Genomic DNA, 230686 nt, shown 5'->3' with positions numbered 1-230686 from the left:
CTGCGATTATTTTAAAATCGACAACCCTTACCGGAAACGGTAAATATACTCCATGAAACGGCGCGGCAACATATCTTACATGCTTTTTCTTGCGGTCACGGCGGCCGTGGGCGGACTCCTGTTCGGGTACGACACTGCCGTGATTTCCGGCACCGTCGAGCTGGTGACGGCCCGCTTCGGGCTGGACAGCCTGCAGCAGGGGTGGTATGTGGGGTGCGCGCTGGCCGGCTCGATCGCCGGCGTACTCTGTGCGGGCGTGCTGAGCGACCGGCTGGGGCGCAGGCGGACGATGCTCGTCTCTGCCGTGCTGTTCACGGTGTCGGCCGCGGGGTGCGCCCTTTGCGCCGATTTCACGCAGCTGGTCGTCTACCGGATCGTGGGCGGGCTGGGCATCGGCGTCGTTTCGGTCGTCTCGCCGCTTTACATCTCCGAGGTGTCGGCGGCGCGCCGTAGGGGCATGCTGGTGTCGTTTTACCAGCTGGCCGTCACGATGGGATTTCTGGCGGCCTATACGGTCAATTACCTGCTGCTCCGCATGGGACAGACCGCCGGTTTCGAAACGGCGTGGATGCGGCGGATCTTCGTCGATGAAGTGTGGCGGGGCATGCTGGGGGCCGAAACCCTTCCGGCGCTGGTTTTCTTCGTCATCATCTTCTTTATTCCCGAAAGTCCGCGCTGGCTGGCGCTGCGCGGACGGACGGACCGCGCTCTGCAGATACTCGGCCGTATCAACGGTGACCGGACGGAAGCCGCCGCGGAGCTTGCGGCCATCGAAACGGCCGTCGGCGGCAGGCAGGCCCCGCAGTGGCGGCTCCTGCTGTCGAAAGGCATCCGAACGGCGGTGCTTGTCGGTGCGGCGATCGCCATTCTCGGACAGTTCATGGGTGTCAATGCCGTGCTTTACTACGGGCCGTCGATTTTCGAGCGGGCCGGATGGTCGGGCAGCGACTCGCTGTTCGCCCAGATACTGGTCGGAGCGGTCAATATGCTTACGACGGTGCTGGCGCTGGCGATCATCGACCGCGTAGGGCGCAAGAAGCTGGTTTACTGGGGCGTGTCGGGCATGGGGCTGTCGCTGCTGCTTATCGGGACCTGTTTCCTGACCGGTGAGCGGTCGGGGATGCCGGACGGCGTACTGCAGGCGGCGTTCCTGTGCTATATTTTCTGCTGCGCCATCTCCGTTTGCACCGTGGTATGGGTGCTTTTGTCGGAGATGTATCCGATTCGCGTGCGCGGCGCGGCGATGTCGATTGCGGGGTTCTCGCTTTGGGCGGGGACCTATCTGGTCGGGCAGCTTACGCCGTGGATGCTCGCGAATCTGACGCCGGCGGGGACCTTTTTCCTCTTCGCCGCGATGTGCGTGCCCTATATGCTGCTGATATGGAAGGCGGTGCCGGAAACGTCGGGCCGCACGCTCGAAGAGATCGAACGATACTGGACAAGATAACAATATAAAATCAGATAAGATTATGGACTTCAAAAGATTAGCGGAACAGTACAAAACCGAGTTGCTGGATGGCGTACTGCCTTTCTGGCTCGAAAAATCGCAAGATAGGGAATTCGGCGGCTATTTTACGTGTCTCGATCGTGACGGCAGCGTCTACGATACCGACAAATTCATCTGGCTGCAGGGGCGCGAAGTGTGGATGTTCGCCATGCTCTATAACAAGGTGGAGCGTCGTCCCGAATGGCTCGAATGCGCCGTGCAGGGGGCTGAGTTCCTGCGCAAATACGGCCACGACGGCAACTACAACTGGTATTTTGCGCTGACGCGTGAAGGCCGCCCGCTGGTGCAGCCCTATAATATTTTCTCCTATACGTTCGCGGCGATGGCCTTTGCGCAGGTCGCCGTTGCGACGGGCAGCGACGAGTATGCCCTGATCGCAAAGCGGACTTTCGACCGGATTCTGGAGAAACGCGCCAATCCCAAGGGCGAGTGGTGCAAGGCCTATCCCGGAACGCGTTCGCTCAAGAGTTTCGCCCTGCCGATGATCCTCTGCAACATGGCGCTGGAGATCGAGCCGATGATCGACAAACAACTGTTGGCCGACACCATCGGGGAGTGCCTGCACGAAGTGATGGAGGTGTTTTACCGGGAAGAGCTGGGGCTGATCGTCGAGAACGTCACGGAGGACGGACGGCTTTCCGATACGTTCGAAGGCCGTCAGATGAATCCCGGACATTCGCTCGAAGCGATGTGGTTCATCATGAACCTCGGCGTGCGTCTCGACGACCGTGCGCTGATCGACAAAGCGGTGAAAATCGCGCTCAATACCGCCGAATACGGCTGGGACAAGGAGTACGGCGGCATTTTCTATTTTCTGGACCGCAAGGGCGCGCCCCGCGTGGAGCTGGAATGGGACCAGAAGCTCTGGTGGGTGCATATCGAATCGACGATCGCGATGATCAAGGGCTATCAGCTGACCGGATCGAAGGAGTGTCTGGAGTGGTTCGGGAAACTGCACGAATATACGTGGGCGCATTTCAAGGACACGGAGCATCCCGAATGGTTCGGTTACCTGAACCGCCGCGGCGAGGTGCTGCTGCCGCTCAAGGGCGGGAAATGGAAGGGATGTTTCCATGTGCCGCGCGGGCTGTTCCAATGCTGGCAGATTCTCGAACAATGCAAATAGAACTAAAATACGGAACGATGAAAAGATATTTACTGACAATTCTGTTGTCGTTGTGGTGCGCCTGCGCATGGGCCGCGGGCAGCGTCACGGTCAAGGGGCGCGTCCTTTGCGGCGGCCGGGGCGTGGAAGGCGTCTGGGTCTCCGACGGCGAAGAGTTCGCGTGCACCGACAAAAGAGGAAATTACAGACTGCAGGCCGGCGCCGACAACCGCTTCGTCTTCGTTTGCGTGCCTGCGGGCTACGACGCTCCGGTGGAAAAGGGCGTGGTGCGCTATTTCCACCCGCTGCCCGCCGACGGCAAATCCTGCGATTTTACGCTGCTCCGCCGTGCGGGCGACGATTTGCGTTACGGGTTCATCGCCATTGCCGATCCGCAGATATGGGCGCCGAAGGAGTTTGCGAAACTCGCGGCGGCGGCCGACGACATCGCCGCCACGGTCCGCAGTTACGGCGGCATGCCTTTCCACGGCATCTGCTGCGGCGACATCGTGTCGCACGACCATTCGCTTTACGGCCGGTACAACGAAGTGATGGAGCGTACGGGAATCACGTTCCGCAACGCGATGGGCAACCACGACATGAAGGTCTACGGACGCTCTTACGAAACCTCCTTCTCGAAGTTCGAGCAGATGTACGGTCCGGTCTACTATTCGTTCGACGTCGGACGCATCCACTATGTGGTGCTCGACGACAACTTCTTCATCGGGCGCGACTATTTTTACATCGGCTATCTCGAAGAGCGGCAGATGCGCTGGCTCGAAAAGGACCTTGCCCGCGTGCAGCCCGGTTCGACGGTGGTCGTCTGCCTGCATATCCCTTCGACCTGCGAGGAGCAGGACCGCAAGCAGTTCCGCTACGACCGCGCCGGATCGACGATGACCAACCACAGGGGGCTTTACGAAATTCTGAAACCCTACCGGGCGCATATCATTTCGGGCCATACCCATACGACCTTCAACCAGCCGATCGCGCCCGGCCTCTACGAGCATGTGACACCCGCCCTGAGCGGCGCATGGTGGCAGGGTCCGCTCTGCACCGACGGTACGCCCGCCGGGTACGGCGTCTATGAGGTGAACGGCGACCGGATCGACTGGTATTACAAATCGACGGGTTATCCGGCCGACTACCAGATGAAAATTTACAGCGGTCGCGAATATCCCCAGTTCGAAGGGTACGCCGTGGCCAACGTCTGGGCCAGCGACCCGGCGTGGGAAGTCCAGTTTACGATCGACGGCGTGCCGTGCGGTCCCGCCGAGCGGTTTCAGGCTTACGATCCCGCCGCGAAACAGATGTACTCCGACACCAGTCAGATGGACCACAAATGGATTTACCCTTCGATTTCGGACCACTATTACCGCGTCGCGCTGCCCGAAGGGGCGAAGCGCGTCGAGGTGTCGGCTACAGACCGCTTCGGGCGGATCAGCCGGGCCGCAGCCGATTTGAAATAAATGACCGAATATGAGATTTACCGGACTGAAATATTTGCAGCTGCTGGCGTGCTTGGGGCTGTTTGCGTGCGGTTCCGCCGAGCGTTACGACGTGGTGATCGTCGGCGGGGGAGCGAGCGGAACGGCGGCCGGACTGCAGGCGGCCCGCATGGGGGCGCGAACCTTGATCGTCGAGGAGTTCGACTGGCTCGGCGGCATGCTCACCTCGGCGGGCGTGAGCGCCACCGACGGCAATTACCGCCTGCGCGGCGGCATCTGGGATGAGTTCCGGACGGAGCTGGCCCGGCATTACGGCTGCGATTCGGCCCTGATAACGGGGTGGGTCAGCAACGTGATGTTCGAACCTTCGGTGGGCGACAGTATTTTCAAACGGCTCGTCGCCCGCGAACCGAACCTCACCGTGTGGTACCGTTCGGCGGCCGAGACGGCCGAACGCGGGAAGGATGTATGGCGGCTGGGTGTCCGGCGTGACGGCCGGCTCCGGCAGGTCGAAGCCGGCGTGCTCGTCGATGCGACGGAGCTGGGCGACGTCGCCCGGATGGCGGGCGTCCCCTATGACGTCGGCATGGATTCGTCAGCCGTCACGCACGAGGATATCGCCCCGGCCGAAGCCAACGGCATCGTGCAGGACCTGACCTACGTCGCCGTACTGAAGGATTACGGCCGCGACGTCACGATTCCGCGGCCCGACGGGTACGATCCGTCGCTTTTCGCCTGCTGCTGCGTGAACGACCTCTGCATCGCTCCGAAGGAACCGCATCGCATGTGGTCCCGCGAGATGATGATTACCTACGGAAAACTGCCCGACGGCAAATACATGATCAACTGGCCGATCGAGGGCAACGATTACTACGTGGACATGATCGACATGACGCCCGAAGAGCGGGCCGACGCCGTCCGCAGGGCCAAGAATCATACGCTGTCATTCGTCTATTTCCTCCAGCATGAGCTGGGATTCAATACGTTGGGGTTGGCCGACGACGAGTTCCCTACGGAGGACCGGCTGCCGTTCATTCCCTATCACCGCGAATCGCGGCGCATTCACGGGGTCGTGCGGTTTACGCTCAACGACATTACCGACCCCTACGCAGGAACGCTTTATCGTACGGCGGTCGGCGTGGGCGATTATCCGGTCGATCAGCACCATACCCGCTATTCGGGCTGGGACGACCTGCCCGACCTCTATTTCCATCCCATCCCCTCGTACGGTTTTCCGCTGGGCATCGTGATCCCCGCAGGATTTCCGGGGTTGCTCGTAGCCGAAAAATCGGTCTCGGTAACCAACCTCGTCAACGGCTCCACGCGCCTGCAACCCGTCGTGTTGCAGATCGGGCAGGCAACGGGAGCCTTGGCGGCGTTGGCCGCGGCGGCGGGCGTCGATCCGTCCGAAGTCGCGGTGCGCAGGGTGCAGGAGGCGGTGCTCGATGCGGGCGGCTACCTGCTGCCGTACCTCGACCTGCCGGCCGACGATCCGCGCTTCGGGGCGATGCAGCGGATCGGCGTGACCGGAATCCTCAAGGGGCGCGGAGCCAACGTCGGCTGGGAGAACCAGACTTGGTTCGACGCCGATCGGACGATCGCGGAATCCGAACTGCGCGAAGGGCTGCGCGAAGTCTATCCGTCGGTCCGGCCCTCCGTTCTGGAAACGCCGGTCGACGGGGCGCTCCTGACGGCGATGCTGGCCGAAGCGCTCGGCAAGCCGGCCGGGGATGTTGCGGCGCGGACGGAGCGTGCCGCCGCCGGACTGCTGTCCGGTTACGATCCGGCGCGTCCGCTCACGCGGCTCGAATGCGCGCTGCTGATCGACGCGGTGGCCGATCCTTTCCATGCGGACGAAGTCGATATTTACGGAAACTACAAACGAAAATAGCTTTTAATTTTTCATGAAAAAACTGCTGACTGTATGCCTGCTGGCCTTTGCCGCGGCAGGTGCGACCGGCTGCCGGAGTGCCGCCGAGGGGGTGAAACCCAAACTGATGTGGCTCGACTGTTCGGCCAACTGGGTGCGCTTCAGTTACCCCGATTCGATCCGTTATTATGTGAACAAGTGCCGGGAGGCCGGCATGACGGCGCTGGTGCTCGACGTCAAGGGCACTTCGAGCGAAGTGGTATATCCCAGCGAACATGCGCCCCAAGTCCGGGAGTGGAAAGGGTTTGCCCGCCCCGATTTCGATTTCGTGGGTACTTTCGTCGAAGCTGCGCACGATGCCGGACTGGAGATTTACGGTTCGTTCAACACTTTTGCCGAAGGCAACGGCGTATTCCGCCGCGGACTGATCTACGACGGGCATCCCGAATGGCAGGCCGTGAACTATATTCCCGGCAGGGGATTGGTCCCCCAGCTGGAGATTCCGGAGAAGAAGGTGCTGTTCGCCAATCCCGCGCTCCCGGCCGTTCAGGATCACGAAATCGCCATTTTCAAGGAGGTGGCGCAGAAGTACGATTTCGACGGTCTGCTGCTTGACCGCGGCCGTTATGACAATATCCAGTCCGACTTCTCGGATTTCTCGCGCGGGAAATTCGAGGCTTATATCGGGAAAAAGCTGGAGCGGTTCCCGGAGGATATCTATACGTGGGAGGAGGACGGCGACGGCGGCTGGAAACGCATCGACGGCCCTTATTTCAAGCAGTGGATCGAGTGGCGCGCGTCGGTGATCTACGACTTCTTCAAACGCACCAAAGAGGAGCTGAAAGCCGTGAAGCCCGGCCTGAAGTTCGGCGCTTATACGGGTGCGTGGTACCCCTCCTATTTCGAAGTGGGCGTCAATTGGGCCAGCAATACGTACGATCCTTCGCAGGATTTCGCATGGGCCACGCCCGATTATAAGAATTACGGATATGCCGAACTGCTGGACATCTTCACCAACGGCAATTATTACTGGAACGTGACCGTCGACGAGTACCGTCGCAGCAACGGCCTGCATAAGAACGAGACCGACAGCGAAATGTCGAAGGGCGACCACCTCAGCGTCGAGGGCGGGTGCCGCTATTCGCGCCGTCTGCTGGGCGGCAGACCCTTCTTCGGCGGGATGTACGTCGAGGACTACAAACGCGATACGACCCAGTTCAAGCGGGCCGTGGAGATGAATCTCCGCGAATCGGACGGACTGATGGTGTTCGACATCGTGCATATCATCAACCGCGACTGGTGGGGACCGCTGCAGCGGGCTGTCAGCGCCTATGAAGCGGAGGCGAAGCAATGAGCAGACGGCTGATTTTTGCAGCGCTGGCGCTGTTGTGCGCCGGCGCCGTTTCCGCCCAGAAGCGGACGGAGGCGCCCGCCGCGTCGTCCGAAGTGCGCTATGTCGGACGTACGCAGACGAAGGGCGGCGACGTGAGTTTCGACTGGAGCGGAACCAGCTTCGAGTGCCGTTTTACGGGCGGTTCGCTGGCCATGCGCGTTTCGGATACGAAAAAGAACTACTACAACCTGACCGTCGACGGCCGCGACGCCGGCGTCGTTACGACGTTCGGGACGGATTCGGTCGTGGTGCTGGCCGAGAAGCTGGGCCGCGGCGAACATACCGTGCGGATGCAGAAGCGCACCGAGGGCGAGCAGGGGCGTACGACGATCCATGCCTTCCTGCTCGACAGGGGAGGACGTCTGCTGCCAGCCTTGCCCGCGCCCGGACGGCATATCGAATTTATCGGCAACTCGCTGACCTGCGGTTACGGGACCGAGGGGCTTTCGAAGGACGAGCCGTTCAAACCCCAGACCGAGAACTGCAACAAGGCGTACGCCTGCATCATCGCCCGTTATTTCGGCGCCGACTATACGCTGATCGCCCATTCGGGACGCGGCGCGGCGCGCAATTACGGCGATAAGAACACCACTTCGCAGAATACGATGGCCGACCGCATCGCCAATACGTTCGACGAGGCGGCGGAACCGGCGTGGGACTTCGCGGCGTCGCCGTATCGGCCCGATCTGGTCGTCATCAATCTGGGATCGAACGACTTCTCGACCCTGCCGCATCCTTCGCGCGATGAGTTTGCGGCCGCCTACACCCGCATCCTGCAGACTCTGCGCGGCGCCTACGGCGACGAAATGCCGATCCTCTGCGTGGCGCCGCGCGTCAGCGAACCGGCCTTCACCTATATCCGCGACCTGTGTCAGTCCGCCGTCGTGCCGAACCTCCATTTCGCGGCTATCCTGCCCGGCTACTGCAACGACGGAAGCGAGCTCGGATCGTCGGCCCATCCCAATTACGCCGGCCAGCGCAAGATGGCGATGCTGCTGATCCCCTACGTTTCGACGCTGACGGGATGGGAGGCGGAGATCAAACCGGTCGAATAGGCGTTTGGCCGTATCGCGGCTTTTTGCTACTTTTGTCCCCCGGTTAGGAACGGAGTAGCGAATTATGGAATCTCACAAGAACAAATTGCCCTCGGCATGGGTGTCGGCGCTGCCGCTCGCAGTGCTGACACTCCTTTTATATGTGGTCATCCGCTGTTTCGGGGGCGATGCGATAAACGGCGGAAGCCAGATCGCGCTGCTCTCGGCCACGTCGGTCTGCGTGATGCTCTCGATCGGCATCTACCGCTGCAAGTGGTCGGTGCTTGAGGATGCGATCATCGACAACATACGCGCCTCGGCGTCGGCCATCATCATCCTGCTGCTGATCGGCGCCATCGCCGGATCGTGGATGGTGAGCGGCGTGGTGCCGACGATGATCTATTACGGGCTGAAAATCCTGCACCCCTCGTTTTTTCTCGTCGCCTCGTGCGTCATCTGCGCCGGCGTGTCGCTGATGACCGGCAGCTCGTGGACGACGATCGCCACGATCGGCGTGGCGCTGATGGGTATCGGGCAGGCGATGGGCTTTCCCGAAGGGTGGATTGCGGGCGCGATCATTTCGGGGGCCTATTTCGGCGACAAGATTTCGCTGCTCTCCGATACGACGGTGCTCGCTTCGTCCACCGTCGGCGTGCCGATCTTCACGCATATCCGCTACATGCTTTACACGACCGTTCCGTCGTTCGTCGTCGCGCTGGCGGTCTTCGTCGTCGCGGGACTGACGCTGAGCCATACCGGCGGCGCGCATGCCGAACTTTACGCCGATTCGCTGCGCGGCGCTTTCCGCATTACGCCGTGGCTGCTGCTGGTGCCCGTGGCGACGGGCGTGCTGATCGTGCGGAAACTTCCGGCCATCGTGACGCTTTTCTGCGCCGCGGTCTTCGCCTGCGTCGCCATGCTGCTGGCGCAGCCCGAACTGGTGGCGAAGGTGGCCGGAGTCGAAGGACTGAACTTCATGTCGGGATTCAAAGGCGTGCTGATGAGCTGTTTCGGGCCTACGGCGCTGGAGACCGGAAGCCCGCAGCTCGACGAACTGGTGGCCACGCGCGGCATGGCCGGCATGCTCAATACCGTATGGCTCATCATCTGCGCCATGTGCTTCGGCGGCGTGATGACCGGCAGTGGCATGCTGGGGGCGCTGACGGCCGTTTTTCTGAAATTCGTCCGCCGCACCTTTTCGGCCGTGGCTTCGACGGTCGGGGCCGGAATCTTCTTCAACCTCTGCACGGCCGACCAGTATATCTCGATCATCCTTTCGGGCCGTCTGTTCCGGGAACTCTATGCCGAACGGGGGCTGGAATCCCGTCTGCTGAGCCGCTCGGTCGAGGACTCGGCGACGGTCTGTTCGGTGCTCGTGCCGTGGAACTCGTGCGGCATGACGCAGGCCACGGTGCTGGGCGTCTCGACGTTCGTCTACATGCCTTACTGCATCTTCAATATCGTCAGTCCGCTGATGTCGCTGTGCGTGGCGGCTCTCGGCTGGAAAATCAAAAAGGCCGCATCTTCTGCCGGCCGCAGACAATGATTATGGAAACGACTGTAAATACCGATCTGGTCATTTTCGACCTCGACGGCACGCTGCTCGACACGATCGGCGATCTGGCCGTCGCCTGTAACGCCGTTCTGGCCCTGCGCGGCCTTCCGCAGCACTCCTACGAGGAGTACTGCCATTTCGTCGGCAACGGCATCATGCGGCTCGTGGAGCGCGCCCTGCCCGAAGAGCTTCGCACGCCCTATACCGTTGCGGCCGTGCGCGCCGATTTCGTGAAATACTATACCGAGCATATCGATGCCTATACCAAGCCTTACGACGGGATTCCGGAGCTGGTCGCGGGGCTTGTGCGGCGCGGCGTGCGTATCGCCGTGGCGTCGAACAAATTTCAGGCGGGAACCGAGAAACTCGTCCGGCTGTTTTTCCCCGACGTTCCTTTCGCCGCGGTCTTCGGCCAGCGCGAAGGGGTGCCTCTGAAGCCGGATCCGGCCGTGGTGGAGGAGATTCTCTCGCTGACGGGCGCGGCGAAGGAGCGGGTGCTCTACGTCGGCGATTCGGGCGTGGACATGCAGACCGCCGCGGCTGCGGGCGTACGCTCGGTGGGCGTCACGTGGGGATTTCGGGATCGGGAAGAGCTTGTCGAATCCGGAGCCGCTCATATCGTCGATAAACCTGCGGAAATCCTCGATCTGCTGTAATCGGGCAGTTCGGTTCGAAAAAGCGACAACCGGTCCGTAAGGGCCGGTTGTCGCTTTTTCAGCAGTAGGTCTTCACGTCGTCGAGCGTGATGCGCTCTTCGCTGAGGATGATGAGCCGCTCTATGACGTTGCGCAGTTCGCGGATGTTGCCGCTCCACCGCATCGCCTGCAGTTCGCGCAGGGCGTTGCTCTCGATGCGTTTGGGCGGGATGCCGTATTCGGCGCAGATCGTGCGGATGAAATGGTCGGCCAGCAGCGGGACGTCCTGCGCGTGGTCGCGCAGCGCCGGAACGCGCACCACGATCACGCCGATACGGTGGTAGAGGTCTTCGCGGAAGTTGCCCTTCGTGATCTCGTCGCGCAGGTTCTTGTTCGTGGCGGCGATCACCCGCACGTCCACGTCGATGTCCTTGTCGCTGCCCACGCGGCAGATCTTGTTCTCCTGCAGCGCGCGCAGCACCTTGGCCTGCGCCGCCAGCGACATGTCGCCGATCTCGTCCATGAAGAGCGTGCCGCCGTCGGCCTGCTCGAATTTGCCTTTGCGCTGTTTGATCGCCGAGGTGAAGGCACCCTTCTCGTGTCCGAAGAGTTCGCTTTCGATCAGCTCCGAGGGGATGGCCGCGCAGTTCACCTCGACGAACGGCGCCGCGGCGCGCGAGCTTTTGGCGTGCAGCCAGCGGGCGACAAGCTCTTTGCCGGTGCCGTTTTCGCCCGTGATCAGTACGCGCGCCTCGCACGGCGCCACCTTGTCGATCAGCTGGCGGACGTGTTCCATCTGCGGCGAGGTGCCGATGATTTGTTCCGTATGCATATTGCGCGAACGGCGCGAGCGGCGTGCGGGAGCGGCCGCGGGTGCGCAGGCGGGTGCGGGCGCCGGGTTGTCGATGGTGCGGTGTATGGACTGCAGCAGGCGGTTCATGTCGATGGGCTTGGTGAGGTAATCCTGCGCACCGTTGCGTACGGCTTCGACCGCCGAGTCGATCGACGCTTCCGCCGAAAGAACGATGAACGGGATTCCGGCGTCGGGAATCTTGCAGCCCCGGTCCGAAAGGATGACGTCGAACGGTATTTTCTCGCACATCGTCGATGCAGCCTCCTCATCTTCGGCGGCTTCGGTCGAGAAGCCTTCGAATTCGAGACGCTCGCGGAGCGTGTTTCGCATACTTTTTGATTGGTCCAGAATTAAAACCTTTGCCATAGCTTGTTTTTACTGAAATTTTACCTACTTTTGTCCCAAAGTTATGACTTTCTGCGGTGCAAAACCAATCTTGAGGGGCCTTGCCGAACAGGGCGGAGAGTCGGATAAAACGTCTTGAATCGGTCCATCGCGACAACCCCGCCGGACGCTCCGGCGGCCGTTTTGCAACAGTGCCGAGGACCACAATTACAATATGAAAAAGAATTACAATTACACACGACGCAAGTTGTACCTGCCCGAATACGGACGGCATATTCAGGAGATGATCGACTCGCTGCAGCTGATCGAGGACCGCCGCGAGCGCAACCGTCAGGCCCGTGCCGTGATCGCCGTGATGGGCAATCTCAACCCGCTGCTGCGCGATACCGCCGATTTCACCCATAAGCTGTGGGACCACCTCTTTATCATGTCTGATTTTCAGCTCGATGTGGATTCCCCCTATCCGCAGCCGACCCGTCAGGAACTGACTATCACGCCGCGTCGCATGGCCTATTCGCAGGGACGCATCTCCTTCAAGCACTACGGCAAATACGTCGAGCGGATGATCCGGAGTCTGGCCGGCGACAAGGACCGCAGGGAGGTGTCGCGCACGGTGGACAATCTGGCCCGGTACATGCGCTCGAAGAGCTACGAATACAATCAGGAGCATCCCAACAACGAAGTGATCGTTAAAGACATCAAACGCATGTCCGGGGGTGCTATTGAAATAGATGAAGTTGCTTTAAACAATCTCCGAAGCGACTATAAACAGCACTTTACGGCACGTCCCCAGAAAGGTCCCCAGCAGCGCAATCAGCAGCGTCAGCAGAAAAACCGCAATCAGCAGCACAACCGCAATTTTTCGAAAAACAACGGTCCGCACCGCAATTCGTCGAAATAAGAGGTGCGTATTTTCGGAAATTTGCTATATTTGTGAGCATTTTACTGCAGAAACGTGAGATTAATGAACAAACAAACGCTTTTCGTCTCCCTGACCGCGGCCGTCTTGTTGTGTGCCTGCCAGTCGTCGAAGGTGAAGATTTCAGGCCGCATCGTCGGCAACGACGCCAAAAATGTTTACTTGGAGCAGGTGTCTCCCCTGTCGCAGTCGGTCATCGACTCGGCCGTGCTCGACAAGGAGGGTAATTACCGTTTCGAGCTGAAGGGCGTGACCCGGACGCCTTCGCTTTACAATATAATTTACAACGGCGAACGTATTCCGCTCTTTCTGGCGGGCGGCGACCGCTTGTCCGTGAATTCCGTGGGCAGTTTCATCCGCAACTATACGGTCGAAGGGTCGAAGGAGACCGAGCTGCTGCGGCAGTTCTATCAGGCTTTCGTCGGCGGCGCCCAGCGGCTCGACAACATCGCCGGCCAGTTCGCCCGGACGAACCTCTCCGAAGAGGAGCGCAAGGCGCTGGTGAAGGAGTATACCGACGAATACTACCGCATCCGCCGCGAACAGCTGCGCTTCATCATCGAAAACAAGTCTTCGCTGGCGGCGGTTTATGCCCTGTACCAGCGGTTGCCGGGCGACACCTATCTGTTCAACGGTGACAGCGACGTGGTTTATTACCGCACGGTGGCCGAAGCGCTCGAACAATCCTATCCCGATTCGCCTTACCTGCAGTCGCTGCTGGCCGAGATTACGCGCATGGACGCCCGCATCAGCCTGACGTCGCGCATCTCCGAAGCGGGGTATCCCGATCTGGAACTCTCGGACATTTACGGCAAGAAGGTGCGGCTCTCGTCGCTGACGGGCAAGGTCGTGCTGCTGGACTTCTGGTCGGCCGAACTGGGCAACAGCAATACGCTCAATGCCGAGCTGAAGGAGGTCTACAAGAAATACGCCGACGCTCCGACGCCGTTCGAGGTCTATCAGGTGGCCGTCGATTCGTCGAAACCCCTTTGGATCACCGCCGTGCAGGAGCAGCAGCTGCCTTGGATCTCGGTGAGCGATCTGCGCGGTCAGGCTTCGACGGCGCCCCGGCTCTACAACGTGCAGAAACTTCCGGCCAATTTCCTGATCGACCGGGAGGGCACGATCGTGGCCAAGGATATTTACGGCAAGAGTCTTGAGCGGAAGCTCGACGAACTGACGAAATAGGGCGTGTCCGAATCCCGGATGCTTTCCGGCTGCGCTCGGACAAACCTCGGAAAATGCGGCGTTTTGCCGTGCGAGTCCCCGGCAACGGGGATTCGGTCAATTGTTTAGAACGATTTATGAACCATTATTTCGCATCCGACATCCATCTGGGCGCAGGCGGCGAGGCGTTCGCCGGGGAAACCGAACGCCGTTTCGTGGCTTGGCTCGACGATGCGGCGAAGGATGCGGAGTCGATATTTCTGGTCGGCGACCTTTTCGACTTCTGGTTCGAATACCGCGAGGTCGTGCCGAAGGGCTTCGTGCGGACGCTGGGCAAGCTGGCCGAGCTGACCGACCGGGGCGTGCGGGTCGTCTTTTTTACCGGAAACCATGATATGTGGGTCGGCGACTACCTCGCCCGCGAATGCGGCGTCGAAGTCTACACTTCGCCGCAGCGGTTCTGCCTGAACGGCAAACATCTCTTTATCGCCCACGGCGACAACATGAAGATCGACGGACAGCCGGTGCTCAAACTGCTCAACACCGTATTCCGTTCGCGGACGCTGCGCTGGCTCTTTTCGTGGCTGCTGCATCCCGACTGGGCGATGCGTTTCGGCCATTGGTGGAGCGGCAAGTCGCGCAAGTCGCACGCCGCCGACACCCTCGACGTCTCGCTTACCGAGCCGCTGATCCAATACGCCCGCGAATATGCCGCCATGCACGATGTCGATCATTTCGTTTTCGGGCATATGCACTTCCCGCGCGACTTCCGCGAGGGGAATCTGCATGTGATAAACCTCGGCTGCTGGGAACAGTATCCCTCTTATGCCGTTTTGGACGCGTCGGGCGAACTGACGCTGAGAAGGCTCGAAGCGTTCCGTTAGTGCGGGGGCGCGGGGCGGCCCGCTGCTCCGCGCGGAAGAAATGTCTATTTGAGCGGAAAAAAATGTCTATTAAAGAAGAACGATGAAACAATACCTCGATCTGCTGCGCAGGATCAAGACCGAAGGCGTCGTGCGCGGCGACCGTACCGGCACCGGTACCAAAGGCGTCTTCGGACATCAGATGCGCTTCGATCTGGCGGAGGGCTTTCCTCTGCTGACGACCAAAAAAGTATTTCTGAAGGGCGTGATCCACGAACTGCTCTGGTTCTTGGCCGGCGATACCAATATAAAATACCTCGTGGACAACAGGGTGCATATCTGGGATAACGACGCATTCCGCTATTACAACGAGCTTTGCGTGCGCCACGGCGTGTTGCCTGTCGACCGCGACACGTTTCTGCGGGCGGCGCAGGAGGGTGTCGAATCGCCGGTCGAAGGATATAAGTTCGGCGACCTGAACCACGTTTACGGCTATCAGTGGCGCAGCTGGCCCAAGCCCGACGGCACCGTCGTCGATCAGATCGCGCAGGCGGTCGGGCTTATCAGGAGCAATCCCGAATCGCGGCGCATCCTCGTCTCCGCATGGAACGTCGCCGAGGTGGAGGATATGGCCCTGCCGCCGTGCCATGTGCTGTTCCAGTTCTACGTAGCCGAAGGAAAACTCTCGTGCCAGCTTTACCAGCGCAGTGCCGATACGTTTCTGGGCGTGCCGTTCAATATCGCCTCCTATGCCCTGCTGACGTTGATGACGGCGCAGGTCTGCGGCCTGCAGCCCGGTGAATTCGTCCATACGCTCGGCGACACGCACCTCTATCTGAACCATCTGGAGCAGGTGGACGAGCAGCTTGCGCGCGAACCCCGTCCGCTGCCCGTAATGCGGCTCAATCCTGCCGTGAAGTCGCTCTTCGACTTCCGTTACGGGGATTTCACGCTCGAAGGCTACGATCCGTGGCCGGCGATCAAGGCGCCGATGTCGTTCTGAATCGTTTCGCTCCCGGCAGGGGCGGCGAATCACTTTCGTGCTGATCCGCCGGAACCGAAAAACAACAGGCGTCCCCTTTGCAGGGACGCCTGTTTTCGCTGACTGTTTCGCTGACCGTTATTTCCGGACGATGCTGATTTTCCCCGGCTTCTTGTAGCGGTTGTTTTCGATGACGACCTGCTGCGAGCTGCGGATGTCGATCGTCGGGAGGTCGTTGTAAGGCTTGTACTTCTCCGATAATTCGATGGTGTTGTCTCTGAAAATCAGTCCTCCGACGGATTTCGCCCGGAGCAGCTGCTCGTTGAAGGTCCGGAACAGATTGCCTTCGATGGTGATGTTGCGTTCGTAGGGATGGCCCGGAACCTCTTTTTTCTGGTGCGGGTTGATGAAGATCGTCGGGAAATCGGCGCCGCCGTATGTGCCGTCGAGAAACCTGTTGTTGCGGATCGTCACGTCGCGCACGGCTCCCGATTCGTACCAGTGGTCCATGTCCCCCTCGAACAGAATGGCGGACATCATGGACGAGAAGGTGTTGCCCTCGACGACGACTTTCCGGGGCGTGCTGACCAGAATGCTTCTCGCCCGGTTGTTGCGCACGACGTTGTTCCGGAAGATCAGTTCCGGGTACCACGACATGTTTTCCAGCCCGTCGCCGACCGTGAGTCGGCCTTCGACGGGAGCGGTGAACGTCAGCCGGATGTAATGGGCGTTGATGCGTTCCGATTTTTTCACCCGCAGGGTGTGTTTCGCAAGCAGGGTCTCCGCGTCCACGACGTCGATTTCGTCGCCCTTTCCGGCAAACTCATACCCGGCCTGCTGGGGGTGGTTGATGCGGGCGATGACCTGATCGGGCGCCGTGATGCCGGTCACGCGGACGTAGGAGCCGTGTACGTTGGTCGCATCGTCGAGCATGTTCTCGAAAACGCACTCTTCGATCAGGACGGTTCCCCGGCAGTTGCAGAAGTGGGGGGCGTCCGCCGTGGTCGTTATCATCCGGGGGCTTCCCTTCCGCAGGACCACCTGCAGCCTGCGGACGGTTACGTTGTCGGCCTTTTCGGCGATCAGCCCCATGCCGCCGCAGTGGTGGATGGTGACATCCTCGACCAGAACGCCGGACGACGCAGTCGCGTGGATGGCGGGCGAATGCCGGTTCTGGGTAAAGACGCCTTTGAACGTCAGGATCGTTCCGACGGGCGGCAGGGCGCGCACGAACCGGGTGTGGAGTTCATAGCGGCCGGGAGCCGTCGGCGTAACCCGTATGTCGAAGTTGTCCGGCTTGGGGATGTAGTAATCGTCGCTGCGGTAGGCGGTGGCCATGGTGCGGGGATCGAAAACGATGTTCTCGCCCGGAATACGCTCTTCCCAGCCTTCTGCCCGCATGATGAGCTTGCCGTTTTCGACCGCATGGCCGAACTCGTCCGGAATCTCGATCTCGACACGCTGCGTCTCCGCATCCGCGGTCGTCACCTTCGCCTCCAGCGTGAAGGGAACCTCCCAGTCTACGGTGAAATTGCGCAGCGTCACGCCGTGCGAATCCTCGATCAGAAACGGGATGATCCGGCCGTGGAAAATGAATTCCGAGCCGCCGCCGTCGATCTCGATGTTCCGCCGTCCCGTCAGCGGGAATGCGAAATGGCGGTATCCGTTGTCGTGGTTGGTGATGCAGTGGTATTTTCCGGCGGCGAATTCCGGCCGGAAATGGTAGGTGCCTTCGGGAAATACCAGTTTTACCGGCTTGTCTGCCGGGATGCTTTCGAGCAGGGTGTAGACGAACGGAGTCATGTCCTGCGTGTCGTACCTGCCTTTGTAGTCCGCGATATCGATTACTCCGGTTCGGGCGGATGCCGTACCGCAGACCATACTCACGAGGAGTATGACCGTTCCCAAGCGTGGTTTCATGCGCATGGCTATTTCTTTATGTTGTTCTTTTCCCAGACCGGCGCACCCGTGTCGGCGCCGTACCGCTCTCCGTGGCTGCGCGTCAGCTCTTTTGAGTTTTCGACCTCGTTGTCCGACATTTTCAGCCCGTCGACCGACGTGACGACGATTGCCGGGCAGGGGCAGCCGGTCACCTTGTTCTTCTGGACGGTGATGTTCATGAATGCGCCCGGTTCCGCGACCTTCGCGTCGCCCGTGATGTAGAAGAGCGACAATGCTCCGGGAGGCATGCGCGGATTGCCGCGTTCGAACATGCACTCCTCGATCGTATTGCCGACGATCTGCACGTTCGAGGAGAAGCCTCCTCCCATCCATTCGATTTCGGGCGACATGAGGATTCCCTGCATGGCGCATCCGGTTATCCTGTTCGACGCCACCACTCCGTCGATACCCTTGATCAGGATTCCGCGCGAGCGTACGTGGCCCACTTCGTTGTCTTTGACGAGGAATCCGCTGCCGACGGCGTCGGCGTTGAAAACCACGTCGCCGGGGCCGATTTCGAACGGCATCTGCTTCACCTTGAGCCGGAATCCGAGCTTGTAGGAGGCTTTTGACAGCAGCGAGGGATAACCCGTCGTCACGGCGTTGCGCTGCTCTTCGGTCGGGTCGAAGCGGCCGACCGAAACCAGCCGGAGTTCGCCTTTGCGTTTCCCGTCGTAACCGACCACGACCAGTCTGTCGCCGCGCCGGAATACGGGGTGGGTTTCGCGCGTCACCAAGTCGATCGTACCCTTCGCGGCGTCGGCCGATCCGACCGGGAACGAGCGTCCGCAGACGATGATGCAGTCGTCGCCGTTGTGGCCTACCTTGCACCCCGTGACGGTCGGGCCTTTCCGTGCCTGGCTGCTGTGTATGCCGTCGGCGTTGCCCGAACGCAGGCGGGGCCTGATGCCCTGCGGCATGGGGCCGCGGTCGACGACGCAGTTTCTGTACTCGTTGGCGTAGCCCTCTTTCTCGAAAAACGAGAAGGTGTTGGACCCGTATACCGTGACGTTTTCGAGTTTGGTGTTGTAGCACTTGTTGAGCATGACGGTATGGACGCCGGCGTTCGGCTTGTCGGTCTTGACGTCCATGACCACCAGATCCCCGACCTGCTCGCCTGCGCTCCACGTTCCGTTCTTGACGGCCCGGAAGAGGTTGTGACCGAGCTGCTTGAGCGCGGAGTAGTTGCTCGTGTAGGTGGTGATGCTGTTGCGCTTGAGCAGGCGTGTCTGCGGATCGTAGAACTGCACGCGGTTGGCGGCCAGACCGGTTACGGGATACCCCTCGTCGATCCGGACGTCGAACCAGCTTCCGTCTTCGGCCACGGCCGTAATTTCGCCCTGCGTAAAGCAGAGCGGATCGTAGTCGATGGTCAGGTCGCGCAGCTCCACCCGCACGCAGTTGTAAAAGCTGAACGCCTGCTCCTGATTGTTGCAGATGACCGTCGATCCGTTGCCGTTGATGTGGACGTCGGTCAGGTTGTGGAACTTGTACGGCCCGTTGCTGCGCACGTCGAGCGTGTAGGTGCCTTTGGGTATTTCGATGAGGTTCCGGCCTTTCTGCCGGTCGAGGACCTCGTGAAGATCGGGATGATTCTGCGCCGCCGCGGATGCCGCGAGACATGCGGCAGCGCAGAAAACAGTCAGTTTTTTCATCTGAATAGGGTTCGTTGTCGGAGTTCGTCGGCAGGAATCGTCAGATCGTCTGCGTGTACCCCGGATTCTGGCTCAGGTTTTTGTTCACTTCGCGTTCGCGCTTGGGCACCGGCATCCAGATCTTGTACGGTTTGTAGTTGTTCTTGATCGGCTCCATCTGCGGGGCGAAGTAGTAGTATTTGTTGCCGGCGTCGTTGACGGTTTTCATGTTGCCGATGACTTCCGTCATTTTGCCCGTGCGGATCAGGTCGATGCGTCGCCACCCCTCGACGCAGAGTTCGCGCGAACGTTCGTCGAGCAGCTCTTCCATGAAGTCGGTCTTGTAGTAGGCCGAATTCATGGCGTTGAGCGCCGATTCGTTCAGTTTGCCGTCCGTATCGGTGCAGGCGCGTTCGCGCACCTCCTCGACCAGTTCGCGCGCAAGGGATTCGTCGCCCGTCTTGTAAAGCGCTTCGGCGTACAGCAGAACGATGTCGGCGAAGCGGAGCATCGGGAAGTCGATGTTGCTTGCCCACGTCGGAATGCCCTGTGACGTTCTGACCGCGGGGTCCGATTGGCGGAATTTGCCGTGGCAGAGGTTGGCGCCCGATGCGTAAAGCGCCACGGGACTGAAGTATTTGGCTCCGTTGATTGTCGTGTAGTCGGTGACGTTGTTGCCCAGACTGCCGCAGAGGTTCCAGCCCATGCGGCTGTCCTCGGTCACGTATTTGTCAGACAGCTCGCCCGTCGGGCGTATCCAGCCGTAACCTCCTCCGTTGGTGCCGACGTTGCCCTGCGGCCCGGCCCAGTAGGCGAAGAGGAAATATTCGTTCGAGCCGCCCGCTCCGGTCTGTACGACCATCATGCACTCCTCTTTCTGACTGCTTTTGGTGTCGGCCAGAAAGTTGTAGTGGTAGGGCTTGATGAGCTTGTAGCCGCTGTGTGCGTAAATATCTTCGGCGATGGCCGCGGCTTTTTTCCAGCACGCTTCGGCATCGACCCAGTCGAAACTGTTGGTCGGCGAGCCGAGTTCCCGCCCCACGCGGTTCTCCTTGCAGGAGGCCAGATAGGTATACATCTTGAGCAGATAGCCGCCCGCGGTCCATTTGTTGACGCGGCCGTTTACGTTCGAATTGCGGTCGGGAAGCTCCTTGTAGGCTTTGTCGAGGTCTTCCTCGATGCAGGCGTAAACCTTGTCGAGCGGTTCGCGCGGAGCCTCGGCCGACGAGTTGGGCGTATTGGGCAGGGGCACTTCGCCCCAGAGCCACGCCTGATAGAGCCGGTAAAGGCCGCGCAGCAGCTTCGCTTCGTTGACGATCTCGTCGCGGCGTTTGGGGTCCATGTCGATGGCCGGCACTTTCTGGATGATGTGGTTGGCCCGGTCGATGCCGACGAAGAGTCCGAACCATGCCATCGAGACGAAATCGGCCTCTTCGTTGTAACCGCAACTGGCGATGATCTGATGGTGCGGGTCGCTGATGCCGTTGGGAGCGATCTCGTCGCCGAGCATCATCAGGTAGTGCATGCCGCGTCCCCAGAGGGGCTGGTTGCCGGTTCCCTGAATCGCACCTGCGTTGAGTATGTCGTATACGCCCGTGAGGGCCAGTTCCGCATTCGCGGCGGTGGTGTAGAGGTCGTCGCCCGAAACGAACGAATAGGTCTTCTCGTCGAGGAAACTGGTGCAGCCCGCCGTCGCCGTGCAGAGCAGGAGCGCAGCCGTGTATTTTAGTGCTTTCGAATAGAACGTTTTCATATTCATATCGCTGTTTTAGTATTTGATTGAAACTCCGAAGAATACGGACCGTGCGCGCGGGTAGTTGGTGTAGTCCAGTCCGGGAATCAGGCGGTTCCAGAACGACACCTCCGGGTCGTAGCCCGAATAGCCCGTGCAGGTGAAGAGGTTTTCGGCCGTGACGTAGATCCGCAGGTGGGAGAGTCCTATTTTGCGCGTGATGTGCGCGGGCAGCGTATAGCCCACCGTCAGGTTTTTCAGGCGGAGGTAGGAGCCGTCCTCGACGTAGTAGCTCGACATTTCGGTCTTGCCCTCGCCGTTGAGCGACGGATACCTGTTGCCCGGACGCTCCTCCGTCCAGCGGTTGCGCCAGTAGTCCGTCGAGACGTTGTTGTAGCCCACGAAACCCTCGTAGCGGTAGCGGCCGATGTTGATGATGTCGTTGCCGTAGGACCACTGGAACATGAAGCTGAGGTCGAAATTCTTGAACGTAAAGCTGTTGGTCATGCCGCCGAAGTGCTTCGGGTCGCTGTTCGCAATGACCGTTTTGTCGTTGTTCGGGTCGATGACGTTGTCGTTGCCCGCGATGTCCTTGAACTTCATGTCGCCCGGCTTCACGGTGATTCCCGCGAACGACGGCACGCCCTCTTTCAGGTTGCCCCGCTCGTCGAAGTCGGATTGCTGGTAAATGCCGTCGAAGACGTATCCCCAGCCCGAACCGATCGGGTGTCCCACCATGACGCGGCCTACTTCGGTGATATGTCCGCCGGCGACCTTGACCGGGATCGAGCTGACGTCGCCCAGCGATACGACCTTGTTGCGGTTGAGGTTGAAGTTCAGGCTCGTCGACCATGTGAAGTTGCGTTTCTGGATATTGACCGTGTTGATCGTAAGCTCGAAACCCTTGTTGTCCACCTGCCCGATGTTCTGCCACTGACGGTAGGAGCCGATCTGGCTGGGAACGTCGGCATGCAGGAGCATGTCCTTGGTCTTTTTGTAGTAAACGTCGGCCTCGATGCTCAGACGGTTGCGGAACATGCTGATGTCCAGACCTCCGTTGAGCTGGTAGGTCGTCTCCCACTTGAGGTCGGGATTCGATATCTCCGAAGGAGACAGGCCCAGCTGCACGGAGTTGTTGTCGCCCGAATAGTAGGTCTTGTCGGTACGGCTCAGCGACTGATAGGCCGGAATGCGGTCGTTACCCGTCACGCCGTAGCTGAGCCGCAGTTTCATGTCGCTGAAAATCTTCTGCTGCTTCATGAACTCCTCCTTGCCGATGCTCCATGCGAAGGCGGCCGAGGGGAAGTAGCCGTACTTGTTGTTCTTGCCGAATTTGGACGAACCGTCGCGGCGGATCGAAGCCGTGAAGATATACTTTTCGGCGAGGGTGTAATTCAGGCGCAGGAATTCCGATTCGGAGGTGTTGCGTTCGCGGTTGGTCTGTACGTTTTCGGGGAATACGGAACCCTGACCGATGTCGAACGCCCCGTTGAAGCTCTGGTTTTCGAATCCTTCGGCGCGGGTGCTGAGACGCGTGGCGGTGTAGCCGCGCAGTTCGAATCCCAGTACGGCGTTGAAATAGTGCTTGCCGCGCGAGATGGCGTAGGTCAGCGTGTTGGAGGTCTGCCACGATTCGGCGCCGCTTTCCGCTACGACGGCCATGCCGTTTTTGGAGTACCCCCACGAGGTGGTCGAGGGATACCACTCCTCGGTCTTCGAATTCAGAATCGTGCCGCCGCCGCTGATGCGCAGCGTCAGGTTGTTGAGGATCTTGTATTTGAGGTAGAGGTCTCCGATCGTACGGTTCTGGGTGGAAGCCTTGTAGGAGTCGTTGATGAAGGTGATGGGGTTGGTCAGATTGTAGTTTTCGGGGTTGGAGGCTTCGTCATCGTCCTCGCTCAGGAAGATCGGTTTGTAGAGGACGAAGCTCTGCACCAGTCCGTTGTACGAGTTGGCGCCCGCATTGGTGACGGCTCCCTTGGTCACGATGTGGGAGAAGTTGATCGTACCGCCGATGGTGAACCGCTTGCTGAGGTCGCTGTCGAAACGGATGCGGCCCGTGAAACGTTCCATCTGGTTCTTCTTGACGATGCCCTCCTGATTGAGGTAGCCTGCCGAAGCGGCCACCTTGGTCTTCGCGCTGCCGCCCGAAGCGACGCCGATGTTGTAGCTTTGGATGATACCCGTGCGCATGACCTCCTCCTGCCAGTTGCGGCTGGGGTAGTCGGAGAAGTCCCTCACCCGGTCGGGCAGGCCGTCGCCGTTGGTGTCGATGCCCCACGCATCGCTGGTCGGGAATTTGGCGAAACGGTAGTCCGCGAACTCCTGTCCCTGAAGCACGTCGATCGTATTCGACATCCGGGCCAGACCGACGCTCATGTCGAAATCGACGGAGGCCTTTTCGCCGCGCCCGCTCTTGGTGGTGATGATCACGACGCCGTTGGCTCCGCGCGATCCGTAAATGGCCGTCGCCGACGCATCCTTGAGGACGGTGATCGACTCGATGTCCGACGGGTTGATGCCCGCCAGCGGATTGTAGCGCACGTTGGCCGAAGTGTAGCTGCTCGTGGCTACTTCGTCGGCGTTGACGTCGATCTGCACGTCGTCGATGATATACAGCGGCTGCGTTCCTGCGTTGATCGAGTTACCGCCGCGGATCGTAATGTCGATGCCCGCACCGGGTTCGCCCGAACTGGAGCTGACCTGCACGCCTGCCATGCGGCCTTGGAGCGCATCCATAAAGCTCGTGCCCTTCGATTTGGTGATCTCGGACGTGCTCAGCACGCCCAGCGAGCCGGCGACGTTTTTCTTCTGGGCGTCGCCGTAGCCGATCTGCACGACGACGTTCTCGATCTGGGTCACATCCTGCTGCAGTTCGACCCGCAGATCGGTGTTGCTGCCGACCATGATGTTCTGCGGTGCCATGCCGATAAACGAGAAGGTCAGGACGGACTGGTGGTTTTTGACGCTTATGGCGAAGCGGCCTTGGGTGTCGGTCGTGGTTCCGCTGGTGGTTCCCTGCTCGATCACGCTCGCGCTGGCCATCGGTTCGCCGGTCGCGGCGTCCAGCACGGTGCCCGTTACTCGAAGCTGGGCATAGACGCTGCCGCACGTAAACAGGGCCGATAATAGTAAAAGTAGTACACTTTTCTTCATGGTTATATTCGGGTTGGTTTTTACTGGATGGTATGTCGTGGGTCCGTTGCCCCGGAGCCGCCCGTGTCCGGGACGGCTCCGGGAGATGCCGGACACGGAATTATCTCATTTCGGCGGACGCCTTGTCGAGCGGAGTGTGGCGGATGCACCGCACCGAGTAGGCGTTGGTGCGCTGGTAGTTGTTCAGGTATACGCTGGTGCCGTTGAGCATGATGAAACGCGCCGCATTGGTGAAGATGTTGCCTGCGCCGGCGATGATGGGCATGTTCGTCCAGTAGACGCCGCGGCCTCCCGATACGGTCCCTCCGACGACGGCCTGTCCTGCCCACGGCATCTTGAGCGGGCTTCGGGCGAATACGGCGGCCAGATCGGTCACCTTGTAGGAGGTGTCGCCGTAGACCATCGTTTCGAGTCCGGTGACGGCTTTGGCCATTTCGATGAATTCGTTCACCGTCGGTACGCGGTAGCCCGGAGGGCAGGGGTTGTTGTCCTGCGTGGCGGCATCGAGCGGCGCCGCATACGTCTTGTCCTCGAAGCGGCCGCCCCAGAGTCCGTCCCGGTTCGACGTGTCGTCGCGCGCCCAGTCGTGGGGTTCCTTGTTGGTCGGCATGAAACCTTCCCGGCCCGACTCCCGGCGGTCGGCGGTGGGGGTGTTCAGCGGTGCGAGGGCGTTGACGAACGAACCTGCCGTGGCCGATGTCCATTTGGTCTTTTCGTGTCCGTCGGCTTTGCGCGACCACTGGAAGAGCGATCCGAAGGCCGTGTGGTCGTTGGATGCGGCGGCGATGCCCTTTGCGCCGAGATTGCGGTCGAGCCATGTCTGTTCCGTATCCTGCCCGTTCTCGTCCTTGACGGTGATGTTCACGGGGAAATAGATGATCTTGTAATAGTCGTCGGCCGAATCGTAGTTGCGGTCCTTTACGCCGATCACGGTCACTTCGCACCGGGCGGTTTTATTTCCGCCGTCGGTGGTCGAGACGCGGATGGTCGTTTTGCCGTGCGATACGGGGACCAGCAGGCCGTTGTCGTCGATTCCGGCGACGAGCGGATCGTCGGAGGTCCACTTGAGCTTTTTGTTCGTGGCGTTCTCCGGCAGGATCGCCGGGGCGAACCGGAAGGCTCCGACACCCGGATCGGCCGCGAAGTCGAATGTCTTGGACGTGGCGTCGAGCGTCAGGCTTTCGATGGGAATGCTGTTGTCCACGTCGTCGATCGTGAGACGGATCGCGTCGTTGACGTGCATGTCGTTGGCTTCGGCCGTGAGCGTCACTTCGCCGAAAGCCAGCGCCGTGACCAGACCGCTCTTGTCGACGGTGGCCACGTTGGTATTGGAGCTGTACCAAGCGATTCTCCGGTTGGTGGCGTCCGCCGGTTCGATCGTGACCGAAAGCTGGTACGTCTTGCCGGGGTTGAGGTGCAGTTCCCGAACGTCGATGCTTACTTTCTCGACATGGACGAATGTCTCCTCGTCGTCTTTGCAGCCGGAGTGGACGGCAGCGACGGCGGCGATCAGAAAAGCGTAAAGAAGTTTTTTCATATTTTAGGGTTTGTTTGTTGGTTGCATGCGGCGGATAAATCGCCTGATCCTGTAAGCAAAATTATCAGGATGAATATTTTTTGGCCCCCGTGTCGTGAAATAAATTAGCGGGAACGGTTTCGGGAACGGTTTGATTGGCCGGGAGCGTTCCCGAAAAAGTCCCAAAAAGGAAGAAAACCGCCCTGAAAAAACTTTTTCAGGACGGAATTGAGGCTGATTCTGCTATTCTGGGGATGCTTCTCCCGCTTCGCCGAATGTGCGTGCCGCTATTGCTGCGGCCTTACGTCGGTGGATTCGCGGATGTTGATCCGTGCGTCGAGTACCACCGTGCGGTCCGGAGCGTCGGGATTCTTGATCTTTTCCAGCAGCAGGTTAGCCGCCGTTTCGCCGATCAGGTCGAGGGGCTGGGCCACGGAACTCAGCTGCGGTTCGGTCAGCAGGGCCGACTGCGACTCCGAGAAGCCCATCACGGCGATCTGTTCCGGAATGCGGTAACCCCGTTTTTTGATCGCCTTGAGCGCCCCGATTGCGAGCTGGTCGTTGAAACAGAACACCGCGTCGGGAATGCGGTCGCCGTCGAGTATCGCGTTCATGGTTTCGAAGCCGCATTCGCGGGAGATGTCCCTGCATTGGACGAAGGTATCGGGCGCGGGGTCGATGCCGTGTTTGCTGAGCGCCTCCTTGTAACCTTGGTGGCGGGTGGCCGAATTGAAAATCCCTTTCGGTCCCATCAGGTGCAGCGGCCGGGTGCGCTTTGTTCCGTTGGCGTAGAGAACGTGCTCCACGGCGAAGAACGCCATCCGGAAATCGTCGATGACAACTTTGCTGGCTTCGACCTCGTTGCTCGGACGGTTGAAGAAGACGATCGGGATTCCGTTGTCGATCAGTCGCCGGTAATATTCGTCGTTGCGGCCCTTTTCGGTGACGGAAAGGATGATGCCCTCCACCATGCTGTTTTCCAGCAGATGCAGATTCTTGAGCTCGATCTCTGCGGATTCGCCCGACTGGGTGATCAGGACGTTGAATCCCTCCTTCTCGAAGACCTTCTGTATCTGGATGATGATGCGCGGGAAAAACGAATTGACGAATTCGGGTACGACGACGCCGATGACCTTCGAGCGTCTGCGTATCAGGTTCTGGGCGTACGGATTAGGCCGGTAGTTCATCTTTTCGGCCATTTCGAGCACCAGCCGTTTGGTCTCCGGCTTGACGTCGGAGTGATCGGCCAAAGCGCGTGAAACAGTGGATTTGGATATGCCCAGAGCTTGGGCGAGATCCTTTATCGTGGCATGTTTTATCATTTCCAGCTTTTTCACGCAAAATAGTATTTTTTTTACAGTTTACAAAAAATAAAAGATTCCCGCTTCCCGGAAGATTATTCGAGCACGACGATAAATCCCCCGTTCTCCGGCAACTGCATGACGAGGGGTTCCGGCGCCGGCAGTGCGACTTCGGCCGTCTGCAGCGAACCGTCCGCCGCGTCGCGGACGATCTGCGCCTTTCGGGCCGTCGCGGGGATCAATCCGGCGGGAATCGTCACCGCGGCGGGAGCGGTGTTCACACCGGCTATGTACCACGTGCCGCCCTTGCGGCGGGCGATGACGGCCAGCCGCCCGATTTCGCTTTGCGGCAGTACGACCGTTTCGTCCCATACCGTCGGCAGGCGGCGGATGATGTCGAGCGCCGGGCGGTAACGCTCGTCGCCGGAGAGGACGAACGGATTTTCGGCGATCGTCAGCAGCGGTGAGTCGAGCAGCAGCGCGAACGCCAGCTGGTGGGCGGCCGTCGTGCCGCCGGGCATGGTGAACGCGACCGGAGTGTAGTCCGCGGCGCCCAGTACGCCGCGCGTGAAGGGCAGGGCCGCATTGTGGCTGGCCGGAATGTTCTGGTTTTCGTCGCCGGGGACGTAGCGGTCCGGATCGGGGGTGCGGCCTTCGTCCCGCATCCGCTTTTCGTAGTTGGCCGTGATGCGGTTGAGTTCGATGCCCCGCACGCCCTCGCGGGTGATTTCGTTGGGGTAGGTGCGGATTTCGCCCGTCGGCTTCTGGCAGCCGTGGAGATTGACCATCAGCCTGCGCCGCGCCGCGTTTTTGAGCAGGTGGGTGTTGAAGTCGATCTGGCGTATGCCTTCGCCGTTCATGAAGTCCACCTTGACGCCCTTTATGCCTATCGCCGCGACCGAGTCCAGAAAGCCGCGCATCTGGCGGTAGTCGTCCGCCGGATCGTTGAGTTTCTCCCAATGGCGCCATACGAACAGCCCCACGCCGCGGGATTGGGCGTATCCGGCCAGCTCGTGCAGGAATTTCCATTTGTCGGGACGCTCTTCCCACCCGTCGTCGACGGTGCTGTACTCGATGCCCAGCGACGCTGCGGTGTCGATCACCCGCTTTTCGCCTTCGAGGGTCATGAAGCCGCCGTCGATGCCGCTCCACCAGCTCCAGAGCGAGCGTCCGGGGACGATCCACGACGTATCGGCGAACAGTTCCGGGTCGGGAGCGGGGTTGAGACTGGTGATGATGTCGGTATTTACCAGTGCGTCGAGGTCGCGGGCGATGATCGTGACGCGCCACGGGGTGACGATGTCGCCTGACAGCTCGAATCCCTCCTGTTCGGTGAAGTCGGCCCGCAGGCTGGCTCCGGGTTCCGCGCGCAAACGCATGCCGCTGTAGTCGTACAGCGCGGCTTCGGCGATCATCACGTATTCGTCGGGGGTTCGGTAGAGCAGCGGCATGGTCTGCACCGGTCCCTGCCGGGAGACGATGTGCAGGCTGTCGGCCGTCGTGGATATCCACTCTCCGGCATAGGTGAGCAGTTTCCTCCCGGAATTCCGTTCGGCGAACCAGACTCTGCTCTGGTGGGGCGGCCGCCATTGGGCAGCTTCCCCGTTGACGGTCCGCGTGCCGTCTCCCGGCAGGACGAACCGGTAGGCGAAGCCGTCGTCGTAGAGACGGGTCTGGAGCCGGTATTTATAGCCCGAAGGACGGTGCGTCACGTCGAAGAGGTATTCGTTGCACCGCCCTTCCGACACGGCTTTGCGCCCCGTGACGGAGTAGGTCTCGTCGATTTTCCGCGTGCCTGCCGGGCGCAGGGCCGCATCGCGGAACAGCTCCGTGCCGTCGATGGTTATGCCCATGGCCGAGGTGTCGATGACCGTGCGGCCGTCGTGGGTTACGGTGTAGTACAACCCCTCCTTGCCGGCGAATACCTCTGCCCGGATGTTGCCCGAAGGGCTTTTTTGTGCGGTGCCGCCGCAGCCTGCGGACAGAAGGGCCATGAAGGCGAAAAATGCTGTTTTTCTCACGTTGCGTTATTTTTTAAGTTCCAGAGTTTCCCATTCGATGATTCGGCCCTGCCGGGTGAGGGCTTTTACCGTTATTTCCGTCCGCTCCCCGTCGATGGGTGCCGTATGTTCGAACGGATAGTCGGTGTCTTCGGTCGTACGTCCGTCTACGGTGAACCAGACTTTCCGCAACTGCGTGTCGTCTTGGGTGAGAAAGACGAATACGTTGTTTGCGGCCCGGCCGAAACCGACCCGCATGCAGCGTACGGCGTCGTCCTGCGTTGCGGCGTAAGGGGTTTGCCAGCGCGTCTCTGCGGTGAAGAGTGCGGTGAGCTGCGGCCGGACCGGGGCCGGGGTTTCGATCCTGACCGCGGCGATCCCGTTTCCGGCGACGCGGACCGTGAAACGTCCGTCGGCGAGCTGGCCCGATGCGCCGCTGCCGCCTATGACCTGCGTCCTGTAGTGCCTTCCGGCGGAATGTCCGCTCAGGGCGTAGTCCAGCGCGACGTCCGTTTCGACGGTTTCAGCAGACTGGTTCATGAAAACGATATACAGCGCGTCGTCGTCGACGGCCGAAATGTAGTTGAGCTGCCGGTCGTCCGGCGCCGCCAGCCCCGTCGGCATCCACAACCGGGCTTCGCGGCCGTAGATTGTGCCGGGGAGATGACCGTAGAACTTGCTTTGCAGGTAGGCGTATCCTTCGATGAATTCACCCGGAAAATCCACCTTTCCGCCGCTCCGGTAGAGGGCCTGCGTGACGAGAAAATCGTAAAGCAGCGATATGTGCGGCATGATGTGGTTGTAGTGGAAGGAGTTGGCGCCCAGTTCCATGTGGCTCCGGAGCGGATAGTCCGCCTTTTCGTATACGGTCGTGCGGGCCGTGTTGATGTGGTAGCCCGGAAAATTGCGGTAGCGGCCTATGACGGCGTGGTCCGCCGTGCGTGCCAGAAACCCGTCGCCCGTGTAATGCGCCAGCCGCAGCATCCATGCGGCGTAGTTGGCCATGAAAATCCCCCGGTGTCCGGTGCTCGTTCCGGAGGATTCCGGGGTAAGCCCGATCTCCGAAAGCCGCCATGCCGGAACCCGTTCGGCGGGAGCGTCCATCTGCGCATGTCCTTTCGACTTGAGGTATTGGTAGTGCGGGGCCTTCCCGTCGGGATTGACCAAAATATCCCGGTCCGGGACGGCGGGGGAGTACCAGACGTACTGCGTGTAGAGTTTCGCCCCGCGGTGGGCGGCGCGGAGGTAGGCCTTGTCGCCCGTCAGTTCGTACATTTCGAGCAGGTCGATCCATTTCGGGGCAAATCCCGTCCAGAAGAAGAATCCCCCGGCTTCCGGGTCGCGGAAATCGGCGGCCGGCGTGTCGATGCGCCGGCGGATGTAACGGTCGGCCCCTGCGACGGCTTTTTTCAGGTATCCGGGCTCTCCGGTGGCCCGGTAAAGGTGCATGGCGTTTCTCCATGTGCCACCCTGCTCGACGACGTCCAGATTGCGCACGCGCGTGGAGTGGTACTCTTTTCCGGCGAAGGAGAGCAGGTAAGGCGCATTGTCCTTGAGGATGCTGCTGAGCGCCGTCAGTTCCGAGACCGGGCAGCAGGGGCCGTTCATGCGCCGCGAAGGGTACTGAATGTTCTGCGTCGAATCGGCGCAGAAGAGCAGCTTCTCGCGCGAAAGCACGTATTCGTATACCGGAAGCGCCCTTTCGAGAAGCATCGTCCGGTTGTCGTTCAGGACGGCGATTTCCAGCGGATTGAGACTCGAAACGTTTTTCACCGCGCCCGGAACGTCCGTCGCATAGGTGCAGCCCTTTTCCTTGTCCAGAAAACGGCTGTAGGGGCCGAGCACGTAGGAGATCATGTTTTCGATCGTCTCGTTGAGCGAACCGAGCGCATTGTTCCGGTTGCCTGTGAAGCCGAACAGACGCTCTGCGACATTTTGGAGCGCATCCGTGGTGTCGCCCCGCTCTCCGCAGAGCAGTGCGGAAAAGACGAGTTTCCCGCCCGGAGCCGTTTCGGAGCCGATGCCGCCCGGAACCGGGGCGAACAGCATCGGCGAGGCCAATCCCTGCCGGTCGCGCACGGCGACGCCGAAACGGCTGTTGGCGGCCGTCGGCAGCGGATCGAACGGGAATTCGGCGGGGTGGGCCAGAATGCCGTATGTCGCGTTGCGGTAGGTGACGAACGCCGAAGGGACGGGACACCGGAACGCGAGCGTGAGGTAACTTTTGTCGGGGAACCGTTTCTCCTGCCAGATCAGCGGCTGCCAGATTTCGTCGGTCCGTTTCGGGTCTCTCCCCGCAAAACCGGTGAATCCGACCGAATACCAGCCTCCGGTTTTCGCCGTGAGGCGGTAGGTGAGCAGGGGCCGGCCCGTCGCGGTGTCGGCCGTCAGCTCCGCCGCGATGCTGAAAAGGTCGTTTTCGGGGTAGCCGAAAGTGACCTTGTCCGTTCCTTCCGCACGGTGGGAGACGGGGCGGACGACGATGATGCGCCCTGCGTTGAAGAGGTCGGCTGTCCGCGATTCGACGGAGCCTTCGAGGATTTCATCGTCGAAGCCGTCACCCGACTGATCGGCCCTGCGGTCCGTACGGTTCAGTTCCGGGCGGTCGCTGAGCCATGTAGCCACGTTGTACTGAACGTCGGGGATGCCCGCCGGACGCATTCTCAGCTGCGGATCCGCTGCCGAAAAGAGGACCGTGAATTCCGGCAGGTAGTCGGGCAGGAGGTGCTGCCCGCCGAACACGACCGTATGGTCGGGTTTCACCCTGAATTCCTGCGCCTGCGCCGGGCGGCACGCTCCCGCCGCGGCCAGTATGATCAGCAGTATGCGGCCGGTCTTGGTCATTGTTCGAGGTCGAATTTCAGGGTCTGTATTCCGTAGCCCGGCAGGGTGATGCCGAACGCTCCGTCGCCGCCGGGCGTGATTTTGCGTCCGGTTGCGGGATCGTCGGCCGAAGCGGTGCCGATGCGCCTGCCGGCGATGGCCGCGGGGTGCACCGTCAGCGCCGTATGCTGGGGCCGTGGCGTGCTGTTCATCAGGATCAGGAATAGCCTGTTCCGGTCCGTCGTCAGGGCCGACAGAATTTCGATGTCGGTGTTGTCGGCGTCGAACAGCCCTTTGACCATGATTGGATTCGCCTGCTCGCCGTATACGGTTCCCGGTTCGAATCCGAAGATGCGCTGCGGACCGACTTTCGGGGTCATGAAACCGCGGGGGAACGAGATTCGGCGGCCGCTCCGCATTTCGGCTTCGGCGAAGACGTAATCGGCGATCCACCCCAGCTGCCACCACGCATGATGCGGGAAGGGACCGGGACCCCGGTCGAACTGGCTCCAGTAATAGGTCGCCATGTGCGTGTCCGGTGCGAGGTGCGCTTCGCGCGCCGTAGCCGCGGCCCGTGCGAGGTCGAGGAAGAGCCGGTCTGCGGTCTCTTCGTACAGCCTTACGAACATGCCGCAGTGGCTGGTGAGCAGGATCGGGCCGCTCTTGACCGCCGACCCGGCGCAGCCGCCGTGCTCGAAGCAGAGACCGACCTGACTGATCTGCCACTCCTGCATCTTCCGCCCTTTGTACTCGATTTCTCGGTCGCCCGGCGTCGGATGCGTGTAGATCGACGTGGCGTACATCCGGGCCGTGCGGAGCGCGGCGTCGCGGTATCGGGCCTCTCCGGTCAGGCCGTGCATGTCGAGCAGGGCCTGCACGGCCTGTCCCGTGGCGAAGTCGTTGATGAAGCGCGCGTCGCCGCAGACCCCGGTGAAGGCTCCTTTGTCCACGGCATTGCGGACGAACCAGTCGGCGCCCCGCACCGCGGCGTCGAGGTATTTGTGTTCGCCGAGCAGCTTATAGGCGACGACGAAGCCGTAAAACGTGGGCCGGAGGTCTTTCAGGTCGGTGAACAGCGGTTCCCCGTCGTGTTTGCCGTAGGCCACGGCAAAACCGCCGTCGGCCTGCTGCAACGACAGCAGCCGTTCGGCTCCGGCCCGGAAACTGCTGCGCAGCAGCGAGTCGTTCCGTTCGAAGAGCAGGATGTTGCCCAAGTCCATGAGCGTATAGTACGTGATGCCGATCGGTTCGATATGGTCGCCCCACTCTTCGACGAATTTTTGCTTTTTCCACAGGTAATACTGTCCCATGGCCGCGCCGTGGTTGGGATCGCCGGCTGGGGCCTGCTGCATCAGTTTGAAGTTGCGCATGTAGGGAAGCCGCTCCTCGGTAAGCCGCGGATCGCCGGTCATCGAGGCGAGCATCCACGATGCGCCGATGTCGGAATTCTTCATGGCGTCGCGGTCGGCTTCGACGACTCCGCCCAGATAGTCCTGCGCTCCGATGGTCAGCCCCTTGTAGTCGGCGGTCCGCCAGAAGGAGAGCGAGTCGTCGAGAATGTAGTCCCAGATCGCTTCCATGCGCTTGTAGAGCGGAAGGGTCGTATGTTTGAGCGCGAGGGAGTTGCCCAGACCGTAAATGTCGTAAACGGCGTGTTTGTGCGCTTCGTACCACCCCTTGTCCGTCATGCTGACGCGGAATCCGAACCGGACGGAGTCTCCCGCCTGCTTTTCGGACCCCTCCTGTCCGAGCACCGGATAGTAGAGCGTCGGGGAGAGTTCTCCCTGCCGGTTCATGTGCGAAAGGCCGCACCGCCACGAGATGCCGTGCGTGCGCTTGCCGCCGCTGTATTCGGAGCGGGAGTAGCCGCTGTCGGGGATCAGCGCCAGTGTATTGCCCGCTTTTTCGGTCATGGACGTGATCATCGTGGTGACCGTATTGTCGTTGCATATGACCGGCAGGTGGGGCAGTCCCTGTCCGTACATGTAGGCGAGGTGGAATACGGGCTGGATGTAGTCGCCTTGGAAAAAGCCCGGAACGACGCTCCAGCCGAGCCGCTCTTCGGGAAGTACGGCCAGCGTGGGCGTGCTTACCGAATAGTACCCCTTGCGCGCCGGGTAGAACACGCTTTCGATGCGTATGTCCGCCGGATAATCCGGGTCGGGACTCCATGTCGTGCGCAGGCGGCCCAATTCGTTGCGGGCTTCGAAGCAGACGGTGCGCCCCTCTTTCCAGCCTTTTTCGGGGTAGAAGCGCAGCGCTTCGCCCGCGCGGTTCATCGGCACGGAGGAGACCGCCCTGTTGAAATCCTTGGCGATGTAGTGGAACCGCGCGATGTCGAAGTTCATGGTGTCGCCACCGCGGTTGGTGATCGTTTCCGGTTCCGCCGAGGGCTTTTCGCTGCTGAAGAGTATCGTATACGCTCCGTCGGGCACTCCCCAGCAGTGGCCTTTGCGGTCGGCGACCCGTGAGATTTTCCATCCTTCCGCGGTCTGCTCCCAGCGGATTTCCAGTTCTTTGTTTCTGACGGCCAGTTCGTCGGAGGGCGTGCAGGCGGTCGACAGCAGCAGGACGAATGCGGAGAATATTTTGAAGTGCGGTTTCATGGTTTCGGTTTCCGGTTCGAAGTTATGCAATTTATTCGACAATGATCCCCATCAGGGCCTTGTGCCTTTCGGGGGCGGAGTCTTCCGGCCAGAAGCGTATCGAGCGCAGTGTGTGCGGGGCGTCCAATGCAATCGTATTGCAGCTCTGGTGGTTGCCTTCCGTGCGGAACAAGAGGTTCCCGTCGCCGTCGGTAATGCGGTAGTTGCGGATGCACTGGGGCATCACCGAATCGAAATGCTCCATTTGCACGTTCTCCAATGCGTGGTCGAAATCGGTGTCGAAGAACAGCCTGATTTGCCGGACGGTCCGTTCTTCGCCCAAGTCGATGCGGACCGACGGCGTTCGGTCGTCGGGGGCCGGGATCCAGCCGTTGGGCTGTATGTAGGGCCGGAAGTAGCCGTTGAGGAGGTTTTCAGCCCCGAAGCAGGTCAGCGGCGCGGAGAATTCGAGCGCGATGTTTTTCCCTTCGGGACGGCGCTTTGGACACCAGAATTCGAACGTATCGACCCCGATGTCCTCCGGCGGAGTCTGCCTGCCGAAATTGGAGACCGCGGGATTGACGGTGTTGAATACCGAAGTCAGGCCGGAGACGATCTCCGAACTCATCGGAATGCTTACGTCGGGATTGGCCATGAAGCAGATGAAGACGTACTGCGGCGCTTCGTAGCGCATTCCGAAATCGACGGTCAGTCTGTTTTCTCCCTCCCGGAGGTCGAAAACGAGCCGCTTGTCGGTCGTGTCCGGGGTGTAGTTGCCCCTGCGCGACGAACTGCGCAGTTCGACCGTCAGCCGGGTCGCCTTGTCCGCTTGCACGGTGAGACCGACGGCCGGAACCGGGCCGCCGACCGGGATAAGCTCGGCGACGGAGCAGTCCAGCCGGAAGCGGGTGCCGTCGGGGCGCAGCCGTTCGAGCGCAAATTCGCTGGATGCGCTGATCCGGGTCTTCGGGGGCAGCATGCCGCGGCCGAACCGTTCGCCCGGCAGGAAGTGTCCGGTGCGGAGCAGTGCGGACTGCAGCTGGCCGATACGCTCCCGGCCGATAAGGTCGGCCGGTTTGAGGTGGTCGCGCAGGGCGATTGCGGCCGCCGTGCCGATCGCCTGCCCGCCGTGTGCGGCGGTGCACATGACGCGCGTGGAGCCGTTGGCCACATGGCTGACGCTGATGATACGGCCCCCGATGAAGAGGTTGTCCGCATCGGGCGTCACCAGACAGCGGTAGGGAATCTGGTAGATGCCCTTGCTGTGCCACTGGTTGCAGGCGCGCCCTGCGCCGTAAACGCCGTCGGCGGGGTGCAGGTCGATCGACCAGCCGCCGAACGAAACGGCGTCGTAGTGCTCGTGCTGTTCGATGATGTCCTGCTGGGTCAGCATGTAGTAGCCCTTGAACCGCCGGCTTTCGCGTTTGCCGGGGAAAAGCCCGACCCATTCGAGCGTGTAGTTCTCCGTCTCCGGGTACTTGCCCGAATTTTTGATGTGATTCCAGACGCCGTAGACGATTTTCCAGAGTTCGAATTTGATTATTTCGGTATCCCGGATCGTGTCCAGCCGTCCGCCGTACTCCAGCCACCAGTATTTGCAGCCGTGCTGCGAGGTGCTGAAATACTCCGGATTCCGGAGCCGGGGAATCAGCTCCTCGACCTCCTTCAGGGCGAATTCGGGAGCTTCGAAGCGTACGGGACGCCCCGTGTCCTTGATGTAGAACAGGATGCTGTGCCCCAGCAGCTCGCCGTATCGGGTCTTGTCGGGCGCGAACTTCTCGCCGTATTCTTCGCGGTCCTCGGCTCCCATGCGGTATTCGGCTCCCGCCATGTAGGCGAGTGCGCCGTCGCCCGAACAGTCGGCGAAAAGATCGCCTTCGATCGTGTGGTGCGTTCCGGTCTGCGGATTGAACGCCGTGACCGATCTGACGGTGCGGCCGGACATTTCGGCGTCGTATACGCACGTGTTGAGGTAAAGCGTGATGTTCGGTTCGGAGAGCACCTTGTCGATGAGCACCATGTCGAACAGCACGGGATTGCCTTCCTGGTTGCGGAAGGTGTTCTCGACCAGTATTTCGTCGATGACGCCCCCTTCGCGCGACCAGCGGTTGTTGTTGCCCATGTGCGAGGTCGCTCCCAGCGCCCACAGGCGGACTTCGCTCGAAGCGTTGCCGCCCAGCACGGGACGGTCCTGAATCAGCGCGACGTCGGCGCCCGCACGGGCCGCGGTAATGGCGCAGCATACGCCGGTAAGGCCTCCTCCCACGATCACCAGACTGTGACGGCTGTGTACTTTCGCCGGTTTGCGGCTTTTTTCGAATTCACCGATAAACATATGTTATTTGTTTTTTGTCGTGAGGAAAATCAGGCCGCCCAATACCGTCAGGACGATACCCGTCGTGAGGGGAACGAGGGTTTCCCCGCCGGACAGGAGCGCGATCAGGGAGATGAAACAGCCCGAAATCGCCGCTCCGGCGCCGATGATGCGGATGCTGTTGTTGTTATCCGTGCCGGCGTCCTCGGCGGCGGGCGCCGCTGCGTTCTCTGCCGCAGGCATCGGAACGCAGACGCGCGAGCCGGAGAGTTTGTGATAGATTTCATAGCCGGCCAGCAGCAGCGCGGGGAAGAGCACCCCGACCAGCATCTCTTCGGCCCGGCTGAGCGAGAAGCCGACGACCGCAGGTGTGATGAATTTGAGAACGGCGTTGACGGTCAGACTGGTGACGGTCGTGCTGAGGATCGCCCTGCCGTTCAGGTTCTTGGAGAAGAGGCTCCAGATCAGCGGCAGGTAGAGGGGCACTCCGGTGAGTGCCGCCACGCTGATGACGACGTTGACGATGCCGCCCATGTTGGGGATGAGCAGCGCCACGGCGATGGCCAGCACCCCGAAGCCGAGCGTGGAGATGCGGGCGACTTTCATCAGCGTCGTCTCTCCGGCGGCGGGGCGGAGGCGTTTGAAGATATCGTTGGTGAAGACGCCTGCCGAGATGTTCAGCGTGGCGTTCAGCGAACTTGCGGTCGCGAAGATCATGCCGCCGAGCATGAGTCCGAGCATGCCGGCGGGCATCGTCTGCTTGCACATCAGCAGGTAGGCGTTTTCGTTTTCAAGCCCCGAAAGTCCGGGTTCGAAGACGCGGTAGATCATCGGCGGCAGCATCCACAGGATCGGACTGAAGGTATACAGCACGCCGAACAGCACGCCGACCTTTTTCGCGTCTCTGGGCGTGCGCACGCTCGTATATCGCTGGACGTAAGCCCAGTTTCCGCCCAGAAAGAAGAGGTTGTAGAGCATGAACGCGACGATGAACACCCAGTTGTATTCTCCCGCGAAGAGCGTGAAGAATCCCTCCGGAACCCGTGCGAGGAACTCCGGGACGCCGCCCACTTCGCCGAATGCGAGCGGAATGACGATGATGACCGCGGCGAAGAGGATGATGAATTGCAGCACGTCGGTCACGACCACGGCGCGAAGGCCGCCGAGCGAGACGTATATCATGCAGAACACGCCGAGTATCAGGATGCTGGACGAGAGCGGAATCCCGGCGGCCACTTCGATGATTTTGGCGATCGGATAGAGGAAGGAGCCGGTGGTGAAGATCGAGATGAAAAGGAAGATGTAGGTGTAAAGCTTCTGCGTCGAGGCTCCGTAGCGGCGTGTGATGTATTCCGCGGCGGTGAGACAGCCCGTTTTGTTCCAGCGCGGGGCGATAAGCAGGCCGACGGCGAATCCGGCCGCGGCCATCGTGAGCTGTATGGTGACGGCGACGAAGCCCATCGAGTAGGCGATCGACCCCCATACCACGAACGTTCCGGCCGAGAAGAAGCCCATGAACAGCGACAGTCCGCTGATCCACCAAGGGACGTTGCCGCCTCCGGCGAAAAAACTCTTCATGTTTTTGCCGGTCGAGGAGAACAGCGAACCGACGAACATGATGCCCGCCGCAAAGACGGCGATGGTTATGTAGTCCAGAATTTCCATAGTTCAGGTTGTAGTTTACGAACAAAAATAGAATTTGCCGGAAGATATTCCGCACGATCGGCGAATAAAATCTTCGGGAACGATTTCGGGAACGATTGCGATTGCCGGGAGCGGTTGCGGAGTTGCCGGATGCGGGGGCCGGGTGGGGTTTCGGTTCGCAGGCGGAGCCATTGTGCCGAACCGAATTATTGCTATCTTTGCAGGGCGGCCGGACGTCTCAGGCGGACTGCGGCGGCGGATCGCATTATAAATATATATGGTAAGCATCATCGTAGCCGTCGCCGAAAACGGCGTGATCGGCGATAAGAACGCCCTGTTGTGGCATATTTCCGAAGACCTGAAATACTTCAAGTCCGTTACGTCGGGCCATCCCGTCGTCATGGGGCGCAAGACCTACGAGTCGCTCGGACGGCCGCTGCCCAATCGGACCAATGTGGTCGTCACGCGGCAGGAGATGGAGATTCCGGGATGCAGGGTGGCCCATTCGCTCGAAGAGGCGGTGGCGCTGTTCCCGGCCGAAGAGGAGGTCTTCGTCATCGGCGGCGCGCAGATTTATGCGCAGGCCCTTCCGCTGGCCGGCCGCTTCTACCTGACGCGGGTTTTCCATGCCTACGAGGGCGATACGCATTTTCCCGCATGGAACGACGCCGAGTGGCGGCTCGTGTCGTCCGAGTCGTTCGCTTCGGGCGCGAATTATCCCTATCCCTTTGCGTTCGAGACCTACGAACGGCGGCGAAATTAGGTATTTATACCACTGCACGGCTCGGCCGTAATCCCTACCTTTGCAGACGCAAAGGTTTTTTTATGCACATGCCGGACGCTTTTTTTCGCACTGCGCGGCGAATGCAGGCGACTGCCGGACCGGATGCGGGAAGCGGTGCAAATCCGCCGGGCAGTCCGGACCGCATGCGGCGATTCGGTGCCGGCGGAAGGGCGAACGAACAAAGAAAAGAGAAAAATGGCAAAATATTTCGACATGCTGATGGAGGACGTGCGGATGAAGGAGGGCCTTCAGTCGTGCATGAACTGCGGCGTCTGCACGGGCGTCTGTCCGGCTGCCGAGTTCTACAATTACGATCCCCGTCAGATCGTAAACATCGTGCAGACACGCGATGACGACGCCATCGAGGAGCTTCTGAAGAGCGATACGATCTGGTACTGCGGCGAGTGCATGTCGTGCCGTCCGCGCTGTCCGCGCGGCAACACGCCGGGCTATGTGATTCAGGCGCTGCGGACCCTTTCGCAGAAGCTGGGGTTCTTCGTCGAGAGCGAAAAGGGCCGTCAGCAGCTGGCGCTCAAGCGTATCATCGGCGAGAACATCCTCCGCACGGGTTACTGCATCGTCCCGCGGCTCGTCAAACCGGAACTGCACCCCGAACAGGGAACCGTGTGGCAGTGGATTTACGATAACGACAAGGAGATTTACGGTCAGTTCACGCCGGTCTACATGCGCCACGGCGCGGGTGCGCTGCGCCGTCTGGACGAGAAGTCGCTCGACGAGATTCACCGGATTTTCGAGGTCAGCGGCGGCAAGGAGATGTTCGACGCCATCGAGGAGCACTCCGACCGCAAGGCCCGCGAACTGGGTTACGAAGAGGGAGCCGATCAGAAGTACATGATGGACGTCTTCCTCAATAACAGCAACGAACACTATTAGCAGATGATAAAACGAAAGAGTTGGCAGGATTACCAGAAGGAGATTGCCGACGACCACTACTATTACGCCCGCAGCTGTATCCGCCAGAATTTCTTTCCCGGCAGCGAGAAGCTGTTCATCGACATGCTGCGCAACGATCTGGGCAAGGACCTGACGGACGATCCGCTGCACTCGTCCTGCACGGGCATCGGCTACCACTCGGACATCGTGCCGCTCGAAACGATCATGACGGTCGTGGCGCGGCAGTTCGCGCTGATGACCGAAGCCGGGTATGAAAACCTCGTTTCGTCGTGCATCACTTCGTTCGGCGTCTACACGGAGATTCTGGCCACATGGCACGAGTTCCCGGAGACCGAGGCGAAGACCCGCGAGAACCTTTACAAGGCCACGGGGCGCGAATTCAAAAAGCCTGCGAGTCTGGCCCACACGTCGGACGTCGTCTTCCACTTCCGCGAGCAGATCGCCGCACGGGCCAAACACCGGCTGGTCAATGCCCAGACGGGCGAACCGCTGAAGGTCGTGGAGCATATCGGCTGCCACTACGCCAAGATATTCCCCAAATCGGGTATCGGCGGATCGGAATTTCCCTACGTGCTGGCCGGCATGGTCGAGTCGTGGGGCGGCGAGTGCGTGGACTATCCCGAACGGCGGCATTGCTGCGGCTTCGGGTTCCGCAACTATCTGGTGCAGGCCAACCGCGGCTATTCGATCGCCAATTCGCACAAGAAACTGGAGAGCATGGCCCCTTACAAGCCCGATTTCATCGTGGCCAACTGTCCGGGGTGCGCGATGTTCCTCGACAAGTGGCAGTACACGATCGCCGAGATGGAGGGGACGACTTACGGCCAGAACGGCCACGGGATTCCCGTCCTGACCTACGAGGAGATGGCCGGTCTGGTGCTCGGTTACGATCCTTGGGTGCTGGGCATGCAGATGCATCAGGTCGACGTCGAACCCCTGCTGGACAAGATGGGCGTCGAGTACGACCCCGCGGCCAAATACCTCGGCCGCAACGGAAAATATATCGGTAAACCTGCGTCGGCGGTGGTGAACTGCTGCCCGACGGACACAATATACGACATCAGAGAGTAATGAAACGAGTGGCAGTCATAGGCGGCGGCGTTGCGGGCATGCAAACGGCCCTGCGTCTGGCAGAACAGGGCATCGAACCTGTAATCATCGAAAAGGAGGCCGAATTGGGCGGCAAACTCCGGGGCTGGCACGTGCTGTTCCCGTCGTTTACCCCGGCGTCGGAGATTCTCACCGAACTGCGCCGCCGCGTCGCGGAGCGCGGTATCGAGGTGCTGACGCAGACCGAAGCCGCCGGGTTTACCCGCGAGGGCGTGCGGCTGACCGACGGGCGTACGATCGCGTGCGACTCGGTGGTGTTGTGTTCGGGATTCACGCTGTTCGACGCGTCGATCAAGGAGGAGTACGGCTACGGCATCTACGACAACGTCTTTACGACGGTGGACATCGAGCGGATGCTCAACGAAGGCCGTGTGGCCAAGGCCGACGGCTCGCGTCCCAAGCGCATCGCTTTCCTGCACTGCGTGGGTTCGCGCGACGAAAAGGTCTGCCAGCAGCACTGTTCCAAGGTGTGCTGCATTACGGGCGTGAAGCAGGCGATGGAGATGAAACAGTTGTTTCCCGACGCCGACGTCTTCAATTTCTACATGGACATCCGCATGTTCGGCCCCGGATACGAAGAGATGTACCGCGAGGCGCAGCAGAAATACAACATCCACTTTATCCGGGGACGTATTTCGGAAGCCAGCCCGACGATCGACGGCCGCGTGCAGATCAAGGCTGAGGATACGTTGACGGGACGTCCGCTGCGCATGAGCGTCGACATGCTGATTCTGATTGTCGGCATGCGGGCCAATGACGACAACGCCGTGCTGGCCGAAGGCGCGGGCCTGCACCGTGCGCCGAGCGGTTTCATGGCGCCGCGCGACATGTTCTTGGGCAACGTGAAGAGCAACGTGGAGGGCATTTTTTACGCCGGAACCGTCACGGCGCCGAAGAATATCGGCGAATCGTTGAACGAAGCAACGGCCGCTGCCGACGCTGCGGCCCGATATCTGGGGGCATAGCGTATGGCGGCGATCAATTTCGGATATACCATCTCCAAGCCGCGGGCGATCGACATCGACCGCAACAACCTGCGCAAGAGCGACGAAATCCTGCACGAAATGCCGGAGCTGCAGGCCTGCATCGGATGCGGGGCCTGCACGGCGGTCTGCACGGCCGGAAATCTCACGGAGTTCAATTTCCGCAAGGTTCACACGCTCGTCCGCCGCGGCGAGTATCAGGGTGCCTACGAGGAGATGAACAAATGCATGCTCTGCGGCAAATGCCGGCTGGTGTGTCCGCGCGGTATCAACACGCGCGGCGTAGTCATGCTTATCAAACGTAAACTGGGAGACTTCTGACGATGACTTTTTTCGCACCATTCTGCATACCGTTCATGGTCGGCGCGGCCGTGATGTTCGTCGTACTGCTCTGGAAGTGGGGTTCGTGGCTCTACCTGCTGCCCCGCGCCGACAAGAAACGGATTCTGTTCGGACTGCCGACGCGCCGTACGCTGGCGGCCGTGTGGGAGGTGATCAGCGAATCGCTGCTGCACCGCCGCATCTTCAAGGTCAATCCGCTGCTGGGCTACATGCACATGAGTCTGGCTTTCGGCTGGTTTCTGCTGATTGCCGTGGGGTGGATCGAGACCATCGCCTACCTCGGATTCCGTTATGTGCCGCTGCAGGGACACGTCTTTTTCAAATATTTCGCCACGGGGCTGGAACATAAGCCCGTGTTCGACTTCCTGATGGACCTGCTGCTGCTCTTCGTCCTTTCGGGCGTGGCGCTGGCTTGGGGCAAGCGCGTTTACTCGCGGGCGATGGGCATGCGGCGTACGACCAAGCACTTGCTGGGCGACCGCGTGGCCCTCTCGGCGTTGTGGTTCGTCTTCCCGGTGCGCCTGATCGCCGAGAGCACGACCTGCGCCCTTTACGGCGGCGGAGGATTCCTGACGGGGGCGGTCGGCGCGTGGATGGCGGAGCACGTCAGCACGCTCGCGCTGATGAATCTCGAAAGCGCGGCATGGTGGGCCTATTCCGCATGCCTCGGTATTTTCTTCGTGGCGTTGCCGTTCTCGCGGTATATGCATATCTTTACCGAGATTCCCCTGATTTTCCTGCGGCATTACGAACTCCGCTCGACCGAAAAGGAGGGTTCGTTCGATCATTTTCAGGTCGAAGCATGTTCGCGCTGCGGTATCTGCATCGATCCCTGTCAGTTGCAGAGCGTGCTGGGAATCAATGACGTGCAGTCGGTCTATTTCCTGCGCGACCGCCGTTACCGGATGCTGCGGCTGGCGACGGCCGACAACTGCCTGATGTGCGGGCGCTGCGCCGAAAAGTGTCCTGTGGACATAGACCTGAATACGCTGCGGCTCAACTCGCGCGATACGATGCGCAACGTGCCCGACGAGAAGCGTTACGACTATTTCAAAGGGCTGGATCGCTCCTCGGGAGAGGGCAAGGTGGGCTATTTCGCGGGGTGCATGACCCTGCTTACGCCCCGTACGATGTCGGCGATGGACAAGGTGTTCCGCGCCGCGGGCGAAGAGGTATGGTGGGCCGACCGCGAAGGCGGCGTCTGCTGCGGCCGGCCGCTGAAGCTGGCCGGCGAGACCGATTCGGCGCGCAGGATGATGCGCTACAATACCGATCTGTTCCGCAAACACGGCATCACGACGCTCGTGACCTCGTGTCCGATCTGCCTGAAGGTTTTCCGCGAGGATTACGAACTGGCCGGAATCGAGGTGCTGCACCATTCGGAATATATCCTGCGTCTGATCCGGGCCGGACGGTTGGATGTCGTGCACGGCCCGACGCGCTTCACCTACCACGATCCCTGCGAATTGGGGCGCGGAAGCGGCATTTACGACGAGCCGCGCGCCGTGATCGAAGCGGTGGGCGAACTGCTCGAACCCGCGCAGACGCGCGAAAACGCACCCTGCTGCGGTTCTTCGGTCGCCAATACGGCCATTTCCGACGGTCAGCAGGTGCGCCTTGCGCAGGCGGTGGCCGAAGAACTGGAGGCCACGGGCGCCGAAGTGATCGTGACGGCCTGCCCGCTCTGCAAGAAGGCCATCGGCCGCGGCACGAGGGGCGAGGTGCGCGACTTGGCGGAGATCGTCGCCGCCGGGCTGAGATAAGACTGAGTTAGGTTAGTGAGTATAAGATGAAAGCAAAGAAAACGATTTTGGACACCATCGGTTCTACGCCGATGGTTCGGATCAATGCGCTGTCGCCCAATCCGAAAGTGAAGATATTCGCCAAGCTCGAAGGGTTCAATCCGACGGGCAGCATCAAGGACCGCATTGCGGTCAAGATGATCGAAACCGCCGAACGCGAAGGCCGCCTGACCAAAGGGAAGACGATCATCGAACCCACGTCGGGAAATACCGGCATCGGACTGGCTATTGTCGGCATCGTCAAAGGCTATCCCGTGGAGATCGTGATGAGCGAGGCCGTGTCGATCGAACGCCGCAAGATCATCCGCGCTTACGGCGGCACGGTGCGTCTGACGCCTGCCGCCGAAGGGACGGATGGCGCGATCCGTCTGGCCCGCAAACTCGTCGCGGAGAATCCCGACAAATATTTTATGCCCGACCAGTTCGCCAATGCCGCCAATTACTTGGCGCATTACGAAAACACGGCGCTGGAGATCTGGCAGCAGACGGGCGGACAGATCGACTATCTTGTCTGCGCGATCGGAACGTCGGGAACCCTGATGGGGCTGTCGCGCTTTCTGAAAGTGATGAATCCCGCGATCAAGGTGGTTTGCGCCCAGCCGACCAAGGGGCACTATATTCAGGGTCTCAAGAATATGGAGGAGGCAATCGTGCCCGATATTTACGACCCCTCGAAGATCGACGTGCAGGAATTGGTCGAGAGCGAGGAGGCGATCGACATGGCCCGCAGGATCATCTCCGCGGAGGGTATCTTCGCCGGGATGAGCAGCGGCGCCGCAATGCTGGCCGCCGTACGTACCGCAGCGCGTATCGAGTCGGGGAATATCGTCGTCGTATTTCCCGACCGTGCCGAAAAGTACCTCAGCACGACGATGTTCCGGGAATTCGAGGATTGAGGCCCGGCAAGCGCGGGCTTTGGGCCGGTAGATTCGGATTCCGGGGGCTGTTGGAGAACTCTTCCGGATTGTGCTGGATGCCGAGAAGCGAAAAAATAATTGTTGGCGGCTGATAAATAGCATGATAGATCGTAATTGCCGCATTGTATGCGAAAAAATTTGTAGAATCCGAATTTTTGTCTTATCTTTGCACACGCAAAAGCGATAGTACATCACTAAAGACATATCGCGGGATGGAGCAGTTGGCAGCTCGTCGGGCTCATAACCCGAAGGTCGGAGGTTCGAGTCCTCCTCCCGCTACTTAAAGGCCGATAACAAACTGAAATATAGTTAGTTACGGCCTTTTTTCTAAAATAGCCGGGACAATTCCGGGACAAAATATTTGTCTGAATTGGCTTGAAAATCAACATTCTACATTTTTGCGTCGGGTCGCTGACCGCGAAAATGTAAAAAAAATGTTGTCTGTAAAAACTGCGCGAAATTCTGCGTTAAACGAGATCCTCTCGTACACCTATCCCCGTTTGCATACGGGCGCTTGCTGGTTTATCAGTTTTTACGCCTTCGACCCATCAAAGGGCGAAATGCGTCGAAAGCGGATAAAAATCAATTCCGTCGGGACGGCCTCCCAGAAACGGCAATATGCCGCGCAGGTATGTCATCGGCTGTCTGCAAAGCTGGAAGCTGGCTGGAATCCTTGGATAGAGGCTGATGCCGACCGCTCCTACAAACTATTTTCCGACGCGCTGATTCATTATCGAAATTACATAACCAAACTCTTGAATGACGGAGTACACCGGGCATCAACGCACCACGATTATATCTGTTTTGCTCGCATAATGGAAGAATGGAACGATAATCAGCGGGTGTCTATACGGTATGTTTATCAATTCGACCGGGCTTTCTGTGTTCGTTTTCTGGACTATGTCTATATTGAACGGGAAAATTCGCCACGCACACGCAACAATTATTTGGCTTTCCTTCGGTCGTTCAGCGCCTTTTTGGTGCAACATCTGTATATCAAAGAAAAACCGACGGATGGGTTGGTTAGTATTGGCAAGGCTTTGCTCAAGAAAGAACGTAAGGTTATTGCTGTGGATGATATGCAACGCCTGCATGATTGGCTTCAAGAGAATAATCGCTACTTCCTTTTGGTTTGCTACTTTCTGCACTACATGCTTATCCGTCCGAAGGAGATTGCCAAACTCCGGCTGTGTGATATATCCGTCAGTAAACAGACGGTTTATATTGACGATACAATCTCGAAAAATAAGCGTTCGGCATGTGTTACTATACCCCAGAAAATTATCGAGTTGATGGCCGAACTTGGGTATTTTGATGCTCCGGGTACCTACTATATTTTTTCCAAGGATTTTAGACCGGGGCCGGAATGGGTAAACGAAAAGACTTACCGTGACTTTTGGAGCAGGAAAATCCGCCCTGCTCTCCACTTTCCCAAAGAGTACAAATTTTATAGTCTGAAGGATACCGGAATTACCGCGATGCTCCGTGCTGGGTATGATACCCTTTCGGTTAAAGAACAGGCGCGGCACTCGTCGCTATTGATGACCGATGTGTATACGCCGCAGGATATTCGGGATGCAAATCCGCTTTTATTGAATTATCAGGGCGTCTTGTAACAAAATCCCATCGGATATCGATGGAGATTTGTGTGTGTAATGTCATTTGAAATATTTGTCTTTGAGTTCGACCAACTTGTCCCAATAGGTGACTATCAGTCCATCCATGTGGTAGTGGTATTCCCCGGCGTAGTTGGGCACGCCTCCGAGCCGATTTGCCGACCTTTCGGTGTAAAAGTGGTAGTAGTTCGCCGCGCGGCAGAAAAGGTTGTGCAGGCCGCTCGGAATTGCGAATACAGGCAACCATAGCCAGCCCCAGCGCCGCGACTGCCGGACGTGGCCGAACTCATGGTCGTAGACCGGTTCCCGGTCGATGTTCCCCGGTGCGATAAAAACGTACCGCCCAAGCGTCATGCCGCCCCGCACATGCTTCGTCGCATAGAACACGGCCCCGCGTTGCTCGGTGATTTTCACGCGGTCGAAACAGAATGCCAAGTACGCAAGGCCGAGCAGGTTCTGCGGGAGCTGCCACAAGTAGAGCAGTACCGCCCATGCTGTTTTCAGAAATTTTTTCATCGGTTTCGTTTTTTAAGTTCGATATAATCGGTGTAGACGATCCGTGTATGCGGGTTCGACGACACGACCTCCTGCCGTATCGCTTTGGTTCCCCAGCGGATGAAGAGGAAGCGCCGCGGTACCCGGTGTACGACCTGCCGGAGCGTGTCGGTGCTCTCGACGCGGCATGCGACCGAGTCGCGCTCGATCAACCCCTCGACCGTCACCCACGGATCGCGCCAGCGAAATGTCTGCATCGAGTCGATAATGACCGCCCCGGCCGGGGTCTCCCGGACGACGGCTGTGTCCCGGAGTTTTGCCCGCAGTTTTACGACGGTCGCCGTCGCGGTCTTGGCCGTCGATTCGACCCGCTTGAGTTTAATGCCGAGATCGCGGATGCTCTCGGCATCTGCCGCCCGGAGTCGCTCCAGCTCCGAGACGCGGAGATTCAGCACCATGTTCGACGCGGCAGCCTTGCCTGCCTTTGTCCGGTAGATTTCGACATCGGACATCAGCGCGGTCTGGTTCGACTTCAACCGGCGGCGCTCGCGCTTCTCCGAGCGGAGCCGTGCGGTCTGCAACCACAGCAGACCGCCCATGATCAGCAGCGCGAGGAATAGGTACTTTTTCATGCCTTTTCGAGCGTTTTGGATATCTTGAGCATCAGCCCCGCATAATCCGCCGGCTTTGCCGTGCAGTATCCGCAGGCCGCAACCCGGTAGGCGAACTGGTACACGTCATCCTTGTACGGGCGGGCAGGGGCATAGCGTTCGGTCAGCAATATGCGGGAGTGGTCGGTCAGGCAGTCCCGGACAGAGGGATAATGGCGGAAAGCCCGGTCTACGACATATTTGTAGCGCCCGTCCGGCATCCGCGTAATGGAATGTACTTTGGGGAATCGGTGGCCCTGCTTGTCGTCGTCGAAGTACTCGAATGTCCGCACGTATTTCACCGCCCCGCGCCACTTCTTCGAGGCTGTTATGCCGAATAGGTTGTTGCCGATGGCGGACTTTCCCCAGCCGGTTTCGAGCGCGGCCTGCGCGGCCACGAAGAGCGGGTTCAGCCCGGTTTCCTCGCATGAGGCCGCGATGTCCGGCCAGTAGGTTTTCTTAAATTCTTTCGGTGTCATGATCTTGGTCGCCTTTATAATTTTATATGCCGCGGTCTTCCTATTCGTCCTTTTACATTGATCACGAGCGCCTCGCGGCCACCAGCTGCCGGGATAATTTTCGCTCCTTTTACAATATCCGGGATATTGATTGCCGAGCCGACCTGATAGCCGTCGCACATCAGGAGATAAGTGGCTGCAAAACCGTCTTCTGTTTCCACTTTCTCAAGGGTGTAATTTGCTTTCATGGTAGTTTGGTGTTTGAGTGGTTTTTACTCCTCGTCGTAAATATCCGGGTTCGGCATGAATTCGGGGCCGGGGGCTTGCTCGTCTCTGGCCGGGCCGCGGGGGTTGCCGGCCTGCCGGCCTGCTCTCTCCATGTACTCCAGCACCGCGGCCACGATGCCCTGCGTCTCCCGGTTCTTCAACGCCGATCCCAGCGCGGCCGCCGCATCCGCGATCTTGGCCTTTTCCTTATCCTCGGACTTCTCATAGACGCTCTTCAGTTCGATGAAGCCGATGAACATGGCCCCCAATACCGTCAGAATCGGAATCAGCGGCAGGCGGCTCCCGGTCTGCTCGTTGATCTGCCACACGGTGAGCATTTGCACGGCGTCGATTGCCGTCACCACGAAAATCAGATTGAAATACTTGGCGATCTTCTCGACGGTCTTGCGGTAGCCGAGCGATGATCGCAGCTCCCCGCGTTTGCGGGCTTTGCGGATACCCGCCCACAGGTCGAGGAAAATCACGAACAGTACGAGCAGGTAAACGATCGTGAGGATGATGAGCTGCGGACGTATCGCCGCGAAAATATGATCTATCATAATTCAGAAATTTCAAAAAAAGTGACGAGTAAGGTTAAGTAAATCCCCAGTGAATGAGTCATAATACAACCATCTCCCGCAAAGGAATATTTGTTATCGGTCACACCCCGTCAAAAAAGTTATACATGTACTATCGTTGCTGTTTCATCGTAGTTTCGGGCTATTACTCTGAAATAGGCGCGTGCCCCCTCGGTTCGGTATTGAGGATTACCCGTAAACAATACAACTCCGCCGTAAAATGAAACCTGCATTCTGCGCTTTCCGGAAGGCTCCAGCTTTCCGCCGCGGTCGCCTATATTGGTGCCGCGATGCAGCTCGAATTTCCCCCCCCCCCCACGAAACCGCGGTCGCCAATGCGCACGACCCACCTTTCCAAGAGGTCTGCAACGGAAATTATCGGCATCCAGCCCGCGGCGTTTACCTTCGTTGTATCGAACTGAACAGGATTAATCCGAACGGGTGTCCAGTTTACCTCATCCCGCGAGAACGAGTCCTGTACGAGCTTGAACCCCGCATTCAGAGGACGGTTCTGTGTCTGCCCGGTTTGAGGGTTCCGGCGGTATCGCTTCTTCGCGTTTTTGTAGTGCAGGATGCCCACGAAACACTGCTTCAGAATCGGATTTTTCAAGTCTGTGGCAGGCTTTACGCAGAGCATCCCGCCCTGTACTTTCCACGTAACCGCCGGGACGGCTTCGGCATTCATGGGATAGGGTAATTCCGTCCACTTATTCACTCCGTCCCCGATCTTATGACGACCCGTGTCTGATTCGTAGACGACCTCGCCATCGAGTAGTAAGGGATTGGCCGCTTTGAGCGCCGCTGCCGTATATTTCGGGTGTTGTATTCTTCCAATCATAATTGCATCTGCTTTTTTGCCTGCGCTTTGCATTGCTCGGCGTATTCGTAATAGGCCGCGAACTCGTCCGGCTTGGTGTCCCGCTGGCGGAGTATCGCCAGTTCGTCGTCGACCGAATACCGCTCTCGGATGCTTTGCTGCACCCGCTGTTCGTAGGTCGGCACCGGGACGCTATTGACATATTCCGTTAAAACAGGGCTGCCCTGCTCATCCTCGGTAATCAGCATACCTGCTGCCTGCCCGTCGATCAGTTCCAACCACCTCTCGTCGGTGATCTCTACACCGCCCTCGACGGGTTCGTCATAAAATCCTTGTTTCCAGTATTTCATAGCTTCCTGTATTTTATTTCCAGCGTCCGATCACCAGCCAATGGACGGTTTCGGTAGAGGATGCGAGACCTCCGTTCTTGTCGGTGAGGTTCGCCCAGCGCGATTGGTAGCGTAAATATTGGGCGGTCAGTTCCACATACGACGCGGCTGTGATGACGTTGCCGTTGCCGTAATAAGCCGTCAGAAAGCATCCGAACGGCTTTGCGATGAATGCAGGACTGAAATAGTACTGATACGCCCCGCCGGGGGATATCCCCCATTGAAACATCAGCCCGTCCGGTGCTTTGTAGTAACCGTTGGATGAGAGCGCTTTTGTCAGCGTTACGTTCGACAGGTCTTTGGCGGCCTTATCGCCCCACGTCTTTTTCTCGCTGTCGGTCACGAAACGGTGCGTTTCGTCCGTAGTGATCTGTGAAGCGTGAATACTGCCTGCCATTTCACCATCCGACTCGTAGGGGAGAGAGTTCCATGCGGTAACACCGTCGCCGATTTTCCGCCTGCGTGTGTCGGATTCGTACACGACTTCGCCTTTGAGAAGCACCGGATTTGCGGCGGCCAGTGCGGCCGCCGTAAACATCGGGAATTGAACCCGCCCGGTTATCTTTTCAGTACCTGCCATAGCGTCAGTTCATTCCGGGGATGGTACACTGAATGACGAACGTACTCTCCTTGAACTCGTCGATGGCCGCTTTTGCCGCCGCCTCTCCGGCACCCTTCGGGTCGTAAAAGTTGTCGTATGACTTCTTCAAGTCGGCCGCCAGTTTCAACGACAGCACGGAGTAGTTGAGCTTGATTACGTTCGACTCCGTCACTTGGATATACTGGTCGTCGCCCGTGTAGACATCGACGAGATCCTGCACGGGCAGGTACTGCGGGGTGTTGTTGTTCTGGAAGAGGAACTCGATGTACTTGTCGCCGACCTTGGCCCCGGAGTAAGGCGAATTGGCCGTCGTCACGGTCTTGATTGACGAGCCGCGCAGCACCTGATCGAGCGGGATGTTGATCGGCACGCCGATACGGCTGCCGTTCCGCGTGAGGTAGTAGGTCGCGGCGAACCCACTAACCGTCGGAGCTTTTTCCGTGCTGTATTCGGGCAGGTCTTCTTCCATGACGATACGCCCGGTGTAAGGTACGGCCGCCACGGTTACGGTGCCGTCGGACTTGAACGTGATGGAAGCAGTAGCGAGGAATACCGTGCGACCGCTGTCGTCCGAGGCCATGCGGATAGTATCGATCAATCCGGTGACGGCCGAAGCGGAAACCTCGGTGATGGAAACGAAACCGCTTATAGAATCTTCGATCTCCTGCACGGCGACATTTTGTGCGACCACAACGCATTTTTTGTTGGCGTTGATCGCCGCGACGATGTTTTTTGCGACTTGTCCCTGCGGGTTGAGTCCTTCGGTCGGTGGATGCAGATAAGCGTTGTAGTTGAAGGTAAATACATCCGCTTTCTCATTCCAACCTGTAATCTGGGCATCCGTCACAAGTCGATGCGAGGCATCGGCCATGAGCTGCGCAAGAGAGGTGACATTTGCCCAGCCGAGTGCCGACCAAGTCTTTGTGCCGTCGCCGACCTTGTATTTCAACGGAGATGTACCCCTTACAAGTCCGTACTCACCGTCGAGCAGGACGGGGTTTGCCTCAGTCCATTCGGCCTCGGTACCTGTTGTGAATTTGATGCGTGACTTGAGCAGGATTTCCTGTACTACCGCTAACGTTTGTTTGTCTGCCATGATATTGTATGTTTAATCGTTGCTTTTTAAGTCGGCGGGGCTGTATCCGCCGAGGATCAGACGGTCGGTTTTTTTGATGTAGTCGCCCGCGGATGCCACTGCGGGGAATCTATCGTATCGTTTCCTTGTTACGATGCCGTCGGTTCTATTTACCAGATAGTAGATTTGGTAAATTTTGATTGTTCCGTCTTCCTCCGATGTCTCGAATATTCCTGTAAATAACTGATAGCCTTCGTCTACTTTTTGAACCTGAATAATGGATTGTTGGGGGAGTTCCGCCCTTTCTTTTATGTAGATATTCGCCGTAATACCTTTTTCGAGCTTTTCCATAATCTTGAGACAGGTGGCCGGATATGCAGAACTCGTAAGGTCGATAATGTCGTATGAGGCATTGATTATCGTGGCAATTACCGCCTCCCCGTAGGCTGTCTGCTTAAAATTGTCTGATGGGCCAAACCAAAGGAATAGCCCTGTTTTGGCGGGGAAGCATATGCTTTTTATTTGATTTAAAAAATTGTCATCCGGTATTATCAAAGTGAGTTCCCGCCGAAGTTCTCCTTTGCACATGCGCCTGCGCGATAACGGGATGAATACTTCGAGCGAGTATTCATCAACCTGACGGCAGTCTTTGTAAACTCCGTCAATGCGGGACGCTTTGAAGTGAGTTGTACCGTCTGTAAAATAGTCGATGGTGAAATCGATTCCCGCGTCCGGAATTGCCGCTTTTACAAGGGTACCATCACCTTGCCGTTCATAGAATGTTTCTATGTAAGCAAGGTCGGTAAGTATGTTCCAGCGTCTATACGATGTCATGGTTCTTGTTTTATGCAAAAATATTTGATTGCTGTCGCTGCGGAAAGGACAACTTTATTCCAGCCGTATTGATGGAATTTGCCAGAAATCGGTCGGGAGTTCAGGTTCCGGAAGTTCTGCCCGGTCATAATAATTGGCTTCATCTTTTTCTGACAAATGGTATTTGAAGGTGTAGCTGTTTAGGGCGGCCTCTTTGTGTTTGACTTCGTACTCCGTGACGATTATTTGTTTCCACTCCCCGTCTGCGTATAGGTAGCGATTGCTGGAGTGCAGAAACTCCTGCCATTGCCGGGCTATGCTGCTCGAACTGATGTAACCTGTGTTTTGCTGCCAGATTGATGTGTAATCGTTGCTTAATTCCACTTCGCGGCCTTGATTGATGAACGTGTCGACCTCGCCTTCTGGAAGTAATGTCGAAAGTCCGGATGCGATTATCGTGTCGAATCCGCCGAGCGAGTTTTGGAATAAGAAACAGCGGTCTCGAAAGTTGCCCGACCGCAAAATATATCGCTGGGCGAAAGGGTAGTTCTTTGCACCTGCCGTATCGGGTTCAGAGACGGAGTTCAGTCTCAATCCGTAGATGTCGTATGCAATCGGCGTCAGTTCTTCCGAAACGCAGATATTACGCCAGAGTAGCTCGAACGAAACGTTGATCCGGACGATGCCTTCTTCGGATGCTGTGAAAATGTCCTGTGTGCGCTCGATTCCTTCGGCCGTATATAGGCGCGACTTGATTCGCAGAAATTGCGGATCTCGATTGAGTTTTACCACCGATAACCATTGCGGTTGCCATGCCGGCATGGTGACGATTTGCCCTTGCCAAGTCAGAAAGTTTCTGGCCCACCAATCCAGCCCTACTTTGCGAGGAGCTGCGACCCCGCCGGCAATGACCTGAAAACGATATGTTTTGGTTGTTGCCGTGTCGGTCAGTGTTATAGATAAATATGTAAAGTCAGTAACGCCGGTTTGTCGTGGAAATTCACATTCCAGCAGGGTATGAACGATGTCCCGCAGGTTGATCGTTATCAAACTCTCTGCATCGTAATAAAGCGTCTGTTTGTCGCATATAGTTGCATCATCAAGTCTTACTGTCATGTAAACACAAGTCAGGCTTAAATTTTTGTTCCTGATGATCATTTTCCCCAAATTCTCAGAAAACTGACAAACTTCGGGCTTCTCGATTATTTCGAAGGTATCTACCATTGGCTCGGCTTCTATTCTCGGACAAAAATATCTACATGACGCGCGGACTGAAAGGACATTACACTTCGACCAACTCCGCATTCGAGTGAAGGATGTCGTGAGTGGTATTGCCGGTTATTTCAAGGGTTTTTATCAAATAACGCACGTTGAAGACCAACACTTTGACCCAGAGGCGTAGGTTTGCAATATCTGATGCGGTCAGGTTGAGATCGACTTTAAGCATTTCTTTGTCCCGTGCCAGCCACTCCGCGTAGGGTTTATGGAATCGGTTGTACAAACCATTTTCCCCTCCAATCGCAAGGGAGTACTCGCTTCGGTCTTCGCTGCCAGCAGAAAGGTCGGGAATGCCACCTTCGAAATAATATCCTTTATCCGAAAAATTATTTTTGATCAGTAAGCCGATATACACTTCTGACGGGCGATTGCCGCCTGCGGTGGGAAAATCTACAATAGGAGTTATGGCGTTCAGTCCAACTGCTTCTTCGATTGATCCGTCAGCATGTATTTGCTTTGACGGGTATACGGCTAAAGGAACGCATTTCGGACATGTGAAGTCGATCGAACAGTCGTAGTTTTGATCTTCCGAGTCGGCAGCCGGTTCCATTTTCGTAAACCCGGCTTGATGTACGATATCCAGAGTGGCTATTGGTGTCGTATATTTGTTCCATGCGGCACCGCGTCCTGAATAATAGAGCAGAGCGTCGATTTTCTTACCTGAATAGATATCCCCGGTTTGGGCCAGTCTGATATTTTTATAGTCGGGAGACACCCTGTATTTGTCGATGATGTCCTGCAGGGAATAGCTTTCGATAATCTCATCGGTCGGCTCTTGGCCCAAATCCTCTTCGTAGGACTTGGTGTAGTTGTCATCCTCGTTACGGAATGCGAGGGTATAGCCTTTCTTTTCATAGGCGGGGAGCGAATAATTGTCGCTGACTTTGGCCGTCCAGTCTACAAATTTATTGCTTGCGAGAATCGACTTGTTACTCATCAGGAAATATTTTTTCCCGGAAAAAAACAACGTGCAGCAAGGTATTTTGAGTAGACTGATAAGAAAATCGCTCAAGTCCATGTCCGGCATTGAGTCGGCAAGATCGAGCGTACATTGGGTAGGATATAACCCCGGTCGGGCACCGGGCGATGTATCTTTTATCCCGTATCGGTTGTCGTATTCGGAACTTTTGTAAAGTCCGAGGATCGCTAACATATTGAGGAGTTTTTCGAGTTCCGGTTCCCCCAGCTCTAACTCCGGAAGGATTTTATCGAGGATATAGCGTACCTTGATCGCCGGGACAACATAAGGGCGGGTGGTGTAAAGCCAGTTCGCATATTTATCGACCGTTGAGCATTCTGCTTTCGTCGGCCCCGACGTCACATACTCGATCGAGGCGCTCATTGCCTTGCGCATAATCTGGGGCAGGCCGAACTCGTCATATAGTCCTTTACGGGCGTTTTCTACCATCGTCGAGAATTTGATGTCCTCGAATCCGGAGAATGGGATGTCGGTCAGCTTTCCTGTGACGATGTGGTCGAATTCAGCCCCGACGAATGAGTATTGTAAGGACTTATCGGAGTAGTCGTCATATTTCAGTTCACCCTGAAATGCGACTATGCCATTGAATAACGCCTCGCAGGCGGCAGTCTTGCGTGACGGCCGCCGCCGGATGCCGGGTGTGAATCCGAAAAATTTGCAGTTTTTCGGCGACAGTTTGAATTCAACATTCGTGGAAACGGCCACTGGTACCCTGTCATCTTCAAAGATCGGATTGTCCAGCGTAAATGTCACATCCTGATCAGGCTGTACATCGAGGATTATGCCCTCGGATCGGAATTGTATCATCGTTTTTTGCCTCCAATTTGCCCACGTTCCCGCGTGCGGTTGTACTCTTTCATTTTCGCAACAATTCCGTTTTCGCCCAGCATTGTCACGTAGGCAAGAATCGGATTCTTCAGCACGTCGCATAGACGATCGACGGCCGCGATGAATTTGCCGGCCGTGCCTGCGTCCAAAGAGGAAAGCCCCGTGTCTGTTGTGTCGAATGACGGGATATCTCCTGTTGGGCCGCCGGATACGAATCCGGGTACCGGTGTATTTTGCCGGTATACGGCATTGAAATCGAAGCTGCCGAGTGTCCCTTGCCGGCGGGCCGCTTCGATCGTGTTCAGTACGGGAATCAACGAGGGGTTATCCATTGCGGCCGCTGGAACGACATACTCCTTTCCGTTTTCCGATACCAGTACCGTCGGCGATGAGATGAAGCCTCGTTTATCCGGAGAATAACGGGCGTTGAATTTTTTGCCGTCCTGCATCCGCTCGATGACTTGACCGCCCTCTTCGGCGCCAGTCGTTATTGGGGTTGATGCAATCATAGCGATTTGTGCGGCTCCCATAGCACCGACGATAGCGGCAAAGATCGCACCCAGAGGCCATCCCCATTCAGCCAGTGTTTTCGTGACACCAGTTGCCGTATTGATGATGGCGGAGGTGATGTTCATGGCCTTCTGGCGCTTCGCCTGTTTGATTTGCATCTCTTCTTGTTTGGCTTCGAGATCTGCGGCCATTCTCTCCTCCTCTGCTTGTGCTTGCTCTTCGGTCATCAGTCCTGCTTTGACACGTTTCTCGTTGGCTTTTTTCTTCTTATCCTGATTTTTCTGATATTTCTTTAATTCTGCGTTTTCCTTTTTGGTCATCATATTGTCGTAGGTAGTATATACCTGCAGCGCCGTTTCCGTAGCTGCGCCAATCGCTGTCATGGCGGCATGTACTGCTTGCAACGCTTCTTCGGTAGAAGCAGCCCCGTTCTTCAGCACGTCAAAAAATTTCATCCAGTCCGATTGTGGTAGGCCCATGAACGTTGGGTCGTTGCCGGCAAAAGAGAATGTTTTCTGCTGCCCGTCGCCGAGAACTTCCAATACGCCGATGATCGCTGTCCTGACATCTTCGAAACGATTGACGAGATTTTGCTTCTCTTGAGCCGAGAGAAGCTGTGTGTCGAGTTGGATGCCGTCGAACATTCCAGACTCGATGAGCGTTTTAAGTTGCGCAGAGAGTTGAGTCAGGTGTTCGAGTTCCAATCGGGACTCTTCTTCCGCTTGGGCTTTCCGTAGCTGTTTGCGTTCAGCGGCCGAGCCTTGGAAGTCGAGGAGTTCCTGCTTGTGGCGGTTCTTGAGCTGTTTCTTTTGCAGTTCATAGGTCTCCTCTTCCCGCTTCAGTCGATCGTCGATCTCGTCGAGCCGAATTTTGGTGATGTTGCGCTGGTGGGTTTTCTCCAGAGCTTCCAATGCCGCGGCGTTGCCTGCGTACCTCTTTTTCTTCAGTTCGTAGTCGGCGTTCTCCCGCTTGATCCGATCGGTTTCCGATTGCTGGAGAAGTTTGTTTATCTCCTCTTCTTTGGCTGCGGCCGCCTTCTTCTGCTCAAGTCGTTTGTCGGCGAGTTGGTTCTGGATTTTGAGCCGCGTAGCCCCTTCATCGATATTTTTCGCAAGGCGTTTTTCCAATGCCGCAATTTCCAGTTTCAGCAGCTCTTCGTTAAATTGGGACGCGGATACGATTTCTCCGTTCTGGTATTTCTCCTTGAGTTTCAGTTTCGCGGTCAGGAACTCTTTGTCTTTTTCGAGCGACCATTTGCCTGTATCGTCCGGGTCGGTGGGCGTTGTATTTGTGGTCGTGGTGGTGTTCAGATCGAGAGGTGCTTCGACCTTGCCGTAAATGGTGTCCAGCATCGAGAGAGCCTGCTGGCCTTCGTTCACAGTGTTGCTTAATTCTGTGGTGATTTTTCGTATTGCAGTATACCGGCCGTGAGGATTCCACCTCGAACCGCTGAAGTTCATTCCCAGATTCTGCAGTTCCTTGTTAAGGTCGTAAACTGCCTGACGTTGTTTTGCAGAATCGTCTCCGGCCGCTTTTATCTTACCCGTGAAATCGACAACTGCGGCGGCGATCAATCTCTGCTTATCGGCGGTGAGCGACGATTCGTCGCCCCATTCTTTATACTTGGTCGTGATTTCGGCGATCGCCTTTTTCGTGGCTGTCATCTCATCTCCGGCGATGCGTTCCGCTTCCTGCTGCCGGAATTTGAGCTTGATGTTCTTTTCCAATTCGGTGTTTACCGACTGAAGCGCAATGGCGATATCCTCGTTGGTACTTTTCTCGGTGAGCAGCTTCGGAAGGTACTTGCCGTACCTCTCGTTGATGATCATGATCGCTTCGGCCCGTTCGCGGCTCCCGGAGGCTGCGCGGGTCGCTGCGTCTTGCAATTCGTTGAGCTTCCGTTTCTCGTTGTCGATTTCGACCGCGGCTTCGGCGGCTATATTCCTGACCTGCTCGTGGGTTTTGAAAATCTTATCGCTGAACAGAGTTACCGCACCGATGGCGACTGAAATTGCTGTCGCAATCCAACCCCACGGCCCGGCCTTGACGACGCTGTTGAATACCTGTGTTACCAGCGTTGCCTGCTTCGTAATGGCGATATACGCAATATGAGCTGCTCGGTAAATCACCATCGCCTTGTGTGCAGCAAACATTATGGTTTTGTAGGCTGCGACGGCCGCAACGATTGGGATAATCGCTCCTTTTGTCTGGTATAAGAATTTCACAAGACCCGTCAGCGCCTTCAGAAAGGTTACGGTGATCGAGGTTGTCGAGGTGAATGCCGGATTCAGTGTTTCGCCGAGGATTACGGCCTGTTCATGGAGCGCTTTCTTTTGCTTTTCGTATTGGGCCGTGGCACTTTCGTTTTTGGTGTTGAACTCTTCGATGACAGACGTGCCAGTTTCGAATGCACGATTGGCGATTTCCTGCTGCCGGCGCAGCTCGTCGGTATTGGCCGCCAGAACGCCCAAGACCTGCACGCTACGTTGCCCGTCGAGTTTCATCGAGTTCAGGGCGTTTACGATCGACTGCATGCCTTGTCCAGACTTGCCCATACCCTCCAAAACGCGGATAAATGCCTCGTTCATATCTTCGCCCATGAGCTTCTGAAATTCGCCGAGGCTCATCTTGGCAATTTTGGCAAAGACCTCTGTCCGCTTGTACATGGCGGTAATCACCTGCCCGTAGGAGGTGCCTGCCGTTTCGGCCTGCTGCCCCAATTTGTCAAGGGTGCCGGCGAGGCCGAGGACGGACTGAATCGAGATATTTACGTTCGGCGCCGTACCGGCCGCCCTTTTTGCGAAGTCAACGACAAAACCCTCGGCCGCCGTGGAGGCCATGCCGATTTCGTTGATTGCCGAGCCTACCTTGAGCATACTCTGCTCGATGCCGTATTGTTCTCGGAGATGGAAAATATCGACGAGTTTTCCGATCTGTTGGATGGCCGCTTCGACATTTCCGCCGAGGTCGCGGGCCAGCGAAACCCCGATTTTGTCGCCGGCGCGGGCAAATTCGAGCAGGTTTTGTTTACCTTCGATACCGAGTTTACCCGCGACTCGCACAATGTCAAGCAGTGAGTTGTGGGTGGTGCGGGTGTCTATCTTCTTCAGTTCTTCCGATACTTCGCGGATCTCCGTTTTTGTTGTTGAAGTGGTCTTCTGGGCATCGGTTAGAGCTTCGTCATACTCCAGAAAGGCGGCACGGGCTTTCTTGGTGCCCATGACTGCAAACGACATTGAGGCGAATCCGGCCGTGATCGCGCCGAAGAACTTGCTGAACCCGCCGGCCATCCGTTGCACGACGTTCCCCGTGTCGCGTGCTGATCCTTTGAGAGCCTTGATGCGGACATCGACCTGACGCAACTCCATGCGGAGCTTCTCCCATTGTTCTGTATGGGGGACGGCATTGCGGAAAGCGTTCATAGTAGTTCTATGATGCTGCTGCAATTCCCGCAACGTCATCTTTTCGAGCGACTGCTGTCGGATCAGGTTCTGTAAACGGGTCTTTTGATCATCCAGTGCTTTGCTTTGTTTGTCGATCTCAGCCGTAAGCGCACGATATTCCGGGGTGTTCTTCTTCCCTTGTGCTTCGAGTTGTTTCTGGGAAGCGATAAGTGCATCAAGAGCGATCTTCCCATCGTGGGTGGATCGTTTGAGGTCTTCGATACTTTTGCGCCCGGCGTCGCCGTTGATGATGATATTGAGCCTTAAATCTTCATCCCGAAGTGCTTTTGCCATATTTCTAATCTGTCAGTTGTTGCTTGATTTCTGCAACAACATCGTCGGTCAGACCGTACATCAACCGGGAAGCAATCGACTCGTAGTGTCCGTAAGCAAAACGGGTGTGAATCTTGCGGGCACGCCGGACGAGCTTGGAACCATAGCGCAGAACCCGCATGTCGAGGAACCGTTCTTCGATCGTGTGCTGATAGGTCATTGTCGCCGACATCTCTCCCTGTTCGGAAACAGACATCGAACGCTCATTGACCAGTCGGCCGGTGCGGGAGTGGAGCTTCGTTGCCAGCACTGTATTCTGGTTCTTCAGCCAGCGGTTCGACTCGTCGAGCAAAGTGCGCCGTATGTACTCTCCTTTGACAGTCATTTGTTGCAGTTTGCAACAAAAGTAGCCGCCCGAAGGCGGCTACAAAGGACAGGGATATGTGAGCAAAATAGTTACTTTTTCACCTTTGGCGAAGATGAAAGATAGCTGGCCAGTAGCCACGCGAAAAGTAAACCTATGCCTATTGCTCCGAACATATCAGATCGAGATTTGTGTTAATTTATGTCCGAGGTCGTGCAGCGCGGCCTCGATCTCCTTCGCACGTTTTTCCGAGGGCTTGGAGTACCCGCATATATACTTTGCAAGCAGGGTTTCATTGATACCCATGCGCCGAGCCATCTGGCGGACATTGATTTCCGGGAACTGGGCGAAAGCCATTGCGACCCGGTTGTCCGACGTTTCCGCCGGCTGGTCAAAAAAGCCCTCGAAACTTAAATCTTCGTCCAGTTCGGGCCAATGAATACCCGACCGGGATAATTCGTATTTCATGCGCTGCTCATCGCTTGCCCGTGCCAGACGGGGAAAAGCGCGGAGAAGCAGACTGCCCGTCCGGCCGTCGTCGGTCGTCAGGAAAATACGACCGTTTTCGAACCATATCTTTTGCGCTTTCATATTCGTATTATTTATCGAAAAACTCCTTCCACCGTTCAATAATCACCTCTTTGTTCTCTTCTATCCCCATGAGGGCGTGTTTTAACTCCCGTGGCTTCAGACCGAAATTTTCTATCAGTTTTATCTCCGGTTCGATCATGAATTTTGCGTCACATTCTCCGTTGCTGACATGTACGTGAACTGGTTCGTGATCGTTCGAGTAAAAAAAGAACTTCAGTCCTAAATAGTAAAAAAGTATGGGCATTGTGCAGTTGTTTGGTTTCTGGTACAAATATAGGAATAAAATTATTCCCTTGCAAATAAAAAGGAATATTTTTATTCCTACAATTATTTTGCCGGAGTTCAGAATTCAATCTCAATCATCCAGCCGACCCAGCTCCCGAATACTTTGTATACCGGAACCGTATTTGCAACCTTGATTGTCATGCCGGCCAAACGGGGACAGGCGTTATATCCCAGAGTGTCCGCCCGTAACGTTTTCAAAATCATATCGACCGTAGCGAGCATCGACAGATATTGTTCGAGTTCATCTTTATCGGTACGCTGTCCGGCCATTGCCTTTTCGAGGACGAAGATGGCGGCCGGGAGTTGATCCTGATAGGAGTTCGATGTTTCTCCTGTTTGCCGTAGTGATGGATAGGCAATCACGACCTGACGGCCGTCGGCGCTCTTGAGCCGCTCGGTTCCGTGCGTGTCATCGACAACGGGGATTACCTCGTTCTCCGTTACACGCATATTGACCAGATATCGTAGTAGGTTAATGAGTTTTTGCATTGCGTTTTGCTTGCTTTACGTTGTGGTGTAGAATCTGGAATATAGTATATAGGCCCTCTTCGTCGATGTCGTTCAGCGTGCCGAGTGCCCGATCCCGTGCCAGTTCGTAGGCTACATCTGTCAATGTGAACTTCGGGCCGGTATCGTGGGCAGTTTCCTCGCTGCTGAAGATCGTGCGCATGTCGATCTGTTCCCCAGCCACAACTATCGTCCCGGTCTGGAGAAATTTGACGCAGGCGGAGAACCACATGAGAATCGTCTGTTTCTGCCACGGAGCTAGCCGGCGGGCACGGCATACGTCCCGCTCAAAAGTCTCGTGACGGATGGGGACGATACACCGGCCGGCCCGGTTGGCTTGCTTCGAAGGCTGTCGATACAGGAAAGCGATCATCCGGTCGAGGGCCGCGGGTTGCCGGGTGTTCAAGAATTCGTCGCGGGCGATCAGGGCATTCCGAAATTCCACGAGAATCAGGTCTTGCAGAGCGTCGGCCGGCCCACGCAAACGATGGCTGCCGATATGGATTTCGGGCAGCGGATTATGTATGGTGTCGAATGTCGGGAGCAGACCGTCCTCGGTGTCGGTAAACAGCCAGCCGAGGAGGTTTTCGCAAAGCAGAAAAATGTTGGCATTCTTCTGTTCGGCAACGGCTCGATTGAGTTTTTCCCACATTACCGAACGCCATGTCCGTTTGATACCGAGGAGAAGATAGAGGACGCGCACATGAAACTCAAGCGGAGATATGAGGCCGGATTCCATATCCCAAAGCAGGCGCATCGTAACGCGGGCTTGTTCCGGTGTCATCTCGCTCCATTTCGAGGGGATTTCCCTGCATACGCCGATAGCGGGTATTTCGATCGTATTCATTATTGAACAGAAAAGAATTTGTTTCGGGGATCGTTGTCCGGTAGAAGAGAGTATTTTTCCGCAGTAGCCGATAAAGCCTCGTGAAACTCTTCGAGGGCGGTTGCCGCCTGATGATCGAGGGCTGAAAGGTAGAATTTCAACGCATCGGTGGAGGGGGTCTTTCCGGCTCCTTTACCCTGAAATGAATCTGTAAACCGCTGCGAGATTCCAATCGGGAATACGGACACCGAAAGTCTCTGGACGGCTATCACCATCGCCTTCAGAGCTACAAAACGCCGCGCTGCAAGAGCCATGTCTGAATCTATGTCTGACAGGAGCGACATATAACGATCTCCGGCAATCGGCCTCACAAAGCGCTGCTGCACTTCGAGGATGAAGGGTATAAGTGTATAGAAGGTGTAGAACGAGCCGTCGAGCGGGTAGATGCTTTCGAATTGGTCGAGGGTACGGAGAATCGACTGTTGTTGCTGGGTGCGCAGCGGCGAGTCCTTCCACTCTTTGATGTCCGTTTGCTCAAGGAAGAGATACAATTCGTCGAGCGTTCGGAAGAATGTATCGCGCAGAACCGCATCGTCCTTCTCGATCTGCCATGCCCACGGCAGTTTTTCGTTTTCGCTGATTTTTACCTTTCTGCCGCTGTCCTCATGGCTCACGAGGTTTCGCTGGTAGAAGTGATGCATGGCTTTATACGCCACCGGCAACTGAACCCGCCGTACGAGCATGTCTTCCGGATCATCGGATGACACTTCCGGATCATATTCGTCCGTCATATACCGGGAGTGTGCCCGGTCGAATGTAGCTTTCCCGATCAGTTTGACAACTTCGTTTTGGGCCAGCACGATATCCTCGCTGATCCCGGTGAAGTCATTCGCCTTGTACCATGTGCCGGTGAGATTGTATAGCTCTGCGGAGCCTTTTTTCGTTTTATTGAAAATCATGGCGTCAGTTTTTTATGCGGTCATTGGGGGATGTCTCGCTTTCGGTCAAAGGTTTGCTGTGATAGAAGTCGAGTTGTAAATCAGTGTCGGGGAAATTAAAGCGGATGGCTTGGTTGATGGGTTCCAAAATGTCGTATGTGGGTTTGGCGGTGTTCGACATCATGAAGAGTTTGTAGGCGTAAAGCATTTCGGAACCGGATGCGAGCTTCCCGGCAACCATGATGTTCGACAGAGATGCATGCAGACCGAGGCCGGATGTGATTGCCGAGCTGGCCGCCTCCATGACTTTGAGTTGCGATTCGATGAAGTCTTTAATTTTCTGGTCTATCGCCTCTACCTTCCAGATGTTGGTTTGTTGCGAGAGCGGGTCGAAAACATCCACTGTGTGGAAGAATTTTCCGGCATTCTTGGCCCCGGATAACACTTCGGTCAGCTTGGTAAGCATGGTTGCCGTGAGTTTGCCTATCTCCTCTTCTACCTGTTTATCACTCCATGCCGGATTGTTCTTGCGGATGTACGTGCGCTTCTTCTCCCAATATCCGTCTGGAGAATGAACATGATACGCGGCGTTGAACCCGTTGTCGGTAACGTATTTGAATATGGCCGGAACTTCGGAGCCTCGCATGATCCAGCGCAGAGTTCCCCAATATTCCGGAATCGAATAGAAATCTCGTGCGAACGAGTAAGACGAGTTGTAAGCTGCCGAAGCGGGGTATCTGGCCGGGTTGCTGCTGTCGAATACCGGGTAGGTTTGGATGCCGGTGTCGATGCAATCGTTCTCGAAGTTCCCGACGAAAATGTGCCTTACGTCCTCAAGACGACGGGTGTCGGCCCATTCGAGGCGGGCATTTTTCGCAGACACAAACTCCAGAGCTGCGATTCGCGGCCTTTGGCCGGAGATCCGTCCGCGGCGTTCGAGCAGCTTGATGTCAAAAAATCCTTTGAGATACAAGTAGTCGGTCATCGCCGCGTCGATGTACTTCAGGTAGTCCCAATCTTTCAACCATGCCATTATCTCCCTATCATCCTTGAACTCCTTCGTTATCTCGCCATTCTCGAAACGCAGGCTGCGCAGAAAGGGGCCTTCGCCGTACAGCAATCCCTTCTGACGTGCAAGAATACCGGGGGCGAGATTGTTTTCGTCCATAAGGTCACGGATTTGCACTGGCAGGCGGTTGTTGTTTCCGTAGGGTACGATCTTTTGTCCACCGACATACTGCGGCATATATTCCCAATTCTCCCGTTCTGCTTGCCATAGCAGAGTGTCGAGGTTGTTCGCTTGAGCCGTTGAGATCGTATAGACACACTCATCGACCGGCAGGGCATATGAAAAATCCGAAATCTGGGTGGCTTTTCCTGTTTTATTCATTGCAAAATTACTTTTTGACCGTTAAAACTCATCAGCAATGGCTGATAAAAGCGCCGAGCTTGGCAGGTGTCTAGGTCAAGATATGCCTCGACGAATTCGGCATCTCGATGGTTCTCCTGTTTTTCACGTTTCAGCAGACGGGCATGCCGAACTTCGATCACTCCTTTGCTTGCGCGAGCCGTAGCGTCGTAGGACATGAACGTAAAGCCGAACGGAATCCCCTCGGCGGATAAGCGGCGCATCTCTTTTATTGCATCCCATAAATCCATAGCACAAAAATAGATTGTAGACCTGCGAAGCAAAGGACAAAGGCCCGGAGTGCCGGGCTGGAATGATATTGATTGCAGAAAGTTCGGAATGAAAGTCGAAACGGCTGATTGTAGATTGAAAATGCCCGATTTTTGCCTCTCTTTTCGGGGTGTTTTTATGATATTCGGTTGATATAGAGCATAGTTTGTCCGGTCGGATGAAAAACGATTTTTGTTGAGAGAAATTTAAGGCCGTCCCGCCCTCTCGACGAGTTGCGATTGCATGACCCTCGAAAAGGCGATATATGACAAAAGGCCTGCCGGGGTGGGGTTCGGGGCGGGGAATGGTTGCTTGCGGCTGGGCTGGGAGGTGTGGCTGGGGTACAGCCGATCGCAAACCATGTACGGCCGATAAGAGAAAGGCCGACCCTCTTTCGTAGGGCCGGCCTGATGTGTGTTGTAGAACTGTCAGCGTCGATAAATCATAATGTCCGTGTATCTGGAATTGTAATTCAACTGCGCTCCCATTTCTTTCCGCACTGCGTTAAGGAATGGATTCGCATTGACCTTTGCCTCGGAGATCCACTCGCATAGTTCAATGATCGAGGATTTGTTGGAGGTGAAATAGAAGTAGGATGTACTCGAAAGCAGGGTCAGCACGTCGAGATAGTCGGATAGCCGCCACCGGCATTTATATACCCCTACCTCGGTCGATAGGTAGGGTGGATCGACAAGGAATACGACACCGGGGATATCCTTGTATTGATTGAACAATTCCCGATAATCGGCGTGAACAACCTCGATCCCGTCGAGATATCCTTCACAGGTGTAGTCTGATGCCCGCAGGTTATTATATAACCCAGCATTTTGAAGTTCCGTATAGTCTGTCACGTATTTGGATGAGAACAGCAGCGAAGACGAAAGTGTTATATAATCGACATAGCCGGTCTTTTCGGCCGACCGTACTGTGTCGAGTATCGTTGTTCGCATTTGAGGCGTCAGTCTCTTGGCCGTAGGGTAATCACCTACGATCGAACGGATATCATGGAGTAGTGCGTTTGTGCGTTTGATGTTCTCCAGACGTACATGGTAGTCGTCGAAGTCGTTGTAGATAACGCGGGCATCAGGTCGCTCCCGTTTGGTGACATGCGAGAGTAGGCCGCTGCCGCCGAAGAGATCCACGAATACCGTAGCGTGATCGAACTCCCGGAGTGCCTTGCGGAATTCGCGGATAAAGCGTTTCTTTTGGCCCATGAACGGCAGAGGGGCCGATGTGTAGTTTTTCATAGCTGAGTGAATTTTCAAGCCGCGAAGATCGCATGCAGAATTCATCCCGCAGCCGAAAATGCTGGGATCACACTGAAATATCCGTACAGTCCTTTTCAAACCGGGCGATGATCAGGTATACTTGCCGTTCGCACACTCCGTATTTTTCAGCCAGAACGGCCGCTATGTAGGTCATTTTACCCCCCCCCTCGCGGAGCTTACGATAGTCTTCATAAAGATCAATGTATTTGCAATCGTCCAGTCGGATACCGACGGACGATAGGCGTCGCAGGAGTTCGCGGTTGAACGATATAACCTCATAAAGTTTCATTGCACTCTGTTTTTTATTACCTTTGTCGTCTCACCTGCATACTGAAAGCAAATGCGTCATAAACGCGACAGAAGACTATCCAGCCCTCGGTCGTGCGTTTGTGGCGCATGCTTGCGTAAGTATGTAGGTGAGATGACTACTTGCGGCCGGGGGCTTTATTTGTACCCCCGAAACAGTTTGCAGGTTTGAATATAATGGCTACCTTTGCCATTGCATAGGATTGAGAAATGAGAATTTCTCTATTCCGGCGGAGGCGGAGACGTCTCCGCTTTTTTTATCCGAAAGTCGGTTCGTAGATAATATCGCTCCTCGGTGATCCTTTGACGATTTGGATCAACGGCGGCGTCATCATCAGGTACTTGAAAGAGTCAGACGGGTTGGTAGACCGCATCGGCAGCTCGGCGACCGGGAGATGCTCCGACCGTTTATCTTTACAGATTTTACCTTTCGAGACCCGTGTCCGAGCATTTTCGAGCGAAGCCTTGAGCGGTTTGCACTGGTAAGCATCGATGAGCACCTGCGGCAGATATTTATTGTGTCCGGCCAGCAATTCCTGCATGAAGATGTACTCGTCGCCCTGCCCGATATTCCCTTGGCCTATGGACATCAACTGTACACTCCAACCCGTAGGATGCTCGTTGCTGTCGAATTCGATCGCGTGTTTGAGCTGCGACGCGGTGTCGGCACCCATTTTCCGGTAGTTGTTGCCGGCGCGGTCGTAATACAGCATCACGTATTTGTTCCGGTGGTGCGCGAAATAGGTGACGAATTTGTCTGCCAACTGTCTAATCGACTCTGGGGAAAGGGTATAAATAAACTTCAATACGCGCAGTATCTGCGGTTCTTCTTGAGCAACGCACATCGAACACATATTACCGAAGTCCACGCCGAGCGATAGCACCCGCTGTGGATTGCAATACCGCAAGACACGACTGTCCTCTTGCTCCAGAAGTCCGAATCGTTCGTAGGCTTCTTCATCGATGCCATCGTAGTAAAAGTGCCGTTCTCCGAGGTTGGCATAAAAACGCTCTCCGCCCTCCAGTGTCGGTTTCATTGATAGGATCGCGGCCTTGTAGTCGCTGAACTGCTCTGCAAAGGCGTCGTCGAACCATTCGGCAGTCAGAATGTCGACATTGATATAGCTCGATGCAAGCATAAAGAAGGTTGCGGTTTCCGGTAGTCGGCGCAGCTCTACCCAGCGGCTCCGCCAAAGACGTGCCGTGCGTAGTTTGTTTTTGTACTCACGTTCGGCTTCCGGTGTCCGGGTTCGTTGCCATTCCAATTTTGCGGCGACATATTCATGAAGGGCTTGATTGTATACCAACCCAGCCTGCATGACCAGTGTCAGCCGCTCGGTATTCATTGCCGAGGCTCCTTTCAGTATCCAGTCATATTCCCCGATGTGGGATACATCAGGCATATCCGTGGTGAAGGAGTAGCCACGGTAAAACGGAGAGTTTCCATATTGCACGCTGTACCCGCGGACGGCTTTCATCAGGTTGGCGATCTTCTCTTCCTTGAAATACTTTACCTCGTCTCCAAACACATAGACATACGAACTGCCGGCCAGTGTCGAAGGTCGATCGAGGGAGCCGAATCGGATATTTGTACCGGTATGAAAAATGATTGTACGCTTGTAGGATACGAGACGGTTGAATGGCTTCCAGAAATGCGGTTTGAGCCATGTGGGCAGGTGTTCTTTCTCTTTTTCCGTGTATGTCGGCGGTTCCTTTTCGATTACGTAGTGGACGCCTTCATGCAGTCCTTTGCGTTCGAGGCCCTCAAGCACACCGGGCAGGATATTAGAGGTGAGGTTCGAGAAGGTATCGGCCACCCATACCAAAGGGGCACCCGGCATGTCGAAGATAATCTCCGCGAGTCGTTCGGCTTGAAAGTCCGTCGTCTTGGCCGAGCCGCGGCCCAAGACAGCGCGGAGCTTTCGCGGCATCAGCAACGATGCTACTTGGGCGTACAGGTTCTGATATTGTACGTCGATGCAGGGGCTGTCCCCGGCGTTAATTCTCTTCCTGTGCGACATTGATAATTTCGATAAAATCCACATCTTCGATCCCCGCTTCCATGCGCAGACGTTTTTTTACGGCATCCGGTGCCAGTACGGAATCGATCTGGCGCGATAGCGCGTCTCTGTTTGCCGGCGGGAGGCTGACATCCGAAGAGTCGAGGGATAGAAGACGAATCGGTTTGATATATTGTGAGGATGGGAGTTGTTCCGGGTCGGGTTGATCGAGACGGAGGATTTTTGCGGCCTTTGCCCGCATGTCTGCCGCCACGGCATAGTCGGCGGCACAGGTCGCTCTTTGGGCGACGATGCTCGACCATGCTTCGAGGTCGTCGGCGTATTTTTGCCGAAGCGCCTCTTTCGTTACGCGCCGGTTCGAGTAGAAGAGATTCACGGCTTCGTCATAAATATCGACGGCACGTGCATAGGAGAGTTTGAAGGGCGGCTTTGTCAGGAACTTGATGACATTTCGGCGGTCATGTTGTTTGGAGAGGGAGAATACGAGATTCAACAAGTCGATATATAACTGTTCCTTTGCCGAGAGATCGTCTTCGCAACCTTTGTCGATGTAGTCCATGATGCGCTGGTAGGATTGCTCGTCGGTGAATCCTCCGAACACATCCAGCTTCGTCATTTCAAACGAACGGTCTCGTTGTACTTTGTAGAGTTGTGTCGTCGCCGGAATGTTTCCGCCGAGAGCCTCATCCATGAGCCTTATTTCGAGTAGTGCGCGTTTCTGCAAGAGACCACGGGCTATCAGCACGGCAACGCGGCTGTTCGGGTCGTTGTACTCCTGCGTAAACTGCTCGACGTTCGCGCTGATGCTGCGGGCGATATCTTCCGGCGGCCAGCCGAGCGCACCGAGATCGACCAACCTCTGCTCCTCTTCAGGCGCGAGGTTTTCACCGATGCTCTTATGGTCGGATAGTTCGTTCATATTCTTCGATCATTTTATTGACGGCTGCAAGCTCGCGTTCTTTCGCCTTCAGACGGTTTCTTCGTTCGATATCCAGATGGGGCTTGCTGCCGCGGGTTATCTCGTGTTTGATCCGCCAGATGCTTCCTTTGAGATTCTTCTGTCTGGCGACAAGGGCAACAGGCCCCATTTTACGCAGGGTCGCCAGTTCCTGCATCTCCCTGAAGATCGAGTGCCGGCCGAGCAGCGCATGATGCTCGGCGTAGTATGTGAATTCGTAGAGAATTTTTCGATTTTCGGAAAAAGATTTTATAAGATTTTCGGCCGTCGCAAAACATTCGTCCAGTGTGGTACAATCGAATAGCCGCCGGTGCGCATCTACGTAATCTCGATAGGCTGTAATTTTGTCGGCTGCCAGAATTTTCAATTCGGGCGGACAATCCGGTTCAGAGAGAAACGTCCATTGCTCCCGGAAGGCCGGGCGGGAGCTGGGCGGGGGCGTCGTGAGTGGAGAAGTCCCCGCTGCCTTGCACAGCGTGTCGATAAGCAACGATTTGTACCGATCGGGACGCGCTGTTACGAGCTGGGCGAGATGCTCGTTCTTGGCGTAAAGAGAGAGGAGCCGAAGCCCTGCTTGGACTTCGGCTCCGGACTCTAACCACTTTTGAACGGCATCTCGCATTACGACCGGATTTTGGTGAGCAAGGGGGATACCGCATTCCAGCCTTCGGCAGATGCTGCAATGAACTTACGCTGACAGAGTCCGGCGATCACGACGTTCTCGCAGGGATTGCTCCGCAGGACGAGTGTAACGAAGTTGCCGAAATCGTGCGAAACTTCCGTAGCACGGACACCGCGGCGATACTCTTTTGCATAATCCGCGACGAGGGTTTCGTTGTCGGCATCCTCTTGCATCGTTCCGCAAAGTTCGACCAGAGCCACTTTGTTCAGGAGCATCGGCAGACGTTCTGAGTAGTGTCGGGAACCGTCTTTGCGAACGTATACCTTGAGTTGTGCCAGATCTGCAAAATCCACCGGAGCGACCGGAGCGCAGTTGGCCGGGACAAACACGAATTCGTCGGGGATAGAGGCATCCGCAATCAGAGCGGGGAATTGCTTTGCGAAGGGGGCATCATCGACGAATACAAGCGTACAGTGTCCGGGAGCCGCCTTCTGCCACAGAGCCTGCAACAGGTCTTTCGTGCCGGGGTAGGCCGCGATAACGATAACGGAATCGTCAGCCGGTACTCCTTCAGCATCCGAAGAGGCCGGTGCGGGGGCGGCATCCTTTTCCGGAAGGGGCGAAAGAGGTGCCGGTTCCGGAATGGGGGTTTCTTCTGGAGTGTTCCCATCGGGGCTTACGACTCCCGCATCTGCGGCTCGTTTTTCAACTTCGGCCGGAGGTGTGGCCGAAACAGCCGGAGCGCCTTTGGCCCCGGTCTGTCTTGCGGTGTTATTCTTTCCCATACTATGCCCCCTCTTCCTCTGTCGGTGCCGATGCAGCCTCGTTGGCGAGTTCCGGCATCTTGCCTTTGTAGATGCTTGCCCCGATCAGGTCTCGCTGCTCCTGCTTGAACGTGAGCTTCCGCTTGCGGGCATCCTTGTTGTTGGTGTACTCCGTCGTCAGGAAGAGCGGGTTGCACTTCGAACCGCGATATTCCGCCGTATTGCCGTTGGCGCAATCACGGTTCAATGCGATGAACCCACGGTTGCGTGCGTACTCAGTGAAACCGGCAATCTCGGCCGAATCGCCCGGATGCTCGAAGGCGATGCCGACTTTGACGCCGCGGGCGTCGGGATCTCCTTCAGACTCTTCGGTACATTCGATCGTACTCGGCGTAGCGTAGATGCCGATTGCTTTCTTTTCTGCGATCAGTTCCAGATCGCTTTTCATGACGATGTCTCCGATTTCCCGCGTCGGTTCCGCAGCGACGAATTCGACAGGAACGAGGATTATTGTCGGGTTTTTGGGACGAGGGCAGCCTGCGCCCTCGTCCGTTTTCAGAATTGATACAGGGTTATACATGATAATCGGTGTTAAGGTTTGATACTATGCGCCCTCGTGGGTGTCTTCCACTTCAGCGGCAGCGTTGGTCTTTTTCCAGAAGTCGGTCGAGCCGTCATCCGAGATTGCAGCCTGCGGGTCGTAGTCGGCCGGAACGGAAGCGAAGAGCATTTCGCCGAACGCGAAGCCGACACCGAGCCAAAATTCGCCGTAGTAGCGGACTTCGTAATCGACCTTCTGGATGTCGGTGATCACCTGCGGCTGGTTCAGGTTCTGCAGCATGATGAAGTTCGACTTCGGCGTGCAGAAGATGATCGGCGAGCCGTACAGGCAGTCGAGTACCTGAAGCGAGAAGTTCGTGAAATCGACACGGTCTTTGCCAAAATCGGGATTCTCTGTGCCGCTGCCGGCTCCCCACTTGTCTTTGTAACCTCGTTTGTATTTCACGTAGAGATCGGCAGACAGGAAGATGTTCATCTTCAGGGACTGATACTTCGCCAGAATCTTGTGGGCGAAGTCATTGATGTACTCGACGACTTCGGCATCTGTTGCTGTGCGCAGATCCTTTGCGTTCGGGTAGAAATTGATACCCTTATCGCCCGACTTGGCCGCTTCGACGAGCAGCGTTTCGATGCCGTTCATCGACTCTTCCGGCTTGCCGGCATCGGTCGGGTTCTCCTTGGCCTTGTACTTGCCTTTGCCGATCATCTTCATCTCGATGTCCTGAAGGATCGACGGCAGCAGAATCTTCTGCACGATGTAGCGTGTGATCGGCATCTGATCGGGGGACAGACGCTCGTTGTAGAGCGACAACAGCCACGAGTTGGCGACGTCGGCCGGGACGATCGCAAAGTTGATCTTGTGCCGGTAGTTCTGGATTTTGATGGCGGTGAACCGTGCATCGCCAGACGGAGTCCACTTGGCCGAGAACTCCTGTACGACGGACGTATAGTCTGAGCGGACGGCTTTGTAGGTTTCGATCGCACGCTTCGGCGTCATGAACTTCGCCGAGGTGAACCCCCGGTAGATGTCCTGCATGAGTTCCAGACTGTTCCCTTGCGACGAATAGGTGCCCAGCTCCTTTTTCAGATCATCCACATCGATCGTAGCTGCGGAGAAAGTCGGAAGCTGGCCCGTGGCCAGAGCTTCGAGCGCGAGGTGGTTGTGGGATGCCTTCGCGTCGATCGTGAAGGTACGGCCTTCGCTTCTCCCGAATACTTCTGTTGCGGCAGGCTTATCTTCGCGGGCTTTGGCGAGTTTCTCCTTCTCCTGCTGTAAGATCGTCATCTGGGCAGACATCGACGCGATTTTTTCTTCTGCTTTTGCCAGTTCCTGCCGTAACTTGTCTTTGTCGTCGCCGCCGGAGCGACCGATGGCATCGAGGAAGTTCAGCAAAAGCTGTTCTTGCTGTGCGTCGTCATTTGCATCGCTGGCGGCGTATGCGTCGTAGTGCTGCAAGGCTTCCGGGCCAAATTTCTGTTCGAGAATCTTACGCTGATCAGCAGAGAGTACCTCATGCCCTTCTGCATCACGCGAAAGATTTTCCACCCCGACAGTTCGGGCGAAGATTTTCGAAATAAAGTTCCAGTTCAATTTCATGTTCGATATAATTATGAGTGAATACTTGCGCGGATAAAGGCGTGATCGACGCATTCCTGTAAAGTGGCGATGCCGTCGGCAAGGCCGTTTTCGATAGCCTTGTCTGCGAAGAAAGTCGCGCCGGTCAGTACTCCCGGCGCGTCGGCCCGGAGGGCTTGCCGGCCCGCTTTGACGTCGGCATGGAACGCGGCGACCAAATGAGACAGGCGCATGCGGATCAGCGTGTACTCTCCGGTGAGTGCTTGGCGGTATGCGAGGTTTTTGTCGGATGACTCTTCCGCGTATATCTCGTGAACCTTTTGTCCGGACTTCTCCAATGCCTCTCGGTCATCGATGAAATATGTATATGCGCCGATTGACCCTACTTCCGATGTGATGGCGTTGTCGCAATAGACTGCGTCGCATTGTGCGGCGATCCAATAAGCTGCTGACGCGCAAAAATCGGCATGTGCGAGCAGAGGCTTCCCTGTGGCTTTGAATTTGCGGATCGCATCCAACATCAAGGGAACAGCCGTCGAATTCCCGCCGCCGGAGTCAATGTCGAGAACGCAGGCAACGACGTTTGTGTCAGCCGCAGCAGCGAGAAGGGCCTGTGCATATGTGGCAGTTCCGATCGTTCCGCAGGAGTCGTATTTGGTAATCGTGCCGGATATTGGGATCACAGCAACGCAGGGGTCGCCGCTTCTGGCGGCATTCGCGGAAACGGCGCGGGCATCTACATCGTAAAGCATGATGTCGAATTCTCGCTCGGCAGCTTGGAGTAGAATGTCCTGCTGCTGAAGCAGCGAAATGGCCGTTGGTATGAGAGTGGAAATATCGTGAACGAGCCAACGACCGCGGCGCAGTTCGAGGGCCAGCTTGACGTTGTTCTCCGGGGTGATCAGGCGTTTCATTTCTTTTTTATGCAAATCTACTTGGTCGCAGGCCGCATAAAAAGGACGGCATTACCCCTTTACCGCATCGATTGATGTCTGGTATTTGCAGGTGGCAACGAGGGTTTCTTCCTCGGTCAGTGTAAGCAGGGCCGGGATGTCCTTGCTGCCGAAAACAAGGGAGCCGCCGCGCCATTTGACGCGGACGATTGCAGGCTCATGCAGGAAAGCATCGTCAGAACGGAGTGTTGCTGTCAGAGTAATCGTCAGGAGTTCTCCTGCATCTTCACGGGTCGTTGCCGTTTTGAGATTGCCGAACGGACTGATCAAGGGAACCCGCCGAAACTCGGCGGCAGGGTATGCCGCCGGTTTTAAGGCGATAGAAGTGATAATTTTAAGCATATTATCAGTGAATTTGTAGAAATAATTACGATTTTCGGTTAAACTTTTTTCGGCTCATCGACGAGCGATTCGATGTAGTATGCACGGCGGGTCAGTTTCCGCTTCAAGGCTTCCAGCTCCTTCAGTTCCCGACGATAGGCCCGCTTGTGGAGGGATTCAAAGTATTCAGCCGAGAACAATTTACGGGAGAGGATGAACGCTTCGATAATCTCCTCTTTGCGTTGGCGGAGGGCTTTACGGCGCTGCACGAACTCCCAAAAGTCGAGTTCAAAGTAGGCGCGCAGGGAGATATTGAGCTGCTTGGTTGCTTGGGCCGAAAGGTAAATGAACTTATTTTGAAAGTTCTGGGTGGCTTCGTTGATAGGCAGTATAAAAGTCACTGCGAATTTTCCGCAGGCTTCTCTGGGCGGGAGGCATGCAGCTTGAGTGTGCCCGATGATCAGTTTCCCGAAGCAATTTCGGGCTGTCACGATATAAGCGCCGGAGGTATCCCGCTCGAAGAGATAGGCGAGATAATCCATGTGTATTCGGTCATCTACATCGAAGGTGAGTCTCATTTCCATATTCGTTTGTCAATTCCGGTTTTTAAGGTTCGTACATACATAGGATCGAGCCTGATCAGAGAATCGTCTTTTATGTCGATAAAGCAGCAACGGTTCCCGAATTCGTTTATCCAGTCGAACAGCCCGTCGCTACACATGGACTGCACGATTTCAATGAATTCTTCGGGATTGCCTGCGATAGCCGCAATCCGCTGCCAGTGGTAAGGTGGCAGGCGTGAGAGCTGCGCTACCAATAAACGAAGGTACTTCAAGAACTCTTCGTCGGAAAGGTCATAGTATGTTTTCATAAAAAGGATACCTATTTTGGGCAACTACACGAACTACAATTAACTACATGTTGAAAATCAGATATTTACAAAACTACAAAAGTAGCTTTTCATAGTGATTGTAGTTTTTAGAGTTTGAAAGTGAATAAAATGTAGTTTTATGTAGTTTTTTTGTTGTTAAAGTAGTTGTACTTATTTCGTTGATTATTAGCGTTGTAGTTCGTGTAGTTCGTGTAGTTGGCATTTTTTCAATTTGTGGCGGTACTTGCGGCGAATACCTGCCAACATGCGAAACGCCGAACTCCGGCGGTAGCGCTCGGCGGTTTCGATGATCCTGTTGGTCTCAATACACGCCGCAGCGGCAGCTTGGGCCGCAGCTGTCATAGACGAGGAGCAGGCCGCAAATGCATGGCCTGCTCTTGAAAGGGAACCCGATATGTCATATAGGTCATTCATACGGATCGCATTTTACGGCATGATTGCTGACGGCAAGCCCCTCGCCGATTAATCCTCGGTAATCGATCAGAAGCGAGTCGAGGTAGTCATAAAGTCGGTGATATGAGTAGATAGGGTAGTGTTCGCCGTTCAAATAGCATGCGGAAAAATCCCCGGTTTCCGGCAGATACATCAACTTGATCGCTGGAATGTGCAACGGGCCGAGCCGATAGGCGACACCGATTTCCTTATCGAAGGCGACCTGATCCGGAGAACACTTGAATACGATCGCCGCACACCCGACCAATGGAACGAGTCGATGTCCCCTATGGGTGATCTCGTTACGAACATCATCACCCGGCCGAAGGATCGGTACCTGCTGGCCGATGATTGAGAAGCCGGTTTTGTCTCTTTTCTGCACTTCCATCGTGACGTCGAACTTCAATCCAAATGCCGAATATCGACTGATGTAGTTTGTGAGCATTTCTTTCATCATCAAATAATTTTATGCCTTGAGGCGGTTATTTGTGGGCGACCGGGGACTCGAACCCCTAATTTCCGAATGTTCTTCTTATACCAATTTTCCCATTTTATAAGATGCCTGTCGTCGCCCTGCCGGTTTTACATTTTCATCAGCACGCTCCTTTCTTTTTTTCGACAAACGACCGTAAGGCCAGTGAAATGTCGAGTTCGTTCGTTGTGTTCAATGCTTCATAGAGGTCATCGTCTATCCCTTTCTCATCTTCAAAATTTCCTGCGATGCTTTTGGCTCCCGTCGGAATCCGCACCCACTTCTCGATGTAGGTCTTATTACCCAAAATGACAGTACGTTTCCATCCGTCCGGGGTGATTTCAATTGTTACTTTCGGAGTCATGATTTTTAGAGTATTAAGTTCATTGGATAAGCATCTATTTCGGCCGCCGTTTTCTCTTTTTCCATATCTCTGTCTTATTCGTGAATCTCCCGCCAGCCGAGGATATTTTTAACGCTGATAAGGCGGCTCGTACCCTCAATAGTCCACAAATAGCCACCGGCATCACCGGCAGAAAGCCATGCTGTCGATATGCGGATCAGCCCGGAACCATACCATTTTACCTCCACAACCTTGTAATACTCCGGCAGCTCCTCTTTCGGGTCGTGCCAGCGCGTCAGCTCTGCATGTTCGGATTTTCCGAATTGGATAAGCCATTCAAGGGCTGAGAAGGTAGGAATACAGCATCCCACACACCCCCGGTCGCAATTCTTTCGATCTCCGCAATCTACGCAGATGTTTTTTTCGCAAAAGGCTTTTGCTCTTTCCTCAATCGTTTTCATTTCTTGGTCAGTTTTTGGATAAGATAATTCATGTAATAGCAGCTATGTTCGCCGCATTCAGTTGCCGTATTTGCGCAAGTATTGTCTTTGTAATTTCGAAAGAAGCAGACTTTTCTATGCGCCTCTATTGCTTTCTCGCGCATCCGCTCCTCGGCCTCCTGCTCGGCAAGTTCGACCGCATACAGGGCTACATCTACTCTCACGGCATAATATGGCAGGTCAAATTCTTCGCCCTCACAACCGACCTCTACTTTCCAGCTACCGTCCTCCAGTTCTTGTCTTGCTTTTTCGCTTTTCATAGGTTCAATTCATATCCGTTAGACAATATCCACTCAATACGGTTACAAAGGAGGTCGACAAGATCGAATTCGAGTTGCTCTCCAATGCACTGGTGCGTGTGGCTGTTTTCGTAGCGCAGGTTCCAACAGAAGTTATTGGACAGAGTTAAAGCGTAGTCATGATTCTGCCCAACTACGGCAGGAATATCCGGCGGCATCACTCCCAGCAGGTCGGCGACCGTGAAGGCAGGGGCGATAACCTCCATTTCCCGGCTCTCCATATCCAGCACGTAATCGTTTTTGATGTATCTCTTCCTGTACACCATGCTCGCCTTGTCCGCGGGCACCCCCAACTCGACCAGCCGCTTCGACTGCTCGATGCTCGTTACTTGGTCTTTCATCCTCTAAAGTTTTTAAATTCACAACTGTAAAAAACTGATTTCTTGTTACACCAATGCGCCAACCGTTTCTGCTCATTTGTCGGCTCGATGTTATTATCGAAATTCCGGTAAGGCTGGGCAAACGGGCAGACTTTCAGCTTGCGCAGGGCGTTGATTCGCTCTAATGATTCCTCGACATCTCGTATTAGGCAGTATACGAAAATGCGATATGGCTTGATGCCTCGGCGCCCTAACTCTTTGACACACTTTGTAACCGCCTCCAGTTGGGACATCCGGTCGCAGGCGAACCGAATATGCCGAATCCATTTCACCCGTGCCAGCAGGTCGAGGATGTAGGGATTATCGCACGCCCTCCGGGCGTCCAGCCCTTGATTGAAATCAACTGCGATTCCCATGCGGACGATTTCCTCGATCTGTTCCAGCCCAAAGTCCGATGCCAGCACATTGTTGTCGAGTAATACAGCCCGGCGTTTGTCGCCGATAAACTCCCGGAACGGAGACGCCGGCCGGATTCCTCCCTCTTTGTGCGGAACAATGCACCACGGACAGCGGTTCGGGCAGCCGCGGGTCAGAAAACCGTAGGCTTCGTTCACTCCGTACAGCGAATAATCCGGGCAAATATGCTCGATCTCCTCCGGCAACACCGTCGTATAGTCCCGGAATCCCGTCCCGCCCCGGATCACCTCGCAATGGTAGATGTCCGGACAATCGGGCGTGAAAGTGAAAACCTTCGACATGTAAACCCGGTCGTAACGACCGAACATCGGGTCGGCGAACTCTACCGAATCACCCTGCGATTTATGCCACGCTGACAGTTTCATCAGCGCGAGGTTCGGGAAGTTGTGACCGTCTATGTCAACCAAACCTATTCGCATAATCCGTATCTCAACATGTTTTCAAATATCCCCATCATCGGGGCCTTTACGATACTGTTCCCGGCCAGCTTGTACTGCTGCGTATCACTGATTCCCGCAGCTTGTATCTTGTTTATGTCGCCATCCGAAACATCCATCAGGCGGAAACATTCGCGGGGCGTAAGGCGGCGGAGGCGCCCCGCATAGTCCAACAGGTTGTTTTGCACCCACGCGCTGCCCGTAATCGTTCCGGGGATAGTCGATTCTCCGCCGTTGTTGAACCCGCGTCCCCGCATCAGAATTTTTGGTTCAAGGCCGCCGCCCGATTTCGTTTTTATCGTTGGGCTGATGCCAGTCGGATCGTATACCCGGTATTGTTGGCGGTTCCAATCCGTTTCCTTCGTTGCGTCGATCTGCATCACTTTGTCTGAAATAATCTTCCCGTTCCTGTTCCCGCCATATCTTGATGTCAAGCACATTGATACATCGCCGTCTATACTCGTGTATTTTCCGAATCCTTTTGCAGCAATTTTTAATGCTGCTTCACTCAAAAAGTATTTTTTATCAACAGTCGATTCAAGCACGTCTTTCAACCGCTTTCCCAGCCTGACCGGGTGCGGAAACTCGTACCAGTTGCCGTTAAGGACGGAAAGCATAAATACCCGTTCCCGGTTCTGCGGGACGCCGTAATCTTTGGCGTTGAGTACTTCCGTGTAATTGACATATCCCAGCGAACGCAGCCATGATTCCCATTTGAGAAACAGTGGGCGATATTTTTCCGATGCGAGGGCTTTCACATTCTCCATCAGCAGGAATTTCGGACGCTTGGACGCAATAGGCTGACGGCATGCCCACAACAAGGATGATCGGGTGTCTGAACCTTCATCGAAGCCCTTTTGTTTTCCGGCGATGCTGATGTCGGTACACGGAAACGAGTAGGTGAACAGGTCGAAGTCCGAAACGGCGTTCCAATCGATTTTCGTGATGTCGCCGTAATTTCGGCCGGCCAGCTCCGGGAACACTGCATCGTGAGCCTTAATCGCCCATTTGTCAATCTCCGACCAGCCCACGCACTCGTAGTCCGCGCCGATGTCCCGAAGAGCCATAAGCTGGCTGTCGTAGCCGGAAAAACTCGTGAAAACTCGTATCCTCATATTTATCGCTCTTTTTTTTTGTTGAGTGGACTCGTCTGCTGGGCACGGATATCGGATAATGTTATTTGCCCCATATCAGAATAATCTTTGACTTTGAATTGGTATTGCATAGTTGCACCACACGCATTCTTGCATGATAGTACCGCTGCCATTGACGATATTAGAGCGGATGTTGTTACGTTTCACCGGGAATTTGATTTTATGCCAATCATCATAGAGATAATCCATAAGCAGGCAGTCATATCCACTGACCATTGCGAACCCTTTTATTTGATGAAGTTTCCAAGCCAGCCGTTCGTGATCTGCATCCGTAAAGTCGAACAGGTAGTCTCCACCCTTGTGTTTACTCCCGCGGCTTTCCAAAGGATACGGTGGGTCGCAATAAAAAAATGCCCCCGGAAAGTCGAGCCTGTCGATTGCGGCAGAGAAGTCGCTGTTGATGATCTGGAAGTTGCGGCGGATTTCCTGCGCTACTTCATGAAGCTTCTCAACTCCGTTTTTCCATCGACTGACTGTCTCTCCACCCTGTGCGTTCACATGTTGTTTGGACATATGCCACCCTTTATTTTGTCGCTGAACTCCCAGTCCGAAGAACGACTGCCGCACACGGACATAGAACCGTCGAGCGCGTTCAAGGTCTGTGATTCCTTCAGCCCCCCCCCAGCATTTCCGGTATTCGAGTTCAGAACATGGTGTCAGTTCTAACATCCGGACGAGTTCATCTTCATGTTCGCGGAGCTGTTCGAAGAAGTTGGTTATTTCGCCGTTTATTTCGTTGGCTGTCCGAATGACATTGCCTCGGTAGTTCAAAGATACGACCATCGATCCCGCGAAGAGATCGACGAGGTGAGTGAACTTCGGTGGAAAATTCTCATAGAGATATTCTATAAAAGAAAATTTGCCACCGAAGTAGTTGAAGGCTATCTTTTTGCTATTGTTGCCGCTCATTGTTTTGGAAGGTTGTAGTGCCGACGTTCGGCGGCTGTTAATTCGGTCGTAAATTCAAAACCGTAGACCCACACGTAGGGATTTTTCTTCCATGTCCCCTCCCAGTATGTCAAATCAATAAGCGAAGCATAGGCATCGCGCCAGCTTTTACCTAAAACTGTTTCGAGGGCAGTACATTGAATGTTTGGAAGGCCAAAATTGCATTCCAGAGCATCGGAAAATATTCCGTCCTTTTTGCAACCTTCATCCGTAATATCCTGTAACCGTTCGCCATGCCGGGCTGTTATCCGAAGGAAGTAGCGGGCCATCCGCGCCGGCATGGATTGCTTATTTCGCCAGAATCCGGATTTGTCGAGGTATTCTCCATATCCGAGTTCTTGCAGGGCTTGAATGTCTGCCGGATCGTATTTGTAAAATACCCTGTCGGGGTCAATGTCGTCGATATATGGTTCTTTGATGTAGATGACTTCGCCGACCTTGTACCGGGGACGAACGAGATGGCGGCGAGCAAGAAGGTCTGCGCGACTACCATCTGGAAGGATGAAATCGCCGCGAGGATTGAGCAAATAATCGTCTGGCTGCGGGTCTGTCAGCCGGCGTGTTTCCGTCTTGTGCCGCGCAACGACTTCGCGCTGCAATTCTTCGAGAAAACCGATGCTTTTCATAGTTTCTTTCGGTTAAAATGTTCGATGATTTCGTCTTTCGTAGCTTTGTGGCACAGTTGCTTCGGTGCTACTGCTGCCATCCATTTCGCCCGGATATCGCTGGCCCGCGGTATCAGAACTTTGAACCAGTCGCCGGCCATAATCAGCCGTTCCCCGGTTTCAGTCTGTACGGTATCTTTCAGCCTGTCGAAGCGGATTACGGCGTGGGCGACGAACCATTGCTCGCGGTCGTTGTCACTGTTCACGGCCGCCAGTGCCTTGAACATTTCTATATTCTCGCCGCAGTTTATACATTCACGGGCCATAGCCTCTCGCTTTTGTTCTTCGGGAGGTGCCCAGAAGGATGGGTTTGAGTTAGCAATAGCAAAAGCAAGCAGGAGTCGAGGTTGGTCGCGGTTTAGTTGTTTTACCGGTCTACCAATATCTGCCATCCACTTACCGAGTTCTATTTGTTGCCGTACGGTAGGGATAAGCACCATACATGAGGTTTGAAAACTCATTGTTCCCCTCCTTTCTTTGCAAGTGCCGCCATAAGTTTTTTTGCATGCTCCACGGCCATAGTATAGGGGTCGCGGCATTCGGGTTTATTCACCAACTCCGGGAGTATCAGCGCCGCCGCAAAGCCTATAAATGCCTCGCTGTTCGGCGTTCCGATATTCGCCCACGGCCCGGCGGGCGCGTCATTGCGGAGCATCTGTCCGTCGCCCGTCAGCAACCAGAGCTTGTCGATTTCGGGGTAATGTTGGCAGATGCGGGTGGCTACATCGAGCGAGATTCCATTATTTCCCTTTTTGATCTGATAAAGGTTTTCACCGCGGGGCAAGCCGATGTGTCGTGCGAATGCATTAGCGGTCATTTTCGATTGTTGGATGACCATTTCGATGCGCTGCCAGTTAGTCGGGGTTTCTTTTTCCGCCTGATTCTGTTTTGATTTGTTGTTTTGCATAGGATTGATTATTAGATTATTAAAATGGTAGTTGTGTGGGGGTGAAAGGTTCCGGATCGTCCTGTTCGTCTGTATTGTCTGTGTAACTCCGCGAGGTGTCGAGGTCGATGCCGTAATTCTCGCAGATCATTTTGTAGTCGAAGAGCATGGCCGTTGTCGTTCGACCTGTGGCTGCATCTCCGGCCGGAACGAATCCCGTTGGGTTTTGGATGACTTTGAATCGTTCGGCCTTTTTGGTGCCGAGGAATTCCCGACTGTGCTCCAGATAGTATTTCAGCGAGTCGCGGGGTATCTTTTTGCTCTCGGAATCTCGGCTCTCTTTGGCGTAGAGCTGCGATATACGGAGGAATGATACGGATAGGTAGCGTGTCCCTTCCGGCAGTTCCAACAGTGTCTTGGACTCTTTGATTGGGATTCCCTTTTTTGTGGACGCTTTGATGTGATAGTCCACGCCAATCCATATTTTCCCGGATGATGCCAGAATATCGACTGTCTCCCAGAACCCGGCGAGTTCGTTGTTTTCATTGGTCTTGAGGTTTTGCGTTTCGCACATCTTTGTGACCATTGGGAGTATTTCAGCGTATGTAAAGGGTAGGGAAAGTAGGTGTTCGATGCTGCGGAAAGCCGCAGTAATTGACACCCAGTTCCTGAAGGTGCGATCCTCGATGATTTTGCCTGCGAATGCCGCGGAGAAGTCGGCGGCGGTTTCGTCGTACATGTGGCGGTAATTACTGCGGAACTGATTGCGTTGCTTGAGCAGCTCCCCGGTTAGGTGGGTCAGGCCGCGCTTTTCGATCAACTTGAGTTCGTTATATCTCTTTTTCTCGTCATCGGAAAAGGTTGTCTTGGAGAAGGTGAGAAATACCAGACGGGAGAAGAGGGCGATGTCTGCCGTCGGCATCTCCTGCCCGCTCAATATCACGCCGCAATCCACGGCCGTAGTTTCTCGCTTTTTGTCGTTGTCCATGTTCATGCGGGAGCGGCCGGCACCATCCCATAAGCCTTTCAGGAATTCCCGTTTCTCGATGTCGAGAGTGTTCTTGTACTCGTCGATGTGGACGATAGCATTTGATACCTCGGCCACGGCTTCGGCAAGTGCTGCTTTCGTCGTGTTGTTGATGTTCGGCGCTATATAGGACGGGATAAAAAACGATGTCAGTGAGTGGGCGAGTTCGGACTTTCCCGAACCTTTTGGCCCGAAGAGGTTCAGAATCGGGAATGACGTTGTGACATTCACGATGAGATCCCGGAAGAGTGACGCGATTAGGAAGCAGATTCCGATCTTTGCGTTGTCGCCGAACACCTCGATGAGTCGTGTCGCGTAGTCCTTGAGCGTTATGTCGTTGGTGATCGCATACACGAACCGGCGCTGAAATTGATAGCTTTGCGGGTCGTCTGCCGTATCTTTGGAACATCCCGGCAAATAGAAAAGCTGCCCGCGGACGTTCACCAAGCCGAAATCATTTGCTTTGACAAAGTGCCCCTCGTCCATTGCACCATTTCCCCATGCGTATATTTGGTGCCGTTTCTGCCATCCGAGCTGTTTGATTTCGTCGGCCGAGGGAGTCCCGTCGAACAGGTATTTTTTTAGTTTCGTCAGTTCGCCCTGTCCTGCTTCCCAGATGTAGTTGCCTTTCGATTCCGTACGGATGCGGAAGTCGGCAAACGATACGAGCGAACGCTGATCGAGTTTGATGACTGCTTCCTCTCCTTTGTCGTTCCGCATCCGGAACAGACGCCGGGCGTTCTGGTCGTCTTTGACATGGACGATCGGTTCGAGGATGAAGTTCGACCAGCGGACATCGGCATTTCCTCGTCCGGCACCGTAATAACTATTGTGTGAGATATAGAACCCGTATTCCGAAATCATGTCCTCGGAATAGCTTTCTTCCTTTTTTCGCTGCGCTCGTTCCCGTTCGAGTTGGATTTTTTGTAGCTCTGCCGTCCATATCTTGCGGTTCTTGTACTCACGCGCGAACATGTCCAGATACATGTTGACCGTACTTTCGTCGCGGCATAGAGCCAAGAGCTGACAAACTTCGGATATGACGGCGATCTGCTCGGTCTGGGAGTTCTTGCCTTCCATTTTGTGAGCGCAGAGCCACGGGATAAAGTCTGTTGTGGAATTGCTCAACAATTCTTCGTACCCCTTTGAATATTGCCGGAAATAATCGTCAGGGTCTTTATAGTTGTCTTTGATTTCCATGACCCGCACGGCCAGCCCTTCGCGGAGCATGGTTTCGGCGTTTTTGACAACGGCCTTCTGCCCGGCATCATCCATGTCTCCGATGATGATTACGGTGTCGGCGACCTTCTTTATGAGTTCGATCTGCTTTGGTGTGAGGGCAGTGCCGAGCGGGGCGACCGTATTGTCTACGCCGATCTGGTGCATGCGGATAGCGTCGGGATTCCCCTCGACGAGATTCATTGTGCGGACGGCCGCAGCCTGACGTGCCGACTCGAAGTATGCGAACAGATGCTCACCTTTTTTGTAGACCGCCGTGTCGCCCGTGTTGATGTATTTCGGGAGCTTTTTGGGGTTCTCCTTATCCATAAGACGACCGGAGAAGCCGACGATGTTTCCTGTCCGGTCGCGTATGGTGAACATCAGCCGCCCGCGGAAAGTATCGTACAGGGAGCCGTCGCGTTCGCTTCGGCGGACGAGGTCAGCGTCGATCAGTAGTTGCTCCTTGTACCCTTTTTGTGTGGCATATTCGCGGAATCCGCCTTTGTACGGGGCGAAGCCGATCAGCATATTGTCGATCGTCTCCTCTTTGAACCCTCGCTCCTTTGTTGCGTATTTTTGGGCTGGGAGTGATTGCTTGTAACTTTCCCGAAAGTATTCGAGGGCGACCTGATTGATTTCGAAAATGCGAGAGCGGCGGAACCGGGCCTCTTTTTGCTCTGGAGTCAGCTCCTCGGCCTTATATTCGATGTTGAGTTTTTTTGCCAAATACTCCACCGCTTCGGGGAACGTCATGTTGTAGAGCATCATCACGAAAGATATGGCATTGCCTTTCGCACTACATCCGAAGCAGGTGAAGATTCCCTTTACCGGGGACACTTTGAACGAAGGTGTCTTTTCCTTGTGAAAGGGACAGCAGCATTCGTAATTGACGCCGGCCCTCTTCAGACTTACTCCTTCGCCCCCGATTATAGAGACGATGTCTTTGGATAGTATTTGGTCTATGACGTATTCAGGTATCATTTGCGCGGTGTTTCTGGCGGGACTTTCCCCCTTTGGGAAATCCCCCCCCCGATTTGGTTATAAAGATTCGATGTGTTCGACGATTATGCCGGCCCTGTCGTACTGTTGCTGGAAATCTTCTTTGATTCGCGGGCGTTTTTCCTCTTGTATGCCTTCATACAGACCGCAGCGGTACATTGTGAGCGCGCGGCGTATCGTTTCTAACAGCTCTTTGTCGAGATCCATTATGGCGTAGTGTTCCCGATTGTCTTTGTCGCAATACATGGCTACCAGAGTTTGAGGATGAGCGCTACGGCGACGATTGTGTTCAGGATAAAACAGATGAGGGTGGGGATCAGTCCTTGCCGGTCATCTGCACGGGCTTGCAACAGTGATTTTGCAATGTAGAGCAGAATGAGGAAGTCGAGAAAACCCGTTATACAGGCGAGGATAATCAATATGATAGTTTGCATGGTTATGTCGTTTAAAATGTTACGTTGATTTGGTACTTCTCGGCGATGAATTTTGCCAACGCCTCACGCTTGGACAGCGGGATTTGCCGGGCGCCGCACCCGTAGGCGTTGAAAGTCGAGGTCGCAACAAAGAGCATCTTTGCGCCTACTGTCCGGAGTTCTTCCCGACTGTGGATGTCCAGCCCCCGCCAGAACTCGATGAATGTCTTGGTTTGTTCCATATATTTTTTAAATTTTTGATTCGGTGGAAAAAGAGGGCGGCGAAAATCTAATCGCCAGATTAAAAGTTGGCCGCCCTCTGCGTCCGGTACTATCTCACGACAGAATGCGGACGCGGTCAGGACTCCGATGCCCTATAGTCAGGGACAGACTTTCGGCGGCCGATGTCATGCGCCGCATCTTTTCGATGTCTGTCCCGTTGTAGATGTCTAACAGACGACTGCCTACCATCAGGCGGCTTTCCTCTGTGTCGAGGTTCACGATCAGCCTCACGTTGTTGGGGTAGGTCTGAATCATCTTGGTTTCTTTCCCCCGCAGGTAGCGGGTTTCGCATTGCGGCATACTGTACGCCGGGGTTGCAGTTGATTTTCTGTTTTGCATAGGATTGTGTTTGAAATGGTGGAAAATTTCTCTACATTTGTTATTAACATTGTTATTTACAAATGCAAATATCAGTAATTATTAGGATTAATCCAAATAAAACCTAATAATTTTTACACTTAAAAATTAGCCTCAATGTATAGTATTGATATTAGGGAATTTAGACGTGCAAATAAAATGACGCAACAAGAACTTGCAGACTATTTTGGCGTCGTTCAGGGGTTTATCTCCAATATGGAAAATGGGCGTGAAAAAGTGCCCGACAAATACATTAGTAAAATATTAGGTGATCCGAATGTCGATTCTTCAATGGTGAAAGTGGTAGCACCGGAGAACGAGGTGAAGATGCCTCGTGAAGTATTCGATAAATTTTCCCTGCTGCTCGAAACTATTAGTTCCCAGCAGGGGACGATTGCGGATCAGCAGAAGGTGAATGCGGAACAGGGGCGGTTGATTGCTGATATGTACCAGAAAATCGACCGCCTGACATCATTGGGGAGTCGCACTGCCCGCACGGAAGACGATGCCGGATGTGCCGCTGCAAAATAGTTCTCTTTGGTCTCCAGACGATAGTCATCCCCAAATATTAAAAGTATGAAGAAAATTATCTTATTGGTGGTGTTGCTGTATGCATCATCCTGTGCTGTTCAATACAATGAAGCATATTATATGGCTGATTTTAGGCCCTATACAGAAGAGGGCTTTATTATTTCCCCTCTGTCATCGTATGCCGCACCTTATAAACCTTTGGCTACCATTTGCATAGAATTTACTCCCGGTTACGATCGAACCTATGTTAACGAAAAAATAGTAGAGAGTAAGGTAAATGACGATATGTACTTATCGGCAAATGGAAAAAAGCAGCAATGGCGGTGTCCGACGCAGGACGAAATGCTGAAGAAGTTGGTAGATTATGCAAAATCGATAGGTGCAAATGGACTGTTAGACTATCGTTTTGAGGCTGTTCGCCCTGTAAAATCAAATTTTAATCAGGTGCTTTATTATAGATTAACTGCCTTTGCAATAAGTATATAAAATGTGTTGTTCCGGGACAGATTCGGGACAAAAATGCTGTCGAGTGACCCCCGACCAAAATGTAAAGTGTTGATATTCACGGCCACAAAAAAGCGGGAAAAGGATACTTCAAATCCTCCTCCCGCTACCAAAGGGGTCGGATTGAAAAATCCGACCCCTGTTTTTTTGTAAACCGACGGCGAATAATGCAGGCTGGCGGTGATCTACAAGCCGTGCGCTTTGATAATCCTCCGGAACATGCTTTTCACGACGAGCGTGTGGAATGGGTGGATCAGGTTGAAATAGAAGAATCCCAGCCGGTTGTGGTATCGGACCAAGGTGCTCAGGTGGATTTCGTGCGCTTCGGCGTAAACCGAGAGGTAGGCTTTCAGGTGTTTGTCGTCGAGTGAAATTACCGTTTCATTGTCGGTTTTGCCGACGACCGACATCATGCGGTAATCCCTGCCGCTGCGGATTGCCTTTTCCAGCTGTTTCGCATCGCCGTTGTCGGTTTGCAGTCCGAACGGTCTGACCAGCGCGTTGCGCAGTTTGAACAGCGTGTTTACCCATCCGGGCATCGTCGTCCAGAATGCCGTCATCAGGTCGTCGGGCGAGATTTTGCGCCGGCAGGTCATGCCGTATGTGAAGCAGTCGTGGTAATCACCCGGCAGACAGGGTGTCAGCAGCGACCGGGGCGGAATGTCGGTCTTGTGAATTTTCATGTCGTTGTGTTGAAGTTGCGTTTGGTTTCAACAAGATACGCAAAAAAAACGGTACGAACTGCCGTCGGGTCGCAAACTCCGGCGCGTAATTTGCCGGGGAAGGTGTAACGTCAAATTCCAAAAGTTATGAAAGAGGATACGAAAACGACCTGCACGCCTTGCGAGCAGAATTTCGAACGCAAGGTCGATGAACTGGTGAAGGAGGGCAAGGCCCCGACCGCCAGAGAGCGTGAAGAGAAGGAAGCCGAAGTGGAAGCGGCTTTCTCCGACCGCGGGAAAGAGAAAAAGTAACGCCGCCGGGTGTGTATGCAAAGAGCCTGCTACTTGTGAGGTAGCAGGCTCTTTTATGCATATATCCGTGTTATTGCTGCTTCTTGTAGGCTTCGACGCCGCTGCGCAGGAATTGCACAAAGTTTTCGACGTTGAGGTCGTATCCGCGCGGCGGCACGAGCGTTTTCCCGTCGCGGCCCTGCAGTACGTAGTAGGGCTGGGCGTTGACGCCGTAGGTTTTCAGCGCATAGTAGGAGTTGATCTTGCCGAGACTTTTGAGCACTTTGCCCGAATCGGTGGTCACCCATTCGCTTTCGGGCAGGACTTTCTTGTCGTCGGAGTAGAGCGCCGCGATCACGTAATCCCGGCGCAGGATATCCAGCACCTGTGGATCGGACCAAACGCGGGCTTCCATTTCGCGGCAGTTTACGCAGCCGTGGCCCGTGAAGTCGATGAATAGCGGCTTGTCGACTTTCGCGGCGTATGCTTCGGCCTCCTGCAGATCGAAGAATCCTTCGAGTCCGTGCGGCAGGTGCAGGAAGTCGCTGTGCTTGGGTTTTTTGCCGTCTGCGGTCAGCAGCATGCCCGGTTCGCCCGACGCTGCGGCTGAGCCGACCTGTCCGATGACGAAGTCCTGCGTATGCAGGGGCGGCAGGTAGCCCGAAAGTCCCTTGAGGGGCGCTCCCCACATGCCGGGAATCAGGTAGACGACGAACGAGAAGGTGATGATCGCCAGCGCCAGCCGTCCTACGCCGAGGTAGGGCATGTCGCTGTCGTGTGCGAATTTGATTTTTCCGAGCAGGTAAAGTCCCAGCAGCGAGAAGGTCACGATCCATACGGCCAGGTAGATCTCGCGGTCGAGCAGTCCCCAATGATAGGTCTGGTCGGCGACCGAAAGGAACTTCATGCCCAGGGCGACTTCGATGAAGCCCAGCACGACCTTCACCGAGTTGAGCCAACCGCCGCTCTTGGGCAGTTTCTTGAGCATCGAGGGGAAGAAAGCGAAGATCGTAAACGGCAGGGCGAATGCCACCGAGAATGCGAGCATCGTGACGATCGGACTCCAGAATTCGCCCGAAGTCGACTTGATGAGTACCGAGCCGACGATCGGTCCCGTGCAGGAAAACGACACCAGCACGAGCGTCAGGGCCATGAAGAAGATGCCGGCCAAGCCTTTCGAGTCGGCTTTCGCATCGGTTTTGTTCACCATCCACGAGGGCATCGTGATTTCGAAAGCCCCGAAGAACGAAGCGGCGAAGACCATGAATACCAGGAAGAAGAGGATGTTCGGGAGCCAGTGCGTCGCCAGCCAGTTAAAAATGTCGGCCGTCACGGTGTCGCCGCCCAGGATGCGCGTAATGATGATGATGGCCGCGATCGGGAGCGTGTAGAGCGCGATGATGAAGAATCCGTACATGGCGGCGCGGAAGCGGCCGCGTGCGGGACCTCCTTCGCCCTTCATGAAGAACGAAACTGTCATCGGAACCATCGGGAACACGCAGGGGGTCAGCAGGGCTGCAAAGCCCCAGAGGATGGCTTCGATAATCAGCGCCCAAAGCGTACCGCTTCCTGCGGCGTCCTGCTGCGCCGGGACGATCTCCGCGGCAGTTGTCTCGGCCGTGCCGGAGGCCGTATCCGCGGCGGCTTCCGCCGGGGTGTCTTTGGCGGAGGAGTCGTTATTCGGGGAGACGGCTGCAGTACTGTTAGCTGCAGCCGAGCCGGGGCGTGCGGTCAGCTCGACCGTCAGTTCCGTGTCGTCGGGGGGCATGCAGCTTACCTCGTCGCAGATCATCCATTCGATTGCGGCCTTGACGGTGGCTTTGGCCGCGGCGAGTTTTACCTGCTGGGCGAAGCGGGCCTTGCCGGCGAAGGTGCCGATCTCCATCTCGAATGTCTTGTCGTAATGGCGTTCCGGCGTCGAAAGCTGTTCCACGCCGCCTTCGAGCGTTACGCCGTCGCCCGGCGTAAAGACGATGGCCGTAGCGTTGGGGCCGCCTTCGTAGGGTCCCATGTCGTACATATGGTAGGGGGCGGGAATCGACGCTTCGAGAACGATCCGGTAGACATCGCCTTCGAGGTGCTCCACGGAGCTTTTCCAGCTGACGTTCTGAGCCGTGGCCGCCGTGAAAGCGAACAGCGCGGCAACCGGCAGTAAAAGTGTGCGAAACAGTTTGTACATAGTCGTGGCGCATTATAATTTGTGCAAAGATAGGTGTTTTTTGCGGATAAATTGCTACATTCGCACGATGATTCGCCTGTCGCTCATAATCCCCACGCACAATAGGTCCGAACGGCTTATCGCCGCGCTCGAATCGGTCATACGGCAGGATCTGCCCGCCGCCGACTGGGAGTGCGTGGTCGTGAGCAACAATTCGACGGACGACACCGTCGCGCGGTTCGGGGATTTTGCGGCCCGTTATCCCGGCCTGAACCTGCGCCTCGTGACGGAGGACGGTCCGGGCGTCTCCTATGCCCGCAACCGGGGCATTGCCGAGACTTCGGCCCCGCTGCTGGTTTTCATCGACGACGACGAGCGTATCAATCCGGGATTCCTGCGCGCCTATGCCGACTTTTTCGATGCGCATCCCGACGCTGTCGTGGCTGGGGGGCGCATTATCGCCGAGTATGTGACGGGACGTCCCGCGTGGCTCTCGAAATATACCGAGATGCCGATCGCCAATCCGATGGATTTCGGCGACGCCGTGCGGCCGTTTCCTGCCGGCCGGGTGCCGGGCGGCGGCAACATGGCGTTCCGGCGTTCGGCGGCCCTGCGCTACGGGGGCTTCGACCCTTCGCTGGGGCGTGTCGGACGGATGTTGATCGGGGGTGAGGAGAACGATTTCTTCGAACGCCTGATGCGCGGCGGCGAGACCTGCTGGTATGTGCCCGGTGCGGTTATGTGGCATATCATTCCGCCCGAAAAACTGACCGAATCCTATTTCCGCCGCCTTTGTTACAACGTCGGCGTGAGCCAGCGTCTGCGGGCGGGCATGTATCGCCGCTATCCGAAGACGCTTCTGTTCGAGTGCCTGAAATGGGGCGCGACGCTGCTGCTGTCGCTTACGATGCCGCCCCGCAAGTCGCTTTGGCTGATCCGGATGCGCTATGAGATCAGCCGGGGGCTTCTCTCCGATCCGCAATGAAAAACCGCAGTCCGGAGACTGCGGTTCTGTCTGTCTTGCGATCTTCTCTTTAGAAAAGATACTTTTCGTTTTTGACCTTGTTCACGAGCCGGGAGATGTCCTCCCACGCTTCTTCGCCGAATGTCGTGCCGACGACCTCGATGACCTTGCCCGCCGTGATGGCCCCGATCGTGCCGCACTGGCGCAGCGAAAGTCCGTCGCAGAGTCCCGAAAGGAATCCCGCGGCGTAGAAGTCGCCCGCACCCGTCGTGTCCACGCGTTTGGCCGCGGCCATGATGCCTACATGCACCACTTCGTCGCCCTGCTTGATCATGGCACCCTTGATGCCGATCTTCACCACGGCCAGCTCGCACATTTCAGAAATTACCTGCAGGGCGTTCAGCGGTTCGGCTTCGCAGGTGAAGGTCTTGGCTTCGTCCTCGTTGGCGAAAACGATGTCCACGTAGTCGCGGACCAGACCGCGCAGGAATTCGAGATTCTCGGCCACGATGTTGAAGCTGGCCAGATCGACGGCGACTTTCAGCCCGCACTCCTTGGCCGTCTTGGCGGCTTTGAGAATCAGGTCGTGGTTCTGCACCAGATAGCCCTCGACGTAGAGACAGTCGTAATGGTCGAAAATCGACGTTTCGATCTCTTCGGCCGTCAGTTCGAGCGCGGCGCCCAGATGGGTGACCATCGTGCGTTCGCCGTCGGGCGAGATGAGCGACACGCATTTGCCCGAACGCTCCGTGCCCCGGAAGATGACCGGTTCCACACCCAAGTTTTCGAGCGCCTGCACGAAGAAGTCGCCCGTCGTATCCTGTCCGACCTTGCCGATGAACCCGACATCGCAGCCCAGTTTGGCCATGGCGCGGATGGTGTTGCCCGCCGAGCCGCCGAGTGACAGCGAGTAGGGCAGTCCTGCCACGGATTTCGAAATTTCGGTCTGCAGGGTGGTGTCCACGAGGCTCATGGAGCCTTTGGCGAGTTTGAAGCGACTCAGCACGGAGTCGGATTTCAGATTGACCAGCATGTCCGTCAGGGCATTGCCGATGCCTATAACACGTTTCATTCGGTAAGTTCGGGATTGCGTTTTGGATTATATGGAGAGTATCTTGACCAGTTCGAGGTCCTTGCGGTCGATGCCCTTGTCGTGCTTCACGGCTTTGGCGAAGGGGACGTAGACGATCTTGCCGTTCATCGTGCCGATCATCACGTTGCGCTGTCCGTCGAGAAGCGCTTCGATGGCGGCTTCGCCCATGCGCGAGGCGAGGATGCGGTCTACGGCCGTCGGCGATCCGCCGCGCTGGATATGGCCCAGAATCGTGACGCGCGCGTCGTACTGCGGGAACTCCTTCTTGACACGTTCGGCCAGCGCCGTGGCGCCGCCCGTCTTCGGGTTCTCGGCCACGATGACGATCGCCGAGTTCTTGCTCTTGCGGAAGCCGTGGTTGATGAGTTCGGCCAGCTGGTCCACTTCGGTTTCCATTTCGGGTATGATCGCCGCTTCGGAACCCGTGGCGATGGCGCTGTTCATCGCCAGATAACCCGCCGTGTGGCCCATCACCTCGACGAAGAAGAGCCGCTCGTGGCTCGACGCCGTGTCGCGGAGTTTATCGACCGCTTCGACGATCGTATTGAGCGCCGTGTCGTAGCCGATCGTCGAGTCGGTGCCGCCCAGATCGTTGTCGATGGTGCCGGGAAGTCCCACGATCGGCACGTTGTATTCCTCGGCGAAGATGCCGGCGCCCGTGAGCGAACCGTCGCCGCCGATGACCACCAGCGCGTCGATGCCGGCCGCCACCATGTTGTCGTATGCCGCCTTGCGGCCTTCGGTCGTGGTGAATTCCTGACTGCGGGCCGTCTTGAGGATCGTACCGCCCAATTGGATGATGTTGCTTACGCTTTGGGATTTGAACGACACGATCTCGTTGAATACGAGACCTTTGTATCCGCGCATGATGCCCTTGACGGCGAAGCCGTTATAGATTGCGCTGCGGGTTACCGCGCGTATGGCGGCGTTCATTCCCGGAGCGTCGCCGCCCGAAGTCAGAATACCGATACATTTGATTCCAGCCATAGTTTTTCGTTTAGAAAACAAAATCGCTCAAAGGTAGTAATTATTTCAATTTTTTCAAAAAACGAGGGCGGTTCCCGGAGGATCCGCCCTGCGTTTCGAAAAAACTTTTTATTTTACCTAACGCCTGTGGCCTTTATTCGGTCTGCTCTGCGGGGACTCGTCCGGCGTCCGGCTGTCGGACCGAATCCGGTTTTGCGGATTCGGTTTTGTCGTCTCCCGTCTGCACTTTCACCCGTTTGCCGTTGGCTTTCACCTCCAGTCCGGCCTTCTCCCTGTCGATCGTAATGTCGATCGACTGGTTCGGGACGCTGATATGCAGCGTTTTGCGGCCGTCCTCGATGACGTTCTGGCTGTCGTACTCCTCCAGCAGCCGCTCGACCGTCGTGGTGTCGTTGTCGATGATTATCTCGCTGTTGAGCATCCGTTCGATAACGCTGTGTCTGGTCCGGATACGGTCGCCGACGTTCTCGCGGATGGCGATACAGGTGCAGGCGATGATGCCGGCGAGCCACAACAGGAAGATTACCAGTATGGTCTTGCCTCCGGGCTTGCGCGAAGCGATGAGGCACATCAGTACGTAAATGAGCAGTATTACCAGTATCAGTACAATAAGTATGCCGAGCGCGGGAACCCACAGCGTCATGCCCAGCGGGAAGAACGGAATGGAGATGCTGGCGCCGCCGATGATGAGCGCGAAGAGTCCGATAATCAGCGCGCAGGCCGCCATGATGAGTCCGAATACGAGCACTCCGGCGAAGAGCTTGAGGAGGATGAGCACCACCTTGCCGAATACCGATACGGCTTCGGCGACGATGGGTTTGGCCTTGGCGTCGGGATCGCAGCTCGCGCTGGCTTCGGTGGTTTCGCGGATCGACTGCGCCGTGATCTTCTCGCCGTTCATTTCGAGTTTCTGGCGCGCCGTGCGGGGAGCCGGAACGGCGAACCACATGATGATGTAGCAGATGACGAAGATGCCGAACAGGTTGCCCATCATCGGACCGGTCCAGCGCATGAAGGGAATCCACTGGAAGACGGTGAGCAGTATCGGCAGGAACATGGCCAGCCGTATCCAGACCGGATCGACGTCGAAATACTTGCCGATGCCGGCGCAGACGCCGCCCAGCTTGGCGTTTTCGGTGTCGCGGTAGAGACGGCGCGGGATGCGCGGCTCTTCGGGGCTTCGTCCCGGCTCCTCTTCGGAGATGTCCTCGGCGGTGCCCATTTGCCGGATGATGTTCAGAATCAGGGGCTTCTCGACCACACGGGTGCTGTCCTGAGCCGAGAGGATCAGTTCGGCGATGCGGGCTTCGATGTCGGCGACGATCTCGGCTCCGTCGGGAGTCTCCTTGTAGGTCTTTTTCAGGCTTTCGAGATAGGCTTCCAGCTCCTGATAAGCGTCGGTATCCATCGTGAACGCCACGCCCGAAATGCTGCATTTCTTAACCTCTTTCATGGTTGCTCGGTTTAGGGGTTAGTTGCGGCCGACGCTGCCGCCGCTCGACTTGTTGATGCTGGTCCGGCAGTCGCCGCTGTAGCGGATCGAACTGCCGCTCGATGCGTCGGCGTGCAGACGCTCCGTGCAGTTTACGACGGCTTTCGCCGCGCTCGAAGTGTTTACCGAGCACTCGGCGGCGACGAAGTCTCCGGCTGAAAGCTTCGAGGCCGAGCTGAGGTCGGCGGTGCACTTCGCGGCCGAGCCTTTCAGCGTGATTTTCGATGCGCTCGAAGCTTCCACGCTGCAGGAGACCGCTTCTACCGAAGCGTTGATTTTCGATGCGCTCGATGCGGCTACGGCGCAGGATTGGGCCTTGACCGAAACGTCGATCTTGGCGGCGCTCGATGCGTCCATGGCGAATTTGTCGGCGTTCAGCACCACGTCGCCCGAAATTTTCGCGGCGCTCGATGCGTCGAGGGCGCGGATGCTGCCGTTGGCCGGAACCGTCACGGTGACGTCGGCGTTCGAGAGGTTGTTTATCGACTTGTCGATCGTCGCGGTGAGCCGGCCGCCGTTGGCTTCGACTACGACGTAATCCATAACGTTGTCGTCGGCGGCGATGATGATTTTGCCGGAGGTCTTGTCGGTGATGACGACCTTGACGGCGCGTGCGGCGTCGATGCGGTCGAAGGCCGGGGCCTCGATGGTGCGTGTGACGATGTTGCCGCTGCCTTTAAGCCCTTTGCCGAAGAAGACGGACGGTGCTGCGATGCAGACGAAATAGACCGTTACGGAGAGCATGGCGCCCAGCAGGACTGCGATCAGGAGTATCTTTTTCATGGTTGTGATTTTTTGAGGTTTTTTATTGTTTGCCGTGACGAATGATGCGGATCTGCCCTACGAGTTCGTCCCATGCCTCGTCGAGCGTCGTGAGGTATTCGCGCCCCTTTTCGGTGAGCGTGTAGTACTTGCGGGGAGGTCCCTGCGGAGACTCTTCCCAGCGGTAGGTCAGAAGCCCTGCGTTCTTCTGCCGCGTGAGGATCGGGTAGAGCGTACCCTCGACTACGATCATCTCGGCCTGCTTGAGTTCGGCGATGATCTTCGGAGCGTATGAATCTTCGCGGGAGAGAATGGCGAGGATGCAGTACTCCAGAATTCCTTTGCGCATCTGCGCTTTTACGTTGTCTTCGGCCATTGTGCTATTCGGTTAATCGCTTCGGAGCCTTCGGCACGATCAGCCAGAGGATGATGTAGACCCAGATCGAAAGGCCGCCGAAGAGTATGAGGATCAGTGTTGCTATGCGTATGAGCGATACGTCGAGACCGAAGAATTCGGCCAGTCCGCCGCAGACACCTGCGATGATGCCGTCGGGAGTGCGCAGCAGTCTCTTGGTGTTGTTCGTTGTCATGGTTTTATCGGTTTTTGTTGTGAATGCTGAATTTGCGTGCGGGTTCTTCCGGAATGACGATCCAGAGAATGATGTAGGCCCAGATCGAGAGTCCGCCGAAAAGTATCAGGAACAGGGTGATCAGGCGCAGGACGGTCGTATCGGCATGGAAGAATTCGGCCAGTCCGCCGCAGATGCCGGCGATCGAACGGTCCGTGCGCGAGCGGAACAGTTTACGGGGTTCCGGTTCGGGCTGTTCCTCCTGCGGGGCGCTGCCGCGGCGTTCGCCGAAGTCGGCGGGCGATCCCATGCGGTTCATGGTCTGGCGGACCGTGTCGAGGGTGATGACCCGCATCGGCGACGAAACGATCTCGCGGAAAATCTCAGCGATGCGCGCTTCGATGTCGCCCATGGTCTCGGTATCGTATTCGGGCAGGCGGCTGCGGATATCTTCGAGATAGTTTCTCAGTACGCGGTAGGCGTCTTCGTCGAGCGTGAAGGCTTGCGAACCGATGTTTACGTTTACTGTCTCTTTCATAGTCGTAGAAGCTGATTTAGGGTTAATGTGTCCGGGTTACTACTACTTTGGTACTGCAAATATAATACAGTTTTTAGTATTATGCAATACAAAGTACTATATTTTCTTAAAAGATGCGATTTTTTTTCGGATACCTATAATATAGAATCACCGGTTGCTGCGGAAGAAAGGAGGTGTTGCAGGAAAAAATTGCGATATTTGATGATCCGATGTTGCGTTTCGCCCGTCGGTTTCGTCTTACAGATACAATGGAGGAATTCGAATTCACCCGATATGTCGTGCCGCTGCGCGATCGTATGTTCCGCTACGCGCAGAGTCTGCTGCTCTGCGCCGACGAGGCGGAAGACGTGACGCACGACCTCTTGGAGCGGTTGTGGCGGGAGCGTGATCGGCTCGACGGCTGCCGCGACGTCGCTTCCTTCGTGATGGTCGCGGTGCGTAACTGCTGTTACGACCGGTTCCGCAGCCGGCAGGCCGGCGAGCGGCGCGACAATGCGGTCGCGGGGTGGGCCGAACGTTCGACGACGGGCGATGCGGAGGGCTGGGAGGCGCGCGATCTGGTGCGACGCGCGATGGCCTGCCTGCCCGAACGGCAGCGCGAGGTGCTCCACCTGAAGGATATCGAGGGGTATCCGACCCGCGAAATCGCCGAGATAGCGGCGTGCGACGAAGCGCAGGTGCGCGTGATTCTCTCCCGCGCCCGCAACGGACTGAGAGAGGTACTGAAAAAAATGATGGACGATGAAAGAGCAGGACGAAAGAATTGAGCGGCTGCTGGAGCGCTATTTCGATGCGCGGACGACCGAAGCCGAAGAGCGCGAACTGCGCGACTATTTCCGGTACGTGGATGAGATTCCCGCATCCCTGCGTTATGCGTGGACGATGTTCGGCGGATTGGACGCTCTGGCCGAAGAGCGGTATCCCGTAGAGGGCGGCGCGCAAACCGGTCCGGCTGTCCGTCCGGCGGAAAGGATGCGGCGTTATGAAACGCGTTCCGCAGCCGGGCGCGGGGCGCGGGGCGGCCGGAAACTCCGTCCCCTCTGGGGCGTGGCTGCCGCTGCGGCGGTGGTGCTGGGCGTGTTTTTCTATGCCGAATATCTGCGCAAGCCCTATTGCTATATCGACGGTGTGGCGATTTACGACAAGGAGGCTGCCATGCAGGCGACGGTTTACCTGCAGGGACTCTCGGATTTCGGCGATCAGGTCCGCATGGTGGATGAACTGATAATAAACGAATAAAACGATACGGGTATGAAAAAACTGTTTGTTTGTACGGGAGCGCTGCTCCTGCTGGCGGTTTCGCCTGCTGTGGCGCAGTTCTTTGTTTCGCTCGCTCCGGCCCATGAAGTCGCTGCGGCGCAGAAAGCCGATTCGGCCTGTTTCCGCCGGGCCGACGGAAAACCGGTTGCCATCGAGACCGTGGAGCGCGATTCGACGGGAATCGATACGCTCCGGCGGATTGATACGGTGGACAGCGATCTGATCCGGCTGCGCGACGGCGGCCATGACGGCAACATGATCCTCGAAGTGGCGGGTTTCGGACTTACGCTGGGACATACGCCGATGCAACGAATGGAGCTGAAAAAGCCCCGCGTCTGGTTCAACGCGTTCAGTAGTGTCGAATTGGGATTCACGCAGTTGGTCGGCGTCGATTATTCGGGGTATGCGTCCGGGGACAAGGGCTTTCTGGATCAGCGGCTGGGGTCTTCGTTCCATTTCAGTTTTTCGGCGGTGCAGCTCCGGCTGGCGCTCAACCGGAGCCGTTCGCTCTGCTTGGGGGTGGGCATGCAGTACACGCTCGACAATTACCGGCTCTCCGACAATACCGTCACGCTCGGCAACGACGGAGGACGTATCGTTCCGGTCGCGCTGGACGAACCCGCCGGCAAGTCGAAAGCCGTCACCTCCTCGCTCGGCATTCCCGTCCGGCTGACTTACACTCCGGCGAAACACCTTCGGATTACAGCCGTCGCCTATTCCGACTTCCTCTTGGGCGCCGACGCGATTTATAAGAAACCGAAGGAGAAAAACAGCCTGTCCGGATTCCGGGCCTATCAGTTCGGGGTCGGTCTCAGTGTCAGCTATCGCGGTTTCGGGTTCTTCACCCGTTACGGCGTGACTCCGCTGTTCAAACAGCATGCGGGACCCGACTGCCATGCCTTCTCGTTCGGTGTCGGACTCATGCTCTGATTGCAACCTAATACATGTCGATTATGAAACGATTGCTGTTGATTCTGATTCTGCTCCTTCCGCAGCTGCTTGCCGCGCAGAGCGCCGACCGGAGTGCCGTGCAGAGCGTTGACCGGACTGCCGCGCAGACTGCCGACCGGATACCGGCCAATTCGGCCGGCCGCCGTACCGGCCGTGAATATGCCATCCGAACCGTGGACCGCGATTCGCTGGGGCTCGACACCCTGCGGCGGCTCGATGCGATGGGCGGCGACCTGATGACGCTGCGCGGAGACGGGTGCGAGGGGAGTGTGGTACTCGAAGTGGCCGGTTTCGGCCTGACGCTGGGCCGTGCGCCGGAGACGGATTCGCAGGCGGATCTGGTCATGAAGTCCGGGCGTGTGAAACTCTACTTTTTTAACAGCGGCGAATTCGGCTTTACGAAGCTCGTCGGCGTCGATTACGGCAGCTATGCCCCCGAAGAGAAAGGGTTTTTGGATCAGAAACTGGGGAATTCGTTCCACTGCGCCGCTTCGGTGATGCAGGTGCAGGTCGCCCTGAACAAGAGCCGGACGCTCTACTTCGCCACCGATCTGCGGTTCGCCGTCGACAACTACCGGCTTGCGAATGCCGGAATCCGCTTGGGCTACGAAAAGGGCCGTCTGCTGCCCGTGGCGCTGGACGAACCCGCCGACAAATCGAAATTCGTCACTTCGTCGCTGGGAATTCCGCTCCGGCTTATCTACAAGCCGTTCAAACATTTTCAGGCCTCGGTGATCGCCTATTCCGATTTCGGAATAGAGCTGACGTCGCTCCACAAGAAACCGCGCGTGGAGTACGAGCTGTCGGGACTGCGAACCTATCAGTTCGGTGTAGGAGGAACGGTTTCCTATTACGGCATCGGCATCTTCGCCAGCTACGGCGTGACCCCGCTGTTCAAGAAGCATGCGGGACCGGAGTGCCATACGTTCAGTTTCGGCATCTCGCTGCTCATGTAACCAAATACGAACGGACATGAAACGACTATTATTGATTTTGATACTGCTCCTTCCTCGGCTGGCTGCGGCCCAGAGCAATTCCGTAGACGACTTTTTCAGCCGTTATGCCGCCGCCGAAGGCTTTACGAGCGTGCAGCTGGAACAGAAGATGATGCAGCTGATGAGCCGTCAGGCCGCGGAACGGGGCGACAAGGGGCTTGCCGTACTGCTGAAGGACATTCAGTATATCCGCATCATCGCTCTGAAAGAGGGTGACGGCGGTCGGTTCGTCCGGGATGCCGAGGCGGCCGTTGCCGCCGACCGGAAGTTTCAGCCCGTCACTTCCGGCTCGGAGAACGGGCAGACCACGAAGTTCTATATCCGTGAAACCGCGCTGTCGGTCAAATCGGAACTGGTGATGATAACTTACGGTGCGAAGGAGACGGTCGTGGTGAATATCTTCGGGGTGTTCGATCTCCGGCAGGTCGCCCGCCTTTCGACGATTCGCCCTAAATAAGGGCCGGATTCGGAAAATTCGGGCGGCTTCATCAAGCGGTCGCCGGTATGAAAAGTAGATGCGCCACGGATTCCGTGGCGTATTTTTTTTCTGTATTCTGTGCCGGATTTCGGCGTTGTATGGACGATGCTTGTTGCTGTCTGATGAGCGGCATTTGCTGCATGCGAATCCTGCGGAAGCCGGCGCGGCTCCCGTGCTGTTGCAGGGCCGGTGTCTGCGTCGTTGCGGACGGAATCCCGGAGGCTACTCCGGGGATTTTTCACTCTCCGCCCGGATCGTGTCGGTAGCCCTCCTCGTCGTAGACGGGGCGGTCGTTCTCCCCATCTTCGTGCGCCGCGTCCGGAATCCGGTCGTCGAGCGGGATTTCCGTCTCCAACAGCTCTTCGTCGATCAGGTTTTCGTCGCGTTCGCCGCCTGCGAATCCGTTGTTCTCCGTGGAGATGACGGTGCGGTCGTTGGGAAATTCTACGATGTCCATGCTTTTGTCGTTTTGGTTTTTCGCGTTTCGTCGCAAGAACGATACCGTTGCTGCGGAACTGTGCGGAAGAAAAGCATGGGCTGCCGTCGTTTCGGGTATTCGCCGGGACGCTCCGCGGCTGCGGCCGGAAATAGTGCCGGGAGAATAGTGTCCGGAGAGGGATCGGGGTGAATGACTGAGGAGAGTTGCCGGCGGTGAGTTGCCGGGGATGAAGGGGCGGGGGCATGATCAAGCGTCTGCGTTCCGGGGCATGAAAAAGGGCGGGAATATGCTTCCCGCCCTTCTCCGGATTGTTCCGGCACTTTTATTAGTCTTCGAACTTCGCGGAAAGGAACTCGCGGTTCAGGCGCGCGATGTGCGCGATCGAAATCGACTTGGGGCACTCGGCTTGGCAGGCACCCGTGTTGGTGCAGTTGCCGAAGCCCAGCTCGTCCATCTTGGCGACCATCGCCTTGGCGCGGCGTGCACCCTCCACACGGCCCTGCGGCAGTTTGGCGAGCGACGATACGCGGGCGGCGACGAAGAGCATCGCCGAACCGTTCTTGCAGGTTGCCGCGCAGGCGCCGCAGCCGATGCAGGCGGCAGCGTCCATCGACTCTTCGGCGTCGGCCTGCGCGATCGGAATCGCATTGGCGTCGGGCACCGAGTTGGTACGTACCGAGATGAAACCGCCGGCCTGAAGAATCTGGTCGTAAGCCGAGCGGTTCACGACGAGGTCCTTGATGACGGGGAACGCCGCCGAGCGCCACGGCTCGATGGTGATCGTTGCGCCGTCCTTGAACTTGCGCATGTAAATCTGGCAGGTGGTAGCCGCCTGACCGGGACCGTGGGCGTGACCGTCGATGTGCAGCGAGCACATGCCGCAGATACCCTCGCGGCAGTCGTGGTCGAACGCTACGGGCTCCTTGCCCTCGTGGATCAGGTTGTTGTTCAAGATGTCGAGCATCTCAAGAAACGAGGTGTCTGCCGAGATATTCTCGACTTTGTACGTCTCGAAACCGCCCTTGGTCTTAGCGTCCTTTTGACGCCATATCTTTAATGTAAAATTCATAATTTCAAATTGTTATTAAAGTTCAACGTCAAAAGCTTAGTCTTTGTAGTTGCGCTGAGCGGGGTGTACGAATTCGAAGTTCAGCGGCTCTTTCGTCAGTTCGGGAGCGGCGTCCTCGCCCTTGTATTCCCAAACGGCGGCGTATACGAAGTTTTCGTCGTCACGCTTGGCTTCGCCCTCTTCGGTCTGGTGCTCTACGCGGAAGTGACCGCCGCACGACTCCTCGCGGTTGAGTGCGTCGCGCGCCATCAGCTCGCCCAGTTCGAGGAAGTCGGCCAGACGCAGCGCCTTTTCGAGCTCCACGTTGAAATCCTTCTCCTGACCTACGACTTTCACGTCTTTCCAGAACTCCTTGCGCAGCGCCTGAATCTCGCTGATCGCCTTTTCGAGCGATTCCTTCGAGCGGGCCATGCCGACGTTCTCCCACATGATATGGCCGAGTTTCTTGTGAATGTCGTCCACCGACTGCTTGCCGCCGATCGACAGCAGCTTGGCGATCTTCTCCCTGACGCCCTTTTCGGCTTCGTCGAAAGCCTTGGTGTCGGTCTTCACCTTCGGAGCCTGAATCTTGTGCGAGAGGTAGTCGCCGATGGTGTAGGGCAGTACGAAGTAGCCGTCGGCCAGACCCTGCATCAGGGCCGAAGCGCCGAGACGGTTCGCACCGTGGTCCGAGAAGTTGGCCTCGCCGATGGCGTACAGGCCGGGGATGGTGGTCATCAGGTTGTAATCGACCCAGATGCCGCCCATGGTGTAGTGCACGGCGGGGAAGATCTGCATCGGCTGCTCGTAGGGGCTTACGTCGGTGATCTCCTCGTACATGTCGAACAGGTTGCCGTAACGTTTCTTGATGATCTCCTTGCCCAGACGCTCGATGGCGGTCTTGAAGTCGAGGAATACGGCCAGTCCGGTCTCGTTTACGCCGAAGCCTGCGTCGCAGCGCTCCTTGGCGGCACGTGAAGCCACGTCGCGCGGCACGAGGTTGCCGAAGGCCGGGTAGCGGCGCTCCAGATAGTAGTCGCGGTCCTCTTCGGCGATGTCCGACGGCTTCTTGGCGCCCGAACGCAGCGCCTTCACGTCTTCGAGTTTCTTGGGAACCCAGATGCGGCCGTCGTTGCGCAGCGACTCCGACATCAGCGTCAGTTTCGACTGCTGGTCGCCGTGAACCGGGATGCAGGTGGGGTGGATCTGCGTGAAGCAGGGATTGGCGAAGCCTGCGCCCTTGCGGTAGCACTGGAATGCAGCCGAGCCGTTCGACGCCATGGCGTTGGTCGAGAGGAAGAATACGTTGCCGTATCCGCCCGTTGCGATCACGACGGCGTGTGCGCCGTGGCGCTCGATCTCACCGGTGACGAGGTTGCGGGCGATGATGCCCTTCGCTTCGCCGTCCTCCACGACGATGTCGAGCATCTCGTGACGGGGATAGCTCTTCACCGTGCCGGCGGCGATCTCCTTGTTGAGTACCGAGTAGGCGCCCAGCAGGAGCTGCTGACCTGTCTGGCCGCGGGCGTAGAACGTACGCGACACCTGCGCGCCGCCGAACGAACGGTTGGCCAGCAGGCCGCCGTATTCGCGGGCGAAAGGCACGCCCTGTCCCACGCACTGGTCGATGATCAGGTTGGCGACTTCGGCCATGCGGTAGACGTTGGCTTCGCGGGCGCGGTAGTCGCCGCCCTTGATCGTGTCGTAGAACAGACGGTATACCGAGTCGTTGTCGTTCTGGTAGTTCTTCGCGGCGTTGATACCGCCCTGCGCGGCGATCGAGTGCGCGCGGCGGGGCGAATCCTGAATGCAGAATACCTTTACGTTATATCCCAGTTCGCCGAGCGAAGCGGCTGCGGACGCACCGCCCAGACCCGTTCCGACGATGATGATGTCGAGCTTGCGCTTGTTTGCGGGGCTTACGACCTTGATAGCTGCCTTATGGTTGCTCCACTTTTCTGCGAGAGCGCCGGCAGGAATTTTAGCATCTAATTTGAAAGCCATATCTGTTGTGTGTTTATTGTTCTGGATAATCGGTTAGCAGGCGCCTGCGCAGCAGGGGCAGACACTCTTGATGAAGTAGATCACCACAACGGCGGCGAAGCCGAGGAAGATGACCGTCGCCACGATGTTGGCGATGCACTTCAGGCGGGGATACCACGTGTCGTTGGCCCATCCCACGGTCTGGAACATCGACCATACGCCGTGCGTGAGGTGGAACCAGAGGGCGAAGAACCACACGAGGTAGATCACCACGTAATACCACTGCGAGAAGGTGTAGGCGATCAGCGAAGCGCCGTCCGCCGGATGGAGTCCGAGAGAGTTCTCGTGGCCGCCCAATACCTCCACGAGCTGCATTTTAGCCCAGAAGTTGAAGAGGTGGAGCGCCAGACCGCCCAGAATGATGAAGCCCAGTACGAGCATGTTTTTCGACGCCCACGATACGCCCGGTTCGACTACCGTTACGGCGTAGCGCTGATTGCCGCGCGCCTTGAGGTTCTCCAAGGTGAGGATGACCGCGTAGATGAAGTGCACGACGACGCCGGCCGCCAGCACTGCGGTGCCGGCCAGAGCGTACCAGTTGGCTCCGAGCAGCGCGCAGATCATGTTGTAAGCCTCAGGCGAGATGATCGCCACAATGTTCATGGACATGTGGAAGAGAATAAAGAGCACGAGGAAACACCCCGTTACGCTCATCACTAACTTCTTGCCCAGCGAGGAATTAGATAAAAAACAGCTCATAATGATTTAAATTTTGTTATATTTGTTAAAGTTTTGTGTTCCCGGACGCAAAGATAGCCATTGTTTGCAGAATAACAATAGAAACGGGCGGGAATTTTAGGCCGAAAAGGTGGGATTTTATGACCAAGAAAGAACTGCGCGCTGCGATGAAAAAACGGAACCTCTCGCTCTCTTCCGAAGAGCGTGATGCGGCGTCGGAACGCATCTTCGGCCGGGTGGAGCGTCTGCCCGGATTTTCGGCGGCCCGCTGCGCGGCGTTTTTCTGCGCGCTGCCCGACGAGCCGCAGACCGGTGCCGCGCTGGCGCGATGGAGCGCCGCGAAGCGCATCGTCGTGCCGCGGGTCGAGGGCGATGCGATGCGGTTTTACGACTATGCGCCCGGAGAACTTTGCCGGGGCGCTTTCGGAATCGCCGAGCCGTCGGTTGCGGAGCGGCCGTGCGATCCGGCGGAAATCGACTTCATCGTCGTTCCGGGAGTGGCTTTTACCGCCGCCGGAGCGCGTATGGGCCGCGGCCGGGGATATTACGACAAATACCTGTCGCAGCCGGGTTTCCGGGGCGTGAAGGCCGGAGTCTGCTATGCGCATCAGCTGGTCGGGGAACTGCCCGTCGAGCCGCACGACGTTTTTATGGATTACGTTGTCACCAATGATTGAAGAGATATGGATGTGAAAGAATTTACCGCCGCCTACAGGGAGGCTTTCGGCGAACGGCCCGAACTGCCCCTGCTGTTCCGCTATACGGATACTCCGTTGCGCCCCGTCGAGAAGGTCGGGGGCTGTTTCTTCAAGGCGCTGGCCGAAGCGCGCCGGGGGCTGCCCGTGAGTCTGAATGCCGGCAATATCGGCTGCGGAGGCGGGAAGTTCTACACGGGATTCAGCCCGATGCCCGAATTCGTTCCGCAGTTCGTGTCGCTCAAGGAGCGCTATAAGCGGACGCCCGAAATGGTGCTGGAGTTCATCGCCGCTCTCGACCTGCGTCCCGCGCCGAAGGCGTGGCTCGAATTCGTGCGGGCGGACGTTGCGGAGACGTTCGACGGAGCGGAGGGAGTCCTCTTTTTCGCGGCGCCCGATGCGCTGGCGGGACTGGTGACGTGGGCGACGTTCGACAACAATGCGGCGGACGCCGTGGCGTCGCCTTTCGGGTCGGGGTGCAGCTCGGTCGTGGCGCAGGCCGTGCAGGAGAACCGCAACGGCGGCAGGAGGTGTTTTCTGGGCCTTTTCGATCCGTCGGTACGCCCGTGGGTGGAGCCGGATGTTTTGAGCTTCGTAGTTCCGATGTCCCGCTTTCGGGAGATGTGCGGCATGATGCGTGCAAGCTGTCTGTTCGATACGCATGCGTGGAGCAAAGTTCGCGAACGGATTAATAACGACAATTGATTTTATGGAAAAAAGAAGAGCGGCGCTGGTGCTGGCCGGCGGCGGAGCGCGTGGAGTGGCCCACATCGGGGCTATCGAGGAGTTGGAGAGTCAGGGATTCGAAGTGCATGCCGTGGCAGGCACTTCGATGGGGGCGCTGGTCGGCGGCATGTATGCTTCGGGACACCTCGAAGCATTCAAGGAGTGGATGTATACGCTCGATAAATACAAGGTTTTCAGTCTGGTCGATTTTGCGCTGAGCACCGAAGGTCTCGTGAAGGGAAACCGCGTGATCGGCGCCATGAAGGAGCTGGTGCCCGACGTGAAGATCGAACAGATGCCGCTGCCTTTTGCGGCGGTGGCGGCCGACCTGCTGACCGGGCGTGAGGTCGTGCTCGAACGGGGCGGGCTGTACGACGCCATCCGTGCTTCGATTTCGATTCCTTCGGTTTTCCGGCCCGTCCGCCGGGGCAACATGGTGCTGGTGGACGGCGGTACGGTCAATCCGCTTCCGCTGAACCGCGTTCGCCGCGAACCGGGCGATGTGCTGGTCGCCGTGGACGTGAGCGCGCCGTTTTCCGACGAGATGGCCGCGCGGGTCAGGTCCTCGCTGAATTATTATAAGGTGATTACCGCTTCGTCGGAGATCATGCAGCAGCATATCGCGCGTCTGATGTGCGAGATCTACAAACCCGACCTGCTGATCGAGCTGCCGGCGGACCGTTTCGGAATCTTCGAATTCTACCGTGCGCGGGAGATCGTCGAAGCCGGCCGTCTGGCGGCACGCGCCGCACTCGAACAGCACATGGTCGTCGCCGGATAGCGGATATCCTCTGCCGGAATGCAGGAAAAACCGGGCCGTTGTGGCATGATCTTTGTCTTGGGGAAGAAGAAAAGATTGCGACGGCCCGAATTTTGAAGAATTCAAAAGTAGTGACGCAACTTCACACAGATTTGAGGGCCGTCGCAATGGTTTTTATGACGCGGATATCTCCGGGGACGGACGCAGTTTTTGTCCTCCGGGGATTTTTATAGTACTCTGCACTACAAAGGTAAATAAAGTTTCTGGAATTGCAATGCCCTTGACCGAAAGTGGTATTCGTGCGCCTAAAATATGGAAACGGGCGGACTGTTTGGGCATCGGGGCTTGTTGTTTTCTCGTATATGGGCTGACTTTACGGCTTGTTTTGCCGGTTTTTTCCGCGGCTGTAAATAAAAACGTTCCGGCCTTGCCGCCGGAACGTTTTCGTGTAATCCGTTTTATGCGTGACTAACGTCTGTCCTTGCCGTAGACGTAGGCCGGGATGCGGTGGCTGCGTTTGCCGATCGGAACGCCGATGCCGAGCGTGACGTTCATGATGCTCTGTCTGACGGGTACGAACTGCGGCGTGTGTTTGGTTATCAGAACGTCCGTGCCGATGAAGAAGTTGATCCAGTTGGGGCAGAGGTTGAGTCCCAGCCCTACGGCGCCGCCGCGGTTGTCGATCACCGAGTAGCTTCCGGTGAGCGTAAACCAGCGGATCGGGTGGAAATTGACCGAACCGGTGATGTTGTGGAGGGTCTTGTATTCCCAGAAACGGGCCGAATACAACAGGCCGATGCCGATTTTGTGGCGCCATACTTCGTATTCGAGTCCGGCGTTGATCGTGGCGCGCAGCATGCGCGACACGCTTTGGGGCGCTCCTTTGTGAAATTCCAGCACGTCGATGTCGAAGTCGGGCGATTCGGTGCCGTCCTCCGTGACGTTGACGCCCGTGAACGAAAGCTCTTTCGACGAGAAGCCCGTGACGTTTTTCTTCTTGCTCCAGCCGATGAATCCCAGATCGTTTACGGCCAGCGACGCCTGCAGGTTGGGCAGGATGTCGTACGTGGCGCCCAGATCGACGGCGAAGCCGTAGCCTGCGGGCGACGTGGGTTTGAAGTCGATGTCGTCCAGCTTGTAAACCTCCTCGCCGGCGTCGTTGCGCTTGGTCGTGACGTCGAGACCGGCGGCGGTGATGTCGAGTCCGCCTGCGGCGTCGATCCGCCACTCCTCTTCTCCGTGCGTCACGTTGAATCGGGTGAAGTACATGCGGGCGCGGGCGGCTCCGACGAGGAATTTGCCGCGGACACCGATGTAAAGCCGGTCGTCGAGCAGCGGGAACGAGTAGCTGAAGGCCGCTTCGAGGTAGCTGTCGGCCGTGAGGCCGATGTTGTGGATGTCGCTGCCCGTGCCTTCCTTGAGGAATGCGAAGAGCGAGTAGGGCAGCGTAGCGTCGGCGGTCGTGCGGGCGTTGAGGTCGAACGACCAGAAATTCTTGTGGTTGCGCGTGAAGGCGCCGAAGCCGATGAGGTTCACGCGGGTGTCGATGCCCAGCAGGTTGTCGGCGTTGAGTCCCGAAAGCGCCTGTCTGGTCGAAACGGCTTCGTCGAGCAGCGGGACCAGTTTCCCGTTGCGGGGATAGAGCAGTTTGTCCACGGCCAGATTGCCGCTGGCGTTGATGTCGATGCCGCCCAGACCGGGAATGTTGACATAGCCGCGCAGCGGTGCGAAAGCCGGGTTGAATTGGCTGCGGAAGGTCGTTCCCTCCATGAAGTAAGCCGTCGGGTTTTGGGCGGCAACGCCTGATGCCAGCAGCAGCGTTGCGAGAAAAGCGTATGTTTTTTTCATGTGCAGTGCCGGGTTAGAGGTTGAGTTTCAGACCGCCGCGCTTGACAAGACGCAGTGCGATGACGATTTTCTGGTCGGGCGTGAATCCGGAGCCGGGGAAATATTTCTCCAACTTGACGGGGAGGATGATCTCCGTGCCGTCGATGATCTGGCGCAGGTCGTTCTCGTGGAGCCGCGTCTCGCCGATCTTGGTCTTTACGTTGGGTTCGACACGTATGTCGAATTCCACCTCCGTGGGGTAGAACCGGGGGCTGAACTGCAGGCTGACAGGCAGTGCGCTGATGATTTCGCCGTAGATGTCCAGCGTGTTTCGGGGATTTGCCGTGCCTTTCGGATCGAGGTTGTCGGCCAGCATGTCTACCACGTCGCTGCCGAGGTCGATCCTGCCGAGGTCGTAGGTTACGTCTTCGATTTTCAGATCCGTCAGGTAGCCGCCGGCCAAATCTCGGACCTCGCCGGCCAGCTCCTCCTGCAATCCCGTGGTAGCGCGGAACATCGTGATGAATACCTGCTTGAAATCTTTCGGGTCCGTGTTCGGCGGAAGCAGGGGCAGGAACGTGCCGAGATACTTGTCGTAGAGCAGGTCCGCCACGGCGTTGATTTTGGCGTCGGACCTCTTCATTTGTTCGATCAGTTCGTCGAGCAGCTCGTCGATATAGGACGGGGTGTGCTGAATCTTCTGAAGATCCACGTATTTTCCGTCTGCGGGCAGCGGCGAAGGCAGCCAGATGTCGGCTTCGTCGAAGAGGGCTTTGATGTCGGTGCCGTCCTTGCCCAGTTCGCTCATGCTGACGGTGACCGTAGCCAGCGGCAGCCGGAATTCGTCGCCGATGACGACGCCGTCCGTGTCGATTTCCGACAAGTCGTAATTGTTGTCGATACACGAAGTGGCGAGCATACCGAACAGAAACAGTGGTAAAATAAATCTCATAGGTTTGAGGGTGTTTGCATTGGATTGCAAATATATGCCGTTCCGACGAATAAACCAAAGAATTGGACAAATTCGTCAGCGGAGCGGACAAATCCGGCCGCAATATCATCCCCTGACGGGCTTCAGGGGTGCATCTGCGGGTTTTGCGAAATATTTGCTACATTTGCGTTGCTATTGTCGTTATGGCCGAAACCGGAAAAAACAACCTTAAAGAGCAGGTGGCGATGCTGCCGCTGTCGCCGGGCGTCTACCAGTTCGTGGACCGCTCCGGAACGATTATCTATGTGGGTAAGGCCAAGAGCCTGCGCAAACGGGTCTCCTCCTATTTCGTGCAGAGCAAGGAGCACAGTGCCAAAGTGCGTGTGCTGGTGCGGCAGATCGCCGAGATCCGCCATATTGTCGTCAACAGCGAGACCGACGCGCTGCTGCTCGAAAATTCGCTGATAAAGACCCTCCAGCCGCGTTACAACATCCTGCTCAAGGACGACAAGACCTATCCGTGGATCGTGGTGCGGCGCGAGCATTTTCCGCGCGTGCAGTCCACCCGCCAGCTGACGCGCGACGGTTCGCAGTATTTCGGTCCCTACAGCTCGGTGATGATGCAGCACAGCGTGCTCGAATTCGTGCGCGAAGTGGTGCCGCTGCGGACGTGCAAGCTCAATCTGGCGCCCGAACAGATCGCCAAAGGCAGGTATTCGGTCTGCCTGCAGTATCATCTGGGCAACTGCAAGGGCCCCTGCGTCGGGGAGCAAAGCGAAGCGGAGTACGCAAAGCTGGTCGATATGGTCGTCGCGGTGCTCAAGGGAGACCTGCGTCCCGTGCGGAGCTATCTGGAAGGCGAAATGGCGAATGCCGCCGCCGGGTTGAAGTTCGAGCTGGCGCAGCGTTACAAACAGCGTCTGGACGCGCTGGACAACTATTCGAGCAAGTCGGTGATCGTGAGCGCGAAGATCGTCGATGTGGATGTTTTTTCGCTTCTTCCGGACGATGATGTGGCCTATTGCAACTTCGTGCGCATCCGCCACGGCTCGATCGTGGGCGTCTATACGGTGAAACTCTCGACGGGCGTCGGCGGCGACGAACGCGACATGCTGACGCTGGCCATCCAGCATATCGTGGAGCATATCGCGGGAACGCTCGCCAAAGAGGTCGTCGTTCCGTTCCTGCCTTCGACGACGCTGTTGTTCGACGGCGTGACCTTCACGGTGCCGAAACGCGGCGAAAAACTCGAACTGCTGGAATTCTCGCAGAAGAGCGCCCGCATCTACCGCGCCGAGCAGCTCAAAAACCTCGAAATCAAGAATCCCGAACGCTATACCGAACGGCTGTTGAACGCCCTGCAAAAGGAGCTGCGTCTCGACAGACAGCCGCGGCACATCGAATGTTTCGACAACTCCAATCTGCAGGGGGCCCATCCGGTAGCCTCGTGCGTGGTCTTCCGCGATGGAAAACCCGCACGCAAGGAGTATCGTCACTTCAACATCAAGACCGTGGAAGGGCCTGACGATTACACTTCGATGCGCGAAGTCGTCTTCCGGCGTTACAGCCGTCTTCAGGAAGAGGGGGCCGAGCTGCCCGATCTCATCATTGCCGACGGCGGAAAGGGGCAGATGGGCATCATTCACGAGGTGCTGGAGTATCTTGGGCTGGACATACCTGTGGCCGGACTGGCCAAGAACGACCGCCACCGGACCTCCGAACTGCTCTGCGGCTATCCGCCCGTGCTGGTCGGCATCCGTCCCACTTCGCCCCTTTTCCACTTTTTGGCGCACATTCAGGAGGAGGTGCACCGTTTCGCCGTCTCGTTCCACCGTCAGAAACGCAGCAAGGCGTTTATCCATAGCGAACTGGAGCAGATCGAAGGCATCGGCGACAAGACGATCCGCACGCTTCTCCAGCACTTCCGCTCCGTGGCGAAGGTCAAGGCCGCTCCGGCCGAGGAGCTTTCGGCGCTGGTCGGTCCGGCCAAGGCGAAAAAAATCAGGGCTTTTTTTGAAAAATAGCCGGATTCTTTGAAAATTGCAAAGATTCGACTATCTTTGCCATCCCGATTCTACGGATGAGGTTTGCCCGGATGGCGGAATCGGTAGACGCGTTGGTCTCAAACACCAATGACAGCAATGTCGTGCCGGTTCGACCCCGGCTCCGGGTACAAGTAAAATCGCTTAATTTGTTGATTATGGCAAGTTAGGCGATTTTTTATTTTCGGATTTTCCCCGCATTTTCCCCACAGAGAAGAAATGGTTGTAATGTGAAAACCAAATGTTGGATATCCCTTTTGTTATTGTGTAACCTGTTGGTTGAATTAAAATAAAGCATATTTGATAATACAAATTTTGTCGATGATTGTAGAAGCTGAGGTATTGCAGCATGACCAAGCTCGATTTTAACGGCTGTACGGGTAAACAGCCCGTATGTCATACTAATCAAGAACTGGTTAAGTTGAGAAATCTTTTGATATGCTTTCTGGAACGATTGTAAGCTCATGAGAGTTGTTTCCGGTTCTTTTGGTTCAGTTGATACGGGACTTCAAGTTTGATATGAGCCATTTTGAAAAGGTCTTGTTGCATATCAATATTCAAGTACCATACGTGCCGAAATAATTTCTGAATATCAATCTTTTATACGATTGATACCCAATTTTACACCCGAAAAATGTAAAATTAGGTGTTGTATTTTCTCTATATCGAATCACACAGGCTAATGAATAAGGAAAGATCATTGAGCTTTCGGGTGCTTTTTGGAAATGTCAAATGATTGGTATTTAATAATATGAGATTTGTATTTCGTATTTTGCATCCGCAATTTGTCTGCATTTCTTATGATGACAATGCATTTTTCATCTTTTTTCGTTATCTTTGGAGCCAATCATATAAAGAATAGTGCGAAAATACAAACGGAACATAGGTGCGGTATTGCTACTGGTACTCTTCGCATGGTACTGGAGTTCTGTTACGCTGTTTCCCCATGCTCACAATATCGACGGGCATATCTATGTTCACTCGCATCCTTTCTCCGGTACCTCGAATAATCCCGGCCACAGCCATACCCCGCAGCAGTTTCAACTGATCGCACACCTGTCGCTGCTGGTAATGATGGTGGCGACGCTCGTCGCATTCGCCTTACGGCTGCTGGGAGTTTCCTTCATTTTCAAAACGCAAAAACCGGCCGTCCGGCAGGACGCTCCGATCCGGATTTACGGGCTGCGTGCACCTCCCGTCTGCTGATACACATTCCATTCTGAACGGGACGGGCTTGTTGCCCGCACCCGTTGCCATGTATATGTATCAGTAATTATCAAAAACCGGATTTTTCCATGAAAGAAAAAATATTGGGGGCATTTCTCATGCTCATGCTCCCCGCGGTATGCTCCGCCGGGGAGGAGCCTGCCATGAAGCCCCAAAAGCAGAGCGACGCAAATATCACCGGCCATGTGGTCGATGCCAAAACCTACGAACATCTGGCCTTTGCCACCATCGCCGTGAAAGGCACGACCATCGGCATCGCTACCGATGCCACGGGGCACTATTTCCTGAAGAACCTGCCGCAGGGCCGTTTTACGCTCGTTGCCTCGTCTGTGGGTTACAGGAGTGCCGAGCAGACGGTCGAGATCTCGCCCGACAAGACCATCGAGGTCAATTTTTCCCTGACTGAAGAGGCGCTTTCTGTCGAAGAGGTCGTCGTGTCGGCCAGCCGGACGGAGACCAACAAGAAAACATCACCGACTATCGTATCGGTGGCCTCGGCCAAACTCTTCGAATCGACCGCCTCGTGCAATCTGGCCGAGACGATGAATTTCCAGTCGGGATTGCGCGTCGAAACCAACTGCGGCAACTGCGGTACGACCCAGCTGCGCATAAACGGACTCGAAGGGCAGTATTCGCAGGTACTGCTCGACAGCCGCCCGATCTTCAGTTCGCTGGCATCGGTCTACGGCCTTGAACAGCTGCCCGTCGCCATGATCGAGCGGGTCGAGGTGATCCGCGGAGGCGGCTCGGCGTTGTTCGGGGCGAATGCCATCGGCGGTGTGGTCAACATCATCACCAAGGAGCCGCTGCGCAACTCCGTCACACTCTCCAATACGACCAATATCTTTGAGGGCGGTACGGCCGACTTCAACACCTCGCTCAACGGCTCGTTCGTCTCCGACGACTACAAAATGGGCGTCTACCTGTTCGGCATGATTAAGGACCGCGATTCGGATGACCGCAACGGGGACGGATTCTCGGACATCCCAAAACTCAACTCCGAGACGGCCGGATTTCGGGCCTATTACAAAACTTCGCCCTATACGCGTCTGACGGCGGAATACCACCATATTCACGAGTTTCGCCGTGGGGGCAACGAGTTCGACCAGCCGCCCCACATGGCCGATATCGCCGAACAGCTCAATCACAAGATCGACGGCGGCGGATTGAAATTCGACTGGTTCAGTCCGAACAACCGCCACCGGATGGGCATCTATACTTCGGCGCAGAATATCGACCGTGACAGTTATTTCGGCACGGACAAGAATCCCGACGCCTATGGCGCTACGGACGACAAGACGTTCGTGGCGGGAGCCCAATATACCTACTCTTTCCATAAACTGCTGTTCCTGCCCTCGGAACTGACGGCGGGCGTCGAGTACAACTACAATACGCTGCACGACAAATACCTCGGCTTCGGGCGCGACTTCGAGCAGACCACCCATAGCACGGGTTTCTTTTTCCAGAACGAGTGGCGGAGCGAAAAGCTCAACTTCCTGATCGGCGGCCGCGTGGACAAGCACAACATGATGAAGAACGTCGTCTTTTCGCCGCGCGTGAACGTGCGTTACAGTCCGACGGAAAAGATCGGCCTGCGGGCCAGCTATTCGAGCGGTTACCGCGCGCCGCAGGCCTACAACGAGGACCTGCACATCGACGCTTTGGACAACAAGGTGGCGATCATTCGACTCGCTCCGGATCTCAAACCCGAATACTCGCACAGCCTGAGTGCATCGGTGGATCTGTATCATAATTTCGGGCGAGTGCAGGCCAACCTGCTCGTCGAAGGATTCTACACGATGCTTGAGGACGTGTTTACGCTCGAAAAAATCGGCGAGGATGCCCAGGGCAACATCATTAAGGAGCGCCGCAACGCTTCGGGAGCCACCGTGGCCGGCGTGGGAGCCGAAGCCAAGGCGGGTATTCCGGGACGGTTCGAGCTGCAGCTGGGCTACACCTTCCAGCGCAGCCGTTACGACGAACCCGAAAAATGGTCGGACGACGTGACGCCCCAGCGGCGGATGTTCCGTTCGCCGGACCATTACGGCTACTTGACGGCGAACGTCAACCTCACGCGTGATTTCACGGCGTCGGTGTTCGGCAACTACACGGGCCGGATGCTCGTGCAGCACAATGCTGGGTATATCGAGAGGGATACCGAGCGTCTGACGCCCGATTTCTGGGATATGGGCCTGCGGCTGTCGTACAATTTCCGGCTCACGAAACAACTGCGGCTGGAACTGAATGCCGGGGTGAAAAACCTTTTCGACAGCTTCCAGAAGGACCTCGATTTCGGCCAGAACAAAGATGCCGCTTATATCTACGGTCCGGCAGTTCCGCGCACTTACTTTATCGGAGCAAAATTCGCGCTGTGACCAAGATGTACCGTGTTATTCGGATGCAGGGCCGGTTCCTGCATCCGAATTTGTATTTAGAGCTTGAAGGTCGGCAAACCAATAGGAATAAGTTTTCACCGTTCCGTCGTCTAGGCGGATGTTGTAGCTTTGTGAAAAAGATCGGCCCAGCCGGAACGGCACGGGCTGTCGGAAGATCGGACCGTCGTAACAGAATGTATGATATTCGCCGTTTTCTCCATTGGGATCGACTCCGGCAGGCAGAGAGGCTATGAAGCCGCGGTCGATCTCCCGGCCTATGGCGTCGGCGCCGAGTCCGTCGGCCATCGTGGTTACGACGACCGTCCGAAATCCCGATACGAGGAAATCGTTCATCACCTCTTCCGAAGATTTTCCCCAAAGCGGTTCCACGATTTCGATTCCGTGCGGCGAGAGTTGCTGCTCCCGGTATTTGCGCACATCGTGCAGGAAAATATCCCCGAAGATGAAACGGGTCACGCCCTGCGTCTTGAAATGCTCCACGGCCCGGGACATGGCGACGTCGTAATCCTCCATATTGCCTTTGGGCGTCAGGTCTACGATATAAAGAGGAACGCCGATGCTTTCGGCCTGCATTTGCAGTAATGCCGTCGGGATGCCGTGCATCGTCGAACGGTGCGTATCCCGGTTTACGGTAGTCAGCAGCGCGACGATCTCGTATTCGCCCGATTGCTGTGCCCGCAACAGCGCATGGGCGGAATCCTTGCCGCCGCTCCAGTTGAATACGGCTTTTATCCGTTCCATATTATATTTTCTGCATTATGGAAGAATCCGCAGACAAGGGTCAGGTACTCCGGCATTAATCCATCCGAACCCCATTTCAGTTCGATGCCGAACAGTTCGGAGGTTGTTCGCGCGATGTCGAATCCGCATGCTTCGAGTGATGGGCGTACCAGTTCGGGGTGGCGGCAGGGTTTCGCTTCGGGGCGGGTGCAGGTTCCTTCGGGGCAGTAGAGGCAGGTGCCGACATAGGCGAACGACCGTCCGCCGTACCTGCGTTCCATTTCGAGCAGACGCCGTTCGAGCCGCTGCCGTTCGGGGCGGATCAGCCGGCCGGCTTCCGATATCGGAACGTGCTGTTCGGCAGGAGTGATCTTCGTCGCGATAATCAATGCCGACGTATATTGCGAGAGATATGCTCCGACATCGTATCCGAACGGCGGGCATCCCCAGCTGCGGTTGTAATTGCGGCAGGCACGGCAACACTCCAAAAACCGCATGGCATCACGGAACCGGGCGATATAGTCAGCCACGGGCAATGCAGCGCAATGGTCTTCTGCGGTATATCGAAATGAAAAATCCATGAAACAAAAATAGTCGTTTCGGGCGTTTGTAATGCTGTTTCACGAAAATAATTTGTTGTCGAGCGCTGTTTTTCGGGATTAACCGTTATATTTGCCCCAGATTTGGTTTTCCGTTCCCCGTGCCGGGGAGGAAATGAAAAGGGAATCGGGTGCAAATCCCGGACAGTCCCGCTGCTGTGAAACTCCGTGAAGGTTTCGAACATCTCAGCCACTGATCCGCAAGGATCGGGAAGGCTTCGGAACAGGAGTCAGTCAGAAGACCTGCCAAGTCGATTCGATGTCAAAGGGCCCCGAGGGATGGGTGTTTGATTTCGGTTGTATACTGCATGATAATTTTAATTCCGATGCTGTTACAAGGATTGTTGTGCCGTTTTCGGCACACGGGTTTTGCTTTGCGGGAACGGCTCGGCCTAAAACGGGATTCGGTATGGAATTACTCGAACGATTGCTATTTGGTTCCGATTCGCTTTGGGGCGGCGGTGTCGCCCACTCGGTGATGATCCTGGCGCTGGGCATCGCACTCGGCATCATGCTGGGCAAGGTGAAGATCGCCGGGGTGTCGCTGGGTGTGACGGGTATTTTGTTCGTCGGCATCGCGTTCAGCTATTTCGGCATGAACATCGACGAGCACCTGATGCACTTCCTCAAAGAGTTCGGACTGATTCTCTTCGTCTATTCGATCGGTTTGCAGGTCGGTCCCGGATTTTTCTCCTCGTTCCGCAAGGGCGGCGTCACGCTGAACAAACTGGCCGTACTGGTCGTGGCGCTCGGCGTCGTTACAACGGTTGCCCTTTATTATGTCACCGGGCTTCCGATGACGACGATGGTCGGCGTGATGTCGGGTGCCGTGACCAATACCCCGGGGCTGGGTGCCGCGCAGCAGGCTTTCAGCGACCTGCACGCCGGAGCCGATGCCCCGGATATCGCGACAGGCTATGCATTGGCCTATCCGCTCGGAGTGATCGGAGCCATCCTGACCCTGCTGGCGTTGCGCTATCTGCTGCGTATCGACGTGCGGCAGGAGGAAGAGGCGGCAGGTTTGGGTACGGACGTGCTGAAAGACCTGACGACCCGGCGGATTTCCGTCGAAATCTGCAATCCTGCCGTCGAGGGTAAAAGCATCTCCGGAATACGCCGTTTGGCCCTGCGCGATTTCGTCGTGTCGCGGATTTGCCGTCCGGGCGAAGCTCCTGAACTGGCCGATGCTGCGACGACGCTCCGCTGCGGCGACCGGATTTTGCTCGTGGCGGCGCCCAAAGATGCCGAGGCACTGGTCGCGTTGCTCGGCCGGGAGGTGGACGCCGGTCCGATGATGCAGGATCGGAAGATGATTTCACGGCGAATACTTATCACCAAACCCGAGCTGAACGGCAAGACACTTGCCGAACTGCGCATCCGCTCCACGAGCGGCGTCACCATTACACGCATCAACCGTTCGGGTATCGACCTGGTGGCTGCGGGGAATCTGCAGTTGCAGCTGGGCGACCGGGTGACGGTCGTGGGTCCCGAACTTTCGGTAGCCCATGCCGAGCGGCTCTTCGGCAATTCTCTCAAGCGTCTCAACCATCCCAACCTGATTCCTATTTTCATCGGCATCGCGCTGGGCGTCGTGCTGGGCAGCATTTCGTTCTGGATTCCCGGCGTTCCGCAGCCCGTGAAACTGGGCCTTGCCGGCGGTCCGCTGATCGTCGCCATCCTGATCGGCCGCTACGGTCCGTACTACCGGCTCATCACCTATACGACGATGTCGGCGAATCTGATGCTGCGCGAAGTGGGCATTTCGCTTTTCCTTGCGGGCGTGGGGCTGGGTGCCGGCGAGGATTTCGTGCCTACGCTCGTCGCGGGCGGATATGTCTGGATCGCTTACGGAGCTGTAATCACGATCGTTCCGCTGCTGCTGGCGGGGCTTTTCGGACGTTTTTACTACAAACTCAACTATTATACGCTGATCGGCGTGCTTTCGGGCGCGTCGACCAATCCGCCGGCACTGGCCTATTCGACCGAGCAGACCACGTCCGACGCACCTTCGGTGGGATATGCTACGGTCTATCCGCTGTCGATGTTCCTGCGGGTGCTGGCGGCCCAGCTTTTGATTTTGATTTTCGGATAACTCAAAAAGGCGCGGCCAAACAAAGACCCGTTACTGCCATAACAAGTCATTGCATAGAGATTAGTAGCCGGCCGCGCCTTTTTTTAATTGAATAGTTATGAATATCGTATTATACGGAGTTCCGGCGGAAACGGCCGGAAGGATTGCAGACCGATACGGTCTGAAAGTGATAAATTCGCCCGACAAATTCGACGCATCGGGAACGATGGTACTTGTTCCGTCGATAAACGCCCCGCGGTACCTGTTGGCGTTTTACAACGCCATGCTGCGGCATGAGGACGATGTCGATGCGGTCATTATCTGCGGTGCCGAGTCCTGCGAGGCCGTCAGCACGGTGCAGTACTGCACTCCGCTGGGGAAATTCTTCACCCTGAACGGTGATCTGGACGGAGAGGAACTGGTATCGGAACTTTGTCTGCTTCTCGATTCGCTGTTCGCCGAGGGGAATCAAATCAATTTTTAGGAATGGAGACTAAAGGCTATGTACACGTTTACACCGGTAACGGCAAAGGCAAGACCACGGCGGCATTCGGACTGGCCCTGCGGGCGTTGTGCGCCGGGAAGGGCGTCTATGTCGGGCAGTTCGTCAAATCGATGAAATACAATGAAACGAAGATCGAACGGCTGTTCAACGGCTCGGACCCGGCATTCGGTCGTATCCGTATCGAACAACTGGGGCGCGGCTGTTTTATCGGAAAAGACCCGGAACCTGCCGACAGGAAAGCGGCTGGCAAAGGCTGGGCCCGTTGTGCGGATCTGCTCCGGAGCGGGGAGTACGACGTAGTGATCCTCGACGAGCTGACCATCGCCCTGCATTTCGGACTGCTCTCGACCGCTGTCGTGCTGGATGTGCTGCGTAACCGTCATCCGGCCGTCGAAGTGGTTATCACAGGACGTTATGCACCGCAGGCGTTGCTCGAGACTGCCGATCTTGTGACAGAAATGCGCGATGTGAAGCACTATTACGCACAGGGCATCCAGTCGCGCGACGGAATCGACCGCTGATTATTCGAGCCGCTGGTAATAGTATAATTCCCGGTCGTCCGCGGCCAGCACCTCGGGGTGCATGATCGCGATCAGGTCGTGCAGGACGACGTCGGGCTGTACCACACCCGACTCCCAGTAGTCGTTGCCTCCGGCGACATTCAGCCGTTTGTTGCAGTTGTAAACGGCACAGTTTCTAACGCATCGGGTGTTTGCGAATTTTGGATACTGCGCCTTCAGCTCCCCGAGCGATGAGACACTGCCCGCATTGAGCCACATATCGGCCGCCGAGGTCAGCAGATAGGCCTCTTCGAGGTCGATGGGCAGCGAACGGTTCGAAGTATTTTTCTCGTAGATATAATCTCCGCCCGCATCGGCGATCAGCCGGGCGACGTAGCTTTCGGTCGACGCCATAAACCACGACCCGGCATAGGGCGTGTTAATCATCACTTTCGGATGTTTCGAAGTCGCCGCCGCGACTTTTGCCCGGAGCGCATCGTAACGTTCGGGAACCGGCTCGAAGACTGCTTCGCCTTTTTCGCGGCTGTCGGTGATCTCGGCGATAGCCACCAGCCATTCGGCCTTGCCGAGCGGCGACTCTTCGAGGTACTCGCCGATGTAACAGAACGGAATGCCCATTTCGAGCAGTTTCGACTCCATGCCGCTTGCGCCGCTCACGCCGAACAACAGCACCAGATCGGGCCGTTGTGCGAGCAGCAGTTCGTAGTCGATATTTCCGTCGAAGCCGATGTCCGCCACGGCTTCGGGGTGTGTCGTTACATATTTATTCGAAATATAGTTTCTTCCCGAAACTCCTACCACCCGGTCGGCCTGTCCCAACGCATCGAGCATCGCCACATAAGTAGAGGAGAGGCAAACGATGCGCCTCGCTCCCGCTTTCACGACCTGTCCGGTGAAACCTGCCGGAATCTTTTCTCCGTTGCGGACGATGAAGAATACGGAACATCCGTTTGTAGAAGGCGCGTACAGAGAGGTCGTGGTTTTTCAGCACTTTGAACGATCCGAAGAACGCCGGGGTAGCCACAGCCTTGTCTGGCCGGGCTTCGAAGCGCTCGACCTTTTCGTGGACAAAGTAACCCAGCACGCTGGCCTGCATCTTCAACCGTCCCCATTCAAATGCCGTGGCCAATGCGGCCATATGGGTATAGCGCGTCGGAAAGGGGAAGGTGCCATCGCTTTCTGTGGGCATGTAAAAAGTGGCGTCGAGCGTATTCCATTGGAAGTCATAGGCCAGCGACACCTCCCAGTGTTCGAAGATGTTGTAGAGATTAGCGCACGAGAAATAGAACTCCTTCTGCTTGTAGGTGTTCTTGGTTTGGATCAACTTGGCGTCTTGATTCTCGTAATGGGTGTAGTCGGCGGCGTACTTGGTGTTGAACAGCGTGCGGAATTTCTTCGACCAGCGGTTGGTCAGCGTTCCCTGGATGAACGAGTTGGTGTCCCACAGCCGCTCACCATGGCGAAAGACGTTGTTGACGATGGCTCCCGGGATGCCGCGTTCGGAGTTGTAGGTGTAGGCCCGCACGGTCCATTGTCCGTCGGCCATCTTGCCGTGGAGTCCGGCCTCCATGCGCGTAGCGTTGATGTCGCCGTTCTGTCGGTAGGCCGTTGTGTCGTAGGCGATCTCGCCCAGCGTGTTGCGGCGGCGGTAGCGGAATTTGTACCGGCCGGTGGCATTGATCCACTCGCCGCTGAACGACGAGCTGACGGCGTCGGAGATCTTATACTCGTAGCGCATCGAGGGATTGATGAGTCCGAATGAACCGGTCTTCATCGTGGCCTTGAAATTAGCCCGTTTGCCCTCCTCGAAGCGGGGACGCCGCGTAGTGATGTAGATGGTTCCCGAGGCTCCGAAATCCTTGGCCGACTGGAAAATGTCACTCTTCTGTCCGTTATAGAGCGATATTTCCTCCACGTCGTCCAGCGAGAAGCGCCCCAGATCGACCTGCCCGTTCTGGGCGTTACCCAACTGGATTCCGTCGTAGAAGACCGCCATGTGGTTGGTGCCCATCGAGCGGATGTTGACGGTTTTCAGACCGCCTACGCCGCCGTAGTCTTTGAGTTGCACGCCGGCAAAATAGCGGATGGCGTCGGCCACCGAAAAACTGTTCAGCCGTTGCAGATCGACGTCTTTGAGGACCTGTGCGGGGATGACTTCGCGGTATTTGGGGATGACGGGGGTGCCGTCGATGACGACCTCGTTGATGTTCTGGATACTGTCCAGTTTTCCGACGTAACGCCAGTTCGTGGTGGAATCGGCTTTATCGGATGCCTGAACTGCTGTGGAAATTCCCCCCCCCGCAATAAATGTGAGACATAGGATCGAAAGGTAGAATTGCTTCATTATGCGCTTGGTATCAATAGTTTGTTCGGTAACCATTGATTCCGCCGTAATGCAACGAAACAAAATGGAAAAGTGCTTTACATGCATTATCAATTCACGCCCATTCTCCGCAGGCTGCGAAACCAATCTGTCATGCAAGGCAGGTCTTCTGACTTATTCCGGTTACGACGCCTTCCCGGTTTTCACCAGTGGCTGAGATTGTCGATCCCTCATGTGCCCGTTTCTGGGCAGGAACTTACAGCAGCGGGAACTGTTGCCGACTTTCACGGCATTCCCTTTTAATCGGTCGGAGGCTATATGGCCTTCTTTCCGAACCTTTGCGTGGCAAAGATACAAAATTTACCAGTAATAAAAAATGTTTTTATTTTTTATTAGTCTGTGTCGTTTTATATTGGTCGTTCTGTTTATACCAATATGTAGCTTCGCCCCGCCATTCGTTCCGATCTCTATATAAATACCCGGTTGCCAATATTGTTAGAATTGATAATACTGTTAGAAATACGATCGTTCTCAGAACAATAGGTGGTTGTTTGAGATAGCGTATCTGGGTTTTCATTTCCCATAATGTATGGTTGGATAATTTTTCGAACTTTGTCGTATCAACTTCGTTTTTGAACTCGGATAGAGACTTTTTGAAATTTAGAATTTCAGTAATTATTGTTCGGTTCTCCTTGTCGATCACCTCCAGTCTCCCCGCTAACTGCGCCAGCAACGCGTTGTATCTGTCGGTAAATTCCTGCATCTGCTCGGTTTTTGCTCCGGACAAGGCCGTATTCCGTTGCAGTTGTTCGAGCTGCTGTGCGATCTGCCCTTGCGAGCGTTCCGCGGCCTCTATCAGCCGTTCGATCCGTTCCAGCTGCGTATTCTCCCAACCTGCGTTCCCTACGCCGCCTGCTTTGGCGTTTTTAATGGCTTTGACAAGTGTTTCCTTGAGGTCTTCGTACATCTCAATCGAGAGGTCGATCTTATTTTTGTCGTTCATGGCTTTCCGGTTTTAAGGTTATATTTTCATTTTGGCTCTTCTTTTCTGTTCTTCCATCCTGCGGCGACGTTCCATTGCGGCTATGGCCATCGCTGCAGCAGCGGCATCGAGCAGTGCCGTGATTCGTGCTATATGCTCTTCGGGACTTTCTCCCGGCTTGCGCTGCAACTGTGCGGCCGATACTCCGACCGGCGAACTGGCCGGCGGAAGCGGAATCGCGTCGATCTTTCCGCCGGGGCTAGGCGCCGCAGGCTCTTCGCGCGTACCGCCGCCCATGCCGCCGAACAACCCGGCAAATGCCGAACGGTAATTGCCTGCCGCCGCCGAGAGGTTTCCGAGGAGCTCGGCCCGATGCAGCGCCTGCTGTTGCAGGTGGGTGAACCGGTTGTCGAGTTTCGTAAAGCTGAATGCCCTGTCGATCTTCGATCCGGAGAACTCGAAGCCGTTTTTCGAGAAGAGGATACCCTGCTTGCGGTCGGTATTTCCGCAATACTTATAGCGGACGTTGATGCCCTGTTCCTTTAATTTACCTTCCAACTCGTTCCAGTTCTTGCATTTGGGCAGACAGCCTTTGATCGCATCGTAGATTTCGTATCTGGTCTTGTCGGGTTCGCGCAGCCGCTCCCGCCGTACGTCGTCCTTTCCCGGTGCGAGATACAATCCGTACTTCTCGGTCAGCTCCCGGCAGACCTTGGCGTTGCGGATCTTGATGTTCCTGTCCGATATGGTCTGCCCGTTGTTCCCGACCCGGTTGTAGACCAGATGGCAGTGCGGATGGGGCTGGTCGAGATGGCGCACCAATAGATACTGCGTATCGGTGATGCCCATCTTTTGCATATACTCCTTTGCGATCTGCGTCATCAGGGCGTCGGTCATCCGCGGAGCGTCCTTGGGTGAAAAAGACAGCGAGATATGCCCGACGGTGTTTTTCAGCCGCGGATTCAATAAGGTCTGGTCTTTGAAGTCCTGCACCATATCCTTCACTTCCGGGGGCATGATTCCTTCGGCTTCCAATATCCGGGATTCTTCTTTCATCACGTAGCCTACCGTCCCCGAAAAAGACGATCCCGATATTACCTTACCGACCATCGCATATTTGTTTCAGGAGTTTTTCGATGGCCGTGATGATCGCCGCATGCCGTACCCTGACAGCCGCCAGACCTTTGGCATTGGCCAGCCGGGTCAGCTGGTTCAGATTCCGGGCGATGCCTTTGAGCTGGGCCATGAAATCCAGCTGTTCGCGTGTGATTCGCGCCCTTACCGTTCCTCGGTCGATCAGCTGGCGCAGGACTTCGGCAGGCGGTTGCCCTGCCTCGCGGCAGAGGGCCGAGAATCGGAGTTTCCGTTCGGGGCTGAGCCGCGTGCTGACGACGTATTTGCGGATGCGGCCGATACTGACTTTCGGGCGTCCGCCTTGTTTGCCGTATGTTTTTTTCGGTGTTTCCATGATAAGTGGTTTGTAAGCATTTTTTTTCAGACCAGCGGGATTTTACGCCGACCAGCGGGGAAGGCGCAGTTTTCGTCTACGAAAACACAACCTTGCCTTCCTTAAATCTTTACCCCTTTCCGACACGGTGGTTCAATTTCCGCCCTTTCCGCTTTCAGAGCTTGCAGATTATTCCGACAAGAGTGATCTTGCTTATCGGATATAGTTTTCGTGGTCTTAGGTCGGTCTTTTATGCGGGCGATCAGATAGTCGTTTACGTCCTTGTGCCCGCTGTAAAAATGCCTTTGGTCGATTACCTCGCTGCGGGGGCAAAGACGGATCAGATCGGAGGTCGTTTTACGCCCGGCTTCGTCGTTGTCAAAGAAGGCGTGAATCACCGGATGCCGGGAGAGAAACGGGATGGCTTTGGGCAGGTTGACGACCGAGTTCAGAACCGCGGCGTCGATGCGCAGTCGTTCGGGATGTTTCAGCGAAAGATAAGCGAGAAAATCCATAAATCCCTCGAAAGCGATCACCGTGTCGGAACGGTTGTCGAGGGTGGTGATGTGTTTGGGCGAGGAGCCGCCTTTGAACCGCTCGGAGCGGAGCTCCCATCCTTCGGCATCGTTGCGGAACCCGACGGCGAAAAAGGCGCGGCCGTTTACCTTGTAGCGAACTTCGCGGCAGAATGCTGCGGCGACCGACGGGACGATGCCGCGCGAGGCGAGATAACCGACCAATGCCGGATGCCGGAGCGGAGCGTCGGAGAGGATGCGGAGCGCGGGGACGGCGGCTGGACGCAAGACCGGCAAGGGACCTCCGGCAGCTGGACGTTCGCCAACACCCGGTGAAAGAGAAACGGAACCGGCGTCCCTTTTTTCACCGTTTTGCAGCCGTCGGACGGCTTCACGGCTGTCGCACCGCTCCAACCGCATCACGAGGGTGAGCAATGTGCCGCCTTCGCCCAGTCCGAAGTCGTACCAGAGATTTTGCACGTAGTCCACTTTGAAACTCGGCGTGCGTTCTTCCCGCAAGGGTGAAAGATACATGTCGTAACCGTTTCGTTCGTATTTGGGCAGAATGCCCCGCCATGCGAGGAATTGCCGGATGCCGATATTTTTCAGATCATTCATAATTTTTGTTTTTCGAAGTTTGCCGATATTGCCTTACTACCTACTACATTTGCGTAATCGTTTGATAAATAATTCGCTATGTGTAGTAACCAAGTTTATGTCACCTTACTACCGTAGTAATTGACGTAGTAGCGTCGTAAGATGCAGTAAGGTGTGTTTTTACATCCTACTACACGCCTGCGTGTTCTTTTTCAATGTTTTGCAGCTGTGTGTAGTAGCGTAGTAACTACAATCCGTAAGAGACGAAAGGATTGGGTGTGATCTTCTCGATGACCCAGCCGTAGACGGGATTTCCGTTGACACGTTTCGAGCGTCGTTCGAACCCGGCCTTGCGCAAGGCTTCGCCCATACGTTTCTCGGAGAGGTTCAGCGACGAATAGCTGCGCAGATAGTCCAGAATCTCCACGGTGGTCATAAAGCAATCCGTGACGGCATGTTCCGGAGGTTTCTCGAACCCTTTCAGCAGCATTTCGTATTCGATGGTCTGGACATGGAATGCGGCGTTTCCCCGGTGCAGTTCTTCGATTTCGGCTTCGTCGAACCAATAGCGGAATCCGTTGCTCAGGAGTGTTCGGGCTTCGGCATATACCCGATCCATATTGACCCATATCGCCCGGTCAATGTCGATGGATAACACCTCGAAGGGCAGGAAGCGCCGCGAGCCGGTCGGATCGGTCAGAAAGTCGTTCCCGTTCACCGAGGCCATGAAGCTCGCCAAGTGGGGATACTCTTCGATGTAGACGTCGTAGGGCCGCCGGTATTTGACCGAAGGAGCCGTGATGAGGTTCTTCAGCTCGTTTTCATCCCGTTTGTTGAGCGCCTTCAGCTGGTCGTCGATGTTGATGAAGAGGTATTCGGCGACCAGCGTCAACACGTCCTTGTTCTGCAGGTCGATCTTTCCCGTGAAAAGATAACTGGCGAGTGAGCGGGGACAGAGGTTGTCGAGCCATGTGGTCTTGAACTTTCCCCGCTCGCCGGTCAATACCAGACAGACGTGGTTCTGACATCCGAGGTCGTTCGTTGCATTGGCGACCACGCCGACGAGCCATTTGGTCAGGTACTCCGACCAATGCAGGGCGTTGCGCACAGTGACGGTCGCGGCCAGTTCGTCGATGGCCTGCGTTCCCGTTGCCGGCGGCAGTTTATGAAAATACGCCTGCACGGGATTCACACGCTCGGAAAAGTCGCTTTCGAGCATGCTGCGCAGGTTCTCCGCCGAGGTGGAGATGCCGATGGTGCGGTCGAGCTCCCGCCGGAAGGAGTTGAGCCGGTATTTGGTCACGGGGAGGAACTCGCCGTCGCTGCTGCGGAACTCCGCACGGCTTTTGACCGTGTTGTAGCGAAAGGCGTAATGCTCCCGCAGAAACCCCTCGATACGCTCGTTCCGGGACTGCTTGCCGGGGACTGCAACGCTGTCTGACACCTTATTTGCCATCGCGCTCGCCGAGAATCCGTTGAATGTCCGAGGTGCGGTAGCGAACCTTGTTACCGACCTTAACGGCTTTCAGATATCCTTTGCGGTTCCAATGCCAGAGCGTCGCATCGCAAACGCCGCATAGCTCTTTGACCTGTTCTTTGGTCAGGTAACGTTCCTTGCGGGCTTCGGCGACTTGTGCTGCCAGCTCTTCTTTGGCGCGGTCGATAAGGCTTTTGGAGAAAGCCAACAGATCCTCGCCGCTTACCTCCAGCCGGATGCTGCCCGGAGCATCCCGGAGGATGGATAATAAATCTTTCATACATTGCTTTCCGCCCGTTGTGAGGCGTAGCCTTCCGGCGGACGGGAAAGCAACGCCGCCGCCCGGAAATCCGAGCGACGGCGCAAATATAATGTTGTGATTGAGCGATATTTAAGCGTTTAATTCGCGTTGTATTAAGACGAATTTAACGAGCCTTATTCCGATAGAAAATCTTTTATTTCCCGGATGATGAGGGCTTCGCTGCCCCGACTGCCGATACTTGGTCCGATAAGCAATGGTTCTGTCAGACGGCTGTATGCTTCCTGTATGCCCCGCTCGTGGACGATGCGGATGTCAGAGCCGTATTCTGCTTGCAGGGCATCGCGGAACGGTTTGATGTTGATGGGAACTACCAGATAGCGCAATTCATCGAGTGCGATCTTCAGCCGTGCGATGTCGGTCTGGGTGTGTTTCTTCGTGAGGTATTCGCCGATCTTTTGCCGCAACTCGTCGGGATGTGCGACGACCGGAGAAAACATTTCCACCAACGATTTGGTCGTACTCGGCCGACCGGGTTTTCTCTTTTCGTCGGAGTCTTCGGCCGGAAGAGTGCCCGCAGCCCATTCCAGCACCCGATCGCTTTCGGCCAGACGCATTGCTTCGCGGTGGGCATTCCAGTCCTGCTTGGTGCGCAGTTCTAATTTGATGGACCGTGAAATCAGCAGTTTGATCGTGGCACTCATGGTCATCTTCTGCAAGAATCCCAGATCGGGCGAGCGCCGCAGCTCTTCACAACGCTCCACCATCCGTTCGAAACTCTTGCCGAAGTAGAGCCAGCAAAGCATCGCCGGAAGGGTCGAATCCTTGCCGGGCTGTTCGCACTCCCGGATGATCTTGCCGGCAAGGTCGTGTTGTCGGGCCGCCTGTTCGATCTCATCGACATGCTCGAACAGTCCTTCATTGGCTTTGTCGGACATGAGGCGCCGGTACCGGGGGATAAGGGACATGGCTTGGAATATGACCGACTGGCACCCTGCATAGTCACGGGCGTTCATCGCCTCTTCGAATGCGGCGTATTCGTCGGGGTGGGTGTTCATCCATTCCCGCAACTTCGCTTTGAAAGCCTCGTATTCCTGCTGGCCCATAGTATTGTACTACTTTTTTAAGACAACCCATCTGCCGCCTTTTGTCGGCCCTTCATGACTGATAATCCCCTCTTTGTTCATTTGCAGTAGATAATGCTTAATGCTATTCGAGGTACGTCCTAATAACGCTTCCAATTCCCTGCCGGAGATTGCCGGATTCTTTTGGATTTCGTAGATGATCCTTTCCCGAATATTTTGGGGTGTTTCTTGTGGGTTTCTTGTGGGTTTCTTGTGGGTTTCTTGTGGGTTTCTCTCAGCACCGAAGCCTGCATCGTAATATCGTTTCGATGCTTTTTCAATTACCCGAAATGCCGTGACAAATGAAAAGTCGAATTCGGCTTTTTCATTGCCGTTTTCCGTCAGCTCTTTTTGAACCCTATAAACACCTCGGCTGAAACGATTGACATAACCGAGAATTTTCATCGCTTCGGCAATGAACGGATTGCGGTAATCGCTTACATTCGGAAAATTCTCCGGACTGACTTTTCCATATAAACCGCCGGGATTTTGTATTTCAATACGATCATCGTATTCATAGAATTGTATCGGGGCATTCGTTTCATAATCCCGGTGCATGATCGCATTCATCAGAAGTTCCCGCGTTGCCCAGTATGGGTAATTCGCAACGGTTTCTTCCCGGAGAACACTAATCGGAATCGGGCGTTTTTGCGACACACTCGTTTCGACGAATGCGTCTATTTTAATGAGGTCATGGCAAAGGTTATTCCCGAACTTGTGTTCATTGATGATTTCCCCTGCACGATCCACACCTTTGAAACGGACATATTGGACATAAGCTCCCGGAAAATAGCGCCCCGGATTTCCCCCGAACAGAATAATGCATCCGTTCGTCGGACAGTTATATCGCAAGTCGAAAAATCCGAGTGATGCCAACTGTTCTTCAAGAGGGCGCTTATCGTCTGCAAGAATTTCACTGGCTACGGCTTTTGGTAAAAATTCTGACCGAACAAGGTTTATATCAATGTCGGCAAGCGTCGTTCCGATACACGGCATGGCATCGAACGTTCGAATATTAGAGATTCTTCGCTCCATCAATATTTTTTCTTCGGCTTCCGATGCGATGCTTTTGCGCGGACCTATCCGTACCCAAATACGTCCCCGGTATCTGACCGGAGGAAATTCGGACGGTTTGACCTCGACCACGAGTAAATCGCCACCTTCCAAAACAAAGCGCTCGACAGTCATTACCGGTTGCGGGAGAATATTGCCGTCGGTGCGGATATTGGTCATTTTGAGTAGTAGACCATCATCGACACGCAGGCCGGATAACTTCCCGTTGTCTTCGGCTCCTATAATCAGATAGCCGCTTTTGTCATCGCCGGGTAAATCATTGGAAAAAGCACAAATCGCCTGGCAAAATTTGTCCATATTGGTTGTCGAGGTCGTTATCTCGATGTTGTAGCTTTCCGGATTGCCAAGTATTTGTACCAGTTGTTTCTGTGTTAACATAATGCGGCTCTCAATTTGTTAGGACAAAAATATGGATTCTTTTCAGTAAATTCTAAAAAGCAATATATTATTTCAGCAAATCGACCAACTGTTGCTTCATTTCATCGTCAATGGTGCGGTAACGTGCGAAAGCCTTGCTGCCTTCCTTATGTCCGCTCAAAGCTCCGACCAAATTGGGGTCTTTGACCTGCTTATACAGATTTCCGACGAATGTCCGGCGGGCCAGATGCGACGAGGCGATCTCGTAAAGCACCCTCTTTTCTTCTTCGCGGGTGGTGGGGTTTATGACCGTAACCAGCCGTTTCAATCCGGCGGCTTTGAAAATCCGCTTGATCGCCAGATTGTATTTCTGCTCGGAGATGAAGGGCAGCAGCTTGTCGCCATCCAGACTTTTGTAACGGGCTGCGATCTCTTTGGCTGTTTGATTCAGCGGAACCCGCACGGTCAGCGGTCGCCCTTCCTTGGTCTTGCGCGGTATGTATTCGATGGCTCCGTCGATCAGATTCGATTTCGTCATTTTCAGCAGATCACCCACCCGGCAGCCGATCAGACATTGAAAAACGAAGATGTCGCGCTGAACGGCCAGTTGCGGATGCCGCATCAGATTCGTGCCGTAAATCTTGTGCAACTCCTCGACCGTGATATAATAAGGCGTTCCGTATGTGCATTCCTCCAACGGGAAATCGTCGAACGGTCGGTTCCGGGTCTTTTTGTTGCTGTTGCACCAGTAGAAGAAAGTTCGGATGCGCGAGAAACAATCCAATAACGTATTCTTTCCTCTGGGTTGCGGCGTGCGTGCTTCGGGTATAGCTTCGTAGATTTCCGGGTAAAGAGCGCAGTAGCGGTATTCATTTTCCAAAAATTCCCAAATATCCCGCAAGGTGTCGGCCGTTACTTGATCGATGTCCAATACGAATGCTTTTTGCCCCCTCTTGGTTGTCCGGATATAAAGTTCATACCGCTGTAATCCTCGTTTGATGACCCGGTAATTCTTTTTGCGGACATCGGAAAGACGGTGCTTCTCGAGGAATTCGTCGAACAATGCGATCAACGTCGGCTTGACGGTTTCTTCCGTGGCCGTTTCGACATTGTACTTTTGCGGATTGTAATATTGTTCCAATGCCTCTTTCAGCCACTCTTTCTGCGGTTCTGTCGTCTGTCGGGATTGATAGGTTTTTTCGAGGTAGGACTTGAGTTTGCGGGCTTCATCGTTGTAATAGGAACGCATTTCGTCGTCGCAAACGATTTTGCTTTTGACCTGTTCGGCCTTGTCATCCCAAAGATTGGGATTGATGGTGAGCCGGGTCGGTGCGACCATATCTACCTGTCTGCCATCCCGCAGACGTGCGTAAATGGTCGCCTTCGATTCTGTATCATAGCGTTTTACGCTCTTTTTGATGATGAGAGTTATTTTCATAGTACCCAGATTCCGGATTGACAGAGCAAAAATACGAAAAATTCCCCACATTTTCCCCACATCTGCTAAAATATGTTCAATCGGAATTTATCTGGTAAAATGATTAAATATTTATATACTATTGATAATAAATAAAATAAATATAAATTTATTCATTCTTGCCTCTATTTAAGTTTAATAGAATTTAATATATTCAAATGCGGCTCCGGGTACTGATTAAGGTGTCAAAACTTTGATTGTCAAGGTTTTGACTCCTTTTCTTTTTTGCCATGCCCTTCTGCGGCGGTTTGCTTTTCGCAGATTTGTTCGGGCGGTGCCGCTTTTTGAGAAGGAGCGTGATTTTGCCCGTTCGGGAAATTTCCTGCGGCGGAGCATGATATGCGCTTTCGCGTTATGCCGCCTCTCCGGTGCGATTTTGAGTTTTGATACTTAAGTTTGCCATTCGAGTTCAATTTTTGCATTAAAGAGGTGCGGGGAAGGCGAATGTCGTATATTTAATGCAATAAAATCAGCATGCATCCTAAATTCCAAATATATACCGATATTTCGTCTCTGCCGATAAGCGAACACGAGGCCTATCAGGAGGAGGGTTTCTGCGGTATTTGCACGGGAGGTACCGCTGTGATAGAGGTTTTTTCGGTGCGCAGTCCGATTTCCGAAAACGATATCGTTACGATTCTGCCGTTGCAGCTGGTGTCGATCCGCGAGGTCAGCGACGATTTCTCGATGACCTTTTTCAAAGTAGACAAGGAGATGTTCCTCGACATCATGAGCGGGCTGGGAAAAATAACCCCGGATTTTTTCTTCTATATGCGGAAGAATTTCCTGTACAGCGTCAACGACGTGGACCGAAACCGGTTTCTGGGGTTTTGCCGGACGATCGATCTCAGGGGCAGCAACGACGATCCCGTTTTCCTGCGGGAGACCATTCTGCACCTGCTGCGGATTTATTACTGGGATTTCTATGTCCTTTTCCAGCAGACGACGAGCGCCAAGAAGCGCCCTTTCGTGAATACCAACAAGGAAAATATCGCCATGCGGTTCGCCATGCTGGTCGGCGAACACCACAAAACGCGCAGGGAGGTCGCTTTTTATGCCGATAAATTGTGCATATCTCCCGTATACCTGACCAAAGTCGTTCAGGAGGTAAACGGCCAGTCCGCCCATGAGATGATTGCCGACTACGTCGTTATCGAGATCAAGACCCTGCTCCGGGACGCGAGGCTCGACATAAAGGCCGTGGCGCGGCGCGCCGGCTTTGCCAACCAGTCTTCGCTGAGCCGCTTTTTCCGCCTGCATACGGGCATGTCTCCCACGGAATACCGCCGTACGATCCACGTTACAAGATAAACTCTTGTTCCGTCCACGGTTTCGGAATCCCGTATCGTGCAAACCCGTCCGATGACCGATATGCGGCGTTCGTAAACAGACGCGCCGGTTTTTCTGCCGCTGTTCCGATCGGCTCCGGCCGAGGGTGGTTTTGTTCCGGGAACCGGAGGTAAATCGTTGTATGGCAGACAACGCTTAACTAATCTCCTATGCTCCGGTTCCCCTGAACAAAACGCCGTTCCGTTTACGGTTTGTGACGGAATTGCTCCGTAATGTCTTCCATTGCGCCATCGGGACCGATTCTGTAGAGCCGCTGATTGGTCGTCGGCGAAGTCAGCGGCCCCAGCGACTCGACCCAGCCGCCCAGTTTGATGTAGTCGAACACCTGCGGCGCGAATCCTTCCGGCAACTCCTGCCGTCCCGAATACCAGCCGACGTGCAGGACCGGCAACTCCTGCCGCACGACCTCCGCCAGCCGGGCGATCCGGTGCGGCGCGGCATCCCCGCCCATAAAGCAGACGCAGGTCACCGAACGGCCGTACCGTTCCAGCAGGGCGCGCAGTTCCGCGGCGTCGAGCACATGCCCCGCATCGGCCTGCAGGTGGGGGCTATGACACCCCGGACAGCGGTTCGGGCAGTTGGCGATGTTGATCGCCAGCGTCGTCTCGCCCGGAATCTCCGCGAATACGATGTCGAAATTGTAGTATCGGACTACTGTTTCCGGAGCTGTCATACGGCCTCCTGAGCGGGCGAACTTTTCTGGCCGGCCGATTCTTTCTGTGCGAACGGTTCCCGTTGCGGGTGCGGTCCCTCCTGCGGGTGTGCACCCTGCTGTCCGGGTGTTTTCGCGCCGCCCGCCGCCGGTTTCATGTTGCCGTAATAGCGGCGTTCGGCCTCCTGCTGGCGTGCGGCCGAGAAGTTCGAGACCCGTTTCATGTAGCCGATCACGCGCGTCAGGTAATCCAGATCGTCGCTATGGCATGCGGGACACGCTTTCAGATAGCGTTTGTCGATATGCCCGCACTTGTTGCAGACCGTATTGGGAATGTTGAACGTAAAGTAGTTGCAGCCCTCGGCCGCGGCCACGCGCAGCAGGTGGCGGTACTGCTCTTTCGAAAGATGCTCTTCGAGGTTCATGTGCAGCGCCGAGCCGCCCGTGAGGTGGTCGATGTAGCGGCGTCCGTGCAGCCGGAATTTGTCGACGACGTTCAGCGACTGGTCCTCGACGACGTAGAAATAGGAGTTGTAGCAGTCGCGCGGCACGGCGTATCCGTCCTCGCGGTCCCATTTGGCGTGCTTCACGCCGACGTTTTCGGCGGGGATCATCTCGCAGTTGAACATCAGCTCCTTGGTGCGGTATTTCTTGTTGTAACGCTCGATCAGCCCCAGTACGTTCTGCACGAAAGCGACGTAGTCGTCGTTGTCGTCGATGTGGATTCCCAGAAATTCGGCGGCTTCGACCAGTCCGTTTACGCCGATGGTCAGGTATTGGCGCGAAAGGTTGATGTAGCCCGCATCGAAGAGCGGCAGCATGCCTTTGGACTTCAGTTCCTTGAGGTTTTCGTTGTAAGCCGTCTGTACTTTGTGTACCAGATCCGTGATCTCTTCCAGATAGGTGAGATAGTGCATGCCGTTCTTCACGGCGTACTGGATGCAGCGGTTGAGGTTGATCGTCAGCACGCTCTTCGAGCCGGTCGAGACGCCGCCCGCGCCGAGCGTGTAGCTGAACCCGTTGTCCTGAATCTCGTTCCGCAGACGGCAGCAGCTCGACAGCGAGTCGGCGTTGTCGCTGATATAGGTGAAGAACGAGTGCCCCTCGGCGTACATCTGCGCCGTGATGTCGCCCCACTCCCGGTCCATCACGTCGCCGTCTTTGGTCAGCAGCGCCATCGTCTCTACCGGGAAAGTCAGCACGGTCTTGGTGCGCTCGCGGTTGAACCACCTCATGAAACGCTTCTGCAGCCACGACAGCGACTCCCAGTGCGGATGCGAACCGTCGGGAAATACGAACTCCCCGAACAGGCTTTCGAAGTAGTAGCGGTCGTAGTAGGCCACGTTCCAGAACACGGCTTGGAAGTTGCGCGCCCCGGTCGGCTGGTTGATCGAGTAGACGATCTGTTCGAAGCAGTCGGTGATTATCTTGTCTATTGTCCGGCGTTTCTTCGAGAGGTCGGCCACCTCGTCGGCCCGCTTGTAGTAATCTTCGCCGTACTCCTGCTCGATGAAATAGTTCATGTACATCAGGAATTCGGGCGTGGCGCATGCGCCCGAAAGCATCGACGACACGATGAAAACCATGTTGACGAATCCGCCGCAGAACGATTTGAGGTTCGTCGGACGGGTCGAGTTGCCGCCCACCGAGAGCGTGCCGCCCAAGAGCCACGGATACATGGTGATCGAGGCGCAGTAGTTGGCCATCGACGTCTCGTCGTTCTTGTAGATGAAGTGCTCCTTGAGCAGGTGCAGGTATTTGTCTGATAGCTCTTTGCCGTACATCTCCTTGATGCGGTCGGTCAGCAGGCGGCGGTTCAGGCGGATGAAGTTCTGCTTCGGCAGTTCGCCGATCAGCGTGGCGATATTCTTGTTTTCGACGTTGGCGTTGGCGTCGTATTTCGAGCCGGTCGCCGGGTTCGAGGCGTCGCAGTAGTTGATCAGAAATTCGAGTTTCTCGCGGTCTTCGCGCTCTTCGGTGTGTTTCTGGCGGTAGAGCATGTAGCTCTTGGCCACCGCGAAGTAACGCTCGGCCATCAGCGCCACTTCGACCTGATTCTGAATCTCTTCGACGCTCATGCCGTCGGACACGTGTACGCGGCTCAGTATCGACGTGATGTCGTCGTCGGTGGCGTAGCTGCCGACCGAAAGGAAGGCCTTGCGTACGGCGCGTTTGATTTTCTCGACGGAAAACGCTTTGCGCTTGCCGTCGCGTTTTACGATGTAAAGTTCGGAAATGCCCATATTTTCTCCTGTTTTGTTGTTGGCCGGTTATGCGATAAAGCCCGCTTTTGCCGGCGGACGGCCGCCTGAAAAGCATGGTTTCACCAAAAAAATCAGTGTAAAACAAAGTTGCTGCACCGCTCTATATCCCGAAAGCGGGTGCCGTATATCGGTCAGGCAGGTCTTCTGACTCGCTCCTTCCGCACGCCTTCCCGTCCGACGGACAGTGGCTCAGAGAGTGTGCGGAGCGCAACGGAGCTTACAGCTACGGGGATAGTCCCTGATTTGCACAGGAGTTCCCTTTTGATCCCAAGCCGGCAGCCGCCGGCGGGGAACCTTGACCGGGAGCAAATATAGAGATTGTTTCCGAGGCGGCAATCGTTCGGCGCTCCAATTAATGAACAAATTGTAAACAATACGGCCGACGGCGGCCTACGCGGAAAAAATATGCCGCGTCCGCCCTCATGCGGCGATTTTTCGCAAAAGCTGTCCGCATGCGCCTCTCTTTGGGGGCCGGGTGGCGCAAAACCGATAAATTTTGCTACCTTTGCCGCCGTATGAGAGCATCCGTCAAAAAGATATACGCTTCGTTCGGTCCCGACGCCTTGGTCGCGTTCTGGCTGGGCGTATGGTGGGTGTGCAACCTCTTTCAGGCCGGGCTTACGGAGCTGGCCAACGACGAGGCCTACTACCATATGTTCGCCGAAAACCTCTCGTGGGGCTATTTCGACCATCCGCCGATGACGGCGCTGCTGGTTTGGCTTGGGGAGCATCTCTTCGGCGGGGAGTTCGGCGTGCGGTTTTTCTTTACCCTGCTGCAGCCGCTTTACCTCTTTGTCTTCTGGCGCATCATCCGGCCCACAGATGCCGACCGCCGCGATGCGGGGCTTTTCGTCATGCTCTCGGCCGCGACGCTTATGTTGCAGTTGTACGGTTTTATCGCCGTGCCCGACGGTCCGCTGATGATGACCGCGGCGTTGTTCCTGCTCACCTTCAAATGGTTCACCGAAGGGCGGCGCGCGGCGTGGCTCTGGATGGGCGTGGCCATGGCGCTGATGGCCTACAGCAAGTACCACGGGGCGCTGGTGGTGCTCTTCGCGCTTGCGGCGACCCCCCCCCGCGTGTTCCTGCGTCCGACCCTATATCTCAGCGGCGCGGTGGCGCTGTTGCTGCTCGTGCCGCATTTCGTGTGGCAGTACGAGCACGACTGGGCGTCGCTGGCCTATCATCTGGCGGGGCGTAACTCGGTCTTCCGGCCCGGTTACGTCGCCGAATACCTGCTCAACCTGCTGGTCGTCTTCAACCCGTTCTTCGTGCCGCTCTATGTCCGGTCGTGGATCGCCGTGAAGCCGCAGAACGCCGTCGAACGCGCGCTGAAATTCATTCCGGCGGCGTTTATCGTCTTTTTCCTGCTTTCGACGCTGCGCGGATACGTCCAGCCCCAGTGGGTGATCGTCGCCGTGTTCGGACTGCTCTATACGCTCTTCACCTACGCCCGGCGTCATCCCCGGACGCGCCGCTACCTGATGCGCATGGGGTGGGTGACGCTCGCCCTGATCGCCCTGACGCGGCTGGTGATGATCTTCAATCCGCTGGGCATCCGTTACGAAGTGTTCGACAACCGCACCAGTTACGGGGAGATCGCCGAAATCGCCGACGGCCGTCCCGTCGTTTTCCGCCACGGTTACGCCGTTGCAGCCAAATACGCCTTCTATACCGGCGGAGAGGCCTACTGCCAGCCCAATATCCGCTACCGGACCCACCAATGGCAGTTCCGTGACGACGATACGCGCTTTGCCGGCCGCGAAGTGCTGGTCGAGACGCCTTATGACGAAGCCGACACGACGGGCCGCGTCCGGAGCGTCGTACTGCCCAACGGCAAGCGTTTCACGTGGTTCGTCGATACGCATTTCCATCCGACCCGCCTTGTGGACATCTCCTTCACGGGGCTTCCCGAACGAGTTGCCGCGGGCGATACGCTGCGGCTTTCGCTGCGAATCGAAAATCCCTATCCTTATAACATCGACTTGGGCGGCGACATGTCGCTCGTCATGCTCTGGAAGCACGGTCGTTTCCGCGTCGAGGAGTTCGACACCGGGGAACGTTTCCGGATTCCCGCCGAGGAGGAGATCCGGCGCGAAGTGGCGTTCGTCGTGCCCCGACAGCTGGCCGGGACCGATTTCGACGCCGGCTTCGCCCTGCGCCGGGAAGGGTATACGAATTGGTTTAACGGAAAACCCCTCCGCACGGAGGTTGCGCGATGATCGAGCAGTTTCTCAAATTCTGCATCGTGGGCGGTTCGGGCGTCTTCGTCGATTTCGGAATCACCTACCTCTGCAAGGAGTGGCTGAGGCTCAACAAGTACGTCGCCAATTCGCTCGGCTTTCTCTGCGCCTCGACGACGAATTACATCCTGAACCGGATCTGGACTTTCCACAACGAGAATCCTGATATTACGGGACAGTACCTCCGCTTTCTGGGCATTGCCGCCGTGGGACTTGTCATCAACAACCTGACGATCTGGCTGCTGCACGGCCGCTTCCGCCTGAATTTCTATCTGGCCAAGCTTTTCGCCATCGGCGTGGTCACCTTCTGGAACTTTTTCATGAACTATTTCTTTACGTTCTGACCTCTTTGCTGGAGCGGGCGTAACGATATCGGATTGCCGCCGGAATTGCCGCCGTGTTTTTCGATGCAATTGTTATTATTGCGGTCCGCAACCTTTGTATGTGTTATAAAATCTAAGGTTTGATGAAAATTCAATTTTCATCAAAATATGAAATATTTAGTAAATGTGTGTGGGATATTTAATGTTTTATAGTATTTTAGGTTTTGGATATCCACTTGTGTTCTCAAATTCAAATTTTGTGTCACTAACTTTTCAGTTTTATGAAACGTATTACATTGATTGTGATTGGTTTTGCGATCTTCGCAATGTCGTGTCAAACTCAGGAAAGCGAATCCGCCACGAATTTTCCTTCTGAAACGCCATTGCAAGCGGGTGCGGAACATAATCTTTATTTACAAGAGATCCTTAATTATTTTGGCGAGAATCCTGATGTTATGACGCGTGCTTCAGGGACCGCAGAGGATTTTATCAAACAGATGGCAAGTGTGCAGACGGCTGCATTGAAAAATCAGAATTTCAGAAACATGTCCACTGCACAGATAAATGCCTTTGTGCGAAATTGTGTGGATGTTTCGGTTGATCCGGCAATTATTGCTGCCGTTGAATCCTCCCTGACGACGAAAGGTTTTTCCATTATTCCCGAAATGAATCGGGACGCCCCTTTGACTGCTGCCGTGAAAGGTTATATGGAGGAAGTGGAGCGTCTTGAAACTGCAAATGATTCTGATGCTGTATTTAAATCTAAAATGCAGAAAGCATATCTGACGTGGTATCGTGCGGCTGATGATGACGATGATCGAAAGTTGATCGCAGATTCGTATAATGTCTTTTTGGGTTCTTGGGAATATTGGACAGACAATGGTAGAGCGTGGGAGATTGGATTGAAATCTACCCGTACGATTAAGTCGTTCCTCAAGAAACTTGTTATTGCAGATGTTAAAGCAACAGCATGGGCTTGTTGGAAAGCAAAAATATATGCTCTCGTATTCTGGAAAGCTATGCTTGCAGCAGGTGCTTCCGGCAGTGCATATGCTGCGATTCGTTATTTGGTTTTTTATGAAATAATTTTCCATGCCAGTGCTGACGGCATGGGATATTATCGGATAGGAAATCAAATGTTCACAGTGGAAGAGGTGAAAAATATGCTTTGCAGGGAGATTGCACGCCAAAATCCTGAGCTGAATTTGTCCGTCGAATAGGCGTATGCTGCGGATCGTTGCCATAACCCTGATTCAGGGGATGTTGCCCGCTATTTTCGGGTTGGTGTTTTTATGGATAAAGTCGGACGTAACCCTTATCGCTCCGTGGCCAATGCTGATGCTGTTCATCTTCTTTGCGAATTTGCTGATCGTTGCGGCAGGTTGGAAATATCTCGGCGTTACGCGGAGCGACAGGCAGGCGCAAGCCATACTTATGTTCCTTGCCGTTTTCGAGCCGTTATTGACCTATAAAGTGCTTATTGCCGAGGGAACGAATTTGACGCCGTGGGTGCAAATCGCTTGTTATTGCGCCGGACAGGCTGCTGTCTGGGTCACAATCGTCTGGGGGCCAGAGATATCCGGCTATTTTATGCAGCGACGTTGGGATAAAAAGGTGCTGTCCGGTGAAAAGAAATTTCCGTCGCGCAAAGAATTCTTGGAAGAGCGGGAGCGGCGCCGGGCACAGAGATACAAAAAATAGTATCTCATAAAATAGACGAAGAAATTACATAATCCGATCCCGACAAAAATTTTTACTTTTGGTTAGGATCGGATTTAAATTCTATTTTTCATATTCTATGCTTTTTTCGCGGCCCTGATTTTGCGCAGCGGGAGTCCCAGCACGCCGAAGAACGCTTCGCGGAAGATGCCGCCGCTCATCTTGGAGGTGCCCTCGCGGCGTTCGACGAAGATGATCGATACCTCCTTGAGTTTCAGCCCCAGCCGCCACGCCGAGTATTTCATCTCGATCTGAAAGCCGTATCCCTTCATCCTTACGGCGTCGAGGTCGAGCGTCTCCAGCGCATGGCGCGAGTAGCAGACGAATCCCGCCGTCGCGTCGCGCAGGGGCATGCGCGTCACGATGCGCACGTACATCGAAGCGAAGTAGGACATCAGCAGACGCGACATCGGCCAGTTGACGACGTTTACGCCCTGCACATAGCGCGAGCCGACCACCACGTCGTTGCCCTCGGCGGCGGCTTCGTACAGCCGCACCAGATCGTCGGGATTGTGCGAGAAGTCGCAGTCCATTTCGCAAATGTAGTCGAATCCGTTGTCCAGTCCCCAGCGGAACCCCGTCAGATAGGCCGTTCCCAGCCCCTGTTTGCCGCTGCGCTCCAGCAGGTGAAGCGTTTCGGGGAGCTCTTTCCTGCGTTGCCTGACGATTTCAGCCGTCCCGTCGGGCGAACCGTCGTCGATGACGAGTAGTTCGAAAGGTTCGGGCAGCGAAAAGACCTTGTCGATCATCGCCGAGATGTTTTCCTTCTCGTTGTAGGTCGGAATGATTACCAGTTTGCGCATAGGGCCTTGTTTTCGGATTTTCTATACAAAGGTAGCATTATTTTGCAAAAACGCGCCGCCCCGGCTCTTTTTCTGCGGGGACGGCGGATATTTCCGGCGCTTTGCGCGGGAGCCGCGCACGCTTTTTACCGGCGGCGTTTCATCGCCCGGATTTCCTGCTTCGCGGCGTCGCTCACGCGGTAGGACTCGATGATTTTCTGCAGCGATTTGTTGTAGGTCCAGTCGTCCAGCGAACAGGTGCCCAGCCACACGTGCGTGCGCTGCGGAAATTTGACGTAGCAGACCGACACCGCCCATGCCACGGCCATGCGGGCGTAGTAGGCTTCGTGGCGGATGCCGTCGAGCTGCCGCAGAAACGCTTCGAGGTGCTGTTCATCGACGAAATTGCCCAACCCCATGACTACGGCGAAACGCACGTCGTATGCGGCCTGCGCGTGAAAATAGGGTTGTATGAATTCCCACATCGGCTGCCGCTCGGCGGCGCGGAGCCGCCAGCAGAAGCAGTCGCAGACGGCCCAGTTGTCGATCTTGGGTACGAAGCGGGCCACGTGTGCGAGCTTTTCGGCGGGTTCGCACCGGGCATAGCCGATCACCAGCCCCTGCAGCATCCGCTCTTCGAAGTAGAAATCCTCGGCTTCGGCCAGATATGCGCGCCAGTCCCCGGCGGCGATCTCCTTGGCGATGCTGCGCAATACGGGCAGGCGTATGCCCAGCACGTTTTCGACGCCCGGCATCAGCGCCGAGGTGAATTTCATGTATTTGGGCTCGGTGAGTTCGAGCAGTTGTTCACGCAGCGTCATCGTTTGCCGAATTTGGGGGTTATGCCGATGAAAAAGGAGACGTTGAGCCGCGGCATGGGGCGCGAAAGCACCGATTCGTACTCTTCGTTCAGCAGGTTGTGGATGCAGCCTTTGAGCGAGAACGACGCCCATTTGCAGTCGAGGCCCTTTTCGAGCGAGAGGTCGCTCATGAAGTAGGGTTTCACGCGGCCCAAGACGCCGAGATCGTTGCTCGACATGGTGTAACGTTCGCTGTACCAGTTCCATTTGTAGGTCAGCTCCCACCGCCGCCATTCGACGCGCGCCGTGAGGGCCGCCGAATAGACGGGAATGTAGACGAGCTGTTTGCCGACCGATTCGTCGGCCGGGCTGAACGGATCGCCCCGGTTGATCGAACGGGTCCATGCGAAATTGCCGTCGAGGAGCAGTCGCCAGCCACCCGAAGTCTCGGCTTCGGCCGAGAGTTTGGTCTCGACGCCGTAACTGTGGACGCGGCGGATGTTGATCGGGGTGTAGATGCCCAGTTTGGGACTGCCTATCCAGAGTATCCAGTCGTCGATGCGCGAATCGAACACCGTGGCCGACGCGCGCAGCGAACGGGCGTCGCCTTTGAGCGTCGTTTCCAAGCCCGCGTCGAACGTCCAGCCCCGTTCGGGTTTGAGGTTCTTGTTGCCGCCGGGACGGAAGTAGAGGTCGTTGAGCGTGGGGTAGCGGTAGTTGCGGGCGGCCGAAGCCCGGACGACCACGCTGCCGCGTTTCGAGAGCACGTAGTCCGCGAACAGCGCCGGGATGACGGGCGTGGTACGGTCTCCGTATAACTCCCACCGCAGGTCGGCGGCGACGCCCAGCCGCGGCACGGGACGCCATTTCACGGCGGCGAACGCCGAAAGTTCGAACCGCTCCTGCCGGTAGAGCGTATCGGCCCGCAGGCCGTTGTTGCCGATCACCGAGAGGTCGCCGCTGCGCACCCGGTGCTGGTGGAGGGCGGCGTTGGCCGAGAAGAGCCACTTCTCGCCGAGCGCATATTCGGCTTCGGCCTTGGCGAAGAGCGTGTGGATGCGGCTCCGGGCGTCGGTATTGACGACGAACCGCCCTTTGCCTTCGGGATCCTGCTTGAGCAGGTAGCGCAGATCGGTGTAGGTGTAACCCGCGCGTGCGCCGAGTTTCAGTCCGTGGCGCAGCCGCTCCCAGCCTGCCACGGCCCGCAGCGTGCGTTCGTCCTGCGTATTCTTCTTCTGTTTGCTTTTGTTGCGGTCGGACGTGAGCATCGCCAGTCCGCGGTGCGAGTCGAGGTACCATGCCGCCAGCGAGAAACGGTCGCCGCCGCGCGTGGTGTAATAAAGCTCCTGCATGACGTGCAGGTCGCGGAATCCGCCGTTGCGGTTGCGCTGCAGGGGGTAATATTCGCCGACGATTTGGCCGTTGTCGTCGGTGACGAACTCTTTCGAGTTGTAGTTGCGGAAGCGGAAATCATTGTCCGAGGTACTGTAGAGCACGCGCGTCGAACTGCTCCACCGCGCGCCGCCGTAGGTCAGGTGCAGGAATTCGTCGAACGTGGCGAACGACCCGATGCCCTGCACGTAACGCAGCCCCAATCCCTGCTCCGCAGGGGCTTTGGTCGCCAGCGTCACCGCGCCGCCCAGCCCGCCGCCGGTGACGCCCACCGAGCTGGCTCCGTGATAGATCGTCGCGTCGTCGATGAAATAGGCGGGTATCAGCGAAAAATCGACCTGTCCGAGCATCGGCGAATTGACCTTCATGTCGTTCCACGTCACCTGCGTGTGCGAGGGCGCCGTGCCGCGGAACGAGGCGGTCGCGAGCGTTGCGCGGCCGTAGGATTTGATGAAGATGGTCGAACCCGTCGCCAGCGCGTCGGCCAGCGATGCGGTGATGTTTTCGCGCAGGACGAGCGTGTCCAGCTCGGTGCGCTGCACGCCGATCTCCTTCATCGGGCGGCGTCCCGAAATATCGACCGACTCGATGGCGATGGTGCGGGCCGTCGAGTCACGCTGCGCCGCGGCGGGCAGGGCGCAGGTCAGGCAGAGGAGTATCGTCGCGGTGCGCAGCACGCGGTCAGTTGCGTTTGGTTACGGTCCGGTAGCAGCCGATGCCGCACACTTCGGTCGAAATCTCGCCGATCAGCGGGGCTTTGGCGTTCACGCCCGTCTGCACCTTGATGAAGTCGATCTGCTGCAAGTTGGCGGGCGAACCGTCGGCCGTCACGGCGTCGCTGATGCGCAGGCGGTTGGTCGTTCCGATCCGGTCCACCGTCGAGAAGTTGTCGGCGTAGCCCCATGCGAACGCCTGAGGTCTCCACTGTCCGTCGGCCTGTTCGACGTTGTCGCGCAGCCGCGTGCCCGTGAATTTCAGGTCGGCGGACTCGATCCATGCCGGGCAGTAGGACGCCTGCGTATGTTCGTCCATTCGGTCGATCGTGCCGCTGCCGCCCCGGTCGTCGGTCCATGCGGCGGAGCCGTCGGCGAGCGGCGTGTAGGTGACCGCATATCCCCGGATCGTCGCGGCGTTGTCGTACTCGCTGCCTTTCAGCTCGTACCACGTGTCGTCGGGCACTCCGTTGCCGTTGGCGTCCTGCATGACCCAGACGACGCCCGGCTCGGACGAGGTGTTCATGGCGTTGCCCTTGACGTAAAGGTCGTAACCGCCCGTGTTGGGTACCGGCTCGGCGAATGCCGCGACGAGGTATCCGCCCCATCCGCCGAGCGAAACCCAGTTGTTCTCGGCGAAGCGCGCGGCAGCGTACCGGCAGGCTTTCTCCGGCGTATCCACGTTGTCGAACGCGCCGCCGGAGCGCGCCTCTTCGTTGATGAACTGTCCCGGTGCGGGAGTGTATTCGAGAATCCGGGCTACGGGTTCGTCCGTCTGCGTGGTCGTGACCTCTTCGCCGGAGTTGCAGGCGGCCAGCAGAAGAGCCGCCAGAGGGAATGCGTATTTTTTCATCTTCTTCGAATGTTTTTTACGGTTTGAAACAGAACGATCCGGGGGTGATGCCGACGCGTATCGTGTCGACGGCCGCGCCCCGCGCCGTGAAGCGGTAGACCACGCCGTGCTGGACGTAGTCGATGGCGTCGGCCACGTAGACCTCCGAGGTCAGCGGATCGACCGCCACTTCGTAATAGGTGGTCTGCGTATAGGGCAGGAATGGCGTGACGGGCAGCTCCTCGGCATCGACCCGCATGCGCCAGACGTCGCGGTTGATGAAGTAGAGCGTGTCGCGCGTGCCGTTGAGGGTGACCGACGAGGGATGGTCGCCCGCGGCGAACGTATAGGTCTGCTCGACGCGGCGCGTAGCGGCGTCGATGCGGTAGAGCGCCGCCGGAATGCCTGCGGTGCGTCCGTCGGTGACGGTCCAAAGCTTGCCGAAGCGGTCGAGGACCAGCGACGAGGGCTGCGGCCCGACCTCGATCGAGTCCACCAGCGTTTCGCGTGCGGCGTCCACGACCAGAATCTTGTCGTCGTACGACCAGCAGTTTACGAACACTTCGTCGCCCCACTGCACCATCTGTTCGGTCGATTTGTGGCCGTTCATCGGAATCCGGCCGCGGATACGGTTGCTGCGGGAATCCACGACCGTGATGCGCGGATCGTAAAGGTCGGTGATATAGGCCGTCGTGTCGTTGGGGAAGTGGATGTAACGCGGCGAGACGACCCCTTCGATCACTCCCGTGACGCGGAAAGTCGCCGGGTCGATGACATAGACCGCGCCCGAATTGTTCACCACGACGTATCCGCGTCCTTTGTGGAGGGTCATCGACTGGGCGACGTCGCCCAGTTTCATGCCGTTCGCGCGGATGAAGATTTCGTTTTCGACGCTCCGTGCTGCCGGATCGTAGAACGACAGCGAAGCGTTGTCCCAGCCGAAGTTGCCCTCGCACGTGATGAACACGCCGCGCTGCGACTGTGCGAACGGCTCTTCATGCTGCGGTCCGTAGTCCATGCAGGCGCAGCAGAATCCTGCGCCGGCGCATAAAACCGCCATATGTCGTAAAACGCGTTTCATCGGCTTTCAAATGACTGCGGCTGGTACGGGCTGACGTGTCGGATGCCGGTGTCGGCGACGGTCTGCTGCGCCCCATTCTCCGCAGGGTGCATATTGGTTGAACGGCATGCGGCAGGTCTTCTGACTCGTTACCGTTCCGGCGCCTTCCCGTCCCGGAGGACAGTGGCCAAAGAGTGCCGGAACATGTTGCGTAACTTACAGCAGCGGGAACTGTTGCCGGATTTCACGGCATTCCCTTTTAATCCCCGCGCCCTTCCGGGGCGTTTCGGGAACCGATGCGACGCAAAAGTAATCTTTTTTCGAGACATGCCCCAAAGATTCGGACGAAAATATTAACTTTGTTGAGTAAATTGCGGCTCTGCGGACTCCGGCGAGGGTGATCGGCGGAGCTGTTGTGAAAAAAAGATTAACTTTGCCCGAAAATCGGATGTTATGACGGTTGAGATACGACGGATAACCCAAGTCTCGGATGCGCTCGAAGAGGCGTTCGCGCGGCTGATGCCGCAGCTTTCGCCGCGGCTGGGCGCGCCCTCCCGCGAGGTGTTGCGGCGTGTGGCCGGAAGCGAAACCGGGGAGTTGCTGGCTGCCGTGGCCGGGGAACGCATCGTCGGGGTGCTGACGCTGGCGTGGTACGATGCGCCTTCGGGGCGCAAGGCGTGGATCGAGGACGTCGTGGTGGACGGCGCGGCACGCGGCTGCGGCGCGGGCGATGCGCTGGTGCGCGCCGCCGTGGAGCATGCGGCCCGCATCGGCGCCGGGAAGGTGATGCTGACGTCGAACCCGGCGCGCGAAGCCGCTAGGGCGCTTTATCGCAAAGTCGGATTCGAAGAGGTGGAAACCACGGTTTTCGCCTTTAAAACAGATAAGTGATGAAAAAATTCGTGAAGATTGCGGCCATCGTGGTGGCCGTCGTGCTGGTGATCGCTCTGGTGGCGCCGATGGTGCTGCGGGGCAAGATCGCCGAGATTGTGAAGCGTGAGGCCAATGCGATGCTCGATGCGCGGCTCGATTTCGAGAAGCTGGACATCAGCCTGTTGCGCCATTTTCCCCGTGCTTCGCTCGACCTGAAGGGACTGACGCTGGTGGGCGAGGAGCCTTTCGCGGGCGATACGATCGTCGCCGCGCAGCGGATTTCGGTGGTCGTGAACGTGATGTCGCTTTTCGGCGACGAGGGGTTCGAGGTGACGAAGATCATTCTTTCGGAGCCTGCGCTTCATGCGCACAAACTTGCCGACGGCAGGGTGAACTGGGACGTTGTGAAGGCTTCGGAAGAGGCTCAGGGCGAAGAGGAGACCCCCGCCGATGCGGAACCTTCGTCGTTCCGCCTTTCGGTCCGCGACTTCAGGATCAGCGACGCGGCGATCCGTTACGAGGACGATTCGACGGGCATGCGCTTCTCGACCGCACCTTTGTCACTTCGCCTGCGGGGCGACATGTCGGCCGACCAGACCGACCTCGACCTGCGGCTGACGGCCAAGGGCATGCGGCTGGTTTCGGGCGGTATTCCGATGCTCAGCGGCGCCGAAGCGGAGCTGGATGCGGTGATTGCGGCCGATCTGGCGAACAGCCGCTTTACCTTCTCGCAGAACAAACTGCGCCTGAACGCCATCGAGGTAGGTCTCGACGGCTGGGTGGAGCTGAAAGACGACGCCGTGGCCATGGACGTCACGGCCGGCTGCGACAAGGTGCAGTTCAAGGACGTGCTTTCGCTCGTTCCGGCCTTCTACACCCGCGACTTCCGTAATCTTGCGGCCGGCGGCGAACTTTCGATGGCGCTCTGGGCGCGCGGCGAAATGCGCGGTGCGGCGCTTCCGGCGTTCGAGCTCAGGACGGAGGTGCGCAACGGCAGTTTCCAGTACTCGTCGCTGCCCAAGGCGGTGGACGGCATCAACATCGACGTCCGGATCGCCAATCCCGGCGGCGTGGCGGATAAGACTGAAATCGACCTCTCGAAATTCACGCTCCGGATGGCCGGGAATTCGCTTTCGGCGTCGGCTTATGCGACCAATCTGGTCAGCGACCCGACGTTCCGTGCCGCGGTGGACGGCCGTGTCGATCTGGGGGCCGTCAAAGAGGTGTATCCGCTCGAAAAGGGGATGGAACTGAGCGGCCTGATTACCGCCGACGTGAAGGTTTCGGGCCGTATGTCCGACATCGAAAAGAGCCGCTACGAGCGGATCGGCGCGTCGGGAACGTTCGTCGTCGAGCGGCTGGGTCTGACCATGCCCGAACTGCCTGCGGTCCATATCCGCCGTGCCGCAGCGACCATTACGCCCGCGGCCATGACGCTCGGCGAACTCGGCCTTACGATAGGCCGGAGCGATCTGGCGGCCAACGGCCAGCTTTCGGGCTACATCGGCTACCTGCTGCGGGGCGACATGCTTTCGGGACGTCTCTATGTGAAGTCCGACCTGCTGGACCTGAACGAAATGATGAACGTCATGCCCGATTCCGCACCGGAAGAGACCCCGGAGACGTCGTCGGCCGGGACTTCCTCCGAACCGGTGCAGGCCCTCAAAGTGCCGCGCAACCTGAACCTCTCGCTCAATACCGAACTGCAGAAGGTGCTCTTCCAGAAAATGACCGTATCCGGCATATCGGGCGAGATGCGCGTGGCCGGCGGCGCCCTTTCGCTCGAACGGCTGCGCATGCAGCTCTTCGGCGGTTCGGCGACCGCTTCGGGCAGCTATTCGACGGCGGCCGATCCGCAGCGTCCGGCGCTGAAGCTGTCGCTGGGGCTTTCGGGCGCTTCGTTCTCCAAGACGTTCGACGAACTGGAGATGGTGCAGAAACTCGTGCCGCTGTTCGCCAAAACGGGCGGCGATTATTCGTTGTCGCTCGACATGACGACCGCGCTCGATCCGAATATGGAACCCGACCTGCAGTCGCTCAGCGCCACGGGCAAAATCAAGTCGGCGAACATCCATATCCAGAACCTCGAAGCGTTCGATGCGCTGGCCAAGGCGCTCGACAACGACAAACTGCGGAAAATCGAAGCCAAGGACGTCGCCGTCCGTTTCTCGATCAGGGACGGTCGGATTACGACCCAGCCTTTCGACCTGAAGATGGGCGACATAAAGATCAACATGTCCGGTTCGACGGGACTCGACCAGACCATCGACTATACGGCCAAGGTGGCCCTGCCTGCGGGTTCTGCGGGCGGGATCTTGGAGTCGGTCAATGTCGGCATAGGCGGCACGTTTACCTCGCCCAAGATTACGCTCGGCGTGAAGGAAGCGGCCGAGCAGGCCGTGAAGAACGTCATTGACCAGCAGATTCAGAAGCTTACGGGCAGCGAATCGCTCGGCGAGGAGATTCAGAAGCAGGCCGACAACCTGCGCAAGGAGGCCAAACGTGCCGGCGACAAGCTGGTCGAAGCCGCCGAAGCGCAGCGCACGAAACTTGTGGACGGCGCCAAGGAGAAGGGCGCTTTGGCGAAGCTGGCAGCCGAGAAAGCGGGCGACAAGCTGGTCGAAGAGGCCAAGAAGCAGGCCAGCAAACTCAGCGCCGAAGCTGAAAAACAGATCGAAAAACTCACGGCGAAGCAGGAGTAGGGAATGCTTGTTCTTTTCGCCGTCATTCTCGGAGGAATCGTCACGGGGCGCCTGCTGCAAAGCCGGCGCCTCGCGTTCGTCTCCCGGCTGATCGCCGTCATCATCTGGGCGTTGTTGTTCCTGCTCGGACTGGAGGTCGGTTCCGATCCCGCCGTCGTGGGCGGCATGGCGACGCTGGGGCGTACCGCCTTCGTGATCTTCGTCTTCTCGGTCGCGGGAAGCATCGGGGCTTCGTGGCTGTTGTGGCGGCGTATCCGGGGCCGCAGTGCTTCCGGGACGGAGGGCACCGGGGCAAATCCGGCATCTGCAGGCTCTGTTTCGGGCCGGGAACTTGGGACCGGAGGCGGGGGCTGCGGTGCGAATTGCTCTTCCGGGACTGTTGCGGATATATCTTCCGAAACGTTCCCGAATCCGGCGGCGTGTGGCGCGTCATGCTCTGCTGAACCTTCGGATTCAGCGGTGGGTCGTGTGTCATGCTCTGCTGAACCTTCGGATTCAGCGGTGGGTCGCGTGTCATGCTCGCCCGAACCTTCGGAGCCGGCATTGTTTCGCGCGCCGTGTTCTCCCCAATCTTCGGAACCGACGGCGTGCGAGCCGACGCCCGCGCCTGCTTGTCCGGCATCCGATCCGGAAAAGCCGCTGTCGATGTGGAATGCACTGAAAGGGAGTCTGGTGATCGTCGCCTTCTTCGTCGCCGGATGCGTCGCGGGACTTTTCGCTCTCGTGCCGTTCGATGTCGCCGGGGCGCGCGTCAGCACGTATGTTCTCTATGCGCTGATGTTTTGTGTCGGCGTGACGCTGGGCCATGATGAAACCCTTGCGGGACGTGTCCGGCGGCTCGATCCGCGGCTGGCGCTGCTGCCCGTGATGACTGCCGTCGGAACGCTGGCGGGCGCGGCTCTCGCGACGCCGCTTCTGCCGCCGCTGGCCGTGACCGATACGCTGGCCGTCGGTTCGGGTTTCGGCTATTATTCGCTGTCGAGCATCTTTATCGCCGATTTCCGGGGCGCGGAACTGGGAACCGTCGCTCTGCTATGCAACGTCATGCGCGAGATCTTCACGCTGCTGGCTGCGCCGCTGGTCGCCCGTTGGTGCGGACCGCTGGCGGCCGTCTCGATCGGCGGTGCGACCACCTTCGACACCACGCTCCCCGTCATCACGCAGGCGGCCGGAAAACCCTATGCTGTGGTTTCGATTTTCCACGGCTGCACGCTCGATTTCAGCGTTCCGTTTCTGGTGACGTTTTTCTGTACGCTGTAATTGTTGGCCGCAATAAAAATCCCCGCCGGAGCAGGGAGATAAGGTCGAATCCGGTCCGAGTCCGGACGTGCGGGGAATCGGACTGCTGGGCTGCTGCCGAGTCCGGGAGTCCGTGCGTGCGGTAATTCCGGTTTCGGCCGGGGACCTCTTGTCTTTGCGGGCCTCTTGTTTCCTGCGGGCGCTTTATTTCCGGATATAGGTCTGCAACGCCGCGACGTATTCGGCGAAGGCGTCGCGTCCCGTGTCGGTGATGCGGCAGACGGTGCAGGGCATCTTGCCCCGGAAGGTCTTTTCGATTTCGATGTAATTCGCTTTCGCCAGCTTGTCCAGCTGTACCGAAAGGTTGCCCGCCGTGGCTCCGGTCTGCTGCCGGATGAAGACGAAATCGGCGCTTTCGACCCCGATGAGGATCGACATCACGGCCAGACGCAGTTCGGAATGCAGCAGGGGGTTGAGTTCTTTAAACACGGTTCCTGCGTTCGTTGTAGCGCAGCACGATTCCCGTTCCGAAGAAGAGGATGACGGCTGTCGCAAGGGTGAGTATGAATTGGGAGACGGTCTCTCCTGCTGCTGCGGCCCGGAAAATCCATGCGGCGAGAAATGCCCCCGCAATGCTGATGAAGAGCAGTCCGGCCAGCGATCCGCTCTGGTTCGACCGGTTGGCTTCGCTGCGGCGGAACAGTTCGCCCGTGACGCCCGCCGCAATGGCTGCGCCCATGGTCAGCAGTCCCATGACGGGCAGCCGCAGCCCGTCGCCCGTGGCGACATATCCCGCAGTGTAGAGACATACGCCGAGCGCATAGGCCCAGACGTTCATCAGTGTCCGGTCGTTGGCCGTGACCGTGCGGTGACTTCTGTAATGGAAATAGAGTGCGGCCAGCCCGGCGACCGTCCCGGCGAGGACCAGCATCAGCGTCATATCCCGGCCCGTCGTCCGCCGGACGACGTAATCCGCCGTTGTGACGGCCAGCGCCAGCGCTCCTGCGCCGAAGAAAAGCGTGCTCCGCACGAAACTCAGTTTGCGGCGCTGCGCTTCGAGCGAGCGGGCGATCAGCTCCATCGCCTCTTTCTCGGATATTTTCCGTTCTTCCATACGGCTATTGTTTCGGATGATTCGACTTGTAGTTGAGGATATGCCCCGGCACGATCATCATTGCGACGAATCCGGCGATAAAGAGCGCCGGCACCCAGTAACCGGTTGCGGCGAGCGATACGGGGGCGAGGATGATCGCCGCGGCCCCGCCGACGGCGGCCGGGACGAAGCGGATGACAAGCCCCGTGATGGCAGTTCCCATGCCCATCATCAGCAGGATGACGAAGAGGATCGGGACCGGCATGTCGCCGAATACCGAGAGCAGGCTGACGAACCACGCCGTGAGACCCATTACCAGCCACACCTGACCGATTACGCGGTCGATGAAGGTGTAGACCCTGCCGTCGTCCGCCTTGGGCATCGTCAGCAGACTCAGCGCGGTTCCGAACACGGGCAGCAGCAGCCATAAGTAGTACCAGTTCCGACCCGGAAAGAGTGCGTAGGCGGCCCATACGGCGAGTGTCGTGACGACGGTCGCATAGCCCCATATCAGGAACGGCCGCCCGGCGTTGCGGACCATGCGGCTGCGGGTGTTGTCGATCATGCGGCCGACGAGTGCGATGTTTTCGGCGGCGTTCAGAGGCCTGTCCGCCGCTGCGCTGCCCGTTGCCGCGCCATCTGCCGCAGTGCTGTCCGTTGCCGCGCCGCCCTCCGCAGTGCCGTTTTCGGTCGCTGCGCCGTCTTCCTCCGTACTGCCGTCTTCCTCTGCTGCGCCGTCTTTCGTCGCCTTGCCGGGCCGCGGTCCGGCCGCTTGTCTCACGTCGCTGCGGGAGTGTCTGTACCGGTAATTGAGGATATGTCCCGGAATAATCGTCATCAGGACGAAGGCTGCCAGAAACAGTCCGGCGTGCCAGTTTCCGGTGACGACGAGCGAGACCGACGCCAGCACGATTCCGGCAATGCCGCCCGCCACGCCGGGCTTGAAGCCGATGATCAGGTTGTTGATGGTCGTGCCCAGACCGATCATCAGCAATACGGTGAATGCGACCGGAAACCGGACGACGAAACAGATCGCCAGCGTGCTTATCAGCAGGGTGGCGGGGCCTATTACGCTCCAGATGAGGTCGAGTACGCGGTCCACGTAGGTGTGCACCGAGCCTTCGGCCGCCTTGGGGCGCGTGAAGTACATCAGCGCGCCGCCCAAGAGGGGAAGCATGAACCAAAGGTAGTTCCAGCGTGCGTCGCCGGTGCAGGACACTGCGGCCCATACGGCGATCAATGTCGCGGCGGTCGCATAGCCCCACGCCAGAAACGGCCGTCCGGCGTTGCGGACCATGCGGCTGCGGGTATTTTCGATCATCCGCCCGATGAGCGCCAAACTCTCGGCGGCGTCCAGCTTTCTGTCTTCCATGTCTGTCGGATTTCGGGGTTAAAGTTACGAATTTATTCCGGGTGTTCCTCGCTTTTTACCGGATGTCTGCGCGTCTTCTGCGGCGTTTCAGCCGTACGCGGGGCGGCGGTCTATTCCGCGGCAGGGTAGCGGAGGCGTATCGTCACGGCGTTCCGCTCTGCGGGCAGGGTGCACTTTTTCGCGGCATAGCCTTCGGCCGGGCCGCGTTCGCCCGTCTTCATTTTGTAGTCGCCGTCCTCGTCGTGGAGGAGCGATACCTCGGCCGTTTCGGCGTCGATGCCTTCGAGCGTTACCACGACTTCGCCCCTCTTGGCGGGCGACATGCCGTATACGGGCTGTTCACGTCCGGCGACTTTCGCCATCGCCAGAACATTGCCTTTGTCGCTGCGGATGTCCGTTACGGTGATTTCAAGGGTTTTGGCCGCGGCGGCAACGGATGCCAGCGCAAAAACGACGGTCAGGACGAGTTTCCAAGCTTTCATGGTTGCGGAGGTTTTAGCGGTAATTGTTTTCGTCGTCGCAGTCGGTGAGATACCAGACCAGCGACAGCACCAGATTCAGCCCCCATCCTGCTGCGACCCATGCCACCCACCAGTAATGGGGCGAGGTCTGCCAGTTGACGAAGGCGAGGAATGCGCAGACTACGAGGTAGGTGGTGATGCGGCGGGCGAACCAGCGGCCGAAAAGGCGGCGTTTGTCCGGGGAGGTGTTCGTGAGTTCCATGCTGTTCGGTTTTTTAAGATTCTTTTGTCGTACCATAAATATATTGCGAATGTAAAGTAATTTATGTAATAAACCAAATTTTCCGGCGGGATTTCTTCAAAAAAAACAGATACCTATATTAATTGCGGGGAAATTTTCCGCTTCCCACTGTTTTTCATCCGTCGAAAAATCGTATTCTTGCAGAAATTCGATACCGATCCGTTATGAAAAGAATCCTCCTGCTTTTTATCGCCCTTGCGGCCGTATGGGGCGCCGCGGCTAAAATCCGGCTGCCCGAAATCATCGGCAACGACATGGTGCTTCAACAGAATGCCGAGGTCCGGTTGTGGGGCTGGGCCGAGCCGTATGCCGCGGTGAAAGTCGAGACCTCGTGGGGCGCCGGAGCCGCCGTGAAAAGTGACGCCGAAGGCCGCTGGGTCGTATCGGTCAGGACGCCGGCCGGAAGTTACGAGCCGCAGCGGATTACCTTCGCCAGCGGCGACCGTGTGACGTTCGACCGTGTGCTGATCGGCGAAGTGTGGTTCGCCGGAGGGCAGAGCAATATGGAGATGCCGCTCGGCGGCTTCTGGCAGTGTCCGGTTACGGATGCGAACGAGATCATCGCCCGCGCGGGCGCCAAAAGCGGAAAACTCCATTATGTGAAGATTCCGCATGCCGCAGCCTATATGCCGCAGGACCGGACGGCCGGAAGCTGGACGCCCTGCATGACCGCTACTGCGGCGAAATTCACCGCTGCGGGTTACTTCTTCGCCGAAATGCTCAATGACGTGCTCGGCGTTCCGGTCGGCATCATCGACTGCTCGTGGGGCGGAAGCCGCGTCGAAAGCTGGATGAGCCGCGAAGTGCTGAGCGGTTATTCGGACATCGACCTGACCGAAGAGGGAATCTCCCGCGTCGCGCAGCACCTGCGTCCGATGGTCATGTATAATGCTATGCTTCGTCCTGTGGCGGGCTATACCGTCCGCGGATTCCTCTGGTATCAGGGCGAATCGAACGTCGGCCGCTACATGGATTACGCCGCGCGGCTGTCCGATATGGTCTCGTTGTGGCGCGGATTGTGGGGGCGGGACGACCTGCCGTTCTATTACGTCGAGATCGCTCCTTTCGAGTACGGCAACGGAAAGTCGCCCTATCTGCGCGAAGCGCAGTGCCGGGCTCAGGAGCTGATTCCCAACAGCGGCATGATCTGCACCAACGATCTGGTGGAGCCTTATGAGTTTTGCAATGTCCACCCGAAGAACAAGCGGGACGTGGGGTACCGGCTGGCTTTCATGGCGCTGAACAAGACCTACGGGATGAAGGAGATCGCCTGCCAAAGCCCGCAGTACGAGTCGATGGAGATCCGCGACGGCAAGGCCCATGTCAGGTTCAAGTATATGGATCAGGGTTTCAACCGGATGGCCGACATCCGCGGATTCGAGATCTGCGGCGCCGACAAGGTTTTTTATCCGGCCGATGCGGTCGTCGAAAACCAGTTCGCTCTGGTCGTTTCGTCGGAGAAAGTGCCGGAACCCGTGGCCGTGCGCTACTGCTTCCGCGATTTCCAGCCGGGCAATCTGGGCGATACCCGCGAACTGCCGGTCGTTCCTTTCCGTACGGACGATTTCTGAGTTTGCTGACCGTCGGAATTGCAGGACCCGGCCTCTGAAAAATGAAATTCACCTCTGCCGCAGCGAAATGCGGCAGGGGTGAATTCGTCTGAGACCGCTTGTCCGGCCGGTTCCTGCGTTATTTGGCGGGTACTTCCTTCAGCACCACGTCCGCCCATTCGGGATGGCGGTAGATGTATTGTGCCACAAAGGGGCACTGGGGGATCATCGGCAGTTTTTTGGCGCGGAGATCCTCCAATACGGCGCGCGTCAGCTCCGAGCCGATGCCCTGTCCTTCGTATTTTTCGGGAACCTCGGTGTGCGTCAGGACGATGAATCCCTGCGCCTTGATGTATTCGATCATGGCGAGGTCCCCGCCGAGGTCGAATTCGTATCGCTTTTCCGCAGCGTTGTCGATCAGTTCGTGTTTCTTTTCCATAATCCTGAGTTTTAGATGTCGGCTTTGTTTCTTCAAATATAGAGCCTAAACGGGAAAATTGCTACTTTTGCAGACAGAATATGGACAACATTTCCGACATATTGCTGGACTGGTACGCCCGGCACGGCCGCGATCTGCCTTGGAGACGCACCCGCGATCCTTACCGCATATGGCTCTCCGAGGTTATCCTCCAGCAGACCCGCGTCGCGCAGGGCATGGACTATTACCTGCGCTTCACGGAGCGCTTTCCCGACGTCGGGTCGCTGGCCGCCGCTCCGGAGGACGAGGTGCTCAAGTTGTGGCAGGGACTCGGCTATTACAGCCGTGCGTGCAACCTGCACGCTGCGGCGCGGCAGGTCGCGGAGCGGTTCGGAGGCGTGTTTCCCCGGTCTTACGACGAGGTCCGCTCGCTGCGGGGCGTCGGCGACTATACCGCCGCGGCCGTCTGCTCGGCCGCTTACGACGCTCCCTGCGCCGTGCTCGACGGCAATGTTTTCCGGGTGCTGGCGCGGCTTTTCGATATCGACCTTCCGATCGACTCCACGGCCGGAAAGCGCACGTTCGCTGAATTGGCGCAAACGCAGCTCGATATGCGTTGTCCGGGGCGTTACAATCAGGCCGTCATGGATTTCGGGGCGCTGCAATGCACTCCGGCGCAGCCCGGATGCGCCGACTGTCCGCTTGCGGCGCGCTGTCTGGCTCTGGCCGCAGGAACGGTTGCGGAGCGTCCCGTCAAGCAGGCGAAAACCAAGGTGCGCGACCGTTGGTTCAACTACCTGCACGTCACATGCGGCGACCGGACCTTGTTGCGGCGGCGCGGGGAAGGCGACATCTGGCAGGGATTGTACGAGTTTCCGATGATCGAGACGGACCGTGCGGCGGATTTCTCGGAACTAACCGATTCGGAAGAGTTCCGAACCGTGTTGGGTGGCGTCGAATGGCGTCTGCTGCGGAGCGTTGCAATGCCGAAACACCAGCTCTCGCACCAGACGCTGCATGCCGTGTTCCACCGCTTCGAGATCTTTTCCCCTGTGGATTTCCCCTCCGTGCCGACCGCCACGCTGGGCGACTATGCCGTGCCGCGGCTGATCGACCGCTATCTGGACCGGCAGCCGTGAAAAATCCCTGCCGCGGCAGGGATTCGTCTTGTGTGCAAACGCCGCCGGGAGACGGCACGTTTTGCCCGTGTATCTGTCCGTCAGCGTATCAGATACCAGATATAGGCGACGTATATCATCAGGAAGATCGCGCCCTCCCAGCGGTCGATCTGCTTCCTGCGGAAGGTGAACGCCGTCAGCAGCAACAGCAGGGAGCTTAGCACCACCATCAGAATGTCGGTCGTCGTGATGCCGCCCATCGTCAGCGGGCGGATCGTCGCGCTTACGCCGAGGATCAGCAGTATATTGGCGATGTTGGACCCGATGACGTTGCCCAGCGCCATTTCGGACTTTCCTTTGAGCAGCGATACGACCGACGAGGCCAGTTCGGGCAGCGACGTGCCGCCCGCGACGAGCGTAATGGCGATAACCGATTCGCTGATGCCCAGCCTGCGGGCGATCTCCGTGGCGCTTTTCAGGAACATGTCGCCGCCGAAAATCAGCCCGGCGAGTCCTCCGGCGATCATGACGACCGCCAGCCAGAGGGCCGCCGGCTTTTTGGCGCCGGCATCGGCGGGCGCCGCTTCGGGCCGTTTCGTGGTGCGGATCGTGAACCACATCAGCGCAATGTAGAGCGCCACCATGACGATGCCGTCGATGCGGCCGATTCTGTCCGCCGCCCCCGCACATATCAGGCGGTCCGAAGTGACGGCCAGCAGGATCAGCGACGCGGCCATGCCGAAGGGAATATCGCGCCGGATGTTGCTCCGGGTGAGGGGCAGCGGCCGGATCAGGGCGCAGACGCCGAGGATCAGAAAGACGTTGAAGAGGTTCGAGCCGACGACGTTTCCGATCGCCACGTCGCTGTTGCCCGCCGCGGCCGAGAGTACCGAGACGACCAGTTCGGGCGTCGAGGTGCCTACGGCGACGATCGTCAGGCCGATGATGAATTCCGGAACCCGGAAGCGTTGCGCGACGGCGGCCGAGCCGTCCGTCAGGAAATTTGCGCCGGCGAGAATCAGTCCCAGTCCGACGATCAGCAGCAGAATGTCCATAATCTATGCAAGCAGAATCAGGCTGACGGCCATGAGCGCCATGCCGGCCACCACGCCGTAAATCGAAATGTGAGCTTCGCCGTATTCGCGGGCTGCGGGCAGCAGTTCGTCGATCGAGATGAAGACCATGATGCCCGCGACTCCGGCCAGTATGCAGCCCATCAGCGTCGGCGACATGAAGGGCATCAGCACCAGATAGGCCAGCAGTGCGCCGACCGGCTCGGCGAGCCCCGACAGCAGCGAGAGTTTGAACGCCTTTTTGCGGTCGCCCGTGGCGTAGAAGATCGGAATCGAGACCGCAATGCCTTCGGGAATGTTGTGGATGGCGATCGCCACGGCGATTGCCACGCCCAGCGCCATGTTGTCCACGGCCGACGTGAAGGTGGCGATACCTTCCGGGAAGTTGTGGATGCCGATGGCCAGCGCCGTCATCATGCCCATGCGCATCAGTTTGGGGTTGCGGGGCTGTTTGTCCATCTCCTCGACCATGTGGGCTTCGTGGGGGTTCTCGAACGAGGGAACCAGCCGGTCGATGACGCCGATGAGCAGGATGCCCGCGAAGAAGCTGACCACGGTGACGATTATCCCCGTATGCGCGCCCCACTCCTCCGAAAGAGTTATCTGCGCCTGCTGGAACAACTCGACGAACGAGACGTAGATCATCACGCCGCCCGACAGTCCGAGCGAGAACGACAGCAGCCGCTTGTTGGTGCGGCGGGCGAAAAAGGCGATCGCGCTGCCGATGCCGGTGGCCAGACCTGCTCCGAGCGTCAGCAGCAGCGGGATGAGGATATTGTGCTCCATATTGATATGCGGTTTGTCGTTGACTTCGCAAATATAGTGCTTTTCCGGCGAAAGAGACGGAAAAACCGAATCCATTTGGATTCGGTTTTTCTGATGCCGGCATAATTGCAGCCTGTTTTATTTGTGCGCGGCTGTTCCGGTCTGTTTGCCCGTGCGCGGCTGTTCCGGCCCCTTTGTCGGTGCAGGTCGTTCCGGCTTGCCGGTCCGTGTGCGGTTGTTCCCGTCCTTTGGTCTGGACGGGTTTTTTCGCTCCGTTGGTCCGAACATGGCTTTCCCGCTCCGTTCTGCCGGATATGCCCCCGGTGCGGAGGCGGGCCTGCCTATTTGCCGTGCGCCTCGCGGATCAGCCGGCCCAGCACTTCGATGCTGTCTGCGGTGATGTGCGGCTGCGGATCGGCTTTGTCGGCTACGTCGAGCGTCGTTTCGCCCGAAAGCACCAGCACGCCCATCGCTTTGGCGTTGTGGGCCATCGCCACGTCGGTGTAGATGCGGTCGCCGACCATGGCGATCTGGTCGGGCTTGAGGCCGTGGCGCGAAAGAATGCCCGAAAGCATGTTGGGATCGGGCTTGCCGAGCGTGATGTCGGGATGCCGTCCCGTGGCATGCCCGATGCAGGCGCAGATCGAGCCGCAGTCCACCAGCACCGTCGGCTGGTCGGTGGGGCATACGCGGTCGGGATTGGTGGCGATGTAGGGCACGCCCTGCGACACCCACCACGCCGCGCGGCAGAGCCGGTCGTACTGCAGCGTCATGTCGAACGCCGCGACGATTACGTCGGGCACGTCGTCGGCTGAATCCGCCGCCGATTCGAACCCGGCGGCTTCGAATTCCGAGATCATGCTCGGCGTGCCGAGCAGGAAGAGCCGTTTGGCCGCGGGGTAGTGCTCCTTGATGTAGTCGATGGTCGCCAGCGCCGTCGTATACATCTCCTCGCGTGTGGCATGGATGCCCAGCGTTTCGAGTTTGTGTAGGTAGTCGGCGATGGATTTGGAGGGGTTGTTGGTCAGGAACGAATAGCCGATTCCCAGCTCTTTCAGCCCTTCGAGGAAGGGTTTGGTGTAGGGGAAGAGCGACATGCCCATGTAGATCGTGCCGTCCATGTCGAGCGCCACGTGTTTGATGCCGCGCAGCCGCTCCATCAGTTCGTCGTGTGTGTAAACCGAGCGGAATTTGTCGAATGTTGCCATTATTTTCGTGTTAGATTGAGATGCTGGAACAGGTAGGGATAGTCGGTTTCGATCACGTCGCATCCCGTGGGGATTTCGAGTTCGTAACCTTTGATTTTCTCGGCGTCGGTCGCCCGCCGGTCGTGGGTCGGGGCGAGCGAAATCATGCACATCACGCCCTTCTCGTGCAGCTTGTCGTAAAGCTCCTGCTGGTCGGGGAGCATCATCGTGCCGACATAGGCCATCATCTGCGACCACGGAATGCGCTCTTCGGCGTATTCGCCGAACTCCTTCATGTTCTTGCACCAGCACGAGAACATCGCCTGCGGGTCGCGGTCCAAGTAGGTGCGGGCCTGCCGGGCGTTGCGCACGGTGTACATTACGTTGGCGGGCGCCAGCCGGTTGATGAAGTCCGACATCACCTCCAGCGGCACGTCCTTGATGTCGAGGTTGAGGATGGTCTTGCCCCGGCTCCAGACGATGCACTCTTCGAGCGTCGGAATCTTATAGGGCGTGACGTTGCCTTCGCGGTCCTTGAGGAAGAACTGCTGCAACTCTTCGAAGGTGTAGTCCGACACCTTGCCCGTGCCGGTGGTCGTGCGGTCGATCGTGGCGTCGTGCATCAGCACGATCACGCTGTCCTTGGTCAGGCGCGGGTCGATTTCGAAGAACGAAGGCATCATCGAGAGGGTCTTCTCGAAGGATTCGATGCAGTTTTCGGGATAGCCCGTCACCATGCCGCCGCGGTGGCCGCTGACGACGATCGGACGCTCCGGTGCGTACCGGAACCAGTCGTGCAGCTGGGCGCGGCTTTCGATGTCGGTGTAAAAAGGTCCTTCGGCCTTTTTGCCGCTTTCGGCGCATCCCCACAGCAGGGTGCCCAGCGTAAGGGCTGTCAGTAGTCTGAAAGTTTTCATGGATGGTTTTTATCGGTTGTTTTTCGTAATCTTGTGTTCTTTCAGCACATTGCCTGCCGTATCGACTACCCGGATGTCGATGCCCTTTTCGTCGGCCTTGACGACCGTTTTGTCGTTGTTGGAATTGATCAGGATCGGGAAATCGGCGCCGCGGCTCCGGTCGTCGATCCATTGGTAACGGTGGTAGTGGCCGCAGAGCATCAGGTCTATGCCGCTTCCGTCGAGTATCGGGAGAAACAGCCGTTCGATCTCCAGCTCGCCGTGCCAGCCGCGTCCCTTGTTGGGCGGCATGTGGATCAGGACGATGCGGTAGGGCGCCGACCGGAACTCTTCGCCGGCGACTACGCCCCTGAGCCACTGCGCCTGCTGTTCGCGGTAAGCGTCGGCGGTCGAAAGCCCGTAATAGCGGATGTCGCTGTCGGGTTTGTCCTCGCAGCCGTCGAGTACGACGAAGAAGACGGGACCGCGGCGGAACGTATAGTAACTTTCGCCGGTCGGCGTGGGGAAGTAGTCGAGCCAGTGCCGGGCGAACTTGCCGCGTCCGTCGTGGTTGCCGCGCGTCACGACGAGCGGAATGCCCGCCGGGGTGAGCAGCTCCGACGCCGATGCGAGGAATCCTTCGAAAAGCGCCTTCTCCGATTCGATCGAATTCAGCAGGTCGCCGTTCAGGCATACGAAGTCGGGTTTCTGGCGCGGTGCGTCCCCGATAAGCAGCCGGAAGACGGAATCGCGGCCGTGGATGTCGTTCACCATCCAGAATTCCAGCTCGTTCCGGTCCGCGCTGGGCGTTGTGACGGGATAGGGCGCGTGTTTGAGTATGTCGCTGCCGTAGCCCTCGCCCAATACGACCCGTTTGTTGCCTTCGTCGCTGAGCACGGCCTGCTGCATGATGCGGTAGCGGTAGGTTTTGCCCGGTTCGAGTCCGCCGACGCGCACCCGGTGCAGTTTGCCCAGACGCCGCCGTCCGAGGTGCGAGTCGTAGTATTTGGGGCGTTCGGCCGCATAGAAATGCGTTCCGTCGTCGGGGGCCGTTTCGACCCACACCGCCGCGTCCGTCGTTGTCGTCCAGATCACGGTGAACCCGTCCGGGGTCACATTCTGGAGGTAGGGGCCTCCGGCGATGCGCGCCGACGGTTGGGAAATGGCCGGTTTTGCGGCAAAAAGTGCTGAAAAGCTAATTAAGAGAAATAGTATGTTTTTCATATTGTTTCTTTCTGTTGTGCTTCGGATTTACAAAAATAGGTAAAATCCGTCAGGTTCCAAACCGAAACCGAATAGATTTTGCATTTATTTCGATTTTACTGTCAGAGGGGTTGTTTTGTGGTGGAACGGACGGAATGGGGGCGGTTGTCGTGCCGGACGATTGTTTGTTACGGAGAGTCCGGACCTTTGTTTTACATGGAATAATCCTGAAAAAGAAATCTTTTTTGCTGTTTTTATGTTGTGATTTTGGTGTAAAGAAATAAAAAAGGAAAAAATAAAGCGCTATTTGTTGTGTGAAAACAAATAATTATATATATTTGCCTTTGCTTTGGATGCCCTTTTGTCGCTCCTGTGTGAATTAATTCAATCGTTAATAGTAATGAATAAAGTAGAAAGCGCTCTGTCGCGCACGACCGATACCAAAGCTCTGGTAATCGGAATCGAAACCCTTCCGCGGGTCGCGGATATGTTCAAGGAACTCTTTCCCGGCAGGCGTGCGCTTGTCGTCGCCGATGCCAATACGTGGCGGGCGGCCGGCAGCGATGTTCACCGGATTCTGGCTCAGGCGGGTATTGCGCAGGACGAGCCGCATGTTTTCACCGACCCGAAACTTTATGCCGAGTGGACGTTCGTCGAACAGCTGGACGGGGTGCTGTCCCGCACCGACGCCATTCCCGTCGCAGTGGGATCGGGCGTTATCAACGACCTGACCAAACTCTGCTCGCACCACAACGGGCGCCGCTATATGGTCGTGGGAACCGCGGCGTCGATGGACGGCTATACGGCCTACGGAGCCTCGATCACCAAGGACGGCAACAAACAGACCTTCGACTGTCCGGCTCCGCTGGGCATGGTGCTCGATCCGACGATCGCCGCCGCCGCGCCTGCGAAAATGTCGGCGTCGGGATATGCCGACCTGATTGCGAAGATTCCGGCCGGGGCCGATTGGATGCTCGCCGATGCGGTCGGCTCCGAACTGCTCGACGAATTCGCCTTTTCGGTGGTGCAGGACGGACTGAAGGACGCCCTCTGCGACCCCGCAGGCGTGCGTGCCGGCAATGTGGCCAAGGTCGAACAGCTGGCCGAAGGTTTGCTGCTGAGCGGTTTCGCGATGCAGGCTACGCAGTCGAGCCGCCCCGCGTCGGGCGCCGAACACCAGTTCAGCCACCTTTGGGACATGGAGCACCTCAAATACAACGGCGCATCCGTCTCGCACGGTTTCAAGGTCGGCATCGGCACGCTGGCTTCGACGGCTTTTATCGAGATGCTGCTCGATACGCCGGTCGAGACGCTCGACGTCGAAAAATGCGTCGCCGCATGGAAATCGTGGGAGGAGACCGAAAAGGATATCTACCGGATTTTCGACAACGATCCTGAGTTCGTGGCCCGCGGTCTGGTCGAGACCAAAGGCAAGTATGTCGATAAGGAGGGGCTGCGCCGCCAGCTGCAGCGTCTGCAGAAGGCGTGGCCCGCGCTGAGCGGCCATATCCGCCGGCAGATCATTCCCTTCGGCGAGGTCCGCCGCCGTCTCGAACTGGTCGGGGCGCCTTACGAGCCGGAGCATATCGGCGTTTCGCGCGCCAAGTTCCGCGCCAGCTTCGAAAAGATACCCTACATGCGCAGCCGCTTTACGGTGATCGATATCGCGTTCCGCTGCGGATGGATGGATGAATGGCTCGACAAACTCTTCGGAAAAGGCGGAATTTGGGAAATAAAGTAGCATTTGGGAAATAAAGTAGTATATTTGCTTTCTGAAATTACTAAACTTTCATTCCGAAATGACTCCTGAACAAACCAAGCGCTTCAAGTACTGGCAGACCCGTACGATCGTCGCCACGATGATCGGTTACGCGCTCTTTTACTTCGTGCGTAAAAACTTTTCGCTGGCCATGCCCGGCCTTGAGGCCGATCTGGGGATCTCGAAAACCAGTCTGGGAATTTTCCTGACCCTGAACGGCGTGGTCTACGGACTTTCGCGTTTCGTGAACGGCATTCTGGCCGACCGGATGAACGCCCGCTGGTACATGGCTGTCGGACTTGCGCTCTGCGCATTGGCCAACTTCGCCTTCGGATTCGGCGAAGACGTCTCCTACTGGATCACGGGCCAGCACGACGGTTCGCAGTTCACCAATACGATGATTCTCTTCATGGGTATCATGTGGGTGATAAACGGCATGCTGCAGGGAACGGGATTCCCGCCCTGCGCCCGCCTGTTGACCCACTGGATTCCGCCCACGCAGCTGGCGACGAAGATGTCGGTGTGGAATACCTCGCACTCGATCGGGGCCGGTCTGGTTGTGATCCTCTGCGGATATATCATGGGTACGCTGGGCATGAACGTCTCGGCCGATCCCGACGCCGTGGCGGCCATGGCCGCCAATCTGGGCGTACAGCCCGGTGACGCCGCGGGTATGGAGCGCGTCATGGCGGCCGCCGCGCATGCCGGGGCGTGGAAATGGTGTTTCTGGATTCCCTCTGCCATTTCGTTCGCAGGGGCTGTCGGGCTTGTAGTCTTCCTGCGCGACACGCCTTCGTCGGTGGGGCTTCCCGAATTGGAGGGCACCGAGGTCAGGAAGGAGAAGAAAGCCGCCAAAGGTGCCGAGCACCGTGCGTTCCTGATAAAGCACGTCTTCAAGAACCCGCTGATCTGGATTCTGGGCTTTGCCAATTTCTTTGTCTATGTCGTCCGCTTTTCGGTCCTCGACTGGGGGCCTTCGCTGCTGAGCCAGTCGAAGGGCGTCAGCATGGAGCATGCCGGCTGGCTGGTGGCGATGTTCGAGATCGCGGGCATCGTCGGCATGCTGGTCGCCGGCTGGGCGACGGACAGGTGGCTGAAGGGCCGTGCCCACCGCACCTGCGTATTCTGCATGGCGGGAGCCGCGGTTTTCGTCTTCCTCTTCTGGCAGCTGCCTGGTGACGCTCCCGTCTGGCTGCTCTTCACGACTCTCTGCGCCGCCGGCTTCTGCATCTACGGTCCGCAGGCGCTGATCGGCATCGCCGCGGCGAATCAGGCTACGAAGAACGCCGCCGCGACGGCCAACGGCCTTACGGGGCTGTTCGGTTATGCGAGCACCGTCGTTTCGGGTGTCGGACTGGGCTATGTGGCGCAGCATTACGGCTGGAACTGGGCCTATGTCGGCATTCTCGGCATGGCGGTGGTGGGCATGCTGGTTTTCCTGCTGATGTGGGGCGCCCGTGCCGACGGTTACGATGCCGGACCGGAGCGGAATTAGGCATGTTCGTCCGCTGACGGAAAAACGATATGGACTTTCGGGTCCGAAAGTGTCCGAAGCCGGTTGCGGTTTCGGACACTTTATTTTGAAATCTGAGAAAAAAATTGTTACCTTTGTTCAGTTAACTGCTAAAAGACAGAGTAATATGCTGAGTATTGCCGAACGACACAAATACATCCTCGATAACCTGAACAAATACGGGTTCGTGCGTATTACCGACGTCGCCAACGAACTGGGGGTTACGAAGGTGACGATCCGCAAGGATGTCAAGATACTGGAAAGCAAAGGGTTGCTTTACAAAGTGCACGGCAGCGCCCGTCCCGCCAACCCCCATGTGGCCGATATGGACGTGCATGTCAAGGACAACATCAACCGCGACTCCAAGCGGCTTATCGCCCAGCGCGCCCTCGAACTGCTCGAAGACAACGATTCGATCATCGTCGCTTCCGGCTCGACGATCTATGCCTTTGCCGAGGAGATCAAGGCGCGCCAGTGGCATCACCTGAACATCGTTACGCCCTTCCTGCGGCTGGGTGTGCTGCTCAACGAGGCGGAGAATGTCAATGTCGTGCAGCTGGGCGGCACGGTGCATAAGAAGTCGCTGTCGGTGCTGGGCGAGGAGGCCGCGCGTTCGCTCGACGACTGCATCTGCTCGAAGCTTTTCTTCGGCGTGGACGGCATCGACCTCGAACACGGCATCACGACCTCCACGATCGACGAGGCGAAGCTCACGCGCAAGATGATGAAGGCGTCGTCGCAGAATATCGTGCTGGCCGACTCTTCGAAATTCGGACAGCGCGGCTTCGGACGCATCTGCGCGCTGGAGGACATAGACGTCATTATTACCGACGACCGGATTTCCGAGCAGATGGTCGCCATCGTCGAGGAGGCGGGCGTGGACCTGATTATCGTCAAGTAGGGCTGTCGCCAACCGGGAAAATGACAGGCGCGCCCTGCGTGCGAGAAACAGAGGCGGTTCCGAAATTTCGGAGCCGCCTCTACTTTGTCGGAAGGCAGGAGGGTTATTTGGTCCATGCGGCGTAGCCGCTGCCGATCGCTTCCCAGTCGGTCAGCGCCGTGCATCCGCGGAAGCAGGTGCCGAAACTCTTCGGCGCGGTGAATGCGTCGGGGTGGAGCGAACGTTCGTAGATGTGTACTTTCACGCCGTCGATGGTCGTGTAGGGCGATTCGACGGCGAGTTTGGCCGCATCGCGGAATGTGCCGCTGAAGTCGGTGACCTTACGGCTGTCGTCGAACATGTCGGCGGGAACGCTCACAAGTTCGGTGCAGTTTGCCAGAAGCCATTTGTAGGATGTGACGTTGGTACACCCTTTGAATACGTTTCTGCCCACTTTCGTCAGGGCTTTGTTGCCGAAGAAACAGCTTCGGAAAATGTCGGCCGACGTGCATCCTGCGAAAAATTCGTCGGGAATCTCTTTGAGTGCGGTGCAGCCGTAGAAAGTCTCCTCGAAGTTCGTGGCGTTGGCAAGCCCCTTGAACAGGCCCGCAGGCAGCGTTTCGAAGGCCGTATTTCCGGAGAAGGTGTATTTCAGCGTCGTGATCTGAGGGCTTCGGGCGAAAAATCCGGCCGGAATGGTTTTGAGCTGCTTGCAGTGGGCGAGGAAGCTTTGCAGCGACGTGACGTTTTTGAGCGGGGCGAGCAGATTTTCGGGAACCGACGTGAGCGAGGCGCATTTGGTGAAACATCCCAATACGTCGGTGACCTTGTCGCAGCCGCTGAACAACGAGGCCGGAATGGTTTGCAGGCCGCTGCAGCCTTCGAATGCGTATTTGAACGTGGTTACCTCGGCGAACGAGTCGGTCGTGTTTTCGGGGAGCGTTTTCAGGTTGGAGCAGAGGTAGAACGCATAGTACATCGAGGTCAGGTTTACGTTGCCCCATTGTTTGACGGCCGTCAGGTAGCTGCGGGAGGTCTCGGAGTGTCCCTGCAGGCTGTAGAGTTGTTCCACCGAACCGGATACGGACACTTCGTAGACGCCCGCTTCCGCATATTCGTAATTTATCAGGCTGCCCGTCGCGGGGTTGAGGGTCAGGGCGAGTTTCTCGCTGTATCCGTCGCCGTAATCGACCGTGCAGTCGATGGCGCCGGAGAGCGGCAGTATGATCTTGCCGCCTGCCGGGACGGTGTATTCGAGGATGAGCGACGGAGGACCTTGGGTGACGTTGATGGCGGCCGACACCTCGGCGGGGTTGTCCTTGCAGCCGGTGGTGACCGTCACCACGGCCGGCCGGTTTCCGCCGTCGGGATTGGGCGACGCCGTGAGGCGGAGTTTGTCGCCCTCTTTGGAGATCGTTATCCATCCTGCGTCGCAGGCGGCGTCCCATCGCTCCTGATTCGTGGTTACCGTGATGGGGTCAATTCCCCCCCCCTCGTTGGTGAACTCCGCCGTATTGCTTTCCAGACTCAGGGTCGGCGCGACGCCTTGTTCGACCGTGATTTTGCCGATGACGCTTTCGCCGTTCATGATGGAGATTGCGGCGTTGCGCAGCTCCTCGGCGTTCTCTTCGATTTCGACCGTCAGCCGATCCCCCGACAGGACGGCCGTGCACCACGACCGGTCGGATTCCGGCACGGCTTCGAAATTCTTTTCCATGGTGAGGACGAACTGGCCTGCATGGTGTGTCGCGGTTATCGCGGCAGAGGTTCCGTCTTGTGAAATTTTGACATCCGAATCGGGCGAACTGAATTTGACCGCCGGATTCGGGGTGTCGTCTTCCGAGCATGCGCCGCTGAATAGCAGCAGGCATAGCAGTGCATAAAACTGTCTCATAACAATGGGATTAAAGTTTGACATGAAGATCGTTTCAAATATAATGAAATTTTTTCGTCATCGGTAGAAATAATTGTGCTTTTTTGTCGCAGGGCGCGTATTGTTTATTTTAGGTCGGGGTGTGCGGAGACCTTCCTGCACCGGGAGTGCGGGGCGCAGCGGCATGGACGGACGAATCCGCGGCCCGGCCCGGTGTGTGCGGATTGTTGAAAATTTTTCCGGCAAAGTTTTGCACGCCCCGTAAAAATGTCCTACCTTTGTCCTCAATTACAGCGATTCCGAATACCTATGAATTGTAACCCCCTCATATCGTCAGCGCAGGCATTCTGGCAGCAGGACTATTGGTCGGGCGACGTGTCTCCGGTTTTCGGTAATTTTGTTTTATTAGGGTAACTGTTTCGGTTGCCCTATTTTTTTACGCTCGTACAGATGAAGACACTTTATACCAATGCCGTGATCTACACCGGCGGCCGTTTTGCGGCCGGGGAGTTCGCCGTCGAGGGAGGCCGCATCGTGCCCGTCGCGGGCGCGGCGCCCGACCGGACCGTGGACCTCGGCGGCCGGCATGTGATTCCGGGACTCGTGGACGTGCACGTCCACCTGCGCGAACCGGGATTTTCGCAGAAGGAGACCATCGCCTCCGGAACGGCCGCGGCCGCACGGGGCGGATACACGACGGTCTGTTCGATGCCGAACCTGAACCCTGCGCCCGATGCGCCCGATACGCTTCGTGCGCAGGCCGAGATCATCCGCCGCGACGCCGTGGTGCGGGTCGTGCCTTACGGCTGTATCACGATGGGACAGCGGGGTGCCGGCGAGCTGGTCGATTTCGCGGCCCTCGCGCCCGATGTTGTCGGCTTCTCGGACGACGGCCGCGGCGTGCAGTCCGACGAACTGATGGAGGAGGCGATGCGCCGGGCGGAAAAAGCCGGCCGGCCGATCGTGGCCCACTGCGAGGTGGACGACCTGCTGCGGGGCGGCTATATCCACGACGGTGAATACTGCCGTGCGCACGGGCACAAGGGCATCTGCTCCGAGAGCGAGTGGAAGCAGGTGGAACGCGACATCGCGCTGGCCGAAAAGACCGGTTGTCAGTATCACGTCTGCCACGTCTCGACCAAGGAGAGCGTCGAGCTGGTGCGGCGTGCGAAGGCCCGCGGCGTGCGTGTGAGCTGCGAAACGGCGCCGCATTATCTGCTGCTCTGCGACGAGGATTTGCAGGAGGACGGACGCTTCAAGATGAATCCGCCGCTGCGCAGCCGCGAAGACCGCGCCGCGCTGATCGTGGGCGTCGCGGACGGTACGATCGAGGTGATCGCCACCGACCATGCGCCCCATACCGCCGAAGAGAAGTCGCGCGGACTGGCCGGAAGCGCCATGGGAATCGTGGGCTTGGAGTGCGCTTTTCCGCTGATGTATAAATATATGGTGTTGCCGGGAACGCTCACGCTCGAAAAGCTTGTCGCGCTGATGTCCGACAATCCCCGCCGGATATTCGGTCTGGGCGGCGGCCTGAACGTCGGCGATGAAGCCGACTTCACGGTGCTCGACCTCGGCGCGCAGTACGAGATAGACCCTGCGGCGTTTCTCTCGAAGGGCCGCGCCACGCCTTTCGCCGGCTGGCCGGTGCAGGGCCGCGCCGTGCTGACGGTCGTCGGGGGCCGGGAGGCATACCGGGATGATGGATTGCAGTTGTGAAGTCTCCCTTCTCAAAGGAAGATTTAGCGGGATTATAGATATGCCGGGTTTCATATGGAGCGGAATCCGGATCGACAGAACGAAACAAATCCATAAAAAGGGGCGATGCGAAAAGCCCGTACCGAAAATAAATATGAAACCATTTACGAAGAAAATTGTCTTGGAGAACGGCCGTGAGTTTTACGGCTACGGCTTCGGCGCCGACCGCGAGGTCATTAACGAGATCGTCTTCAATACCTCGATGGTGGGGTATCAGGAGATTATGTCCGACCCCTCCTACACGGACCAGATGGTCGTGATGACCTATCCGCTGATCGGTAATTACGGTATGGCCGACGAGGATTACGAAACGAAGACTCCGACCATCGGCGGCATGATCGTGCGCGAGTACAACGACTCGCCGAGCAACTTCCGCTATACGAAGACCCTGAACGAGGTCTTCGAGGAGCATGACATTCCCGCGATCTGGGGCGTGGACACCCGCACCCTGACGCGCATCATCCGTAACGAAGGCACCCAGAAGGTGATTATCACCGGCGCGGACACGCCCCTCGAAGAGGCGCTCCGCAAAGTGCGCGAGTACGCCCTTCCCCACGACATGGTTTCGCGCGTGAGCTGCAAGAAACGCTGGATGTCGCGCGTCCCCAACCACAAATACGACGTGGTGGCGGTCGACTGCGGCATCAAGTACAACATCATCCGCCAGCTGAACCGCGTGGGCTGCAACGTGACGGTCGTGCCGTTCGACTCGACGCTGGAGGAGATCATGGCCTTCCGTCCCGACGGCGTCGTGCTGTCGAACGGTCCCGGCAACCCGCAGGACGTGACGCCCGTGATCGAGCTGGTCAGGCAGCTGCGCGGCAAACTGCCGATCTTCGGCATCTGCATGGGCCATCAGCTCATTTCGCTGGCTTACGGCGCCAAGACTGTGAAGATGAAGTTCGGCCACCGCGGCGGCAACCACCCCGTGAAGAATCTGGCCACCGGCAAGATCGAGATCACGAGCCAGAACCACAGCTACGCCGTGGACGTCGATTCACTGGCCGGTACGGGGCTGGAGCTGACCCACGTAAACCTGCTCGACGGCACGGCCGAGGGCGTGGAGTGTGTCGGCGACGCTGTTTTCTCGATGCAGTATCACCCGGAGAGCGCTTCGGGTCCGCAGGACAGCGGCTATTTGTTCAGAAAGTTTACCAAAATAATGGAGGAGCGTAAAAATGCCTAAGAGAAGAGATATAAAGAAGGTAATGGTTATCGGTTCGGGTCCGATCGTCATCGGACAGGCCGCCGAATTCGACTATGCGGGCACGCAGGCCTGCCTCGCACTCAAGGAAGAGGGCTACGAGGTGATTCTCGTGAATTCGAACCCCGCCACGATCATGACCGACACGCATATTGCGGACAAGGTATACATGGAGCCGCTGACGCTCGAATACGTCGCCAAGATCATCCGCTTCGAACGCCCCGACGCCATCGTGCCGGGACTGGGTGGGCAGACGGGTCTGAACCTCGCGGTGCAGCTCGCCAAGAAGGGCATTCTGAAAGAGTGTCAGGTCGAGATTCTGGGCACCTCGTTCGAGTCGATCGAACGTGCCGAGGACCGCGAGCTTTTCAAGGAGCTGTGCGAATCGCTGGGCGAGCCGGTGATCGAGTCGAAGATCGCCATGTCGGTCGAGGAGGCCGTCGAGGTCGCCGCCGAGATCGGCTATCCCGTCGTGCTGCGTCCCGCCTATACGCTGGGCGGCACGGGCGGCGGCTTCGCCGACAACGAGGAGCAGCTGCGCGAGATGATGCGCCACGCCCTGTTCCTTTCGCCCGTACATCAGGTGCTCGTCGAGAAGAGCATCAAGGGATACAAGGAGATCGAGTTCGAGGTGATGCGCGACCACAACGACACGGCCATCAGCATCTGCTGCATGGAGAACATCGACCCCGTGGGCGTCCATACGGGCGACTCGATCGTCGTGGCGCCGTGCCAGACGCTTACCAATAAGGAGTTCCAGATGCTGCGCGACAGCGCCCTGAAGATCATCCGCGAGCTGAAGATCGAAGGCGGCTGCAACGTGCAGTTCGCACTCGACCCCCTGTCGTTCAAATACTACCTGATCGAGGTGAATCCCCGCGTGTCGCGCTCCTCGGCCCTCGCATCGAAGGCCAGCGGTTATCCGATCGCGCGCGTTACGGCCAAGGTGGCCGTGGGTCTCACCCTCGACGAGATCATGCTGGCCAATACGCCCGCCAGCTTCGAGCCGACGCTCGACTACGTTGTGACTAAAGTCGCCCGCTTCCCGTTCGACAAGTTCAGCGACGCGTCGAACAAGCTCGGTACGCAGATGAAAGCCACGGGCGAGGTGATGTCGATCGGCCGCACGATGGAGGAGAGCCTGCTGAAGGCGATGCGTTCGCTCGAAACCGGCGTCTGCCATATCTACCACAAGAAGTTCGAAGACTGGACGAACGACCGGCTGCTGGAATACATCGCCGAGCCTACCGACGACCGGCTGTATGCCATCGCGCAGCTGATCCGCGGCGGCGTCGATCTGGTGCTGATCTACAACCGCACGAAAATCGACATGTTCTTCCTCGAAAAGTTCAAGAATATCGTCGAATTCGAGCGCGTCGTCGAGGCCGCTCCGATGGATATCGAAGTGCTGCGCGAAGCCAAGCGCATGGGTTTCAGCGACAAGTTCATCGGTCAGCTGTGGGGTGTCTCGCAGCACGACATGTACCTGCTGCGCGAGAAGAACGGCATCTTCCCGGTCTACAAGATGATCGACACCTGCGCCAGCGAGTTCAGCTCCTACGTGCCTTATTTCTACTCGACCTACGAAGACGAGAACGAGTCGCTGGTGAGCGACAAGGAGAAGATCGTGGTGCTCGGTTCCGGTCCGATCCGCATCGGTCAGGGCGTCGAGTTCGACTATTCGACCGTACACGCCATCTGGTCGATCCGCGAAGCGGGCTATGAAGCCATCATCATCAACAACAACCCCGAAACCGTCTCGACCGACTATACCACCAGCGACAAACTCTACTTCGAGCCGCTGATGGTCGAGGACGTGATGAACGTCATCCACCTCGAAAAACCGAAGGCGATCGTCGTGTCGCTCGGCGGACAGACCGCCATCAACCTCGCCGAGCCGCTCTCCCGGCTGGGCGTGCCCATCATCGGCACCGACTGCGAAGCCATCCGCAACGCCGAGGACCGCGGTTGCTTCGAGACGATCATGGAGGAGCTGCGCATCCCGCAGCCCGAAGCCGAAGCCGTCACCGACATCGAGTCGGGCGTGAAGGCCGCCGCCCGCATCGGCTATCCGGTGCTGGTGCGTCCGAGCTACGTGCTGGGCGGCCGCGCCATGCAGATCGTTTCGAACGAGGAGCGCCTGCGCCACTACCTGCAGACGGCCGTCGAGGTCAACGACGACTCGCCGGTGCTGGTAGACCGCTACATCATGGGCAAGGAGCTTGAGGTGGACGCCATCTGCGACGGCAAGGACGTCTTTATCCCCGGCATCATGGAGCATGTCGAGCGCACGGGTATCCATTCGGGCGACTCGATCAGCGTCTATCCGACCTTCAGCGTCAGCCAGAAGGCCAAGGACAAGATCATCGACTACACGGTGAAGCTCGGTCTGCGGATCGGCATCATCGGTCTCTACAATATCCAGTTCATCCTCGACGGCAACGACGAAGTCTACGTCATCGAGGTCAATCCCCGCTCGTCGCGCACGGTGCCGTTCCTCTCCAAATCGACGGGCGTCCCGATGGCCCATATCGCCACGCAGGTGATTCTGGGCAAGACGCTGAAGGAACTGGGCGTCACCGAAGTATACGGCAAGGAGAAGAAACGCTGGTACGTCAAGGCGCCGGCCTTCTCGTTCGCCAAGATCCGCGGCATGGATTCCTACCTCTCGCCTGAGATGAAATCCACGGGCGAGGCCATCGGCTACGACGACAAGCTCACCCGCGCGCTTTACAAGGCGTTGCAGGCGACGGGCATGAACGTCTGCAACTACGGCACGATCTTCGTCACCATCGCCGACCACGACAAGGAGCAGGCGCTGCCCCTCGTGCGGCGTTTCTACGACCTCGGCTTCAACGTCGAGGCGACGACCGGGACCGCCGAATTCCTGCGCGAACACGGCATCCGCACCCGCACGCGGCGCAAGTTGAGCGAGGGCAGTTCGGAGATCATCGACGCGCTCCGTCAGGGCCACGTGAGCTACGTGATCAATACCATCGACATCAACCAGCACAATACCCGACTCGACGGATACGAAATCCGCCGCACAGCCGTCGAGAACAACGTGACGATCTTCACGGCGCTCGAAACGGTGCAGGTGCTGCTGGACGTGCTCGAAGAGATCACCTTCGGAGTCTCGACCATCGACGCGAAGTGATTTCCGGCGTGAGGACGCCTTCCGTACGCACCTCTTTCGCTCCGAACGGGATACGGTCCCGTCCGGAGCGAAACGAACGAAGCGCGGGGGCTGTTCTCCGGATCAAAAATCGAAAGGGAATACATGTATAAGAAAGGCATCTATAAGATTCTTGCGAACGAGCCGCTGACGGCCTCGGTGTGGCGCATGGTGCTGGAGGGCGATACCGAATGGATCGTCCGTCCGGGACAGTTCGTCAATATCGCGCTCGAAGGCCGCTACCTGCGCCGTCCGATTTCGGTGTGCGACTGCGATGCACGGACCCTCACGCTCATCTATAAGGTCGTGGGCGGAGGTACGGAGCAGATGAGCCGCATGGCGGCGGGCGCGGAGCTGGACCTGCTGACGGGACTCGGCAACGGCTTCGACACCTCCAACGATGCGCGGCGGCCCCTGCTGGTGGGCGGCGGCGTAGGCGTGCCTCCGCTCTACAAGCTGGCCAAAGCGCTGCTGGCGGAGGGCAAACCGGTGAGCGTCGTGCTGGGATTCAACACGGCGGACGAGATCTTCTACGCCGACGAATTCCGGGCGCTGGGGTGCGACGTGCATGTCGCCACGGCCGACGGTTCGGCCGGGACGAAAGGCTTCGTCACGACGGCCATCGCCGGCGACGGCATCGACTTCGACTACTTCTATGCCTGCGGTCCGCTGCCGATGCTGCGCGCGCTGTGCGACTCGGTCGCGCAGGACGGCCAGCTGTCGTTCGAGGAGCGTATGGGATGCGGTTTCGGCGCCTGCATGGGCTGTTCGTGCAAAACGAAATACGGCAACAAACGCATCTGCAAGGAGGGCCCCGTATTAACGAAAGGGGAGATCATATGGTAAGCAAGCAGTTCATCGCACAGAACCGGCCGGCAGGAAAACCTGCCCCGGATATGTCCGTCACCCTGAGCGGTCTGAAGCTGGACAACCCGGTCGTTCCGGCCAGCGGTACGTTCGGATACGGCAACGAATTCCGGGATTTTTACGACATCAACATCCTCGGTTCGTTCTCGTTCAAGGGCACCACGCGCGAACCGCGCTTCGGCAATCCCACGCCCCGCATCGCCGAATGTGAGGCGGGGATGATCAACGCCGTGGGACTGCAGAATCCCGGCATCGACGCCGTGATCGCCGAGGAGCTACCGCGCCTGAAGAGCTTCTTTCATAAACCCGTGATCGCCAATATCAGCGGCTTCTCGATCGAGGAGTACGCCTATTGCTGCGAGCGGATCGACCGCGAGGAGCAGGTCGGCATCATCGAGGTCAATGTCTCGTGCCCCAACGTGCGGCACGGCGGCATGTCGTTCGGCACTTCGCCCGAATGTGCGGCCGAGGTGACGCGCGCGGTGAAGACCGTGACCACCAAACCGGTCTATATCAAACTGTCGCCCAACGTGACGGACATCGTCTCGATCGCCCGTGCCTGCGAAGAGGCCGGTGCCGACGGCATCTGCCTGATCAACACCCTGCTGGGAATGCGGATCGACGTGAGGTGCCGCAAGGCGGTGATCGCCAATACGATGGGCGGTTTTTCGGGCGCTGCGGTCTTTCCCGTGGCAGTGCGGATGGTTTATCAGGTCGCCAAAGCCTGCTCCGTACCCGTCATGGGATGCGGCGGCGTGACGACGGCCCGCGACGTGATCGAAATGATGATGGCCGGAGCCACGGCCGTGCAGGTCGGTGCCGCGAATCTGGTGAATCCCTATGCCTCGAAGGAGATCGTCGAAGCCCTGCCCGCCGAGATGGAGCGGCTGGGGATCGAGCGGCTGAGCGACATTATAGGAATCGTAGAATAAAGTTAAAATCGGATATGATGCAACACGACGTAATTATCGCCTGCGACTTCAAGTCGGCGGAAGACACTTTCAAGTTCCTCGACCTGTTCCGGGACGAGGAGCGCAAACCGTTCCTCAAGATCGGCATGGAGCTTTTCTATGCCGAAGGCCCTGCCATCGTGCGCGAAATCAAGCGCCGGGGCCACCGGATTTTCCTCGACCTGAAACTGCACGACATTCCCAACACCGTGAAGAAGGCGATGGCCGTGCTGTCGCGTCTGGACGTGGATATGTGCAACGTCCATGCGGCCGGAACGGTCGAGATGATGAAATACGCCCTCGAAGGGCTTACCCGCGAAGACGGCACGCGGCCCCTGCTGATCGCCGTGACGCAGCTCACCTCGACCAGCGAGGAGCGCATGCGGCAGGAGCTGCTTATCAACGCTTCGATCAACGACACGATCGTCAAATACGCGCAGAACACCCGTGCCGCGGGGCTGGACGGCGTGGTTTGCTCGCCGCTCGAAGCGGGCATGGTGCACGAAGCCTGCGGAAAAGAGTTCCTGACCGTCACGCCCGGCGTGCGTTTTGCAGACGGAGACGTTGCGGACCAAGTGCGCGTCACCACGCCCGCCCGTGCGCGGGAGATCGGCTCCGACTTCATCGTCGTGGGCCGTCCGATCACCGCCGCTGCGGACCCCGTGGCCGCGTACCGCAGGTGCGTAAGCGAATTTTGCGATTAAACACGATTAAAAACAGTCGATTATGAAACCGGTAAAACTTTTCTACCTGAAAAACTGTCCCTTCTGCCGCAAGGCGCTGCGTTACATCGAGCAGGCCAAGGCCGCACACCCCGAACTGCAGCCGGTGGCGATCGAAATGATCGAGGAGTCGGAGCAGTCCGATTTGGCCGACACGTTCGATTACTACTATGTGCCGACGTTTTACGTCGACGGCGTGAAGGTCCACGAGGGCGGCATCTATGCCGAGGAGGTGGAGAAGATTTTGCGTTCGGCGCTGGAATAAACAACTACAGAATATCATGGAGAAATCAATTGCTAAAGACCTGCTTTCGATCGGCGCGGTGTTCCTGCGCCCCGAACAGCCGTTTACATGGGCCAGCGGCATCAAAAGCCCGATTTACTGCGACAACCGCCTGACGCTGACGGCGCCTGTCGTGCGCGGACACGTCGAAGAGGGGCTGGCGCAGATCGTCCGCACCCGCTTTCCCGAAGCCGAAGTGCTGATGGGGACTTCGACCGCGGGCATCGCCCACGCCGCCATCACCGCGACGATCCTCGACCTGCCGATGGGCTATGTGCGCAGCGGTTCGAAGGATCACGGCCGCGGCAACCAGATCGAGGGCAAGCTCGAAAAGGGGCAGAAGGTGGTCGTGATCGAGGACCTGATCTCGACCGGCGGTTCGTGCATCGAGGTGGTGACCGCCCTGCGCGAAGCCGGCGCCGAGGTGCTGGGCGTGGCGTCGATCTTCACCTACGGCATGAAGAAGGGACTGGACCGCATGAAAGAGGCGAACGTCGTCAATTACAGTCTCTCGAATCTCGACGCGCTGGTGGAAGTGGCCGCCGAGGAGGGATACATCAAGCCCGAAGACAAGGCCCGTCTGCTGAAATTCCGCGACAATCCGTCGGACGAAAGCTGGATGGAAAAATAGTTTGCCGGGATCGCACGACGCTTTTCCGCACCTCGCTTGGGGGCATGGAAATGCGGCTTGCGCTCCCTCCGCACTCCGGTCGGCGCCGCGTGCAATCCGCAGCATGCCGCCGGCCGGCTGCAAACCCCGATTTTGATAAATGAAACAACCTATGAGACACCTGATTGACCCGACCGACCTGACGGTGGCCGAAACCGAACAAATCGTGGCGCTGGCCGAAGATATCATCGCCAACCGCGCCAAATACAGCGAAGCGTGCAAGGGGCGCAAGCTGGCGACGCTCTTTTACGAGCCTTCGACCCGCACCCGCCTGAGTTTCACCTCCGCCATGATGGAGCTGGGGGGCAGCGTCATCGGCTTTTCGGACGCCAATTCGTCGTCCGTGTCGAAAGGCGAAACCGTGGCGGACACCGTACGCGTGATCCGCTGTTTCGCGGACATTATCGCCATGCGCCACTTCAAGGAGGGCGCGCCGCTCGTAGCTTCGCAGTACGCCGGAATTCCGGTCATCAATGCGGGCGACGGCAGCCACAGCCACCCGACGCAGACCCTTACGGACCTTCTGACGATCAAGCGCGAGAAGGGGCGTTTCGACAACATGACGATCGGCTTCTGCGGCGACCTGAAATTCGGCCGCACGGTCCATTCGCTCATCAAGGCGCTGTCGCGCTATTCGGGGATCAAGGTGATCCTGATCGCCCCGCAGGAGCTGCGTCTTCCGGACTACATGCTGGCCGAGATGAGCGAGAATTCGAAACTCGAATTCCGCGAAGTCGAGACCATGGAGGAGGTGATGCCCGAACTGGACATACTCTACATGACGCGTGTGCAGAAGGAGCGTTTCCTCGACGAGGAGGAGTTCGACCGCGTGAAGAACAGCTTCGTGCTCGATCCCGGAAAGCTCGAAACCGCCAAGGAGGATATGATTATCCTGCACCCGCTGCCGCGCGTGAACGAAATCACGCGCGCCGTGGACAACGATCCCCGCGCAGCCTATTTCCGACAGGTCGAAAACGGCAAGTTCGTACGCATGGCGCTGATCCTTACGCTGCTGCGCTGGGCCGACGAAAACAAGCCCTTCGAGAAGACTCCCGTTTTCAGCGAAGACTACGTCGTCAATGAGATGGAGTGCTCCAACCGGCGCTGTATCTCGGCGACCGAAGATGTCGACCGGCTTTTCCACCGCCTGCCCGACGGCTCGTGCCGCTGCGCCTACTGCGAGGCCAAGGCGAAGTGATCTCCGGTATGGCCTTTCATATAAAGCTCCCATAAGGGAGCTTTTTTTCTTCCGCCTGCCTGAGTCTGTCTTCCGTTTTTCCTGAGTCCGCCGCTCTTCCGGGCCTTAGGGCGTGTTCCGGTCCGGGCGGTGCTTTCCGGCGGGTCGGACGGAGTGCATGCGCCCTGTTCGGCCGATTTTCCGGTTTCGAATGTAAAATTTGTTATTTCGATTAGTAACCTGTCTTGTGAAATTGTATTATTTATAGAAACAAAGGCGCAGAACGGGGTGCAATAACGTCTGCGGTTGCAAAAAGTTTTACTATCTTTGCATCAATTCTAACATTAACCTGAAAAGAACCGATGTCTGCAAATTCCCGAAAAGTATCGCCGCTGGCATGGGTCCCCACGGTCTATTTTGCCATGGGGCTCCCGTTTATTATCGTAAACATGGTAGCGACGCTGATGTTCCGAGGGCTGGGTATCGACGATGCCCGCATTACGCTCTGGACTTCGCTGATTATCCTGCCGTGGTCGCTCAAACCCTTCTGGAGTCCCTTGATGGAGATGTTCAGGACCAAGAAATTCTGGGTCGTCGCCACGCAGCTGGTTTCGGGTCTGGGACTTGCGCTGGTCGCCCTGTCGCTTCCGCTTCCCAACTTTTTCCCCTATGCCATCGCCCTGATGGCTGTCGTGGCCTTCAGCGGCGCGACGCACGACATCGCCACCGACGGCGTCTATATCACCGAACTTTCCAAAGACCTGCAGGCCAAGTTCATCGGCTGGCAGGGCGCCTTTTACAACATCGCTAAGGTCTTCGCCATGGGCGGACTGGTCTATCTGGCCGGCGCGCTCAAGGACCATGTCGGAATCGTGCAGGCGTGGATGACCGTGATGGGCCTTTGCGGCGGCATTCTCTTCCTGCTTGGGCTGTACCACATCCGCATGCTGCCTTCGGGCGGCGCCGCGACGGCCCACGCCGATAGTTTCGGCGGCGCCATGCGCGAGACGAAGCGCATCTTTCTGGAGTTCTTCAAGAAGAAATACATCTGGATCTATTTCGCCTTCATCCTCTTCTACCGCTTCGCCGAAGGTCTGGTCATCAAGATCGTGCCGCTGTTCCTCAACGCTCCGCTCGATCAGCAGGGCATGGGCCTTACCGAACAGCAGATCGGACTCTATTACGGTACGTTCGGCGTGATCGCCTTCGTCGTGGGGTCCATTCTGGGCGGCTATTTCATTTCGTGGCTCAAACTGCGGCGCGCCTTGTTCCCGCTGGTCTGCATCTTCAACGTTCCGTTCGTGGTCTACGCGCTGCTGGCGTGGTTCCAGCCTTCGAGCCCCGTGCTGATCTGCGCGGCCATCGTGTTCGAATATTTCAGTTACGGCTTCGGCTTCGTGGGACTCACGCTCTTCATCATGCAGCAGGTGGCGCCCGGCCCGCACCAGATGGCGCACTACGCCTTCGGGTCGTCGCTCGCCAACCTCGGCGTGATGCTTCCGGGTATGATCAGCGGCTGGCTTTGCGACAACTTGGGCGGCTATCACTACTTCTTCATGTGGGCGTTGCTGGCGACGGTTCCCGCCTTCCTGCTCGCCGCGCGCATTCCCTTCACCCATCCCGATACCGAAGAGGTGGCGGCCGAGGAGATCGACAAAGAATTGATCAACGAATAAACAGATAACGTAAAACTATGGACAACAACCTGAAAATCGTAGGCCCGGCCATGCCGGATATGCCGTGGGAGGATCGTCCCGCCGGCTCCAAAGAAGTGATGTGGCGCTATTCGGCCAATCCGATCATCCCGCGCGACGCGCTTTCGACGTCGAACAGCATTTTCAACTCGGCGGTCATTCCCTTCAAGAAAGGCAAGTATAATTATGCGGGCGTTTTCCGCTGCGACGACACCAACCGCCGCATGCGCATCCACGCCGCTTTCTCGGTGGACGGCATCAAGTGGGATATCTGCGAGGAGGATTTCAAACTCGTGGGCGCCGATCCCGAAATCGCCGAGTGGGTTTACGGTTACGATCCCCGCGTGGCCAAGATCGAGGATAAGTATTATGTGACGTGGTGCAACGGCTACCACGGCCCGACGATCGGCATCGCGTGGACCGACGACTTCGAGACGTTCCACCAGTTGGAGAACGCCTTTATCCCCTTCAACCGCAACGGCGTGCTGTTCCCCCGCAAGATCAACGGCCGTTTCGCCATGCTGTCGCGTCCGAGCGACAACGGCCATACGGCTTTCGGCGACATTTTCTACTCGGAGTCGCCCGACATGGAGTTCTGGGGCCGCCACCGTCATGTGATGTCGCCCGCAGCCTTCGAGGTGTCGGCATGGCAGTGCATGAAGATCGGTGCGGGTCCCGTGCCCATCGAGACGAGCGAGGGCTGGCTGCTGCTCTACCACGGCGTGCTGCGTTCGTGCAACGGTTATGTCTATGCGTTCGGTTCGGCGCTGCTCGACCTCGACCAGCCGTGGAAGACGATCGCCCGCAGCGGCCCGTACCTGATTTCGCCGCGCGAGATTTACGAACTGACGGGCGACGTTCCGAACGTCACGTTCCCCTGCGCGTCGCTCCATGACCCCGAAACGGGCCGGATCGCCGTCTATTACGGATGCGCCGACACCGTCACGGGCCTTGCCTTCGGTTATATCCCCGAAATCGTCAAGTTTACCAAGGAAAACAATATTCTCTGACGATGCTGCGACGAACGCTCTTAACTGCTGCGCTCGCCGCAGCCGTTTTCTGCGCACCGCTGCGTGCGCAGGAGCCTGCCGACTGGGTCGATCCATTCGTCGGCACGACCAACTTCGGCACGACCAACCCCGGCGCGGTGTGTCCCAACGGCATGATGTCCGTGGTTCCCTTCAACGTGATGGGTTCCGACGAGAACGTCTACGACAAGGACGCCCGCTGGTGGTCCGCGCCCTATGAGTTCCACAATAAGTTCTTCACGGGCTTCGCCCATGTCACGCTGAGCGGCGTGGGATGCCCCGAACTGGGATCGCTGCTGGTGATGCCGACCACGGGCGCGCTCGACGTCGATTACCGCAATTACGGCAGCAAGTACACCGGTGAAACCGCTTCTCCGGGCTACTATTCGAACCGGCTTTCGAAGTACGGCGTCCTTGCCGAAGTGACGGCCACGCCGCGCAGCTCGGCCGAACGCTACACCTTCCCGGCGGGCGAGAGCCATATCCTGCTCAATCTGGGCGAGGGCCTTACCAACGAATCGGGAGCTTGGGTGCGCCGCGTGAGCGATACCGAGGTCGAGGGCATGAAACTGCTCGGCACGTTCTGCTACAACCCGCAGGCGGTGTTCCCGATCTATTTCGTGATGCGCGTCTCGAAACGCCCCTCCGCCACGGGATTCTGGAAGAAACAGCCCCCCAAATACGGTGTTGAAGCCGAGTGGGACAAGGATGCCGGCAATTACAAACTCTATACGCACTACGACCGTGAACTCGCGGGCGACGACGTGGGCGTGTGGTTCAGCTACGATACGACGGAGGGCGAGCAGCTCGAAGTCCGCATGGGCGTTTCGTTCGTGTCGGTCGAGAATGCGCGCCTGAACCTCGAAGCCGAGCAGCAGGAGCGTTCGTTCGACGACATCCGTGCCGCAGCGCGCCGCTCGTGGAACGACGATCTGGGCCGCATCCGCGTCGAGGGCGGCACCGACGCGCAGAAGAAGGTCTTCTATACGGGGCTCTATCATGCGCTGATCCATCCCAACGTGCTGAGCGACGTCAACGGTGAATACCCCGCGATGGAGAGCGCCGAAATCCGCACCGCCGAGGGCAACCGCTATACGGTCTTCTCGCTCTGGGACACCTACCGCAACCTGCACCAGCTGATGACGCTGGTCTATCCCGAACGCCAGCTGGAAATGGTGCGTTCGATGATCGGCATGTACAAGGAGTGGGGCTGGCTGCCGAAATGGGAGCTTTACGGCCGCGAAACCTTCACCATGGAGGGCGATCCGGCCATCCCGGTGATCGTCGATACGTGGATGAAGGGCCTGCGCGATTTCGACATGGACGCCGCTTACGAGGCGATGCGCAAGTCGGCCACGACGCCCGGCGCGCAGAACAGGATGCGCCCCGACATCGATCCCTATGTCGAAAAGGGCTACGTGCCGCTGGGTTTCTACGCCCGTGACCTTTCGGGCGACAACTCCGTGTCGCACGCGCTGGAATACTACATCGCCGACCATGCCCTGTCGCTGCTGGCCGATTCGCTCGGCCGCAGGGAGGACGCGGCGCTGTTCCGGAACCGTTCGCTCGGCTATAAGAACTATTACAGTCCCGAATCGGGCACTTTCCGTCCGATCACCGGGGAGGGCGGTTTCCTGACGCCGTTCGATCCGCGGCAGGGCGAGAATTTTGAGCCGGTCCCCGGTTTTCACGAAGGCTCGGCATGGAACTATACGTTCTATGTCCCGCACGACGTCTACGGACTGTCGAAGCTGATGGGCGGCCGGCGCAAATTCATCGCCAAGCTGCAAATGGTCTTCGACGAGGGGCTTTACGATCCCGCGAACGAACCCGACATCGCCTATCCCTACCTTTTCAGCTATTTCCGGGGCGAGGAGTGGCGTACGCAGCGCGAGGTGAACCGCCTGCTGGCCAAATACTTCACCACCGCGCCCGACGGCATTCCCGGCAACGACGATACCGGAACCATGTCGGCGTGGGCCGTCTTCTCGATGATGGGCTTCTATCCCGACTGTCCGGGCGAGCCGTATTACACGCTTACCTCGCCGGTTTTCGATCGGGTGACCGTTACGCTCGACAGGAAATACTATCCGGCCGGGGAACTCGTCATCGAGACGAAGCGTCCCGATTCCGGCGCGGTCTATATCCGCTCGATGACGCTCGGCGGCAAACCGCTGAAGCGATACCGCATCGGCCACGACGAGCTGCTGCGGGGCGGACGGCTGACTTTCGAACTTCAAAACCGCAAATAGATGAGACTCTTCCGCTGGATATTCGTTGTGTCGCTGCTGCTCGTCTCGTCCGGAGTCCGGGCGCAGACCCGGCTGACCCGCAACGGCAAACCTGCGGCCCGGATCGTCGTGGCACAGCAAACTGCCGCCGATCTCACGGCCGCGCAGCTGCTGCAGCGATTCGTCCGCGAATCGACCGGTGCGACACTGCCCCTGCTGCATGACGTGACGCCCCGCAAGGGCAACATCCTGATCGGCGCTTCGGACACCGCGGGACTTGCCGAGGACGGCTTCCGCCTGCGCACGCAGGACGGCGTGCTGCGCATCAGCAGCGGCGGCGACAAGGGGGCGGTTTACGGCGTCATGACGCTGCTGGAACGTTACTTGGGGCTGGATTACTTCGCCGCCGGGGTCTATGACCTCGACCGGAATCCGACCGTCACGCTTCCGGCGATGGACTTCGCCGAAAATCCGGCGTTCCGCTATCGCCAGAGTCAGGGCTACGGCATGGCGCAGGACTCCGTGTACCGGCTGGCCCTGCGTCTGGAGGAGCCGCGCGACATCTTTGCCGGCGGGTTGTGGGTGCACACCTTCAACAGCCTGCTTCCGGCGTCGGTCTACGGCGCGGAGCATCCCGAATACTACTCGTTCATCAACGGCGAACGACGTCCCGGCCGCGCCAGCCAATGGTGTCTCACCAACGACGAACTCTTCGAACTGGTGGCGGCGAAAGTCGATTCGATCTTCCGGGCCAACCCCGGCATGAACATCATCTCCATAAGCCAGAACGACAGCAATTTCACCTACTGCCGCTGTGAGGAGTGCGAGAAGGTCAACCGGCACGAAGGCGCGCTTTCGGGCAACTATGTCCGCTTCCTGAACAAGCTGGCGGAGCGTTTCCCCGACAAGGAGTTTTCGACGCTGGCCTACCTCTTTACGATGCAGCCCCCGAAGCACGTGAAGCCGCTGCCCAACGTCAATATCATGCTGTGCGACATCGACTGCGACCGCGAAGTGCCCCTTACGGACAATGCGTCGGGCCGCGAGTTCATCGAAGCGATGGAGGGGTGGGCGGCCCTGTCGGACAATATCTTCGTGTGGGACTACGGCATCAATTTCGACAACATGGTCGCTCCGTTCCCCAACTTTCCGATACTCAAACCCAACATCGGGCTTTTCCGGCGCAACCACGCCACGATGCACTTCTCGCAGATCGGCGGCTCGTACGGCGGCGATTTCTCGGAGATGCGCACCTATGTGGTCGCCAAGCTGATGTGGAATCCCGATCAGGATACCGATTCGCTCATGCTGCGTTTCATGCGCGGCTATTACGGACCCGCTGCGCCTTATATTTATCAGTACGAAAAACTGCTCGAAGGCGCATTGCTGGCGGGCGGCCAGCGGTTGTGGATATACGATTCTCCCGTCTCGCACAAGGACGGCATGCTCAACGCCGCCTGCCGCAAGCGTTACGGAGAGCTGTTCGACTGCGCCGAGCGGGCCGTGGCGGGGGATTCCGTCCTGCTGCGCCGCGTGCGCCTGACGCGTCTGCCGCTGATGTACTCCAACCTCGAAATCGCCCGCACGACGGCCGACAAGGACCTCGGCGCCGTGGTGAGCGAGCTGGACGCGTTCGAGAAATACGTGACCCAATTCGGCGTGAAAACGCTCAACGAGCGCAACAACAGTCCGCAGGAATACTGCCGGCTCTACCGCAAACGTTACCTTCCTGCGGAGAACTCCAATCTGGCGCTGGGCGCGCGGATCGTCTGGATCGACGCTCCTGCGGAGAAATACCGGGCGTCGGGCGAGAAGACCCTGACCGACGGTCTTTTCGGCGGCGCATCGTTCGTCGAGAGCTGGACGGGCTGGGAGGGCAAGGACGGCGCCTTCGTCGTCGATCTGGGCCGCGACGTGACCTTCTCGACGGTCGAGACCGATTTCCTGCACCAGCTGGGCCAGTGGATTCTGCTGCCCCGTTCGGTGCGCTACTCCGTTTCGTTCGACAACGCGGACTGGACCCCGTTCGGGCAGGTGGAGTTTCCTGAGGACCAGTCGGTGCCCGTGAAGTTCGTTCCGGCTGCCGTCACGGCCGCACAACCGGTGCTGGCCCGCTATGTCAAAGTCGAAATCGAAGGCGTCAAGACCTGTCCGCCGTGGCATTACGGCGTAGGCTGCCCCTGCTGGTTCTTCCTCGACGAAGTGACCGTGAAATAAAACGTTGCGAAAAATTTTAAACGATTGCATAATGAAACCCAAGCATCTTCTTTCCTTATCCGTTCTGCTGATCTCGGCCGCCTGTTCGCAGCCTGAGCAGAAGCCGCTGACGCAGTATGTCGACATGTATATCGGCACGGGCGGCCACGGCCATGTCTTCATGGGGGCCAACGTTCCGTTCGGCGCCGTGCAGCTCGGCCCCACCAGCATCCCGCAGTCGTGGGACTGGGTGTCGGGATACCACATTTCCGATACGACCGTCATCGGTTTCAGCCATACCCACCTCAACGGAACGGGTATCGGCGACCTGTTCGACGTCACGGTGATGCCCGTCGTGGGCGGGGTGACCTACGCCCGCGGCACGGAGGACGACCCGCAGTCGGGGCTTTGGTCCTATTTCAGCCGTAAGAACGAAAAAGCCCGTCCGGGCTATTACGCCACGCGGCTCGACCGCTACGGCGTCGATGTGGAGCTGACCGCCACCAAGCGCGTCGGGCTGCACAAATACACCTTCCCCGCGTCGCAGGAGGCTGCCGTGGTCTTCGACCTCGAAAACGGCGGCTGCTGGGACAAGGCCACCGAGACCGCATTCGTTTCCGACGGACTCCGGCTCAGCGGTTACCGCTATTCGACGGGCTGGGCCAAGGATCAGCGCGTTTACTTCACGGCCGAATTCTCGAAGCCGGTGAAGAATATCTCCTATCCCGATGCGTCGGAGACGGTTCCGGAGGAGGGCGACGTTACGGTCAAGGGCCGTTACGCCCGCGTGGAGTTCGATACGACCGACGGCGAGCCGCTTTATATGAAAGTGGCGATTTCGCCCGTGAGCATCGAGAACGCCAAGCTCAACATGCAGGCGGAACTTCCCGGCTGGGACTTCGAAGCCACGGCGGCGGCGGCCGACAAGGCGTGGAACGCCGAGCTGCAGAAGGTGCGTGTCGAGACTGCGGACGAAGCCGCCCGCCGCATCTTCTATACGGCGCTCTACCACACGATGGTCGCTCCGTCGGAGTTCTGCGACGTGAACGGCGACTATCGGGGCGCTGACGGCGAGATCTACCGCGCCGCGCCGTTCGTGAACTATACGACCTTCTCGTTGTGGGACACCTACCGCGCTGCCCAGCCGCTGATGACGATTCTCCATCCTGAGAAGATGCCCGACATCGCCAATACGATGCTCCATATCTACACGCAGCAGGGCAAGCTTCCCGTCTGGCACCTCGCGGGCAACGAGACCGACTGCATGGTCGGCAATCCCGGCATTCCGGCCATGGCCGACATCGTGCTGAAAGGTTACGGCGGCTTCGACAAGGAGCTGGCCTACGAGGCGCTGAAGAAATCCGCCATGCTCGGCGAGCGGGGTATGGACCTGCGCATGAAATACGGCTATATCCCCTGCGACCTCTTCAACGAAGCGGTGGCCTACGACATGGAGTACGCGCTGGCCGACTGGGCCGTGGCTCAGGTCGCGGCGCAGCGCGGCGATACGGCCGATTACGACTATTTCCTCGATCGCAGCAAATCCTACCGCCACTTCTTCGATCCCGAAACCCGCTTCATGCGCGGGCTGGATTCGAAAGGCGGCTTCCGCACGCCCTTCAACCCGTTCGCTTCGACCCACCGCGAGGACGACTACTGTGAGGGCAATGCGTGGCAGTATACGTGGCTCGTGCCGCACGACGTCGAGGGGCTGATCGGCTGCTTCGGCGGCAAGGAGGCTTTCGTCGAAAAACTCGACTCGCTCTTCACGGTCAGCTCCGTGCTGGAGGGCGCCGCTTCGCCCGACATTTCGGGCCTGATCGGTCAGTACGCCCACGGCAACGAACCCAGCCACCACGTCGTCTACCTCTATACGATGATCGGCCAGCCCGCGAAGACCGCCGACAAGGTGCGCGAAATCCTGACGACGCTCTATCACGACCAACCCGACGGATTGTCGGGCAACGAGGACGTCGGCCAGATGTCGGCGTGGTACGTGCTTTCGTCGCTGGGATTCTATCAGGTCGAGCCAGCCGGAGGACGCTACTTCTTCGGTTCGCCGCTCTTCGACAAGGCCGAGCTGCGCGTGCGCGACGGCGTGTTCACCGTGATCGCGCACAACAATTCGGCGGCTGACAAATACATTCAGCGCGTGAAACTCAACGGCGAGCCGTACGCCAAGCCCTATATCGGTTTCGAAGAGATCGCCGCGGGCGGCACGCTCGAATTCGAAATGGGACCGGAGCCTGCCGTATGGTACGAACTTTAAACGGAAATGACAGCAATGAAAAGTAGAAATATCTTTTTCGCGGCCCTTTGCGCCGCCGTTTTGGCCGGCTGTTCGTGCCCTTCGGCCGGGCAGCGATCCCCTCAGCGTCCGTCGGACTATGTTTCGACATTGGTAGGCTCGCAGTCGGATTTCACGCTTTCGACGGGCAATACCTATCCTGCCGTCGCTCTGCCTTGGGGTATGAACTTCTGGACGCCCCAGACCGGTAAGATGGGCGACGGCTGGGCCTATACCTACGGGGCGCACCGAATCCGGGGCTTCAAGCAGACCCATCAGCCCTCGCCGTGGATCAACGACTACGGCCAGTTCGCGCTGATGCCCGTGCGCGGGAATGATAAGCTGGACGAAGAGTCCCGCGCGAGCTGGTATTCGCACCAAGCCGAGGTGGCGAAGCCTTACTATTACAAGGTCTATCTGGCCGACCACGACATCCGCGCCGAGATCGCCCCGACCGAACGTGCCGCGATGATGCGCTTCACCTTTCCCGAAAGCGACGAGTCGGGCGTTGTGATCGACGCCTTCGACCGCGGTTCGCAGATCGGCATGCTCGACGCCCGCACGATCGTGGGTTACACCACGCGCAACAGCGGGGGCGTTCCTGATAATTTCCGCAATTATTTCGTCGTGCGTTTCGATACGCCGTTCACCGCCGTCGAACTGACCGACGCCCCCGGCGAGTACGAACCCGGCAGCAGCCTGCTCTATCCTGACGGCAGCAAGTCGGTGACGGGCGGACACGCCGTGGCGAAGGTGCACTTCCCGACCCGCCGCGGCCAGCAGGTCTGCGCCGCCGTGGCTTCGTCGTTCATCTCGCCCGAACAGGCCGTTCAGAATCTCAGGGAGCTGGGGACCGACGACTTCGAGACCGTCAAGTCCAAGGCGCAGGAGCGCTGGGACGAAGTGCTGGGCCGCATCGAGGTCGAGGGCGGCACCGAAGAGCAGATGCGCACCTTCTATTCGTGCCTGTACCGTTCGGTGCTTTTCCCGCGTAAATTCTATGAAGTGACCGCTTCGGGCGAAATCATGCACTACAGCCCCTACAACGGCGAAGTGCTCCCCGGCTACATGTATACCGACACCGGGTTCTGGGACACGTTCCGCAGTCTGTTCCCGCTGCTCAATCTGGTCTATCCTTCGGTGAACGCCGAAATCCAGCAGGGACTGGCCAACACGGCCCGCGAAAGCGGCTTCCTGCCCGAATGGGCCTCGCCGGGCCACCGCGGCTGCATGGTGGGCAACAACTCCGCATCGGTGGTGGCCGACGCGCTCCTCAAGGGCGTCACGCCCGAAAAGGAGTGGCAGACGCTCTACGACGCCATGATGCACGCGCGCACGAACGTCCACCCCGGCGTCTCCTCGACCGGACGTCTGGGGCACGAGTATTACAACCGGCTGGGATACATTCCCTACGACGTGAAGATCAACGAGAATGTCGCCCGCACGCTCGAATACGCCTACGACGACTGGTGTATCGCGCAGGTGGCCCGCAAACTGGGTAAGACGGAGGATGCCGCGGCGCTTGAGGAGGCTTCGCGCAACTACCGCAACGTATTCGACAAGACGACCAAGCTGATGCGCGGCCGCAACGAGAACGGGGAGTTCCAGTCGCCGTTCAGCCCCTACAAGTGGGGCGACGCCTTCACCGAGGGCAACGCATGGCACTACACATGGTCGGTGTTCCACGATGTGCAGGGACTTGCCGAGCTGATGGGCGGCCGGGAAGGATTCGCCGAAATGCTCGACTCTGTGTTCGTCGTGCCGCCGATCTACGACGACAGCTATTACGGGACCCGCATTCACGAGATCACCGAAATGCAGGTGGCCGACATGGGCAACTACGCCCACGGCAACCAGCCTGCGCAGCATATGATCTACCTGTACAACTATGCGGGCCAGCCGTGGAAGGCGCAGTACTGGACGCGCGAGGTGATGGACCGTCTCTATTCGTCCAAGCCCGACGGCTACTGCGGCGACGAGGACAACGGCCAGACCTCCGCGTGGTATGTCTTCTCGGCCATGGGATTCTATCCCGTATGTCCGGCTTCGGACCAGTATGTCATAGGGTCGCCCCTGTTCCGCAAGGCGACCGTGAAACTGGAGAACGGAAAGAAGATCGTGATCGAGGCTCCGGACAACGCTCCCGAAAACCGCTATATCGGAACCATGAAGCTCGACGGGAAGCGATACGACCGCAACTTTATCCGCTGGTCGGACCTCGTAAAAGGCGCGAAAATAGACTTCGCGATGCAGCCCGATCCGGCGTACAAACGGGGTGTCGGCCCGCAGGACGCGCCCTATTCGCTCAGCCGTGAAGAATGTCGATAATTTGTCAATAGAATCTGACTTTCGGTTTTGAAAATTGGCCGGAAAATACTACTTTTGTAGCGTTGTTTTTACAATTGTTAGGTTAATCCGGACATATCTCATGACCTCCACAGGCAAAATCGATCAACGCGAACGAAAGAAACAACAGGGCCAAGCCGCTGCATTCTATTCGTCGTGCCGACAGCAGGGTCAGAGCGCGCAGTCGCAGGGGCAGCAAATGTCCTGCAGCGGGATGCGCGGATAGATACCAGACCGCCATGACATGCGATGTCGTGGCGGTCTGCTTTTTTGAAAAAACTTAAAACCAAAGGATATGAAGGTCGGTGTGATTATGGGCTCGGTGAGCGATTACGAGGTGATGGCCGACGCCGTCGCCACGCTCGAACAATTCGGTGTCGATTTCGAAAAGCGCGTCGTAAGCGCCCACCGGACGCCCGATCTGTTGTGCGAGTATGCCAAGACGGCCAAGGCGCGCGGTATCGGCGTGATCATCGCCGGTGCGGGCGGCGCGGCGCATCTGCCCGGCATGGTGGCTTCGATGACGACGCTGCCCGTGGTGGGCGTTCCGGTCAAGTCGCGCGCCCTGAACGGGCTGGACTCGCTGTTGTCGATCGTGCAGATGCCCGCGGGCGTTCCCGTGGCCACCACGGCGATCAACGGTTCGAAGAATGCGGCGCTGATCGCCGTCTCGATTCTCGCGTTGCAGGACGCGGAACTCGCGGCCCGGCTCGAAGCGTTCCGCGCCAAGCAGACCGCCGACGTACTTAAAGCGGAACTTTAGATGAAGACGATCGGCATCATAGGCGGCGGCCAGCTGGGGCTGATGATTATCGAACAGGCGCACCTGCTCGGAGCGCGCACGGTGTGTCTCGATCCGGCGGCGGATGCTCCGGCCTTTGCGCTCAGCGACGAGCGGATCGTGGCGGCGTACGACGACCCTGCGGCGCTGGAGGAGCTTTGCCGCCGCAGCGACGCGGTGACCTACGAGTTCGAGAACGTGCCGGGCAGTGTGCTGATCCCGCTTGAGAAGAAATACAACATCCCGCAGGGCTTCCGTCCGCTCTTCGATTCGCAGGACCGCCTGCGCGAAAAGGACAACGCCCGTGCCGGCGGGCTGGCGACGCCCGAATACGCCGCCGCGGACGATGAAGCGTCGCTGCGTGCCGCCGTGGCGAAGATCGGCCTGCCCGCCGTGCTGAAGACCCGGACGCTGGGGTACGACGGTCACGGACAGCTGGTGCTGAAGACCGAGGCCGACATCGAGAAGGCTTTGCCGATGCTCGCCGTGCCCTGTATTCTGGAGCAGTTCGTGCCCTTCGATTTCGAAGCCAGCGTCGTGCTGGTCTCCGACGGCAGCCATGTCGTCACCTTTCCGATCGGTCGCAACATCCACCGCGACGGCATCCTCGATTTGTGCTTCGTGCCCGCGGAGGAGATGGACGACGAGCTGCGCGGACGGATGATCGCCGCCGGCGAGCGGTTTATGCTGACGTGCGGTTACCGGGGAATTCTGGCGATCGAGTTTTTCGTGAAGGGCCGCGAATTCTTCTTCAACGAAATGGCGCCGCGCCCCCACAATTCGGGACACTATACGATCGAAGGCTGTACGACCAACCAGTTCCGCGAGTTGGTGCGCTTCCTTTTGGGAGAGCCGCTGCAGGAGCCGCGGCTGGTGGCGCCGACCGTGATGAAGAATATCTTGGGACAGGACCTCGAAGCGGCCGAAGCGATCGCCGCCGAAAACCGTCCGGGCGTGCATGTCCGTCTCTACGGCAAGACCGAGAGCCGGCCGAAGCGCAAGATGGGACACATTACCTTCGTGGGCATGACTTCGGCGGAATACGGGGCTGTCTGGGCCGACCGGTTTGTGAAATAGCGGGGCCGGTCCTGCATGCGTCGCCGCAGGCGGACGGGAGGAGCTTCCGGAAGCGGCGGCGAGGACGAAGACCGGCGGAACGGTCGGTAAGGACCGCAGAAACGAATGAAGAATATTAAACGATATAGGATGAAAAACTACCGGATTTTTGTTGAAAAACATCCCCGTTTCCGGGTCGAGGCCGAAAGCCTGCGCCGGGAACTGAACGCCAACCTGAACCTCGATATCCGCGAACTGCGGCTGCTGAACGTTTACGATCTGTTCGGCTTTTCGGAGGAACTGCTCGAAAAGACCCGCTACAGCGTCTTCGGCGAAGTGGTGACCGACAGCGTGACCGATGCGTGCGACCTCGCGGGACAGAAGTATATCGCCGTGGAGTATCTTCCCGGCCAGTTCGACCAGCGCGCCGCGTCGGCCGTGGATTGCGTGCGGCTGATCGACCCGTCGGCCGAGGTGCGCATCCGTTCGTCGAAGCTGTTGCTGTTCGACGGCGCGGTGACCGACGAGGAGATCGCGCGGATCAAACGCTACCATATCAATGCCGTCGAGTCGCGCGAAAAGGACCTGAGCGTGCTCAGCGACATGGAGCAGGCCGAGGTGAAGCCCGTCGCCGTGCTCGAAGGCTTCACGAAGATGACCGACGCCGAGCTGGCGCCCTACTGCGCGCAGTACGGACTGGCGATGAACGCCGACGATCTGCGCGAGGTGGTGAAGTATTTCCGCGCCGAGGGCCGCGATCCCTATGAAACCGAACTGCGCATCCTCGATACCTATTGGAGCGACCATTGCCGCCATACGACCTTCACGACCGAGCTGGAGGGTATTACGGTCGAGGAGTCGTTCGTCAAGGACGAAATCGAAGATTCGCTGGCCCTCTACCTGCGCATCCGGCGTGAGCTGGGCCGCGAACACAAGAGCATCTGCCTGATGGACATGGCCACGATCGGCGCCCGCTACCTGCGCAAGAAGGGGCTGCTGGACGATATGGAGGTGAGCGACGAGAACAACGCCTGCTCGGTCTATGTCGATGTCGACGTGGACGGCCGGACCGAGAAGTGGCTGCTACAGTTCAAGAACGAAACCCACAACCATCCGACCGAGATCGAGCCATTCGGCGGCGCTTCGACCTGTCTGGGCGGCGCTATCCGCGACCCGCTGTCAGGCCGCAGCTACGTCTATCAGGCGATGCGCGTGACGGGTGCGGGCGACATCTACCAGAAGGTGGGCGACACGCTCGAAGGCAAACTCCCGCAGAGCGTGATTTCGAAAAAGGCCGCGGCCGGTTATTCGAGCTACGGCAACCAGATCGGTCTGGCTACGACCCACGTACGCGAGGTGTACCACGACGGCTATGTGGCCAAGCGTCTCGAAGTGGGCGCCGTGGTGGGCGCCGTGAAGGCGGAGAACGTCCGCCGCGAGAAACCCGCTCCGGGCGATAAGATCATCATGCTGGGCGGCCGTACGGGCCGCGACGGCATCGGCGGAGCTACCGGATCGTCGAAAGAGCACAACACCAAGTCGCTGGAGACCTGCGGCAGCGAGGTGCAGAAGGGCAACGCTCCTGAGGAGCGCAAGCTCGAACGTCTGTTCCGCCGTCCGGAGGTGACGCGGCTCATCAAGAAATCGAACGACTTCGGCGCAGGCGGCGTCAGCGTCGCCATCGGCGAGCTGGCCGACGGGCTGGACATTTACCTCGACCGCGTGAAGACCAAGTACAGCGGCCTGAACTCCACGGAGTTGGCCATCAGCGAGTCGCAGGAACGCATGGCGGTAGTCGTCGAAGCGAAGGACGTCGAGACGTTCATGCGCTACTGTCTCGAAGAGAATATCGAAGCCGTCGAGGTGGCCGACGTGACCGACACGGCCCGCATGCGGATGTTCAACAAGGACCGCAAGGTCGTGGACCTCTCGCGCGAATTCATCGACAGCGCCGGCGCCCGGCATTATGCCGAAGCGAAGGTCGGCGAGGTGGAAAACCGCAATCCGTTCGTACGTGAAATCGCCGGCGATACGCTTGCCGCGCGTTTTGAGAATAACCTCAGGGACAACAACGTCGTTTCGCAGCGGGGGCTTGTCGAAATGTTCGACTCGACGATCGGCGCCTCGACCGTACTGATGCCCTTCGGCGGCCGTACGCAGGGCAGCGAGACGCAGGTCTCGGTGCAGAAGCTTCCGACCGACGGCTACACCGACACGGCCAGCATCATGGCCTTCGGTTACAATCCCTTCATCGCTTCGTGGAGTCCCTACCATGGCGCAGCCTATGCCGTGGTGGAAGCCGCGGCGAAGGTCGTGGCGGCGGGTGCGCGCTACGACAGGATGCGTTACTCGTATCAGGAGTATTTCGAGCGCATGACCAAGAATCCCGAATCGTGGGGCAAGCCTCTCGGCGCACTGCTCGGCGCGCTGAAGATGCAGGTCGAGCTGGGACTTCCGTCGATCGGCGGCAAGGACTCGATGAGCGGCACGTTCCAGCATATCAACGTCCCGCCGATGCTGATGGCTTTCGGCATCACGACGGTCGATGCCGGAACGGTCATCTCGACCGACTTCAAAAAGGCCGGCAGCCGCATCTACCTCGTGCGCCATACCCCGGCGGAGAATTATATGCCCGACACGGCGCAACTGAAGGCCAACTTCGATTTCGTGTGCGGGCAGATCGAGAGCGGGAAGATACTTTCGGCGTGGTCCGTCGGATTCGGCGGCGTGGCCGAGGGCCTTGCGAAGATGGCTTTCGGCAACCGGATCGGCGCCGAGGTGACGACGGACGAAAGCAGACTTTACGAATACGCCTACGGTTCGATTCTCGTGGAGAGCGACGGCGAACTGGACTTCCCGGCGGCCGAACTGCTGGGTGCGACCGTCGTCGACGAAGTCTTGACCGTGAACGGCGTACGGATGCCGCTCGACGGGTTGTACGAGGCCAATACCGTGAAATTCACGACGGTTTACCCCGACAAGGGCGAGAACCGTGCCGACGTGATGAGCGCCGAACCCGAACGCCGCACCTTTGCCTATGAGGGCGAAGCCGTCGAGCGTCCGGTGGCCTACCTGCCCGTATTCCCCGGTACGAACTGCGATTACGATACGGCCAAGGCGTTCCGCAACGCGGGAGCCGAGGTGACGACCAGCGTATTGTGCAATCTGGGCGGCGACGACATCCTGCGCTCGATCGCCCAGATGAAGGAGCATATCCGCCGCGCCCATATTTTCGTGCTTTGCGGCGGCTTCTCGTCGGGCGACGAGCCGGACGGCAGCGCGAAGTTTATCGTGAACGTACTTAACAACAAGGATATACGCGAGGAAATTCACGCGTTGCTTGACCGCGGCGGCCTTATCCTCGGCATCTGCAACGGTTTTCAGGCGCTGGTCAAGTCGGGACTGCTGCCGTACGGCCGTCTGGGCATGGTGACGAAGGATTCCCCGACGCTGTTCCGCAACGACGTCAACCGGCATATCTCGCAAATCGTCTCGACGCGCGTCTCGACGCTCAACTCCCCGTGGCTCGCGGGCTTCGAACTGGGCGAGGTGCACTCGATCGCCGTCAGCCACGGCGAGGGCAAGTTCGTCGTCAGCGAGGAGCTGGCCAAGGAGCTTTTCGCCAACGGGCAGGTGGCCTTCCAGTACGTCGATGCCGAAGGCCGCGTGACGGCCGAGGCGCCCTACAACCCCAACGGCTCGTCGTACGCCATCGAAGGCATCGTATCGCGCGACGGCCGGATTCTGGGCAAGATGGGCCATACGGAGCGTTACGGGAAGAACCTTTTCAAGAATATCGCCGGCAACAAGGAGCAGGCGCTGTTCCGCAATGCCGTCGAGTATTTCCGCAAATCGAAATAGTGTAAACCGAAACCATATGCCTATGAAGACCTCTTTTTATCGTTTTGCGGCGCTCCTGCTTTTTGCGGCGGCGCTGACCGCAGGATGCGGCGAGCGGACGGACGACATGCGTCTGCTCTATTGGAATATTCAGAACGGCATGTGGTCGGACCAGAGCAACGGCTACGACAATTTCGTGGCGTGGGTCAAAGGCTACAATCCCGACGTATGCGTGTGGTGCGAGGCCCAGTCGATCTATAAGTCGGGTACGGCGGAGAGGATGGATTCCGTCGATCGCTACCTGACGGCGAACTGGGGTGAGCTGGCGGCCCGTTACGGTCATAAATACTGGTATGTGGGCGGCCACCGCGACAATTTCCCGCAGGTCGTTACGTCGAAGTATCCGATCGAGAACGTGCGGCGGATCGTCGGCCAAGCTCCCGACAGCATCGTTTCGCACGGCGCGGGCTGGGCCCGGATCGTGAAGAACGGCAGGCCGGTCAATATCGTGACGCTCCATACGTGGCCGCAGGCGTATGCCTTTCAGGCCGTGGACCGCGACGCCAGCAAGGCCGAACACGGCGGCGACCGCTACCGGCGCATGGAGATCGAGTATATCTGCTCGCATACGATCGCTACGCAGTCCGACGCCGGACAGCAGTTGTGGATGATGATGGGCGACTTCAATTCGCGCTCGCGCCGCGACAACCGGGTTTACAACTATCCCGACGACGACACGCGCCTGCTGGTGCATGATTATATCGCGGAGCATACGCCCTATGTCGACGTGATCGCGGAGAAGCACCCCGGCGAATTCCACACCACGACCCACGGGCAGAGCCGCATCGACTTCGTCTACTGCACGCAGCCGCTCTGCGAGCGGATCACCCGTGCCGAGGTGATTGCGGACGACTTCACCGAGCCGGTGCGCGATCCGGGCAAGTTGTCGAACTTCTACCACCCCTCGGACCACCGTCCGATTCTGGTGGACTTTGATATGAAATAGAACGAATCAACAAATAAACTTAAAAAACACAAACATCATGAAACAGCTCGAAATGCTCTACGAGGGCAAGGCAAAACAGGTTTTCCGCACCGACGATCCCGAAAAGATCATCATTCACTACAAGGATGCGGCGACGGCTTTCAACAACATCAAGAAGGCTACGATCGAGAACAAGGGCGTGCTGAACAACGCCATCTCGACCCTGATTTTCAAAGAGCTTCAGAAGGCGGGCATCAAGACGCACTACATCGAGACGATCAACGACCGCGACCAGATCTGCCGCAGGGTGACGATCATTCCGCTGGAGGTGATCGTGCGCAACATCATCGCGGGTTCGATGGCGCAGCGTCTGGGCATCGAAGAGGGCACGCAGCCGTCGAACACCATTTACGACATCTGCTACAAGAAGGACGAACTGGGCGACCCGCTGATCAACGACCACCACGCCGTAGCGCTGGGTGCCGTGACCTACGACGAGCTGGATCTGATTTACGCCATGACTTCGCGCATCAACGAGGTGCTGCGGAACATGTTCGCCAAGATGAACATCAACCTCGTGGACTTCAAGATCGAGTTCGGCCGCACGTCGGACGGCGAGATCGTCCTCGCCGACGAGGTGTCGCCCGACACCTGCCGTCTGTGGGACATGTCCACCAACGAGAAACTCGATAAGGACCGTTTCCGCCGCGATCTGGGCAAGGTGCGCGAGGCTTACGAGGAGATTCTTGCCCGTCTGCAGAAAATCGTGGAGTAATGGCGATGCGGCAGATTAGCGACCGGGAGTTGCATGAGGAGTGCGGTGTGTTCGGCGTCTTCGGGGTGCCCGACGCTGCATCGCTGAGCTATTACGGCCTGCATGCACTGCAGCACCGCGGACAGGAGGGCGCGGGTATCGTGGCCGTCGACGAAGGGGGAATTTTCCGCCGCATCAAGGGCAGCGGACTGGTGACCGAGGTGTTCGACGAGGCGAAACTGGCGACGCTCAAGGGAAATACGGCCATCGGCCATGTGCGCTATACGACCGCCGGAGGCGGCGGCATCGAGAACGTGCAGCCGTTTTTGTTCCGTCACAACACGGGCGATTTCGCGCTGGCCCACAACGGCAACATCGTCAATTCGGCCCTGTTGCGCGAGTATCTGGAGAACAAGGGCAGTCTGTTCCAGTCCACGTCGGACAGCGAGATTCTGGCCCACCTGATCAAGAAGGAGACCCGCTACCACGACCGGCCGCGCATCTTTTCGATCATCGATGCGCTGAACATGCTGGAGGGGGCGTTCGCGTTCCTGATCATGACCGCCAACCGCATTTACGCCTGCCGGGACAAATACGGCCTGCGTCCGCTGGCCATCGGCCGGCTGGGCGACGGCTATGTCGTGTCGAGCGAAACCTGCGCGTTCGACGTGCTGGGTGCCGAGTTCGTGCGCGACGTCGAGCCGGGCGAGATCGTGACGATCGACAGGCAGGGTATCCGCAGCCGCGACTACTCGATGTACAAGCGCTGCGAGATGTGCTCGATGGAGTATATCTACTTCGCCCGTCCGGACAGCGACATCGACGGCTGCAACGTCCACGCCTACCGTAAGGAGTCGGGCCGTCTGCTTTTCAAGGAGTCGCCGGCCGAGGCGGATATCGTGGTCGGCGTTCCCGATTCGAGTCTCAGCGCGGCGATGGGCTACGCCGAAGCGAGCGGCCTGCCGTACGAAATGGGACTCATCAAGAACAAGTATATCGGCCGTACGTTTATCCAGCCTTCGCAGGAGCTGCGCGAGAAGGGTGTGCGGATGAAGCTTTCGGCTGTGCGCAGCATCGTCAAGGGCAAGCGCGTCGTGCTGGTGGACGACTCGATCGTGCGCGGCACCACTTCGCGCCGCATCGTCACGATGCTCAAGGAGGCCGGGGCGACCGAGGTGCATGTGCGCATCGCCAGTCCGCAGATGACCCATCCGTGTTTTTACGGCGTGGACACTTCGACGCGCGACGAGCTGATTTCGGCCCGCAAGGACCTCGAAGGCGTACGCGAGGAGATTTGCGCCGATTCGCTGGCGTTCCTGACGCCCGGCGCGCTGCTCAAGGCCGGCAACCGCAAGGAGCTTTGCATGGCCTGCTTCACGGGCGAGTACCCCACGGCGCTGTACCAGTCGGTCGATGAGGCGAACAAAGATGTAAAATGTTAAGTAAACCATTCAAGTAGACTATAATGGCACAGAGTTATGAGAAGGCCGGCGTAAACCTCGAAGCCGGATACGAAGTGGTGCGGCGCATCAAGAAGCACGTCGCGTCGACCTCGCGTTTGGGCGTGATGGGCAATATCGGCGCCTTCGGCGGCATGTTCGACCTTTCGGCGCTGAACGTGAAGGAGCCGGTGCTGGTGAGCGGCACCGACGGCGTGGGCACCAAGCTCAAGCTGGCGTTCGAGATGGACAAGCACGACACGATCGGCGTCGATGCCGTGGCCATGTGCGTGAACGACGTGCTGGCGCAGGGCGCGGAACCGCTGGTGTTCCTCGATTACGTGGCCGTGGGCCACAACGAGCCGAAGAAGATCGAAGCCATCGTCAGCGGCGTGGCCGAGGGCTGCCGTCAGGCCGGCTGCGCGCTGGTGGGCGGCGAGACGGCCGAGATGCCGGGCATGTATGCGCAGGGCGAGTATGACATCGCGGGCTTTACGGTCGGCGTGGTCGAGAAGTCGAAACTGATCGACGGCTCGAAGGTCAAGGCGGGCGACGTGCTGGTCGGCATCGCGTCGAGCGGCGTGCACTCCAACGGTTTCAGCCTTGTGCGCAAGATCGTCGCCGACAACTGCTTCGACCTGCACGAGGTATATCCCGAACTGTCGAACAAACTGCTGGGCGAGGTGCTGCTGACTCCGACCAAAATCTATGTCCGGCAGGTGCTGGAGGTGATCCGCAACTGCGACGTACACGGCATCAGCCACATCACGGGCGGCGGATTCGACGAGAATATTCCCCGCATCCTGCACGACGGGCAGGGACTCGAAATCGATGAGGGCGCATGGGAGATTCTGCCCGTGTTCCGCTTCCTCGAAAAGTACGGCAAGGTGGCGCACCGCGAGATGTTCAACATCTTCAACATGGGTATCGGCATGGTCATCGCCCTCGATGCGTCGGAGGCGGACAAGGCCATCGGCATCCTGACCGCGCAGGGCGAAAAGGCCTCGGTGATAGGACGTGTAACCGACGCCGAAGGTGTCGTAATCCGCTAAGGCCGTGCGACGCCTCGCAGTCTTCGCCAGCGGCAGCGGCACCAACTTCGAAGCCATCGTCTCGGCCTGCGAGCAGGGCGTGACCGGGGGCGAGGTGGTGCTCATGGTCTGCGACAAACCCGGAGCGCGGGTTGTCGAACGCGCTGCCGCGCACGGTGTCGAAACGTTTGTCTTCGCGCCGAAGGAGTACGCTTCGAAGGCCGATTACGAACGTGAAATCGTGCGGCTGCTCGATGCCGCGGGCGTGGAACTGGTTTGTCTGGCGGGGTATATGCGCATCGTCGGCGACGTGCTGCTGGAGACTTACGGAGGACGGATCGTCAATATCCATCCCTCGCTGCTGCCGGCGTTCCGCGGAGCGCATGCCATCGAACAGGCGATGGAATACGGCGTCAAGGTGTTCGGGGTGACGATCCACTATGTCGATGCGTCGCTCGACGGCGGACGGATCATCGCCCAGCGGGCCTTCGAGTACGACGGTGACGACATCGAAGAGCTGGAAGCCCGGATTCATGCGGTGGAATATCCGCTTTACGTAGAAACGATAAAAAAACTGCTCGATCCATGAGTGTCGCATTCAATACGCTCGAATCGCTGATCGACCGGCAGGCCGTCGCCTTTATCGGCTCGGTCGATGCCGAGGGTTTTCCCAATATGAAAGCGATGCTGGCACCGCGCATACGGGAGGGGCTTGAGATCTTCTACTTTACGACCAACACCTCGTCGATGCGTGCGGCGCAATACCGCCGCAATCCCAAGGCGGCCGTCTATTTCTGCGACGGAGCTTCTTTCGAGGGGCTGATGCTCCGCGGGACGATGGAGGTGCTGGAGGACGCTGCGAGCCGGCGGCTGATCTGGCGCGAAGGCGATACGGAGTATTATCCGCAGGGCGTGGACGATCCGGACTACAGCGTACTGCGGTTTACGGCGGTGGAAGGCAGGTATTACAGTAATTTTCATTCGGAAAATATCGAAATAAAATAGTAACAAATGAGAGCATTGATAAGTGTCAGCGACAAAACGGGTGTCGTTGATTTCGCCAGGGGCCTGCGTGCCCTGGGCTGGGAGGTGATCGCTACGGGCGGCACGATGAAACTGCTGGCCGACAGCGGTGTCGAGGTTATCAACATCAGCGACGTAACGGGATTTCCCGAAATCTGCGACGGCCGCGTCAAGACCCTGCACCCCAACGTACACGGCGGCCTGCTGGCCCGCCGCGACGATCCCGAACACCTGAAGGCGCTGAAGGAGAACAACATCGAATTTATCGACATGGTCTGCGTGAACCTCTATCCGTTCCGGGAGACGATCTCGAAGCCCGACGTGAAGATGGAGGACGCCATCGAGAATATCGACATCGGCGGTCCCTCGATGCTGCGTTCGGCGGCCAAGAACTGGGCCGACGTGACGGTGGTCTGCGATCCTGCGGACTATGCGCAGATTCTCGACGAAATCCGCGCCGGCGGCAACACCGAGAAGGCCACGCGCCTGAAGCTCTCGGCCAAGGCCTATACCCATACCGCCGAGTACGATTCGATGATCGCGACCTACATGCGTGCGCAGGCCGGGCTGAACGAGAAGCTATTCCTCGAATTCGACCTCGTGCAGTCGCTGCGTTACGGCGAGAACCCGCACCAGTCGGCCCGATTCTACCGCGAGGAGAAAAAGGTTCCCTATTCGTTGGCTTTTGCCAAGCAGCTCAACGGCAAGGAGCTGTCGTACAACAATATTCAGGATGCCAACGCCGCGCTGTGCATCGTGCGCGAGTTCGACAAGCCGTTCTGCGTGGGTCTGAAGCATATGAATCCCTGCGGCGCGGCGGTAGGAAAGGATGTCGTGGAAGCGTGGACCAAGGCCTATGAAGCCGACAAGGTGTCGATTTTCGGCGGCATCGTGGCGACGAACCGTACCGTTACGAAGGAGGCGGCCGAGCTGATGAAGCCGATTTTCCTCGAAATCATCATGGCCCCCAAATTCGACGAGGGCGCGCTCGAAGTGCTTTGCACGAAGAAAAACCTGCGGCTGCTGGAGGTCGATATGGAGCAGGGCGCCGTCGATCCGAAGCAGTATGTCAGCGTGAACGGCGGTCTGTTGGTGCAGGACCTCGACGTGGAGACGAAGAGCGTGACGGCCGATATGTGCGTGACGGCGGCGAAACCCGCAGCGGAGCAGATGGACGACATGAACTTCGGCTGGCATATCGTCAAGCATGTGAAGTCGAACGCCATCGTGGTCGTGAAGGACGGCCGGACGCTGGGCGTCGGCGCAGGCCAGATGAACCGCATCGGTTCGGCCGAGATCGCCCTCAAACAGGCGCATGCCGCGGGCGTTACCGAAGGGCTGGTGCTGGCTTCGGACGGCTTCTTCCCCTTCGACGACTGCGTGACGCTGGCCGCCGAATACGGCGTGACGGCGATCGTGCAGCCGGGCGGTTCGGTGCGCGACGAAGATTCGGTCAAGAAGGCCGACGAGAAGGGCATCGCCATGGTATTTACGGGCGAAAGGCATTTCAAGCACTAAAGCGAGCTTTAGTGCTTGACCATGCGGCTAAACTAAATTGATAATCCTCCTAATCCCCCTTTGATAAGGGGGACTTTGGATAAAGATTGTCAGATTTGTCGCTTGATTCATCTGTGAAAAACTGGATGTTTTTTGAAATTTCTTTGAAAGAACGGATAAAATAAACGAATATGAAAGTTCTGGTAATAGGCGGCGGCGGCCGTGAACATGCGATCGTAGACGCCCTCGCACGCTCGGCGCAGGTGGAGAAAATCTGGTGCGCCCCCGGCAATGCGGGCATTGCGGCGCAGGCCGAGTGCGTGGCGATCAAGGAGACCGAGGTGGAGAGACTGCGCGACTTCGCAGCGGCCAACGAAATCGGCCTTACGGTCGTGGGTCCGGAGGTGGCGCTGGCGGCGGGAGTCGTCGATGCGTTCAAGGCCGCCGGGCTGCGGATCTTCGGCCCGACGAAAGCCGCCGCACGGATCGAATCGAGCAAGGAGTTCGCCAAGGACCTGATGGCCAAATACGCTATTCCGACGGCGGGGTACCGCGCTTTCACGGAGTATGCCGAAGCGTTGGATTACGTGGCTTCGCGTCCGCTTCCGGCGGTGTTGAAGTACGACGGGCTGGCGGCCGGCAAGGGCGTAGTGATCGCCGAGACGCAGGAGGAGGCCGACGCCGCACTGAAAGACATGCTGCTCGACGACAAGTTCGGCGAAGGCAAGGTCGTGGTCGAGGACTTCCTCACGGGACCCGAATTTTCGTTCATGTGTTTCGTGTCGGGCCGCAAGGTGTGGCCGATGGCGCTGGCGCAGGACCACAAGCGGGCCTTCGATGGCGACAAGGGGCCCAACACGGGCGGTATGGGGGCCTATTCCCCGCTGCCGTTCGTTACGGCGGAGGATGAGCGGTATGCGCTCGAAAAGATCCTGCAGCCGACGGCCGACGCGATGGTCGCCGAAGGGTGTCCGTTCGAAGGGGTGCTGTACGGCGGTCTGATGAAGACTCCGCAGGGGATCAAGGTGATCGAGTTCAATGCTCGTTTCGGCGATCCCGAAACCGAGGTCGTGCTGCCGCGCCTGAAGAGCGATATCGTCGATATCTTCTGCGCCGTGGCCGACGGAGCGGATACGCGGCTCGAATGGCATGATTTCGCGACGCTGGGCGTCGTATTGGCGTCGAAGGGCTATCCCGGCTCCTATGAGAAGGGACACGAGATCAAGGGACTCGACCGGGTCGGAAGCGCTGTGTACCATATGGGCACGAAGGCCGACGGCGGCCGTATTCTGACGGCGGGCGGCCGTGTGCTCTTCGTCGTTGGCAAGGGGGCGACGCTGGCCGAAGCCCGTGCGAATGCGTTGAAGGACGTGGCGCAGATCGAATGCGACAATCTTTTTTACAGGACCGATATCGGGCACTGGGCATTTGAAAAATAGTTGGGAAATATGATAATCAGCGGAAAAGAACTTTCAGCGAAACTTAAGGCCGAAATGGCCGCCGAGGTGGCGGCGATCGGCGAAAAATACGGCCGGGTGCCCCATCTGGTCGTGATTCTGGTGGGCGAAGATCCCGGCAGCGTGTCGTATGTGACGGGCAAGGCCAAGGCGTCGGCCGAGGTGGGGATTCGCAACACGACGATCCGCAAGCCGGAGACGATTTCGGAAGCGGAGCTGCTCGGCATTATCGCCGAATTGAATGCCGACGCAGAGGTGGACGGTATTCTGGTGCAGCTGCCCCTGCCGAAACATATCGACGAGGACAAGGTGATCGAGGCGATCGACAAGGCCAAGGACGTGGACGGCTTTCATCCCCTGAACGTGGCGGCTTTGTGGCAGAAACAGCCCTGCACGCTCCCCTGTACGCCGAAGGGCATCATCAAGATGCTGAAGGCCGCAGGCGTCGGGATTGCGGGCAAGGAGGCCGTGGTGATCGGCCGCAGCAATATCGTGGGGCTTCCCGTGTCGAAACTGCTGCTGGATGAGAATGCTACGGTGACGATGACGCACAGCCGCACGCGCAATCTGCCGGAGGTGACACGCCGGGCCGATATTCTGGTCGTGGCGATCGGCCGGCCGAAATTCGTAACGGCCGACATGGTGCGTGAAGGCGCCGTGGTGATCGACGTGGGTGTAAACCGCGATCCTGAGACCGGGAAGTTGTGCGGCGACGTCGATTTCGCCGCAGTCGAGCCGAAGGCTTCGGTCATCACCCCCGTGCCGGGCGGTGTGGGGCCGATGACGATTTGCTGCCTGATGGAGAATACGATCGAGTGTTTTCTGCGGCGGATGGGCCGGAAATAGATGATGAATGCCTGAATCGGGTTTTCCCGGTTTGGGACAAGCATTCCGATAAGATAGGGTCCGTGGCCGGACCGAAATGCCCCGAAGCTTTCGCTTCGGGGCATTTGTTTTCCTGCGGGACAAACTGCGTCTTGCCTTTGCCGTTATCTCCGTGCCGCTGCGCAGGGATTGGTGTCGTGTGCCGTGTGCGGCGGCGGACGGCTTTCGCTGGGTTTTGCGTGCTGTCTTTATCCTTTTTGCTGGTGTTGGTATACATTTGCGTCCACGGGCTGTCTGTTGTAGTGCGACTTGGTATACAAAAAAGTCCTTTTGATGGGCTTTAGCAGTTCTTGGAGTACATCTGCAGGGGATTGTGCTTACCTTCGAATGTCACAATGAACGAAATTGTGTGTGCGAAATTAAACAATTCGGATCGGTGTGAATATTTGCGACCTTTTTTGATGGAACAATAAGGATTGCCCGCTTAATTCGTCCTGCGAGTTGCAGACCGTCCGGAAAATACGTACACTAATTTAAAAAAATCTCAACAATGAAACGTTTTTATTTGGTTGCTGCCCTTGCAGCGACAGCGATGGCTGCGGCCTTTTTTACTTCGTGCGACAAGCAGGAGGAAGTTACCCCCCCCCAGCCTGAAAGCGCGGCATTAGGATTCCAGTCGGTTGTTACTGCAGGTCTGGAGACCCGTGCGGCAGGCGATCCGACTCCGCTCAATGCCTCGTTCAAAATCAATCTCGACACCAATGATGCTTATTCCACGGCTGTAAATAATCAGGAAGTTAAATATACGGTTGGCAGCGGCTATTCGATTTCTCCCGCGATTTATTTGTTGAAATCTTCCCGGAATATGGTCGCTTGGGCTCCGGTCGGCATCGAACCCGATGCCGAGGCTGCTCCCAATGTCTTTACGCTGAATCCGGGGAATACAACTGCGGCCGTCGATTTTGTATATCAGGAGAATACGGAGGTGAATTCAGGTAAGTGCACGGATCTGGCATTGACTCTGAAACACGCTTTTGCAAAACTGACGTTTACGTTGAATGCCACGAACTACCCGTTCAGTGCGCCGAGTCTTTCGTCGCTCGTGGTCAAGGGAACTCCCGGAGTCTCGACAATAGATATTTCAAACGGTTCTTATTCGACTGTTACAGATGCCGACCTGACGGTGGTCAGTACGGCTACTGACTTTACGAGTCCGAATGCCGTTACGGCATTGGTCCTTCCCAAAGCTGCAGCTTCGTTGACACTCGATTGTACGCTCGACGGGACTGCGTATCAGAATATCGCAGTCAAGGATATTGCCAAATTGGATGCCGGCGCGAATTATAACATTACGATAAACATAACGGGAACGGAGATATCGGTCTCCGGCGTGCAGGTCCCGGACTGGACTGCCGGCGGTAACGGTTCGGCAGATCTGAAATAAGGGGACTGTCCGTTTGCCCCGACCGTAAACATGAAGGGAACTGTCTGCAAGGACAGTTCCCTTTTTATTGTAAGAGCCGTTGCCGGAATCTGCTCCGGATGCGCTATTTTTTCTTATAGTAACTGCATTGCAGCGTTTCGGGCATCGGGGCCGAGGCATCGCGGCGCCAGACCATCGCAAGGTCTTTCGACGGGTCGCCCGTGCCGAAGTCGAAGCCGTCCGGCGAAGCGAAAGTTACGGGAATCGCGCCGGAGAATCCGTATGCGGCGTAGAATCCGCGCAGCCACTCCTCGCTGGGGATCAGCAGCGCCGCGTCGTCGCCGCGATCGGCGATCAGCCGCATCGCTTCGCCCATCAGCTTGCCGGCCAGTCCCCGGCGGCGGAATCCGGGAGCCGTCGCCACGCCGTAGATATAGGTCGTGCGGCCCAGCTGGCTTTCGAACGGCAGCAGATGGAGCATCGCCGCCGTGCGGCCTTCGGATTCGGCCGTGAGCATGCGGCTGCGGCTGTAGTAGCGTATCAGGAACGAGTCGATGAACTGTTCGTCGTCGCCGAAGGCCGCGGTCCACAACTCTTTGCAGGCGATTTCGTCGGGGTGCAGGTGGATGGCCGTGAATTTGTGCTGGATGACGGCGGGGTGGTAGGAGAGTTTCGACTGGCGCAGACCGTCGATGCCGAGGTCCTCCTCGCGGTTGATCAGCGTGAAGCGTTCGGGCAGATGCTCGGCGAAGAGTTTGTTGATGATCGTAAAGGCTCCGTCGTAATCGGTATCGGCCTTTTCGACGTGGGTGTCGAACGTGTGCTCGTTGACTGCCGAGCCGAACGTAAAGGCGACCAGCTTGTCGCCGACGTAGATGCAGCCGCCCAGCATTTCCAGCTCCTCGAAGTGGTCGAAGGCCCGCTGCATGGCCCGCTGCTCGGCGCAGAGTTCCGAGGTGTGTCCCTCGTGCGCCCGGCGCCATTCGCGTTCGAGCTGCATGCACTCCGCGAAACGGTCGCGCGTCAGATTCTCGTACCGGAAGTCGGGGTATTCGGACATGAAGCGGTTGATGTGGTTGCGCTTGGGCTGGTAGCGGCGGCCCGTCAGGTTGCGCAGGTCTTCGGCGTTGTAGACGTAGTCTTCCAGGGCGCGGTCCGATTCGAATGCGAAAAGTCCCGCGTGCATGTTGCGGATCATCTCGCGGCCCTCGTCCGTCAGGCCGATGATGCGCAGACGCTGCCCGTGGGCATGGGCGTCTGCGCGCAGGGCAGGGATGATGCCCGCGAAATCGCCCTCGCCGACGGGCTGCATGTAGCCGATCTTCTCGCTGCCGCCGATGTGGAAGCGGATGACCAGAAAGCCGTCGATCACGGCCCATGCGCTATGGTACATTGCCTGCCAGCAGTACATGTTGGCGAATGCGAGGTCGCAGTTGAGGATGCCCGAAGGCATGGTATGGCGCTCGATGATCTGTTTGTCTTCGAGGCGTACGGGTTTGAATTCAATCATCGGGGGTGTAACTCTTGCGTTCGATATGGCTGTAATACTGCTGGATCAGCGCCCGGAACGACTGCATCAGGCTGTCGGCGGCGGGGGTGACCGGGCACTCCTGAACCTGCGCTCCCGAATCGTCGAGCACGACGGCGCCTTCGCCGGTCAGCGCGCGGAACTTCCCGTCGTACGACACCGACCAGCGTGGCCGCTCTGGCTCGTTCAGCACGTCGCGTCCGAAGGCGAAATAGGGTTCCTCGCTGCCCACGAGACCCAGCACCGTGGGCATGATGTCGAGCTGCTGCACTACGTCGCCGACCTCGCCCCGCAGCGCGCCGTCGGGCGTGTACATGAAGCCTATGATGTGGTAGTTGCCGGGGTAGGTGCGGGTCACGGGTGCGAATTTTTCGGACGATACATGATCGGCCACGAATACAAAAACCGTGCGGCGGAACCACTCTTCGCGGCCGAAGCGTTCGAAAAAGAGGCGGAATGCGTTGTCGTCGTAAGCCACGCCCTTGTGGATTTTGGTGTAGCCGTCGGGCAGCGTGTTTTCGTATCGGGCGGGTACGACGAACGGATGGTGCGACGAGAGGGTGAAGAGCGTGGCGAAGAAGGGTTCCGGGGTTTCGGAAAGCTCCTCGCCCATGAATTGCAGGAACGGTTCGTCCCAGATGCCCCAGTAGCCGTCGAAATCCTCTTTGCCGTGCCGGGCTTCGTAATCCTCGCGGCTGACGAGCCGCTCCACGCCGGCCGAACGGGCATAGGCGCCGAAGCCCATCGAGCCGCGCTCCGAACCGCAGAAAAATGCCGTGGCGTAACCTTTGTCGCGCAGGATGGCCGGCAGCTGCCGGCTTTCGCCCAACGACTGCGGCATCAGCACGAACGGCGTCTTGAACGACGGGATGCTGCCCAGTACCGACGGCATGGCCTGAATCGAGCGGGTGCCGTTGGCATACATCCGTTTGAAGCACAACCCGCTGCGCATCAGCGAGTCGAGGAACGGCGTGAAGCCTTTGGTCTTTCGGTCGGCATAGATTTCGGGCATCAGGTGCGCCGAATGTTCGGCTGACATGCTCTCCATAATGAAAATCACGACGTTGCGGCCCGCGAGGTTTACGGCCGTGCTGTCTGCCGGCCGGTGGACCGGTGTGAAGCGTCGCGGCAGCTCTTCGGGCGGGAAGAATTTCCTGTAGCTGACGCCGCCCGCACTGCCGATGGTGCGCAGGATGCAGAACGGATTGCTCAGAATCAGGTTGGCCTTGCCGCTGTCCGCAGTGTAGAGCGTGGCGTTGGAGAGGGTGATCGGCCGCGTCATGCGGGTCATGCCGCCGCGCATGCCGGCGATGCAGAGTCCGGCTGCGACGACGAAAATCGCCGTGCCGCCCGCATAGTAGCCCCAGCCCCGGCTCAGGAGACTCTCTTCGCGTATCTTGCGGCCGTAGCCCCACACGAGCAGGGCGGTCAGGGCCGCCGCCGCAATGACCAGATACCAGTTTTCGGCCATGAATTTGCCGACCAGCTGCAACGAGTTGCCGTTGTCGGCGAAGAAGATTTCATCGGCGGTGAACCGCTTCTGCGTGTAGCGGAAATAGACGCAGTCGGCCATATTGACCGCTACGACCAGCACGGCGTTTACGACGGCATAGTACCAGAACAGCAGACGGCGGTACCACTTGCGTTCGCGCGCGTGCAGAGGCAGCAGCGAGAGCAATACGAACACCCCGTCGGCGTAGACGACCGACGCGGTGTCGAATTTGAGCGAACCCGCCAGCAGCTGCCCCAGCTCTCCCCAGCTCAGCGGTCCCAGCAGCTGCGCGTTGTAGAGATAGAAAATCACGCGGCAGAGCATCAGCACCGCGTAAAGCAGTGCAATGCGCCGCAGCAGCATGGCCGTGGGGGTGTGCAGCAGGCGTTTCATGTTCCGGGGTGTTTTCGTGCGCGGTTCGTGCGCGGGCTATTCGCAGGCTTTGAGCGACATGTCGAGCGACTTGATCTGGTGCGTCAGCGCGCCGACCGAGATGAAATCGACGCCGCACTCGGCGTAGTCGCGCATCGTGTCGAGCGTGATGCCGCCGCTGGATTCGGTCTCGCAGCGTCCGGCGACCTTCTTCACCGCTTCGCGTGTCATGGCGGGCGTGAAGTTGTCGAACATGATGCGGTCCGCGCCGCCTGCGGCGAAGACTTCGTCGATGTCCTCCAGCGAACGCACCTCGCATTCGATCGGAATATCCTTGCCCTTGGCCTTGAGGTATTCGCGGGCGCCGCAGATCGCCTTGCGGATGCCGCCGGCAAAGTCGATGTGGTTGTCTTTCAGCAGGATCATGTCGAAAAGACCCATGCGGTGGTTTTCGCCGCCGCCGATCTTCACGGCCATCTTGTCCAGTACGCGCATGCCGGGCGTGGTCTTGCGGGTGTCGAGGACTTTGGTGTGCAGTCCTTCGAGCCGCGCGACGTAAACGGCGGTCTGCGTCGCCACGCCGCTCATGCGCTGCATGATGTTGAGGATGATGCGCTCGGCCTGCAGCAGCGAACGCAGGCGGCCCGATACGTAAAACGCCACGTCGCCGGGTTTTACGCGGTCGCCGTCGTGAAGCACCTGCTCGAAGTGCATGTCGGGGTCGAGACGGTCGAATACGATCCGGGCGATTTCGATGCCGGCGATGATGCCTTTCTGCTTACACAACAGGCGCATGCGGCCGTGTTCGCCGGCCGGGATGCACGAAAGCGACGTGTGGTCGCCGTCGCCGATGTCTTCTTTGATGCAAAGCTCGATAAGCTCGTCTACGAAAGGTCTGTATTCGGGTTTCATGGTATTTATTTTACGAGTGTTCCAGTATATTTCGTATCATGGTCGAGTATGAGTTTTCCGCCGTTTGGCAGCGTGATGTCTGCCGAGCAGTTGAACCTTATGCTGAGGGTTTCCGGAGGCATCTCACCGTAGAAGTCGGTGATCCTGTAATCGGGATAGGGCGTGCTGCCGATGTAGGGAACGATCGGCGTCACCGTGCTTTTGAGTTCCGAGACGACTCCGCCGGTTTCATTGACGAACTCCAGTTTGGGGATGACGATCGTCAGGGCGGGCATGTTGCTTACGAATTTGATTCCCGGCATGGTGAGCGTGATCGTGCCGTCGTTGCTTTCGGTAAGTTCGTAACGTACGTTTTTCGATATCGTTTCTATGTTCGGTATCTGCGTTTTGTTTGTGACGATCAGCATGCCGTCGTATACGGCCGACTGTTTGCCGTTTCGTTCTTCGTCGTTGTCGCAGGCGGTGACGGCTGCGGCAGCCAGCAGGAGGAATAGTAATTTTTTCATGTTGCGTTATCCGTTTTATAAGTTAATGTTCAGTGTGATGCCGAATGTGCGGGGGCGTCCGCGCTGGACGAACTCGTTGCCGATCGATTTGAAATAGAATACGTCGTAACCGGCGTCGGCGAGGTTGCGGCCCCAGACGCTGAGCGAGTAGCGGGCGTGTTCGAAGCGTACCGAAGCGTCCGTAAGCGCGTAGAAAGGTTGTGAAAGCGTATTTTCCTCGTTCCACCAGATGCGGCCCGCGCAGCGGACGCCGGCCTGAAACACCAGATCGCCGAGCCATTTCACGCCGGTCGGGACGGTCCATGCGGCTCCGGCCGAAAGGGTGTGCTGCGGGGCGTAGGGGATGCGGTTGTCCTTGTAGCTGATGCGCACGGGATCGCCGTCGTCGTTCTTTACGGTCGTTTCGTACCGGACAAACCGGGCGTCGGTGTAGCCGTACGCGAGGTTGATGTCGAAGGTGCGCCACGGCGAAATTTGAACGGCCGCTTCGGCTCCGAGACTGCGCGTGCGCCCGGCGTTGGTCATCATGCGGCCGGTGGTCTGTCCCGGCGGAAAGACGGTGAGCTGCTGGTCGCGGCAGTCGATGTAGAACAGTGCGAAATCGCCCCGGACCGCGCCCTCCATGCACGAGAAATGCCCGCCGATCTCGTAGTTCCAGCTGTATTCGGGTTTGTAGGCGACGCCCCGCTGCACGTCGTACACTTCGCCGATGCCCATGCGGTTCATCATCTTCTGCTGGAGGACGTCGGAAAATATCTGGGTGTTGAAGCCGCCCGACTTGTAACCCTTGGCGATGGTCAGGTAGAGGTTGCGCGTCTCGTCGAAGGAGTACATGACCGAGAATTTGGGCAGCAGCTCGGTAAAGGTCTGTTTCAATGTGCTGCGGTCGTCGATTTCGAGCTGGAGTTCATATACGGCGTCGTCCTTGATGCGGGTTTTGGTGTACCACGTATCCGTATAGTTGCGGTAACGCAGGCGGGCGTGCTCGAAGTCGAAGCGCAATCCTGCGGTGAAGCGCCAGCGTCCCAGCGTATAGTTGGATTCGTGGTAGAGGGCGCCGCCAGCCGAAGGCATACGGAAATCGCTCCCCAGAAAGAGCTCGTCGCCGCCCGTTCCGTCCTTCAGCCCCCAGCTGTAGCGGTAGCTCTGGTCGTTTTCGTTGGCGTATTTGAGAATCAGCTCCTCGATGCCCGTCTGTTTGAAGTGCACCGGGGCGTTCATCGTGCCGTGGCGGTAGAATCCGAATGCCCCCAGCAGCCAGCGGTAGGCTTTGTCCCCGCGCGAACGGAAGACGAGGTCCTCGGTCACGCTATGCTCGGTACGGGCCTGCCTGAGCGTGAAATACGAGAGGGGCAGGAAATCCTGATCGAGGATCATCTCGTCGTCGGAATACTGGTAGCACGTGATGGAGGCGACGGTGAAACTGCCGGCGTCGTAGCGGATCGTGAGTCCGTCGCTCAGGGCGGTGCGGCGGTAGGAGCAGGGGTCGTTGTAGCGGATTTCCCCGCGGCGGACGACGGGGCGTCCGTCGTCGCCGATGATGTCGTCGCCGACATAGGCATAGGGATAGCCGCCCTGTTCGAGCACCGAGAACGAAAGCGTATTGTCGATGCGGAGTCCCGTGCGGTTGCGCCACTGGGTTTTCCAGCGTCCGCCGCCCAGCCGTTCCCAGTCGCATTTGTCGCCCGTGGCGAGATTCTCGAAGAATCCGCCCGTGTGGGTATAATAACCCGTTACGGCCATGCCCAGATCGGGCGTGAGTTTGTAGTAGGACGAGGCGCGGAACTTGTAGCTGTCGCCGCTGCCGTATTCGGCGCTCAGGCGCACGCCCTCGTACGAGAGCGGCGAGAGGGTGTAGACGTTGATTACGCCGCCCATCGTATTGCGGCCGTAGAGCGTGCTCTGCGGTCCGCGGAGTACTTCGATGCGTTCGGCGTCGGCCAGTTCCGTGTCGTAATTGTCCTTGTTGAGAACCGGTACGTTGTCGATATTGAGTCCCATGACCGGCTGGTCGATGCGCGCACCGAGTCCCCGGACGTAGATCGACGAGGTCATGCGCGAGCCGTAGTCGGGGGCGAAGAAGTTGGGGACCTGCTGGGAGAGGTGTTTCAGTGCGCCGATGCGCTCCCGTTCGATGGCGCGGCTGCCGACAATCGTCGCCGCGACGGGCTGCGACCGCAGGACCATGCCCTGCTTGATGGCCGTCACCTGCACCTTGTCCACCACGATCACGGTATCCGCCGCGGCCGGTTCCTCCCCGGCCGTGCCAGCGACTGCCGCCGTTGCCGCGGCATGCCGTTCCGGTGTCTGTTTTCCTCCGGCCGCCGCGAGGAGCGGAAGGAGTGTCAGAAGCGGTATGGTCAGTTGTCTGAGGTGCACGGTAAAGCGTTTGATTCGGATGCAAAGTAACGGATTTATTTCGGAAGCTGCAATCCTAATTTATGAGGAGGGGGCTTCACAGTTCGCCGGCATCGACGTAACCGGCCGTCAGGGCGTAGATGGCCAGACCCGCCACCGAGCGGATACCCAGCTTCTCCATGATGTTGCGGCGGTGCGAAATGACGGTCGTAAGCCCGATTTGCAGGCTGTCGGCGATCTGTTTGTTCATATAGCCGCGGGCGATCAGCGCCAGCACCTCGGCTTCGCGTCCCGAAAGGGGCGCGGTTTCGGGACGCACCGCGCCGGGAACGATGTGTTCGGACCGGTGCGCGCCGTGGTGCATGCGCAGGATGTCGCGGACGATCGCCTCCTCGTTGGTGCAGACGTCGATGCAGTGCATGTCCGCATAAGCAGGCTGGGGATGTCCGCTGCAAAGCAGGATCGTTTTGCTGCGCCGGGCGCGGAAGAAACTGCCGTGCGTGACGAAGAGCTGCGCCGCCACGAAGAAGTGGAAGAAGCGTTCCGGGTTCGCTTCCGTGAAGGATTCGAAGTCGCCGAAAAGTTCGACGTCGGCGGCGGGAATGATCTTTTCGAGAATGGATTTCATCCCGACGCCCATCAGGACGTTGGGCGCTGCGACGGCTATGGCGGGACGGCGCTCCATCGGCTTACTCGTGGTGATAGGGTTCGTTGTTGAGAATGGTGAAGGCGCGGTAGATCTGCTCGGCGAAGATCGCCCGCACGATCTGGTGCGAAAAGGTCATGCGCGAAAGGGACAGACGGGCGTCGGAGCGTTTGTAGACCTCCTCCGAGAATCCGTAAGGTCCGCCGATGACCAGCACCAGACGTTTCACGCCGCTGTTCATGCGTTTTTGGAGCCAATAGGCGAATTCGACCGACCGCATTTCGTCGCCCCGCTCGTCGAGCAGTACGACGTAGTCGCCGTCCGACAACTGGCGCAGGATCGCTTCGCCTTCGGCCGTGCGCTGCTGTTTGACGCTGAGGTTCTTGGTGTTGCGGATGTCGGGCAGGGCGGTGACCGCGAATTTGCAGTAGAAGTTTACGCGCCGGGCGTACATTTCGACCAGCGACGCGACCTCCTTCGAGTCGGTTTTGCCTATGACTATCAGTTCGATGACCATTTCTTTTCGTAAATCGTTTCCGCAGTCTGCCGCCGCATGCCGGACCGTGACTTGGTTGCCGGTCGAAGCGTTTGCCGGAGCTGCGCGAAAGGGGGGGGCGGGGCGTCGTCGCCCGGCCGGGGGGCGGAGCCGTGAAAAGCGGATTACAGGTCCGAATTCCATTCGCCGTCGGCGTCGGTGTAGATCACCGGCCGCGATTTCTCGACCGACTTGAGCCACTCGTAAGCCTTGTACATGTTGTAACCGTTGCCCGATTCGCCGCCCAGCGCGAAGGCGACGACGCAGGTGTGGTTGCGCGAGCGGTAGTACATCGCCTTGACCCGTTCGAGGTATTCGTCCGCCAGCGCGGGATCGTTCGACGGCGTGCCGCCCACACGGCGGTCGTCGCGCCTGTCGGGAGCGTTGATGTTGGCCCGGTCGATGACGTAAAGACCGAGTTCGTCGCAAAGTTCGTAGAACCACGCCGGCTGCGGATAGTCGGGGCAGACGGTGTTGCTGCCCTTGGATTTGAGGTTTTTCAGCTCCGCGAGGGTGGTTTTACGGTCTGCGGCGGCGTTGTAGCGGGTTTTGACGAGTTTGATCTCCTTGTCGAAGCGGGTGATGCGGCCGTCGGTGAATTCGGTCTTGCCGAAGCCGATCTTCAGCGGCATGTATTCGCGGTAAGCTCCGTCGCGGCGCGTGAAGAGCATGACTTTGTAGAGCGGCGGATTCTTGGCGCCCGGTTCCCATTTGTTGGCGTTGGTGCCGTAAATGAAGGGGCTGAAGCGCACCGTGTCGGTCGTGCGGCCCGGAATCACGACTTCGCGGATGTTGAAGTCGAGCAGTTTGCCCTGCGGCGAGTAGATGTCGTAACCCACGGTGACGGGTTCGTCGTAGTTGAATGCGTTCTGGGCGACGATGGCCAGTTCGAGTACGCCGAATTTGCGGGTGGAGTCGGGGACGAGCGCGATTTCGAAGTCGCGGATCGAGCGTTTGTTCTGGGTGTAGAGATAGCTGTTTTCGAATGCCTTGCGCGACGCCGGGGCGGCGTTGAGCGCATCGGCCGCGCTGCGGCGCAGAGTCAGCACGACGGCGTTCTTGCCTTCGCGGATGTAGGGTGTCAGCGCGAATTCGGCGGGCGTCGAGGAGTCTTCGACCTCGGCGACCTCGGTGTCGTTGACCGTGAGCGTATAGGCCGTGCCGACGTTTTCGAGGTGGAGGTACACCACGCCGTCGGTCCAGACGTAGGGAATGTCGATCACCTGCCCGACGGCCACCGCATCGTCCGTGGCCGCGAACGCTTCGGGGGTGTAGGCGATATAGGCTTCGACGCCTGCGCGGTTGCGGGCGTCGGCGTCGTGGCGCTTGTCGTAGGGAACGACCTCGGTGCGGTGGATGCGTCCCGCTTCGACCGGACGCGAGAGAATCTCGGTCGCGGGCGGCTCCTTGATATTGTAGAGGTCCTGTGCCCGGATGCTTGCGGCGCAGAGGATCGCCGCCGTCAGCAGTATGGTACGTTTCATCGTGCGTGTTCTTATATAGGTTAGGCAAAGGTACTTTTTTTTTGTCAAATCGCAAATAATAGGTATCTTTGTAAATTCGAAAAGAACGAATAGGAGCATTGATAAAATGAAAGATATGAAATCGCAGAGAATCGCAGAAATTCTGAAGTCGGGTGCCGAGGACACCGACATCGTCGTCAAAGGTTGGGTGCGCACCAAGCGCGGAAACAAGAATGTGGCGTTCATCGCCCTCAATGACGGATCGTGCGTTGCGAATATCCAGATAGTGGTCGATCTTGCCAAGTTCGGCGAAGAGCAGCTCAAACCCATCACCACGGGCGCCTGCATCCGTGTGGACGGACGGCTCGTGGCGTCGCTCGGATCGGGCCAGCGCGTCGAGGTGCAGGCCGAGAAGATCGAGATCTACGGCACGGCCGATCCGGAGACCTATCCCCTGCAGAAAAAGGGGCATTCGCTGGAGTTCCTGCGCGACATCGCCTACCTGCGTCCGCGCACCAATACCTTCGGCGCGGTGCTGCGCATCCGGCACGCCATGGCCTACGCCATTCACGAATATTTCAACAGGGAGGGTTTCTATTACTTCCACACGCCGCTTATCACGGCTTCGGACTGCGAGGGCGCAGGCGCCATGTTTCAGGTGACGACGCTCGACCTGAACGACGTGCCCAAGAATGAGCAGGGACAGGTCGATTTCTCGCAGGACTTCTTCGGCAAGGCCTGCAACCTGACCGTGTCGGGCCAGCTCGAAGGCGAGCTGGGTGCGCTGTCGCTGGGCCGCATCTACACCTTCGGTCCCACGTTCCGCGCCGAGAATTCCAACACTCCGCGCCATGCGTCGGAGTTCTGGATGATCGAGCCGGAGGCCGCCTTCTATGAGCTGGAGGACAACATGGAGCTGGCCGAGGATTTCCTCAAGTACCTGATCCGGTATGCGCTGGACAACTGCGCCGAGGACCTCGAATTCATGAACAAGATGTGGGACAACGGATTGCTGGACCGCCTGCACTTCGTGCTGGAAAACGACTTCAAGCGTCTCGACTACACCGAGGGCATCGAAATACTGAAGGCTTCGGGCCGCAAGTTCGAATTCCCCTGCGACTGGGGCTGCGACCTGCAGTCGGAGCATGAGCGTTATCTGGTCGAGGAGCATTTCAAGCGTCCCGTCATCCTGATCAACTATCCCAAGGACATCAAGGCCTTCTACATGAAGCAGAATGACGACGGCAAGACCGTACGCGCTATGGACGTATTGTTCCCCGGAATCGGCGAAATCATCGGCGGATCGGAGCGTGAGGCCGATTATGGCAAGCTTCATGCAAGGGTCGCCGAATTGGGCATGAACGAAAAGGAGCTTTGGTGGTATCTCGACACCCGCCGCTGGGGTTCGGCTCCGCATTCGGGCTTCGGTCTGGGCTTCGACCGGCTGCTGCTTTTCGTGACGGGCATGACCAACATCCGCGACGTGCAGCCGTTCCCGCGCACGCCGAAGAACGCCGATTTTTAAAACCGCCCGGAAAGGCTGTTTCACGCCTCTTGCTGCCGGACCCGAACGAATTTCTTGTTCGGGCTGTGCGGGGCAGGCCTAGAAATAAGCGCCTTTCCATACGATTTCCCCGGTTGCGGCCGTTTGTTTACTAACCGAAAGAAGAAACCAAATTCAGAACGAACTATTCTTAATTTGGAAAAAGTATGGCTATTAATCAGAAACAGGTATTATCGCTTCAGCAGAAGCTCTCTCCGCAGCAGATTCAGATGATCAAGCTCTTGGAGCTGCCCACCGTGCAGCTCGAACAACGTATCAAACAGGAGATTGAGGACAACATCGTGCTGGAGGAGGAGGAACATGCGTCCGAAGAGGAGGAGCAGCCACAGCAGATCTCCGTGGACGAGTATCTGCGCGAAGACGATACGCCTTCCTATAAAAGCCGCATAAACAACTATTCGAAAGACGACAAACAGCGTCCGGTTTTCCTGACCGAAGGCCGTTCGCTGCCCGAATATCTGCTCGAACAGCTCGGTTTCCGCAACCTTTCGGAGCGTGACATGCGTCTGGCCGCCTATCTGGTCGGGAGCATCGACGAGGACGGTTACCTGCGCCGCGATCTGGAATCCGTTGCCGACGACATCGCCTTCACGCTCGGAATCGAGACTTCGGCCGAGGAGCTGGAGCGCCTGCTCGGAGTCCTGCACGAACTGGAACCGGCCGGTATCGGCGCCCGCAACCTGCGGGAGTGCCTGCTGCTGCAGATGGCGCAGATTCCGATCAACAGCCGCCCCCGGCGGTTGGCCCGCAAGATTCTGACCAACTATTTCGAAGAGTTCGTCAAGAAGCATTACGAGAAACTGATGTCGCGCCTGCAGGTGTCGGAGGAGGATTTCCGCGAAGCGATCGCCGAGATCAGGCGGCTCTCGCCCAAGCCCGGCAACCTCTATGCCGAGGGCGGCACCGACACGACGCCCTATATCATTCCCGATTTTATCCTCGATTATCAGGACGGGCGGTTCCAGCTCTCGCTCAATTCGTACAACGTTCCCGAAGTCCGCGTGAACCGCCGTTATATGGACATGATCCGCGAGATGGTCGGCTCCGACGGCACGGTCCGCGAGAAGGACAAGGAGGCGATTCAGTTCGTGAAGAACAAGATCGACTCGGCCAAATGGTTCATCTCGGCCATCAAGCAGCGTCACGACACGCTGATGCGCACGATGCAGACCATTCTCGACTACCAGCAGGAGTACTTCAAGGACGGCGACAAATCGAAACTGCGGCCGATGATCCTCAAGGACATCGCCGACCGCACGGGACTCGACGTTTCGACGATCTCGCGCGTGGTGAACAGCAAATACGTGCAGACCCAGTTCGGCATCATCCTGCTCAAGTCGCTCTTCTCGGAGGCGATGCAGACCGAGAGCGGCGAGGAGGTGTCGAGTTATGAAATCAAGAACATATTGCAGGAGTGTATCGACGAGGAGGACAAACGTCATCCGCTGACGGATGAGACGCTGATGGACATTCTCAACTCGAAAGGCTACCGGATTGCCCGCCGCACGGTGGCCAAGTACCGTGAAATGCTCGGAATCCCCGTCGCCCGGCTCCGCAAACAGATATAGATGAAGAACAGAAAACCGGCCGCCGGCCGTTTGCGCCCCGTGCAGGGCGTTGCGGCCGGATACGGAACCGATTTGCGCTGATCCGCCGGGCCGCCCCGGAAGGCGGCGGCAGGTCTGAGGCAGTTGCGGCCGGTGTGATAATTTGAAGAATGTACAGAAAACTCTCGAACGGCATATCGTGGGCTTTGCACCCGTTTCTGCTGCCTCTCTACATGATCGGCGTACTGCTGACGCTTACCGTCTTCGCGCATTATCCGTCGGGCGTGAAGATCTACCTGCTGTGGGTGGTGGCGCTTTATGCCATTATCATCCCCCTGCTGGCGCTGGGGGTGCTGCGGTCGCTGGGCCGGATTTCGGATTACAGGATCGACGACCGCCGCGAGCGGCTTCTGCCGCTGCTGGTGGGCGCCGTGTGCTATGTGCTGTGCGCCATTACGATCGCCAAAATTCCCTCCGCCATCTTCCTGCGTAAGTTCATGATCGCCGCCGCCTGCTGCGAGGTGATGTGTCTGGCGGTGTCGCTCTATTGGAAGATCAGCCTGCACCTGACGGCGATGGGGGCCGTGGTCGCATTGCTGGTGGTGATGAATATCGCAGGCGTGGGCGACATGATGGTTCCGCTGATGATCGCCATACTCTGCGCCGGGGCGCTGGCTTCGGCCCGTCTTTATCTGGGGTGTCACAACGGGCAGCAGGTGCTGGCCGGATTCTGCGGCGGGTTCGCCGTCGCGGCGCTGGCCGTGCTGTTTCTGTAGTCGGTGCGGATATGAAATGGAAAGCCCGGAGCATTGCTCCGGGCTTTTTCGTATGCGGACTGCGGATCAGACGCATCCCTGCGCCAGCATGGCGTTGGCTACCTTCATGAAGCCGCCGATGTTGGCGCCGTTGACGTAGTTGATGTAGCCGTCGGCCTGAGTTCCGTACTGCACGCAGACGGAGTGGATGTTCTGCATGATCGAGCGGAGCTTGGCGTCCACCTCTTCGGGCGACCACGTGATGCGCATCGAGTTCTGCGTCATTTCGAGACCCGACGTCGCCACGCCGCCTGCATTAGCGGCTTTGCCCGGCGCGTAGAGCAGCTTGTGCTGCTGGAAGATGCGGATGGCGTCGGGCGTCGAGGGCATGTTGGCGCCTTCGGCGACGCAGATGCAGCCGTTGTCGACGAGCGCCTGCGCTTCGTCGCCGTTCAGCTCGTTCTGCGTGGCGCACGGCATGGCGATGTCGCACTTGACGCCCCACGGACGCTGGCCGGGGTAGTAGGTCGCCGAAGGATAGCGGTCGGCGTACTCCTTGATACGGCCGCGGAAGATATTTTTCAATTCCATTACGTACTCCAGTTTCGCGGCGTCGATGCCTTCGGGATCGTGGATGTAACCCGACGAGTCGGAGAGCGTCACGACTTTGGCGCCGAGCTGCGTGGCTTTCTGGCAGGCGTACTGCGCCACGTTGCCCGAACCCGAAATGCAGACGGTCTTGCCTTCGAAGCTCTCTTTGCGCGTGGCGAGCATCTCCTGCGCGAAGTAGCAGGTGCCGTAGCCCGTGGCTTCGGGGCGCAGCGGGCTGCCGCCCCAGTCGCGGCCCTTGCCGGTGAGCGTGCCCGTGAATTCGTCGCGCAGACGTTTGTACTGGCCGAACATGAAGCCGATTTCACGGCCGCCGACGCCGATGTCGCCCGCCGGAACGTCGGTGTCCTGTCCGATGTGACGCTGAAGCTCGGTCATGAACGACTGGCAGAACTTCATCACCTCGTTGTCCGAACGGCCTTTGGGGTTGAAGTCCGAACCGCCTTTGCCGCCGCCCATGGGCAGGGTCGTCAGGCTGTTCTTGAAGGTCTGTTCGAAGGCGAGGAACTTGAGGATCGAGAGATTGACCGAAGGATGGAAGCGGATGCCGCCCTTGTAAGGGCCGATGGCGCTGTTCATCTGTACGCGATAGCCGCGGTTGATTTCGATTTCGCCTTTGTCGTTGAGCCACGGCACGCGGAAAATGATGACGCGTTCGGGTTCGGCGATGCGCTCCAGAACTTTCATTTTCTGCAATACGGGGCTTGCCACGATGTGGGGTGCCAGCGATTCGGCCACCTCGCGGACAGCCTGATGGAATTCCGGCTCGTTGGGGTTGCGGAGGGTGAGTTGCGCCATGAAATCTTCGACGTACTGATGGGCTTGAGCGTTCATAGTCAATCTGTGTTTTGAGGGTTATTATTCGAGTACCGCCGTAAAAATAATGTATCTTCGGGAGTTTTGCAAGTTCTTTAAGAATTTGCTAAAATATTTTACTTATGCGATTTTCAGTTTCAGACCCTGTTGTGCTTACTGTCTGCGGGAAGGGACGGACCGGGGATGAAAATCCGTAATAAAAAATGACAGATCCGTTGTGAATCTGTCATTTGAAAAAAAATGTAATTTTTTTCGTCTACTTCGCATTTTCTCCCGCTTGACGGCTGAATTCGAAGCCGATGTAGACGTTTTTGTAGTTTTCGAGCAGCGCGACGATGGTCTCCATCGACGATATTTTGCTGCCCATCGCCTTGACCATGTCGATGAGTTTGGTGACGGGGAAGACCAGCAGCAGATTAGAGCCGTCGATGTAGGCGTGCCCCGGAACCGAACCCAGATCGAGTTTGTCCTTGGCGAAGTTGAGCGTGGCGACGTGCGTCGAAGCGTCGAATTCGTAGGTTCCCGAAAGTTCGTATTTGCCCATCAGGGTGGTGAATTTGCCGTCTTTGGCGAATGTGACCGTACCGGCACCGGGTTTGATGCCGGCCATCTGGTAGCCCTTGTCGAGCTGCTGTTTGATGTTGTCCTGAAGTACCGTGCCGCCGAGCTGGCTCAGCAGGTCGTTGCCCTCGAATTTCACGCCCGGAGCGGTGTAGTTCCATGTGCCGGCGAGCGCATATTGCGTCAGCTTGCCGTCGGTGGCCTTGTCTGCGGCGGTCGTGGCGGCTTTTTTCAAGGCTTCCTTCCAGTCCTGCGCCGTGGCGGAGCTTCCGGCGAGCAGGAGCGTCGCAATCGCCAGTAAGAGATTTCTTTTCATGATCATTTCAGGTATTTCAGGGTTTCGAGTTCTTTGAGCCACACGGCCGCCGAGGCGTCCGAAGGCATGCGCCAGTCGCCGCGCGGCGAGAGCGCCGCGGAACCGACCTTCGGGCCGTCGGGCATGGCCGAACGCTTGAACTGCTGCGAGAAGAAGCGGCGGAAGAAGACCGTCAGCCATTTGAGGATCGTCGCGCGGTCGTAGCTGCCGTGGAAGGCCTGCTCGGCGAGGAACAGGATTTTAGCCGGGCCGTAGCCTGCGCGGATGAAGTTGTAGAGGAAGAAGTCGTGGAGTTCGTAGGGACCCACGAGGTCCTCGGTTTTCTGGGCGATTTTTCCCTCCTTGTCGGCCGGGAGCAGTTCGGGGCTGACCGGGGTGTCGATGACGTCGAGCAGCGTCGCGCGCGCGGCCATGTCGGATTCCGTGTCCGCGACCCATTGCACGAGGTGGCGCACCAGTGTTTTGGGCACCGAGGCGTTCACGCCGTACATCGACATCTGGTCGCCGTTGTAGGTGGCCCAGCCCAGCGCCAGCTCGCTCAGGTCGCCCGTGCCGACCACCAGACCGCCCTCCATGTTGGCGACGTCCATCAGTATCTGCGTGCGCTCGCGGGCCTGACTGTTTTCATAGGCCGCCGAGCGGTCTTCGGGATCGAGTCCGATGTCGCTGAAGTGCTGCGAGCAGGCGTCGCGGATCGGAATTTCGCGGATCGTGACGCCCAGCCCGCGCATCAGTTCCAGCGCGTTGTTGTAGGTGCGGTCCGTGGTGCCGAAGCCGGGCATGGTGATGCCGATGATTCCGGCGCGGTCGAGTCCCAGCTTGTCGAACGTGCGGACCGTGACGAGCAGGGCCAGCGTCGAATCCAGTCCGCCCGAAATGCCGATTACGGCCTTTTCGCAGCGGGTGTGCACCAGCCTTTTGGCCAGCCCGTGCGACTGTATCTGGAAAATCTCCTCGCAGCGTTCGCTGCGGTGCGCTTCGTCCTGCGGCACGAACGGCATCGGGTCGATGTCGCGGTCGAGCGCCGCGGCCCGGAGTCCTTCGGGGACCTCCATTTCGATTACGGTGTTCTCCGCCGCCCCTTCGTGCATGCGGAACGAGGTGTTGCGGCGGCGTTCGAATTCCAGCCGCTGAATGTCGATATCGGCCACGACGAGCTGCTCTTCGAGCCGGAAGCGTCCCGATTCGCGGAGTATCCGGCCGTTTTCGGCGACGATGCCGTTGCCGGCGAACACCAGATCGGTGGACGATTCGCCGAAGCCTGCCGAGCAGTAGACGTATCCCGCGAGGGTGCGGGCCGACTGCTGGGCCACGAGCTGACGCAGGTAGGCGTGCTTGCCCACCGATTCGGGCGACGCCGAGAGGTTGAAGATCACCTTGGCGCCGTTGAGCGCGAGGTGCGACGAAGGCGGAATGGCGGTCCAGAGGTCCTCGCAGATTTCGACGCCGAATTCCGTGCCGTTAATCCCGAACGTGAGGTCCGCGCCGAAGTCGGCGCTCTGCTCCGCGACGGAGATCGTCTCTTCCGAGATTCCGGCGCCGGATGCGAACCAGCGGTTTTCGTAGAACTCCGTATAGTCGGGGATGTAGGTCTTGGGTACGACGCCCAGCACACGGCCCTGCGTGAAAACGACGGCGCAGTTGTAGAGTGTCGAGCCGTGGCGCAGGGGCGCGCCGGCGATGATGACCAGCGGCAGTTTGCGCGTGGCTTTTACCAGCCGCGCAAGGGCTTCGTCGGCCGCGTCGAGCAGCGCCGGCTGCAGCAGCAGGTCGGCGCAGGTGTAGGCCGTGACGGCCAGTTCGGGAAACGCGACGATCTCGACGCCCCGCTGCACGGCCTCTTCGGCCATCGCGGCGATCCGCTCGGTGTTGAAGTCGCAGTCGCCGACCCGTACGTGCGGCACCGCTGCCGCCACTTTCAGAAAACCGAAATTATCCATAGGTTTGTATGTTGTTTTGCCGCCGTCTTCGCTCCGGATCCCCGCTTTGCGGCGGGGACGGAGATGCGGCGGATTCGTCGCGGCGGCGGTCCGGACTGCCGCCGTTGCGGTCATATGTTTATTCGGCCCACAACTGTGCGAGGTTCAGGATCACCTGCTGGGCCTTGCGCATCGTGGTGAGCGAGCAGTATTCGAATTTGCCGTGGAAGTTCATGCCGCCCGTGAAGAGATTGGGGCAGGGGAGTCCCATGAACGAGAGCCGTGCGCCGTCCGTGCCGCCGCGAATCGGGCGGACGAGCGGTTTCACGCCGGCGCGCTCCATCGCTTCGAGCGCCTTGTCGATCACCTGCGGATGCGGTTCGACCATCTTGCGCATGTTGAAGTACTGGTCCTTGACGGTGAGGGTCAGCACTTCGTCGCCGTATTTCTTTTTCAGCAGATCGACGCAGGCCCACATGAAGACCTTCTTCTGTTCGAATTTGTCGGCGTCGTGGTCGCGGATGATGTAGCTGACGGAAGCCTTCTCGACCGTGCCGTTCAGTCCCACGCAGTGGTAGAATCCCTCGTACCCTTCGGTATGTTCGGGGCGCTGGCAGGCCGGAAGGAAACGCTGCAGGTCGCAGGCTACCTCGATGGCGTTGATCATCTTGTCCTTGGCGTATCCGGGGTGGACGTTGCGGCCTTGGATGTCGATTTTGGCGCTCGCGGCGTTGAAGTTCTCGTACTCCAGTTCGCCCTCCATGCCGCCGTCCACCGTGTAGGCGAAGTCGGCGCCGAAAGCCTTGACGTCGAAGAAATCCACGCCCCGGCCCACCTCCTCGTCGGGCGTGAAGCCGATGCGGATTTTGCCGTGTTTGATTTCGGGATGTGCGAGCAGGTACTCCGCGGCGGTCATGATCTCTGCCACGCCCGCCTTGTCGTCGGCGCCGAGCAGCGTCGTGCCGTCGGTGTGGATCAGCGTGTGGCCTTTGAAGAACTCCAGTTCGGGGAAGTCCGCGACCCGCATCGTGAGCTGGCCGTTCAGCGCGATGTCGCCGCCGTCGTACTCCTCGATGATGCGGGGCTTGACATCCTTGCCGCTCATGTCGGGCGACGTGTCCGCATGGGCGATGAAGCCGATCACGGGAGCGTTCTCGCAGCCCGGCGTCGCGGGGACGGTGCCCATCACGTAGCCGTATCGGTCCATCGTGACTTCGGTCATGCCGAGCGCCTGCATTTCGTCGCGCAGGGCGGCCAGCAGGACTTTCTGTTTCTCGGTCGAAGGGAACGTGCCGCTCTCCTCGGACGACTGCGTGTCGTAGGAGACGTATTTCAGGAATCTTTCTTTGAGGTCCATGGTGTTGTGTTGTTTATGGCGTTACTATTGTGGCTGTCGAGCCGTTGACGATTGCTATGGAGTGCGAGCCGTCGGGGTTTACCACCACCGACGTGTTGCCGCACGGAGGCATGACGACCGCATGGCCTCCTTCGGGCGTGACGACGACGGAGGGATAGGAGGGGCCGGTAAGGGATATGTGCGTTCCCGCCCTGTTCTTCCGCTGCGGAGCGTCGGCCGCCGCCGGGGTTTCCGTGCCGCATCGCTGTGCGACGGTCAGCGGGGCGCAGCCTTGCAGCAGCGTCGCGGCGACGAAGAGTATGACGGCGGTTTTCATGCGCTTCGGTGTTTCCTATTCTTCTTTTTTAGCTCGGAGCGTGTGCCAGCCGAAGTAACCGATCAGTGCGAGATACATGACCAGTCCGGTCCACTCTGCGGCGTTCGACGAGGCCCATCCGCTCAGGAACCAGTCCACTTCGGCGAATTTCAGCAGGGCGCTCACCACGCCCATCAGCGCGCCGCCGGCGATGAAGCCCGACGCGATCAGCGTGCCGCGGTCGAAGCGCGCCTTGTTGAGAGCTTCGTCCTTCGAGCGGTTCGAGACGAACCACGCTACCAGACCGCCGACTACCAGCGGGGCGTTCAGCTCCATCGGGATGAACATGCCCAGTGCGAAAGCGAGTGCCGGAACGCCGATCGAGGTCAGCACCAGCGCCAGCGCCGCGCCGCAGAAGTAGAGCATCCACGGGGTCTGGCCGCCGGTCATCAGGGGCTGGATCACGGCCGCCATGGCGTTGGCCTGCGGAGCCACGAGGGCGCCCTCGCCCACGAATCCGTACGATTTGTTGAGGATGATCATCACCCCGGCCACGGTTGCCGCAGCAACGAACGTGCCGAGGAATTTCCATGCCTCCTGCTTGCGGGGCGTGGTGCCGAGCCAGTAGCCGATCTTGAGGTCGGTGATGAAGCCGCCGGCCATCGAGAGCGCCGTGCAGACCACGCCGCCGATGATCAGCGCCGCCGTCATGCCCGTCGTGCCGCTCAGTCCGACGCTTACGAGCACCAGCGACGAGAGGATGAGCGTCATCAGCGTCATGCCCGACACGGGGTTCGTGCCGACGATGGCGATGGCGTTGGCCGCCACGGTCGTGAAGAGGAACGAGATGACGAAGACGATCAGAATGGCCGTTACGGACTGTACCCAGCCGTCGAGCAGTCCGAAGTGGAAGAAGACGAAGATCGAGACGAGCGTGGCGATCAGGATCGTGAGGATGCGCTTCATCGTCAGGTCGCGCTGCGTGCGTTCGGTAGCGGCGGCTTGGGTTTTGTTGCCCCCCCCCAACTCCGAAACGGCCAGCCCTACGGCCTGACGGATGATCTTCGACTGTTTGACGATGCCGATGATGCCCGCCATGGCGATACCGCCGATGCCCAGCGGCTTGCCGATGAAGGCGAAGAGGTTCTCGGCCGTGAAAAGACGCTGCGGATCGGCCATGATGTCGGCGCGCGTTACGCCCAGCAGCGAAGCCATGGCAGCCGGGTCGATGCTGTCGGCCAGCGAACCCACCAGCGGCACGACGAGGAACCAGACCAGACACGAACCTGCGGTGATGATCATGGCGTATTTCAGACCGATGATGTAGCCCAGACCCAGCACGGCGGCCGAGGTGTTGAGCGAAAAGACGACCTTGAACTTGTCGGCGGCGACCTGTCCCCATGCGCAGATGCGCGTCGAGACCGCTTCGGTCCACATGCCGAACGTGCCGACGGCGAAATCGTAAAGACCGCCTATGAGTCCCGCCACGGCCAGCAGCTTGGCCTGATTGCCGCCCTTCTCGCCGGAGATGAGCACTTCGGTCGTAGCCGTCGCTTCGGGGAAGGGGTATTTGCCGTGCATCTCCTTGACGAAGTATTTGCGGAACGGGATCAGCAGGACGATACCCAGCAGGCCGCCGAAGAGCGACGAGAGGAATACCTGATAGAATGCCGCGTCGAGTCCGAGGATGTAGAGCGCCGGGAGGGTGAAGATGGCGCCCGCGACGATTACGCCCGAACAGGCGCCGATCGACTGGATGATGACGTTCTGTCCCAGCATGTTCTTTTTACCCAGTACGTTGCCCATGCCGACGGCGATGATGGCGATCGGGATCGCCGCTTCGAATACCTGTCCGACCTTCAGGCCGAGAAATGCCGCCGCGGCCGAGAAGACGACGGCCATGACGATGCCCATCGTGACCGAATAGGGCGTCACCTCGCGGGGCGACGACGAGGCGGGCATGATGGGCGTGTACTCTTCGCCCGGTTTGAGTTCCCGGTAAGCGTTTTCGGGCAGCGATGTAAGTTGTTTTTCCTGTTCCATTTATTGAGGTTCTTTGATGTATTTGTCCAGATCCTTGAGGATGTAGTAGCGGTTGAGCGATGCGGGCGCCTTCTTCTCGTCGAGGTAGCTGTAGAGTGCGCCGATTGCGGCCGCCAGACGCAGCCGCTCGCCGCGCTCTTCGGATGCCGCGGCGAAGTCGAACAGCAGTTCGGCGAATTTTTCGAGGTCCGCGTCGCTGAATCCGTATTCGCCGACGAGGGTGGCGATGAAATCCTCTCCGGCCAGCAGCGTGTCGATGTCCAGATCCAACTGCTCGGCCAGCTCCGTTTTGGCGGTTTCCCGGATGAGTTCGGGGGCGCCCGACTTTTTGAGGAGACCGATTTTGTCCAGAAGGGCTGCGATCAGCTCTCCGATGCGGTTGATTTCACGTAAGATATAGTCTTCCATAGTTAGCGGTTGTCGCCGCTGCCCGAAATGATGTGACGCTGCATGCGCGAACGGAGCTTGTCGACGTTCATCTGCGCCACGTCGTCCAGTTCGTAGCCCAGATCGCGCGAGAGCGTGGCGCAGTACCACAATACGTCGCCGATCTCCTTGACGATTTCGAGCCGTTTCTCGTCGGAGAACTCCTCGTGTCCGTCGCGGATGACTTTCTTGACTTTGTCGGCCACCTCGCCCGCTTCGCCCGTCAGTCCGAGCGTGGGGTAGATGATGCGGCGGTTTTCGGGGTAGATCGCCGTTTCGAGCGCGTGCTGCTGATATTCGTTGAGTGTCATGAATGCTGAGAATTTGAACGTTTGGGAATAACTGTCGGACAAAAATAACAAAATAATTTAGAAATACGCACCAAAAAGCCCTTGTTCCTCACGAACAAGGGCCGAAGAATCGCGCCGCTTCCCCGGCGGCGGGGTGTTTTGCCGCCTACGGCCCGATTCGCACGAATCCGGATTCCGGACGGCGGGACGAATCGGGGAGTGCTGCGGTTATGCGCGGGGCGGTTCCGAACGCGGTCTTTCCGCTGTTGGAAATCAACGGGAACAGTCTGGCCGGATTAACGGCGGCCGCCGGCGATTATCATTTCGCGGAGCGTGGCGTTGAACGGCTCCTGCCGGAGCAGCTCCTCCAGCGTGAGGTGCATGCGGTAGCGCCAGTAATAGCGGGGCGCGGCCGGGATGTTGATGCGCTCCCTGTCCGCATGCGGACTGCGCAGGGCCGCGTCGGTCGCGAGCCAGTCCTGCAGCGGAAGTATGGCGAGCATGGCCGGGGAGCGTAGGTGCATGTCGACGATGCGGCGGCAGATCCACGGTTCGCAGGTGCGGGGAGCGTCGCCCTCCATGCCCAGCACTTCGCGGTAGAAACGTTCCGAGAGTTCGCGGTTCTCCTCCCACCATGCCCGCAGGGGATTCATGTCGTGGGTCGAGGTGGTGCAGACCGAGAAATAGGGGTAGCGCGCCGGGTCGGCGAACACCTCGCCCAGCGATTTGGGCATCCGCTGGATTTCGAGCGAAAGGATTTGCAGTGCGCGCATCGTTTCGGGAACGCTGTCGGGAATCATGCCGAGGTCCTCGCCGCAGGCCAGCATCCGCGTCGCCGAGAGGAGCACGGGGAGTTTGCGCAGGGCCGACTCCTGCCAGAACCGGTTGTGGCGGCGGTAAAAGAAGTCGTCGTGAAGCCGGTCGAAAGTGTCGCGCCGCTGCGGGTCGAGGGTGCGGTACATATAGGTCGATTGGGCCGCGATGCGGGGATGGAAAAAACCTTTGCGGCGCGGGTCCTCGATGAACAGCACGTCGTCGAGCAGCGTCATCAGCCCTTCGCGCAGGCGGCTTCGGCGCGGATCGTCGCCGGGAAAGCGCTCGGCGACCTTGCGTTGCGTCGCATAGGCGGGCAGCAGCCGGCCCTCCTTCATGCAGGTCGTGCGCACTTCGTCGGCCAGCTCGCCGAACAGTTCGCCGAGCATCCGGTCGTCGGGCGCGGGAACGGTGAAGCGTCCCCCGGCCGTATCGAAGCCCATGCCGCGCAGTTC

Annotated in this window: 208 protein-coding genes, 2 tRNA genes, 2 pseudogenes and 4 riboswitches (1 of these 216 cut by a window edge); of the genes and pseudogenes, 86 read left to right on the top strand and 126 right to left on the bottom strand. The window is 57.9% G+C overall.

Annotated elements, in window-relative coordinates:
- The 9 genes from ACESTR_RS08865 to ACESTR_RS08825 form a co-directional block, all read left to right on the top strand.
- Positions 1 to 43: the final stretch of a DUF4434 domain-containing protein gene (locus ACESTR_RS08865; RefSeq protein WP_227042407.1), read on the top strand. The gene continues 1055 nt to the left of window position 1, outside the view; only the last 43 of its 1098 coding nucleotides appear in the window; the start codon falls outside the window, past its left edge; it ends in the stop codon at positions 41 to 43.
- 9 nt (positions 44 to 52) lie between these two features.
- Positions 53 to 1447, top strand: a complete 1395-nt coding sequence (locus ACESTR_RS08860; protein WP_279183257.1) for a sugar porter family MFS transporter — start codon at positions 53 to 55, stop codon at positions 1445 to 1447.
- A gap of 22 nt (positions 1448 to 1469) precedes the next feature.
- Positions 1470 to 2633: an AGE family epimerase/isomerase gene (locus ACESTR_RS08855; RefSeq protein WP_009596356.1), complete on the top strand. Its 1164-nt coding sequence runs from the start codon at positions 1470 to 1472 to the stop codon at positions 2631 to 2633.
- Positions 2634 to 2650: 17 nt separating this feature from the next.
- A complete protein-coding gene (locus ACESTR_RS08850) occupies positions 2651 to 4081 on the top strand; it encodes a calcineurin-like phosphoesterase family protein (protein WP_282196773.1) in 1431 nt (476 codons plus the stop codon).
- A 10-nt stretch (positions 4082 to 4091) separates the two neighbouring features.
- Positions 4092 to 5951 carry an FAD-dependent oxidoreductase gene (locus ACESTR_RS08845; RefSeq protein ID WP_009596380.1) on the top strand — a complete coding sequence of 620 codons (1860 nt, stop codon included), beginning with the start codon at positions 4092 to 4094 and terminating at the stop codon, positions 5949 to 5951.
- A 13-nt stretch (positions 5952 to 5964) separates the two neighbouring features.
- Positions 5965 to 7284 carry an alpha amylase family protein gene (locus ACESTR_RS08840; protein ID WP_022043580.1) on the top strand — a complete coding sequence of 440 codons (1320 nt, stop codon included), beginning with the start codon at positions 5965 to 5967 and terminating at the stop codon, positions 7282 to 7284.
- Positions 7281 to 8378 (top strand): SGNH/GDSL hydrolase family protein, encoded by a 1098-nt coding sequence (locus tag ACESTR_RS08835; protein WP_302268598.1) that lies wholly within the window; start codon positions 7281 to 7283, stop codon positions 8376 to 8378. Before ACESTR_RS08840 ends, ACESTR_RS08835 begins: the two co-directional genes overlap by 4 nt.
- 64 nt (positions 8379 to 8442) lie before the next feature.
- The gene (locus ACESTR_RS08830; protein ID WP_130062474.1) at positions 8443 to 9903 is read left to right on the top strand and encodes a Na+/H+ antiporter NhaC family protein; all 1461 of its coding nucleotides are present in this window, start codon (positions 8443 to 8445) and stop codon (positions 9901 to 9903) included.
- Positions 9900 to 10568 carry an HAD family hydrolase gene (locus tag ACESTR_RS08825; RefSeq protein ID WP_022043583.1) on the top strand — a complete coding sequence of 223 codons (669 nt, stop codon included), beginning with the start codon at positions 9900 to 9902 and terminating at the stop codon, positions 10566 to 10568. Before ACESTR_RS08830 ends, ACESTR_RS08825 begins: the two co-directional genes overlap by 4 nt.
- A 58-nt stretch (positions 10569 to 10626) precedes the next feature.
- Here ACESTR_RS08825 and ACESTR_RS08820 read toward each other — a convergent pair whose 3' ends face one another.
- Complete coding sequence (locus ACESTR_RS08820) at positions 10627 to 11766, bottom strand: sigma-54-dependent transcriptional regulator (RefSeq protein ID WP_009596437.1); 1140 nt, start codon at positions 11764 to 11766, stop codon at positions 10627 to 10629.
- Between the two features lie 193 nt (positions 11767 to 11959).
- Here ACESTR_RS08820 and ACESTR_RS08815 point away from each other — a divergent pair, with 193 nt between their 5' ends.
- The 4 genes from ACESTR_RS08815 (at position 11960) to thyA (ending at position 15697) form a co-directional block, all read left to right on the top strand.
- Entirely contained in the window at positions 11960 to 12646 is a 687-nt protein-coding gene (locus ACESTR_RS08815; protein ID WP_014775738.1) for a DUF4290 domain-containing protein, read from the top strand.
- A 63-nt stretch (positions 12647 to 12709) separates the two neighbouring features.
- The gene (locus ACESTR_RS08810) at positions 12710 to 13852 is read left to right on the top strand and encodes a TlpA disulfide reductase family protein (RefSeq protein WP_014775739.1); all 1143 of its coding nucleotides are present in this window, start codon (positions 12710 to 12712) and stop codon (positions 13850 to 13852) included.
- Positions 13853 to 13905: 53 nt separating this feature from the next.
- Positions 13906 to 14715 (top strand): UDP-2,3-diacylglucosamine diphosphatase, encoded by an 810-nt coding sequence (locus ACESTR_RS08805; protein ID WP_014775740.1) that lies wholly within the window; start codon positions 13906 to 13908, stop codon positions 14713 to 14715.
- A gap of 82 nt (positions 14716 to 14797) precedes the next feature.
- Complete coding sequence (thyA, locus tag ACESTR_RS08800) at positions 14798 to 15697, top strand: thymidylate synthase (RefSeq protein WP_281809162.1); 900 nt, start codon at positions 14798 to 14800, stop codon at positions 15695 to 15697.
- Between the two features lie 117 nt (positions 15698 to 15814).
- Here thyA and ACESTR_RS08795 read toward each other — a convergent pair whose 3' ends face one another.
- The 10 genes and pseudogenes from ACESTR_RS08795 to ACESTR_RS08750 all read right to left on the bottom strand — a co-directional run.
- Positions 15815 to 17596: a right-handed parallel beta-helix repeat-containing protein gene (locus ACESTR_RS08795; RefSeq protein WP_302268612.1), complete on the bottom strand. Its 1782-nt coding sequence runs from the start codon at positions 17594 to 17596 to the stop codon at positions 15815 to 15817.
- A gap of 8 nt (positions 17597 to 17604) precedes the next feature.
- On the bottom strand, positions 17605 to 19272 hold the full coding sequence (locus ACESTR_RS08790; RefSeq protein WP_302268614.1) for a right-handed parallel beta-helix repeat-containing protein: 1668 nt from the start codon (positions 19270 to 19272) through the stop codon (positions 17605 to 17607).
- A gap of 40 nt (positions 19273 to 19312) precedes the next feature.
- Positions 19313 to 21004 (bottom strand): RagB/SusD family nutrient uptake outer membrane protein, encoded by a 1692-nt coding sequence (locus tag ACESTR_RS08785; RefSeq protein ID WP_227042401.1) that lies wholly within the window; start codon positions 21002 to 21004, stop codon positions 19313 to 19315.
- A gap of 15 nt (positions 21005 to 21019) precedes the next feature.
- Positions 21020 to 24139, bottom strand: a complete 3120-nt coding sequence (locus tag ACESTR_RS08780; protein ID WP_302268618.1) for a SusC/RagA family TonB-linked outer membrane protein — start codon at positions 24137 to 24139, stop codon at positions 21020 to 21022.
- Positions 24140 to 24239: 100 nt separating this feature from the next.
- Positions 24240 to 25676, bottom strand: a complete 1437-nt coding sequence (locus tag ACESTR_RS08775; protein ID WP_022043591.1) for an Ig-like domain-containing protein — start codon at positions 25674 to 25676, stop codon at positions 24240 to 24242.
- A 266-nt stretch (positions 25677 to 25942) separates the two neighbouring features.
- Complete coding sequence (locus ACESTR_RS08770; RefSeq protein WP_227042399.1) at positions 25943 to 26992, bottom strand: LacI family DNA-binding transcriptional regulator; 1050 nt, start codon at positions 26990 to 26992, stop codon at positions 25943 to 25945.
- Positions 26993 to 27051: 59 nt separating this feature from the next.
- Entirely contained in the window at positions 27052 to 28977 is a 1926-nt protein-coding gene (locus ACESTR_RS08765; RefSeq protein WP_302268623.1) for a glycoside hydrolase family 97 protein, read from the bottom strand.
- A gap of 6 nt (positions 28978 to 28983) precedes the next feature.
- Positions 28984 to 31800, bottom strand: coding sequence for a hypothetical protein (locus tag ACESTR_RS08760; protein ID WP_302575041.1), 2817 nt, complete (start codon positions 31798 to 31800; stop codon positions 28984 to 28986).
- Complete coding sequence (locus ACESTR_RS08755; RefSeq protein WP_302575043.1) at positions 31797 to 34385, bottom strand: beta-L-arabinofuranosidase domain-containing protein; 2589 nt, start codon at positions 34383 to 34385, stop codon at positions 31797 to 31799. The genes ACESTR_RS08760 and ACESTR_RS08755 overlap by 4 nt, the downstream gene beginning before the upstream one ends.
- A 31-nt stretch (positions 34386 to 34416) precedes the next feature.
- Positions 34417 to 36648 (bottom strand): annotated as a pseudogene (locus tag ACESTR_RS08750) (FAD-dependent oxidoreductase); the annotation flags it as partial.
- Between ACESTR_RS08750 and ACESTR_RS08745 the strand changes: the two are divergent.
- A pseudogene (locus ACESTR_RS08745) lies at positions 36645 to 36695 on the top strand (hypothetical protein); the annotation flags it as partial. The pseudogenes ACESTR_RS08750 and ACESTR_RS08745 overlap by 4 nt on opposite strands.
- 7 nt (positions 36696 to 36702) lie before the next feature.
- On the opposite strand, the gene ACESTR_RS08740 reads toward ACESTR_RS08745, so the two are convergent.
- Positions 36703 to 38343 (bottom strand): sodium:solute symporter family protein, encoded by a 1641-nt coding sequence (locus ACESTR_RS08740; protein WP_237958866.1) that lies wholly within the window; start codon positions 38341 to 38343, stop codon positions 36703 to 36705.
- Between the two features lie 256 nt (positions 38344 to 38599).
- Between ACESTR_RS08740 and ACESTR_RS08735 the strand changes: the two genes are divergently transcribed.
- From ACESTR_RS08735 to ACESTR_RS08695, 9 genes are all read left to right on the top strand, one after another.
- Positions 38600 to 39085 (top strand): dihydrofolate reductase, encoded by a 486-nt coding sequence (locus ACESTR_RS08735; protein WP_009596466.1) that lies wholly within the window; start codon positions 38600 to 38602, stop codon positions 39083 to 39085.
- Between the two features lie 216 nt (positions 39086 to 39301).
- Positions 39302 to 40000, top strand: coding sequence for a 4Fe-4S dicluster domain-containing protein (locus tag ACESTR_RS08730; protein WP_009596362.1), 699 nt, complete (start codon positions 39302 to 39304; stop codon positions 39998 to 40000).
- 3 nt (positions 40001 to 40003) lie between these two features.
- Positions 40004 to 41092 (top strand): CoB--CoM heterodisulfide reductase iron-sulfur subunit B family protein, encoded by a 1089-nt coding sequence (locus ACESTR_RS08725; protein ID WP_009596468.1) that lies wholly within the window; start codon positions 40004 to 40006, stop codon positions 41090 to 41092.
- Positions 41092 to 42096 (top strand): FAD-dependent oxidoreductase, encoded by a 1005-nt coding sequence (locus tag ACESTR_RS08720; protein ID WP_022043924.1) that lies wholly within the window; start codon positions 41092 to 41094, stop codon positions 42094 to 42096. The genes ACESTR_RS08725 and ACESTR_RS08720 overlap by 1 nt, the downstream gene beginning before the upstream one ends.
- A 3-nt stretch (positions 42097 to 42099) precedes the next feature.
- Entirely contained in the window at positions 42100 to 42435 is a 336-nt protein-coding gene (locus ACESTR_RS08715) for a 4Fe-4S dicluster domain-containing protein (protein ID WP_009596497.1), read from the top strand.
- Between the two features lie 2 nt (positions 42436 to 42437).
- Positions 42438 to 44219 carry a (Fe-S)-binding protein gene (locus ACESTR_RS08710; RefSeq protein ID WP_130062466.1) on the top strand — a complete coding sequence of 594 codons (1782 nt, stop codon included), beginning with the start codon at positions 42438 to 42440 and terminating at the stop codon, positions 44217 to 44219.
- A gap of 26 nt (positions 44220 to 44245) precedes the next feature.
- Complete coding sequence (locus ACESTR_RS08705; protein WP_009596330.1) at positions 44246 to 45154, top strand: PLP-dependent cysteine synthase family protein; 909 nt, start codon at positions 44246 to 44248, stop codon at positions 45152 to 45154.
- A gap of 227 nt (positions 45155 to 45381) precedes the next feature.
- Positions 45382 to 45454, top strand: a tRNA-Met gene (locus ACESTR_RS08700).
- Positions 45455 to 45609: 155 nt separating this feature from the next.
- Positions 45610 to 46791: a tyrosine-type recombinase/integrase gene (locus ACESTR_RS08695; RefSeq protein ID WP_305140657.1), complete on the top strand. Its 1182-nt coding sequence runs from the start codon at positions 45610 to 45612 to the stop codon at positions 46789 to 46791.
- A gap of 42 nt (positions 46792 to 46833) precedes the next feature.
- Here ACESTR_RS08695 and ACESTR_RS08690 read toward each other — a convergent pair whose 3' ends face one another.
- From ACESTR_RS08690 to ACESTR_RS08445, 50 genes are all read right to left on the bottom strand, one after another.
- Positions 46834 to 47307, bottom strand: a complete 474-nt coding sequence (locus ACESTR_RS08690) for a hypothetical protein (RefSeq protein ID WP_256128712.1) — start codon at positions 47305 to 47307, stop codon at positions 46834 to 46836.
- Positions 47304 to 47918 carry a DUF6549 family protein gene (locus ACESTR_RS08685; protein WP_256128713.1) on the bottom strand — a complete coding sequence of 205 codons (615 nt, stop codon included), beginning with the start codon at positions 47916 to 47918 and terminating at the stop codon, positions 47304 to 47306. Before ACESTR_RS08685 ends, ACESTR_RS08690 begins: the two co-directional genes overlap by 4 nt.
- The gene (locus ACESTR_RS08680) at positions 47915 to 48415 is read right to left on the bottom strand and encodes a glycoside hydrolase family 73 protein (protein WP_256128714.1); all 501 of its coding nucleotides are present in this window, start codon (positions 48413 to 48415) and stop codon (positions 47915 to 47917) included. The genes ACESTR_RS08685 and ACESTR_RS08680 overlap by 4 nt, the downstream gene beginning before the upstream one ends.
- Positions 48416 to 48429: 14 nt before the next feature.
- The gene (locus tag ACESTR_RS08675; protein WP_022331712.1) at positions 48430 to 48642 is read right to left on the bottom strand and encodes a hypothetical protein; all 213 of its coding nucleotides are present in this window, start codon (positions 48640 to 48642) and stop codon (positions 48430 to 48432) included.
- A gap of 24 nt (positions 48643 to 48666) precedes the next feature.
- Entirely contained in the window at positions 48667 to 49221 is a 555-nt protein-coding gene (locus tag ACESTR_RS08670) for a phage holin family protein (RefSeq protein WP_022331713.1), read from the bottom strand.
- A 292-nt stretch (positions 49222 to 49513) separates the two neighbouring features.
- A complete protein-coding gene (locus tag ACESTR_RS08665; protein ID WP_373179111.1) occupies positions 49514 to 50077 on the bottom strand; it encodes a hypothetical protein in 564 nt (187 codons plus the stop codon).
- Complete coding sequence (locus tag ACESTR_RS08660) at positions 50074 to 50406, bottom strand: hypothetical protein (RefSeq protein WP_009596358.1); 333 nt, start codon at positions 50404 to 50406, stop codon at positions 50074 to 50076. Before ACESTR_RS08660 ends, ACESTR_RS08665 begins: the two co-directional genes overlap by 4 nt.
- Before the next feature lie 13 nt (positions 50407 to 50419).
- Entirely contained in the window at positions 50420 to 51025 is a 606-nt protein-coding gene (locus tag ACESTR_RS08655; RefSeq protein ID WP_256128716.1) for a hypothetical protein, read from the bottom strand.
- A 4-nt stretch (positions 51026 to 51029) separates the two neighbouring features.
- Positions 51030 to 52142: a hypothetical protein gene (locus ACESTR_RS08650; protein WP_256128717.1), complete on the bottom strand. Its 1113-nt coding sequence runs from the start codon at positions 52140 to 52142 to the stop codon at positions 51030 to 51032.
- A 12-nt stretch (positions 52143 to 52154) separates the two neighbouring features.
- Positions 52155 to 52955: a hypothetical protein gene (locus ACESTR_RS08645; RefSeq protein WP_256128718.1), complete on the bottom strand. Its 801-nt coding sequence runs from the start codon at positions 52953 to 52955 to the stop codon at positions 52155 to 52157.
- 54 nt (positions 52956 to 53009) lie between these two features.
- Complete coding sequence (locus ACESTR_RS08640; RefSeq protein ID WP_256128719.1) at positions 53010 to 54158, bottom strand: hypothetical protein; 1149 nt, start codon at positions 54156 to 54158, stop codon at positions 53010 to 53012.
- A gap of 58 nt (positions 54159 to 54216) precedes the next feature.
- On the bottom strand, positions 54217 to 55998 hold the full coding sequence (locus ACESTR_RS08635; RefSeq protein ID WP_256128720.1) for a hypothetical protein: 1782 nt from the start codon (positions 55996 to 55998) through the stop codon (positions 54217 to 54219).
- Positions 55995 to 60266: a phage tail tape measure protein gene (locus ACESTR_RS08630; RefSeq protein ID WP_256128721.1), complete on the bottom strand. Its 4272-nt coding sequence runs from the start codon at positions 60264 to 60266 to the stop codon at positions 55995 to 55997. The genes ACESTR_RS08635 and ACESTR_RS08630 overlap by 4 nt, the downstream gene beginning before the upstream one ends.
- Before the next feature lie 4 nt (positions 60267 to 60270).
- Entirely contained in the window at positions 60271 to 60630 is a 360-nt protein-coding gene (locus tag ACESTR_RS08625) for a hypothetical protein (protein ID WP_039939538.1), read from the bottom strand.
- 156 nt (positions 60631 to 60786) lie between these two features.
- Positions 60787 to 61200 (bottom strand): DUF2442 domain-containing protein, encoded by a 414-nt coding sequence (locus tag ACESTR_RS08620; RefSeq protein WP_009596355.1) that lies wholly within the window; start codon positions 61198 to 61200, stop codon positions 60787 to 60789.
- 7 nt (positions 61201 to 61207) lie between these two features.
- The gene (locus ACESTR_RS08615; RefSeq protein ID WP_018696647.1) at positions 61208 to 61444 is read right to left on the bottom strand and encodes a DUF4160 domain-containing protein; all 237 of its coding nucleotides are present in this window, start codon (positions 61442 to 61444) and stop codon (positions 61208 to 61210) included.
- Between the two features lie 98 nt (positions 61445 to 61542).
- The gene (locus ACESTR_RS08610) at positions 61543 to 61974 is read right to left on the bottom strand and encodes a hypothetical protein (RefSeq protein ID WP_195559541.1); all 432 of its coding nucleotides are present in this window, start codon (positions 61972 to 61974) and stop codon (positions 61543 to 61545) included.
- Entirely contained in the window at positions 61958 to 62839 is an 882-nt protein-coding gene (locus ACESTR_RS08605; RefSeq protein ID WP_346987714.1) for a hypothetical protein, read from the bottom strand. Before ACESTR_RS08605 ends, ACESTR_RS08610 begins: the two co-directional genes overlap by 17 nt.
- Positions 62839 to 63777: a hypothetical protein gene (locus tag ACESTR_RS08600; protein WP_346987715.1), complete on the bottom strand. Its 939-nt coding sequence runs from the start codon at positions 63775 to 63777 to the stop codon at positions 62839 to 62841. Before ACESTR_RS08600 ends, ACESTR_RS08605 begins: the two co-directional genes overlap by 1 nt.
- A gap of 4 nt (positions 63778 to 63781) precedes the next feature.
- Complete coding sequence (locus tag ACESTR_RS08595; RefSeq protein ID WP_278506968.1) at positions 63782 to 65146, bottom strand: hypothetical protein; 1365 nt, start codon at positions 65144 to 65146, stop codon at positions 63782 to 63784.
- Complete coding sequence (locus tag ACESTR_RS08590; protein WP_195664918.1) at positions 65143 to 65415, bottom strand: hypothetical protein; 273 nt, start codon at positions 65413 to 65415, stop codon at positions 65143 to 65145. Before ACESTR_RS08590 ends, ACESTR_RS08595 begins: the two co-directional genes overlap by 4 nt.
- A gap of 447 nt (positions 65416 to 65862) precedes the next feature.
- Positions 65863 to 66681: a DNA adenine methylase gene (locus ACESTR_RS08585; RefSeq protein ID WP_009596480.1), complete on the bottom strand. Its 819-nt coding sequence runs from the start codon at positions 66679 to 66681 to the stop codon at positions 65863 to 65865.
- Between the two features lie 67 nt (positions 66682 to 66748).
- On the bottom strand, positions 66749 to 66991 hold the full coding sequence (locus tag ACESTR_RS08580) for a hypothetical protein (RefSeq protein WP_009596350.1): 243 nt from the start codon (positions 66989 to 66991) through the stop codon (positions 66749 to 66751).
- Positions 66992 to 67265: 274 nt separating this feature from the next.
- Entirely contained in the window at positions 67266 to 69029 is a 1764-nt protein-coding gene (locus ACESTR_RS08575) for a hypothetical protein (RefSeq protein ID WP_256128725.1), read from the bottom strand.
- A complete protein-coding gene (locus tag ACESTR_RS08570) occupies positions 69007 to 69948 on the bottom strand; it encodes a hypothetical protein (protein WP_305140655.1) in 942 nt (313 codons plus the stop codon). The genes ACESTR_RS08575 and ACESTR_RS08570 overlap by 23 nt, the downstream gene beginning before the upstream one ends.
- Positions 69926 to 70609, bottom strand: coding sequence for a hypothetical protein (locus ACESTR_RS08565; RefSeq protein ID WP_256128726.1), 684 nt, complete (start codon positions 70607 to 70609; stop codon positions 69926 to 69928). The genes ACESTR_RS08570 and ACESTR_RS08565 overlap by 23 nt, the downstream gene beginning before the upstream one ends.
- On the bottom strand, positions 70609 to 71394 hold the full coding sequence (locus ACESTR_RS08560; RefSeq protein ID WP_256128727.1) for a hypothetical protein: 786 nt from the start codon (positions 71392 to 71394) through the stop codon (positions 70609 to 70611). The genes ACESTR_RS08565 and ACESTR_RS08560 overlap by 1 nt, the downstream gene beginning before the upstream one ends.
- Before the next feature lies 1 nt (position 71395).
- On the bottom strand, positions 71396 to 71953 hold the full coding sequence (locus ACESTR_RS08555; RefSeq protein ID WP_256128728.1) for a hypothetical protein: 558 nt from the start codon (positions 71951 to 71953) through the stop codon (positions 71396 to 71398).
- Positions 71954 to 71977: 24 nt separating this feature from the next.
- Entirely contained in the window at positions 71978 to 73531 is a 1554-nt protein-coding gene (locus ACESTR_RS08550) for a hypothetical protein (RefSeq protein ID WP_256128729.1), read from the bottom strand.
- A gap of 11 nt (positions 73532 to 73542) precedes the next feature.
- Positions 73543 to 74424 (bottom strand): S49 family peptidase, encoded by an 882-nt coding sequence (locus ACESTR_RS08545; protein ID WP_018696638.1) that lies wholly within the window; start codon positions 74422 to 74424, stop codon positions 73543 to 73545.
- A 51-nt stretch (positions 74425 to 74475) separates the two neighbouring features.
- Positions 74476 to 74805 carry a hypothetical protein gene (locus ACESTR_RS08540; RefSeq protein WP_256128730.1) on the bottom strand — a complete coding sequence of 110 codons (330 nt, stop codon included), beginning with the start codon at positions 74803 to 74805 and terminating at the stop codon, positions 74476 to 74478.
- Positions 74806 to 74843: 38 nt separating this feature from the next.
- A complete protein-coding gene (locus tag ACESTR_RS08535) occupies positions 74844 to 75362 on the bottom strand; it encodes a hypothetical protein (protein ID WP_256128731.1) in 519 nt (172 codons plus the stop codon).
- A complete protein-coding gene (locus ACESTR_RS08530; RefSeq protein ID WP_256128732.1) occupies positions 75359 to 75655 on the bottom strand; it encodes a hypothetical protein in 297 nt (98 codons plus the stop codon). Before ACESTR_RS08530 ends, ACESTR_RS08535 begins: the two co-directional genes overlap by 4 nt.
- Positions 75656 to 75841: 186 nt before the next feature.
- Complete coding sequence (locus ACESTR_RS08525; RefSeq protein WP_256128733.1) at positions 75842 to 76090, bottom strand: hypothetical protein; 249 nt, start codon at positions 76088 to 76090, stop codon at positions 75842 to 75844.
- Positions 76083 to 76562 carry a hypothetical protein gene (locus ACESTR_RS08520; RefSeq protein WP_256128734.1) on the bottom strand — a complete coding sequence of 160 codons (480 nt, stop codon included), beginning with the start codon at positions 76560 to 76562 and terminating at the stop codon, positions 76083 to 76085. Before ACESTR_RS08520 ends, ACESTR_RS08525 begins: the two co-directional genes overlap by 8 nt.
- Positions 76563 to 76701: 139 nt before the next feature.
- Positions 76702 to 76944, bottom strand: a complete 243-nt coding sequence (locus ACESTR_RS08515) for a hypothetical protein (protein ID WP_256128735.1) — start codon at positions 76942 to 76944, stop codon at positions 76702 to 76704.
- Positions 76945 to 77018: 74 nt separating this feature from the next.
- Positions 77019 to 77384: a hypothetical protein gene (locus ACESTR_RS08510; RefSeq protein WP_256128736.1), complete on the bottom strand. Its 366-nt coding sequence runs from the start codon at positions 77382 to 77384 to the stop codon at positions 77019 to 77021.
- Positions 77381 to 77683, bottom strand: a complete 303-nt coding sequence (locus ACESTR_RS08505) for a hypothetical protein (RefSeq protein ID WP_256128737.1) — start codon at positions 77681 to 77683, stop codon at positions 77381 to 77383. Before ACESTR_RS08505 ends, ACESTR_RS08510 begins: the two co-directional genes overlap by 4 nt.
- Positions 77680 to 78063, bottom strand: coding sequence for a hypothetical protein (locus ACESTR_RS08500; protein ID WP_256128738.1), 384 nt, complete (start codon positions 78061 to 78063; stop codon positions 77680 to 77682). The genes ACESTR_RS08505 and ACESTR_RS08500 overlap by 4 nt, the downstream gene beginning before the upstream one ends.
- A complete protein-coding gene (locus ACESTR_RS08495) occupies positions 78060 to 78938 on the bottom strand; it encodes a radical SAM protein (RefSeq protein WP_305140654.1) in 879 nt (292 codons plus the stop codon). The genes ACESTR_RS08500 and ACESTR_RS08495 overlap by 4 nt, the downstream gene beginning before the upstream one ends.
- Complete coding sequence (gene dcm / locus ACESTR_RS08490; RefSeq protein WP_256128740.1) at positions 78929 to 80071, bottom strand: DNA (cytosine-5-)-methyltransferase; 1143 nt, start codon at positions 80069 to 80071, stop codon at positions 78929 to 78931. Before dcm ends, ACESTR_RS08495 begins: the two co-directional genes overlap by 10 nt.
- A gap of 75 nt (positions 80072 to 80146) precedes the next feature.
- A complete protein-coding gene (locus ACESTR_RS08485) occupies positions 80147 to 81019 on the bottom strand; it encodes a DNA adenine methylase (protein ID WP_256128741.1) in 873 nt (290 codons plus the stop codon).
- A complete protein-coding gene (locus ACESTR_RS08480; protein ID WP_256128742.1) occupies positions 81016 to 81684 on the bottom strand; it encodes a hypothetical protein in 669 nt (222 codons plus the stop codon). Before ACESTR_RS08480 ends, ACESTR_RS08485 begins: the two co-directional genes overlap by 4 nt.
- Positions 81681 to 82115 carry a hypothetical protein gene (locus ACESTR_RS08475; RefSeq protein ID WP_256128743.1) on the bottom strand — a complete coding sequence of 145 codons (435 nt, stop codon included), beginning with the start codon at positions 82113 to 82115 and terminating at the stop codon, positions 81681 to 81683. Before ACESTR_RS08475 ends, ACESTR_RS08480 begins: the two co-directional genes overlap by 4 nt.
- Positions 82116 to 82180: 65 nt before the next feature.
- Positions 82181 to 82630, bottom strand: coding sequence for a helix-turn-helix domain-containing protein (locus ACESTR_RS08470; protein ID WP_256128744.1), 450 nt, complete (start codon positions 82628 to 82630; stop codon positions 82181 to 82183).
- Positions 82631 to 82649: 19 nt separating this feature from the next.
- Positions 82650 to 85838 carry a DNA primase gene (dnaG, locus tag ACESTR_RS08465; protein ID WP_256128745.1) on the bottom strand — a complete coding sequence of 1063 codons (3189 nt, stop codon included), beginning with the start codon at positions 85836 to 85838 and terminating at the stop codon, positions 82650 to 82652.
- Between the two features lie 57 nt (positions 85839 to 85895).
- Positions 85896 to 86063, bottom strand: coding sequence for a hypothetical protein (locus ACESTR_RS08460; RefSeq protein WP_229126742.1), 168 nt, complete (start codon positions 86061 to 86063; stop codon positions 85896 to 85898).
- 41 nt (positions 86064 to 86104) lie between these two features.
- On the bottom strand, positions 86105 to 86290 hold the full coding sequence (locus tag ACESTR_RS08455; RefSeq protein WP_009597458.1) for a hypothetical protein: 186 nt from the start codon (positions 86288 to 86290) through the stop codon (positions 86105 to 86107).
- Positions 86291 to 86301: 11 nt separating this feature from the next.
- The gene (locus tag ACESTR_RS08450) at positions 86302 to 86511 is read right to left on the bottom strand and encodes a hypothetical protein (protein ID WP_009597432.1); all 210 of its coding nucleotides are present in this window, start codon (positions 86509 to 86511) and stop codon (positions 86302 to 86304) included.
- A 94-nt stretch (positions 86512 to 86605) separates the two neighbouring features.
- Positions 86606 to 86851: a hypothetical protein gene (locus ACESTR_RS08445; RefSeq protein ID WP_305140653.1), complete on the bottom strand. Its 246-nt coding sequence runs from the start codon at positions 86849 to 86851 to the stop codon at positions 86606 to 86608.
- Between the two features lie 174 nt (positions 86852 to 87025).
- Between ACESTR_RS08445 and ACESTR_RS08440 the strand changes: the two genes are divergently transcribed.
- Positions 87026 to 87439, top strand: a complete 414-nt coding sequence (locus tag ACESTR_RS08440) for a helix-turn-helix domain-containing protein (protein WP_256128747.1) — start codon at positions 87026 to 87028, stop codon at positions 87437 to 87439.
- A 45-nt stretch (positions 87440 to 87484) separates the two neighbouring features.
- A complete protein-coding gene (locus ACESTR_RS08435; RefSeq protein WP_009597445.1) occupies positions 87485 to 87925 on the top strand; it encodes a hypothetical protein in 441 nt (146 codons plus the stop codon).
- Between the two features lie 203 nt (positions 87926 to 88128).
- On the opposite strand, the gene ACESTR_RS08430 is transcribed toward ACESTR_RS08435, so the two are convergent.
- Positions 88129 to 88626 carry a DUF2867 domain-containing protein gene (locus ACESTR_RS08430; RefSeq protein ID WP_009597468.1) on the bottom strand — a complete coding sequence of 166 codons (498 nt, stop codon included), beginning with the start codon at positions 88624 to 88626 and terminating at the stop codon, positions 88129 to 88131.
- Between the two features lie 126 nt (positions 88627 to 88752).
- Between ACESTR_RS08430 and ACESTR_RS08425 the strand changes: the two genes are divergently transcribed.
- The gene (locus ACESTR_RS08425) at positions 88753 to 88917 is read left to right on the top strand and encodes a hypothetical protein (RefSeq protein ID WP_014775849.1); all 165 of its coding nucleotides are present in this window, start codon (positions 88753 to 88755) and stop codon (positions 88915 to 88917) included.
- Positions 88918 to 88987: 70 nt separating this feature from the next.
- Here the strand turns inward: ACESTR_RS08425 and ACESTR_RS08420 are convergent, their stop codons facing one another.
- Positions 88988 to 91075, bottom strand: coding sequence for a protein-disulfide reductase DsbD family protein (locus tag ACESTR_RS08420; protein ID WP_279064260.1), 2088 nt, complete (start codon positions 91073 to 91075; stop codon positions 88988 to 88990).
- Between the two features lie 67 nt (positions 91076 to 91142).
- Here ACESTR_RS08420 and ACESTR_RS08415 point away from each other — a divergent pair, with 67 nt between their 5' ends.
- A complete protein-coding gene (locus ACESTR_RS08415) occupies positions 91143 to 92039 on the top strand; it encodes a glycosyltransferase family 2 protein (protein ID WP_237958733.1) in 897 nt (298 codons plus the stop codon).
- A gap of 49 nt (positions 92040 to 92088) precedes the next feature.
- On the opposite strand, the gene ACESTR_RS08410 is transcribed toward ACESTR_RS08415, so the two are convergent.
- From ACESTR_RS08410 to ACESTR_RS08380, 7 genes are all read right to left on the bottom strand, one after another.
- Entirely contained in the window at positions 92089 to 93090 is a 1002-nt protein-coding gene (locus tag ACESTR_RS08410; protein ID WP_009597464.1) for an adenosine kinase, read from the bottom strand.
- Between the two features lie 27 nt (positions 93091 to 93117).
- Entirely contained in the window at positions 93118 to 94098 is a 981-nt protein-coding gene (pfkA, locus tag ACESTR_RS08405; protein WP_009597478.1) for a 6-phosphofructokinase, read from the bottom strand.
- Between the two features lie 133 nt (positions 94099 to 94231).
- Positions 94232 to 95551 (bottom strand): PspC domain-containing protein, encoded by a 1320-nt coding sequence (locus tag ACESTR_RS08400; protein ID WP_009597440.1) that lies wholly within the window; start codon positions 95549 to 95551, stop codon positions 94232 to 94234.
- A gap of 18 nt (positions 95552 to 95569) precedes the next feature.
- Entirely contained in the window at positions 95570 to 96373 is an 804-nt protein-coding gene (locus ACESTR_RS08395) for a head GIN domain-containing protein (RefSeq protein ID WP_149880994.1), read from the bottom strand.
- A gap of 22 nt (positions 96374 to 96395) precedes the next feature.
- Positions 96396 to 96728, bottom strand: coding sequence for a PadR family transcriptional regulator (locus tag ACESTR_RS08390; RefSeq protein WP_009597447.1), 333 nt, complete (start codon positions 96726 to 96728; stop codon positions 96396 to 96398).
- Positions 96729 to 96732: 4 nt separating this feature from the next.
- Complete coding sequence (locus tag ACESTR_RS08385) at positions 96733 to 96942, bottom strand: PspC domain-containing protein (RefSeq protein WP_009597438.1); 210 nt, start codon at positions 96940 to 96942, stop codon at positions 96733 to 96735.
- 4 nt (positions 96943 to 96946) lie between these two features.
- Positions 96947 to 97459 carry a PspC domain-containing protein gene (locus ACESTR_RS08380; RefSeq protein WP_009597431.1) on the bottom strand — a complete coding sequence of 171 codons (513 nt, stop codon included), beginning with the start codon at positions 97457 to 97459 and terminating at the stop codon, positions 96947 to 96949.
- A gap of 248 nt (positions 97460 to 97707) precedes the next feature.
- On the opposite strand from ACESTR_RS08380, the gene ACESTR_RS08375 reads away from it, so the two are divergent.
- From ACESTR_RS08375 to ACESTR_RS08355, 5 genes are read left to right on the top strand one after another with little or no spacing between them, the layout of a single operon-like run.
- Positions 97708 to 98226, top strand: a complete 519-nt coding sequence (locus tag ACESTR_RS08375) for an RNA polymerase sigma factor (RefSeq protein ID WP_022043911.1) — start codon at positions 97708 to 97710, stop codon at positions 98224 to 98226.
- Positions 98201 to 98698, top strand: coding sequence for a hypothetical protein (locus tag ACESTR_RS08370; protein WP_130062460.1), 498 nt, complete (start codon positions 98201 to 98203; stop codon positions 98696 to 98698). The genes ACESTR_RS08375 and ACESTR_RS08370 overlap by 26 nt, the downstream gene beginning before the upstream one ends.
- A 12-nt stretch (positions 98699 to 98710) precedes the next feature.
- Positions 98711 to 99649, top strand: coding sequence for a hypothetical protein (locus ACESTR_RS08365; RefSeq protein ID WP_278975046.1), 939 nt, complete (start codon positions 98711 to 98713; stop codon positions 99647 to 99649).
- 23 nt (positions 99650 to 99672) lie between these two features.
- Entirely contained in the window at positions 99673 to 100626 is a 954-nt protein-coding gene (locus tag ACESTR_RS08360) for a hypothetical protein (protein ID WP_278975049.1), read from the top strand.
- Between the two features lie 16 nt (positions 100627 to 100642).
- Positions 100643 to 101122, top strand: coding sequence for a DUF4252 domain-containing protein (locus ACESTR_RS08355; protein WP_014775858.1), 480 nt, complete (start codon positions 100643 to 100645; stop codon positions 101120 to 101122).
- Positions 101123 to 101381: 259 nt separating this feature from the next.
- Here ACESTR_RS08355 and ACESTR_RS08350 read toward each other — a convergent pair whose 3' ends face one another.
- The 4 genes from ACESTR_RS08350 to ACESTR_RS08335 all read right to left on the bottom strand — a co-directional run bounded on the left by ACESTR_RS08350 (position 101382) and on the right by ACESTR_RS08335 (position 105372).
- Positions 101382 to 101600, bottom strand: a complete 219-nt coding sequence (locus tag ACESTR_RS08350; protein ID WP_022043907.1) for a hypothetical protein — start codon at positions 101598 to 101600, stop codon at positions 101382 to 101384.
- Between the two features lie 307 nt (positions 101601 to 101907).
- Positions 101908 to 102651, bottom strand: a complete 744-nt coding sequence (locus ACESTR_RS08345) for a succinate dehydrogenase/fumarate reductase iron-sulfur subunit (protein ID WP_014775860.1) — start codon at positions 102649 to 102651, stop codon at positions 101908 to 101910.
- A gap of 36 nt (positions 102652 to 102687) precedes the next feature.
- Positions 102688 to 104634: a fumarate reductase/succinate dehydrogenase flavoprotein subunit gene (locus ACESTR_RS08340; RefSeq protein WP_009597473.1), complete on the bottom strand. Its 1947-nt coding sequence runs from the start codon at positions 104632 to 104634 to the stop codon at positions 102688 to 102690.
- Between the two features lie 33 nt (positions 104635 to 104667).
- Positions 104668 to 105372 (bottom strand): succinate dehydrogenase cytochrome b subunit, encoded by a 705-nt coding sequence (locus ACESTR_RS08335; protein ID WP_149880992.1) that lies wholly within the window; start codon positions 105370 to 105372, stop codon positions 104668 to 104670.
- Between the two features lie 119 nt (positions 105373 to 105491).
- Between ACESTR_RS08335 and ACESTR_RS08330 the strand changes: the two genes are divergently transcribed.
- From ACESTR_RS08330 to ACESTR_RS08320, 3 genes are read left to right on the top strand one after another with little or no spacing between them, the layout of a single operon-like run.
- On the top strand, positions 105492 to 106028 hold the full coding sequence (locus tag ACESTR_RS08330; RefSeq protein ID WP_009597481.1) for a 5-formyltetrahydrofolate cyclo-ligase: 537 nt from the start codon (positions 105492 to 105494) through the stop codon (positions 106026 to 106028).
- 6 nt (positions 106029 to 106034) lie between these two features.
- Entirely contained in the window at positions 106035 to 106751 is a 717-nt protein-coding gene (locus tag ACESTR_RS08325) for a DUF169 domain-containing protein (RefSeq protein WP_022043441.1), read from the top strand.
- 4 nt (positions 106752 to 106755) lie between these two features.
- Positions 106756 to 107553 carry a patatin-like phospholipase family protein gene (locus ACESTR_RS08320; protein ID WP_014775862.1) on the top strand — a complete coding sequence of 266 codons (798 nt, stop codon included), beginning with the start codon at positions 106756 to 106758 and terminating at the stop codon, positions 107551 to 107553.
- Between the two features lie 447 nt (positions 107554 to 108000).
- Here the strand turns inward: ACESTR_RS08320 and ACESTR_RS08315 are convergent, their stop codons facing one another.
- Both ACESTR_RS08315 and ACESTR_RS08310 read right to left on the bottom strand, forming a co-directional pair.
- Positions 108001 to 109380, bottom strand: coding sequence for a DUF5723 family protein (locus ACESTR_RS08315; protein ID WP_009597443.1), 1380 nt, complete (start codon positions 109378 to 109380; stop codon positions 108001 to 108003).
- A gap of 13 nt (positions 109381 to 109393) precedes the next feature.
- Positions 109394 to 110311 carry a hypothetical protein gene (locus tag ACESTR_RS08310; protein ID WP_227042874.1) on the bottom strand — a complete coding sequence of 306 codons (918 nt, stop codon included), beginning with the start codon at positions 110309 to 110311 and terminating at the stop codon, positions 109394 to 109396.
- Between the two features lie 182 nt (positions 110312 to 110493).
- Here ACESTR_RS08310 and uvrC point away from each other — a divergent pair, with 182 nt between their 5' ends.
- The 4 genes from uvrC (at position 110494) to ACESTR_RS08290 (ending at position 115934) form a co-directional block, all read left to right on the top strand.
- Positions 110494 to 112314 carry an excinuclease ABC subunit UvrC gene (gene uvrC / locus ACESTR_RS08305; RefSeq protein ID WP_227042873.1) on the top strand — a complete coding sequence of 607 codons (1821 nt, stop codon included), beginning with the start codon at positions 110494 to 110496 and terminating at the stop codon, positions 112312 to 112314.
- A 65-nt stretch (positions 112315 to 112379) separates the two neighbouring features.
- A tRNA-Leu gene (locus ACESTR_RS08300) sits at positions 112380 to 112463 on the top strand.
- A gap of 763 nt (positions 112464 to 113226) precedes the next feature.
- Positions 113227 to 113538 carry a hypothetical protein gene (locus tag ACESTR_RS08295; RefSeq protein ID WP_227042872.1) on the top strand — a complete coding sequence of 104 codons (312 nt, stop codon included), beginning with the start codon at positions 113227 to 113229 and terminating at the stop codon, positions 113536 to 113538.
- 89 nt (positions 113539 to 113627) lie between these two features.
- Positions 113628 to 115934, top strand: a complete 2307-nt coding sequence (locus ACESTR_RS08290) for a TonB-dependent receptor (RefSeq protein ID WP_276679012.1) — start codon at positions 113628 to 113630, stop codon at positions 115932 to 115934.
- A gap of 15 nt (positions 115935 to 115949) precedes the next feature.
- Here ACESTR_RS08290 and ACESTR_RS08285 read toward each other — a convergent pair whose 3' ends face one another.
- Together ACESTR_RS08285 and ACESTR_RS08280 are read right to left on the bottom strand one after the other, a co-directional pair.
- Positions 115950 to 116696, bottom strand: a complete 747-nt coding sequence (locus tag ACESTR_RS08285) for an adenine nucleotide alpha hydrolase (RefSeq protein WP_130062453.1) — start codon at positions 116694 to 116696, stop codon at positions 115950 to 115952.
- A complete protein-coding gene (locus ACESTR_RS08280; protein WP_130062452.1) occupies positions 116684 to 117256 on the bottom strand; it encodes a DUF2284 domain-containing protein in 573 nt (190 codons plus the stop codon). Before ACESTR_RS08280 ends, ACESTR_RS08285 begins: the two co-directional genes overlap by 13 nt.
- An 86-nt stretch (positions 117257 to 117342) precedes the next feature.
- Positions 117343 to 117540, top strand: a riboswitch (cobalamin riboswitch).
- A gap of 143 nt (positions 117541 to 117683) precedes the next feature.
- On the opposite strand from ACESTR_RS08280, the gene ACESTR_RS08275 reads away from it, so the two are divergent.
- The 3 genes from ACESTR_RS08275 to cobO all read left to right on the top strand — a co-directional run bounded on the left by ACESTR_RS08275 (position 117684) and on the right by cobO (position 120371).
- The gene (locus ACESTR_RS08275; RefSeq protein ID WP_130062451.1) at positions 117684 to 119366 is read left to right on the top strand and encodes a putative transporter; all 1683 of its coding nucleotides are present in this window, start codon (positions 117684 to 117686) and stop codon (positions 119364 to 119366) included.
- A gap of 97 nt (positions 119367 to 119463) precedes the next feature.
- A complete protein-coding gene (locus ACESTR_RS08270; RefSeq protein ID WP_009597462.1) occupies positions 119464 to 119829 on the top strand; it encodes a hypothetical protein in 366 nt (121 codons plus the stop codon).
- 2 nt (positions 119830 to 119831) lie between these two features.
- Positions 119832 to 120371, top strand: coding sequence for a cob(I)yrinic acid a,c-diamide adenosyltransferase (gene cobO, locus ACESTR_RS08265; RefSeq protein ID WP_227042871.1), 540 nt, complete (start codon positions 119832 to 119834; stop codon positions 120369 to 120371).
- On the opposite strand, the gene ACESTR_RS08260 is transcribed toward cobO, so the two are convergent.
- The 11 genes from ACESTR_RS08260 to ACESTR_RS08210 form a co-directional block, all read right to left on the bottom strand.
- Positions 120372 to 121202 (bottom strand): ABC transporter substrate-binding protein, encoded by an 831-nt coding sequence (locus ACESTR_RS08260; protein ID WP_410520974.1) that lies wholly within the window; start codon positions 121200 to 121202, stop codon positions 120372 to 120374.
- Positions 121135 to 122715, bottom strand: a complete 1581-nt coding sequence (locus ACESTR_RS16490; protein WP_410520973.1) for a TonB-dependent receptor — start codon at positions 122713 to 122715, stop codon at positions 121135 to 121137. Before ACESTR_RS16490 ends, ACESTR_RS08260 begins: the two co-directional genes overlap by 68 nt.
- Positions 122716 to 122835: 120 nt before the next feature.
- Positions 122836 to 123049, bottom strand: a riboswitch (cobalamin riboswitch).
- A gap of 27 nt (positions 123050 to 123076) precedes the next feature.
- A complete protein-coding gene (locus ACESTR_RS08250) occupies positions 123077 to 123697 on the bottom strand; it encodes a hypothetical protein (protein WP_022044484.1) in 621 nt (206 codons plus the stop codon).
- Between the two features lie 18 nt (positions 123698 to 123715).
- Positions 123716 to 124786 (bottom strand): relaxase/mobilization nuclease domain-containing protein, encoded by a 1071-nt coding sequence (locus tag ACESTR_RS08245; protein ID WP_195285068.1) that lies wholly within the window; start codon positions 124784 to 124786, stop codon positions 123716 to 123718.
- Complete coding sequence (locus tag ACESTR_RS08240; RefSeq protein ID WP_014775878.1) at positions 124776 to 125144, bottom strand: MobC family plasmid mobilization relaxosome protein; 369 nt, start codon at positions 125142 to 125144, stop codon at positions 124776 to 124778. The genes ACESTR_RS08245 and ACESTR_RS08240 overlap by 11 nt, the downstream gene beginning before the upstream one ends.
- Positions 125145 to 125245: 101 nt before the next feature.
- A complete protein-coding gene (locus tag ACESTR_RS08235) occupies positions 125246 to 126256 on the bottom strand; it encodes a toprim domain-containing protein (protein ID WP_373179094.1) in 1011 nt (336 codons plus the stop codon).
- A gap of 226 nt (positions 126257 to 126482) precedes the next feature.
- The gene (locus tag ACESTR_RS08230; protein ID WP_019150276.1) at positions 126483 to 127691 is read right to left on the bottom strand and encodes a VapE domain-containing protein; all 1209 of its coding nucleotides are present in this window, start codon (positions 127689 to 127691) and stop codon (positions 126483 to 126485) included.
- A complete protein-coding gene (locus ACESTR_RS08225) occupies positions 127681 to 127992 on the bottom strand; it encodes a helix-turn-helix transcriptional regulator (RefSeq protein ID WP_014775881.1) in 312 nt (103 codons plus the stop codon). Before ACESTR_RS08225 ends, ACESTR_RS08230 begins: the two co-directional genes overlap by 11 nt.
- 155 nt (positions 127993 to 128147) lie before the next feature.
- Positions 128148 to 129077, bottom strand: coding sequence for a DUF6043 family protein (locus tag ACESTR_RS08220; protein WP_288895727.1), 930 nt, complete (start codon positions 129075 to 129077; stop codon positions 128148 to 128150).
- A gap of 9 nt (positions 129078 to 129086) precedes the next feature.
- Complete coding sequence (locus ACESTR_RS08215) at positions 129087 to 130547, bottom strand: ATP-binding protein (protein WP_019149558.1); 1461 nt, start codon at positions 130545 to 130547, stop codon at positions 129087 to 129089.
- Between the two features lie 67 nt (positions 130548 to 130614).
- Positions 130615 to 131964, bottom strand: a complete 1350-nt coding sequence (locus ACESTR_RS08210; protein ID WP_373179092.1) for a tyrosine-type recombinase/integrase — start codon at positions 131962 to 131964, stop codon at positions 130615 to 130617.
- Between the two features lie 621 nt (positions 131965 to 132585).
- Here ACESTR_RS08210 and ACESTR_RS08205 point away from each other — a divergent pair.
- Positions 132586 to 133314, top strand: coding sequence for a helix-turn-helix domain-containing protein (locus ACESTR_RS08205; protein WP_302576099.1), 729 nt, complete (start codon positions 132586 to 132588; stop codon positions 133312 to 133314).
- Positions 133315 to 133537: 223 nt separating this feature from the next.
- On the opposite strand, the gene nrdG is transcribed toward ACESTR_RS08205, so the two are convergent.
- Positions 133538 to 134026: an anaerobic ribonucleoside-triphosphate reductase activating protein gene (gene nrdG, locus ACESTR_RS08200; protein WP_276807426.1), complete on the bottom strand. Its 489-nt coding sequence runs from the start codon at positions 134024 to 134026 to the stop codon at positions 133538 to 133540.
- Positions 134023 to 136248 (bottom strand): anaerobic ribonucleoside-triphosphate reductase, encoded by a 2226-nt coding sequence (nrdD, locus tag ACESTR_RS08195; protein ID WP_302576102.1) that lies wholly within the window; start codon positions 136246 to 136248, stop codon positions 134023 to 134025. The genes nrdG and nrdD overlap by 4 nt, the downstream gene beginning before the upstream one ends.
- Before the next feature lie 137 nt (positions 136249 to 136385).
- A riboswitch (cobalamin riboswitch) is annotated at positions 136386 to 136582 on the bottom strand.
- Positions 136583 to 136784: 202 nt separating this feature from the next.
- Between nrdD and ACESTR_RS08190 the strand changes: the two genes are divergently transcribed.
- The 4 genes from ACESTR_RS08190 to ACESTR_RS08175 all read left to right on the top strand — a co-directional run bounded on the left by ACESTR_RS08190 (position 136785) and on the right by ACESTR_RS08175 (position 140536).
- Positions 136785 to 138491: an ArnT family glycosyltransferase gene (locus ACESTR_RS08190; protein WP_227042479.1), complete on the top strand. Its 1707-nt coding sequence runs from the start codon at positions 136785 to 136787 to the stop codon at positions 138489 to 138491.
- Positions 138488 to 138856, top strand: coding sequence for a GtrA family protein (locus ACESTR_RS08185; protein WP_009597359.1), 369 nt, complete (start codon positions 138488 to 138490; stop codon positions 138854 to 138856). Before ACESTR_RS08190 ends, ACESTR_RS08185 begins: the two co-directional genes overlap by 4 nt.
- Positions 138857 to 139116: 260 nt before the next feature.
- Positions 139117 to 140055 carry a hypothetical protein gene (locus tag ACESTR_RS08180; RefSeq protein ID WP_022043810.1) on the top strand — a complete coding sequence of 313 codons (939 nt, stop codon included), beginning with the start codon at positions 139117 to 139119 and terminating at the stop codon, positions 140053 to 140055.
- A 4-nt stretch (positions 140056 to 140059) separates the two neighbouring features.
- On the top strand, positions 140060 to 140536 hold the full coding sequence (locus tag ACESTR_RS08175; protein WP_022043811.1) for a hypothetical protein: 477 nt from the start codon (positions 140060 to 140062) through the stop codon (positions 140534 to 140536).
- Between the two features lie 95 nt (positions 140537 to 140631).
- Here the strand turns inward: ACESTR_RS08175 and ACESTR_RS08170 are convergent, their stop codons facing one another.
- From ACESTR_RS08170 to ACESTR_RS08150, 5 genes are all read right to left on the bottom strand, one after another.
- The gene (locus tag ACESTR_RS08170) at positions 140632 to 141357 is read right to left on the bottom strand and encodes a polyprenol monophosphomannose synthase (RefSeq protein WP_278714119.1); all 726 of its coding nucleotides are present in this window, start codon (positions 141355 to 141357) and stop codon (positions 140632 to 140634) included.
- 125 nt (positions 141358 to 141482) lie between these two features.
- On the bottom strand, positions 141483 to 142157 hold the full coding sequence (locus ACESTR_RS08165; protein WP_009597390.1) for a DNA alkylation repair protein: 675 nt from the start codon (positions 142155 to 142157) through the stop codon (positions 141483 to 141485).
- Complete coding sequence (locus tag ACESTR_RS08160) at positions 142154 to 144202, bottom strand: TonB-dependent receptor plug domain-containing protein (RefSeq protein WP_373179150.1); 2049 nt, start codon at positions 144200 to 144202, stop codon at positions 142154 to 142156. Before ACESTR_RS08160 ends, ACESTR_RS08165 begins: the two co-directional genes overlap by 4 nt.
- 7 nt (positions 144203 to 144209) lie before the next feature.
- Complete coding sequence (locus ACESTR_RS08155) at positions 144210 to 145094, bottom strand: hypothetical protein (protein WP_195559473.1); 885 nt, start codon at positions 145092 to 145094, stop codon at positions 144210 to 144212.
- 16 nt (positions 145095 to 145110) lie between these two features.
- Positions 145111 to 146133 carry a YncE family protein gene (locus ACESTR_RS08150; RefSeq protein WP_302576108.1) on the bottom strand — a complete coding sequence of 341 codons (1023 nt, stop codon included), beginning with the start codon at positions 146131 to 146133 and terminating at the stop codon, positions 145111 to 145113.
- 113 nt (positions 146134 to 146246) lie between these two features.
- A riboswitch (cobalamin riboswitch) is annotated at positions 146247 to 146446 on the bottom strand.
- A 140-nt stretch (positions 146447 to 146586) separates the two neighbouring features.
- Between ACESTR_RS08150 and ACESTR_RS08145 the strand changes: the two genes are divergently transcribed.
- Genes ACESTR_RS08145 through ACESTR_RS08135 form a run of 3 tightly spaced genes read left to right on the top strand, consistent with a single transcriptional unit; the run spans position 146587 to position 150968 of the window.
- Positions 146587 to 147024: a GNAT family N-acetyltransferase gene (locus ACESTR_RS08145; RefSeq protein ID WP_009597402.1), complete on the top strand. Its 438-nt coding sequence runs from the start codon at positions 146587 to 146589 to the stop codon at positions 147022 to 147024.
- The gene (locus tag ACESTR_RS08140; protein WP_237958703.1) at positions 147024 to 149708 is read left to right on the top strand and encodes an AsmA-like C-terminal region-containing protein; all 2685 of its coding nucleotides are present in this window, start codon (positions 147024 to 147026) and stop codon (positions 149706 to 149708) included. Before ACESTR_RS08145 ends, ACESTR_RS08140 begins: the two co-directional genes overlap by 1 nt.
- A 3-nt stretch (positions 149709 to 149711) precedes the next feature.
- Positions 149712 to 150968 (top strand): LysO family transporter, encoded by a 1257-nt coding sequence (locus tag ACESTR_RS08135; RefSeq protein WP_373179088.1) that lies wholly within the window; start codon positions 149712 to 149714, stop codon positions 150966 to 150968.
- A 183-nt stretch (positions 150969 to 151151) separates the two neighbouring features.
- On the opposite strand, the gene ACESTR_RS08130 is transcribed toward ACESTR_RS08135, so the two are convergent.
- The 5 genes from ACESTR_RS08130 to ACESTR_RS08110 all read right to left on the bottom strand — a co-directional run bounded on the left by ACESTR_RS08130 (position 151152) and on the right by ACESTR_RS08110 (position 154135).
- Complete coding sequence (locus ACESTR_RS08130) at positions 151152 to 151436, bottom strand: winged helix-turn-helix domain-containing protein (protein WP_014775899.1); 285 nt, start codon at positions 151434 to 151436, stop codon at positions 151152 to 151154.
- Positions 151429 to 152061, bottom strand: a complete 633-nt coding sequence (locus ACESTR_RS08125) for a hypothetical protein (protein WP_302268972.1) — start codon at positions 152059 to 152061, stop codon at positions 151429 to 151431. Before ACESTR_RS08125 ends, ACESTR_RS08130 begins: the two co-directional genes overlap by 8 nt.
- Before the next feature lie 4 nt (positions 152062 to 152065).
- On the bottom strand, positions 152066 to 153412 hold the full coding sequence (locus ACESTR_RS08120) for a hypothetical protein (protein ID WP_302268970.1): 1347 nt from the start codon (positions 153410 to 153412) through the stop codon (positions 152066 to 152068).
- 110 nt (positions 153413 to 153522) lie between these two features.
- On the bottom strand, positions 153523 to 153894 hold the full coding sequence (locus ACESTR_RS08115; protein WP_244076072.1) for a DUF2141 domain-containing protein: 372 nt from the start codon (positions 153892 to 153894) through the stop codon (positions 153523 to 153525).
- Between the two features lie 13 nt (positions 153895 to 153907).
- On the bottom strand, positions 153908 to 154135 hold the full coding sequence (locus ACESTR_RS08110) for a 2TM domain-containing protein (protein WP_009597423.1): 228 nt from the start codon (positions 154133 to 154135) through the stop codon (positions 153908 to 153910).
- 203 nt (positions 154136 to 154338) lie between these two features.
- Here ACESTR_RS08110 and ACESTR_RS08105 point away from each other — a divergent pair, with 203 nt between their 5' ends.
- The gene (locus ACESTR_RS08105; RefSeq protein ID WP_022043819.1) at positions 154339 to 155745 is read left to right on the top strand and encodes a sialate O-acetylesterase; all 1407 of its coding nucleotides are present in this window, start codon (positions 154339 to 154341) and stop codon (positions 155743 to 155745) included.
- A gap of 118 nt (positions 155746 to 155863) precedes the next feature.
- Here ACESTR_RS08105 and ACESTR_RS08100 read toward each other — a convergent pair whose 3' ends face one another.
- Positions 155864 to 156163, bottom strand: a complete 300-nt coding sequence (locus ACESTR_RS08100) for a GNAT family N-acetyltransferase (protein ID WP_022043820.1) — start codon at positions 156161 to 156163, stop codon at positions 155864 to 155866.
- A gap of 80 nt (positions 156164 to 156243) precedes the next feature.
- On the opposite strand from ACESTR_RS08100, the gene mutY reads away from it, so the two are divergent.
- Positions 156244 to 157281: an A/G-specific adenine glycosylase gene (gene mutY, locus ACESTR_RS08095; protein WP_014775905.1), complete on the top strand. Its 1038-nt coding sequence runs from the start codon at positions 156244 to 156246 to the stop codon at positions 157279 to 157281.
- Positions 157282 to 157361: 80 nt separating this feature from the next.
- On the opposite strand, the gene ACESTR_RS08090 is transcribed toward mutY, so the two are convergent.
- The 5 genes from ACESTR_RS08090 to ACESTR_RS08070 all read right to left on the bottom strand — a co-directional run bounded on the left by ACESTR_RS08090 (position 157362) and on the right by ACESTR_RS08070 (position 162405).
- Complete coding sequence (locus ACESTR_RS08090; RefSeq protein WP_227042475.1) at positions 157362 to 158315, bottom strand: calcium/sodium antiporter; 954 nt, start codon at positions 158313 to 158315, stop codon at positions 157362 to 157364.
- A 3-nt stretch (positions 158316 to 158318) separates the two neighbouring features.
- Positions 158319 to 159119 (bottom strand): zinc transporter ZupT, encoded by an 801-nt coding sequence (zupT, locus tag ACESTR_RS08085; protein ID WP_039940066.1) that lies wholly within the window; start codon positions 159117 to 159119, stop codon positions 158319 to 158321.
- Positions 159120 to 159439: 320 nt separating this feature from the next.
- On the bottom strand, positions 159440 to 160306 hold the full coding sequence (locus ACESTR_RS08080) for an HAD-IIA family hydrolase (RefSeq protein ID WP_217729751.1): 867 nt from the start codon (positions 160304 to 160306) through the stop codon (positions 159440 to 159442).
- Positions 160306 to 161202 (bottom strand): glycerophosphodiester phosphodiesterase family protein, encoded by an 897-nt coding sequence (locus ACESTR_RS08075; RefSeq protein ID WP_009597367.1) that lies wholly within the window; start codon positions 161200 to 161202, stop codon positions 160306 to 160308. The genes ACESTR_RS08080 and ACESTR_RS08075 overlap by 1 nt, the downstream gene beginning before the upstream one ends.
- A gap of 9 nt (positions 161203 to 161211) precedes the next feature.
- Positions 161212 to 162405, bottom strand: coding sequence for an FN3 domain-containing metallophosphoesterase family protein (locus ACESTR_RS08070; protein WP_278975093.1), 1194 nt, complete (start codon positions 162403 to 162405; stop codon positions 161212 to 161214).
- Positions 162406 to 162784: 379 nt separating this feature from the next.
- On the opposite strand from ACESTR_RS08070, the gene ACESTR_RS08065 reads away from it, so the two are divergent.
- The 3 genes from ACESTR_RS08065 (at position 162785) to ACESTR_RS08055 (ending at position 166557) form a co-directional block, all read left to right on the top strand.
- Positions 162785 to 164125 (top strand): sn-glycerol-1-phosphate dehydrogenase, encoded by a 1341-nt coding sequence (locus tag ACESTR_RS08065; RefSeq protein ID WP_302268924.1) that lies wholly within the window; start codon positions 162785 to 162787, stop codon positions 164123 to 164125.
- A 58-nt stretch (positions 164126 to 164183) separates the two neighbouring features.
- A complete protein-coding gene (locus tag ACESTR_RS08060) occupies positions 164184 to 165638 on the top strand; it encodes an MFS transporter (protein WP_279182652.1) in 1455 nt (484 codons plus the stop codon).
- Between the two features lie 145 nt (positions 165639 to 165783).
- Positions 165784 to 166557 (top strand): DeoR/GlpR family DNA-binding transcription regulator, encoded by a 774-nt coding sequence (locus tag ACESTR_RS08055; RefSeq protein WP_014775911.1) that lies wholly within the window; start codon positions 165784 to 165786, stop codon positions 166555 to 166557.
- Positions 166558 to 166660: 103 nt separating this feature from the next.
- On the opposite strand, the gene ACESTR_RS08050 is transcribed toward ACESTR_RS08055, so the two are convergent.
- Positions 166661 to 168430, bottom strand: coding sequence for a BACON domain-containing protein (locus ACESTR_RS08050; protein ID WP_161990488.1), 1770 nt, complete (start codon positions 168428 to 168430; stop codon positions 166661 to 166663).
- Positions 168431 to 168859: 429 nt separating this feature from the next.
- Between ACESTR_RS08050 and ACESTR_RS08045 the strand changes: the two genes are divergently transcribed.
- From ACESTR_RS08045 to ACESTR_RS07910, 28 genes are all read left to right on the top strand, one after another.
- On the top strand, positions 168860 to 170128 hold the full coding sequence (locus ACESTR_RS08045) for a dihydroorotase (protein WP_130062431.1): 1269 nt from the start codon (positions 168860 to 168862) through the stop codon (positions 170126 to 170128).
- Between the two features lie 133 nt (positions 170129 to 170261).
- Positions 170262 to 171353 carry a glutamine-hydrolyzing carbamoyl-phosphate synthase small subunit gene (gene carA, locus ACESTR_RS08040; RefSeq protein WP_014775914.1) on the top strand — a complete coding sequence of 364 codons (1092 nt, stop codon included), beginning with the start codon at positions 170262 to 170264 and terminating at the stop codon, positions 171351 to 171353.
- Positions 171346 to 174528 carry a carbamoyl-phosphate synthase large subunit gene (carB, locus tag ACESTR_RS08035; protein ID WP_373179081.1) on the top strand — a complete coding sequence of 1061 codons (3183 nt, stop codon included), beginning with the start codon at positions 171346 to 171348 and terminating at the stop codon, positions 174526 to 174528. Before carA ends, carB begins: the two co-directional genes overlap by 8 nt.
- Positions 174529 to 174651: 123 nt before the next feature.
- On the top strand, positions 174652 to 175392 hold the full coding sequence (locus ACESTR_RS08030) for a dihydroorotate dehydrogenase electron transfer subunit (RefSeq protein ID WP_009597414.1): 741 nt from the start codon (positions 174652 to 174654) through the stop codon (positions 175390 to 175392).
- The gene (locus ACESTR_RS08025; protein ID WP_009597387.1) at positions 175386 to 176345 is read left to right on the top strand and encodes a dihydroorotate dehydrogenase; all 960 of its coding nucleotides are present in this window, start codon (positions 175386 to 175388) and stop codon (positions 176343 to 176345) included. Before ACESTR_RS08030 ends, ACESTR_RS08025 begins: the two co-directional genes overlap by 7 nt.
- Positions 176346 to 176362: 17 nt before the next feature.
- The gene (gene pyrF / locus ACESTR_RS08020; RefSeq protein WP_039940061.1) at positions 176363 to 177067 is read left to right on the top strand and encodes an orotidine-5'-phosphate decarboxylase; all 705 of its coding nucleotides are present in this window, start codon (positions 176363 to 176365) and stop codon (positions 177065 to 177067) included.
- A 22-nt stretch (positions 177068 to 177089) separates the two neighbouring features.
- A complete protein-coding gene (locus ACESTR_RS08015; protein ID WP_022043508.1) occupies positions 177090 to 177350 on the top strand; it encodes a TlpA family protein disulfide reductase in 261 nt (86 codons plus the stop codon).
- A gap of 16 nt (positions 177351 to 177366) precedes the next feature.
- A complete protein-coding gene (gene pyrE, locus ACESTR_RS08010; RefSeq protein WP_009597415.1) occupies positions 177367 to 177999 on the top strand; it encodes an orotate phosphoribosyltransferase in 633 nt (210 codons plus the stop codon).
- A gap of 151 nt (positions 178000 to 178150) precedes the next feature.
- The gene (gene pyrB, locus ACESTR_RS08005) at positions 178151 to 179236 is read left to right on the top strand and encodes an aspartate carbamoyltransferase (RefSeq protein WP_009597373.1); all 1086 of its coding nucleotides are present in this window, start codon (positions 178151 to 178153) and stop codon (positions 179234 to 179236) included.
- Between the two features lie 341 nt (positions 179237 to 179577).
- On the top strand, positions 179578 to 180891 hold the full coding sequence (locus tag ACESTR_RS08000) for an MFS transporter (protein ID WP_244076062.1): 1314 nt from the start codon (positions 179578 to 179580) through the stop codon (positions 180889 to 180891).
- Positions 180892 to 180908: 17 nt separating this feature from the next.
- Positions 180909 to 181919, top strand: coding sequence for a glycoside hydrolase family 130 protein (locus tag ACESTR_RS07995; protein WP_009597427.1), 1011 nt, complete (start codon positions 180909 to 180911; stop codon positions 181917 to 181919).
- 5 nt (positions 181920 to 181924) lie between these two features.
- A complete protein-coding gene (locus ACESTR_RS07990) occupies positions 181925 to 184189 on the top strand; it encodes a GH92 family glycosyl hydrolase (RefSeq protein WP_302576138.1) in 2265 nt (754 codons plus the stop codon).
- Positions 184190 to 186385: a DUF4838 domain-containing protein gene (locus ACESTR_RS07985; RefSeq protein WP_373179077.1), complete on the top strand. Its 2196-nt coding sequence runs from the start codon at positions 184190 to 184192 to the stop codon at positions 186383 to 186385.
- Between the two features lie 31 nt (positions 186386 to 186416).
- Positions 186417 to 188633, top strand: coding sequence for a GH92 family glycosyl hydrolase (locus ACESTR_RS07980; RefSeq protein ID WP_014775921.1), 2217 nt, complete (start codon positions 186417 to 186419; stop codon positions 188631 to 188633).
- Between the two features lie 15 nt (positions 188634 to 188648).
- On the top strand, positions 188649 to 190979 hold the full coding sequence (locus tag ACESTR_RS07975) for a GH92 family glycosyl hydrolase (protein WP_130062427.1): 2331 nt from the start codon (positions 188649 to 188651) through the stop codon (positions 190977 to 190979).
- Between the two features lie 313 nt (positions 190980 to 191292).
- On the top strand, positions 191293 to 191760 hold the full coding sequence (gene purE / locus ACESTR_RS07970) for a 5-(carboxyamino)imidazole ribonucleotide mutase (protein ID WP_009597424.1): 468 nt from the start codon (positions 191293 to 191295) through the stop codon (positions 191758 to 191760).
- On the top strand, positions 191761 to 192855 hold the full coding sequence (gene purK / locus ACESTR_RS07965; RefSeq protein WP_227042468.1) for a 5-(carboxyamino)imidazole ribonucleotide synthase: 1095 nt from the start codon (positions 191761 to 191763) through the stop codon (positions 192853 to 192855).
- Between the two features lie 129 nt (positions 192856 to 192984).
- On the top strand, positions 192985 to 196695 hold the full coding sequence (locus ACESTR_RS07960) for a phosphoribosylformylglycinamidine synthase (protein ID WP_302576126.1): 3711 nt from the start codon (positions 192985 to 192987) through the stop codon (positions 196693 to 196695).
- 22 nt (positions 196696 to 196717) lie between these two features.
- On the top strand, positions 196718 to 197680 hold the full coding sequence (locus ACESTR_RS07955; RefSeq protein ID WP_227042466.1) for an endonuclease/exonuclease/phosphatase family protein: 963 nt from the start codon (positions 196718 to 196720) through the stop codon (positions 197678 to 197680).
- Positions 197681 to 197717: 37 nt separating this feature from the next.
- Positions 197718 to 198434: a phosphoribosylaminoimidazolesuccinocarboxamide synthase gene (gene purC, locus ACESTR_RS07950; RefSeq protein ID WP_130062422.1), complete on the top strand. Its 717-nt coding sequence runs from the start codon at positions 197718 to 197720 to the stop codon at positions 198432 to 198434.
- The gene (purF, locus tag ACESTR_RS07945; RefSeq protein ID WP_302268891.1) at positions 198434 to 199855 is read left to right on the top strand and encodes an amidophosphoribosyltransferase; all 1422 of its coding nucleotides are present in this window, start codon (positions 198434 to 198436) and stop codon (positions 199853 to 199855) included. Before purC ends, purF begins: the two co-directional genes overlap by 1 nt.
- A gap of 23 nt (positions 199856 to 199878) precedes the next feature.
- A complete protein-coding gene (gene purM / locus ACESTR_RS07940) occupies positions 199879 to 200904 on the top strand; it encodes a phosphoribosylformylglycinamidine cyclo-ligase (protein WP_022043513.1) in 1026 nt (341 codons plus the stop codon).
- A 4-nt stretch (positions 200905 to 200908) separates the two neighbouring features.
- Positions 200909 to 201472: a phosphoribosylglycinamide formyltransferase gene (gene purN, locus ACESTR_RS07935; RefSeq protein ID WP_373179073.1), complete on the top strand. Its 564-nt coding sequence runs from the start codon at positions 200909 to 200911 to the stop codon at positions 201470 to 201472.
- The gene (locus tag ACESTR_RS07930) at positions 201469 to 201888 is read left to right on the top strand and encodes a pyridoxamine 5'-phosphate oxidase family protein (protein ID WP_279065796.1); all 420 of its coding nucleotides are present in this window, start codon (positions 201469 to 201471) and stop codon (positions 201886 to 201888) included. The genes purN and ACESTR_RS07930 overlap by 4 nt, the downstream gene beginning before the upstream one ends.
- A 6-nt stretch (positions 201889 to 201894) precedes the next feature.
- Entirely contained in the window at positions 201895 to 203424 is a 1530-nt protein-coding gene (gene purH, locus ACESTR_RS07925) for a bifunctional phosphoribosylaminoimidazolecarboxamide formyltransferase/IMP cyclohydrolase (protein ID WP_373179072.1), read from the top strand.
- 170 nt (positions 203425 to 203594) lie between these two features.
- Entirely contained in the window at positions 203595 to 204842 is a 1248-nt protein-coding gene (gene purD / locus ACESTR_RS07920) for a phosphoribosylamine--glycine ligase (RefSeq protein WP_227042463.1), read from the top strand.
- 9 nt (positions 204843 to 204851) lie between these two features.
- Complete coding sequence (gene folD / locus ACESTR_RS07915) at positions 204852 to 205706, top strand: bifunctional methylenetetrahydrofolate dehydrogenase/methenyltetrahydrofolate cyclohydrolase FolD (RefSeq protein ID WP_227042462.1); 855 nt, start codon at positions 204852 to 204854, stop codon at positions 205704 to 205706.
- 529 nt (positions 205707 to 206235) lie between these two features.
- Positions 206236 to 207129 carry a fimbrillin family protein gene (locus ACESTR_RS07910; RefSeq protein WP_315976075.1) on the top strand — a complete coding sequence of 298 codons (894 nt, stop codon included), beginning with the start codon at positions 206236 to 206238 and terminating at the stop codon, positions 207127 to 207129.
- 103 nt (positions 207130 to 207232) lie between these two features.
- Here the strand turns inward: ACESTR_RS07910 and ACESTR_RS07905 are convergent, their stop codons facing one another.
- From ACESTR_RS07905 to ACESTR_RS07870, 8 genes are all read right to left on the bottom strand, one after another.
- Positions 207233 to 208618, bottom strand: coding sequence for a GNAT family N-acetyltransferase (locus tag ACESTR_RS07905; protein WP_130062418.1), 1386 nt, complete (start codon positions 208616 to 208618; stop codon positions 207233 to 207235).
- Positions 208611 to 210521: an LTA synthase family protein gene (locus ACESTR_RS07900; RefSeq protein ID WP_278506223.1), complete on the bottom strand. Its 1911-nt coding sequence runs from the start codon at positions 210519 to 210521 to the stop codon at positions 208611 to 208613. The genes ACESTR_RS07905 and ACESTR_RS07900 overlap by 8 nt, the downstream gene beginning before the upstream one ends.
- Before the next feature lie 36 nt (positions 210522 to 210557).
- On the bottom strand, positions 210558 to 211412 hold the full coding sequence (nadC, locus tag ACESTR_RS07895) for a carboxylating nicotinate-nucleotide diphosphorylase (protein WP_279065800.1): 855 nt from the start codon (positions 211410 to 211412) through the stop codon (positions 210558 to 210560).
- 5 nt (positions 211413 to 211417) lie between these two features.
- Positions 211418 to 211918, bottom strand: a complete 501-nt coding sequence (locus ACESTR_RS07890) for a hypothetical protein (protein WP_022043523.1) — start codon at positions 211916 to 211918, stop codon at positions 211418 to 211420.
- 15 nt (positions 211919 to 211933) lie between these two features.
- On the bottom strand, positions 211934 to 214297 hold the full coding sequence (locus ACESTR_RS07885; protein WP_022043524.1) for a TonB-dependent receptor: 2364 nt from the start codon (positions 214295 to 214297) through the stop codon (positions 211934 to 211936).
- Between the two features lie 76 nt (positions 214298 to 214373).
- The gene (locus ACESTR_RS07880; RefSeq protein WP_022043525.1) at positions 214374 to 214961 is read right to left on the bottom strand and encodes a helix-turn-helix transcriptional regulator; all 588 of its coding nucleotides are present in this window, start codon (positions 214959 to 214961) and stop codon (positions 214374 to 214376) included.
- A 4-nt stretch (positions 214962 to 214965) separates the two neighbouring features.
- Positions 214966 to 215439, bottom strand: a complete 474-nt coding sequence (rlmH, locus tag ACESTR_RS07875) for a 23S rRNA (pseudouridine(1915)-N(3))-methyltransferase RlmH (RefSeq protein WP_009597397.1) — start codon at positions 215437 to 215439, stop codon at positions 214966 to 214968.
- 143 nt (positions 215440 to 215582) lie between these two features.
- Positions 215583 to 216941, bottom strand: coding sequence for a glycoside hydrolase family 2 TIM barrel-domain containing protein (locus ACESTR_RS07870; protein ID WP_373179069.1), 1359 nt, complete (start codon positions 216939 to 216941; stop codon positions 215583 to 215585).
- A gap of 115 nt (positions 216942 to 217056) precedes the next feature.
- On the opposite strand from ACESTR_RS07870, the gene asnS reads away from it, so the two are divergent.
- The 3 genes from asnS to ACESTR_RS07855 all read left to right on the top strand — a co-directional run bounded on the left by asnS (position 217057) and on the right by ACESTR_RS07855 (position 220807).
- Positions 217057 to 218445 carry an asparagine--tRNA ligase gene (gene asnS / locus ACESTR_RS07865; protein ID WP_009597341.1) on the top strand — a complete coding sequence of 463 codons (1389 nt, stop codon included), beginning with the start codon at positions 217057 to 217059 and terminating at the stop codon, positions 218443 to 218445.
- A gap of 185 nt (positions 218446 to 218630) precedes the next feature.
- Positions 218631 to 220052, top strand: a complete 1422-nt coding sequence (gene rpoN, locus ACESTR_RS07860; RefSeq protein ID WP_009597405.1) for an RNA polymerase factor sigma-54 — start codon at positions 218631 to 218633, stop codon at positions 220050 to 220052.
- A 149-nt stretch (positions 220053 to 220201) separates the two neighbouring features.
- Positions 220202 to 220807, top strand: a complete 606-nt coding sequence (locus ACESTR_RS07855; RefSeq protein WP_009597364.1) for a hypothetical protein — start codon at positions 220202 to 220204, stop codon at positions 220805 to 220807.
- Positions 220808 to 220873: 66 nt separating this feature from the next.
- Here the strand turns inward: ACESTR_RS07855 and gdhA are convergent, their stop codons facing one another.
- The 9 genes from gdhA to ACESTR_RS07810 all read right to left on the bottom strand — a co-directional run.
- Positions 220874 to 222229 carry an NADP-specific glutamate dehydrogenase gene (gene gdhA, locus ACESTR_RS07850; RefSeq protein WP_009597394.1) on the bottom strand — a complete coding sequence of 452 codons (1356 nt, stop codon included), beginning with the start codon at positions 222227 to 222229 and terminating at the stop codon, positions 220874 to 220876.
- A gap of 238 nt (positions 222230 to 222467) precedes the next feature.
- Positions 222468 to 223094, bottom strand: coding sequence for a DUF4923 family protein (locus ACESTR_RS07845; protein ID WP_341465167.1), 627 nt, complete (start codon positions 223092 to 223094; stop codon positions 222468 to 222470).
- Entirely contained in the window at positions 223091 to 225028 is a 1938-nt protein-coding gene (locus tag ACESTR_RS07840; protein WP_373179068.1) for an NAD(+) synthase, read from the bottom strand. The genes ACESTR_RS07845 and ACESTR_RS07840 overlap by 4 nt, the downstream gene beginning before the upstream one ends.
- A 118-nt stretch (positions 225029 to 225146) precedes the next feature.
- Complete coding sequence (gene pepT / locus ACESTR_RS07835; RefSeq protein WP_042493629.1) at positions 225147 to 226364, bottom strand: peptidase T; 1218 nt, start codon at positions 226362 to 226364, stop codon at positions 225147 to 225149.
- A gap of 13 nt (positions 226365 to 226377) precedes the next feature.
- Positions 226378 to 226680 (bottom strand): hypothetical protein, encoded by a 303-nt coding sequence (locus ACESTR_RS07830; protein ID WP_302576606.1) that lies wholly within the window; start codon positions 226678 to 226680, stop codon positions 226378 to 226380.
- 15 nt (positions 226681 to 226695) lie between these two features.
- Positions 226696 to 228702: an OPT family oligopeptide transporter gene (locus ACESTR_RS07825; RefSeq protein WP_195290110.1), complete on the bottom strand. Its 2007-nt coding sequence runs from the start codon at positions 228700 to 228702 to the stop codon at positions 226696 to 226698.
- Positions 228703 to 229110: a hypothetical protein gene (locus ACESTR_RS07820; RefSeq protein ID WP_022043531.1), complete on the bottom strand. Its 408-nt coding sequence runs from the start codon at positions 229108 to 229110 to the stop codon at positions 228703 to 228705.
- A 2-nt stretch (positions 229111 to 229112) separates the two neighbouring features.
- A complete protein-coding gene (locus ACESTR_RS07815) occupies positions 229113 to 229439 on the bottom strand; it encodes a nucleoside triphosphate pyrophosphohydrolase family protein (RefSeq protein ID WP_009597369.1) in 327 nt (108 codons plus the stop codon).
- 275 nt (positions 229440 to 229714) lie between these two features.
- A partial coding sequence (locus ACESTR_RS07810; RefSeq protein ID WP_373179067.1) for a 4-alpha-glucanotransferase occupies positions 229715 to 230686 on the bottom strand: 972 nt, incomplete at its 5' end.

Origin of the sequence: Alistipes sp. DJF_B185, assembly GCF_964250025.1 — a bacterium.
Lineage (GTDB): Bacteria > Bacteroidota > Bacteroidia > Bacteroidales > Rikenellaceae > Alistipes > Alistipes finegoldii.
This window is presented reverse-complemented; position numbering and strand designations above follow the sequence as displayed.

Coding starts and splice junctions, on each gene's coding strand:
- ACESTR_RS08550 (WP_256128729.1), bottom strand. CDS start 73,531: ATGAAATTGAACTGGAACTTTATTTCGAAAATCTTCGCCCGAACTGTC.
- ACESTR_RS08785 (WP_227042401.1), bottom strand. CDS start 21,004: ATGAAAACGTTCTATTCGAAAGCACTAAAATACACGGCTGCGCTCCTG.
- ACESTR_RS08190 (WP_227042479.1), top strand. CDS start 136,785: ATGAGAGCATCCGTCAAAAAGATATACGCTTCGTTCGGTCCCGACGCC.
- ACESTR_RS08045 (WP_130062431.1), top strand. CDS start 168,860: ATGAAGACACTTTATACCAATGCCGTGATCTACACCGGCGGCCGTTTT.
- ACESTR_RS08725 (WP_009596468.1), top strand. CDS start 40,004: ATGATAAAACGAAAGAGTTGGCAGGATTACCAGAAGGAGATTGCCGAC.
- ACESTR_RS08455 (WP_009597458.1), bottom strand. CDS start 86,290: ATGCAAACTATCATATTGATTATCCTCGCCTGTATAACGGGTTTTCTC.
- ACESTR_RS08495 (WP_305140654.1), bottom strand. CDS start 78,938: ATGCGAATAGGTTTGGTTGACATAGACGGTCACAACTTCCCGAACCTC.
- ACESTR_RS08510 (WP_256128736.1), bottom strand. CDS start 77,384: ATGAAAACGATTGAGGAAAGAGCAAAAGCCTTTTGCGAAAAAAACATC.
- purC (WP_130062422.1), top strand. CDS start 197,718: ATGAAACAGCTCGAAATGCTCTACGAGGGCAAGGCAAAACAGGTTTTC.
- ACESTR_RS08325 (WP_022043441.1), top strand. CDS start 106,035: ATGGATGTGAAAGAATTTACCGCCGCCTACAGGGAGGCTTTCGGCGAA.
- folD (WP_227042462.1), top strand. CDS start 204,852: ATGATAATCAGCGGAAAAGAACTTTCAGCGAAACTTAAGGCCGAAATG.
- ACESTR_RS08100 (WP_022043820.1), bottom strand. CDS start 156,163: ATGGAAAAGAAACACGAACTGATCGACAACGCTGCGGAAAAGCGATAC.
- purM (WP_022043513.1), top strand. CDS start 199,879: ATGGCACAGAGTTATGAGAAGGCCGGCGTAAACCTCGAAGCCGGATAC.
- ACESTR_RS08050 (WP_161990488.1), bottom strand. CDS start 168,430: ATGAGACAGTTTTATGCACTGCTATGCCTGCTGCTATTCAGCGGCGCA.
- dnaG (WP_256128745.1), bottom strand. CDS start 85,838: ATGATACCTGAATACGTCATAGACCAAATACTATCCAAAGACATCGTC.
- ACESTR_RS08755 (WP_302575043.1), bottom strand. CDS start 34,385: ATGAAACCGCACTTCAAAATATTCTCCGCATTCGTCCTGCTGCTGTCG.
- ACESTR_RS08420 (WP_279064260.1), bottom strand. CDS start 91,075: ATGTACAAACTGTTTCGCACACTTTTACTGCCGGTTGCCGCGCTGTTC.
- ACESTR_RS08450 (WP_009597432.1), bottom strand. CDS start 86,511: ATGGAACAAACCAAGACATTCATCGAGTTCTGGCGGGGGCTGGACATC.
- ACESTR_RS08330 (WP_009597481.1), top strand. CDS start 105,492: ATGACCAAGAAAGAACTGCGCGCTGCGATGAAAAAACGGAACCTCTCG.
- ACESTR_RS07985 (WP_373179077.1), top strand. CDS start 184,190: ATGAGACTCTTCCGCTGGATATTCGTTGTGTCGCTGCTGCTCGTCTCG.
- ACESTR_RS08310 (WP_227042874.1), bottom strand. CDS start 110,311: ATGAGATTTATTTTACCACTGTTTCTGTTCGGTATGCTCGCCACTTCG.
- ACESTR_RS08760 (WP_302575041.1), bottom strand. CDS start 31,800: ATGACCAAGACCGGCCGCATACTGCTGATCATACTGGCCGCGGCGGGA.
- ACESTR_RS08620 (WP_009596355.1), bottom strand. CDS start 61,200: ATGAAAGCGCAAAAGATATGGTTCGAAAACGGTCGTATTTTCCTGACG.
- purF (WP_302268891.1), top strand. CDS start 198,434: ATGGCGATGCGGCAGATTAGCGACCGGGAGTTGCATGAGGAGTGCGGT.
- ACESTR_RS08475 (WP_256128743.1), bottom strand. CDS start 82,115: ATGGCAGATATTGGTAGACCGGTAAAACAACTAAACCGCGACCAACCT.
- ACESTR_RS08670 (WP_022331713.1), bottom strand. CDS start 49,221: ATGATAGATCATATTTTCGCGGCGATACGTCCGCAGCTCATCATCCTC.
- ACESTR_RS07995 (WP_009597427.1), top strand. CDS start 180,909: ATGGACAACAACCTGAAAATCGTAGGCCCGGCCATGCCGGATATGCCG.
- ACESTR_RS08415 (WP_237958733.1), top strand. CDS start 91,143: ATGATTCGCCTGTCGCTCATAATCCCCACGCACAATAGGTCCGAACGG.
- ACESTR_RS08185 (WP_009597359.1), top strand. CDS start 138,488: ATGATCGAGCAGTTTCTCAAATTCTGCATCGTGGGCGGTTCGGGCGTC.
- ACESTR_RS08015 (WP_022043508.1), top strand. CDS start 177,090: ATGAAACCGGTAAAACTTTTCTACCTGAAAAACTGTCCCTTCTGCCGC.
- ACESTR_RS08505 (WP_256128737.1), bottom strand. CDS start 77,683: ATGAAAAGCGAAAAAGCAAGACAAGAACTGGAGGACGGTAGCTGGAAA.
- mutY (WP_014775905.1), top strand. CDS start 156,244: ATGGACAACATTTCCGACATATTGCTGGACTGGTACGCCCGGCACGGC.
- ACESTR_RS07900 (WP_278506223.1), bottom strand. CDS start 210,521: ATGAAACGCCTGCTGCACACCCCCACGGCCATGCTGCTGCGGCGCATT.
- ACESTR_RS08830 (WP_130062474.1), top strand. CDS start 8,443: ATGGAATCTCACAAGAACAAATTGCCCTCGGCATGGGTGTCGGCGCTG.
- nadC (WP_279065800.1), bottom strand. CDS start 211,412: ATGAAACCCGAATACAGACCTTTCGTAGACGAGCTTATCGAGCTTTGC.
- ACESTR_RS08480 (WP_256128742.1), bottom strand. CDS start 81,684: ATGAAAAGCATCGGTTTTCTCGAAGAATTGCAGCGCGAAGTCGTTGCG.
- ACESTR_RS08055 (WP_014775911.1), top strand. CDS start 165,784: ATGCTGAGTATTGCCGAACGACACAAATACATCCTCGATAACCTGAAC.
- uvrC (WP_227042873.1), top strand. CDS start 110,494: ATGGCCGAAACCGGAAAAAACAACCTTAAAGAGCAGGTGGCGATGCTG.
- ACESTR_RS08715 (WP_009596497.1), top strand. CDS start 42,100: ATGGCGGCGATCAATTTCGGATATACCATCTCCAAGCCGCGGGCGATC.
- ACESTR_RS08000 (WP_244076062.1), top strand. CDS start 179,578: ATGTCTGCAAATTCCCGAAAAGTATCGCCGCTGGCATGGGTCCCCACG.
- ACESTR_RS08275 (WP_130062451.1), top strand. CDS start 117,684: ATGGAATTACTCGAACGATTGCTATTTGGTTCCGATTCGCTTTGGGGC.
- ACESTR_RS08145 (WP_009597402.1), top strand. CDS start 146,587: ATGACGGTTGAGATACGACGGATAACCCAAGTCTCGGATGCGCTCGAA.
- ACESTR_RS08215 (WP_019149558.1), bottom strand. CDS start 130,547: ATGTTAACACAGAAACAACTGGTACAAATACTTGGCAATCCGGAAAGC.
- ACESTR_RS08070 (WP_278975093.1), bottom strand. CDS start 162,405: ATGAAAAACATACTATTTCTCTTAATTAGCTTTTCAGCACTTTTTGCC.
- ACESTR_RS07905 (WP_130062418.1), bottom strand. CDS start 208,618: ATGATTGAATTCAAACCCGTACGCCTCGAAGACAAACAGATCATCGAG.
- ACESTR_RS08065 (WP_302268924.1), top strand. CDS start 162,785: ATGAATAAAGTAGAAAGCGCTCTGTCGCGCACGACCGATACCAAAGCT.
- ACESTR_RS08485 (WP_256128741.1), bottom strand. CDS start 81,019: ATGAGCGGCAACAATAGCAAAAAGATAGCCTTCAACTACTTCGGTGGC.
- ACESTR_RS07825 (WP_195290110.1), bottom strand. CDS start 228,702: ATGGAACAGGAAAAACAACTTACATCGCTGCCCGAAAACGCTTACCGG.
- ACESTR_RS08860 (WP_279183257.1), top strand. CDS start 53: ATGAAACGGCGCGGCAACATATCTTACATGCTTTTTCTTGCGGTCACG.
- ACESTR_RS08410 (WP_009597464.1), bottom strand. CDS start 93,090: ATGAAACGTGTTATAGGCATCGGCAATGCCCTGACGGACATGCTGGTC.
- ACESTR_RS08710 (WP_130062466.1), top strand. CDS start 42,438: ATGACTTTTTTCGCACCATTCTGCATACCGTTCATGGTCGGCGCGGCC.
- ACESTR_RS08425 (WP_014775849.1), top strand. CDS start 88,753: ATGAAAGAGGATACGAAAACGACCTGCACGCCTTGCGAGCAGAATTTC.
- ACESTR_RS08360 (WP_278975049.1), top strand. CDS start 99,673: ATGAAACGATTGCTGTTGATTCTGATTCTGCTCCTTCCGCAGCTGCTT.
- ACESTR_RS08460 (WP_229126742.1), bottom strand. CDS start 86,063: ATGGATCTCGACAAAGAGCTGTTAGAAACGATACGCCGCGCGCTCACA.
- ACESTR_RS08260 (WP_410520974.1), bottom strand. CDS start 121,202: ATGCTCGATGCGTTGGGACAGGCCGACCGGGTGGTAGGAGTTTCGGGA.
- ACESTR_RS08565 (WP_256128726.1), bottom strand. CDS start 70,609: ATGCGAGATGCCGTTCAAAAGTGGTTAGAGTCCGGAGCCGAAGTCCAA.
- purE (WP_009597424.1), top strand. CDS start 191,293: ATGAAGGTCGGTGTGATTATGGGCTCGGTGAGCGATTACGAGGTGATG.
- ACESTR_RS08125 (WP_302268972.1), bottom strand. CDS start 152,061: ATGGAAGAACGGAAAATATCCGAGAAAGAGGCGATGGAGCTGATCGCC.
- ACESTR_RS08150 (WP_302576108.1), bottom strand. CDS start 146,133: ATGGCGGTTTTATGCGCCGGCGCAGGATTCTGCTGCGCCTGCATGGAC.
- pyrB (WP_009597373.1), top strand. CDS start 178,151: ATGAGACACCTGATTGACCCGACCGACCTGACGGTGGCCGAAACCGAA.
- ACESTR_RS08180 (WP_022043810.1), top strand. CDS start 139,117: ATGAAACGTATTACATTGATTGTGATTGGTTTTGCGATCTTCGCAATG.
- ACESTR_RS08520 (WP_256128734.1), bottom strand. CDS start 76,562: ATGAAAGAAATGCTCACAAACTACATCAGTCGATATTCGGCATTTGGA.
- ACESTR_RS07820 (WP_022043531.1), bottom strand. CDS start 229,110: ATGGAAGACTATATCTTACGTGAAATCAACCGCATCGGAGAGCTGATC.
- ACESTR_RS08210 (WP_373179092.1), bottom strand. CDS start 131,964: ATGAAAATAACTCTCATCATCAAAAAGAGCGTAAAACGCTATGATACA.
- ACESTR_RS08815 (WP_014775738.1), top strand. CDS start 11,960: ATGAAAAAGAATTACAATTACACACGACGCAAGTTGTACCTGCCCGAA.
- rpoN (WP_009597405.1), top strand. CDS start 218,631: ATGGCTATTAATCAGAAACAGGTATTATCGCTTCAGCAGAAGCTCTCT.
- ACESTR_RS08385 (WP_009597438.1), bottom strand. CDS start 96,942: ATGACAACGAACAACACCAAGAGACTGCTGCGCACTCCCGACGGCATC.
- ACESTR_RS08135 (WP_373179088.1), top strand. CDS start 149,712: ATGCTTGTTCTTTTCGCCGTCATTCTCGGAGGAATCGTCACGGGGCGC.
- ACESTR_RS08500 (WP_256128738.1), bottom strand. CDS start 78,063: ATGAAAGACCAAGTAACGAGCATCGAGCAGTCGAAGCGGCTGGTCGAG.
- ACESTR_RS08555 (WP_256128728.1), bottom strand. CDS start 71,953: ATGTATAACCCTGTATCAATTCTGAAAACGGACGAGGGCGCAGGCTGC.
- ACESTR_RS08090 (WP_227042475.1), bottom strand. CDS start 158,315: ATGGACATTCTGCTGCTGATCGTCGGACTGGGACTGATTCTCGCCGGC.
- pyrE (WP_009597415.1), top strand. CDS start 177,367: ATGGAGAAATCAATTGCTAAAGACCTGCTTTCGATCGGCGCGGTGTTC.
- asnS (WP_009597341.1), top strand. CDS start 217,057: ATGAAATCGCAGAGAATCGCAGAAATTCTGAAGTCGGGTGCCGAGGAC.
- ACESTR_RS08850 (WP_282196773.1), top strand. CDS start 2,651: ATGAAAAGATATTTACTGACAATTCTGTTGTCGTTGTGGTGCGCCTGC.
- ACESTR_RS08400 (WP_009597440.1), bottom strand. CDS start 95,551: ATGAAAGAGGTTAAGAAATGCAGCATTTCGGGCGTGGCGTTCACGATG.
- nrdD (WP_302576102.1), bottom strand. CDS start 136,248: ATGGGCATTTCCGAACTTTACATCGTAAAACGCGACGGCAAGCGCAAA.
- ACESTR_RS08365 (WP_278975046.1), top strand. CDS start 98,711: ATGAAAAAACTGTTTGTTTGTACGGGAGCGCTGCTCCTGCTGGCGGTT.
- ACESTR_RS08655 (WP_256128716.1), bottom strand. CDS start 51,025: ATGGCAGGTACTGAAAAGATAACCGGGCGGGTTCAATTCCCGATGTTT.
- ACESTR_RS07815 (WP_009597369.1), bottom strand. CDS start 229,439: ATGACACTCAACGAATATCAGCAGCACGCGCTCGAAACGGCGATCTAC.
- ACESTR_RS08835 (WP_302268598.1), top strand. CDS start 7,281: ATGAGCAGACGGCTGATTTTTGCAGCGCTGGCGCTGTTGTGCGCCGGC.
- ACESTR_RS08695 (WP_305140657.1), top strand. CDS start 45,610: ATGTTGTCTGTAAAAACTGCGCGAAATTCTGCGTTAAACGAGATCCTC.
- ACESTR_RS08605 (WP_346987714.1), bottom strand. CDS start 62,839: ATGAATACGATCGAAATACCCGCTATCGGCGTATGCAGGGAAATCCCC.
- ACESTR_RS08470 (WP_256128744.1), bottom strand. CDS start 82,630: ATGCAAAACAACAAATCAAAACAGAATCAGGCGGAAAAAGAAACCCCG.
- ACESTR_RS08690 (WP_256128712.1), bottom strand. CDS start 47,307: ATGAAAAAATTTCTGAAAACAGCATGGGCGGTACTGCTCTACTTGTGG.
- ACESTR_RS08630 (WP_256128721.1), bottom strand. CDS start 60,266: ATGGCAAAAGCACTTCGGGATGAAGATTTAAGGCTCAATATCATCATC.
- ACESTR_RS08595 (WP_278506968.1), bottom strand. CDS start 65,146: ATGAATAAAACAGGAAAAGCCACCCAGATTTCGGATTTTTCATATGCC.
- ACESTR_RS08030 (WP_009597414.1), top strand. CDS start 174,652: ATGTATAAGAAAGGCATCTATAAGATTCTTGCGAACGAGCCGCTGACG.
- ACESTR_RS07930 (WP_279065796.1), top strand. CDS start 201,469: ATGAGTGTCGCATTCAATACGCTCGAATCGCTGATCGACCGGCAGGCC.
- ACESTR_RS07960 (WP_302576126.1), top strand. CDS start 192,985: ATGAAAAACTACCGGATTTTTGTTGAAAAACATCCCCGTTTCCGGGTC.
- ACESTR_RS08625 (WP_039939538.1), bottom strand. CDS start 60,630: ATGACTGTCAAAGGAGAGTACATACGGCGCACTTTGCTCGACGAGTCG.
- ACESTR_RS08280 (WP_130062452.1), bottom strand. CDS start 117,256: ATGGATTTTTCATTTCGATATACCGCAGAAGACCATTGCGCTGCATTG.
- gdhA (WP_009597394.1), bottom strand. CDS start 222,229: ATGAACGCTCAAGCCCATCAGTACGTCGAAGATTTCATGGCGCAACTC.
- ACESTR_RS08840 (WP_022043580.1), top strand. CDS start 5,965: ATGAAAAAACTGCTGACTGTATGCCTGCTGGCCTTTGCCGCGGCAGGT.
- ACESTR_RS08140 (WP_237958703.1), top strand. CDS start 147,024: ATGAAAAAATTCGTGAAGATTGCGGCCATCGTGGTGGCCGTCGTGCTG.
- ACESTR_RS08530 (WP_256128732.1), bottom strand. CDS start 75,655: ATGAAAACATACTATGACCTTTCCGACGAAGAGTTCTTGAAGTACCTT.
- ACESTR_RS08435 (WP_009597445.1), top strand. CDS start 87,485: ATGAAGAAAATTATCTTATTGGTGGTGTTGCTGTATGCATCATCCTGT.
- ACESTR_RS08220 (WP_288895727.1), bottom strand. CDS start 129,077: ATGGGCCAGCAGGAATACGAGGCTTTCAAAGCGAAGTTGCGGGAATGG.
- ACESTR_RS08515 (WP_256128735.1), bottom strand. CDS start 76,944: ATGACTCCGAAAGTAACAATTGAAATCACCCCGGACGGATGGAAACGT.
- ACESTR_RS08855 (WP_009596356.1), top strand. CDS start 1,470: ATGGACTTCAAAAGATTAGCGGAACAGTACAAAACCGAGTTGCTGGAT.
- ACESTR_RS16490 (WP_410520973.1), bottom strand. CDS start 122,715: ATGAAGCAATTCTACCTTTCGATCCTATGTCTCACATTTATTGCGGGG.
- ACESTR_RS08290 (WP_276679012.1), top strand. CDS start 113,628: ATGAAAGAAAAAATATTGGGGGCATTTCTCATGCTCATGCTCCCCGCG.
- ACESTR_RS08640 (WP_256128719.1), bottom strand. CDS start 54,158: ATGGTAGATACCTTCGAAATAATCGAGAAGCCCGAAGTTTGTCAGTTT.
- cobO (WP_227042871.1), top strand. CDS start 119,832: ATGGAGACTAAAGGCTATGTACACGTTTACACCGGTAACGGCAAAGGC.
- ACESTR_RS08225 (WP_014775881.1), bottom strand. CDS start 127,992: ATGAAAGATTTATTATCCATCCTCCGGGATGCTCCGGGCAGCATCCGG.
- ACESTR_RS08230 (WP_019150276.1), bottom strand. CDS start 127,691: ATGGCAAATAAGGTGTCAGACAGCGTTGCAGTCCCCGGCAAGCAGTCC.
- pfkA (WP_009597478.1), bottom strand. CDS start 94,098: ATGGCTGGAATCAAATGTATCGGTATTCTGACTTCGGGCGGCGACGCT.
- ACESTR_RS08440 (WP_256128747.1), top strand. CDS start 87,026: ATGTATAGTATTGATATTAGGGAATTTAGACGTGCAAATAAAATGACG.
- ACESTR_RS08680 (WP_256128714.1), bottom strand. CDS start 48,415: ATGACACCGAAAGAATTTAAGAAAACCTACTGGCCGGACATCGCGGCC.
- ACESTR_RS08375 (WP_022043911.1), top strand. CDS start 97,708: ATGGAGGAATTCGAATTCACCCGATATGTCGTGCCGCTGCGCGATCGT.
- ACESTR_RS07880 (WP_022043525.1), bottom strand. CDS start 214,961: ATGGAGCGCCGTCCCGCCATAGCCGTCGCAGCGCCCAACGTCCTGATG.
- ACESTR_RS08540 (WP_256128730.1), bottom strand. CDS start 74,805: ATGCTTAAAATTATCACTTCTATCGCCTTAAAACCGGCGGCATACCCT.
- rlmH (WP_009597397.1), bottom strand. CDS start 215,439: ATGGTCATCGAACTGATAGTCATAGGCAAAACCGACTCGAAGGAGGTC.
- ACESTR_RS08705 (WP_009596330.1), top strand. CDS start 44,246: ATGAAAGCAAAGAAAACGATTTTGGACACCATCGGTTCTACGCCGATG.
- ACESTR_RS08395 (WP_149880994.1), bottom strand. CDS start 96,373: ATGAAAAAGATACTCCTGATCGCAGTCCTGCTGGGCGCCATGCTCTCC.
- ACESTR_RS08370 (WP_130062460.1), top strand. CDS start 98,201: ATGAAAGAGCAGGACGAAAGAATTGAGCGGCTGCTGGAGCGCTATTTC.
- ACESTR_RS08720 (WP_022043924.1), top strand. CDS start 41,092: ATGAAACGAGTGGCAGTCATAGGCGGCGGCGTTGCGGGCATGCAAACG.
- ACESTR_RS08585 (WP_009596480.1), bottom strand. CDS start 66,681: ATGAAAAACTACACATCGGCCCCTCTGCCGTTCATGGGCCAAAAGAAA.
- ACESTR_RS08535 (WP_256128731.1), bottom strand. CDS start 75,362: ATGAGACTCACCTTCGATGTAGATGACCGAATACACATGGATTATCTC.
- ACESTR_RS08635 (WP_256128720.1), bottom strand. CDS start 55,998: ATGATACAATTCCGATCCGAGGGCATAATCCTCGATGTACAGCCTGAT.
- ACESTR_RS08570 (WP_305140655.1), bottom strand. CDS start 69,948: ATGAACGAACTATCCGACCATAAGAGCATCGGTGAAAACCTCGCGCCT.
- ACESTR_RS08780 (WP_302268618.1), bottom strand. CDS start 24,139: ATGAAGAAAAGTGTACTACTTTTACTATTATCGGCCCTGTTTACGTGC.
- carA (WP_014775914.1), top strand. CDS start 170,262: ATGAAACCATTTACGAAGAAAATTGTCTTGGAGAACGGCCGTGAGTTT.
- ACESTR_RS08730 (WP_009596362.1), top strand. CDS start 39,302: ATGGCAAAATATTTCGACATGCTGATGGAGGACGTGCGGATGAAGGAG.
- ACESTR_RS08075 (WP_009597367.1), bottom strand. CDS start 161,202: ATGAAAACTTTCAGACTACTGACAGCCCTTACGCTGGGCACCCTGCTG.
- ACESTR_RS08525 (WP_256128733.1), bottom strand. CDS start 76,090: ATGAATGACCTATATGACATATCGGGTTCCCTTTCAAGAGCAGGCCAT.
- ACESTR_RS07910 (WP_315976075.1), top strand. CDS start 206,236: ATGAAACGTTTTTATTTGGTTGCTGCCCTTGCAGCGACAGCGATGGCT.
- ACESTR_RS08350 (WP_022043907.1), bottom strand. CDS start 101,600: ATGGACATCGTAGAATTTCCCAACGACCGCACCGTCATCTCCACGGAG.
- ACESTR_RS08615 (WP_018696647.1), bottom strand. CDS start 61,444: ATGCCCATACTTTTTTACTATTTAGGACTGAAGTTCTTTTTTTACTCG.
- pyrF (WP_039940061.1), top strand. CDS start 176,363: ATGCAACACGACGTAATTATCGCCTGCGACTTCAAGTCGGCGGAAGAC.
- ACESTR_RS08545 (WP_018696638.1), bottom strand. CDS start 74,424: ATGAAACGCCTGATCACCCCGGAGAACAACGTCAAGCTGGCCCTCGAA.
- ACESTR_RS08845 (WP_009596380.1), top strand. CDS start 4,092: ATGAGATTTACCGGACTGAAATATTTGCAGCTGCTGGCGTGCTTGGGG.
- ACESTR_RS08790 (WP_302268614.1), bottom strand. CDS start 19,272: ATGAAAAAACTGACTGTTTTCTGCGCTGCCGCATGTCTCGCGGCATCC.
- ACESTR_RS08390 (WP_009597447.1), bottom strand. CDS start 96,728: ATGGCCGAAGACAACGTAAAAGCGCAGATGCGCAAAGGAATTCTGGAG.
- ACESTR_RS07980 (WP_014775921.1), top strand. CDS start 186,417: ATGAAACCCAAGCATCTTCTTTCCTTATCCGTTCTGCTGATCTCGGCC.
- ACESTR_RS08825 (WP_022043583.1), top strand. CDS start 9,900: ATGATTATGGAAACGACTGTAAATACCGATCTGGTCATTTTCGACCTC.
- ACESTR_RS07955 (WP_227042466.1), top strand. CDS start 196,718: ATGAAGACCTCTTTTTATCGTTTTGCGGCGCTCCTGCTTTTTGCGGCG.
- ACESTR_RS08315 (WP_009597443.1), bottom strand. CDS start 109,380: ATGAAAAAAACATACGCTTTTCTCGCAACGCTGCTGCTGGCATCAGGC.
- ACESTR_RS08610 (WP_195559541.1), bottom strand. CDS start 61,974: ATGCAAAAACTCATTAACCTACTACGATATCTGGTCAATATGCGTGTA.
- ACESTR_RS08115 (WP_244076072.1), bottom strand. CDS start 153,894: ATGAAAGCTTGGAAACTCGTCCTGACCGTCGTTTTTGCGCTGGCATCC.
- ACESTR_RS08650 (WP_256128717.1), bottom strand. CDS start 52,142: ATGGCAGACAAACAAACGTTAGCGGTAGTACAGGAAATCCTGCTCAAG.
- ACESTR_RS08645 (WP_256128718.1), bottom strand. CDS start 52,955: ATGACATCGTATAGACGCTGGAACATACTTACCGACCTTGCTTACATA.
- ACESTR_RS08240 (WP_014775878.1), bottom strand. CDS start 125,144: ATGGAAACACCGAAAAAAACATACGGCAAACAAGGCGGACGCCCGAAA.
- ACESTR_RS07890 (WP_022043523.1), bottom strand. CDS start 211,918: ATGAAAAAATTACTATTCCTCCTGCTGGCTGCCGCAGCCGTCACCGCC.
- ACESTR_RS07840 (WP_373179068.1), bottom strand. CDS start 225,028: ATGGATAATTTCGGTTTTCTGAAAGTGGCGGCAGCGGTGCCGCACGTA.
- ACESTR_RS08250 (WP_022044484.1), bottom strand. CDS start 123,697: ATGAACGACAAAAATAAGATCGACCTCTCGATTGAGATGTACGAAGAC.
- ACESTR_RS08660 (WP_009596358.1), bottom strand. CDS start 50,406: ATGAAATACTGGAAACAAGGATTTTATGACGAACCCGTCGAGGGCGGT.
- ACESTR_RS08430 (WP_009597468.1), bottom strand. CDS start 88,626: ATGAAAATTCACAAGACCGACATTCCGCCCCGGTCGCTGCTGACACCC.
- ACESTR_RS08805 (WP_014775740.1), top strand. CDS start 13,906: ATGCGGCGTTTTGCCGTGCGAGTCCCCGGCAACGGGGATTCGGTCAAT.
- ACESTR_RS08335 (WP_149880992.1), bottom strand. CDS start 105,372: ATGAGCTGTTTTTTATCTAATTCCTCGCTGGGCAAGAAGTTAGTGATG.
- ACESTR_RS08810 (WP_014775739.1), top strand. CDS start 12,710: ATGAACAAACAAACGCTTTTCGTCTCCCTGACCGCGGCCGTCTTGTTG.
- zupT (WP_039940066.1), bottom strand. CDS start 159,119: ATGGAGCACAATATCCTCATCCCGCTGCTGCTGACGCTCGGAGCAGGT.
- ACESTR_RS08775 (WP_022043591.1), bottom strand. CDS start 25,676: ATGAAAAAACTTCTTTACGCTTTTCTGATCGCCGCCGTCGCTGCCGTC.
- ACESTR_RS07830 (WP_302576606.1), bottom strand. CDS start 226,680: ATGAAAACCGCCGTCATACTCTTCGTCGCCGCGACGCTGCTGCAAGGC.
- ACESTR_RS08600 (WP_346987715.1), bottom strand. CDS start 63,777: ATGATTTTCAATAAAACGAAAAAAGGCTCCGCAGAGCTATACAATCTC.
- ACESTR_RS08270 (WP_009597462.1), top strand. CDS start 119,464: ATGAATATCGTATTATACGGAGTTCCGGCGGAAACGGCCGGAAGGATT.
- ACESTR_RS08165 (WP_009597390.1), bottom strand. CDS start 142,157: ATGACGCTGCGTGAACAACTGCTCGAACTCACCGAGCCCAAATACATG.
- purK (WP_227042468.1), top strand. CDS start 191,761: ATGAAGACGATCGGCATCATAGGCGGCGGCCAGCTGGGGCTGATGATT.
- nrdG (WP_276807426.1), bottom strand. CDS start 134,026: ATGACAGCTCCGGAAACAGTAGTCCGATACTACAATTTCGACATCGTA.
- ACESTR_RS07855 (WP_009597364.1), top strand. CDS start 220,202: ATGTACAGAAAACTCTCGAACGGCATATCGTGGGCTTTGCACCCGTTT.
- purD (WP_227042463.1), top strand. CDS start 203,595: ATGAAAGTTCTGGTAATAGGCGGCGGCGGCCGTGAACATGCGATCGTA.
- ACESTR_RS08445 (WP_305140653.1), bottom strand. CDS start 86,851: ATGCCGCAATGCGAAACCCGCTACCTGCGGGGGAAAGAAACCAAGATG.
- ACESTR_RS08155 (WP_195559473.1), bottom strand. CDS start 145,094: ATGAAAAAATACGCATTCCCTCTGGCGGCTCTTCTGCTGGCCGCCTGC.
- ACESTR_RS08175 (WP_022043811.1), top strand. CDS start 140,060: ATGCTGCGGATCGTTGCCATAACCCTGATTCAGGGGATGTTGCCCGCT.
- ACESTR_RS08795 (WP_302268612.1), bottom strand. CDS start 17,596: ATGAAACCACGCTTGGGAACGGTCATACTCCTCGTGAGTATGGTCTGC.
- ACESTR_RS08235 (WP_373179094.1), bottom strand. CDS start 126,256: ATGAATGATCTGAAAAATATCGGCATCCGGCAATTCCTCGCATGGCGG.
- ACESTR_RS08080 (WP_217729751.1), bottom strand. CDS start 160,306: ATGGCAACATTCGACAAATTCCGCTCGGTTTACACACACGACGAACTG.
- ACESTR_RS08025 (WP_009597387.1), top strand. CDS start 175,386: ATGGTAAGCAAGCAGTTCATCGCACAGAACCGGCCGGCAGGAAAACCT.
- ACESTR_RS08740 (WP_237958866.1), bottom strand. CDS start 38,343: ATGGAAATTCTGGACTACATAACCATCGCCGTCTTTGCGGCGGGCATC.
- ACESTR_RS08245 (WP_195285068.1), bottom strand. CDS start 124,786: ATGGTCGGTAAGGTAATATCGGGATCGTCTTTTTCGGGGACGGTAGGC.
- purH (WP_373179072.1), top strand. CDS start 201,895: ATGAGAGCATTGATAAGTGTCAGCGACAAAACGGGTGTCGTTGATTTC.
- ACESTR_RS08110 (WP_009597423.1), bottom strand. CDS start 154,135: ATGGAACTCACGAACACCTCCCCGGACAAACGCCGCCTTTTCGGCCGC.
- ACESTR_RS08285 (WP_130062453.1), bottom strand. CDS start 116,696: ATGGAACGGATAAAAGCCGTATTCAACTGGAGCGGCGGCAAGGATTCC.
- thyA (WP_281809162.1), top strand. CDS start 14,798: ATGAAACAATACCTCGATCTGCTGCGCAGGATCAAGACCGAAGGCGTC.
- ACESTR_RS08340 (WP_009597473.1), bottom strand. CDS start 104,634: ATGGCTTTCAAATTAGATGCTAAAATTCCTGCCGGCGCTCTCGCAGAA.
- ACESTR_RS08580 (WP_009596350.1), bottom strand. CDS start 66,991: ATGAAACTTTATGAGGTTATATCGTTCAACCGCGAACTCCTGCGACGC.
- ACESTR_RS08355 (WP_014775858.1), top strand. CDS start 100,643: ATGAAACGACTATTATTGATTTTGATACTGCTCCTTCCTCGGCTGGCT.
- dcm (WP_256128740.1), bottom strand. CDS start 80,071: ATGAGGATACGAGTTTTCACGAGTTTTTCCGGCTACGACAGCCAGCTT.
- pepT (WP_042493629.1), bottom strand. CDS start 226,364: ATGGACCTCAAAGAAAGATTCCTGAAATACGTCTCCTACGACACGCAG.
- ACESTR_RS08675 (WP_022331712.1), bottom strand. CDS start 48,642: ATGAAAGCAAATTACACCCTTGAGAAAGTGGAAACAGAAGACGGTTTT.
- ACESTR_RS08170 (WP_278714119.1), bottom strand. CDS start 141,357: ATGCGCAAACTGGTAATCATTCCGACCTACAACGAGAAGGAAAACATC.
- carB (WP_373179081.1), top strand. CDS start 171,346: ATGCCTAAGAGAAGAGATATAAAGAAGGTAATGGTTATCGGTTCGGGT.
- ACESTR_RS08685 (WP_256128713.1), bottom strand. CDS start 47,918: ATGAAAAAGTACCTATTCCTCGCGCTGCTGATCATGGGCGGTCTGCTG.
- ACESTR_RS08665 (WP_373179111.1), bottom strand. CDS start 50,077: ATGATTGGAAGAATACAACACCCGAAATATACGGCAGCGGCGCTCAAA.
- ACESTR_RS08560 (WP_256128727.1), bottom strand. CDS start 71,394: ATGGGAAAGAATAACACCGCAAGACAGACCGGGGCCAAAGGCGCTCCG.
- ACESTR_RS08590 (WP_195664918.1), bottom strand. CDS start 65,415: ATGGATTTATGGGATGCAATAAAAGAGATGCGCCGCTTATCCGCCGAG.
- ACESTR_RS08120 (WP_302268970.1), bottom strand. CDS start 153,412: ATGGAAGACAGAAAGCTGGACGCCGCCGAGAGTTTGGCGCTCATCGGG.
- ACESTR_RS08380 (WP_009597431.1), bottom strand. CDS start 97,459: ATGAAAGAGACAGTAAACGTAAACATCGGTTCGCAAGCCTTCACGCTC.
- ACESTR_RS08345 (WP_014775860.1), bottom strand. CDS start 102,651: ATGAATTTTACATTAAAGATATGGCGTCAAAAGGACGCTAAGACCAAG.
- ACESTR_RS08320 (WP_014775862.1), top strand. CDS start 106,756: ATGGAAAAAAGAAGAGCGGCGCTGGTGCTGGCCGGCGGCGGAGCGCGT.
- ACESTR_RS08820 (WP_009596437.1), bottom strand. CDS start 11,766: ATGGCAAAGGTTTTAATTCTGGACCAATCAAAAAGTATGCGAAACACG.
- ACESTR_RS07975 (WP_130062427.1), top strand. CDS start 188,649: ATGAAAAGTAGAAATATCTTTTTCGCGGCCCTTTGCGCCGCCGTTTTG.
- ACESTR_RS07870 (WP_373179069.1), bottom strand. CDS start 216,941: ATGAAACGTACCATACTGCTGACGGCGGCGATCCTCTGCGCCGCAAGC.
- ACESTR_RS08060 (WP_279182652.1), top strand. CDS start 164,184: ATGACTCCTGAACAAACCAAGCGCTTCAAGTACTGGCAGACCCGTACG.
- ACESTR_RS07845 (WP_341465167.1), bottom strand. CDS start 223,094: ATGATCATGAAAAGAAATCTCTTACTGGCGATTGCGACGCTCCTGCTC.
- ACESTR_RS08575 (WP_256128725.1), bottom strand. CDS start 69,029: ATGTCGCACAGGAAGAGAATTAACGCCGGGGACAGCCCCTGCATCGAC.
- ACESTR_RS08105 (WP_022043819.1), top strand. CDS start 154,339: ATGAAAAGAATCCTCCTGCTTTTTATCGCCCTTGCGGCCGTATGGGGC.
- ACESTR_RS08735 (WP_009596466.1), top strand. CDS start 38,600: ATGGTAAGCATCATCGTAGCCGTCGCCGAAAACGGCGTGATCGGCGAT.